At 45.7% G+C, this 193,533-nt stretch carries 159 protein-coding genes, 1 tRNA gene and 3 pseudogenes; 87 read left to right on the plus strand and 76 right to left on the minus strand.

The window, feature by feature from the left end:
- Window positions 1-240 precede the first annotated feature (240 nt).
- Entirely contained in the window at window positions 241-1,092 is an 852-nt protein-coding gene (locus QUA36_RS00605) for a DUF2993 domain-containing protein (RefSeq protein ID WP_333454899.1), read from the plus strand.
- Window positions 1,093-1,296: 204 nt separating this feature from the next.
- On the opposite strand, the gene QUA36_RS00610 is transcribed toward QUA36_RS00605, so the two are convergent.
- The 3 genes from QUA36_RS00610 to QUA36_RS00620 form a co-directional block, all read right to left on the minus strand.
- Entirely contained in the window at window positions 1,297-2,214 is a 918-nt protein-coding gene (locus QUA36_RS00610; protein WP_333454901.1) for a phosphatidate cytidylyltransferase, read from the minus strand.
- Window positions 2,215-2,542: 328 nt separating this feature from the next.
- Window positions 2,543-3,136, minus strand: a complete 594-nt coding sequence (gene cbiT, locus QUA36_RS00615) for a precorrin-6Y C5,15-methyltransferase subunit CbiT (protein ID WP_333159834.1) — start codon at window positions 3,134-3,136, stop codon at window positions 2,543-2,545.
- A 99-nt stretch (window positions 3,137-3,235) separates the two neighbouring features.
- The gene (locus tag QUA36_RS00620) at window positions 3,236-4,852 is read right to left on the minus strand and encodes an aminotransferase class I/II-fold pyridoxal phosphate-dependent enzyme (RefSeq protein ID WP_333454903.1); all 1,617 of its coding nucleotides are present in this window, start codon (window positions 4,850-4,852) and stop codon (window positions 3,236-3,238) included.
- A 358-nt stretch (window positions 4,853-5,210) separates the two neighbouring features.
- On the opposite strand from QUA36_RS00620, the gene QUA36_RS00625 reads away from it, so the two are divergent.
- Window positions 5,211-5,459: a gamma-aminobutyric acid A receptor, epsilon-like protein gene (locus QUA36_RS00625; protein ID WP_333454905.1), complete on the plus strand. Its 249-nt coding sequence runs from the start codon at window positions 5,211-5,213 to the stop codon at window positions 5,457-5,459.
- Between the two features lie 133 nt (window positions 5,460-5,592).
- Here QUA36_RS00625 and QUA36_RS00630 read toward each other — a convergent pair whose 3' ends face one another.
- A complete protein-coding gene (locus tag QUA36_RS00630) occupies window positions 5,593-5,949 on the minus strand; it encodes a hypothetical protein (protein ID WP_333454907.1) in 357 nt (118 codons plus the stop codon).
- A 121-nt stretch (window positions 5,950-6,070) separates the two neighbouring features.
- On the opposite strand from QUA36_RS00630, the gene ychF reads away from it, so the two are divergent.
- Window positions 6,071-7,162: a redox-regulated ATPase YchF gene (gene ychF, locus QUA36_RS00635; RefSeq protein ID WP_333454909.1), complete on the plus strand. Its 1,092-nt coding sequence runs from the start codon at window positions 6,071-6,073 to the stop codon at window positions 7,160-7,162.
- 21 nt (window positions 7,163-7,183) lie between these two features.
- Entirely contained in the window at window positions 7,184-7,549 is a 366-nt protein-coding gene (locus QUA36_RS00640; RefSeq protein WP_333454911.1) for a phage holin family protein, read from the plus strand.
- Window positions 7,550-7,730: 181 nt separating this feature from the next.
- Here the strand turns inward: QUA36_RS00640 and QUA36_RS00645 are convergent, their stop codons facing one another.
- From QUA36_RS00645 to QUA36_RS00655, 3 genes are all read right to left on the minus strand, one after another.
- Window positions 7,731-8,159: an NUDIX hydrolase gene (locus QUA36_RS00645; protein ID WP_445301406.1), complete on the minus strand. Its 429-nt coding sequence runs from the start codon at window positions 8,157-8,159 to the stop codon at window positions 7,731-7,733.
- Between the two features lie 175 nt (window positions 8,160-8,334).
- Complete coding sequence (locus QUA36_RS00650) at window positions 8,335-8,787, minus strand: DUF3531 family protein (RefSeq protein WP_333454912.1); 453 nt, start codon at window positions 8,785-8,787, stop codon at window positions 8,335-8,337.
- A 14-nt stretch (window positions 8,788-8,801) separates the two neighbouring features.
- Window positions 8,802-9,818, minus strand: a complete 1,017-nt coding sequence (locus QUA36_RS00655) for a Sll0314/Alr1548 family TPR repeat-containing protein (RefSeq protein ID WP_333454914.1) — start codon at window positions 9,816-9,818, stop codon at window positions 8,802-8,804.
- Between the two features lie 429 nt (window positions 9,819-10,247).
- Between QUA36_RS00655 and QUA36_RS00660 the strand changes: the two genes are divergently transcribed.
- Entirely contained in the window at window positions 10,248-10,919 is a 672-nt protein-coding gene (locus QUA36_RS00660) for an energy-coupling factor ABC transporter ATP-binding protein (RefSeq protein WP_333159808.1), read from the plus strand.
- A gap of 97 nt (window positions 10,920-11,016) precedes the next feature.
- Window positions 11,017-11,760 (plus strand): 16S rRNA (guanine(527)-N(7))-methyltransferase RsmG, encoded by a 744-nt coding sequence (gene rsmG / locus QUA36_RS00665; RefSeq protein ID WP_333454916.1) that lies wholly within the window; start codon window positions 11,017-11,019, stop codon window positions 11,758-11,760.
- 66 nt (window positions 11,761-11,826) lie between these two features.
- Here rsmG and QUA36_RS00670 read toward each other — a convergent pair whose 3' ends face one another.
- Both QUA36_RS00670 and QUA36_RS00675 read right to left on the minus strand, forming a co-directional pair.
- Window positions 11,827-12,582, minus strand: coding sequence for a Fe-Mn family superoxide dismutase (locus tag QUA36_RS00670; protein WP_333454918.1), 756 nt, complete (start codon window positions 12,580-12,582; stop codon window positions 11,827-11,829).
- 214 nt (window positions 12,583-12,796) lie between these two features.
- Window positions 12,797-13,981, minus strand: a complete 1,185-nt coding sequence (locus QUA36_RS00675; protein WP_445301408.1) for an aldo/keto reductase — start codon at window positions 13,979-13,981, stop codon at window positions 12,797-12,799.
- Between QUA36_RS00675 and QUA36_RS00680 the strand changes: the two genes are divergently transcribed.
- Complete coding sequence (locus QUA36_RS00680) at window positions 13,941-14,102, plus strand: hypothetical protein (protein ID WP_333159921.1); 162 nt, start codon at window positions 13,941-13,943, stop codon at window positions 14,100-14,102. The two genes, QUA36_RS00675 and QUA36_RS00680, sit on opposite strands and share 41 nt — an antisense overlap.
- A 267-nt stretch (window positions 14,103-14,369) precedes the next feature.
- Here the strand turns inward: QUA36_RS00680 and rpiA are convergent, their stop codons facing one another.
- Complete coding sequence (gene rpiA / locus QUA36_RS00685) at window positions 14,370-15,086, minus strand: ribose-5-phosphate isomerase RpiA (protein ID WP_333454920.1); 717 nt, start codon at window positions 15,084-15,086, stop codon at window positions 14,370-14,372.
- Between the two features lie 214 nt (window positions 15,087-15,300).
- Here rpiA and QUA36_RS00690 point away from each other — a divergent pair, with 214 nt between their 5' ends.
- Window positions 15,301-19,179, plus strand: a complete 3,879-nt coding sequence (locus tag QUA36_RS00690) for a tetratricopeptide repeat protein (RefSeq protein ID WP_333454922.1) — start codon at window positions 15,301-15,303, stop codon at window positions 19,177-19,179.
- Window positions 19,180-19,224: 45 nt separating this feature from the next.
- Here the strand turns inward: QUA36_RS00690 and QUA36_RS00695 are convergent, their stop codons facing one another.
- Both QUA36_RS00695 and QUA36_RS00700 read right to left on the minus strand, forming a co-directional pair.
- On the minus strand, window positions 19,225-19,428 hold the full coding sequence (locus QUA36_RS00695) for a hypothetical protein (RefSeq protein WP_333454924.1): 204 nt from the start codon (window positions 19,426-19,428) through the stop codon (window positions 19,225-19,227).
- A 57-nt stretch (window positions 19,429-19,485) separates the two neighbouring features.
- Window positions 19,486-23,439 carry a PAS domain S-box protein gene (locus QUA36_RS00700; protein WP_333454926.1) on the minus strand — a complete coding sequence of 1,318 codons (3,954 nt, stop codon included), beginning with the start codon at window positions 23,437-23,439 and terminating at the stop codon, window positions 19,486-19,488.
- A gap of 297 nt (window positions 23,440-23,736) precedes the next feature.
- Here QUA36_RS00700 and QUA36_RS00705 point away from each other — a divergent pair, with 297 nt between their 5' ends.
- Both QUA36_RS00705 and QUA36_RS00710 read left to right on the plus strand, forming a co-directional pair.
- On the plus strand, window positions 23,737-23,931 hold the full coding sequence (locus QUA36_RS00705) for a hypothetical protein (RefSeq protein WP_333454928.1): 195 nt from the start codon (window positions 23,737-23,739) through the stop codon (window positions 23,929-23,931).
- 147 nt (window positions 23,932-24,078) lie between these two features.
- Window positions 24,079-24,669, plus strand: coding sequence for a cytochrome b (locus tag QUA36_RS00710; protein WP_333454930.1), 591 nt, complete (start codon window positions 24,079-24,081; stop codon window positions 24,667-24,669).
- 101 nt (window positions 24,670-24,770) lie between these two features.
- Here the strand turns inward: QUA36_RS00710 and QUA36_RS00715 are convergent, their stop codons facing one another.
- Entirely contained in the window at window positions 24,771-28,463 is a 3,693-nt protein-coding gene (locus QUA36_RS00715; protein WP_333454932.1) for an alpha-mannosidase, read from the minus strand.
- 182 nt (window positions 28,464-28,645) lie between these two features.
- On the opposite strand from QUA36_RS00715, the gene QUA36_RS00720 reads away from it, so the two are divergent.
- The 4 genes from QUA36_RS00720 to QUA36_RS00735 all read left to right on the plus strand — a co-directional run bounded on the left by QUA36_RS00720 (window position 28,646) and on the right by QUA36_RS00735 (window position 34,634).
- Window positions 28,646-30,640 (plus strand): hypothetical protein, encoded by a 1,995-nt coding sequence (locus QUA36_RS00720; RefSeq protein WP_333454934.1) that lies wholly within the window; start codon window positions 28,646-28,648, stop codon window positions 30,638-30,640.
- A gap of 78 nt (window positions 30,641-30,718) precedes the next feature.
- Entirely contained in the window at window positions 30,719-30,835 is a 117-nt protein-coding gene (locus tag QUA36_RS00725; protein ID WP_039887172.1) for a photosystem II reaction center protein I, read from the plus strand.
- 449 nt (window positions 30,836-31,284) lie between these two features.
- Window positions 31,285-33,816, plus strand: coding sequence for a DUF3769 domain-containing protein (locus tag QUA36_RS00730; protein ID WP_333454936.1), 2,532 nt, complete (start codon window positions 31,285-31,287; stop codon window positions 33,814-33,816).
- 5 nt (window positions 33,817-33,821) lie between these two features.
- Window positions 33,822-34,634 carry a hypothetical protein gene (locus QUA36_RS00735; protein ID WP_333454938.1) on the plus strand — a complete coding sequence of 271 codons (813 nt, stop codon included), beginning with the start codon at window positions 33,822-33,824 and terminating at the stop codon, window positions 34,632-34,634.
- 25 nt (window positions 34,635-34,659) lie between these two features.
- Here the strand turns inward: QUA36_RS00735 and QUA36_RS00740 are convergent, their stop codons facing one another.
- Window positions 34,660-35,175: a phycobiliprotein lyase gene (locus tag QUA36_RS00740; protein ID WP_333454940.1), complete on the minus strand. Its 516-nt coding sequence runs from the start codon at window positions 35,173-35,175 to the stop codon at window positions 34,660-34,662.
- 870 nt (window positions 35,176-36,045) lie between these two features.
- Between QUA36_RS00740 and QUA36_RS00745 the strand changes: the two genes are divergently transcribed.
- On the plus strand, window positions 36,046-38,277 hold the full coding sequence (locus QUA36_RS00745; RefSeq protein WP_333454943.1) for a hypothetical protein: 2,232 nt from the start codon (window positions 36,046-36,048) through the stop codon (window positions 38,275-38,277).
- Window positions 38,278-38,531: 254 nt separating this feature from the next.
- Here QUA36_RS00745 and QUA36_RS00750 read toward each other — a convergent pair whose 3' ends face one another.
- A complete protein-coding gene (locus QUA36_RS00750; RefSeq protein ID WP_333454945.1) occupies window positions 38,532-39,941 on the minus strand; it encodes a heterodisulfide reductase-related iron-sulfur binding cluster in 1,410 nt (469 codons plus the stop codon).
- Window positions 39,942-40,199: 258 nt separating this feature from the next.
- Window positions 40,200-41,543: an FAD-binding oxidoreductase gene (locus QUA36_RS00755; protein ID WP_333454947.1), complete on the minus strand. Its 1,344-nt coding sequence runs from the start codon at window positions 41,541-41,543 to the stop codon at window positions 40,200-40,202.
- Window positions 41,544-41,640: 97 nt separating this feature from the next.
- On the opposite strand from QUA36_RS00755, the gene QUA36_RS00760 reads away from it, so the two are divergent.
- The 3 genes from QUA36_RS00760 (at window position 41,641) to QUA36_RS00770 (ending at window position 45,074) form a co-directional block, all read left to right on the plus strand.
- Window positions 41,641-43,104 (plus strand): ATPase domain-containing protein, encoded by a 1,464-nt coding sequence (locus QUA36_RS00760; protein ID WP_333454949.1) that lies wholly within the window; start codon window positions 41,641-41,643, stop codon window positions 43,102-43,104.
- A 441-nt stretch (window positions 43,105-43,545) separates the two neighbouring features.
- On the plus strand, window positions 43,546-43,917 hold the full coding sequence (locus QUA36_RS00765; protein ID WP_333107926.1) for a response regulator: 372 nt from the start codon (window positions 43,546-43,548) through the stop codon (window positions 43,915-43,917).
- A complete protein-coding gene (locus QUA36_RS00770) occupies window positions 43,914-45,074 on the plus strand; it encodes an ATP-binding protein (RefSeq protein WP_333229677.1) in 1,161 nt (386 codons plus the stop codon). The genes QUA36_RS00765 and QUA36_RS00770 overlap by 4 nt, the downstream gene beginning before the upstream one ends.
- Before the next feature lie 159 nt (window positions 45,075-45,233).
- On the opposite strand, the gene QUA36_RS00775 is transcribed toward QUA36_RS00770, so the two are convergent.
- Both QUA36_RS00775 and QUA36_RS00780 read right to left on the minus strand, forming a co-directional pair.
- Window positions 45,234-45,362: a hypothetical protein gene (locus tag QUA36_RS00775; protein ID WP_333159767.1), complete on the minus strand. Its 129-nt coding sequence runs from the start codon at window positions 45,360-45,362 to the stop codon at window positions 45,234-45,236.
- A gap of 153 nt (window positions 45,363-45,515) precedes the next feature.
- Window positions 45,516-47,045 (minus strand): MFS transporter, encoded by a 1,530-nt coding sequence (locus QUA36_RS00780; protein ID WP_333159764.1) that lies wholly within the window; start codon window positions 47,043-47,045, stop codon window positions 45,516-45,518.
- Between the two features lie 189 nt (window positions 47,046-47,234).
- On the opposite strand from QUA36_RS00780, the gene QUA36_RS00785 reads away from it, so the two are divergent.
- A complete protein-coding gene (locus QUA36_RS00785; RefSeq protein ID WP_333454952.1) occupies window positions 47,235-47,384 on the plus strand; it encodes a hypothetical protein in 150 nt (49 codons plus the stop codon).
- A gap of 34 nt (window positions 47,385-47,418) precedes the next feature.
- On the opposite strand, the gene QUA36_RS00790 is transcribed toward QUA36_RS00785, so the two are convergent.
- On the minus strand, window positions 47,419-48,270 hold the full coding sequence (locus QUA36_RS00790; protein ID WP_333454954.1) for a DALR anticodon-binding domain-containing protein: 852 nt from the start codon (window positions 48,268-48,270) through the stop codon (window positions 47,419-47,421).
- Between the two features lie 356 nt (window positions 48,271-48,626).
- Between QUA36_RS00790 and QUA36_RS00795 the strand changes: the two genes are divergently transcribed.
- The 5 genes from QUA36_RS00795 (at window position 48,627) to QUA36_RS00815 (ending at window position 53,278) form a co-directional block, all read left to right on the plus strand.
- Window positions 48,627-49,454 (plus strand): Crp/Fnr family transcriptional regulator, encoded by an 828-nt coding sequence (locus tag QUA36_RS00795; RefSeq protein ID WP_333159760.1) that lies wholly within the window; start codon window positions 48,627-48,629, stop codon window positions 49,452-49,454.
- A complete protein-coding gene (locus QUA36_RS00800; RefSeq protein WP_333454955.1) occupies window positions 49,426-50,247 on the plus strand; it encodes an HAD-IB family phosphatase in 822 nt (273 codons plus the stop codon). The genes QUA36_RS00795 and QUA36_RS00800 overlap by 29 nt, the downstream gene beginning before the upstream one ends.
- Before the next feature lie 248 nt (window positions 50,248-50,495).
- Entirely contained in the window at window positions 50,496-51,125 is a 630-nt protein-coding gene (gene mtnB, locus QUA36_RS00805) for a methylthioribulose 1-phosphate dehydratase (protein ID WP_333454957.1), read from the plus strand.
- An 84-nt stretch (window positions 51,126-51,209) separates the two neighbouring features.
- On the plus strand, window positions 51,210-52,244 hold the full coding sequence (locus tag QUA36_RS00810) for a patatin-like phospholipase family protein (RefSeq protein ID WP_333454959.1): 1,035 nt from the start codon (window positions 51,210-51,212) through the stop codon (window positions 52,242-52,244).
- A gap of 218 nt (window positions 52,245-52,462) precedes the next feature.
- Window positions 52,463-53,278, plus strand: a complete 816-nt coding sequence (locus QUA36_RS00815; RefSeq protein WP_333453194.1) for an MlaE family lipid ABC transporter permease subunit — start codon at window positions 52,463-52,465, stop codon at window positions 53,276-53,278.
- A 167-nt stretch (window positions 53,279-53,445) separates the two neighbouring features.
- Here the strand turns inward: QUA36_RS00815 and QUA36_RS00820 are convergent, their stop codons facing one another.
- Window positions 53,446-54,954 carry an SGNH/GDSL hydrolase family protein gene (locus tag QUA36_RS00820; protein ID WP_333454961.1) on the minus strand — a complete coding sequence of 503 codons (1,509 nt, stop codon included), beginning with the start codon at window positions 54,952-54,954 and terminating at the stop codon, window positions 53,446-53,448.
- A 207-nt stretch (window positions 54,955-55,161) separates the two neighbouring features.
- Here QUA36_RS00820 and QUA36_RS00825 point away from each other — a divergent pair, with 207 nt between their 5' ends.
- Both QUA36_RS00825 and QUA36_RS00830 read left to right on the plus strand, forming a co-directional pair.
- Window positions 55,162-55,506, plus strand: a complete 345-nt coding sequence (locus tag QUA36_RS00825) for a hypothetical protein (RefSeq protein ID WP_015174589.1) — start codon at window positions 55,162-55,164, stop codon at window positions 55,504-55,506.
- A 172-nt stretch (window positions 55,507-55,678) separates the two neighbouring features.
- Entirely contained in the window at window positions 55,679-55,927 is a 249-nt protein-coding gene (locus tag QUA36_RS00830; RefSeq protein WP_333153951.1) for a hypothetical protein, read from the plus strand.
- Between the two features lie 254 nt (window positions 55,928-56,181).
- Here the strand turns inward: QUA36_RS00830 and QUA36_RS00835 are convergent, their stop codons facing one another.
- A complete protein-coding gene (locus tag QUA36_RS00835; protein WP_333454963.1) occupies window positions 56,182-56,382 on the minus strand; it encodes a hypothetical protein in 201 nt (66 codons plus the stop codon).
- A 255-nt stretch (window positions 56,383-56,637) separates the two neighbouring features.
- Between QUA36_RS00835 and QUA36_RS00840 the strand changes: the two genes are divergently transcribed.
- Entirely contained in the window at window positions 56,638-57,030 is a 393-nt protein-coding gene (locus tag QUA36_RS00840) for a hypothetical protein (protein ID WP_333454965.1), read from the plus strand.
- Between the two features lie 136 nt (window positions 57,031-57,166).
- Here QUA36_RS00840 and QUA36_RS00845 read toward each other — a convergent pair whose 3' ends face one another.
- Both QUA36_RS00845 and QUA36_RS00850 read right to left on the minus strand, forming a co-directional pair.
- Entirely contained in the window at window positions 57,167-58,453 is a 1,287-nt protein-coding gene (locus tag QUA36_RS00845) for a glycoside hydrolase family protein (protein WP_333454967.1), read from the minus strand.
- A 322-nt stretch (window positions 58,454-58,775) separates the two neighbouring features.
- Window positions 58,776-59,435 carry an NAD(P)H-binding protein gene (locus QUA36_RS00850; protein WP_333159740.1) on the minus strand — a complete coding sequence of 220 codons (660 nt, stop codon included), beginning with the start codon at window positions 59,433-59,435 and terminating at the stop codon, window positions 58,776-58,778.
- Window positions 59,436-59,556: 121 nt separating this feature from the next.
- Between QUA36_RS00850 and QUA36_RS00855 the strand changes: the two genes are divergently transcribed.
- From QUA36_RS00855 to QUA36_RS00865, 3 genes are all read left to right on the plus strand, one after another.
- The gene (locus QUA36_RS00855; protein WP_333159738.1) at window positions 59,557-60,270 is read left to right on the plus strand and encodes a DUF1997 domain-containing protein; all 714 of its coding nucleotides are present in this window, start codon (window positions 59,557-59,559) and stop codon (window positions 60,268-60,270) included.
- Between the two features lie 828 nt (window positions 60,271-61,098).
- The gene (locus QUA36_RS00860; protein WP_333454970.1) at window positions 61,099-63,312 is read left to right on the plus strand and encodes an ATP-binding protein; all 2,214 of its coding nucleotides are present in this window, start codon (window positions 61,099-61,101) and stop codon (window positions 63,310-63,312) included.
- Window positions 63,313-63,538: 226 nt separating this feature from the next.
- Window positions 63,539-65,011, plus strand: coding sequence for a response regulator (locus QUA36_RS00865; protein WP_333454972.1), 1,473 nt, complete (start codon window positions 63,539-63,541; stop codon window positions 65,009-65,011).
- Window positions 65,012-65,142: 131 nt separating this feature from the next.
- Here the strand turns inward: QUA36_RS00865 and hisG are convergent, their stop codons facing one another.
- Window positions 65,143-65,787 (minus strand): ATP phosphoribosyltransferase, encoded by a 645-nt coding sequence (hisG, locus tag QUA36_RS00870; protein ID WP_333453657.1) that lies wholly within the window; start codon window positions 65,785-65,787, stop codon window positions 65,143-65,145.
- Window positions 65,788-65,985: 198 nt separating this feature from the next.
- On the opposite strand from hisG, the gene QUA36_RS00875 reads away from it, so the two are divergent.
- The 3 genes from QUA36_RS00875 (at window position 65,986) to rppA (ending at window position 68,135) form a co-directional block, all read left to right on the plus strand.
- Window positions 65,986-66,243 (plus strand): hypothetical protein, encoded by a 258-nt coding sequence (locus tag QUA36_RS00875; RefSeq protein ID WP_333454974.1) that lies wholly within the window; start codon window positions 65,986-65,988, stop codon window positions 66,241-66,243.
- 502 nt (window positions 66,244-66,745) lie between these two features.
- Window positions 66,746-67,396, plus strand: a complete 651-nt coding sequence (locus tag QUA36_RS00880; RefSeq protein ID WP_333454976.1) for a glutathione S-transferase family protein — start codon at window positions 66,746-66,748, stop codon at window positions 67,394-67,396.
- 52 nt (window positions 67,397-67,448) lie between these two features.
- Window positions 67,449-68,135: a two-component system response regulator RppA gene (rppA, locus tag QUA36_RS00885; protein WP_333454978.1), complete on the plus strand. Its 687-nt coding sequence runs from the start codon at window positions 67,449-67,451 to the stop codon at window positions 68,133-68,135.
- A 155-nt stretch (window positions 68,136-68,290) separates the two neighbouring features.
- On the opposite strand, the gene QUA36_RS00890 is transcribed toward rppA, so the two are convergent.
- The 4 genes from QUA36_RS00890 to tmk all read right to left on the minus strand — a co-directional run bounded on the left by QUA36_RS00890 (window position 68,291) and on the right by tmk (window position 72,117).
- On the minus strand, window positions 68,291-69,127 hold the full coding sequence (locus tag QUA36_RS00890) for a metallophosphoesterase (protein WP_333159726.1): 837 nt from the start codon (window positions 69,125-69,127) through the stop codon (window positions 68,291-68,293).
- Window positions 69,128-69,679: 552 nt separating this feature from the next.
- Entirely contained in the window at window positions 69,680-70,165 is a 486-nt protein-coding gene (gene msrA / locus QUA36_RS00895) for a peptide-methionine (S)-S-oxide reductase MsrA (protein ID WP_445301407.1), read from the minus strand.
- 27 nt (window positions 70,166-70,192) lie between these two features.
- A complete protein-coding gene (locus QUA36_RS00900) occupies window positions 70,193-71,155 on the minus strand; it encodes a DNA polymerase III subunit delta' (protein ID WP_333454980.1) in 963 nt (320 codons plus the stop codon).
- A gap of 293 nt (window positions 71,156-71,448) precedes the next feature.
- Window positions 71,449-72,117: a dTMP kinase gene (gene tmk / locus QUA36_RS00905; protein WP_333454981.1), complete on the minus strand. Its 669-nt coding sequence runs from the start codon at window positions 72,115-72,117 to the stop codon at window positions 71,449-71,451.
- 105 nt (window positions 72,118-72,222) lie between these two features.
- On the opposite strand from tmk, the gene QUA36_RS00910 reads away from it, so the two are divergent.
- The gene (locus tag QUA36_RS00910; protein WP_190659999.1) at window positions 72,223-72,570 is read left to right on the plus strand and encodes a hypothetical protein; all 348 of its coding nucleotides are present in this window, start codon (window positions 72,223-72,225) and stop codon (window positions 72,568-72,570) included.
- A 197-nt stretch (window positions 72,571-72,767) separates the two neighbouring features.
- Here QUA36_RS00910 and QUA36_RS00915 read toward each other — a convergent pair whose 3' ends face one another.
- Window positions 72,768-75,287, minus strand: a complete 2,520-nt coding sequence (locus QUA36_RS00915; protein WP_333454983.1) for a heavy metal translocating P-type ATPase — start codon at window positions 75,285-75,287, stop codon at window positions 72,768-72,770.
- 300 nt (window positions 75,288-75,587) lie between these two features.
- On the opposite strand from QUA36_RS00915, the gene QUA36_RS00920 reads away from it, so the two are divergent.
- Complete coding sequence (locus QUA36_RS00920; RefSeq protein ID WP_333159716.1) at window positions 75,588-75,773, plus strand: DDE transposase family protein; 186 nt, start codon at window positions 75,588-75,590, stop codon at window positions 75,771-75,773.
- 332 nt (window positions 75,774-76,105) lie between these two features.
- Here the strand turns inward: QUA36_RS00920 and ctpC are convergent, their stop codons facing one another.
- Both ctpC and ispG read right to left on the minus strand, forming a co-directional pair.
- Window positions 76,106-77,461 (minus strand): carboxyl-terminal processing protease CtpC, encoded by a 1,356-nt coding sequence (gene ctpC, locus QUA36_RS00925; RefSeq protein WP_333452669.1) that lies wholly within the window; start codon window positions 77,459-77,461, stop codon window positions 76,106-76,108.
- A 356-nt stretch (window positions 77,462-77,817) separates the two neighbouring features.
- Entirely contained in the window at window positions 77,818-79,038 is a 1,221-nt protein-coding gene (gene ispG / locus QUA36_RS00930; protein ID WP_333159712.1) for a (E)-4-hydroxy-3-methylbut-2-enyl-diphosphate synthase, read from the minus strand.
- Between the two features lie 79 nt (window positions 79,039-79,117).
- Here ispG and QUA36_RS00935 point away from each other — a divergent pair, with 79 nt between their 5' ends.
- The 9 genes from QUA36_RS00935 (at window position 79,118) to QUA36_RS00975 (ending at window position 83,429) form a co-directional block, all read left to right on the plus strand.
- Complete coding sequence (locus tag QUA36_RS00935) at window positions 79,118-79,258, plus strand: hypothetical protein (RefSeq protein ID WP_333386590.1); 141 nt, start codon at window positions 79,118-79,120, stop codon at window positions 79,256-79,258.
- Window positions 79,259-79,332: 74 nt separating this feature from the next.
- Entirely contained in the window at window positions 79,333-80,688 is a 1,356-nt protein-coding gene (locus tag QUA36_RS00940) for a serine/threonine-protein kinase (RefSeq protein ID WP_333454986.1), read from the plus strand.
- A 260-nt stretch (window positions 80,689-80,948) separates the two neighbouring features.
- Window positions 80,949-81,260 (plus strand): DUF4258 domain-containing protein, encoded by a 312-nt coding sequence (locus QUA36_RS00945; RefSeq protein ID WP_333452665.1) that lies wholly within the window; start codon window positions 80,949-80,951, stop codon window positions 81,258-81,260.
- Window positions 81,261-81,262: 2 nt separating this feature from the next.
- The gene (locus tag QUA36_RS00950; protein ID WP_333107999.1) at window positions 81,263-81,505 is read left to right on the plus strand and encodes a YgiT-type zinc finger protein; all 243 of its coding nucleotides are present in this window, start codon (window positions 81,263-81,265) and stop codon (window positions 81,503-81,505) included.
- A gap of 23 nt (window positions 81,506-81,528) precedes the next feature.
- The gene (locus tag QUA36_RS00955) at window positions 81,529-81,825 is read left to right on the plus strand and encodes a hypothetical protein (RefSeq protein ID WP_333454988.1); all 297 of its coding nucleotides are present in this window, start codon (window positions 81,529-81,531) and stop codon (window positions 81,823-81,825) included.
- Window positions 81,812-82,036, plus strand: coding sequence for a hypothetical protein (locus QUA36_RS00960; protein WP_333454990.1), 225 nt, complete (start codon window positions 81,812-81,814; stop codon window positions 82,034-82,036). The genes QUA36_RS00955 and QUA36_RS00960 overlap by 14 nt, the downstream gene beginning before the upstream one ends.
- Before the next feature lie 121 nt (window positions 82,037-82,157).
- Complete coding sequence (locus tag QUA36_RS00965; protein ID WP_015174616.1) at window positions 82,158-82,406, plus strand: AbrB/MazE/SpoVT family DNA-binding domain-containing protein; 249 nt, start codon at window positions 82,158-82,160, stop codon at window positions 82,404-82,406.
- Window positions 82,400-82,756: a type II toxin-antitoxin system PemK/MazF family toxin gene (locus QUA36_RS00970; RefSeq protein WP_333454992.1), complete on the plus strand. Its 357-nt coding sequence runs from the start codon at window positions 82,400-82,402 to the stop codon at window positions 82,754-82,756. The genes QUA36_RS00965 and QUA36_RS00970 overlap by 7 nt, the downstream gene beginning before the upstream one ends.
- Window positions 82,757-82,925: 169 nt before the next feature.
- On the plus strand, window positions 82,926-83,429 hold the full coding sequence (locus QUA36_RS00975) for a DUF2243 domain-containing protein (RefSeq protein WP_333454994.1): 504 nt from the start codon (window positions 82,926-82,928) through the stop codon (window positions 83,427-83,429).
- A 71-nt stretch (window positions 83,430-83,500) separates the two neighbouring features.
- Here the strand turns inward: QUA36_RS00975 and QUA36_RS00980 are convergent, their stop codons facing one another.
- On the minus strand, window positions 83,501-84,463 hold the full coding sequence (locus tag QUA36_RS00980) for an Rpn family recombination-promoting nuclease/putative transposase (protein WP_333454996.1): 963 nt from the start codon (window positions 84,461-84,463) through the stop codon (window positions 83,501-83,503).
- On the opposite strand from QUA36_RS00980, the gene QUA36_RS00985 reads away from it, so the two are divergent.
- A complete protein-coding gene (locus QUA36_RS00985; RefSeq protein WP_333455104.1) occupies window positions 84,387-84,557 on the plus strand; it encodes a hypothetical protein in 171 nt (56 codons plus the stop codon). The genes QUA36_RS00980 and QUA36_RS00985 overlap by 77 nt on opposite strands.
- A 24-nt stretch (window positions 84,558-84,581) precedes the next feature.
- Here QUA36_RS00985 and QUA36_RS00990 read toward each other — a convergent pair whose 3' ends face one another.
- The gene (locus QUA36_RS00990) at window positions 84,582-84,947 is read right to left on the minus strand and encodes a hypothetical protein (RefSeq protein ID WP_333454997.1); all 366 of its coding nucleotides are present in this window, start codon (window positions 84,945-84,947) and stop codon (window positions 84,582-84,584) included.
- A gap of 342 nt (window positions 84,948-85,289) precedes the next feature.
- Window positions 85,290-91,955, minus strand: coding sequence for a translocation/assembly module TamB domain-containing protein (locus tag QUA36_RS00995; protein ID WP_333454999.1), 6,666 nt, complete (start codon window positions 91,953-91,955; stop codon window positions 85,290-85,292).
- A 383-nt stretch (window positions 91,956-92,338) separates the two neighbouring features.
- On the opposite strand from QUA36_RS00995, the gene QUA36_RS01000 reads away from it, so the two are divergent.
- Together QUA36_RS01000 and murQ are read left to right on the plus strand one after the other, a co-directional pair.
- Complete coding sequence (locus tag QUA36_RS01000) at window positions 92,339-92,713, plus strand: DUF3110 domain-containing protein (protein WP_242720559.1); 375 nt, start codon at window positions 92,339-92,341, stop codon at window positions 92,711-92,713.
- Between the two features lie 241 nt (window positions 92,714-92,954).
- On the plus strand, window positions 92,955-93,869 hold the full coding sequence (murQ, locus tag QUA36_RS01005; RefSeq protein WP_333159687.1) for an N-acetylmuramic acid 6-phosphate etherase: 915 nt from the start codon (window positions 92,955-92,957) through the stop codon (window positions 93,867-93,869).
- Window positions 93,870-93,911: 42 nt separating this feature from the next.
- On the opposite strand, the gene QUA36_RS01010 is transcribed toward murQ, so the two are convergent.
- The 3 genes from QUA36_RS01010 to nblB form a co-directional block, all read right to left on the minus strand.
- Window positions 93,912-94,442 (minus strand): adenylate kinase, encoded by a 531-nt coding sequence (locus QUA36_RS01010; protein ID WP_333455001.1) that lies wholly within the window; start codon window positions 94,440-94,442, stop codon window positions 93,912-93,914.
- Between the two features lie 172 nt (window positions 94,443-94,614).
- Window positions 94,615-95,886 carry a CAP domain-containing protein gene (locus QUA36_RS01015; RefSeq protein ID WP_333455003.1) on the minus strand — a complete coding sequence of 424 codons (1,272 nt, stop codon included), beginning with the start codon at window positions 95,884-95,886 and terminating at the stop codon, window positions 94,615-94,617.
- Window positions 95,887-96,408: 522 nt separating this feature from the next.
- Window positions 96,409-97,083: a phycobilisome degradation protein NblB gene (gene nblB, locus QUA36_RS01020; RefSeq protein ID WP_333159681.1), complete on the minus strand. Its 675-nt coding sequence runs from the start codon at window positions 97,081-97,083 to the stop codon at window positions 96,409-96,411.
- 12 nt (window positions 97,084-97,095) lie between these two features.
- Here nblB and QUA36_RS01025 point away from each other — a divergent pair, with 12 nt between their 5' ends.
- On the plus strand, window positions 97,096-97,287 hold the full coding sequence (locus tag QUA36_RS01025) for a hypothetical protein (protein ID WP_333455005.1): 192 nt from the start codon (window positions 97,096-97,098) through the stop codon (window positions 97,285-97,287).
- 52 nt (window positions 97,288-97,339) lie between these two features.
- Here QUA36_RS01025 and QUA36_RS01030 read toward each other — a convergent pair whose 3' ends face one another.
- The gene (locus tag QUA36_RS01030) at window positions 97,340-97,801 is read right to left on the minus strand and encodes a CBS domain-containing protein (RefSeq protein ID WP_333159679.1); all 462 of its coding nucleotides are present in this window, start codon (window positions 97,799-97,801) and stop codon (window positions 97,340-97,342) included.
- Window positions 97,802-98,045: 244 nt separating this feature from the next.
- Between QUA36_RS01030 and QUA36_RS01035 the strand changes: the two genes are divergently transcribed.
- The 3 genes from QUA36_RS01035 (at window position 98,046) to QUA36_RS01045 (ending at window position 101,010) form a co-directional block, all read left to right on the plus strand.
- Entirely contained in the window at window positions 98,046-98,372 is a 327-nt protein-coding gene (locus tag QUA36_RS01035; RefSeq protein WP_333159677.1) for a (2Fe-2S) ferredoxin domain-containing protein, read from the plus strand.
- A gap of 81 nt (window positions 98,373-98,453) precedes the next feature.
- The gene (gene dacB, locus QUA36_RS01040) at window positions 98,454-99,896 is read left to right on the plus strand and encodes a D-alanyl-D-alanine carboxypeptidase/D-alanyl-D-alanine endopeptidase (protein ID WP_445301409.1); all 1,443 of its coding nucleotides are present in this window, start codon (window positions 98,454-98,456) and stop codon (window positions 99,894-99,896) included.
- A gap of 217 nt (window positions 99,897-100,113) precedes the next feature.
- Complete coding sequence (locus QUA36_RS01045) at window positions 100,114-101,010, plus strand: alpha/beta hydrolase (RefSeq protein ID WP_333455009.1); 897 nt, start codon at window positions 100,114-100,116, stop codon at window positions 101,008-101,010.
- 149 nt (window positions 101,011-101,159) lie between these two features.
- Here QUA36_RS01045 and QUA36_RS01050 read toward each other — a convergent pair whose 3' ends face one another.
- Entirely contained in the window at window positions 101,160-101,384 is a 225-nt protein-coding gene (locus QUA36_RS01050) for a helix-turn-helix transcriptional regulator (protein WP_333159671.1), read from the minus strand.
- Between the two features lie 29 nt (window positions 101,385-101,413).
- A complete protein-coding gene (locus QUA36_RS01055) occupies window positions 101,414-101,887 on the minus strand; it encodes a Coq4 family protein (RefSeq protein ID WP_333159669.1) in 474 nt (157 codons plus the stop codon).
- A 613-nt stretch (window positions 101,888-102,500) separates the two neighbouring features.
- On the opposite strand from QUA36_RS01055, the gene QUA36_RS01060 reads away from it, so the two are divergent.
- Window positions 102,501-103,220: a hypothetical protein gene (locus QUA36_RS01060; RefSeq protein WP_333159667.1), complete on the plus strand. Its 720-nt coding sequence runs from the start codon at window positions 102,501-102,503 to the stop codon at window positions 103,218-103,220.
- A 119-nt stretch (window positions 103,221-103,339) separates the two neighbouring features.
- Here the strand turns inward: QUA36_RS01060 and QUA36_RS01065 are convergent, their stop codons facing one another.
- Window positions 103,340-104,824 (minus strand): NarK family nitrate/nitrite MFS transporter, encoded by a 1,485-nt coding sequence (locus QUA36_RS01065; RefSeq protein WP_333455012.1) that lies wholly within the window; start codon window positions 104,822-104,824, stop codon window positions 103,340-103,342.
- A 300-nt stretch (window positions 104,825-105,124) separates the two neighbouring features.
- Between QUA36_RS01065 and QUA36_RS01070 the strand changes: the two genes are divergently transcribed.
- Window positions 105,125-105,562: a hypothetical protein gene (locus QUA36_RS01070; RefSeq protein WP_333159663.1), complete on the plus strand. Its 438-nt coding sequence runs from the start codon at window positions 105,125-105,127 to the stop codon at window positions 105,560-105,562.
- Between the two features lie 294 nt (window positions 105,563-105,856).
- Here QUA36_RS01070 and recA read toward each other — a convergent pair whose 3' ends face one another.
- On the minus strand, window positions 105,857-106,993 hold the full coding sequence (recA, locus tag QUA36_RS01075; protein WP_333159661.1) for a recombinase RecA: 1,137 nt from the start codon (window positions 106,991-106,993) through the stop codon (window positions 105,857-105,859).
- Between the two features lie 187 nt (window positions 106,994-107,180).
- Window positions 107,181-107,360, minus strand: coding sequence for a hypothetical protein (locus tag QUA36_RS01080; protein WP_333453388.1), 180 nt, complete (start codon window positions 107,358-107,360; stop codon window positions 107,181-107,183).
- Window positions 107,361-107,777: 417 nt separating this feature from the next.
- Between QUA36_RS01080 and QUA36_RS01085 the strand changes: the two genes are divergently transcribed.
- Both QUA36_RS01085 and QUA36_RS01090 read left to right on the plus strand, forming a co-directional pair.
- Window positions 107,778-109,394: a glycosyltransferase family 39 protein gene (locus QUA36_RS01085; protein ID WP_333455014.1), complete on the plus strand. Its 1,617-nt coding sequence runs from the start codon at window positions 107,778-107,780 to the stop codon at window positions 109,392-109,394.
- 350 nt (window positions 109,395-109,744) lie between these two features.
- Window positions 109,745-111,286, plus strand: coding sequence for a peptide ligase PGM1-related protein (locus tag QUA36_RS01090; protein ID WP_333159653.1), 1,542 nt, complete (start codon window positions 109,745-109,747; stop codon window positions 111,284-111,286).
- Window positions 111,287-111,452: 166 nt separating this feature from the next.
- Here the strand turns inward: QUA36_RS01090 and lepB are convergent, their stop codons facing one another.
- On the minus strand, window positions 111,453-112,061 hold the full coding sequence (gene lepB / locus QUA36_RS01095) for a signal peptidase I (RefSeq protein ID WP_333159651.1): 609 nt from the start codon (window positions 112,059-112,061) through the stop codon (window positions 111,453-111,455).
- An 89-nt stretch (window positions 112,062-112,150) separates the two neighbouring features.
- Between lepB and QUA36_RS01100 the strand changes: the two genes are divergently transcribed.
- Genes QUA36_RS01100 through QUA36_RS01110 form a run of 3 tightly spaced genes read left to right on the plus strand, consistent with a single transcriptional unit; the run spans window position 112,151 to window position 114,205 of the window.
- Window positions 112,151-113,473, plus strand: a complete 1,323-nt coding sequence (locus QUA36_RS01100) for a dihydroorotase (protein WP_333455017.1) — start codon at window positions 112,151-112,153, stop codon at window positions 113,471-113,473.
- 60 nt (window positions 113,474-113,533) lie between these two features.
- The gene (locus tag QUA36_RS01105) at window positions 113,534-113,860 is read left to right on the plus strand and encodes a DUF433 domain-containing protein (protein ID WP_333159647.1); all 327 of its coding nucleotides are present in this window, start codon (window positions 113,534-113,536) and stop codon (window positions 113,858-113,860) included.
- Window positions 113,861-113,863: 3 nt separating this feature from the next.
- Window positions 113,864-114,205: a DUF5615 family PIN-like protein gene (locus QUA36_RS01110; RefSeq protein WP_333159645.1), complete on the plus strand. Its 342-nt coding sequence runs from the start codon at window positions 113,864-113,866 to the stop codon at window positions 114,203-114,205.
- Window positions 114,206-114,221: 16 nt separating this feature from the next.
- Here the strand turns inward: QUA36_RS01110 and tsaE are convergent, their stop codons facing one another.
- Window positions 114,222-114,671: a tRNA (adenosine(37)-N6)-threonylcarbamoyltransferase complex ATPase subunit type 1 TsaE gene (tsaE, locus tag QUA36_RS01115; protein WP_333455019.1), complete on the minus strand. Its 450-nt coding sequence runs from the start codon at window positions 114,669-114,671 to the stop codon at window positions 114,222-114,224.
- Between the two features lie 133 nt (window positions 114,672-114,804).
- Window positions 114,805-116,205: a gluconeogenesis factor YvcK family protein gene (locus tag QUA36_RS01120; protein ID WP_333159641.1), complete on the minus strand. Its 1,401-nt coding sequence runs from the start codon at window positions 116,203-116,205 to the stop codon at window positions 114,805-114,807.
- A 171-nt stretch (window positions 116,206-116,376) separates the two neighbouring features.
- Here QUA36_RS01120 and QUA36_RS01125 point away from each other — a divergent pair, with 171 nt between their 5' ends.
- The 9 genes from QUA36_RS01125 (at window position 116,377) to QUA36_RS01165 (ending at window position 130,532) form a co-directional block, all read left to right on the plus strand.
- Complete coding sequence (locus QUA36_RS01125; RefSeq protein ID WP_333159639.1) at window positions 116,377-117,159, plus strand: ATP-binding cassette domain-containing protein; 783 nt, start codon at window positions 116,377-116,379, stop codon at window positions 117,157-117,159.
- 103 nt (window positions 117,160-117,262) lie between these two features.
- The gene (locus tag QUA36_RS01130) at window positions 117,263-117,643 is read left to right on the plus strand and encodes a four helix bundle protein (RefSeq protein ID WP_333455022.1); all 381 of its coding nucleotides are present in this window, start codon (window positions 117,263-117,265) and stop codon (window positions 117,641-117,643) included.
- A 132-nt stretch (window positions 117,644-117,775) separates the two neighbouring features.
- Complete coding sequence (locus tag QUA36_RS01135) at window positions 117,776-119,266, plus strand: MlaD family protein (RefSeq protein WP_333455023.1); 1,491 nt, start codon at window positions 117,776-117,778, stop codon at window positions 119,264-119,266.
- 180 nt (window positions 119,267-119,446) lie between these two features.
- Window positions 119,447-120,202 carry a Uma2 family endonuclease gene (locus QUA36_RS01140; RefSeq protein WP_333455025.1) on the plus strand — a complete coding sequence of 252 codons (756 nt, stop codon included), beginning with the start codon at window positions 119,447-119,449 and terminating at the stop codon, window positions 120,200-120,202.
- A gap of 115 nt (window positions 120,203-120,317) precedes the next feature.
- Window positions 120,318-120,470 carry a hypothetical protein gene (locus QUA36_RS01145; protein ID WP_333455027.1) on the plus strand — a complete coding sequence of 51 codons (153 nt, stop codon included), beginning with the start codon at window positions 120,318-120,320 and terminating at the stop codon, window positions 120,468-120,470.
- A 212-nt stretch (window positions 120,471-120,682) separates the two neighbouring features.
- Window positions 120,683-121,075, plus strand: a complete 393-nt coding sequence (locus QUA36_RS01150) for a tetratricopeptide repeat protein (RefSeq protein ID WP_333455029.1) — start codon at window positions 120,683-120,685, stop codon at window positions 121,073-121,075.
- A gap of 122 nt (window positions 121,076-121,197) precedes the next feature.
- Complete coding sequence (locus QUA36_RS01155; RefSeq protein WP_333455031.1) at window positions 121,198-123,573, plus strand: FkbM family methyltransferase; 2,376 nt, start codon at window positions 121,198-121,200, stop codon at window positions 123,571-123,573.
- Window positions 123,574-123,680: 107 nt separating this feature from the next.
- On the plus strand, window positions 123,681-126,806 hold the full coding sequence (locus QUA36_RS01160; protein ID WP_333455033.1) for a class I SAM-dependent methyltransferase: 3,126 nt from the start codon (window positions 123,681-123,683) through the stop codon (window positions 126,804-126,806).
- Between the two features lie 72 nt (window positions 126,807-126,878).
- Window positions 126,879-130,532, plus strand: coding sequence for a tetratricopeptide repeat protein (locus QUA36_RS01165; protein ID WP_333455035.1), 3,654 nt, complete (start codon window positions 126,879-126,881; stop codon window positions 130,530-130,532).
- Window positions 130,533-130,630: 98 nt separating this feature from the next.
- Here the strand turns inward: QUA36_RS01165 and QUA36_RS01170 are convergent, their stop codons facing one another.
- From QUA36_RS01170 to QUA36_RS01180, 3 genes are all read right to left on the minus strand, one after another.
- On the minus strand, window positions 130,631-133,681 hold the full coding sequence (locus QUA36_RS01170) for an FkbM family methyltransferase (RefSeq protein WP_333451634.1): 3,051 nt from the start codon (window positions 133,679-133,681) through the stop codon (window positions 130,631-130,633).
- 136 nt (window positions 133,682-133,817) lie between these two features.
- The gene (locus QUA36_RS01175; protein ID WP_333451632.1) at window positions 133,818-134,339 is read right to left on the minus strand and encodes a type IV pilin-like G/H family protein; all 522 of its coding nucleotides are present in this window, start codon (window positions 134,337-134,339) and stop codon (window positions 133,818-133,820) included.
- A gap of 99 nt (window positions 134,340-134,438) precedes the next feature.
- Window positions 134,439-135,776, minus strand: coding sequence for a class I SAM-dependent methyltransferase (locus QUA36_RS01180; protein ID WP_333455037.1), 1,338 nt, complete (start codon window positions 135,774-135,776; stop codon window positions 134,439-134,441).
- Between QUA36_RS01180 and QUA36_RS01185 the strand changes: the two genes are divergently transcribed.
- The 4 genes from QUA36_RS01185 (at window position 135,768) to QUA36_RS01200 (ending at window position 140,458) form a co-directional block, all read left to right on the plus strand.
- Entirely contained in the window at window positions 135,768-136,133 is a 366-nt protein-coding gene (locus QUA36_RS01185) for a hypothetical protein (protein ID WP_333455039.1), read from the plus strand. The genes QUA36_RS01180 and QUA36_RS01185 overlap by 9 nt on opposite strands.
- 36 nt (window positions 136,134-136,169) lie before the next feature.
- Window positions 136,170-138,323: an O-linked N-acetylglucosamine transferase family protein gene (locus QUA36_RS01190; RefSeq protein WP_333455041.1), complete on the plus strand. Its 2,154-nt coding sequence runs from the start codon at window positions 136,170-136,172 to the stop codon at window positions 138,321-138,323.
- A 162-nt stretch (window positions 138,324-138,485) separates the two neighbouring features.
- On the plus strand, window positions 138,486-139,103 hold the full coding sequence (locus tag QUA36_RS01195; protein WP_333455043.1) for a Uma2 family endonuclease: 618 nt from the start codon (window positions 138,486-138,488) through the stop codon (window positions 139,101-139,103).
- A 179-nt stretch (window positions 139,104-139,282) separates the two neighbouring features.
- On the plus strand, window positions 139,283-140,458 hold the full coding sequence (locus tag QUA36_RS01200; RefSeq protein ID WP_333455046.1) for an AI-2E family transporter: 1,176 nt from the start codon (window positions 139,283-139,285) through the stop codon (window positions 140,456-140,458).
- 67 nt (window positions 140,459-140,525) lie between these two features.
- Here QUA36_RS01200 and QUA36_RS01205 read toward each other — a convergent pair.
- Window positions 140,526-141,051, minus strand: a pseudogene (locus QUA36_RS01205) (Uma2 family endonuclease).
- Between the two features lie 199 nt (window positions 141,052-141,250).
- On the opposite strand from QUA36_RS01205, the gene QUA36_RS01210 reads away from it, so the two are divergent.
- Entirely contained in the window at window positions 141,251-142,426 is a 1,176-nt protein-coding gene (locus QUA36_RS01210; protein WP_333164497.1) for a homocysteine biosynthesis protein, read from the plus strand.
- 290 nt (window positions 142,427-142,716) lie between these two features.
- Here the strand turns inward: QUA36_RS01210 and cobA are convergent, their stop codons facing one another.
- From cobA to QUA36_RS01230, 4 genes are all read right to left on the minus strand, one after another.
- Window positions 142,717-143,526 (minus strand): uroporphyrinogen-III C-methyltransferase, encoded by an 810-nt coding sequence (gene cobA / locus QUA36_RS01215; protein WP_333164499.1) that lies wholly within the window; start codon window positions 143,524-143,526, stop codon window positions 142,717-142,719.
- A complete protein-coding gene (locus QUA36_RS01220; protein ID WP_333455048.1) occupies window positions 143,523-144,257 on the minus strand; it encodes a sirohydrochlorin chelatase in 735 nt (244 codons plus the stop codon). Before QUA36_RS01220 ends, cobA begins: the two co-directional genes overlap by 4 nt.
- Before the next feature lie 269 nt (window positions 144,258-144,526).
- Entirely contained in the window at window positions 144,527-145,210 is a 684-nt protein-coding gene (locus QUA36_RS01225) for a manganese catalase family protein (protein ID WP_333455050.1), read from the minus strand.
- Between the two features lie 193 nt (window positions 145,211-145,403).
- The gene (locus tag QUA36_RS01230; RefSeq protein ID WP_333455053.1) at window positions 145,404-146,930 is read right to left on the minus strand and encodes a serine/threonine-protein kinase; all 1,527 of its coding nucleotides are present in this window, start codon (window positions 146,928-146,930) and stop codon (window positions 145,404-145,406) included.
- 658 nt (window positions 146,931-147,588) lie between these two features.
- Here QUA36_RS01230 and QUA36_RS01235 point away from each other — a divergent pair.
- The 3 genes from QUA36_RS01235 to QUA36_RS01245 all read left to right on the plus strand — a co-directional run bounded on the left by QUA36_RS01235 (window position 147,589) and on the right by QUA36_RS01245 (window position 153,194).
- Window positions 147,589-147,661 (plus strand) — tRNA-His (locus tag QUA36_RS01235).
- Between the two features lie 360 nt (window positions 147,662-148,021).
- On the plus strand, window positions 148,022-152,326 hold the full coding sequence (locus tag QUA36_RS01240; protein WP_333455054.1) for an AAA domain-containing protein: 4,305 nt from the start codon (window positions 148,022-148,024) through the stop codon (window positions 152,324-152,326).
- The gene (locus QUA36_RS01245; protein WP_333451915.1) at window positions 152,304-153,194 is read left to right on the plus strand and encodes a hypothetical protein; all 891 of its coding nucleotides are present in this window, start codon (window positions 152,304-152,306) and stop codon (window positions 153,192-153,194) included. Before QUA36_RS01240 ends, QUA36_RS01245 begins: the two co-directional genes overlap by 23 nt.
- Before the next feature lie 8 nt (window positions 153,195-153,202).
- Here the strand turns inward: QUA36_RS01245 and QUA36_RS01250 are convergent, their stop codons facing one another.
- The 3 genes from QUA36_RS01250 to QUA36_RS01260 all read right to left on the minus strand — a co-directional run bounded on the left by QUA36_RS01250 (window position 153,203) and on the right by QUA36_RS01260 (window position 155,607).
- Window positions 153,203-153,334: a hypothetical protein gene (locus tag QUA36_RS01250; RefSeq protein ID WP_333165636.1), complete on the minus strand. Its 132-nt coding sequence runs from the start codon at window positions 153,332-153,334 to the stop codon at window positions 153,203-153,205.
- A 70-nt stretch (window positions 153,335-153,404) separates the two neighbouring features.
- A complete protein-coding gene (locus tag QUA36_RS01255; RefSeq protein WP_333165638.1) occupies window positions 153,405-154,181 on the minus strand; it encodes a DUF3747 domain-containing protein in 777 nt (258 codons plus the stop codon).
- A gap of 433 nt (window positions 154,182-154,614) precedes the next feature.
- Entirely contained in the window at window positions 154,615-155,607 is a 993-nt protein-coding gene (locus QUA36_RS01260) for a ribose-phosphate pyrophosphokinase (protein WP_333165641.1), read from the minus strand.
- Between the two features lie 608 nt (window positions 155,608-156,215).
- Between QUA36_RS01260 and QUA36_RS01265 the strand changes: the two genes are divergently transcribed.
- From QUA36_RS01265 to QUA36_RS01280, 4 genes are all read left to right on the plus strand, one after another.
- Window positions 156,216-156,674, plus strand: a complete 459-nt coding sequence (locus QUA36_RS01265; RefSeq protein ID WP_333455057.1) for a GatB/YqeY domain-containing protein — start codon at window positions 156,216-156,218, stop codon at window positions 156,672-156,674.
- A 389-nt stretch (window positions 156,675-157,063) separates the two neighbouring features.
- Window positions 157,064-158,755 carry a serine/threonine-protein kinase gene (locus tag QUA36_RS01270; RefSeq protein WP_333455059.1) on the plus strand — a complete coding sequence of 564 codons (1,692 nt, stop codon included), beginning with the start codon at window positions 157,064-157,066 and terminating at the stop codon, window positions 158,753-158,755.
- Between the two features lie 60 nt (window positions 158,756-158,815).
- The gene (gene bioD, locus QUA36_RS01275; RefSeq protein ID WP_333455061.1) at window positions 158,816-159,523 is read left to right on the plus strand and encodes a dethiobiotin synthase; all 708 of its coding nucleotides are present in this window, start codon (window positions 158,816-158,818) and stop codon (window positions 159,521-159,523) included.
- A 247-nt stretch (window positions 159,524-159,770) separates the two neighbouring features.
- A complete protein-coding gene (locus QUA36_RS01280; RefSeq protein ID WP_333455063.1) occupies window positions 159,771-160,985 on the plus strand; it encodes a M20 family metallopeptidase in 1,215 nt (404 codons plus the stop codon).
- Window positions 160,986-161,121: 136 nt separating this feature from the next.
- Here QUA36_RS01280 and QUA36_RS01285 read toward each other — a convergent pair whose 3' ends face one another.
- Both QUA36_RS01285 and QUA36_RS01290 read right to left on the minus strand, forming a co-directional pair.
- Complete coding sequence (locus tag QUA36_RS01285) at window positions 161,122-162,102, minus strand: aldo/keto reductase (protein WP_333455065.1); 981 nt, start codon at window positions 162,100-162,102, stop codon at window positions 161,122-161,124.
- Between the two features lie 347 nt (window positions 162,103-162,449).
- Window positions 162,450-163,841 carry a glycoside hydrolase family 10 protein gene (locus QUA36_RS01290; RefSeq protein WP_333455067.1) on the minus strand — a complete coding sequence of 464 codons (1,392 nt, stop codon included), beginning with the start codon at window positions 163,839-163,841 and terminating at the stop codon, window positions 162,450-162,452.
- Window positions 163,842-164,124: 283 nt separating this feature from the next.
- On the opposite strand from QUA36_RS01290, the gene QUA36_RS01295 reads away from it, so the two are divergent.
- From QUA36_RS01295 to QUA36_RS01305, 3 genes are all read left to right on the plus strand, one after another.
- Window positions 164,125-165,372 carry an FAD-dependent oxidoreductase gene (locus QUA36_RS01295; protein ID WP_445301410.1) on the plus strand — a complete coding sequence of 416 codons (1,248 nt, stop codon included), beginning with the start codon at window positions 164,125-164,127 and terminating at the stop codon, window positions 165,370-165,372.
- Between the two features lie 143 nt (window positions 165,373-165,515).
- A complete protein-coding gene (locus QUA36_RS01300) occupies window positions 165,516-166,178 on the plus strand; it encodes a DUF2834 domain-containing protein (protein ID WP_333165661.1) in 663 nt (220 codons plus the stop codon).
- A gap of 204 nt (window positions 166,179-166,382) precedes the next feature.
- Window positions 166,383-167,135, plus strand: a complete 753-nt coding sequence (locus QUA36_RS01305) for a gamma-glutamyl-gamma-aminobutyrate hydrolase family protein (protein ID WP_333116399.1) — start codon at window positions 166,383-166,385, stop codon at window positions 167,133-167,135.
- 4 nt (window positions 167,136-167,139) lie between these two features.
- On the opposite strand, the gene QUA36_RS01310 is transcribed toward QUA36_RS01305, so the two are convergent.
- The 11 genes and pseudogenes from QUA36_RS01310 to QUA36_RS01360 form a co-directional block, all read right to left on the minus strand.
- A complete protein-coding gene (locus QUA36_RS01310) occupies window positions 167,140-167,328 on the minus strand; it encodes a CPXCG motif-containing cysteine-rich protein (protein ID WP_006635525.1) in 189 nt (62 codons plus the stop codon).
- Window positions 167,312-167,773 carry an SRPBCC family protein gene (locus tag QUA36_RS01315; protein ID WP_190745192.1) on the minus strand — a complete coding sequence of 154 codons (462 nt, stop codon included), beginning with the start codon at window positions 167,771-167,773 and terminating at the stop codon, window positions 167,312-167,314. Before QUA36_RS01315 ends, QUA36_RS01310 begins: the two co-directional genes overlap by 17 nt.
- A 12-nt stretch (window positions 167,774-167,785) precedes the next feature.
- Complete coding sequence (locus tag QUA36_RS01320) at window positions 167,786-168,139, minus strand: transcriptional regulator (RefSeq protein ID WP_333455071.1); 354 nt, start codon at window positions 168,137-168,139, stop codon at window positions 167,786-167,788.
- Window positions 168,140-168,143: 4 nt separating this feature from the next.
- Window positions 168,144-168,473 (minus strand): type II toxin-antitoxin system RelE/ParE family toxin, encoded by a 330-nt coding sequence (locus QUA36_RS01325; RefSeq protein ID WP_333455073.1) that lies wholly within the window; start codon window positions 168,471-168,473, stop codon window positions 168,144-168,146.
- A gap of 41 nt (window positions 168,474-168,514) precedes the next feature.
- A complete protein-coding gene (locus QUA36_RS01330; RefSeq protein WP_333455075.1) occupies window positions 168,515-168,928 on the minus strand; it encodes a transcriptional regulator in 414 nt (137 codons plus the stop codon).
- Window positions 168,903-169,211, minus strand: a complete 309-nt coding sequence (locus QUA36_RS01335; RefSeq protein ID WP_333455077.1) for a type II toxin-antitoxin system HigB family toxin — start codon at window positions 169,209-169,211, stop codon at window positions 168,903-168,905. Before QUA36_RS01335 ends, QUA36_RS01330 begins: the two co-directional genes overlap by 26 nt.
- 22 nt (window positions 169,212-169,233) lie before the next feature.
- Window positions 169,234-170,889 carry a radical SAM protein gene (locus QUA36_RS01340; RefSeq protein WP_333455078.1) on the minus strand — a complete coding sequence of 552 codons (1,656 nt, stop codon included), beginning with the start codon at window positions 170,887-170,889 and terminating at the stop codon, window positions 169,234-169,236.
- 205 nt (window positions 170,890-171,094) lie between these two features.
- Window positions 171,095-171,607: a signal peptidase II gene (lspA, locus tag QUA36_RS01345; RefSeq protein WP_333165676.1), complete on the minus strand. Its 513-nt coding sequence runs from the start codon at window positions 171,605-171,607 to the stop codon at window positions 171,095-171,097.
- A 3-nt stretch (window positions 171,608-171,610) separates the two neighbouring features.
- The gene (locus tag QUA36_RS01350) at window positions 171,611-171,760 is read right to left on the minus strand and encodes a hypothetical protein (protein WP_333455080.1); all 150 of its coding nucleotides are present in this window, start codon (window positions 171,758-171,760) and stop codon (window positions 171,611-171,613) included.
- Between the two features lie 95 nt (window positions 171,761-171,855).
- A pseudogene (locus QUA36_RS01355) lies at window positions 171,856-172,419 on the minus strand (Uma2 family endonuclease).
- A gap of 46 nt (window positions 172,420-172,465) precedes the next feature.
- Window positions 172,466-172,699, minus strand: a complete 234-nt coding sequence (locus QUA36_RS01360) for a hypothetical protein (RefSeq protein ID WP_190662685.1) — start codon at window positions 172,697-172,699, stop codon at window positions 172,466-172,468.
- 193 nt (window positions 172,700-172,892) lie between these two features.
- Between QUA36_RS01360 and QUA36_RS01365 the strand changes: the two genes are divergently transcribed.
- Together QUA36_RS01365 and QUA36_RS01370 are read left to right on the plus strand one after the other, a co-directional pair.
- The gene (locus QUA36_RS01365) at window positions 172,893-175,070 is read left to right on the plus strand and encodes a flavin-dependent dehydrogenase (protein WP_333455081.1); all 2,178 of its coding nucleotides are present in this window, start codon (window positions 172,893-172,895) and stop codon (window positions 175,068-175,070) included.
- A 42-nt stretch (window positions 175,071-175,112) separates the two neighbouring features.
- On the plus strand, window positions 175,113-176,204 hold the full coding sequence (locus tag QUA36_RS01370; RefSeq protein WP_333455083.1) for an RNA-guided endonuclease TnpB family protein: 1,092 nt from the start codon (window positions 175,113-175,115) through the stop codon (window positions 176,202-176,204).
- A 158-nt stretch (window positions 176,205-176,362) separates the two neighbouring features.
- On the opposite strand, the gene QUA36_RS01375 is transcribed toward QUA36_RS01370, so the two are convergent.
- The 3 genes from QUA36_RS01375 to QUA36_RS01385 form a co-directional block, all read right to left on the minus strand.
- A complete protein-coding gene (locus QUA36_RS01375) occupies window positions 176,363-177,694 on the minus strand; it encodes a hypothetical protein (protein WP_333455085.1) in 1,332 nt (443 codons plus the stop codon).
- Window positions 177,695-177,950: 256 nt separating this feature from the next.
- The gene (locus QUA36_RS01380; RefSeq protein ID WP_333165793.1) at window positions 177,951-178,613 is read right to left on the minus strand and encodes a (2Fe-2S) ferredoxin domain-containing protein; all 663 of its coding nucleotides are present in this window, start codon (window positions 178,611-178,613) and stop codon (window positions 177,951-177,953) included.
- A 73-nt stretch (window positions 178,614-178,686) separates the two neighbouring features.
- On the minus strand, window positions 178,687-178,932 hold the full coding sequence (locus tag QUA36_RS01385; protein WP_333156175.1) for an Asr1405/Asl0597 family protein: 246 nt from the start codon (window positions 178,930-178,932) through the stop codon (window positions 178,687-178,689).
- A 356-nt stretch (window positions 178,933-179,288) separates the two neighbouring features.
- On the opposite strand from QUA36_RS01385, the gene QUA36_RS01390 reads away from it, so the two are divergent.
- Window positions 179,289-179,831, plus strand: a complete 543-nt coding sequence (locus tag QUA36_RS01390) for a Dps family protein (RefSeq protein WP_006632871.1) — start codon at window positions 179,289-179,291, stop codon at window positions 179,829-179,831.
- Window positions 179,832-179,952: 121 nt separating this feature from the next.
- Here QUA36_RS01390 and chlP read toward each other — a convergent pair whose 3' ends face one another.
- Entirely contained in the window at window positions 179,953-181,173 is a 1,221-nt protein-coding gene (gene chlP / locus QUA36_RS01395) for a geranylgeranyl reductase (protein WP_172186475.1), read from the minus strand.
- A 551-nt stretch (window positions 181,174-181,724) separates the two neighbouring features.
- Between chlP and QUA36_RS01400 the strand changes: the two genes are divergently transcribed.
- Window positions 181,725-182,117, plus strand: coding sequence for a hypothetical protein (locus QUA36_RS01400; RefSeq protein ID WP_333165791.1), 393 nt, complete (start codon window positions 181,725-181,727; stop codon window positions 182,115-182,117).
- 109 nt (window positions 182,118-182,226) lie between these two features.
- On the opposite strand, the pseudogene QUA36_RS01405 reads toward QUA36_RS01400, so the two are convergent.
- A pseudogene (locus tag QUA36_RS01405) lies at window positions 182,227-182,892 on the minus strand (IS1 family transposase).
- A gap of 203 nt (window positions 182,893-183,095) precedes the next feature.
- On the opposite strand from QUA36_RS01405, the gene QUA36_RS01410 reads away from it, so the two are divergent.
- Window positions 183,096-188,465 (plus strand): AAA family ATPase, encoded by a 5,370-nt coding sequence (locus QUA36_RS01410; protein WP_333455086.1) that lies wholly within the window; start codon window positions 183,096-183,098, stop codon window positions 188,463-188,465.
- Between the two features lie 128 nt (window positions 188,466-188,593).
- Here QUA36_RS01410 and QUA36_RS01415 read toward each other — a convergent pair whose 3' ends face one another.
- Window positions 188,594-193,504 (minus strand): FG-GAP-like repeat-containing protein, encoded by a 4,911-nt coding sequence (locus tag QUA36_RS01415; protein WP_333455088.1) that lies wholly within the window; start codon window positions 193,502-193,504, stop codon window positions 188,594-188,596.
- Window positions 193,505-193,533 lie beyond the last annotated feature (29 nt).

Raw genomic sequence — 193,533 nt, forward strand, 5'->3', positions numbered from 1 at the left:
ACTGCTGGTTAAATTTATACGCTCGATCGCGAAATTTTCATCGGGATCGCACAACTCGTGAACTCCCCAAAGATCCCAAGGGGAGAAAGGTGAGAATTTTTCTGCTTCTGGCGTTGCTGATGCCAGATTTCTGCTTGATTTTGGAGTTGATCGGACTTGTGTTCATCAACCCGGTTTCTCAGGAAAATCAGAGGTTGACGGCGATATATCTGTGCAGAAACCGGGTTTTTGAGATTGGATGTGCAAGCTCTAGTTAAATTTCTGTGCTTGAATATTAAGGTTTATATTCTGAAATTGTTTATGACTGTCGATCGAAACTCTCTTCAATTTGACAATAGAGATGGGGCTGCTGGGTCTGGTGGGACTGTTAATCTGGGCGAGGAACCGGGGAAACCTTCGCCGAGTCAAGGCAGCCGGATCGCGAGCGCGGTGCTGTCTCCGGCGGTGCAGTTGTGGCTGCGATCGCAAGTTCAGCAGGTGGACGAGTTGAAGGTGAAAATTGAGGGGAGCGATCGACAAATCTTCAGCGGTGCGATCCCCAAAGTCACGGCTGCAGCTCGCGGTGCTGTGTATAAAGGACTACACCTAACTGAAGTTGCCATAGAGGGCTGTGGCATTCGCATCAACCTCGGTCAAGCTCTCAAAGGTCAACCCCTACGCCTCCTGGAATCCGTTCCGGTGGCAGGCGTTTTGAGGCTCAGCCAAGCGGATTTGAATGCGTCGCTGAAAGCGCCTTTGCTTGCTGATGCTTTGAGCGAATTTTTGCTGCCTATGCTGCCGCTGACAGATAGGGAAAAGTCGCTGAAGTTGCAAAATTCTCAGATCGCAATTGAAGCGGGTTTGTTAACGCTTTCGGCGGCAATTTTGCGCGCTAGCGGTAGGCAAATTCCTTTGTTATTGCGGACTGGTTTGCGGATAGCCAGCGGTCGCAAATTGATGTTTGAATCACCAGAAATCGAACTCGATGGAGAATTAAAAAGCAGTGATTTAAATGGTTTTAAAATTGATTTTGGGCCGGAAGTTGAGATTGAAGAATTGATTTTGAGTCCGGGGGAGATTGTTTGTCGGGGAGGCATTAGAGTGTTGCCTTAGTTAGTTGAATGTTGACTGTTGACTGTTGACTGTTGACTGTTGACTGTTGACTGTTGACTGTTGACTGTTGACTGTTGACTGTTGACTGTTAGCTTTAACCTGGTTCTTTGGTAGAGCCTGGGAATACTACCCAATGCCCAATTCCCAATTCCCAATTCCCAATGCCCAATGCCCAATGCCCAATGCCCAATTCCCAATTCCCAATTACCGATTAATTAAAAAAGAGTCGATCGCGGGCAACAGTAAAGTGACAAAATAGTAGACTAACGGTGCGGTAAAAACATAACTGTCAGTGCGATCAAGAATGCCGCCGTGACCGGGGATCAACTGTCCCGAATCCTTAACGCCGGCGTCTCGCTTCATCATCGACTCAGTTAAATCTCCCAACAGGCTAGCAACCCCAATCAACAGACCAAAAGCAGCCCCAGTATACTGCCACCCCGGCCAGTGTAAATACCAAGAACCAGCGACTGCCACGGCGATGCTGCCGCAAACTCCAAATACGGCACCTTCAACGGTTTTTTTGGGGCTGATGTGGGACAGGCTAGTGCGGCCGAAGAATTTGCCGACAAAATAAGCGCCAATGTCAGCGGCCCAGATGCAGAGGAAAGCCAGCAGCAGCGAAGTCAATCCTAAAGATATGCTGCTGGAACTTGTCCAAGACGGCGAGGGGTAAATGTTAACGGGCAAATTGCTTGCTACTGCTTGCGAAAGTTGGGCTGTAGCGAGATTTGCCGGGTCGAGACCGACTCGCAGCCGTACCCAATAACTGGGCAAATAACCGCCGTAGAACAATCCTAAAACTGAAGCGGCAATATCGGCGATCGTCGATAACTTCGGTTGGAACAGCAAGTAGAAACAGATGAAGGTTCCAGCTAGTGGAAACATCGCATCTACGAGTTGCGGTGCAAGGGCCGCCGTAATTAGCAGAACTTGACTGACAACTAAGGTAGTTTTGGCAGCGGGTGCAATGCCTTTAGCCCTGGCTAATTGAAAATATTCCAATTGACCTAGGTAAACGATGATCCCGAAGCCGACGGTGAAGTACCATCCGCCCAAAATAATCATTCCCAAAGCAAGGGCGATCGCAACTATTCCACTCAGGATACGAGACCAAGGCATAAAATGAATTTCTCTTGCAGACGGCGGTGGATCATTCGATTTTGGATTTTGGATTTTGGATTTTGGATTTGAGATTTTTCTAGAGCACGAGTTGATCCCTTGCACAAATAACCCTTATCCCCCATCGGTCATCCAATATCTCAAGTCAGGCGGTCAATCCAGCTATGGTGGCCCCTATTCTTAAGTATGAAGGTTAAGTGAACTTAAAAAAGATTAAGAATTACATTTAGGAATGGGCATAGGGCATAGGGCATGGGGCATTGGGTATGTACTCCCAGGCTCTGCCGAGGAACCAGGTTAAAGTTAACTGTCAACTGTCAACTAACTTCTAATCCAGCTTTTCGCCGCTGAGAATAAATATGGGATTGACGGCGGCAAAGGTTTGACTGAGGCCGCGAGTCTCCAAGCGGTTGACGGCGGACTGGACTACTTCAATGTTGCGGACTTGTAACTCGGCGAACCCTTCGGAAAGGGCGTAAAGATTCTCTAAATTCGATGCTGTGGCGACAACTCTACCGTGGGGTTGCAAGTACCGCCAGACTTCTTGGAGAATGGCTTTAATGGGGCGACCTCCTTCGATGCAGACTCGGTGGGGGGGTTGGGGCAGGTTTTCCAGGCATTCCGGGGCACTGCCTTCTATGACTTCTACGTTGTGGAGCTCGAATCGATCGCAATTTCTGCGAATCAAGCTTGCTACTTCTTCGTCCCTTTCGACAGCGATAATCCGACCTTTGGGACACAGCAAACCTGTTTCTACGGCGATCGTACCAGTACCTGCACCGATGTCCCACACGACTGAATCTGCTTGCAGCCGCAAGTGGGAGATTAACAGCAGTCGGACTTCTCGCTTACTCATGGGAATTCCCGGTAAACGTTCAAATAAGTCATCCGGGATGCCTGGAGTGACGTAGGGCCAAAGCATAGTTCTATTTTTGATTTTTGATTTTTGATTGAAGCAAGACCGAAGTTGGAACTCGCGGAAGAAGTAGAAATTCTCCCAATTTCCCCCAAGCCTTAATATTTACTGTCGCACAACCTTGAGAGTTTGGAGGCCGGGATCGCTGCAACCTGTGATTTTTCCGCCGGCGGCCAGGATTTGTTGCAGGTAGTCAACGGCTTCTGGGGTAATGATTTCACCGGGCATCAAGACTGGTATGCCTGGGGGATAGGGACAGATGAGTTCGGCGCACAGGCGATCGACTGCTTTGTCTGCTGGTACTGTTTCCGCTGGAAAAAAGAAAGCCTCACGGGGGGAAAGGAGAGGGGGAGAGGGGGAGAGGGGGAGAGTGGAATATTGGGCAAATCTTCCATCGGACATCGGACTTCTTCTCTCGGACTTCTTCTTTCGGACTTCTTCCTTCTTCCTGACATCCGTTACATCTGTTACATCCGTTACAGAATCCGTTGCCGAACTTCCTTCTTCATGACATCCGTTACATCCGTTACATCCGTTACAGAATCCGTTGCCGAACTTCCTTCTTCCTTCTAAAATCGTAAAAGCTTTAACTAGATTGTCGATATCTGTTTCTGTATTGCCCAAGCTAATAATAAATGTTAGATGTTCAGGCATGGGAAGTTCTGCGGTGACTGCGAATTCCGAGTGCAGAATTTCATCGGCGGCAAATCCTGTGATTCCTAAATCTGATACTTTTACTGTTAGCCTGGTGCGGTCTAATGCTGCAAAACCCGGTGTATTTAACGGTTCTAAAACTGATAAGCCGGGAATTTGACTGATGCGCGATCGCGCTTTTTCGGCTAGCAGTAAAGTTTTGGTCATTAACTGTTCGCCGTGGAGTGCGATTTGTTGGCGGGCTGCGTCTAGGGATGCTAATAGTATGTAACTGGGACTGGTAGATTGTACTAACTGCAATGCTCTATTTAATTTTTGGATATCTATGCGAGATCCCTTGACGTGCAGCATCGATGCTTGTGTCATTGCACCGAGGGTTTTGTGGATTGATTGTACTGTTAAATCGGCGCCGGCTGATAGTGCCGATTCTGGCAAGTTTGGATGAAAGTTAAAGTGCGCGCCGTGGGCTTCGTCTACTAATAACGGTATGTTGTATTGATGGGTAATTTGGGCGATCGCCCGCAAATCTCCGCAGACGCCGTGATAGGTTGGGTAAACCATCATTACTGCTTTGGCGTCGGGATGTTGTTCTAATACTGCGGCTGTGGCTTCTGGGGTGATGCTGTTGGCAATATCCCAATCCTGGTTGTACTCTGGATTGACAAAAATCGGAATTGCACCCGATAAAATTAAACCAGAAATTGCCGATGAGTGGATATTTCTAGGTAGGATAATTTTATCTCCAGGGCCGCAAGTTGCTAAGATGGCGGCGATTATTCCGCAAGTCGAACCGTTAGCCAAAAACCTAGTTGATTGGGCTCCAAATGCTGCGGCGGCTAAGTCTTGAGCTTCGGCAATTGCACCTTCTGGGTTAAAGAGATTGTCTAATTCCGGCAATTCGGGCAAATCCGATCTAAATACTGCCGCACCGAATAAGTCAATTAGGGGTTGAGAGATTCCTTGTCCGCGTTTATGTCCGGGGGCGTAGAATGGGGCGTGTGGGTGATTTGTGCGATCGCGCAAAGCATCTAATAGGGGAGTTTTTGTTTGAGAGTTTGCTGGTGACACGATTAATCTTGATTGCTGTATTTGATATCTAAGTAGAGCGATATGAAAAAACCATAATATCTTATAGGAAGGGGTTGAGCCAGTATCTTTACTCTCAAACAGCTTATTGCTTTACTCACGCGCCCTCCCCATCTAATATTTATTTGTAACCACGTATTTAGTTTAATGCCAAAGGCATAAATTTATGCAGCCGTAATAGTTAATTATAGCTATTTAGATAGATGTGAGCGCTGCACTCTTGAGTTTAAAATTATGAGATAAAACAATACCACAACTCAGTTATTTTTGTAAAAAAATATACCGACAAGTGGCGACAAAATGTTTGTGGAACATCTCTATTAGCGAGCAAAAAACTAACATGATTTTTCCCAACCCTACTCCATTTCCAGGCCCGCAGATTCCCAGTACCGAACCGGGGCTGCCGACTATACCGGCATCGCCACCAGTGCCGGGCCCCGTACCCGAACCGATTCCCGGCATTGTACCGGAACCGGTACCTGCGCCAATTCCTCAGCCAATTCCCCAACCGGTGCCGGAAACTGTACCATCTCCAATTCCTCAGACAGTGCCGGGGCCTATTCCTCAGACAATCCCTGAACCTGTTTAAATTATGTTTTAGTCGATCGCGAAATTTAAGATTGTTTGTGAGGTCGATCGCAAAAACCGGCTTTCTCCAAAGTCCCCAATCTTTTTGATGAATATCAGACTTGAAAAAACTCGGTTTTTGCGTAGATTATCGATTACTTGAAGTTGAGCGCAGTCTCTTTACAAAGGTCAACAGAAGGCAAATTAGTGGATGTGTCGTCAACGTATTCGGCCCTGACATCAAAAACACAGCCCGCCTCCGACCCACCGTAGTCAGCTTGATTCCACTGAAAATCTGCCTTTTCCCGATCGGCAATGGGGGTCTCTAGCTCATTTTCTCCCCAAGTATCCTTATCGGGAGGAGACATATAGACGGCTGTCATCGTCTTGCCGCTGTTGTTAATCACCGAAATTGTGACCATCTGAGCAAAAACGCTAGCTGCTGTGAGCCCTAACAGAGGCAGCGACAGCCCCGCAGCCATCGTTACTTTGCTTAACAACTTGTTAATCATTTAGCCATCTACCTCAAGTTCGATATTTATTCAAGCTTAGCTGTAGAACTTAGAAGGGACAAGTCAGATATATTGCTATTCCTTATGATATTTTGAAACAGTGATATGTTTCTAAATAGCTATGCTTACTGCCGGAATTGTCGGACTGCCTAATGTTGGCAAATCTACTTTGTTTAATGCTCTGGTTGCTAATGCCAAGGCGACTGCTGCTAATTTTCCTTTCTGTACGATCGAGCCAAATACGGGTATCGTGGCAGTGCCAGACGAACGGTTGAAGGTGCTGAGCAATATTTCCAATTCCGTGCAAACTGTGCCGACGCGGATGGAGTTTGTGGATATTGCGGGTTTGGTGAAGGGGGCGAGTCAGGGAGAAGGATTGGGAAATCAGTTTTTGTCTCACATCCGGGCCGTAGATGCGATCGTCCACGTTGTCCGCTGTTTTGACAATGATGATATTATTCACGTTGCGGGTTCTGTCGATCCGCAGCGAGATATTGATATTATCAATCTCGAATTAATTCTAGCAGACTTAGCTCAAATTGAACGCAGGCTCGATCGCACTCGCAAGCTAGCCCGCAACAATAAGGAAGCTCAGGCAGAAGTGGATGTACTCGAAAAATTAGTCGCTGTTTTGAATGCGGGGAAACCGGCGCGGCAGTACAATTTCACAGATGAAGAAGCTGAATTAGTTAAAGGTTTGGAATTACTGACCAACAAACCAATTATCTATGCTGCTAACGTATCCGATGACGATTTAGCAACTGGAAATAGCTATGTCGAACAAGTGCGGGAAGTAGCAGCTAAAGAAAATGCTAAGGTTGTCATAGTTTCGGCGCAAGTTGAGTCAGAATTGGTGGAGTTATCCGAGGAAGAACGAACGGATTTCCTAGAATCTCTGGGTGTAAAAGAAGGTGGCTTGAAATCTCTGATTCGAGCTACTTACGAATTATTGGGTTTGCGGACTTATTTTACTAGCGGGCCGAAGGAAACTCGCGCTTGGACGATTATCGCGGGAATGCTAGCACCGCAAGCTGCGGGGGTTATTCACTCTGATTTTGAACGGGGTTTCATCCGGGCCGAAACTGTAGCTTATGAAGATTTGGTTGCTACGGGCGCGATGAATGCAGCTAAGGAAAAAGGCTTAGTTCGCAGTGAAGGAAAAGAGTATATTGTACAAGAGGGGGACGTGCTGTTGTTCCGATTTAATGTTTAGCTTTTTTAAGGAGATGAACACATGGATATCGTTTCGCTAGCAATTGCTTGGCTGGTAACTTCTGTGAGCTTTTTTATCATTTCCAAGTTGCCCATCGGGGTAGATATTGACACTTTTGGAAAAGCGATGATTTCGGCGGCGGTTTTTGGATTGCTGAATGCTTTGGTGCGGCCGCTTTTTGTGGTTTTGGGTTTTCCATTTGTGTTGGTAACTTTTGGCTTGTTTATGATTGTTATCAACGCTGCTATCTTTGGATTGGCGGCTTGGCTAGTGGATGGATTTCGCTTGCGGTGGGGAATTTGGAGTGCTTTGCTGGGGGCGATCGCCCTCGGTTTTATCAACTCTTTGCTCTATGAGGTGTTGCGGACTCTGCCTAGTTTTCGCTAGTTAAATGTAACGCGCTAGGCGGAAGGAAGGGGCGGGTTTATTTATCCTGTTGGTCATAGCAAATATTTCGGTTGAAAAAGGTTTGTAGTTGCGCTTCAGCGCTGACCGGCGCTGAAGCGCAACTACAAATCTAAAAATTGCTTGAAGACTGTGCCAGTTTGCCTTAGTCCTGTAGTTATTATTAGCTTTCGCAGTAGTCGATAAATTTGTCTGGAACTAGGCGCAATTCGCCAGATCGAAAGCGCTTGACCGCAATCCAAAATGCAGTATGTTCCCCATCTCCGTCTGCAAAGGCTAGACTATCCAATTCATAAAATTTGGAATCGACAAAATCGCACTGGTATAGTTGTATTAATTCATGTCCGGCTTGGCCATTATAAACAAAGAAGTTTTCCAAACAAGCCAAATATTTGATGTTTGTCAACTCGGCTTGAATTTCTTCTTGAAACTCTCTTTGCAAAGCGTCGATGCTGTGCTCTCCGAATTCTACGCCGCCGCCCAGAGCTCGGTAAAAAGTGTCTTGTTTGACCGGATCGCAGCATTCGGAAACGAAGATGCGATCGCCCGATCGAATCAATCCTAAAACAATTACGCGAATTTTATCTTGCATAATATAGCCATTCAGTCATCAGTCATTAATCATTAAGCATCAAACTAAAGAAACCGGGTTTTTGGCCCTTCAAGGGTTGTAACAAAGTATTCAAGGGAAAAACCCGGTTTCTGATTACCGGTGCGTCCAGGACTATATTATCTCTGTATCCGTGTCATCCGTGTGATGCCCACGTTTAATTATCGCTAGCAAAACCCTCCCTGCTGCTTCTATTTTCAATTGGCCAGTCTATATTTTCACCGCCGATAATTAGTTTTTCAATCGTTACGAATTCTTTGCTTAGTTGCTGGAAAACATTAATTAAAACATCGAGGCCAATTGCATCGCTAGTGCCCAAATCAAACCAGCAGCGAGCCCAAGAACCTTGATACTCCATTTCTCCCATATTGTGCATCAAAGCCATCATGCTTTGGTCGGCTAGATTAACATCGTAATTCATATCACTGATGTCTAAGCCTTCATCTTGAACTTGCAAATTTTCCGCATTAAATCCTCCCAGTTTTCCCAAGAAAAACCAAGAGTCAAACACTTCTTCAACATACTGTTTTTCACCGTTTGAAGGTACGTTGCTGAACTTCAGCCAAATCCAGAGGTCAAAGGGGTTAAACTCGCGAAACTCTACTTGCATCGTTTTTTTTGTTTTTATAGTGGTGGTAAGGCCGCCGGCCCCCAGACTCCATCTGCATCTCTAATTTTATCGCGCATCGGGTCGCAGTCGCGAGATTGGCTGTCTAGACGGTTGCGGGTTCTGCACTGTTGAAAGAAGATTTCGGCTACTAAACTGCGCGGCAGTTGGTCGGGTTTTGCTAAGGCTGCGTCGAAGTTTTTTCGGGCTTCTTCAAGTAAGGTTTTGTTGCTGTCTTTACCCTGGGATTGGGAAAACAATATTTGTGCTTTTAGATAGAGAATTTCTGGATTATTGGGGGTTTCGGCTAGGGATTTGTTGGCAAACTCTAAAGCGCGATCGTACTTTTTCAAGTCTCGATAGCCTACTGCCATGCCGCGATAAGCTAAGTAGCGCGGAGAGGCTTTTTGTTCGAGTCTTTGAATTGCTTCGTTGGGGTTGGAAAAGGGCAGGTTTTTGGCTAGCATTAAGTCCATGTAGCCTTTGATTAAGTTGAGTTCGGGGTCATTGGGGGCTATTTTTTCTGCAGCCTCTAGGTATTGAAATACTACTCGCAATTTACTCAAAGCTTGGGGCGCGCCTTTGGCTGTTCCTTCTTTTGCTATAATGTTCGCCCCTTCTAAAAAGTGGCCGACGGCTGTGTAAATATTGCCGCGCAAGGGATTGGTTTTAGTCAATTTTTCGCCGACTTCGCGGGTTTTTTGTGCGTAGGAATTCATCGAGCTTAAGTCCTGCTCGATGTATGATAGGGAGGCTGCCATCGCATAGGCTAGCGGTTCGTTTGGTTCGGCTGATAGTGCTTGTTGAACTTGTGCTTTTGCTTGTTTGTAGTTTCCTTGCTGAAACATTGTTTTGAATACGGTTTCGGTGTTGGGCCCGATCGCCTGCTGGTTGCTGCTGCGAAAGGGATCGCCCGCTACTGCTGAGTTAATGCAGATGCTGAGGGCGATCGCTCCTGCACAGGCGATCGCCCGCACTGTCTGTTTAGAACTTAACATTTGCTTGCCCAGCGATGCTAAAGGGGTTTTCGTCATCGTCAATTCTCTCAATGTAATATACTGTAAACTAGAAACAAGAGAGTTAAATTTTCAGGCTTTCGGGCCGCGACCAAAAAAAGAGCGAAATTTGCTTGATTTTTTGTGGTTGTTGAGGTATATTTTAATAATGGAAGTGTGACTTGTAATATATTAAACGACAGATTTCCATTGTTAAAGTATACCATGAAACAACAAAAAAATCAAACGCCAATCCTGAAAAAAAAGGAAAATTTTGTAAAGATTTATGTAAAATAATTGTGTGCGATCGGCCCCAGCCAAAAACAGCCTTAACTATCAATAGCACAACCAGAAGTTCCCCGATCCAACAATAACTATTTTTATGATTGTTGACTGTTGACTGTTAACAACTGCCAACTGCCAACTGCCAACTAACAACTGCCAACTGCTAACTAACAACTGCCGTTAATGCTTTATCTAAAAAACTTAGTATATCATCCTACCGCCTGTCCGAATCCTATTCTGAAAAATATTAACTTAGAACTGCCCTCGCAGCAAATGGGGCTGATTGTGGGTCGCAGCGGTTCTGGCAAAAGTACGCTATTAGAAATATTAGCAGGTTTAGCGGAAAAAACTAGCGGCGACATCCGTTGGCGGGAACAAGAATTAACACCAGAACACTTGCAACAGTTAGGAGGTTTAGTGTTCCAGTTTCCAGAAAGGCATTTTTGCGGAGGCACAATTTTAGAAGAATTGCGGTTGGGTCATCCTGAATTGGGACAAGAACAAATTAACTCAGCAATGGCAGAGGTGGGACTAGGACATTTGCCTCTGCGCGCTTCCCCCCACGCTTTGAGCGGCGGACAACAGCGCAGGGTAGCCCTGGCGGTGCAGCTAATTCGGCAGCCACATTTGCTACTTTTGGACGAACCGACGGCGGGTTTGGATTGGTCGATGCGACGGCAGTTGGTAAGCTTGTTGAGTAAGTTGAAAAGTCACTGGACTTTGTTGATTGTTACTCACGATGCTAGCGATTTGTTGGGTGTAGCCGATAAATTTTGGACTTTAGACCACGGGGATTTGCAGGAGGTCGATCGGGCTAAATTAGAAGCTAAGGAAACGAGTTTTGTTAGTCATTAGTCATTAGTCATTAGTTAGTGCGGGTGGGTCTACCGCATTATGAAGCATTTTTAAGTACAGAGAATTTGCAGAGCTTACAAAAGAGTGGGAATAGAAGATGAATCAGATTACAATGCCTATGTTGCCCCAGATGAACGACTTGTGGCAAAAAACGCTGAATTGGCAGCCGGATGAGTCGCAGCAACAACAATTTCAGCGACTTTATGAGTTAATAGTCGAGGGAAATCGCTCCTTGAATTTAACTCGAATTACTGAGCCGATGGAGTTTTGGGAAAAACATTTGTGGGATTCTCTGCGGGGAATTGCGAGACTGCTGCCAGCTAATCATAATTCGGCGGAAAATCCCGAATTAGGCGCCGAGTCGGTTCAGAAAGCGATCGACATTGGGACTGGTGGGGGTTTTCCGGGTCTACCGATCGCGATCGCCCTGCCGGAACTATCAGTTACTTTGCTCGATTCTACTCGCAAGAAAATTGATTTTTTGGCAACAGTTGTGCCATCTTTAGGGATAGAAAATGCGGCGACTTTGTTGGGCAGATCCGATGAAATTGCCCGACAGCCGCAGCACAAACAAGCTTATGATTTAGCCGTTCTCCGAGCAGTGGGAGCAGCTCCTCTCTGCGCTAAATGCGCGCTGCCTCTGCTAAAAAATGGCGGTTTGGCTGTACTTTACCGAGGGAATTGGACGGTGGAGGAAGAGACGGAGTTGCAAAGGGCGATCGAGCATTTGGGCGGCACAGTTGAGTCAGTCGAAGCATTCACAACGCCGACGAGTCAGGGGGCGCGGCACTGCGTTTACTTGCGGAAAGTTGTACAGCAGTTCGAGCGTCCCGTTCGCTAGTAGGGACACGGCACTGCGGTGTCCTGTATTTCATCTGCCGTGTCCTGTATTTCATCTAATTGAAAACTACCCGATCGCCTTTTCGTAGCGCTTGTTAATTTCCGCCCAATTAACAACATTCCACCAAGCTTTTAAGTAGTCGGCGCGCAAATTTTGGTATTTGAGATAATAAGCGTGTTCCCAAACATCGTTACCCATAATTGGATAGTTGCCATCTATCAAAGGAGTGTCTTGATTTGCCGTAGTTGTAATCTCAAGTTTGCCAGCTTTATTGCGGACTAGCCAAACCCAACCGCTGCCAAAACGCTTGGCGCCGGCATCGTTAAATTTTGCTTTAAAATCGTCAACACTGCCGAAATTTTGCTGAATTGCTGTTGCAATTGCCCCTGTCGGTTCGCCGCCACCTTTGGGACTCATGATTTCCCAAAACATACTGTGATTTAAGTGTCCGCCGCCATTGTTACGGACGGTTGTGCGAATATCTTCAGGAACTTTGCTCAAATCTCGCAGCATATTTTCCGCAGTGATATTTTTGAGTTGCGGGTATTTGCTGACAGCATCATTGAGGTTTTTAACGTAGGCGGCATGGTGTTTGTCGTGGTGAAATTGCATTGTCCGCGCATCGATGTGCGGTTCTAAAGCATTGTATTCGTAGGGCAAAGGCGGCAGTGTAAAAGGGCCGGGGGTTTGGGCTATTTTTGGGCTTTCTGCAATGGGACTTGCTTGCGGTACATTATTTCCTGACGCTTGGCAAGCACCTGCGGTAATAGCTCCGACGCTGGCCGTCAGCAAATATAAGAAATCTCGGCGTTTGAGAGTCATAAAAAGTACCTAAGTGAATTATTAACTGTTTTATCTCAGATTAAAGCAAAATGGGAGTGAGTTGAGAAAAAAAGTTGTATCGCCCGAATGGATGAGACGGATGGGCGATGGTTGTGAGAGTTCCTCAAGTATAGGCTAATTGTATGCGCGTAACTAACTCACGTGCTCCGGTTCACCAACCCGGTTTCTGTCTCGAAACCGGGTTTTTTTGCGATTATTCTTGGGACAAGCGTTGGATGGCTTCGCCTCCAAAAAGCCGATCGGCTGCTTGGAGAATACCGGGAATTTTAGCAGCGTGGGGACTGTGGGCGAGAGAGCGACGCAAGTCTAATTCATCGAGGCGATCGGCTTTTTGGCCGGGGAACCAGTGGCCCCCATTACCTAAAAGGTTGTAGCGCATCTTGCAATAGTCGATCGTATCGTAAGCCTGCGCCAAATTCCACAGCCACAGAATTACATAAATATTAATACCTCCGGGAGTATTTTCGATACTTGGTAAACCGACGTGCCAAGTCTTAAACCAATCTTCTCCTAATTTATCAATTGCTGCTTTTTCTAATTTTTCTAATATCGGTGGCAAAATTTCATCGGCTCTATCTAACAATTCTACAGCTTTAAGATGCTCGTTAAAATCTTCAGGTTTGGCGGCGCCCAAACTTAAAGTATGTACTTGCGGATGCGACAAACAAAACAAATCATTAAACACCATCGGACTCAGCGGATAGCACAAATCTACCAATTTTTGCGGCGGGCTGTAAAGTTGACCGCCTTTGTCGGAAGGACTGATAATAAAAACGCCCATATCGTGACGTTTAGCAGCTTCTATAGCCTGCCAATTACTTTGATTGATGTAGTACCAGTGCAAGTTAAGATAATCAAATTGATTAGTTTCAATTGTTTTGACAATCACATCCGTCGGGCCGTGAGTGGAAAAACCAATAAACCTAACTTTGCCTTCTGCTTGCAACTTTCTCGCCACATCCATGCAGCCGCCCGGACGCATAGAATCCTCTAGCAATTCCCATGTATTAATGCCGTGTAGCGACAGTAAATCGACGTATTCCAGTTGCAAATAAGCTAAGGATTTATCAAATTCTTCGCGAAACTCTTGGGAGTTTGGTTGGGGATTAACTTTCGTTTGCACTATCAACTTTTCACGGGGAAAGTTCGGCAAAATTCGCCCCAACTGCATTTCGGAAGTGCCGTAACCGCGAGCAGTTTCTATGTGATTTATGCCGCATTCAATCGAGTAGCTAATCGTCGCTTCTAGATTTTGTTGGTTGGCTGGTGGAATTTCATTGGCTGGCACGTCTTGCCATTTGTAATGATATCTCATGCCGCCGCAGGAAAAGACAGGCATGGATAATTCTGTGCGACCGAATCTGCGATATTGCATCATCATAATTAAAGTCAAAGCTATAGCAGAAGGAAGTTCGGCAACGAGCAATGTACGGGATGTAACGGATGTAACGGATGTCAGGAAGAAGGAAGTTCGGCAACGAGCAATGTACGGGATGTAACGGATGTAACGGATGTCAGGAAGAAGGGAGAAGGAAGATGTAACAATCGCACTGGTTTTACTGATTAAGAACTTCTTAATAGTGTTGGCGGTTGCTAAAGGGTAAGAAACCTTGTTTTTGGTATTTTTGCGGGTGGTAAATCCCATATTCCAGCGTTCTCCTGAACAGGCAAGATGCCTGTTCTACAAAGAGTTCTTGCAGCATTCTCCTGAACAGGCAAGATGCCTGTTCCACAAAGAGTTTTTGACCACCAGTGGGCAGTTTTGACTATTTAGAAATCTCCCGTACTACGGGTTTTCCGTCTTGGATTTCGCCGACTAAAACCAAATCTGTACAGTCTACAAACAAACCATTTTCTAACACACCGGGAATGTTATTCAAGGTTTTTTCCATTTCTCCGGGGTTGGCAATGTCATCAAATTTGACATCGATTACCATATTACCTTGATCGGTAATTACCGGGCCTGCTTTTTTCACGCCCATGCGGAGTTCGGGTTTGCCGCCCAATTTTTCAATGGCGCGCATCACTGGTGTTAATGCCATCGGTATAACTTCGATGGGTACGCGAAAAGTTGAACCCAATTTATCTACCATTTTGGAACTGTCAACTACTACAATAAACTGAGCTGCGAGGTAATCGACTACTTTTTCGCGGGTGTGGGCTGCGCCACCACCTTTAATTAAGTTGAGGTGAGGATCTACTTCATCAGCGCCGTCAATAGCAACATCAATTCTGTCGATTTCATCTAGTGTTGCCAGCGGAACTCCGTACTGTTTGGCTAATACTTCTGATTGAAAAGATGTCGGCACTCCCTTGATATCTTTGAGTTCACCTGATTTTATGCGATCGCCCAATGCTTGAATAGTATAAGCTGTAGTTGACCCGGTGCCGAGTCCGACAATCATACCAGATTTTACGCGATCGGCTGCAGCAAAGCCGACTTGCTGTTTCATCAATTTTACGGGATCTTGTTCTGTGGTCATGTTCGGTACTCCTTAATAGTTTTAAGATTATACCATTTATTATGGATTTATTTAACCGCAGAGAGCGCAGAGAACGCAGAGAGGAAGAAGAAGAAGAGAGGAAACTCGCAAATTATTTCAAGTGGGAACTTCTCTCTTTTTTCTCTCCGCCCTCTGCGTCCTCTGCGGTTAAATAAAAAAAATATAGTTCACAAATCGGTGGATAATTGCCACAATGAAAATCAGCTTTCTCGATCCCGAAATTCGTCAAGCTGTCCCAGGAACCAGATTAAAAGTATTTTCAAGCATGAAAGTACACCAAATAGATGACAATGATAACAAGCTTTTTTTCGGTCAACTTTACCGCCAGTGCCAGGAAACAGAAGGCGTCGAGTACGTCGGTTCCTTACCGCAACCCGAACTCGTCCGGCAACTGCGTTCAGTCGCGGTTTTAGCTTACCCGAATACCTATTTGGAAACCTCATCTATTGCCGTGATGGAGGCGATGGCCTGCGGTTGCCGGATTGTGACGAGTGAATTAGCAGCTTTGCCGGAAACAACTGCTGGATTTGCCCGTCTAGTTTCAATGTCAGGGGTGAAAAATTTTGCATCGATAACTAATTGGAAGCGGGCGGGCAGCGCAGATTGGGAGGGATATACAAGGCGGTTTTTAGAAGCCGTAGTTGGAGTTTTAAATGAGGACACGGGTGCGGGTGGCGCAACTGCTGAAAATCATCTGAGACAGCAGGTAGAATATATAAATCGAGGGTGTACTTGGTCTGTGCGATCCCGACAGTGGGTAAAATGGTTGAATATTATTAGTGTAAAACCTGTAAGAGTGGCAGAGCAAATGATAACGGAGTCGTTGGTGGATTTAGAATCAGCTCAAGCATATTTTGTAAAGGGAAATCGGCTGAAAGATGCAGGTGATCTCGGTGGCGCTATCGAGAATTATCAGAAAGCTTTAGAGTTAAATCCAGGAGATGCGGAAGTTCATAAAAAGTTGGCGGAAGTTTATGTTTTGCAAGGAGAATTTGAAAAGGCGATCGCCTCTTGCAATCTTGCTCTTAAATTCAAACCTAATTTTGCTGCCGCTTACTTGACGATGGGAAATGCCCTGCACAGTCAAGGAAAGCTGGAAATTGCAATTCAATCTTACTTGCAAGCTTTAGAAATTCAGCCGAAATTTGCTGAAGCTAGCGCGAATCTCGGCAGTATGTATTACAAGTTAGGACAATTAGAACAGGCGGCCAATTATTACCAGAAAGCTCTGCTAATAAATCCTCAATTGTGTTCGGTTAATATGATGCTGGGCAGCGTTTTGCAGCAGCAAGAAAAGTTAGATGCAGCCATTGCGTGCTATCAAAAAGTGCTGCGTCTACAACCGGGAGATGCCAGCGCTGCTGAGAAACTATCGAGTTTAATCGCACAAAAAGAGCGGCAAACTACCGACAGCAACTTTATCGAATTAGAAACAGAATCAGGCGAAGCGCAACCAGTATCTGTCAACAAAGATGAAGGCTACGGCTTGCAGCCTTCGAGCATCAATTTGCCGCCAGCGCCCACCACTGAAACTTTAAATACTCCCTTTACAAACCCCGCCCAACTTTCAGAACAAGTTACCTCGCTTAATGTTCCAGATAGCGGACAAGTTGCCAATTTTCAAGAAGTAGAACCCTACAAAGAACTGGCAGAACAGTTTTTAGTTCAAGGTAAAATTAAAGAGGCGATCGCAGCTTGTCAGCAAGCCCTAAAAATTCGACCGGATTTCATCCATGCTTACGTAACTTTAGGGAATGCTTTGCAAGCAGTAGGCAAAACAGAAGCTGCAATTCGATCGTATTCTCAAGCCCTAGAATTGCAGCCAAATTTTGCGGAAGTGCGCGCCAATATCGGCAGTATGTATTTCAAAATGGGGCGTTTGGAAGAAGCGATCGCCCATTACCAGCAAGCCATTGCCCTCAGTCCCGATTTAGCGGGCGCTCACTGGAACTTAGGGAAAGTATATCAGAAACACGGCAACATCGAAGCAGCGATCGCCTGTTTTAAAAGAACATCCGAACTCAACCCGCAGCTAGTCGGTGCAGACTTCCACTTTAACTTAGGTAATCGACTTTTGGGCCAAGGAAAGCGCGATGAAGCCATCGAATGCTACGAAAAAGCGATCGCCATTAAACCGGATTGGGCAGAAGCCTACGGTAACATCGGCAGCGCGCGATCGCAACAAGGCAATCTCGACGCCGCCATCGCTTACTATCAGAAAGCTGTAGCTTTAAAGCCACATTTAGAAGTTTTGCACTTCAATATAGCCAATTCTTTTTTACAGCAAAACAAGTACGAAGAAGCGATTACCAATTACCAAAATACTCTGAAAATCAAGCCCGATTGGCCGGAAGTTCACGCTAACCTCGGCAGTTGTTTTTCCATGCAGGGGCGGCTGGAAGAAGCTTTAGTAAGCTATCAGCAAGCCCTGGCATTAAAACCGAGTTGGGCAGAGGTTTACTGCCGGATGGGACACATTCAGAAACAAGATAAGCCGTTGGAGGCGATCGCCAATTTTGAAAAGGCGATCCAATGCAACTCCAAATATAGCGAAGCCTACCAACAATTGTGCGACTTGCTAAGCCATTCCACCAACCTCGCCGGAGCCCGTAGCATAGCTGACAAATACTGCGAAAACTGCGGCGAAAATGCCCCAATCATGTCAGCTACAGCCTACGTCTTTTCCTACCTGCAATCAGGTGTCAGCCAACAGGCAATTCAAAAACTCGAAGAAATCGAAAAACTATGTTACGAAAAGGTCGAAACCTTTAGCGTAATCGAACTAAAACTGCTCTACGAAATCTTCCTGTTTGCAGTTTCTCACCTGCGAGACAACCGCGAAAAAAATGCCAGTTTTTATCGACTCATTGCCAAAGAATACTACCAAAAAGCCGTCCCTAAGCGCCAGGAAATCAACAGAAGCAACCTAGCCAATTATCAAACAAAAGAACAGCGCCCTTTAAAAATCGGCTTCCTTTCCAAACACTTCCGCCGCCACTCAGTAGGCTGGTGCAGCGAAGCTTTAATTCGCGAATTAAGCCACATCACCCCCCACGTTCACCTTTACGTCACTGGGAAACTCCACCGAGATGAGGTTACGCAGCGGTTTGAAGACATGGCGGGCAAGTTTTACTGGCCTAAAAAATATCCAAACGGCTTTGCTGATGGCGGTGAAATCTTCGCCGAAGTAGCGCAAGACAACTTGGATGTTTTGATAGACTTAGACTCGATGACTGTACCCACAAATGTCGAAGTGCTGTATCAATATCCTGCGGGTATTTGCGTTTCTTGGCTGGGATTTGACGCACCCTACATTTCAGATAATCACTACTTTCTATGCGACGAACACACTCACCCCCCTGGTGTTGAAAAAAATTACTTAGAACAGTTAGTAAGATTGCCTGCTTGTTCGGTAGCAATTGGCGCACTGCAAAGCATTCCTGTCAATCGAGAGGCGATTAGAAATGCTCTCGGAATTGGCTTAGATCAGATGACTTATCTGTGCGTTTCGCCAGGGAGAAAAACGAATCCCGAAATGGTACGAGCTCAAGTTACAATCCTTAAGCAAGTACCAGATAGTGTGTTAATCCGCAAAGGTCAAGGCGACCCCGACGTTATTCACAGCACTTACCGCCAAGAATGCGAAATTCAGGGAGTAGATTTTGGTCGGATTAAGTTTATAGGGCAAACCAGAAGTGAAGAAGAACACCGGGCTATTTATTATGTAGCCGACGTGCTTTTAGATTCCTATCCTTACAATGGGGGGACTCACAATTTAGAGGCTTTGTGGGCGAATTTGCCAGTGGTAACTCGATCCGGCGACCAATATCTTTCGCGCATGGGTTACGCTTTTCTCAAAAGTGCAAATGTTGATGTTGGTGCGGCGTGGACTTGGGAAGAATACACGCAGTGGGGAGTTAAGTTTGGCCGCGATGCTGGTTTCAGAAATTCGGTGAAAGAGCATTTAGTAAAATCTAAGCAGCCAGAACATCTCGCACCTTTGTGGAATCCTAAAAAGTTGGCTGAGGATATGTATAAGGTGTTTCAAAAACTTTTGTCAGTTGACGGTTGACTGTTGACTGTTGACGGTTATTAGAAGGAAAAATTTCCGCCTCTCTTACTCTTCCCCTCTTTCTGTGAAGTCTTGTAACAATCTTCGTGGAAATGCGTAAAAATTCCGCGCCGAGTCTGATAGATAAATAGCTGATTCATAGTACCGCGATCGCACTAACTTTATGCCAGTTAGGGCGATCACTTTTTTAGTAATACCAGTTTCAAAAAAGAATGCAACTGTAGACAAGCTCCAAACCAGCAGCTTCATCAGTAATTCCCCAATCTAAAATCTAAAATCTAAAATCTAAAATCTAAAATAACCTGATTACTCACTAATTGCCACTCGATCGCGCCCGCCAGACTTAGCTCGATACAATGCCTTATCCGCCGCTTCAATCAACATTTTCGGGGAATTTTGACTTGGCGAAACTGCCGCAACTCCCAAGCTGAGAGTCACACAATCGCCGACAACAGACTTGATGTGGGGAATTGCCAAAGCTTTGACGCGGCTGCGGATTCCCTCCGCAACCGCCTGTGCAGCCATGACATCTGTATTTGGCAAAATTACCGCAAATTCCTCGCCGCCGTACCTAGCAGCCAAATAGAGGCGTTCTGCGGGTGCGTTTGTGCAAGCATCCCCGATCGCCCGCGCCACTTGCTGCAAACAAGCATCCCCGGCTTGATGGCCGTAATTGTCGTTGTAAAGTTTAAAACAGTCAATGTCGCACAGAATCAAAGATAGCGGTTCCGAAGAGCTCGACTGCTCCCATTCTCGGTTGATCACCTCGTCAAAACGGCGGCGGTTAGCTAGTTGAGTTAGACTGTCCAAATTCGCCAACCCGTCCAACCGCTGGTTGGCCGCAGCTAACTGCTGGTAAAGTAAAGATTGTTCGATCGCGATCGCCACTTGAGTGCCCAACTGACTCAGCAAATCCACATCAAACTGCTGCCACTGGCGGGGTCCCGAACAGTGGTGGGCAATCAGTAAACCCCACAACTTCGGCACTTGACAAGAACTGTTACCTTCCCTAGGTTCTATTCCCTGCTGGACAATCGGCACCACCAAATTTGCCTTCACCTGACAAGTCTCCAAAAATTTAAGGTGACACTCGCTCAAATTAGAAGCATGAATATCTTCTATGGCGCGAATGCGACCCTTTAAATACTGTCCGATGTAAGTATTGGCAAAACAGCAATCATCAATTCCCATCCCCTTCAGTGGAATCCATCCTTCTGCAACCGACTCCACCACCACATCTCCGTTCCAGTCGGGTCGGAAGCGGAAAACCAGCACGCGATCAGTTGCCAAAAACTCCCGCACTTCCGCTACTGTAGTGTTGAGAATATCTTGGAGATCCAGAGAAGAACGGATGCGCGATTGAATCTGCCCGATCAGGCGTTCCCGTTCTATTTGTTGCCGCAGCGCGACTTGGGCTTGCTTACTTTTAGTAATGTCCCGACCTTCCGGCAGCAACAATACTATTTTGCCCGTTTCATCCGCGACAGGTTTGAGAGAAAAATCAACAGTTGCCGTCCGACTTACACCTTGAACTTCCACTTCATAGCGGACAAATTCACCTTTTGCCGATCGAGAAATCGCCTCTTGCAACTGTTCCTGAACTTCCTCAGAATCTCCCCACCAAGGCAACAGCCAAAACGGTTTATTTGCCACATCCCGTAGCTTAATTCCCGCAAAATCCAGAGAAGTTTGGTTAGCTTCCAGCAGAGTGCCGTCCGGTTTCAATAAGCTCACAAATTGGAAAGAAGAATCAAAAATTGCCCGAAAGCGTCTTTGAGAATCTCCCAACATTGCCGTCACCTTTTCGCGAGAGGTAATATCGCGGAAGCGCCACACCCTGCCAATAATATTTTGTCCGACTCGAATTGGCTGCGTGTAGCGCTCAAAAGTGCGGCCGTCTTTAAATTCTAGAATATCGCAACCTTCCGACTCCGCATCACTATAAAATTCTTTAACTCTCTGCAAAAAAGCTCTCGGATCTTTCACTTGCTTAGTGAGAAATGCCAGCCGCAGCGTTCTATCCATTGAATTTCTAACTTCTTCATAAATTCCCCACATTTGAACTAATTTTTCGTTATAGCTAATCATTTCTCCGGCCGTAGTAACGGCGAGAATGCCGTCGGCGGTTGCTTCTAAGGTAGCGTGCAGCAGAGAGCGCGATCGCTCTAATTCTGCTGCGGTCAATTTTCGTTCCGTGAGGTCTCGGACTGCTTTCACCTGTACTAAACGACCTTCCCAAAATACAAATTTGCTGCGAACGTCAGCGGGGAAAGCAGTTCCATCTCGCTTGAGAAAAACAGTTTCACAGACTGTATTACTGGCTGCAGAAATCATTTGCGGCGCCTGTTTGTATGATTTCGGCGACAGTAGTTCCAGCAAGCTCATTCCCACCATTTCCGCAGGTTCGTAACCGAAAAGTTGGGCAAAATTACTGCTAACGCTCAAAATTGTGTCGCGGTCAGCCACGGCAACTGCTTCAAAATAAGCTTCGCATTCGAGCAATCGCGATGCTGAGTGGCGGCTGCCATTTTCGGTGGCAGAATAGCTGTTGTTAATTAACTGTTGCAATTGCGTATTGGCAGAGTACAAAGCGGTCATGGCTTGCCTGTACATAGCAGTACGTTTCTCGACTTTTTCGGCGAGGCGATCGCGATATTCTCGCAGTTCTTTTTCGACTTTAATTAAATCAGTTATATCTACTGCAAACACGATTACGCCAGCGACGTTACCTGTTTCATCCCGGTAAGGTATTTTATCTGTCCGCACCCAGCATTTTTGACCCGATGCTGTTGGTAGTAGTTCGACTTGGCCCTGCTTGGGAACGCCGGAATTGATTACTTCCAAATCTTCTAAATAATATTGCTCTGCTTCGTCTGGATAGATTTCATAAAAAGATTTACCTTCTAATTGAGCGGCCGGCAAACCTCTCGATGCAGCGGCGGCTTGATTAATTCGCAGCAGGCGACTTTCGGTATCTTTGAGCCAAATCATCGCTGGCACGGAATCAAAAATTATTTGCTGTTCTTGTTGCTGCAGGCGTAGTTCGGCTTCTGCTTGTTTTCTTTTAATTATTTCTTTTTGCAGCTTGTGGTTAGCTTTTTTGAGTTCAGCAGTGCGTCTTTCTACTCTTTCTTCTAGTTGATCGTAGTATTGGGCCAGCAAGTTTTGCTGCTGTTCGTGCCGCATTGCTTCTAATTTTAACTTTTCGCTAGCTGACAAACTTGAGGAGACAAAATCTGCTAATATTTGGGTAAATTCGTGTTCTTCTTCCGTCCAATCACCGTGGGAACCCTGGCGTTCGGCGCTGACTATTCCCAACCTTTGACCTGCTAGCATAATCGGTACGTTTAAAAGGGAAGTCGTGTCCTGATCGAGCAAATAAAGGCCCACAAGTTCTCGCGTTCTGGGGTCATTTTCTGCTGCCACAGTAGCGATCACACTTGCAGATTTTAGAGCTTGAAAATATGCCGGACAGTCTGCGGCTGTGATGATTATTTGTACGGAATGGAGTCTAGTATTTTGTTCGTAAAGGTCGATGCAGTGAAGCTGTGTTTTGTCTTCGCCGTATAGCCAAATACTGGCTCGATCGCAGTTGACAATACTGACAGCGGTTTCTGTTACTTCGCGGATGAAATCTTCTATATTGTGGCGTTCTTTAAGTTGACTTTTGGCTAATTTTGCGATCGCTAAAGTTGGACTGCGCCAATTTCCTCTCTGGTTGGGCGGCATGGGTGACTGCGAAGTGGCCTTAATTTCTTCGCAAACTAACAGTACAGCCGGTCGTTGGAAATTGGCAAGTGAGCGACCCTTGGTATTTTCATCTATTTTCCAATCTACCGCCGGCATTGCGCGCGCTGTTGCTTTTACCTTAATAATCTTGCCGTCTTTGCAAGTCAAGCAGCCTTCCCAACAGGCAATTTTTGTAATTGGCGTACCGTTTTCCGGCTGGGCCAATCCAGCAAATTCTGCCTGCATTTTGCCTTGCTCTTGGCAGTAAAATATGTTAAAAATTGAATGACAAATTAATTCCTGCGATTTGTAGGCGAGGCGAGACGCGCCGAATTGATTGAGCGAAAAAACTCTTCCCAAAGCGTCTAGAACGAAGTAAATGCCCGGAAAATTATCGTAGAGAGTTCCATACCAATCTTGTTCGACTTGTTGGCTGCACGAAAGTTTTGCTGTCGCGAAGTCGCCGTCCGTGTCGATCAAGTGAGAATAGTTGGTTTCGGGGTTGCTGGAATTACTTTTTTTAGCAAACACTTTTAGCTTAACTCGACTGTAATTAATTTTACTTTCTGGAATTTAACTTTTTTGTGAAACTAAATTAAACCTGTTGTTTGAAAAAAGTTACAAGTTGTAACAAAAATACCACTTGTCCAGCGTGCTGGTTTTCGCTTCCCCATCCAACCACTGTGTTTGTTTGTAGCTGGTACACGGTCTGCAGACGATATTTCCCGCTAGTTGCAATGCCAGCAGGTTTAGCTACAATTACCCGGTCTGTACTTTTAGCATCCTAGACAATAAAAAAAAACCGACAATCAATGGTTTTAAGTATATATGATAACACTCAAATACCTAGTATTGGGATTGACTTACTTCGGATTCGGTTTGGGATATTTGCCGGGGCTGCGGATGAACCGGGCGGCGGTTGCAATTGTCGGGTCAGATGAGTGCGGTGGCTTTGGGGATAATCGACCTGAAAACTGCTTGGGAGACGATCGACCCAAGTACGATGTTTTGTGTTGGGAATGACGATCGTGAATCTAATTAATTAGACTGTTTAATAAATATTTATAATACTTAAGTTAAGTAAATCTTATAATGCACAATCGACCACGAGCTTTAGTCCTATAGTTTATACTTAATCTTGTCCAGCAAACGCTAAGGAGGTAAGAAAGAGTGACTACCCTAAAACCCGCTGCGAAACCCCGACTTAATTCTGCGTTCAAACAACTGATGTCTTTACACTGGGTAATGTCAGCTTGCTATTTATTTCTGTTTATTAGCGGTACGTTTATGGCTCAATTGCCAGGAGAATTGTCTATTCGAGGCCCCCTTTACGATTTTCACAAATCCGTAGGAGTGCTGACAATGGCTTTGCTGACTTGGCGGATTTTAACTCTGCTGCGCGTATGGTGGAAAAAATATACGAAACGCCTGCCAAAGTTTACGAAGGAATGGTACACAAATTTTGCTCTGCACGCAACTTTGTACGTTTTTATGTGGCTAGTTCCGGTTGCTGGTTTCTTACTTTCTAACTCTTACAAAAGTAACAATGTGAAATTTTTCGGAATTATTTTGCCGGATATGTTTCCGCAGAATTCCGCAATGGTTGATCTGGGAAGGAGTTTGCATTTTTGGCTTGGCTACACGTTTTTAGCATTCGTAATTTTGCATATTTTAGATCAGAAGAAAGTTGTGAGGGCTAATTGGCGCAGGTTGGCAAATTTTGTTCGGACTAAGTTCGCAAAGCCTCAAAAGGTTGGATAAATTTGCGATGGGGTACTATTCTCAATTGGTAGCGGTAGAGTGCACGCTGCCTACCGTACATAATTAGTTGATGCGTCCACGACTATTTAGGATAAGACTATTTAGGATAAATTGACTGCAAAACTCGCTATTTTCCACGGCGATATTCTGAAACTTCTCCCATCGTCTGAATTCTGGGGCAAATTTATGGGTTGTTCTAATAAATCGACAGGCTGGCTAATCGCCAAACCCAAATCGCTCTTTAATTCCAAATTTGCCTCTTCACCATGACATTCGCAACACCGCAAAATCCAGACATTAGAATCGTCTTCCGATTGTTTGAAAGCCATCAAAACTAAATTGTCGGCAGACAAATCCAAAAACTTCCCCACTGCAGGTAAACTCTTGTTTCGATTTTCTCCCAACTGCGGCAACACCTTTACTAACAGCGGCAAATTCAACTCGTACCCGCGCCGAACTGTGCCCGCCTCTTGCCAATTTCCGCTGTGGGGATAGACTGCACAAGTAAATTCCGAAACTCCTAAATCTGCTTGTTCATCAGGCCAAGTCGAACCCCGAAGCAATGTCAGCCGAATTTGATTTGGTTGAAGGTCGCAACCGTATTTGCAATCATTGAGCAAACTCACTCCAAAACCGTCATTGCTGATATCAGTCCAGCGCAAAATGGGCACTTCCCATTTGGCTTTTTCGGCGGATGTTTGCGGCTTGGTGGTGCGCTGAATCGCACCGCCGGGAATTTCGCAAGTTGCAAAATCTGCTTCTACATTTAACCCAAAGGCTGCTTTTACTAAAACGTGCTTTTCTTGCCAATCTGCAACTGTCTTGATTTTCAGCAGCGGCGAACCTATTTCTACTATATAATCTTGGCAAAACTCCGATTTGCCAATTTGTCGGACTACGCGCAAACTCTGTCGCAATTCCCCCTCCTCTACCCAAGAAATATCTTTCAGTATCGGCGCGGGTAACAGATGTTTTTCATAATTTGGATCGATGTTCCAAGCATCCCAATATTGGCCGCTGTCTTGAAATGCTTGCAGTTGATTGCCACCGGCTGCATTCAGGACTTCTCGGTTATTTACTTTATCCCAAATGCTCGATAAATCCCCAGTTTTGCCGTCTACTATTGCCCGAATAAATTCATTTTCTAACACCATTTCTGCGGTTGCAAAATGCGTTTCTTGACAAGGTGTGTTTTTTTGTGATATACCGTATGTAAGTTTCGATAACTCTATCTTTTTTTCAGTTTCTGGACTCGCGGACGCATTATCCACAGTTTGAGCGTCTTCGCGACACAGCCAAAACACCTGGTAGCCAACGGCGGGGAGATTATTTGCCCAGAATAACAGTGTAGATTGCGATTGCGGTCGATCGCCCCTGACAATCTGCGAAGCCAATCGCCGTCGGGAAAAATCGTATATTTGCCAAGCTGAATCAGCGGCATCGGGAAGCGGTACAGCGACAACCTCAGAGCGATCCCAATTGAGAGTATTGAAAATCAAAATCGGTTGAGCGTCGGGCTGCGGAGGCGAAGGGAGAGAAATTTGAGCCGAGATTGCATCCAAAGATTTTGACAGGATTTCGCGACAAGTGCGATCGACCTCGGCAAAGGCTAGATTAGCATCGGCGTAGACTTGGGCGATCGCAGAACCGGGCAAAATATCGTGAAACTGGTTAAACAAAATTTGTTTCCAAGCTGATTCTAACTCAGATTTCGGATAAACCGCACCAGTACAAATCGTTGCCAGCGAAGACAGCAACTCCGCTTGGTAGAGTAATTCTTCGCAGCGGCGGTTTTGGCGTTTTTGATCGGCGTGAGTCGTGTAGCAGCCCCGGTGGAATTCTAAATAAAGTTCGTCTTTCCAAACGGGAAGAGTTTTGAGTTGTGAGATGGGAAGATTTGCACCCGAAATTGCCGACAAGTTTGACAATTTTCGCGCCCCCAAATTCTCCTGATTGTCCGATTCTGCAACATCACTTTCTGGCTTAGTTGTCGTAACTTCCGGCAAAAACTGACTCTCAATCAAAGACAAATAATCAACCGCTTTTGCAAACTCCAACTTCGGGAAAAAAGGCGACATTTTCCAGCGTTTCGCCACCTCCAACATATCACGAGTCGGGCCACCGCCGTGGTCGCCAACCCCAGGCAACCAAAGAGCATCTTGCAAACCAGTCTTAACTTGCCAGTCAAAAGCATAACTTGCCATTTTCACAGATTCTATACTTTCGCCAATTGGAGGAGACATCATACTAAATATTTTCGTACCGTCTAACCCTTCCCACCAAAATGCACCGTGGGGAAATTCCGTTGTATCATTCCAACGTAACTTTTGCGTCACAAAATAGTCAACTCCACCTTGCCGCAAAATCTGAGGTAATTGCCACCCAAAACCGAAAGTATCCGGTAGCCAAGCCACCCGCATCAATTCCCCAAATTTTTCTTTTGCATAACGCTGTCCGTAAAAAACTTGCCGCACCATTGATTCAGCAGAAATCAAGTTTAAATCCGGTTCTACCCACATCCCCCCGACAACTTCCCAACAACCCGCCGTCACCTGTTTTTTGATCGCTGCAAATAAGTCCGGCCGATGTTCTTCCATCCAAGCATAAAGCGCCGGAGTAGAATGACAGAAAATTAAATCGGGAAACTCCGATTGCAATTTCAATACCGACTCAAAAGTTCGCTTGGCCGCTTCCCAAGTTTCCGGGACAGGCCACAGCCAAGCTAAGTCTAAATGAGCGTGGCCTACCAAATAGATTTTACCTGTGTATATAGATGTCAGTTCACCACTTTCTCCTATATATATAGATGTAGCATTGCTATTTTCTCCAACCTCAAAAACCTCATCTTTTCTTCCTCCCTCTGCGGCCTCTGTGCCCTCTGCGGTTCCCTCATCTACATCCCCCGAAAAAGATGTCAGATCACCAGGTTCTCCTATATATATAGATTTAGCCTTGCTATTTTCTCCAACCTCAAAAACCTCATCTTTTCTTCCTCCCTCTGTGTTCTCTGCGGCCTCTGCGGTTCCCTGATCTAACTCCCCCGAAAAAGCCCGCAGATATCCCAATAAATTGTGCCGCAAAACAGACAGCGAGCGATCGAACTTTTCGCGATCGCACACCGCCGACCAATCAATCAAACCAAGCGCCAAATCAATCTCAGATTTCAGCATTTCCCCCTTGACAAGAATTGCGCTATCGGCTATTATTTCATTGGGGAGGTATTGGGAATTTAAATTTTCCAGATTACCGGACAGCGAATTTTGCAAAATCTCTAATTCGGCAGCCACAAAACCCGGATCGAAACAAGAAGAGTCAGCAGATTCGTACAAACAAATCGATCGCACTAAAGCACCGTTATCGTGACCCGGACTTACCAACCGCACAATTACTAAAAATTCATCTCCGGGATTGGCCGACGAACTCAACAAAACTCGATCGGCAAAATCAAATAAATCTCCCTGTCCGACTAACTCGCCGTTGACAAAAATTTGAGCATCTTCTGCCCACCAAGTCAAACCCAGCAGCAACCGCAAACCCACCACAGGATAGCCGTGCAAATTGTCAGGAATTACCAATTGCTGGCCCAAATACAAAACTTGCTTCCCAGACGGCCAAGCAATATGTCCTTTGCTGTTAAGTTCGGCAACAGGACTGTTACAAATATTTACTGAAGAGACAGCAGAGTCAGAATCGCAGTACCTCCAACCAGACTGAACCTCCACTTGACTGAGGCGGCGCAACTTCTCGACAGTGGCAGAAATATTGTTGCTAGCAGGTGACACAGAAGCGCTCATATTTCGCTAAAATAGGAATTGTGTATTAATCAAAAATCGGATTGAACCGCCCCGACGCAAAGGACGCGAAGAAATAAAGGTTTCAGAGGGTTTGAAGCTGCGATTAAGATCTCGCTTTGATTTTACAGCAATATTCAGCAATTCCGGCGCGAATCAAAAATCTGAATTCAATAATTAAACTTATGTCCAACGGTTACTACGGCCCCTACCAAAGCCGACTATTAAATTTTATATCGAAACAGTCCCGTCAAGTCGCTGACAATTGCGATCGAACTTGGCGTCAAATTAAAGAAACAACTCTCACCGCTACCCAAATTCTGCTTTATCCAGCTTATTTGCTGGTGCAAAGTTCCCGACTGCTAGGCAGACAGTTGCGGGAATCAAGTCAAAAAGTAGATTTACCGGAACTGCAAGAATTTGGTGGTGACGAAAATCCCGATGGGCAACAAAATTGGTATCAGGGCGAAACTTCCGAGGAAAGTTCGATCGCCGAAATTTTGCACCTCGCCGAAAATTTGCTAAACTCGTCGCAAACTGCGAAAACTTTAGCCAGCTTCCCGCTGTTAATTAATCAGGAAAATACTGCTAGCGATTTACCTCCGGCTATCAATTTTAGCGGACAAATCACCAAGCATCAAACAACTTCCGTCTTAGAACACCCGCTTGCTAAAACTGAACTAAAACCGCAACCAAAAGTTGAGGGAATTGCCAGTTTTATCCCAGCCCGCACTTTAGTATTGGTGGGAAGAGAAAATCAGATATTAGATATTTTGACACCCGAACAGCAGGAAATGCTGGAAGGTCGCATAACTTGGGAAATTGCCAACAGCGGGCCGGAACGGCGGGAAATTACCCAAAAAGAGTTAAAATTTAATCTCGGTTTGGAGTCGGCAGCAAAAAAAGCGCAGTTGCCGCCGATGCGTCGTTTTTGGGAATTGATGGCATGGCTTCAGACGAGTCCGGTTGCCCTCAAAAGAAATAAATTTGGAGAATCAATCCTCGCAGTTAAAAAATCGATCGACCGCAATGCCATCCTAGTCCAAAAAGCCCGCGTCCAGCTCGAAGCAAAAACCGCACAGCAGTCAATTGCGGCATCGAATTTGATCGACCACAATACTCCAAAACTAGAAACTAATTTTAACACCAAGTTCGATCGACCTTCTACTCCTCTCTCCTTTGTTACATTACTCGATCGCGCCGCAGTCAACCTCGAAGAATTTACCCTGCCGCCAGCGGCAAAAACAATCGCCGCACCCACAGAAGCCTCCGCAGTCAAAATTAATACATCCGGCACAAACGCCAATGTAGATTTGTCCGCCCGCGACATCCTCGAAAAATACGCTCGAAACATCGAACAAATTATTTGGTCGTCAGTAGACCACCTTTTGGGAAAAGAAACGGCAGCCAGTGATAATACGGAGAAATCAGTCGCAATTCAGTATTATTTGAAACAGCGCTCAAAACTAGAAAACACACAAAATAGCCCAGAGGTCGATCGACCCTGGCTGAATTGGCAAGACTTATTCGGGGAAGCAGCACCTCAACATTTAATCGAGGGAAGTTCCGAACCCGATGTAAAAGCTCAAAGCCCCATAGCACAAGCCAGCCCAATAGTCAAGGAGAAAATTGCAGAAATAGGAGAATTGGCAGAAGGTCGATCGACTGCAGTCTCAATCTCCCCTTACCCCGAAGCACTTCACCGCCTGCTGGGGCAGCTAAAACAGAGCTTGCTGACAAAAAGCCCAAATAGTCAACCCCAAACCGCATCTGATTTATCTGATTTAGCAGTTACTCAAAAAAATAGCTCTGCACTCGCAGCAGAATCAACCCCAGGGCGCGCGCCGGAAACCCAAGTGCCAAAAAACACAAACTCGAACACCGGACAAAACAACCAATTCCCAGCAGCAATCACCGCGCAAACCCGCAGATACACCCCCGCAACCCCCGCAAACCGTGCTGCTGCTGAACCCAAAAATCCCAGCGCAGGCGTCCCACCGGAGGGCGAATACTTAGAAACAAAAGCAGAATCGATGGGATACATTAAGCACCCCCTAGAACAAGTGCTCGAATGGCTCGATCGAGTTATGCTGCGGCTAGAAAACATAGCTGAGCAACTCTGGAATTGGGCAAAAATCAACTTGCCAAAAATCCTCAAAAGCAAAGATAAAATTGACTAATCTTTAGCTTATGATAAAAAAGTTGCTGCAACAGCAGCAAATCAGCTCAGTATTATGCCATCTTTGGAGACTCCCACAGTGCTAACCCTCAAAATCGTAGTTAATGTAGTTGTTTTATTTTTTGTTTCCCTGTTCATATTTGGATTTTTGTCCAATGACCCAGCCCGGAACCCCAACCGCAGAGACATGGAATAAACAAGTTATCTCGGCCGCAGAGTAGGGGCGCGTCACCGCAGCCCCTGCAACAGCCGACAAACCAGCAAAAATTAGTCGAACAAAACTTGACCGCAAGCATCCAGGATACAAGCCCCCGGATTCATTCCTTCGCAGACTCAGGACCCAGAAATAAAAAACCTGTATCCGATAAAAAAGTCGCCGAATTGATCCGTGGGGTCAATGCTTCAAATCTAAAATCTAAAATCTAAAATCGATTGACCTCGCACCGCCAGCGAGGTTATCTTGTGGCGGAAGCAACTTCTCAAATCAGCCATTTTCAGGCACGCCAAAGCCACTGCAAATTTTAGATGTCAGATTAATCTCTAAACAGTTGCCTTTTAGATGCAAAATTTTCAATAATTTGCACCCTATAAAATCTAAAATCTAAAATCTAAAATCTAAAATCGGATGACTTACCTGTTATAACTATGCCCTATCCGGTACCGCCGCCAGAACCCCCTGGCATCATCTACATCGCAAAGCCAAAAAAAGTCGCCCTCACTGTCGCGGCCGGCGATGGAGACACTCGCAGCAACCCCGCAGAAATACCGGAACCAATCCCAGATATCGTTCAGCCAGAACCCACACCAGCCTCAGCAGAACCCGCAGCCACACTCCTCGGCACCACCCCAGCCACCGACCAGCCTCCAGAAATCGCCGACCCCCTAGCGGAAGTCGAAAGCGGCGACGCAGTTCTGGGATTTCAGCGTCAGGCCCCTGTGGGAGAACCCGCAACAGGGACTGTTGAGCAAGATTCCTCGTTTACGGCTTACCAATTGGGTTCGGTAGAAAATGCCATTGCCATTCGGAATCGGGAACGAACCGCAGAGGCGCAGAAACAACAGGAGACGAATGTTGTCGGAAAGCAGGAAAGTTGGTATCAGGCCCAAGGCCGGCAGTTAGAAGATAACTCTCCCGAACCTGCTGAAATTCCCGTTCCCGAACCCGCGCTAGAACCAGCACCTAGCGGGCAACAGGAGTTCGACATTCCCGCACCAGGCCCAGCCCCTGCACCCAGAACACCCGCTGCGCCGAAACCGAAACCGAAACCAGCCGCGCCGCCGGGAGTCCGCACCGCCCCTTCTCAGCGGACGGTTCCTTTTCCGGTCACTCCGGCCGATACTATTGAAGTTAAGGCCGACAGCCAAGAATTCGACGACAAGCAGCAAATTGTCACGGCGGTGGGTAATGTCGTTGTGCGGTTCCGGCAAACTGTGATTGATGCCGATCGAGCGATCGTCAACTTAGTCACCCGCCAAGTGGTAGCATCCGGCAATGTCGCCTATACCCGCGGGCAACAAGTAGTTCGTGGCCAGCGGATGGAGTTCAATCTCGGCCTCAACAGCGGCGCAGTCGAACAAGCACGCGGCGAAATATTCCTGCCCGCAGCAGGTACCGAATTGACCCCCACACTGCCGACAGATATCAGTGCCGGGACAATTCTGGAACAACCGCTGAGCGATCGAATTACCAGCCAGCAGCCCGTGCGCGGAGTCAAATCCCCCGGCGCTGCTACAGTGACTATTGGTGGCGGCGGACAGCTAGCAGCCCCCCAAGTTACTGGTGCCGTCAACCGCATCCGCTTTGAAGCAGAACGCATCGAACTGCTGCCAGACGGCGCGAGGGTAGCAACCAACATTCGGCTTACTAACGACCCGTTTTCCCCGCCGGAATTTGAATACAGGGCCCGGACGGCGACGATTAGAAGGATTTCGCCCACGGCAGAGGAATTGGTCACAACGAAACCCCGCTTGGTGTTCGACAACCGCGTGAAAATACCCGTGTATCCCCGCAGGCAAGTGTTTGACAGCAGGCAGCGGAGCGGCCCGTGTTTGACCTTTGGCTACGACGGGGGCGAACGGGGCGGTTTGTATGCCGAGTGCGGTTTTGAGGTGTTGCAAAACGGGCCGGTGCGGCTGACTCTGACGCCCCAAATTTACCTGCAGCGGATTGTGGCAGAGAACGGCGGTAATCCGTTTTCTCCCGACAGCTACGGGCTGAAAGCGAGGTTGGGCGCTAGTCTCGGCCGGCGCACCAGGTTGGACGGATCGGCAATATTTCTGAGTTTGGAAGATTTCCCGAATTTGCCGGAAGACAGCTTTCGGGGCAATTTGCGCCTGCGACAATTGATCGGCACTCACACTCTGGCAGCAGAATACAGTTATCGCGATCGACTGTTCAACGGTTCTCTGGGCTATCAAACCGTGCAGAGCAGCCTGGGGGCAGTCCTCACTTCCCCAGTCATCCCACTGGGAGGCACTGGCATCAATCTCAGCTACCAAGCTGGGTATCAATTTATCAATGCTGACACCGATCGAGCAGACTTGCTCGAACCAGTGCGGGAAAACAACCGCGTCGATCTGGGCCGTTCCCAAGTCAGCTTCGCCTTGAGCCGCGGCTTCAACCTGTGGGAGGGCGAACCGCTGCCGCGCACTCCCACCCAGGGTTTGAGGTATACGCGGACGCCAGTGGTTCCTTTCTTGCAACTGGCCTTGGGACTCCGGGGAGTTGGTACTTATTACAGCAGTGGCGATCGACAAAATTCCCTCGCCCCCAGCGTCGGCATTCAAGGGCAGTTCGGTCATTTCTCCCGCCCTTTCCTCGATTACACTGGGTTTAACGTGACTTATACCCAGGTGGGGCGCGACGGTATCTCGCCGTTTTTATTCGATCGCTTAGTGGATTTGAGAGTCCTGTCTTTTGGACTTGTCCAGCAAGTTTACGGAGGCTTTCGAGTTGGATTTCAAAGTGCTATTAATTTAGAAAGCGGGGAAGCAATCAGTACGAATTACACTTTAGAATACAGCCGCCGCAGCTATGCAATTATTTTGCGTTTTAACCCTGAGCGTCAAGTCGGCAGCCTGACTTTTAGAGTTAGCGACTTCAACTGGAACGGGACTCCCGAACCTTTTTCCGGGGACGCGCGAACTGTAGAAGGAGGCGTGCGTTTATCCGATTAATTCAATTGGCTAATTGGGCATTGGTCATTGGGCATGGGGAATGGGTAATTGGTAATTGGGTAATTGGAACCAACAGTCAACAGTCAACAGTCAACAGTCAACAGTCAACAATCAACAATCAACAGTCAACAGTCAACAGACAACAAATGACAGAAGTGACCGCAATATCTGCACAAGCAGCGGCTCTGCTGGTTCACTACGGTTTTGACCTAGGTGGCAAAAAAGCCGAGAAATTGGCGGGTGAATGGCTAGCCAAGTATCCCGGCTATTGGCTGCGTTTAGCAGTGGTTGAAGCGCTTTATCAAGGCCGCTACAAGGCTGTTTCTGTGGGACAGCTATTGAGTATGTGGCACCGGATAGGTGAACCTCTCTATCATTTCAATCGCGAGTTTGAACGCTTGGTATGCAACAATTTCCCTCAAAATTTAACCGGTGAAAGTCCTGATCAACTGTCACCGGAAGATATACTTTTATCAAACCAGGAATCGGAAGTCAGTGCCGCAGAGTTAGATTTTCGTGGGCCGTCAGAGGCGCAACTCGATCGGGCGCTTCATGCAGAAGTCCCAAACACAGAAGCAGAGGAAACAGGAAAATTACCTGCAGCGGACGATCGTACAAAAGAAAATACAGAATTTGTAGTATATGAAGATGTGGCTGTTACCGCCCTCGCCGATCGAGCCGAAGCTGAGCACAAATTAGCGGACAAACCTGTGGCAAAATCATTCCCAGTTGTCAAACACACTGATTTTCATACCAAGTTAAAAGCGATTGCCAGAGAAGGTCGAAGAAAGAAGGGAGAAAGCAGAAATAGACTGTAAACTTTGTAAACTAGATAGTTATTTGTCACTCTTCACTTTTGGGACTGCCTCCCATCCGAATTTCCGAACAAAAAGATGCTTGTTCGGTACCGTTAGCTTGCTTAACAACGCTAGTCCGCAGCCGCAGGTTGGGCATGAGATACCAAAGCCTTTCTTCCGCATGGAGGGTGTCTGATTCTGTAATCAATGTCAGCACGTCGTCGCCCATCACGTAGCGGCTGTTACCCTTATCTTGCAACACTTTGCCTTCGCTGGGATTGTCGGGATTTGGTACGATCGCTAGTATTGTAGAACCGATTTGTTTAGCTTTGTCGCGATCGGGAATACCGTCCCAACTAATCCGAACGCTGGTTAGCCCAGTTGAAGCCGGGTTAATCGAGTGTTGTTGGCAAAGTTTGACGACTGCTGCATCGCTAGCTGTCAGTAGTTCTATTTTGAGGTCGGATTTACCGGCCTGCAATTCTCCAGAATTGAGATTGTGTACGGTACGCTGAGAAAACCATTTGCCTGCACTTAACTCGAAAAACTCGATAACATCCATGAAATTTGTCTCTAAAGTCAATACTGCTTTATTTGCGATCGCCACTTGCGCGCTATGGAGTCAGAAACCCGGTTTCTTCCTACGTACCTAGCGGTCAAACCAATGATTTTGTCTAGAAACCCGGTTTAATAGTGCAAGTCCTTTTCTATATTTTAGAGGAAGGGGGCGCACCTGCAAAGCTTTCTGAGAGCTTTGGGTGAAACAGATTGCAGATGCCTTTGAGGTAGGAAACCCAACCAGGGGGACATCTGCCTCGCTGAGGCGGCCGACTTGACAGAAAATTAGAGCATCCGCCATCATATTTCGTTATAAAAAGTCTTTTTTCGCACTTTAAATAGGATTGCGATACCGGAAATTTTTTAGCTTTGACCGAAAGCATCCAGGATACAAGCCCCCGAATGAATCCGTCCAGAAATAAAAAACTTGTATCCGATACACAAGCCCCCGAATTTATCCGTGGGGTCAAGGCTTCAATCTAAAATCTAAAATCTAAAATCTAAAATCTAAAATCTAAAATCTAAAATCGATTGACAGTGTTGATCGATCGACCCTCATCGCCCAAATACCAGCTATGTTAAGAAAAACAACGGTATATGTGAGCTTTTGTCGCTCAATCGGTAAATTGGGCGTTGCTGAGTTGAATTATATTGGCGGCGATTTATTGTAATCGCACTGCTTGAAAATTCTCAAAGCAGACTCCGACTAAAAAACAAGCAATTCATCGAACCATCACCAAACCGAGGACAGCAAGCCCATAGCATAGAGCATTTAAATATGTCATGCTAAGTCTAAGAGAAAAGATTCTCGATCGGCTTTTCGGTAGGGTGCAGCTAGCGATCGTATACATTTAAAGAACACATCCGTAAATTTATGACCGAGTTTACACAAGGGCTGGATAAAATGCAGCCCGCAGAACAGACGCACTACCTGGGAATATTGCCCAGTCAGCTAGCAGCGACTTCAGACTCAGAAAAATTATACAGCTTACTAACAGATTACAATTTTATTAAAGCCAAGCTGTCAGCATGGGGAGTACAGGCGCTAATAGAAGATTACGATTTAGCAACAAGTCCCGATATTATTATCTCAGACCAAAAAGCCGACCAACTCAAATTAATCCAAGAAGCAATTCGGCTGTCTGCCCACATTCTATCCACAGATAAAACCCAACTAGCCACCCAACTAATAGCCCGCTTGATGTGCTTTGAAAGTCCAGAAATTCAAGCACTGCTAGCACAGGCAAAACACCAAACAACCCCCTGGCTGCTACCGCTAACGCCCAGCTTTACCCCTCCTGGCGGGAGATTGTTGCGTACCCTCACCGGACATACAGACTGGGTACAAGCTGTAGCAATCACCCCCGACGGCAAGCGGGCAATTTCTGCGTCCTCCGACCACACTCTTAAAATATGGCACTTAGAAACAGGAGAAGAACTTTCCACCCTCAAAGGTCATCTTACCTACGTCAATGCTGTAGCTGTCACGCCCGACGGCACTAAAGTAATTTCCGGTTCTTGGGACAATACGATTAAAATTTGGGATTTAGAAACTGGACAAGAAATATTTACTTTTGCCGGCGATACTTTTGCCGTAGAAGCAGTAGCAGTAACTCCCGACGGCAAGCGAGTAATTTCAGGTTCTTGGGATGGCAGTATTAAAGTTTGGGATTTGACAACCAGGGAAGTAATTTTTAACTTCAAAGGTCACAGCAGTTTTGTCCAGTCCGTAGCAGTAACTCCTGATAGCAAACGGTTAATTTCCGGGTCGGGAGACAACAGCATAAAAGTCTGGAACCTAGAAACCGGAAAAGAACTTTTTACTCTCACCGGTCATGCAGACTGGGTAAAAAGTGTAGCAGTTACTCCCGACGGCGAACAAATAATTTCCGGCAGTTACGACGGCACTGTTCAAGTCTGGAGTTTGTCAGAAAGAAAGCAACTTTTCACTTTAGGAAAACACAGCAGTTTCGTTCAAGATGTCGCAGTCAGTCCCGACGGCAAACGAGTAATTTCGGCTTCCGGCGACAAAACGCTGAAAGTTTGGAATCTGGAAACAAAAGAAGAACTTTTCACTTTTACCAATCACATCGCTCCCGTGAATGCTGTAGCTGTTACCCCCGACGGCCAACGGATAGTTTCTGGTTCCTCTGACAAAACTCTCAAAGTTTGGCACTTAGAAATAGGCAAAGAAAATTTATCATTTGCAGGTCACGATGACTGGGTAAATGCTGTAGCAGTGACGGCGGATGGTACGAAAGCGATTTCCGGTTCTGGAGACAACAGCATTAAAGTCTGGAATCTCCAAAACGGACAAGAAATTTTTACTATTCCGGGACATCAAGATTGGGTAAAAGCGATCGCAATTACACCGGATAGCAAGCGAGTAGTTTCGGGTTCCGGCGACAAAACGGTGAAAGTTTGGAATCTAGAAACCGGAAAAGAAATCTTTACTTTCACTGGTCATACGGACTGGGTAAATTCTGTGGCAGTGACGGCAGACGGAACGATGGCGATTTCCGGTTCGGGAGACAAAACTATTAAAGTTTGGAATCTAGAAACAGGAGAGGAACTTTTTACTTTTTCAGGTCATGAGGACGGGATAAAAGCTGTGGCAGTTACTCCCGACAGCAAGCGGGTTATTTCGGCTTCCGGCGACCAAACTCTGAAAGTTTGGAGTTTGGGGAAAGAAAAGAATATTTTGGCAAATTTATGGAATTTAGCCGTCAAAAATCTACTTTTCACTCTCAAAGGTCATGAGAGTTTTGTGAATGCTGTGGCAGTTACGGCGGATGGCAAATGGGCGATTTCAGGAGGGCGGGAACACAATTTGAAAGTTTGGGATTTGTTAAGTAGAAAAGAAGTTTTTACTTTGGCAGGTCATGCTGATGCGGTAACATCTGTGGCGGCTGTGGGAAATAGAGTGATTTCTGTTTCGGATGACAATACTCTCAAAGTTTGGGATTTGTTGAGTCGAAAAGTAGTTGCTAGTTTTATGGGAGATAGTGCTTTGAAAGCTTGCGCTATTGCACCGGATGGGGTGACAATTGTGGCGGCGGAAGCTTCGGGACAGGTGCATTTTTTGAGGTTAGAAGAGGGAAAATAGTCATTAGTCATTAGTCATTAGTTATTAGTCATGACTCATTAGTTATTATGCCGATCGCACTTTTGCTAAACTTTAAAAGTGCGATCGCTCTTTTCCCCAATCTAGTTTACAATTTTTCGCGGTCAATTCCCATCGCTCGCAGTCTTTCTGCCAGTACAGCAGCCCAAAGTGCGATCTTTCTCAATACAGCGGTTCATCAAAAAAAAATCTCATTCAGCATAGAAAATAGGGCAGACACCGCCCGCCCTACAAAACTACTTCCTCAGCAACTTCACCCCGCGAATCGAATAATCCAAAAGCTCAATTGGGTGCATTAAAGTAACTTCCTTTCCCTGCAACTCCAAATGCTTCTTAATTTGCAAAGAACAACCCGGATTAGAAGAAGCAATCAACTCCGCCCCAGTATTCAGCAAATTCTCAACCTTTTGCACCCCCAATTCATCAGCAATTTCCGGCTGAAGCATATTGTAAACCCCCGCACTACCGCAGCACAAAGCCGCATCCACAGGTTCTTTTAGCTTCACCCCAGGGATTTGTTGCAGCAACTGACGCGGCTGCAAACTAATCTTTTGCCCGTGCAACAAATGACAAGCATCCTGATAAACAATTGTCAAATCTCCCTCAATCAAAGGATTGAGTTTTGCCGTAATTCCCGCACTTGCCAAAAACTCTTGCACGTCCTTAACATTAGCAGCAAATTTCTCAGCTTTCTCCCGATATTCCGGGTCATCTGCTAAAATATGACCGTATTCTTTCAAAGTGTGGCCGCACCCAGCAGCGTTGATAATCACAAAATCAACACCCGTATTTTCAAAGCTATCAATCATTTGTCTCGCCAAAGCTTTCGCCTGTTCCGCTTGGCCTTGGTGTTCCGGCAAAGCAGCACAGCATCCCTGACTTTTAGGAATCACAACCTCGCAACCGTTAGCCGTCAAAACTCGCACAGTAGCTTCATTCACTGGCGAAAATAACAGCCGCTGCACGCAGCCTAAAATCACGCCGACTCGATAGCGTTTTTCACCTATTGCCGGAATTACCTCTGGTAAATTATCCCGGAAAGAATCGACAGTAACTTTCGGCAAAATTGATTCCATCGCCGCCAAGCGGGGAAATACTTTTTTCAGCAAACCTGTTTTGCGGACAAGTTTTGGCAGTCCTAATTTTTGATAAATAAACAGCGGTACAAGCAAAGGCCGCAATCTGTGAGGATAAGGGAAAAGATTAAAAATCAGAGTGCGAATTACATTGTCGGAAAAAGTGCGTTCCTGATTTCTAGTAACTTGGTGGCGAGTTGCGGAAATTAACTTGTCGTATTGAACTCCAGAAGGGCAAGTTGTAACGCAGGCCAAACAGCCCAAACAAGTATCGAAATGCTGTGAGGTGGCTTCGTTTAATGGTGCGTCGCCTTCGTTAATTGCATCCATTAAATAAATGCGGCCTCTAGGCGAATCCATTTCTTTGCCGAGTACGCGATAACTCGGACAAGTTGACAAACAAAATCCGCAGTGTACGCAAGTATCGATTAATTTCGGATCGGGCGGATTGTTGGCGTCGAAACCTGGGATTTCGAGGGTTTGTAAGTGGGGATTTTGTGCTAGGAAATTGCTTTCTTTGGCAGGTATTAAATCGTCGCTGGGAACGGGAGATTTTTCTGAAGTTTGCATATATATCTTACCTAATTGTTTTGGTTCCTAGTGACTATCGCCTAAAACCCTTCATAATTATTGCTTTTAGCTGAGTCTATATCCCGCTAAATCCCCCTTAAGAAGGGGAGTAGGGGTTGACTTTGAGCATTTCCTGTCCCCCCCTTCTTAAGGGGGGCTAGGGGGGATCTAGAGCCTAATCGTCAAACAGTAGATCGATACTACATAAGACGTTAAGTTGACACCAATGAAACTGAAGTCCTGACTATAAACTTTAAACTAAATACCGCTTATAAAACGATGGGGACTCAAAAGATTTTCCGGGTCAAACTGCTGTTTAATCCGGCGCATTAAATCGATCGCACTTCCATTATAGCCCCAAACATCTAACTGCTGCTTGATGTCGGTCGGGGCTGCTAAAACAGTCAGAAAACCGCCTTTAGCTTCGCACCCTCTGCGTACCTGCAACAGCGTTTGGGCCGTCGCATTCTCAAACCGCAAAACCCCCAAACCGCTGCCTGCATGAATCCAAGCGTCCTGTACCGGCAATTCGTTAATGGCCGTTACAGCTTCCGAGGGTCTGATTCCTATTTTGCAAATAATTGCCGACTTTCTGCCAGAATCCCACATTGTTTCTGGCAATCTTTGCCATAACTGATGCTCATCATTTTCGCCGCAGCTAGTGCCTTGCAAACCCAACTTTTCGCCAACTTCCAGTAAGCGGGCTGATTGTTGTTTAACACTTTCTGCGATACTTTGAAATCTGACGATTAATCCCGTGCCTTTTCCTAAGCCTAATTTTGCGACTAATTCAGGTGACAGCAAATCAACGGCACTTGGTGTCAAAGCAGAGGATAATAAGATTTGAGCCGTTTGGGACAAAGCATTAACTTCCCCTGTCAGCACTACGGTTCCCGATGATTCAGGCAGCGGATAAACTCGGAAAGTTACTTGACTTATGAGGCCCAATGTGCCGTAAGCACCAGTAAACAGTTTCATCAAGTCGTAACCGGCGACATTTTTAACAACTCGACCTCCGGCTACCGCAATTTTACCGTCCGATCGCACAAAGGTCATTCCCAACAGCAAATCGCGAACCCCGCGATAGCGATGCCGCAAGGAACCCGCATCAGCAGTAGCGACAATGCCGCCCAAAGTTGCCTGTTGCGGATACGCCGGATCGATCGGCAAAAATTGACCTGCTGCGGCTAAAAGAAGCTGCAAATCGGCAAACTTCATTCCCGCTTCCGCAGTCACGGTTAAATCGCCCACAGCGTGTTCTACAAGCCGGTTCAGACGCGCGGTACTCACGGCCGCGATCCCCCCTGCCGCAGGAGGGTTGGCGGGGTCTAATTTAACTAAACCCCCCCAATCGAGTTTGCTCCCGCTTCCCGTCGGCAAGACCGCCCACCGATTGTTCCGAGCCCAAGCAATCACCGCCGCCAGTTCTTCCTGAGTATTGGGGTAAACGGTACAATCTATTTTCGTGCCCGGGGCAACTGCTTTTTCTACTCGTTCTTGCCAAGAGACCTCTGTGTACTCTCGCAGACAGACCCCAGCAGTGCCGACAATACTTTCTAATTCTTGTGTGCTAACGTAATTTTCGGTAGAAAAAGATTTCATGAAGGTTATCAAACGCCCGGTAAAAAAAATTATCAAAACACTGCCTAAAACCATTAAATATTAATACGGGCCCGATATTCAAAACATGAACAAACAAATGTCTCAAAACCGACTTTCTCTCGGAATTACCGGTCTCAACGAAGTGATTGGCGGCGGCCTAATTTCTCAACGCTCTTATTTGGTGCGCGGCGGCCCGGGTACTGGCAAGACTACACTGGGCTTTCACTTTTTGGCAGCAGGTGTGGCCCTGGGAGAAACTCCCCTGTTTATTACTTTAGGAGAACCGGAAGCGCAATTGCGCGCGAATGCCGAAACTCTCGGTTTTGATATTGAAGCGATGGCGTTCCTCGATTTGAGCCCATCCTCAGAATTTTTTACAGAAGTTCAGACTTATGATATTTTCTCGCCCTCGGAGGTGGAGCGAGAACCGACTACACAAAAGATTATCGAACGAGTCCAAGCTGTCAAGCCACAACGGGTGTTTTTGGACGCGATCACTCAATTTCGCTACTTAGCTGCGGATGAGTTTCAGTTTCGCAAGCAAGTTTTGTCTTTTCTGCGGTTTTTGGTGGAAGGGGGGGCGACGGTGGTGTTCACCTCAGAAGGCACTTCAAGTGCTCCCGACGACGATTTGCAATTCATCAGCGACGGAGTAATTTACTTGGAACTGCGCCCTGAAGGACGCACCCTGTCTGTCACCAAGCTGCGAGGATCCAACTTCCGCAGCGGCCGCCATTCGCTGCGCCTGACTCAGGCTGGTATGGAGGTATTTCCGCGACTGCTTCCGGACAACTTTCAACAGGATTTTGTTGCGGAAGCGATTTCTTCTGGGGTTCCAGAAATCGACGAACTGCTGCACGGGGGACTGGAACGGGGGACTGTGACGGTGATTAGCGGGCCTAGCGGCGTGGGTAAAACGACGGTGGGGATTCAGTTTATGAAGGAAGCCGCAGGAAGGGGGGAGCGATCGGTAGTTTACATTTTTGAGGAGTCAAGTTCTACTCTGCTGCAGCGCTGCGAATCAGTTAACATCCCGGTTGAAGCGATGATGGGGCAAGGAAGTCTTTCCGTGATACCTGTGGAACCTTTGCTGTACTCGCCGGATCAGTTTGCCTGTATGGTACGCCACCAGGTGGAGCAGGAAAAGACGCGGATTGTGATGCTTGACAGTATTTCTGGCTATCAGCTTTCGATGCAGGGGCAAGATTTGGTGAACAATTTGCACGCTTTGTGCAAGTATCTGAAGAATATGGGAGTCACCGTTATCTTGATTAATGAGGTAGAAGCCATTAGCGGAGATTTTCGGCTGACCGAGATCGGGATTAGCTATTTGGCGGATAATCTTCTGTTTATACGCTATCTCGAACGCCAACTGCATAATAGGACAGAAATCCGCAAGGCGATCGGAGTAATTAAAAAACGAGTCAGCAATTTCGAGAGAACTCTGCGAGAACTCGAGATTACTCGCTACGGCATCAAAGTCAGCAAACCGATACGGGGGCTGCGCGGCATTTTGAGTTCGGCGCCGGTGTGGATTGAGGGGGGAGCGGATGAAGATTGAATCGGGGTTTGTCCTGCTGTTTCTGGGCAAGTGCAGCTAATTTTGCAGTCGTGAATCTACTAATGAGTAGGGGGCGCACCGCGCACCTCACCACTAGCTGTAGGGGGCGCACCGCGCACCTTACCACTAGCCTAAGTCCTAGAAAACTTAAATATATTGGTAAATTTGTGTATTTTTCGACTTTTATCGTAGTGTAGTTTTCAATTCTATGAAATACAGTAGGGACACAGGGTACGCGGCCGTGTCCTGTGTCAGATCATCTGTACTTCACTTAAGTGAAAACCGATGTAATCCCTCGCCGAAAAGTAAGCTAATACCAGATAAAAAAAGAAGCCAACTTTAGGCCACCTCCCAACCCATATATAATCAGTCACTCGCCATTGTAAAATCTAAAATCTAAAATCTAAAATGGTATAACCCGTATTCACAGGAAGCTGATAAATGACTGGCAACTCAATAATTTTAGCCGTAGACCGCAATCAGCGAAACTTGGAACTATTAGCACAATTTCTCAATAAAGAAGGATACCAGATGATCGCGGCTTATAACTTTGAAGATGTTGCACAAGCTATCAGTCAGCCTGCTAGGATCGGGATGGCTTTAGTAGATATTTCTGGTTTCGATCGCCGGATTTGGGAGTGCTGCGAACAACTGCGAAATCACCAAATCCCTTTTCTGATACTCTCGCCCAAACAAAGCGCTGCCATTCAGCACGAAAGCCTCTGCCACGGGGCTCGGAATATGTTGGTAAAACCTTTGATCGTTAGAGATTTGCTGGGAATTGTTCACAGCTTGCTAGGAGAATCTGCGTGAGTCAAATTTTATTGCTTGTCGAACAGAAAGAAAATCGCCGCCTGTTATTAGAATGGCTAGCTGTTTACTATGAGGTATTGCTGCCAAACTCAACAGAAAATAGTGAGGAGTTTTTACCATTTAATCAATCTTTTGACCTGGCGATAATTGACGGTATTTCGCTGAAACGCCACTGGCAATGGGTTGCCGCCCAAAAACAGGCAGAACACCCGGTATGCTTGCCTTTTCTTTTGATTACATCCCGCTCGGATGTAGGGATGGCAACGCAATTTATTTGGCAAAGTATTGACGATTTGATTATCGCTCCGATCGAGAAGATAGAGTTGCAAGCGCGGGTGGAGATTTTGCTGCGATCGCGCCAGTTGTCTTTAACTCTCAAATTGTCTCACGACCAACTCGATCGCACTCTGCAAACAGCCCAAGAGCTCAATGAGATGAAAACATCTTTGCTGTACATGATTGCCCATGATGTTCGCAATCCTTTGAATTTCATCATCGGCACTACACAACTTCTTACCAAGTACAAGTTGACATTAACAGATGAGAAAAAACAAGAACTTCTAGACAAAACTCAAGCAGCGGCAAAAGGCATAGATTTGTTATTAGATGATGTTTTGCTGCTGGGGCGTGTTGAGTCAGGACAAGCCGGGTTTTGCTTGCTACCGCTAGACTTAGCAAAGTTTTGTAATGAGTTGGTAGGGGAATTTCATAGCAGCCTGAAGTTGAAACCAGAAAATGATCGGGTAACGCTGATTTTTGTCAATCCCTATCAATCCGCTATGGCGTGTTTGGAGGTAAGCTTGCTCCGGCGAATTCTAGGCAATTTGCTGTCCAATGCTATTAAGTATTCTCCCCCAAATACCGAAGTTATTTTTGAATTAAAACTTACTAAAAATGAGGCTATTTTTTCGGTACAGGATTCAGGAATTGGCATACCTGTAGCAGACCAAGGACGGTTGTTTAATTCATTTTACCGGGCTAAAAATGTCGGTCGAATTCCCGGTACTGGACTGGGGCTGAGCATTGTTAAAAAATGCGTGGACTTGCACGGTGGCGAAATTACTTTGACCAGTGAAGAAGGCGTCGGCAGTACATTTATAGTAACGCTGCCGATCGCCAAACCTGAAAAAAATCAAATCTCGCCTACAACGCCTTAAACTAGATGCAGGCATTATATTGGGATATTCATCGATGGATTTGACGCCCCGGTGAGACTCTACCTGGTAGTGTGACCCTGAGATGTATCCTCAAAAAGCTGAATAAAACTCTCGCTATTTTACAACGCCAGAATGTGAAGAATCATTAACAGTCGCTGGTCAACTGATGAAATTTAGCATCGTCGTTCCAGAAGCTATCAACCAGCCGGAGAATTGGCGATCGTTCCTCAAAGCTCGATCGGCATCGTAAAAAATGTTGAACGCACCCAAAAAATAATTAGATACCATTCAAAACTTATCCGAGTAGCCAGACTTTATATTTCTGAAAAAACGCGAGCCAACAACCGTCACATCTGAGATTATCTGAGTGAGTATTTTAACACTTTAAAAATGGTTAATGAACTCTTTTAGGAATTATTTTCGGACTCTTGTGCCGTACAATCAATCAAGAGTTGAAGAGCGATCGCATGAGCTTTCAGGTGGACAGTCCAACTGTTCAACTATTAATGGTTGAAACCTGATGTCTCCAGGTTCAATCGCCACTCTTCTCCACCAAGCTGGCAACAAGAGCAGCCAAAACTTACCTAAAGACACAGAACGGTGCTCGTGAACAAAAACCAACGTCAGGAGAGCCACGAGTCGTAAAACGGCTGAGAGCGCAAACACCCCTGGCAAGCCACCGAGATTGGTCAAAGTGGCGAGAAAGCCACCTACGGTGATTCCCATTGCCCCAGTGACACCAGGAACCGCGGCCGCGATCGCAAAGTATATCGACTGATTCAACAGCGGTGCCACCGACATCATCAGATTACCACTGCACAGGTCGATCGCCGCCCACGTCCCACCGCCGATTATGTGCAACAGCGGGAACCAGACCCATAGGAAAATTGGAGCCGTTCCACCTTCTAGCCAGAGTAGAGGGGTCAGAGCCACCAAAACTCCCACTACTAGCATAATCGGGCGATTCCCAACCCGGTCAGCCAGCTTCCCCCAAAAAACCAGCATCAGCAAGTTAGCACCAGCACCTAAACTGCTATAGAGCGTTACCACGCTGACATCTATATTTAGGTCATCCAGCAAGTAAAGATTAAAGAAGGGCGCGCTGACGTTAACGGCAAAGCTCCATAGACCAGAGTAAAGCAAAAACTTTAAAAAATTGGCTTCCTTGAGAAAGCTAAAAATTGTCCCTGTGGATGATTTTTCGCCTGTATCTAAATGGACGTGTACAAGCTTTGGGTTCACATCGGTCATAAAGAACTGACAACCTAGACTGATGAGGCCAAGTACAATTCCTAAAACCAAGATGGCACTGTAACCTTGGAGCTTCCCACCGGGCCAGTTCGATACCACTAGAGCCAGCAACGGCACACCAATGAGATTCGTCAAGCTGACAGCACTATTGCGAAAGCCAAAATACCGCCCGCGCAACTGCTGAGGTACTAACGCCGCCAACCAGCTCAAGAAGGAAGCCCGACCTAAAGATTCTAAGACTTGAGTTACCCAGATGATTGCCAATGTCAACTGCACAAGCTGATGTCGGGCCAGATGAAATGAGCCTCCCCACCACAGGGCTGGCACGAGAATCAGCCACAGCAGTCGCGACATTCCGAAAATGTAGAACGAATACCAGTGGCGGCTTTGTGTTCGGTCTGCTATATAAGCTCCGAACGGTTGGAGCAAATTTACCAATTGAGGAATGGAGGAGAGCATACCAATTTCGACTGGACCAGCCCCCAAATCGAGCAAGAAATTACTGAGCAACGCGCCGCCGATGATGCTGTAAAAAAGCGTAGCAAATACACCGTCCAAAGTTAGGGCTCTGAGGCTTGACCGAGTTTCCGGTTTGGAAAGTTTTAGAGGTCGATTGGTCAGAAGTACCGTCTCTGGTAAGGCTATATCCTCTTGGATTTCTTCCTGAAGAGGGAGAGGATTCGTTCCTACTAAGCTGTATTCTTCTTGTTTTTCGAGCATACTAGATAGCCAATAGATAAGCTGCGTAGCAGCTTAATTGTATAATATAAGATTAAGTATTTTAAGGAGCACAGCCATAGAGGTCAGGTAAAAATCCTCAGTCTAAAAACCCCAAAGAAAGATTACTTCAAGAAATCAAATAAAATAAGACGACCCAACTTAGATAAAAGAAATTAACTTTATTAAGCAGTGAGGCAAAATTGTCAAGAAATAGCTAATTTTTTAGAAATTTTCTATGCGACATTAGCTTACTGTATGGTTCATCGCGATCCAGATAAAATAGAAAAATTTTCCGATGGAAGAAGTCAAGGGAACTTGCGAAAAGCCACCTCTGAGTAAGGAAAAATGTTGCTAAAAATAATAAGGATTAAATCTAAAGTTCTAAAGGAGCAAGGGTGCTCAATAACTCTTCTAGGATAAATCGCAGCAAAGATTGAGTTGCTAATATTAAACCTAATCGAGATTGGGCGAGTTTGGGCTGTTCTATTTTAACTTCTCCCCAAATTCGGCACTGGCTGTAAAAAATCTGAAATGCTTCGCTCAAACTATTGGCTAATTTGAAATAATTGACAGGTTGTTCGCGTTTATTTACCTCAAAAATAGGATATAAATAGTCAAGCACTATTAAGAGTTGCGAAATTAAATTGCATTCGGCTGGATGCACTAACCGCAGTCGATCGCCCTCGTCAGTCCAAGGGATAGGATTTGGACTCGCCAGGAACCAAATTTGCGGCGCTGTAGCGACATCGGGCTGCGCGATCGAAATGATGCGATCGCGGTGGGCCATTCGCAGCAGGGAACAGCAGCGCGCGTGGCTGTACTGAATGGGAAACAGTCGATCGGCTGACACAACAGGAGATAATATTCGAGATTCTGGAAGGGGGAGGTGCGTTTGAGCTAAACGCTGCAACCAGACGGCTAAACCTGGATCAGTCAACTCCAACTCAATAATTCCCGCCGGCGCTACTTTAACGGCGAAATCTGGGTAGCACAGCGGTTCGAGAGTTTCGGCCAACTGTGCCGCGATTGTCTGCGGTGTCTGCTGCCAAGTTTTAGCCAATTTCAGGGCGATCGCAGACACGTACAGCACCCGCGCGCTATCTTTACTCCGATTTAACGGAATTTCCCCTAGTGTCCCCTGCTGGCCGATCGCCCTTTGGAACCTTGAAAGCAAGAAACACTTCACTGTAACTTCCGGGCACTGCGAGATATTTGCTGTATCCATATCGGCTGATCCTACGGTAACAGCGACGGTTGACTGTTACCGCTTGCACTGTTCTTGTACGTTAAACTGCTGATGTCAGAGATAGTTGATCGGCTTCCCCAGGCGGGGCTACATCGAATTAATCAGCTTTCTAGGGATTTTTGGGCTAAATATACAATAATTTACGACAAATTTTTTGCTGAAATCTACCATTTTGATGTATTTTTTGCTACATTAAATTTTTCGGTAAAACTAAGAAAAGTCAGCACAGTTAAGAAGCGTGCAAGCTCGATCGGGGGTTGGTTGTCTCACTTTGTATCGCACTGCTGGCAGAAGCTGTTTTTCTCACTGATAAAATATATCCCAGAGCCTCACTTATGCAATCAACTTCCACACCTCTAGAGACTATCGATCGACCGTTTATCACTTGGCAGCGAATTATCGACTGGGCCCAGGAACACTACCGCTGCCGGACTTTTAGCAAAGACGAGCGGATTCCCGCAAGACCCGGACTGCTGTATTTAGTCCAGAAGGGTTCTGTGAGGCTCGTAGGCAGCGCTCAAGTGAGCGCTGCGGCGACGAAGTCGAAATCCGTTGACAAAACTACAGAAGAAGCTTTTTTGGGCTTCGTCGGCGCAGGCCAGCCCTTTGAACTGGTTGCTCAGTCTCCGTTTACTCTCCAAGCTTACGCCCACGCCGATCAAACTCACGTAGTGTGGATGTACTGGCATGACTTGGATAATTGGCCTCACTTCCGCAGGGAAATTTTGGATGCGTTTCGCTACCAACACCAGCGGAAACTTCTCTGGCTGAGCACTTTGGGACAGCGGCGGACGATCGACCGACTGTTGGGATTTCTCACTTTGTTGATCGAGGAGTTCGGCGAACCTTACGTAGGTGACGACGAACCGGATGTGGTTCGGGGCTACCGGCTGCCTTGGGCCTTGACTCACGCTCAAATTGGCAGTGCAATTGGCTCGACGCGGGTGACGGTGACGCGACTGATGGGTAAGTTGCGATCGAAAGGTTTGATTAATACTGAGGATGATAATTTAATCTGTTTGCCGGCTAAGTCTAACCCCCAAAAGACAAAAAACCAAAAGCAGGACGTAGAAGATTCCCTGGAAGATTCTCTGGAAGATTCCTTGGAAGATTCCCTGGAAGATTCCCTGGAAGATGAAGATTCTCTCGAAGAATCTGCATAAAATCCTGCGGGAAATTGCCAACAAACAGCGCGTCACTATTAGTTTTGGGCAGTCGCGCTCGATCGCTCGACAGTGTACGATGAATTGTGTAAACTTTTCCCGTTCTCCAAAGGTGCGACTGACAATGACCGATGACAAGCAAAAATCTTCAATCCCGAATAATCAGCAACGGGTGGTATTCTGCGACTTTGACGGCACGATAACTGTTGAAGAAACTTTTGTGGCAATGCTCAAGCATTTCGCACCGGAACTGTCGTCTCAACTGATGCCTGAAATATACGCTAGAAGGCTGAGTTTGCGATCGGGAGTGCGGCAGTTACTAGAGTCTATTCCCTCGGAACGTTACGGGGAAATTGTGGAATTTTCTAGGGGAAGGCTGATGCGGCCGGGATTGTTGGAATTGCTGGATTTTTTGGACGAGAAAAAGGTAGATTTTGCGATCGTGTCCGGCGGTCTTCGGGTCATGGTAGAGACGGTAATGGGCGATTTGGTACACCGGGCGAGGGTTATTTACGCTGTGGATGTGGACGCTAGTGGCCCTCGTTTGCAAGTCAATTCTGAGTTTGAAGGAGATGAGGAACTGGTGTCTAAGGTGCGGGTGATGGCGCAGCACCCGGCCGAAGAACAGGTGGCGATCGGAGATTCGCTGACGGATTTTAATATGGCTTTGCAGGCTTCGTCGGTGTTTGCGCGCGATCGGCTTGCCGAGTATCTAGACGAACAGCAAAAGCCTTATACTAAATGGGATAATTTTTTTGACATTTTGGAAAATTTGTCCCAAAAATGGAATTGAAACTATCGCCTTTCTCAGGTAATATAAATTCTGTTTGCATCGGTATTGTATGATGTTAAATTTTGTAGGGGCCCGTGAGCCAACAATAATTGCCCATAATAAACAATATAATAAACTCGCCCCCGTGCAGATAAGTCCGATGCGACCCAATTTGATATGAGCTTTGCACGGATTACCCTACGTTTAGATAAGCCAGCGCAATTCCTATTAAAGTAAAAAGTAGATTAAAAACTGAGGATTTGTAAACAATGAGTGGCGATTTGAGATCGGATTTAATTGCAGCAGCCAAACATTTTTACGATCGCGGTTGGATGGTTGGGACTGCTGGCAATCTTTCAGCCCGCTTACCAGATGGCAGCTTTTGGATTACTGCTAGCGGCCGCGCGAAAGGGCAGTTAACTGAACAAGATTTTATCAGAATGAACTCAGACGGCGCTATTGTCGAGCAACCTGTTCCCGACAGCCGCCCTTCGGCCGAAACCAGCATTCATTTAGCCGTTTACAATTGTTTTCCAGACGCTAAAGCTTGCTATCACGTCCACTCCATTGAGGCAAATTTAGTTTCTCGGCTAACAGCAGGAGATGCAGTGCCTTTACCCGCGATCGAAATGGTGAAAGGTTTGGGGGTGTGGGAGGAAAACCCGCAAGTGTCTATACCCCTCTTTACAAATTATTTGGAAGTCCCTAAGATAGCCAAGGAAATTTGCGAATTCTTTGCCATTTGTGCGCCCTCTGTACCCGCTTTGTTAATTCGGGATCACGGCATCACAGTCTGGGCAGACTCGCCAGCCGCCGCCTACAGTTACGTAGAAATTGTAGAATACATTTTTCGCTATACGATCGCAGCCAGCCAATTAAATTTAGATTTGAAATTTTAGATTTTAGATTAAGCGGTGCATCGATTCGGAGGGTTGGGTATTTGAGATTAGGAAACGAGAAAATATTCAGAATAGGCAACAATTATGGCTAAATATACCAGAATTTTATCCATAGATGGAGGTGGAATTAGAGGAATTATTCCCGCGCAAATTTTAGTTAGCGTTGAGTCAAAGCTGCAACAAAAAAGTGGCAACCCAGATGCGAGAATAGCTGACTATTTTGATTTAATCGCCGGCACGAGTGCGGGAGGAATTTTAACTTGCATCTATTTGTGTCCAGATGCCGAAAATCCTAGCAGGCCTCTGTGGGCTGCCCAAGACGCTGTTAATTTTTCGATTAAGAGTGGCCGTGACGTTTTTCAGACTTCATTTTGGCAAAAAGTCAGATCTCTAGATGGTTTGATAGATGAGAAATATGCGAGTGATCGCTTAGAAAAATTATTTTTGGAAAACTTTAGAGATTGCCAACTCAGCCAACTGCTAAAACCTTGTTTGATTTCCAGTTACGACATCGAAAGAAGAAAAGCTCACTTTTTCGATCAAATAGATGCTCAACAATATCCAGCCGAAGACTATTTTATCAGAGATATCGCCAGAGCCACATCTGCCGCTCCCTCATATTTTGAAGTTCCAAAAATTTACTCTTTGACTAACGAACGCTACGCTTTAATTGACGGGGGAGTATTCGCCAACAATCCGGCACTTTGTGCCTATGCTGAAGTTAGAAATAAATTCAGTATTCCTGACGATAGCCTCGACAAAAGCCCGACAGCAAAAGATATGGTAATTTTATCGCTGGGGACAGGAGAAGCTCAGAAAAAATTCCCCTATGAAGAAGTGAAAAATTGGGGTCAAGTTGAGTGGGTTGAGCCTTTAATTAATATCATGATGACGGGAGTTGCGGAAACTGTAAATTATCAACTCATCCAGATTTATGATGCGGTTGAAAGACCGAATCAATATTTGAGAATTACTCCCGATTTGAGCCATGAACAACCGCTGCAGATTGATGATGCCTCGGAAGAGAAAATATCAGACCTGCTGAGAATTGGCAAGGAGCAAGCGGAAGAATATAATGAACAGTTGGATAACTTTATCGACTTATTACTTGCGGAGTAGTCCTAGAATTATAGATTTTAGATTTGGAAATAAGTGATGATTACCACAGAATCAATCAGTGCCAATCTAAAATCTCAAAAGGTATAGCACACCAACTGCAGGGCAGGCAGACTGAAAATATATGTTGACAAATCGTGCAATAATTGCTGTAGGATTGCCGAAAATCTCTCTGTGGCAGTGCTTCGCCCTGTTTGCAATTAATCGCGAGCCATCAGTCATTGGTTAAAAAATACCAAGAAAAGCACGATCGACATTTAGATGAAACCTTCAATAACAGGTGGTTTCAGCGTTTTTTTGTGACCTTGTTCCTGGGCGGCCAAGTGCTGCTACGCATAGTCCAAGGCAAAATTGACCGTCGCAAAATCATGGAACATTTAGTAACGGTAGGCCTGGATTCTTTGCGATCCGTGCTGCTAATAGCCTTTTTTGGGGGCATGATTTTTACCTTTCAATCCGCCCGAGAATTGGTTCGCTTTGGCGCGGTTGAGGCGGTGGGAGGTCCTTTTGCTGTGGCATTTTGTGGGGAATTAGCACCGCTTTTAACGGGGGGCGTGGTGGCGGGACAAGTAGGTTCGGCCTTTGCGGCGGAGATAGGAGAAATGCAGGTGACGGAACAAATAGACGCCCTGTATATGTTAAGAACAAATCCGGTTGATTATTTAGTAGTGCCGAGGGTGATAGCTTGCTGCATCATGCTGCCGATTTTAACAATTTTTGCGGTAGCGGTGGGGATTTTGGGCGGGCTATTTGTAGCGGTTAATTTTTATAATTTGGAACCGTCGGTATTTTTGGAATCGGTGCGGACTTTTTTGGCGCCTTGGGATTTAGTAACTGTGGCGATTAAAAGTTTTATTTTTGGGTTGATAATTGCCCTTGTCGGTTGCGGTTGGGGATTGACGACGGTGGGCGGAGGGAAAGGAGTAGGCCAAGCTGCCACGGCGGCGGTGGTAACTTCTTGGGTGTTGATTTTTATGGCGGATTTATGTTTATCGCTGTTGATGTCTCAGGAGTTGGGGATTCCTAGAACTTTATAATCTTGGCGATTATAGCAGGAGTCAGGAGTCAAGATGCTTAAATATTAAGCGTTTGAACAATCATCAACGCCCTACGCCGCCAAGGCGATTGCTATAAAAAAATCAACATGAAGATTTTTTTAACCGCAGATGAACGCAAATAAACGCTGATAAAATTGCATCAGCGTTCATCCCTGTTCATCCGCTGATATTTGCGGTTTAAAACTCTCCACTTGAGATTTTAGATTGGAGAAAGGAGGGCGATACACTCGAATTGCCTGGATTGGAACTTTCCCATCTGTTTCGGGGACGATTTCGAGGGTGTGTTTGGAGTTGCTCAAATTCTGAGCCAATGTTGTAGAATACTCACGGCTTGAATCTGCAATCTTTGGCGGAATGTATGAATCAACAAACATTGGTCGCACCTGCCAAGAAATCTCAAATCCTTTTGGCGTCGGTTTTTTAGAGTGTTCATAGGCTTTTTGCAGCCACCAGTTTCTCGGTTCAATCACGACGCGGCCGGAGTTGGAGACAAACATTTCGTCGTTTGTACCGCTGCCGTCGTAACCTGTTTTAGAACCTACAACGTCAAATTTAAACTTGCTGGCGTCGCTGTTAATCTCAGTAATTATGGCTTTCCAATCTTCGACGATTAGCGGTTTTTGGCTGGATACTTGGATGATTGCTGGCCAACCGACGCCAGGACTAGCGCTAGGTCTGGTGATGCTGTAAAGTTCAGGAAATTCTGAGGGTTTTTTGCCGTCGATCGCAATTTTAGCAGAAATTGCCTTGCCGTTGAAGTTTTTATCGGCGATCGCATCTATTCTATTTCCTTCAAATTCTAAAACCAACTTGCCATCTTGCCACTTAACATCGCTGCCAACTGTGTAGGTTTTTACTAAATCCTGCGGCGGTTGGGCAGCATTCGGATTGTATCGCAGGTGCGGTTTTATCAGAGCAGCTAGGAGAAAATTTCCCCAATCGTTGAGGTGAACGCTGTCGCTCAATAGCTGTTGTGGCTGCAAGCGATTGTCTTTCAAATACCTGCGCCAAGGTTCGCGAATTTCGGCGATTTCGCAGCCGTATTTATCGGCTAACTCCGGCAGCCATTTAGTAGAATGAGTGTTGTGCCATTCGTATCTGCTGACTGAATTTGGATCGTCGCTGTTGCCTGTCGGCATCCAGTCGATGTGGTCTGAATGCAAGAGTATTTCGCTAGCAGTGCGGCTGCGGACATTGGCAATTATGGCTTCGTAATCTTCACCGCCTCCGTAGACGTGAAAAATTAGCAAGTCTGGATAAAAAGGATACAAATCGTGTTCGCTGGGACGGATTAAAATGGGGGCGGCAAATCCTCCGATTGCCCGATTTTCCACAATCAAATCTGCATTGGGAAATCGCTGTTTCAAATCCTTCACTACATCTTGCCACCAATCTTGCTGAGTGATGGATTGACCGTAGAATAGGATACGCACTTGGCGGCGGTCTGTTGGAGTGCTAGCAGCAAGTAGCCCCATCGTCCTTGGAATCCTCGCTCCAAAAGTAGCACTATTTTCAATAGGAGCGGGTGGGGGGAATGGCGTATCGGCAGCTATTTTTTTGATGAGCGGAACTAACAGAAAGCTCAGACACAAAAAAAGCAGCCACAAGTAGCGATAAATCTTGGATTTTCTGCTATTTCCTTGGTGTTTTGCCATTGTTCTATTTTTTCTTGTCCGTTTCACTTCGCTCAAGGCGACTGTGGGATGAATGCTACGCCTCTAATCAGTAGCTGTAGCGTGCTTATGGGCGCATCTCACCAGTAGCTGTAGTGTAGGCTGTATGGAAATATCTTACCAAATTGAGCGCGACAAAAAGTGATATAATGCCAGCTAATTAATTGCAGGAGATCGATCGCACGTCAAATGGATTACAAAACAGCCCGCAGTTTTCTGATCGACCAAGGAACCGCCTTGGAAACCAAGAAAAATCCCGACGCCTTCCTGATGCGTCTCAAACAAGGTCAACCGCCCGTACCCGGACAGGTGACATCGATTTTATTAGCTTTAAAAATATTGTTTGAAGGGCTGCAAGAATCTCCAATGCTCGATCGACAATTAATCTCGGCACTGCATTTACTCTCAGTAGAAGGTTTGCAACAATTTGAAGCAGGACTCCGCAGAGGAGTTTCTTGGCCACCGCTGCTGAAGGAAGACTTAAATCGAATTGCGATCGCAGTCAAAAATATATTTTCCGGCGTCTGGCAATAATTAGCTCAGCAACCACCGAACCCAATACCCACCGCCAGCAAACTCAATTTTTCTTCTACATTTTTTTTCTACAATTATTTGTAAAATTTTATGTTAATCTTGCTACATTTACCCTCTAATTGTGGCATCTTAATATAATAATCAGTTCTCACAAACACTTGGAGAGACTACCATGAACGCCGAAGAAAAAGCTAGACAACTAATTGCACGAGAAAGGCAGCATAGCGAACACTTGCACGAATCTATGCTCAATCGTTCCTCCCACGAGCTAGAAACACATGGGGAGGGAATTGCTGAAGAAAAAGCCAGAGAATTAATGGCTCAAGAAAGGCAGCACAACGAACACCTGCACGACTCTATGTTAAGCCGTTCCTCCCAAGAGGTAGAGGCATCGATCGCACCCGATGACACTGACAAATAAATTTTGTAAACACAAGACTTACGGACACATACCAATAAACCTGGTTTTTATACCATTTTTCATACCATAACAAAGGGCTGTAAAAATGTTTGTGTATAAACAACCAGGTTTCTGAGTCTTGCAATAGTTCAGCACAGCAAAACTATAATCAAATCGAGGAGGATTTTAGTTGAAATCAAAACAGCCCCTGCTCGTTTGGCAGCGGCTATCACAAGCATCCACGCGCCATATATAGCAATAGAAAATGCCAGGTTCTACTCCTCGCGAAAGCTTTCGAGGGATGCCAAAAGAGCTGGCAGTCCCGCTAGCGCAGCCGACACCAGAGCCTCATCTTTGTAAACTCGCGATCGGAGAATACGGGTACCTTTAGACGCAGATGTGAAAGAGCCTCGCCGTTGGGAATTTCCGGTTTCAACCCGCCCTAAACTTTTTGTTTCTCGCGTCACGCACAACATAGCAGTATCCTCAATTAATCCCTAGATATGGGTTCGTAAAGTTTCTCAGGGCTTGGCTCAATATTTTTATTATTACTCAGATAGGTAACAGAGAGAAAACTATGAAATAATTATTTACCAGAGGCAGGGATCAAGTAAAACTGCATAATAACTCTTATTAATTTGTTACAGGCTCATCCTGTTTCAGCCGATCGCCCACAGCGACTCAGCCACCAGGCAGCAAAATCACCAATTTTATAGGAGGAACGTGGATCAATGATGCTAACTCTTAATCCAGCAACAGTCATAACTCAAATCAGGCCGACTGTCGAAAGCTTGCGCGACGGAGACTACCGCTACCGAGACTCCTTTGCAATCGATCAACCTTTCAGAGAAATCCAGTTTCGCAAACAAGACAGATACATCACCGGCAGCGATTCAGACAAACGCACGGGCAAAAGTTACTGCTTCCGGGGCATCCCCCAGCAAAACAACATTATTAACATCACGATAGCGATCGAAATTTCCCCAAAAACAGCACAGCAAACCGAGTGGAAATTAGCACCGGGAAACCCCATTAATTTCGACAGGCTTTATCCCCTGCAAGCAGGGCCAGGATTAGAATTGTACAAATGTTTGACAGCATTTTTACCCGAATTGAAGGAATAGTTATTGGTTACTTGTTAGTGGTTATTTCTTAATCGCTTTGGCTTGTTAATAACCAATGACATTCGTTAACAGTTAACAGTTAACAGTCAACAGTCAACAGTCAACAGTCAACAGTCAACAGCCAACATTTAACTCCCTAAGAACCAGCATTTTCCAATTCTTCCCGCAGCATTTCCCGGTATACTTTCGGCAAACGAGAACTCATAGAGTTGTTCTCAATTCCATATCCCAAACTCGTCCAAGTTCCCGAAAGCATCCGCAATACCTCAGTTAATCTTTCCTGCCGCAACATCTCAGGAATATCAGCTTTCCAAAACTTGCGATCGCTCAACCAAGCATAAACCACAGCATCCTGATCTTCTGGTTCAAAACTGTAATCTTCCCAGAACAAAAAATTAGCACGACGCGCCTGATAGCGCTTAGCCTTCTCCTTCCAAGTCGAAGTCAGAAATTGATACCTGCCCGCAGCGGTAGTACACCTGCCTCGATTCGGGCCATTAACAATCTTCACGCACCAGTCAGGATGGCGGCTCAAATCTAATATATATTTGCCACCGTAAACAACGTGATAAGGGCGAGAAACATTCGACTCGCTAGCAGAAATAGTACGCATCAACGCCCGAATGTAAGGATCGCCGGTTTTAATAGCCAGCGGCGGGAATTTTCCCACCCCGCTTACCGACTGCGACAACTGCTGATTTCCCCGCAAACTGTCAACAAAAAAAACACCGCCGCCAATCACAGCGCCGATTAAAAGTATAAATCCGAGGATTTGAATCTCCGATCGCCTCAGCAAACCTCTTTTGCGATGGCTCAATTTCTCAGCTTCTAGCCAACTCATTTCCATTTCCGAAATTTCAACCCATTTTCGAGCCACCCGCATCCGGCGCACCCGAAAATCGTATTGATATAGCGGCGCGGCTACCAGCGTTAGACTCGATAAAACCCCCGCCAATTTAATCAGCCAGAAATCTAATTCACCGGCTACGGCAACATTTGTCAGAGTAGATATTCCTGTTAGTAACTGGGCCGGATTGATCGATCGCGCTGGCCAATAAAAAATCGCAAATTGTACCAACAACGACAGATTAAATGCAAAAAAAATCACTACAACAGCATTCAAGCCTTCTCGCAAGTGCGATCGAATACCAATGTGCCTGCGCTTGAACTTGCGCGCAACGCGAAAGCGCCCCGGCAGCATAATTAGTAAGGGATTTAAGATTTTGACGGCGAACAAGTGAAACACAAAAAACACAGGCAACTGAATCAGCCAAGCCGCCAGCAGTAGAGTCAGAAAGCCGATATTGTCGCTGATAAAAGGAATGCCCCTGCGAAGGACAAAACTAAAACTCTGAGCGAGAGCAAATGCCCTTAACCACGAAATCGGATAGGGGAGCCAAGCTGGCCACTTGAGAGTTTTCATGCTGAGAGAGGGAAATTGCAACGGCGAATCGTAAAACTATTAAGATTTTGCCAGATTTGGCGATCGGAAAATAGTTGTAGGGTGCGTCAGCCCCAATCTTTGACCCAAATCACATCTTGCACCATTCTCGATAAGCCTTTTTTGGGCGGGCAGGATAAGCCTTTTTTGGGCGGCCTCTCCTGCCCAACCCCTACTCCCCACAAGAAAATGCACTTTTTGTGGAACAGGCCGGACAGCCTGTTCTTGACAATGGTGCAACATCTCCGATCCAAATCAAATTGTTTTTTGTCTGACGCACCGAACCCAAGCGAGGCTAATTCAATCAAATCACACTGGCAAACAACTCCTCAAAACTCTTTTGCGGAGCCTCCGACTTCGCCACAATTTCCACAACCTTGTTGCGAGAAGTCGGCTGAAACAGCGCCTCCACGCACACTTGGGCTACCTTAGTGCGGGGAATGCTGCTCTCAAACATTTTGTCGGCACCAGTCATGACGATCGCATCTGAATTATCCTCATTTTTGAGACCGCCCGGACGGACGATCGTATAAGTTAGGCCGCTTTTTTGCAAATATTCCTCGGCTTGCTTTTTCCAAACCAGAATCAGCCAAAACAAATTCAGCGGGTGAAAAAACTGAGAGACACACAGAGAAGTCACAAGCACAAAATGCTCAATTCCCTTAGCCTTGGCTGCATCCACCAAATTTTTAGTACCTTCAAAATCCACCTTGTAAGGCGCTGTGGGGTCAAAACCAGGGGCCGCCCCTGTCGCGCACAGCAATACCGTACTATCGCCGATCGCATCGCCCAGGGAAGTCGCATTTAATACATCCCCGATCACTAACTCAGCCTCCGGTGGTAAAATTTGTCTAGCTGTGTCTAGATTTCGGACTAAGGCGCGCACGGGAATACCTCGCTTGACCAATTCTGCGACGATGCGGCGGCCAGTCTGACCTGTGGCTCCTGCTACAAATGCTTTCATATGTCGAGTTATGCTGAACTAGGGTAAGTTTTGTTACTATCAATTTCTCAATTGTAGGGAGGAAACTCCCTTAACACATCCCCAACCAGATTGATTGGCGTGTATAACAGGAGAGCATAATATGAAGCAGGATTCCGCTGAATATCAAACAGTTGAAGCTTCTGACGAAAATTACTACCCAGATGCGAGTTTCCAACAGCCCGAAAGTGGCAGCGCGGATGCAGGAGAGGAAGTTGAGCCGATTTGGTTTCACACGCATTTTGAAGACAGCATGGAGATGTACGCCGATGCGGAGACGGTGGCGAAGCATTTGAACAACCACAAGACTTGGTTTTGCCAGTGCGCTTCGCCGATGAAGGCCGAGCCGATCGGCGAAAACGGCTATGATTTATTAATCGGGCGTTTTGGGGCTTTCGGCTACCGCGTTGAGGCGAGAATTGGTTTAGAGTTGCTGCCACCTGACGCTGAAGGCTGCTATTTGATTAAGACTATTCCGGTTCCGAATTATACCTCGCCTGGGTATGAAGTGGATTTTCGATCGGCAATGAAGCTAGTGGAGATACCGTCTCAGGAGTTTGCCGCCGATTGGCCGAGTTCGGAACGTGCTAAACTGCCGCCTGCGATTACCAGCGCTACGTGGAAGCTGGATTTGGCTGTGGGGGTTTGCTTTCCCAAGTTTATTCGATCGATGTCTCAACCTTTAATAGAAAAAACCGGCGATGCGCTTTTGGAAAAAATTATCAAACAAGTTAACCGGCGCTTGACTTATAAAACTCAGGTTGTTTTTCACGAAAGTTTGGGCATTCCTTTTCCGAAAAATCCTAAGAAACATTAACAATACTTACGCTCTAAGCTGTTGTGCATTTAAATTGTATGTTAAGTGCGGGAGTTCCTGCCCAACCCCTACTCCCCACAAGAGTAAAGATTTATTTTACTCTGCCATTTAAATGCGGATTAGCTTAACTCACATTTGTAGGGTGTGCACTGCACACCTTACTCATAAGTGCGATCGTAATAACTCATACCATTTTAGATTTTAGACTTCGGCGTGAGCGCTCAGTCGCACAAGTTTAGATTAAATTATGGGGAATAACTGATTGTGTATGGGTTGGGAACACGAGCCTACAGTTGCTTTTTTGAAACTGATATCACTGTCTCCGAGTGCTTAGGGCGTGCCTTATGCCTATGTTTTTGAATCCAACACTTCCTTGAGCAGTTAATCCAAATAACTATAGCAATCTTTGCAGGAGTCGTAAATTTTTTACTCCACCCCAACCCTGCCCGAATCCGCTGGGAATCCGTAAGAAATTTACAAATGATGCGAGGATTGCTATATGCTGATTTCTTATCAGCGGAATTAGTTTTTATTATGATAGGTCAATTTAGCACAGGGTTGGACACAATAGTTCCAAGTCAAATGCCATCAACTTCGACAGCATTGTTATTTAAAAAATCGGCTTCTGTCATAAGGATTTCCATCCTTATTGCCTCATGATTAAGCAATGTAGCCGACGCAGTTCAAAGGTGGCTCCGATCGCCATAGGAAACTAGCAAGTGTCTCAGATCACAAGGCCGATCGATCCCCCTCACTGCCAAAAACGTAAAATTATGTAACATTAAGTGAAGAGTTATCAAAGAACTCTTGCCATATCCCTAGAAAGTTATGACAACGAAACTAAGAGGTACACACACAGAGAAAATGGAGAGAGACTTGCACCAGTTGAGGGCAGACCAAGAACTGATTCTCAACCAAGTAGACAATGCGATCGCTCTGTTCGACTCGTCTGACTGCTTAGTTTTGTTTAACAAAAAATTGGCGGGAATCTGGGGACTGTCCCCAGAATGGCTGGAAACAAAGCCGAAGTGCCACTTGTTGTTTGCGGAAATTGTCGATCGGGGTTACTTGTCTGTTCAGCAGTGGCAAGAGTTTCAGCAAGCACTCGAAAAATCTCAGGATGAAAGTTTATCATTTTATTTCGAGCAATCCAATGCGGTTTGTTTGGAGGTGTGCGCCACGATTACCAACAGCGGCGGACGGCTGTTTACATTTCGAGATGTTACGGTATACCAAAACTCCCAAGCTAGCTTGAACGCAGAAGTCAGGCGGCTGAGGTTTCTTTTAGGTTTAACCGAACGTCTGCAAAAATCTGACAGTTTGCAAGAAATAGGTCAGTTTGCCCTCACCTATTTAGTAGAGGCAATGAATGCAGCTTTCGGAGATGTCAAGGTGATTAATGGCAAGGGAAACGATCGGCAAGCGTCGGGGATTTGCAACCAAGTTTCTAGTCAATTTTTGGCTACTTACGGGGAACCTGTAGTCGCAGGAATGCAAGAATTGCTCGACAAGGGCATTCCCTACGGCATCGGTTTGCTGTGGGAAGTGGTGAAAACTGGTAAACCTGTGTTTGTCGAGGATTATGCCCAACATCCCCATGCCGTGCCGGAATTTCGGCATCCGGGAATTGGACAACTGGGTATTTTTCCGATCGCAGCCACCGACGGTACAATTATCGGCGTACTGACGCTGGAGTCCCGCAACGTCAAAAAACTACAAACCGCCCTCCACCAAGAAGTGCTGGAGGCTGCTTGCCGGACTCTGGGGGCGGCGATCGAGCGGGCTCAGACACAAGAGAACCTGCGCCAAGTTAATGAAGAATTAGAGTATTCTTCTCAGTTGAAATCTGAGTTTTTAGCGTCAATGTCCCACGAATTGCGGACGCCTCTCAACAGCATTCTCGGCTTTTCTGACTTGCTGCTGCGGCAAACGGCCGGACAGTTGAGCGATCGACAAATCAACTATGTAGATCTGATCGAAAAAAGCGGCCAGCACTTGTTGCAGCTAATCAACGATATTCTCGATCTTTCTAAAATAGAAGCGGGGAAAGTAGAACTAAATTTACAGCCTGTTCGCGTTCAAGAACTCGCTACAGAATGTCTGAAAATGATGCAGCTACGGGCCGAGAAAAAGCGAATTGGTTTGTCTTTAGAACTCGACTACCGCATTACTAAAGTTTGGCTCGACGAACGGCGAGTTCGACAAATTGTAATTAATTTACTTTCCAATGCCATCAAATTTACCCCCGAACAGGGACAAGTTAAACTCAGCGGGCGTCTGGCCTACGGCAGCGAAATAGACGGCGACTACCGGCCGGATTGTTCTCCTGTAAATGCCAGCACTCCTTATTTGTGTTTAGAGGTGAAAGACTCCGGCATCGGCATTCCTCAAGACCGCTGGCACTTGCTATTTCGACCTTTTCAACAGGTGGATTCTTCCCTGACTCGGCGCCACGAAGGTACAGGTTTGGGTTTGGCTTTGACTAAGCGTCTGGCAGAATTGCACGGGGGAACTGTTTCTTTTCAATCTGTTTGCGATCGGGGAAGTCTTTTCCGCGTTTGGCTGCCGCTGACGGAGATGCGTCAACAGTTGGGAAACTTTGCTTCTTGTGCTTTGGATACCAAGTTAGTTCCTGCTTCTGCGATTGCTTTACCAATTGCTAGGAAGCGGATTTTGGTTGTCGAAGACCAGCCTTTTAACCAAATGTTAATTTCTGAGGTGATGGAATTGGAGGGGTACGGGGTAGAGATACTCGCGGATGGGAAGGCGATGGCCGATCGTATTCTCGCCGCCTCTGCAGCCCCGGAGTTGCTGCCGGATTTGATTTTGATGGACATTCAGTTGCCGGATGTTGACGGCTTTGAGTTGATGCGCCGAGTTAAAGCAGATCCTGTCTGGGATTCGGTACCGATGATTGCGGTGACGGCGATGGCGATGCCCGGTGACAGTGAGCGATGTTTGGAAGCTGGCGCTTCTGCTTATTTGAGCAAGCCACTGGATTTGAATTTGGCGATCGCTACTGTCCGTTCTTTTCTCGGCTAACAATAATTATTTGCAGTTCCAGCACTGCCATTTATGATAATTGATAACAACAAAGGTTAAACTCAATAGTAGATAAATATCTATATGACTTGCCCGCACTTGCCTCCGAAAGCCTGTTCCTACGAAAAATATCGAGTTTAGTAAGGAGAAATATACAAATCAACCAGTTTTCGAGCTTCCTCACGCGCAACTGCCGAGCTAAATTCGATATATTATATCATATTCCATGTCAAACAAGTCGCCCTGCATCATGTTGGTTGATGACGAGCCAGCTAATCTGACTTTACTGGAAGAGTTATTGCTCATGAAAGGATACGCTACAGTATCAGCACTATCTGGCGATGAAGCGCTCTCCCTCGCCCGCGCCTCTCGACCTGATTTAATTTTATTAGATATTATGATGCCGGAGATGGACGGCTTTGATGTGTGCGAGATCCTGCGGAAGGATACGGCATTGCAAACTGTACCGGTAATTTTTTTAACTGCCCTCGATGACGATACCTCTCGCATCAAAGGGTTAGAAATGATGGCAGATGATTATTTGACAAAGCCTTTTAACAGTCGTTTGTTGCTGGCCAAAGTTGAAAATGTTTTGCAGTTGAGTCAAATGCGATCGCAAGCTGTATCTTCCCAATTCCACCAGCAGGTAAAAGAGCAAAGCAAACGCCAAATCGCCGCAGCTTGGGAAGCCAACGAATATCTTTCAGAAAAATTTCAGCTATTTGTGCCAGAGCAACTTCTCGAACGAATTGCGCCGCAAGGAATAGAATCTATTCAGTTGGGCAATGTCACAGAAGAAGAGCTGACAGTTTTATTTTGTGACATTCGCGGGTTTACTACGATCGCGGAATCTCAACAAGCTCGCGAGACTTTTGAATGGTTGAACGCTTTTTTTACTAAAATGAACGAGTGCATCACGTCTCACTGCGGGTTTATTGACAAATACCTAGGCGATGCCATCATGGCAGTATTTGACAAGCCCAATTCTCACGCCATGGACGCGATCGAAGCCGCAGTAGCAATGCAAGAAACTTTGCAAGAATTTAATGCCAGTCGCCACAAATACAACTTAGAATCTCCCGTCAATATTGGTACCGGAATTAACACAGGTATCGGCATGATCGGCACTTTAGGTTCCGATCGCCGCATGGACTCTACAGTCATCGGCGATGTGGTAAATACAGCTTCTCGGTTAGAAAATTTAACTAAAATATACGGTTGCCAAATTATTGTTAGCGAAAATGCGATCGTTCATGCGAGAGAATTTCTAAATGGCATAAGTTCCAACTCCCACTCGAAAGAAAGTTTATTATTAAAGTGCGACTTAGAAGTGGAAACACAGGAGAGTATGATTTCTACTTCTGGGGCGACTGCTGCTGACAGCTATTTACCCAGCAACAATTATTACTATCGCTGGATCGATCGAGTAACCCCGCGCGGCAAGCAGGAAGCTATTGAAATCTACGAAATCTGGGCCGCCTCTTGTCCCGACTCTGAGACCAAACAGCTTACCCAGAGTTTATTTGACAAAGGAATTCAAGGATGGCAATCCGAAAGATTTGTCGCCGCCTTGGGATATTTTCAGCAACTAATCGAACAAAACCCTGCGGATACAGTTGTGCGTTTTTATATAAATCGCTGCCAGGAAAAACTAGGTTTTATACCTGCAAATAGCAGCTCAGAAGGATTTAACTTTTAGGGCGGGCTCGCGTGCCCGCCCTAAAATAGTTTAGACCTATTGCAAAAGTCTCCAACTATCCTGCGTTGCGTCTGTGGTTTCCCTATCAATGAAAGATTTATCCAATAAGTCTACTCTAATTGGAGTTAGCATCAAACAGCCGTCAAAACTTGCTCTCTCAACTTCTCGATTAACTCATTAACCCCCCCTGCATTCAAACGATAACTCAAAGGATGACCGATCAAATAAGCCGAACTTTCAAATAAAACATCAATTTCGACCAAACCATTTTCCCGCAAAGTTTTGCCAGTCGAAACCAAATCCACAATTGCCTCCGACATACCCGTAATCGGCCCTAACTCCACAGAACCGTAAAGTGGCACAATTTCCACCGGCAAATTTAAATTGTGAAAATATTCCCTTGCACAGTGTACAAACTTAGAAGCAACTCTACCGTGAGGAGGTAAATCCACAGTTCGTCGATAAGAACTAGATCCTTTCACCGCCACCGACAGCCGACACTTGCCAAATTTTAAATCAATTAAATTGGCAACTTTCGGCTTTTTTTCCCGCAAAACATCATAGCCAGCAATCCCCAAATCTGCTTGACCGTATTCCACATAAACCGGTACGTCATGCGTCCTTACTAGCAAAGCTTTGGCAGTGCCTGTCGGGTCATAAATTTGAAGTTGTCGGTTAGAGGAATCGAGAAAAGCACTGAAGTCTAAGCCAACCGATTTAAACAGCCGAATGCTATCTCCTAACAGTCCGCCTTTGGGAAGTGCAACAGTAATCATGTCAATTTTTAGAGTGTAAATTTCTAAATTTTGGAAGGGGGCGATCGCGGTCTAAGCAGAAACAGCTTTTGCCAAACTCAGAATAACACATAGAGTTCATAGCTAAAAATAAATTTCGGGTATTGCTAAATCCTTTGTTTGGGTATATATTATATTTAGTAAGTTTTTATTTCGTCACGTTTTTCAATGGCGGTCGGTATGGAAAACAATCAAGAATTTGACGGAAATTTTCACAGTGTAGACTCGGATTCCCTGAAAAAGATTACAGTAGATGAAATCCTCTCAGGCGGTGGTGTAGAGAGGGAGGAAATGGACTATACAGTAGCTGTACCTAGTGCTAACCAGGCCAGGGTTCCCAGAGACAGAGGCTTCTCGTTCCATGTGGAATCAAGCGTGTTCGATCAAGCCCCCCGATCGAAGTTTGCAGAAAAACGCGGAACGCTGGGAGGCTGTTAATTTGACAAATCTCCGCCCTAGAAGGGCAGAGATTCTTGTATCATTCAGTCCACTTAATAAGTACAGCTTCCTGTACTTACCAGAGATGGTTCTGTCCTCAAGCTTTCGACTCATTGCAGAGTCTTGTTCCCGTGTGCCCCACGGTACAATTCAAAACCCAAAATACTGGTTTCTAGGCGTACTTGTTGCTCGAAGTTTTTACCCGCGCAAGCTTTTCTGCGCCCAAGCCCATAACTTCAGTTTTCAAGGTGCGTTGCCTTCCAGCGACTGGGTTTTTAATGTGGTTGAATACCCTAGCCACATTACAATATTATCACGACCAAGAATAAAAAGTCGTCCTAGAAGGACGGGGCTTTAGACCCAATTTTTTGGTAAAATGCTTGCAGAGGCTGGTGCAGAAAACGGGCCGATCGCCTGATCGCCATTGTGTGTCACGCTTTTGTATATTCAACTCTAAAACTTAAAATTGCACAGGCGATCGGAAATAGCTAACAGCTACATTATGACCAAATTGACTCTGGTAATCGGCAACAAAAATTATTCCTCTTGGTCGCTGCGCGCTTGGCTGGCGATGAAACAAGCTGGACTGGAATTTGCCGAGGTGAGAATCCCCTTAGACTGGCCGACAACGCATGAAGAAATTCGGCGCTATTCTCCCTCGGGAAAAGTACCAGTTTTAATCGACGGCGATCTGAAAGTGTGGGAATCTTTAGCAATTTGCGAATACGTTGCAGAACGCTTTGCTAATGATTTGTGGCCGGTCGATGTAGCGGAACGGGCGATCGCCCGTTCCATCTGCGCCGAAATGCACGCGGGGTTCCAAAATTTGCGCGACAATATGCCGATGGACTGCCGCAACCGCTATCCGGGAGAAGGGATGACTCCCGGTGTAGAAGCAGAGATTCATCGCATCTTTGCCATTTGGCGCGAATGCCGCCAAAAATTCGGAACAGGCGGCAATATGCTATTCGGAAAATTCACAATTGTTGACGCTATGTTTGCCCCCGTTGTCATGCGTTTTATCACCTACGGAGTCAAATTAGATTCAGTAGCAAAAGCTTATGCGGATGCGATTTTTGCCTTGCCTGCAATCCAGGAATGGCTAGCAGCAGCTTGCAGCGAAACGGAAAGTATTCCACACATTAAAATCTAGCAAAAATCAGTTTACTTAACCTAAAATCTCAAATCTCAAATTTGAAATCAGGATGCGGATTCTTTTAGTTGATGATGAAGTTGAGTTGACTGACCCTTTGAGTCGAGTCTTAAGCCGCGAAGGTTATACAGTTGATGTGGCATTTGACGGAGAAAGTGGCAGCAATTTAGCCATGCAGGGCAATTACGATTTGCTAATTTTGGATTGGATGCTACCGAGGCAAACCGGACTGGCAATTTGCCAGAAGTTGCGATCGCAAGGACGGAATACACCAGTGCTCTTTCTCACCGCCAAAGATACCGTAGACGATCGCGTACAAGGACTTGACGCCGGTGCAGATGACTATTTAGTCAAACCTTTTGAACTGCGAGAACTGCTAGCCAGAGTCCGCGCATTACTGCGACGGCCTCCTACTTTTGATGCCGAGGTTGCTGTCGGCCGGCTGCAAGTTGGAGATTTACAGCTAGACTACGACAATCAATTAGCTTATCGGGGCGATCGTACAATTGACTTATCAGAAAAAGAATGTCAGTTATTAGAATACTTAATGCGCCATACCGGTCAATTGCTAACACACGAACAAATCCACCAGTATTTGTGGAGTGAAGCCGAAAAACCCAGCAGCAATGTATTAGCCGCTCAAATTCGCCTGCTGCGCCGCAAAATAGAAGCCCCTGGCGAATCTGTGCTAATTCACACAGTCTACGGCAGAGGCTATCGTTTTGGAGAAGCAAATTAAAAATAATAGCAATTGTACAAAAATCCCTCTTTTCTCTTCCATCGGACTGACATCCATGACATCCGTTACATCCGTCGAGCGAATCCGTTGCCGAACTTCCTTTTTCCTTCGGCTATATTATCTATTATCGGGAAAGTGTGCACCCTAAACAGCCTTTACGTATCTTGACAAACCAAAGTAATTACTGTCACCTCCGGCGGACAAAATAGCCTCCCCGGCGAATAAGTTCCCAAACCCCGATTTACGTACAGCAAATTACTCCCAACCTGATGCAAACCGCTAGCCCATTCCCAGTGAGTAACTACTCGATCCCAAGCTGACATAAAAGGAATGAACTTTCGGATTCGTTTAGGAATCAAATAGCCAATTTTTCTGACCCAAGCGTACAAAGGGCCGATACCAGGAATAACAATTTGACCACCGTGAGTGTGCCCAGAAAACTGCAAATCAATCCGCCAATTTTGCAGCTTTTCAGCAGTATCAGGATTGTGAGACAAGACAATCCGAGGAATCGCGGGATTTATGGATGTCATTACAGGTTTAGGCGCAAAATCGCCCGACCAAAAATCTGCTAACCCAACTAAAGCCAATTCAGAACCCAAAGGATAGATTGCTTCGTTGTACAAAACCCGAATCCCGACGCTATTTAAAGCCTTAGTAACCTCTCTTTTTGCCTCCGGCCAGTAGTGGTCGTGATTTCCCAAAACCGCGTAAATTCCCACCCGACTTTGCAAGTTTTTCAATCGCTGCACTAAGCCGTAAATAGGTGCGGGGTCATAGCTAATAAAGTCACCAGTTAAAAAAATCAGGTCTGGTTCGGCTTCATTGGCTGCTGCAATCGCCTCTTCTAGCAACCATTCCGACAGTCGCACCCCGTCATAGTGAAAGTCTGTAAGCTGTACAATTTTAGTACCGGATAGATTTGCTGGAAGATTAGCGATTGGTATTGTTAAATACTCTATTCGCAGTTTCCCAGTTAATAACCTGTGCATAAATCTAAAGTTTATTGATGACAGAGCGCCACCTCTAGCTTAGCAAATAAACAAGCAAGACTGCCAAACTAGATATTCTTCCCTTTTCCTTCTGTCATCTGACTAATGACTACAGTCCAGGACGCAAAAAGTGGGATTACTCAAGAAAAGTGAGACAGAAATGCCCAATCTTTATTTAGGCTTTCTTGCAAAATTGTTTGGGTATTACGCGCCCAACTACTACAGCATTTTTATAATATTATGACTTGCGTAACAAGCTGTTTAAAACGCTATCAATTCTCTTCAGACTGGCATTCCCCGCCCCGCATCTATATTCTTTTAGCAATTGTCAAAGCTGAGATTTGTGTCGCATCGCCATCGCATCGGCCTACCACGGGGGGATTGCCACTACCAAACACTATTTCATGACCAATGATTTATTACTAAGTAAATGGAAATAAACATGGCTTGGGAGAGGCAGAGTTTTGCATTAATAATAAACTGGTGGCTAGTATATATCATTGCCTTATGCGCCCCTACTATATTTTATTTTTTGTCGAGTTTGCCTACTTTTTAACTAATAACTTTTGATGAATGCCGCTTTTTCTCAATATATTGCTGGTGGTAATCCTCTGCCATATAAAATTCACCAGCAGGTTTTATTTCGGTTGCAATATCTTTGTCGTATTTACCGGAAGTTTGCAATTTTTGTTTGGATGCGCGAGCGGCTTTTTCTTGTTCGGAATTGTGATAAAAAATCACAGACCTGTACTGTTCGCCTCTGTCGGGGCCTTGGCGATTGATTTGGGTAGGATCGTGACAGTTCCAGAATACATCTAGCAGTGCTTCGTAACTCACCTGCGATCGATCGTACTCTATCAGCACAGATTCAGCGTGACCAGTGACTCTAGCACAAACATCCAGGTAGCAGGGATTCGGCCAGTGACCTCCTGTGTAGCCTGCAGCAGTCGAGACGACACCAGCAACGGCGCCAAACTTGTGTTCAACTCCCCAAAAACAACCGGCGGCAAATGTGGCTTTTTCCATCGTGTTACTCATCGTATTGGGTTCAAACTTGGCAATAAATTATCCTTGACATATTCCCATAAGTGTGCATTCCCAAACTAATCGCGGCTGTACGTAGTTTAGCAAATATTGTCGTGCTTTTTCCAAGGGCTCTAAGGGCGATCGACTAATTCCCCCTGCCAAAAATTGCTGCCAGTAACAGTGTTGTAAATAATCGATTAACCACAACTGAGATTCAGTATCTAAAGTTTTATCAATTTCCTTTGCCAATTCCAAAGCAGACCGCAGATTTTGAGGCAAATGCTTCACCTTTTGCAGCAAATCATCGGGTATTGATTGCAGTTGCTGCCAAATAGCAATTGCCTCCCCAGGACTGCCCTGAGCCATCCCCAGTACCTCGGAATGATCCAAAATCTCTGCGAATCCCGCTTGCTGCAAAACTTGTGCCATTGCTTCGGGATTCAGTCGTGAAAACTGGATTTTTTGACAACGGGAAATCAAAGTTGGCAGCAAAGCTTCCACAGTCGGAGCAATTAAGATTAGCGCTGCTTTTCCCGGTTCTTCCAATGTCTTCAATAAGCCGTTAGCGGCTCCCTCACCCATTGTTTCTGCCTGTTCCAAAACTACGACTGAACGCGCAGCTTCTAGCGGTGGTCGGCTGAGAAAATCACCGATTTCTCGAACTTGTTCTAAGCGAATTTGTGGTGGTGCTTTCCGCTTTAAACCGGCTTCCTCTGCTTCCTTTGGTGTAAGCCGTTTGCCTTGGTTCATATAAGTTGGTTCTACCCAGAGTAAGTCTGGATGATTTCGCTGCCGCACGCGATTTTGAACGGAGGCTATTAGTCTGGTTTCGGGAAGATTGGCTGAGAATAAAAGCTCGATGAAAGACTGAGCAGCTAAACTTTTGCCGATGCCGTTAGAGCCGATAAATAAATAACCAGGAGCAATTCGGTTTTGCTCGACTGCTTGAGTTAGCAATTCTACTGCTCGCTCTTGTCCGATTAATGATGTAAAATAATTCATGTTTGCTCAGGAAGAATGAAGTTCGGCAACGGATTCTGTAACGGATGTAACGGATGTAACGGATGTAACGGATGTAACGGATGTAACGGATATCAGGATGAAGGATGAAGGATGAAAATCTAAGGTGTCAGTAGTAATTAAGAATATCCTAACCGTCGGGAGTGGTTGCTATAATACCAAAAGGTTATTGTGGTTTAATGGACTGCTAAATAATTGTTTTGAGTTAATAATCTTAAATTGTAAGTTGCAGGAGCCGGACAGGGCATTGCTGTGTCTCTACACATTATGTAGGGCTATTTTTTAGAATTGGTATTATTTAAATATCCCCAAGCTTCTAACCTGCGAGTTACAATAGCTTGAATCTCCTGAGCGACTTCATATTCAGGCCGAGCGGCATTTATCCGGACAATTCGAGATTTATTTGCCTCGGCTAACTCCGCAAAACCTTGCTGCACAAGGCGGTGAAACTTCAAATCAGCTTGCTCGATCCGATCGCACCCTCCCCGGGCCCTTACCCTCGCCAAACCCGCCTCCACATTAATATCCAGCCACAAAGTCAGATCGCTTTCCAAGCCGCCGGTGGCAATGTCATTCAACTGCTTAATTAAATTTAAGTTAAGACCGCGGCCGTAGCCCTGATAAGCGATCGTAGAGTCAGTAAAGCGATCGCATAAAACAATCGTTCCCTTAGATAACTCGGGTTTAAGAAAAGTTTCGACGTGTTGAGCGCGATCGGCAGCGTACATTAGTAATTCTGCTCGATCGGATACAGATTCGCCCCCATCTTGTTTCAGCAACAAATGTCGTAGTCCCCTTCCCAGCTCAGTACCCCCCGGTTCGCGAGTAGCCACCAAGCGGACTCTCAGAAAGCAACTTCCTTGCAGAAACTGTATCAAGCGCTGCATTTGCGTAGTTTTACCCGCACCTTCAACCCCCTCAAACACGATAAGTTTGCCCTTCATTGCCCTAACTTCCCATCTCAATAAAATAAATCTATATTGTTCTGTGGATCTGTTCTAGGTTCGGTATGATAATAAAGTCTAAATGCCTCACGGCTGGAGTTGTCTATGGCTCGCTATACTGGTTTTTTTATCGTTGCCGTTCCGATCGACCGTCTCCGTCAATCCCTGATTGAAATTTTAGAGTCATGCAATCTTGATATTATCTACAATACAGGAGATTCCGTCATGGCTCGCGAGCTCCCAGGTCAAGTTTCGATTGCCAAACTTGTCACCGCAGAAGTCCTAATTGAGAAAAACACGGCCAGCGACTCAGAGGTTCGCATGAACTTCGTGATTAAAAACGAAGAACTGCCCCTGCAAACCAACAACCACTGCCGTCAAATGTTCGAGCTAGTGAGTCGTTCAATTATGAACAACAATAACTGGCGACTTTTGGAAAGTATGGCACTGTAGCCATCAGTCAGTCGATTTTACATTTTAGATTTTAGAGTGACTCCACAGATAAATTTGGAGTCTCGAACTAATCTGGAAACTTCTTTGCTCTCGACTCCTGGTGTGGGGGGCTTGTATCCGTCTTGGGATGAGGTCATTAGTCATTAGTTTCTAGCTAATGACCGATGGCCTCCGACTTTTATATGCAATCCCTAAATTTAAGCTCGAAATCCCCGGCGCAGAAACAAAGAATTTGTAACCACGCTAACAGAACTAAACGCCATAAATGCTCCGGCCGCGGCAGGACTGAGTAGAATTCCGGTTGCAGGCAGCAAGATACCCGCTGCCACCGGAATTCCCAGAGTATTGTAACCAAAAGCCCAAAATAAATTTTGGCGAATCTTATTAAAAGTAGCGCGCCCCAGCTCGATCGACTCAACAACATCCATCAAAGCATTTCGCATCAGCACAATTTGAGCAGTTTCAACTGCTACATCAGTGCCACAGTGCAAACCGATACCGACATCAGCTTGAGCCAAAGCCGGGGCGTCATTGATACCATCGCCCACCACAGCCACTTTACAGCCTTGGGCTTGCAAAGTCGCGATCGCCCTCGCCTTCCCCTCCGGCCGCACCCCGGCCAAAACATCAGCCGCCGTCAAATCTAGCTGCTGCGCCGTCGCCGCCGCCGCAGACGGCGTATCCCCCGTCAGCATCATCACCCGCAATCCCATGCCCCGCAAACGTTCCACCGCCGCCTTAGCATCCGGCCTCAGAGTATCTTTTAGCCCGATTACCCCCAGCAAAACGCCCCCAGAAGCCACGTAAACCGCCGTTTTGCCTTGCAAAGACTCCGACAATTCCGTCGCCACAGCGACCCCCTGCTCTTTCATCCACTCAGCATTCCCCGCAAACACCCGCCGGCCCTCCACCAAAGCAGAAACCCCCAAGCCCGGTTCCGTGCAGAAATCCTCAGCAGCTAGCAGCGGCAAACCTTGCTGTTGAGCTTCCAGCAAAATCGCTGCGGCGATGGGATGACAAGCGCCGCTTTCCACCGTCGCCGCAATTTGCAGCAGTTTTGAGTCAACTCTGCCAGAAACTCCATCAATTGTGGAACAAACATCTTGTTTGTTGCCAACATTAATATCTGAGTTCAAATCCCACTCCGAATTCTGGAAAATCGGCAAATAATCTGTGAGTGTGAGATTTCCGGTTGTCAGAGTGCCAGTCTTGTCAAAAACCACCGTATCTAATTGATGTACCCGTTCTAAAACATCACCACCGCGAATTAAAAGCCCGCGCTCCGCCCCGATGCCAGAACCGACTAAAATTGCAGTTGGGGTAGCCAGTCCCAAAGCGCAAGGACAAGCAATAACTAAAACTGCGATCGCCAATTTCAAACTTAACAGCAAAGGCGATTGATAATGGATAATTGGCAATTCATTTCCCATGCCCAATACCCCATGCCCGATGCCCATTGCCCCATGCCCCATATCGTGTCCTAAAAGCACAGAAGGCCAAATATGAGTGCCGGCAAAATACCAAAATAGGAAAGTTAAAACTGATATCCCCATTACCCCATAAACAAAATATCCGGCGACAGTATCAGCTAAATTTTGAATCGGCGCTTTGCGAGTTTGGGCTGCCTGCACCAAAGCCACCATTTGAGCTACAGTTGTTTCCTTACCGGTGCGAGTTGCCCGCATCACAACTGCCCCGGATTTATTGATAGTTCCCGCCGCAACTGTATCTCCTGGTTGCTTCAAAACCGGCATTGATTCGCCAGTCAGCATCGACTCATCTATTGTTGTTTTGCCTTCGCAAATTTCCCCGTCTACTGGTATTTTTTCCCCTGGCAAAACTTGCAGCCATTCTCCGACTCGGACGCGATCGGCTGGAATTTCAATATATTGTGGATCGTAGGCTGCAGATGTCGAGTCTAAAGGCAATTCTTCCGATCGCAAATCTAAACTCGCAAGTTTAAAATCAACTAAGCGGGCTTTCGCAGGTTGCAATGCGATTAAAGCTTGCAAAGCTGATGCAGCGCGCCGTCTGGCTTGCTGTTCCAGAGTTTTGCCCAACAAAATAAAGCCCAGCAGCATCACCGGTTCATCAAAAAAGCACTCCCATCCCATCCGTGGAAACAGCAGCGCCGCGTTGCTAGCGGTGTAAGCTGTAACAGCGCCTAAAGCTACCAAAGTATTCATGTTGGGTGCATTTCGCCACAAACTGCGGCACCCGTCAACGATAATCGGGCGGCCCGGTAGCAGCAAAGCTAGGGTGGCGAGTCCCCAGTGAAACCAAATATTGCTGAGAATTGGGGCTTTTGTGCCGAGTACGTGACCTAAACCGGATAGGATAATTAAAATAAGGGCGATCGTCAATTGCTGGATTTGCTGTCGAATTTCTTGCCCTCGCCGTTCAATTGTTGCGGCTTGTGCTTCCCGCTGATTTTCACCAGAACGAGACTGAGAGGGAAATCCATTATCAGTCAACTTTTTCGCTAAAGCTTCTGCATCGACAGTCCCCGGTTGACACTCAACCGTCGCGACTTCTACGGCCAAGTTAACGCAAGCTGAAATTACGCCTGAATACTGCATGAGTTGGCGTTCCACAGCTTTCGCGCAGCCGGCACATTTCATCCCGCTGACATCGAAAGTAACAAGTTCTGGCGGTGATTCGTTAACTGGTAGGATTTCTGGTTGAATTTCGGGGATTGTTTTGGGCAAAAATTGCATGGTTTTTTTGGTATTGATTAGAATATTTCGCCACTTTTGAAATGGTTTAATGCCCTGTTTAGACAAATGTCTATATTTTGATCATAGATAAATATTGTGGCATCTTCCGAAAGTGTTAGTTTTTTTTAATTCTTATTAATTCCATGCGGTTAAATCCGCAGTCCGGTAGGGGTTTCAACTACTGTCGGACTGCGAGTTTAACGCTAAGACACGCCTTGGGCAGGGTAGTGCTGTTTGCCTATTTGATATAATGAGCCAATTGCCTAGTTAGTATCCAGCTTTTATTTGACGAATTTAGCTATGACAGAAACACCCAAATTTTATATTGTCAAACGTCCTGCGGGTAATTGCGAAATTTTGCCAATCGCGCAACTCGAAGAACAAAACCCCAGTATTATTGAAAAGTGGGGCCCTTACGATTCGCCTGAAGATGCGATCGCCCGCCGCATCGGATTAATTCGCGCAGGTAAATGCCAGCCGCAATGACCAATTACTATTACTTTCCTCGGCATCGTGAAAGCTAACGTGATCTCAAATCTGTTAGTATCGGAGTTCTTTAGATCTCTCTTCTATTCATCTGCGTGAATCTGCGTCAATCCATTGTCATCTGCGGTAAAGAAATTCTCTTTTTTTAACCGCAGATGAGGGCAGATAAACACAGATTAACGCAGATGAATTAGATCGATGCTACCGGATTTGATATGACTCGCAATGACGCATTGCAAAAAAGAGCGAAGCATTCGAGTTTAAAATCTTGGCTTTTAGCCTTAAATCTTCCCCCGAATGCTTTTTTTCAACTGAAACCCTACACAGGTTTTCTACTTAGATTTAGAAGGTACTGCACTCGGTTTTGCTTGCGCCGCAGTCGGTTTAGGTGGCGCAGCATTCGGTTTCGACTCTGCCTTATTGTTCCCTGTTTTACCAGTAACTTGCTGTGTCAAAACTTCCATAGCTTTCGCGTACTGCGGATCGCCTGTCGTAGCAATTTTATCCCGATCGCGCCTCAATTCCTGTTTTTGAGCGTCGGTGAGTTCTACCTTAAAATCTGGTTCGATCCCGGCGTGGTTGATATCAGTGCCGTTGGGAGTAAAATACTTGGCAATTGTCACCGCCAAACCGGCACCATTTCCCACGCCGCGTACTGACTGAACTAAACCTTTACCAAATGTCTTTGTTCCCACCAAAACCGCGCGTTTGTTGTCTTGCAAAGCACCGGATAGAATCTCGCTAGCACTTGCTGAACCGCCGTCTACCAGTACAACTAACGGTTTGTCTGTGAGCTCTGCCTTATTTGCCGTTTGTCGATCGGCCTCACCGACTCGATCGACCGTCGAGACGATCGTACCTTCTTTGAGCCACATCCGAGCAATTTCAATACTTCCGTACAGCAACCCGCCGGGATTGGAACGCAAGTCTAAAATATAACCCGTTACCTTTTTCTGTTCCAAATCCTTAATTGCCGATCGCATTTCCGATGCAGCATTCGCACTGAACTGATTTAAGCGAATATAGCCGATGTCTCCGATCGGGCTTTTGTGTACCGACTGCCGTACAGGATGTATTTCAATTTTAGCGCGTTTCAGTTTAAAGTCTAATTCCTTGTTGTCCCGCAAAATAGTCAGCGTCACCTCAGTATTCACCTGACCGCGAATCAAATTTACTGCTTGATTCGTATCCATGCCTTCTGTGCTCTTGCCGTCAATCTTAGTAATGATATCTTTTGCCAGAATACCAGCACTAAAAGCAGGGGTATCTTCGATCGGCGAAATCACCACCAACTTCTTAGTTTCCTCATCTTGAGTCAACTGAATCCCAACTCCTGTCAGTTCCCCAGAAGTTTCAACCTGCATATTTCTGAACTCTTGAGGGTCCATAAACCGCGTATAAGGATCATCCAGCTTCTTCAGCATTTCCCGAATTGCTTTGTAAGCTGCCTCGTCGCTGGTATAAGTCCGGTTCAAATAGTCATTCCGCACCGCTTTCCAGTCAACCTGGTTAAAAGTGCCATCCACATAACTTTTGTCAATAATTTGCCAAACTTCATCAACTAACTCTTTAGGGCTTCCCCGAAAAGAAGCCAGAGATTTAGAACTGCAACCAGCGTTCGCAAGAGTTACAGCAGTGAGTACCACTGCTGCTGCACTTAGAACAAGCCCTCGTTTTGTTATAACCATTTGTCTGACGCGCGGGAGGAAAAGAGTTCAGAATAATTACGCTCAATCTAACACAGGCAAGGCCGGCTCGCCTTTGGCGTACAGATATTATTCAACTTTGCCGAGTTCTGCGGTGTCAACTTAAGACTGAAACCCTCTATCTCTTTCGTTTGTATCAAAGTCTCGATCCCCCTAAATCCCCCTTAAGAAGGGGAGTAGGGGTTGACTTTGAGCGTTATTGTCCCCCCTTAACAAGGACTTTGAGCGCTCTTGTCCCACCCCCTACTCCCCTTACTAAGGGGGGTTAGGGGGGATCTCCGGGTTTAAAAACACTCCCTAGGGACGATCCTCTCCGAGGGCTGCGCTAACGACAGCAATTAAGGATCGACCCAGCGATCGTCCGATTTAATCAAGTCTATCAATTCTGCCACCCCTCGGTCTTCCGGCACTTTCTTAATTTCTTCCCGGCCGCGGTACAGAGAAATATAACCCGGTTGCTTCCCGACATAGCCGTAGTCAGCATCAGCCATTTCTCCAGGCCCATTGACAATACAGCCCATTACTGCTATATCCAAACCGGTGAGGTGCTTCGTCGCCTCTCTCACTTGGTGTAACACTTCCTCTAAATTAAACAAAGTGCGACCGCAGGAAGGACAAGCGACATACTCAACCATCGTTTTCCGCAGTCCCAAAGCTTGCAGAATGCTGTAGCAGACGGGAATCTCCTTTTCTGGGGCCTCTGTCAGCGAGACGCGGATAGTGTCGCCGATGCCGTCAGTCAGCAGCGGTGCGAGGCCTGCGGTGGATTTGATGCGGCCGTATTCGCCGTCTCCTGCTTCCGTGACGCCCAAATGCAGCGGGTAATCCATGCCGAGTTCGTCCATCCGGTGCACCATCAAGCGGTAAGCAGCAACCATCACGGGCGCGCGGGAGGCTTTGAGGGAAATTACGATATTTCGGAAGTCGAGGGATTCGCAAATCTTGATGAATTCCAGGGCCGATTCCACCATGCCTTCGGGCGTGTCGCCGTAGGTAAAAAGCATCCGTTCGGCGAGGGAACCGTGATTAACGCCGATTCGCAAAGCTTTGCCTTGGTCGCGCAGGGAAATCACCAGAGGTTCCAGGGTTTCGCGGATTTTTTCGCCAATTTCCGCGAATTCGCTGTCGGTGTATTCGCTTCTGTCGGCTTTCGGCTTCTCGAACACGTAAAGTCCCGGATTGATTCTCACTTTGTCTACGTGTTTCGCCACTTCGAGGGCAATTTTCATGCCGTTGTGGTGGACATCGGCGACGAGGGGCACGGGTTGGTAGGTGGCGTGCAGTTTTTGCTTGATTTCGGCTAAGGCTTTAGCGTGGGCCATACTGGGTACGGTGACGCGGACGATTTCGCAGCCAATCTCGTGCAAGCGCCGAATTCCGGCGACTGAACCGTCGATGTCGAGGGTGTCTTCGTTAATCATCGATTGTACGACGACGGGGTTGCCGCCGCCGATCGTCACGCTACCGACTTTGACGGGCCGGGTTTTGCGGCGTTTGATGGTGGTGTCGAAGGTTGGTTCGGTGGTGAGGGTTTTAGTGGGGTTCGGCAGAGTTTGCATAACTGGTTGCTAGGGTTCTTTAATTAGAGTTTATAAAATTGTGTCTGCTGTTTTTTAGGTTTGCACAGAAAGGGCCTGTTTGGGCAAAGAGGTTTTGGGATTTAGAATTCTTAATGAGATTGCTGCAAATTTGTCGATCGAATTATGTCGGAAAAGGGCGATCGAACTAAAAGCCAACCATCACCGGGAAGGCGAACTGAAGTTGGGCCCGTGGAACTAAACCGAACTTATAAAATACAGTTAAAATACAGGCTAGACCGAGATAAAAATTAATATTGGTTGGCGGTGAGGAGAATGGTTTGGACACCGGGGCAGGGGTTAAATGGCGATCGGTATATTATTGAAGGCAAGTTAGGTGAGGGCGGCTTTGGGGTCACTTACCTAGCGCAGAAGGCGCAAAACAGGCAGCGGGTTGTCATCAAAACGCTAAAAGATGAATTATTGAGCGATCCAAATTTTGCCTGGTTTCGGGACAAATTTCGCGATGAGGCGCTATTATTAGCTGTGTGCACGCATCCCAATATTGTGAAAATAGACACCTACTTCACTCACGATGATTTCCCTTGCATTGCGATGGAATATGTGGCAGGAGAAGATTTGTGGAAATGGGTGGAAAAGCGCGGTGTCCTGTGGGAAACCGAAGCTTTAAACTACATCCGCAAAGTGGCAGAAGCGGTAATAGTAGTTCACGAAAAAGGTTTGCTACATCGGGATATCAAGCCACAAAACATTATGGTACGCGACAATTTTGATGCAGTTTTGATTGACTTTGGTTTGGCACGGGGTTTTATTCCCGATCGCACTCAGCAAATGACTTTGGGGCTAACACATGGTTTTGCACCTCCCGAACAGTACGGGGAGATTGGCAGATTTGCTGAGTACACAGATGTTTATGCTCTGGCAGCAACGCTATACTATTTGCTAACGAAAACACAACCAACTCCTGCATTTATGAGAGCTTTAAATCATCCTTTAAAGCCGCCGTTTCAGATTAATCCTAATATTAGCGATGCGGTGCATCGGGCAATTATGAAAGGGATGGAAATGAATGAGACAAAGCGCCCTCAGTCGGTTCAAAAATGGTTGGCTATGCTTCCCCAATCCCCCGGCAATCGGGGGCAAAGAGGGGGTGTTTCACCAACGATTCCTAGCCCGCAGCCACCGCCACAACCTGTAAATTTGATTTCAGCAAAAGGAGTTGATTATCGTCAACTCGATCGGCTGTTGGCTAGCGGAAAATGGCAAGAGGCGGATGGGGAAACGGCAAGAAAAATGCTGGAAGTAGCGGGGAGAACAAAGGATGGCTGGCTGAGGGGTGAAGATATCGATCGATTCCCCTGTGAAGACTTACGAACTATTGACCAACTTTGGGTAAAATACAGTAACGGACGTTTCGGCTTTTCGGTGCAGAAACGCATCTATGAAAGTCTGGGGGGAAGCAGAGAATATGATCGGAAAATTTGGGCAGCTTTTGGCGATCGGGTAGGTTGGCGTGTGAATAGTAGTAAATGGTTGCACTATAATGATCTAAAATTCAACACCGAAGCACCTATAGGACACCTCCCGTGTGTGAAGGGAAAGTTAACTGATGGGGTGGTTGGTGGAAGGCTTGTTGTGGGGCGTTCTCTTCTCTCGCGTCGAGACTTGTAGACTGTAACATCTAAGGGTTACAGAATTTTATAAAGATTTATTACAAAGGCAAAAACCACGAAACCACGCCAGTTCTATGTTTCCGATACCTGGCACTGGCAGTCCTCACTTTACTTTTGGCTTTCGCGTAGTTTCTTGTAGTATCTGCCCCGCCACTTGCGGGTTATAACAGTTAGCAAAAATAAATTTTTCAGCCACCGCTAAAAACTCTGGATTTTCTGCATCCCACTCTCCCTCGCGGCAAAATCATCTTTCAACGAATGAATCTCAACGATATTATAGAAGCAATATTAGAAAATCGGGTGCGAATTACAGACCATGCTGATGAAGAAGCAGATGATGATAATCTCTCATTTGATGAAATCTACTTTTCCGTCTTTTATGGTGAAATCATTGAAAATTATCCCAATGAAAAACCCTATCCCCGATACTTAATCTATGGTGAAAGTTTTAGAGGCGATCCCATCCACAGTGTTTGGTCTTATGTCCCTAGTAATAAACTAGCCATCCTAATCACAGTTTATCGTCCCGATGCAAATCGATGGATTAATTGGATACAAAGGAGAAATTAACAATGCTATCTGTAGAAAAATGCCCAATTTGCGGCGGTGAAATAGTTATCAAAGAAGTCGATAAACTTTTACGGGGTGGCAAGCATACTGCTATTTTAAAAGTATCCGCTGAAGTTTGCCTAAGCTGTGGAGAACGGTTGTACTCTGTGGAAACAGTTAGGAAATTTGCCAAAATTAGACAGCAATTGCAGCGAGAAGAGACTCAAGAATTTCAAGCGATGGGGCAATCTTTTCGCGTTGGGTAAGTTATACAATAAAAATAAAGAGAATGAAAAACCTAACTCAATTAACCCAGCTTGAATTAGTGCTGCTGGAATTAGTAGCTAAAGGTCAAGGAAAGTGGAGTTGGTACGAACTCGCGAATGCACTTTCCCGTCGAGATGTACCGCGAGAACCTGACATGATGGTTGTCTTAAAAAAACTGGCTGCTGATGGCTTGGTTCAGCGATATATAGAAACAGGTTCGCCTCGCGATAGATGGGAATTGACAACTGAGGGGACGATTTTGTTGACAGATGCAACTGCTTCTGAACTGACTACTTTATGCAAATATGTTGAAGTTTAACTTAGAAACACAATTTGTAGTTTGCATTAACAATCAAGACTATCAAGCATCCTTGGAAGTACGAAAAGTCTACCAAATAATACCGGATAATCACGCTGCGGAACATCAATTGATCCGAGTTATTGATGAATCCGGTGAAGATTATTTGTATCCAGTCGCATATTTCGTACCCATCGCATTGCCGAAAGCCGTAGAAGCAGTATTTGCATAGACAAAGGTTCTGTAGGGGCAGGTTCACCAACCTCTATGTTTATAAACAGCAATCTCAATAAACCCGCCCCGCCCAATATTCTGTTACAATAAATAAACCTGAGTGTTAACATCGCAAATGTATGACAGCCAAAATACACATCAGCAAATTAGGTAATTCCTTGGCTTTGCCAATACCAGACTACATAGTAAAGTTTCTCAACCTTAAAGCCGAAGATTCAGTAATTTGCAGCATAGAAAATGGGAAACTGGTCATAGAGCCTGTAAATAATAAAATATCAAAGTATACCCTAGATGAATTATTGGCAGGCGAAATAGAATCTAGCGAAGAAGTCTCTTGGGGAAAACCAGAAGGAGAGGAAGTTTGGTAAACTATATCCCCGAACGAGGTCATTTTATTCGCCTCAATTTTGACCCTCAAGCAGGACACGAACAAATGGGGACTAGGCCTGCACTGGTGGTGAGTCAAACTAAATTTAACCGAAAAATGGGGTTTGTGTTTGTTTGTCCCATCAGCAACACACAACGCAAAAATCCGTTTTATGTTCCCATTCCAGAAGGTGAAGCGATAACAGGTGTAATTATGACGGATCAACTCCGTTCTTTAGATTACCACGCAAGGCAAGCAAGTTTTCTTAGTGAATGTCGATCAGATATAATTGAGGAAGTTTTGAGGCGAATTCAACCTATTTTGTTTGAGAATATGACGGTTGATGAATAGTTAATCAAATTATAAACTAGATTTGTAGTTGGCATTAAGCATCAAGAGTATCTAGAAATCTCTCTCGCGGATGATGCGATCGCCCCTCCTCCCCAGCAAAACTAAAAAATGTACTGGCAAATCCCTTCACAGACCCAGGCTCAGCATTTAAAGCATCGGAGGTTTTCCATTGGACGATCGCACAAACGCACCAACCACCGCAGCTAACAACCGCCGACCTCTAATCATCGCAGGAATTCTCCTCGGTATCGGTCAATCCGGCTTTTTTGACGGAATTGTGCTGCACCAACTCCTCCAGTGGCACCATATGTTTAGCAGCGTTAAAACCGATGCTACCGTTGCCGGTTTAGAATTAAATACCCTCGGAGATGGATTGTTTCACGCTGCAGATTGGTTGGTAACAGTGGCGGGAATCTTTTGTTTGTGGAGTGCTGTGAAGCGCAAAGATGTTCCTTTGTCAACTCAAACTTTTTTCGGTTCAATATTAATTGGTGCTGGATTATTTGACTTTGTTGAAGGCATTGTTGACCATCACATTTTAGGAATCCACCACGTCAAACCCGGTATCAACGAGTTAGCTTGGGATTTAGGATTTCTCATTCTTGGAGTTAGTTTAGGGCTGTTAGGTTGGATGCTGGTACAGAGGGAAGTTCCCGCAGATACTAAAGTTTAAAAGAATGCAGAGATTGGGAATTCTACCAAATCCACGTTAAAAATCCCCGAATCTCTTTTTAACTCATCAGTTCATCCCGCCGCAGAATCCAACCACGCGATCAAATCCTCTTTACTCCTAAAATCCAACAAAGCTTCTCCCAAATCATCTAACTGTTCCCCAGATAACCCCTGGATGCGAGTTTGAACTTCCAGTGTAACATCACCCACCCGCCGCACTATCTGACGCATAATTAACCCTATTTCCCCCTCAATTTTACCCCTTTCGATTCCTTGTTCGATTCCTTGTTGTATTCCCTGTTCAATCCCCTGTTGTAGACCAATTTCTATCCCTTTCATCACAGACCCGATTTGGTCTTGGATAAACATCTCTCGCTTGTCTACATCATTCAATTCGTCTAGTGTCAAATTTGCTCGGTTGGCAATTCCCAGCGCAGTATTAATCTCTTCAATAGACCCCAATGTATCTGGTACTGCTTCCAAAGAGGGCGCGTTTTTCATAAAGTAGATCCATTTTTCCGGCAGATTTTCAAGTTCATTCAATTCTTTTTTAAATTTCGGTAACTCGACAAACACTAATTTTAACTCGCAGTTGGGATAGACGAATTTCTCTTCTGTTTCTGTGAATTCAAAGTTAGAGATTAGTTTTTCGGTGTTTTCAAATAAGATAAAGTCGGTGATGGTTAAAGCAATGACCGGATTTAACTTTAAATAACCTTCTCCAGCTTTGAGTTGAGTAGAATAGGTTTTGGCTGCATTGTATACTACCCGTTTTTCAAAGGCGGCGACGTTGAGTACCTGCATTTCCACAATCACGGTTTTGTTGCCGGTAATCTTGGCTTTGACATCCAGGTAAGTGTCTTTCAATCCTGTAACACTTCCTGCTGAATAAGGGTCAATAATCTCTATTTCTTGGATTGTTGGTTCTCCGTTATACAGCATTGCATTTAGGAAGCTGATGAGAATTTCTGGATGTTCGGAAGAAGCGAATATTTTTTTGAATGCAAAGTCTGTTTTGGGACTGATGAAACGCATATTAGAGAAGGAAGAGGGAAGAGGGAAAAAGGAAGAAGGAAAATGCAATATTTTAGGAATTTTTAGGTTGGTAGTTGCGCTTTACCACCCTTAGCGCAACTACGAAGTTTTTCAATTATCAGCCTGTGGCTTGAGTAGTAGCTGCAGCGGACATAACTAGCTTTCCATTTATATCCATAGTTGCAAGCTTCAGCACTTCATTAAAAGCTAAACCCCGAATTTTGAGTTCCCACCGAATACCTTTTGCTTTCATTCGCTTGGCTTTCCGCATATCGACATCAGCAGCTTTTTGATGCAAGAGCAAATACTTCATTGCTGCTGTAGCTTCTACTTTTGTGGGAAATGCAATATAGGCGATAAATCCGCCGTCCCAGTGATTGGCGTTGCGGACACTGCTGATAGTCGCAACTCTCGGACTAAAGCGGTTCCAGTAAAAGTCGCTGTAGCCGATCGACTCTGTATTAACTTGGAGTTTGTTTGCCATTTGACTTAACTCCTCTAACCTTGTGTGTGGGGTTAGCAGTACCAATTTGCTGCTCTTACTATTATAGCAAATTAATTGGTAATGAGTATGGGGAATTGCGATTATGATGTTCGGTTATGCCCATTTAAAAAAGTCTTGCTACAGTCCTTAATTTTATGCCAATTATTAAAAGTCGCCTCGCCTCGCGCCGGACACGAAAATGCCGTTCCCCTACATAATTGGTTTTATATCGATCGGGATACACGGTGGTATGGCAGAATATGCTATTAGTTCACTCCGCTGTCGCTGCCTTGGCGACAATTAATGACTGCTGACTTTTGGCTGTTGGTTGTTGGCTGATGCCTAAAACCTCACTTCATATTCAGCAGTGACACGGTTGTCTCCTTGAAAATTACTGGAACTCCTGAGTAAAAGTTTATCGCTCAATCGATAGCGCACAGTAAATTCAGTCGGTTGATTTGCTGACAACACTCGAATTATTGATGCTGAAATATTGCGCGTGATGTCAAACCCAACTTCTAAACCTAAACCCAGAGAACCCGCACCAGAACTGGAACTAGCAGCTTGTGCTTCGTTGCCTCTAATCCGAGTGGGAAATAAGCGAAATTCGCTCAATCCTGTGGCGTTAGTAATCGCAGATTGAATGTTGTTCAAGAAACCCGCACCCGCTAAATTTGCGATCGCCAGTGTACTGTCTCCCTGTCCCAAAGTCTGCACGAAACTGCCACCCAACAGCGCTACAATCTCTGTGTCCGATCGACTCGGAGAACTCCTTAACTCCAGATTTTCCCCCAACTGAGAAGCTCTTCCCTGCACTAACGCTTGAACTCGGACACTCCGCACGCTGCCGAAAGTTGTCGGTTCGTCTGCTATTTCAGAGGCTACAGATGTGCCGGGAGTGCGGAACCGCGTTACTTCCTGCACCGAAGTTGCTAATCTCACATCCAGCGTCGGATCGAGTCCTTGTGTTGGTACAAAGGTAGCAGTCTGCGGGTATCCTCGATCGAGTTTAAACTGCGTTGTAAACAAATTCACCGACCCGGAAGTCAACCGAATCGTACCCTCCGGGCGAAGGTCATCTAAAGTTCCATTTACCGTCAAACCCCCAGTCGCCTGAAAACTCAATATCGGCGCACTCGTTACCCGAATTCCCCGGCCCAAATTCAGCCGCAAATCGTTCAATCCAACTTCAAAGGAAGGGGAAGTCGGAGTTGCACCAGAAGCAGAAACCTCAGTTGTAGGGGAATCAGAAACCTCAGTCGCAGGGGAAGCAGAAGATGTCGAATCAGAATCAGAAGCAGAAGAGGAAGAAGCTAACTCAGTTCGACCGGCGCCGGGACTCCGGAGAAATACTTCACCGTTGTACAGTTCAATATTACCGCTCAACTGCGGACGCCTAGCCGTGCCCCTTGCCTGCACTTGACCGACTACGCCGCCGCTGTACAATCCTCTGAGGTTCACTGCCAACTTGTCTAAATTTACAGTCAAAGGATTAGCCACATCGACATCGCCCTCAGCAAAAGGCACAGACAGCGGAATCACGCCAGCGGCGACCACTTCTCCCTGACTCAACTGTCCCCGAATTCCTTCTACCCGAATACGATCGCCCTCAAAGCGCACCGTCCCAGTCAGCCCTGTCAGCGGTTCTGGGAAGGCTTGCGCGCGGACGGTTGCATTTTCAAAATTCGCAATTCCTTGCGCTACAGGATCTTGCAGCGTCCCTCCCACGCGAATTTGCACCTGTCCCTGACCGCTGACCCACGCAACTTGCGGAGTCAATACATTAATAATTGCCAAACCTTCATTTTGCAAATTCGCCCTCAAATCAATTTGATTGCTATCAGCTTTCACCGCTGCAAACGGCAACTCAAAAGGCAAACTTCCCTGCACTTCAATCGGTTCGGTTTGAGTTACCAAAGCGCTGCCGCCAAAATTCAGGCGGGCATCGCTATAACTGAAACTGCCGTCGGCTTGTTTAATCGGTTCTCCGTTTAGCGTACCGTCAACCAAACTCAATTCCCCGGTGGCTTGTGGGTTTTCCAAACTGCCGGCCAAATTCGCCCGCAAATTCAAATCTCCTGTGACATCCACAAAAGGCAATTCCACCAGTTCTGCCAACTCTTCCACGGGCACATTTTCTACCCGCAACTGCCCGGATTGAGCTTTTTGCCCGAGTTGTCCCGAAAAGCTGATCGCACTTTCTCCCGATCGAATTTCCAAAGGCAAAACAGTTAAAATCCCGTCCTGAAAACTGCCTTCAAGGTTGAACGTTTCAGCGACATATTCTCCCCACTGCCAGTTATCACCTTTCACGTTAAATTGAGCTTCCACACCCGTTTCCAAAGAACCGGCGACAGCAATTTCCGCACCAAAAGTGCCTTGCAATTGGGATAAGGGAGGTAATTTTTGTGATGTTTCCACTGCCTGCTGCTGCTGCAAAATTGTTTCAATTTCTGCCAAGCGGCGCAACTGTTCGATTAACGGGGCTTCTGGTTCTCCCACTGCTACAGTTTGTACGTCGCCACTGTCACCGTAAACAGGAGGTTTTAAGCCTCTCGCCAAGTCGCCTAAATTGAAATATTGCAAAGCGGTTAAAACCTGCTGCAACTTGCCTTCCTGTACCTTAACTTTCCCGGCAAATTTCGGGTTGGCGCCTGTTTCAACCTTGCCGGAAATTAAGTATTGACCGCTGCCTTGGCGGAATATGCCATCTGTGAGAGTAGCGACGCCGTTATCGTAGCTGAATTCGGCTTGGAAACTGTCACCTTTAATGTAGCCGATCGCCGGTTGGGCGATCGCAATTTGTCCGCTTGCTTCCAAAGTCGCCGGATTTAACGGCATCTTCCAACCGGACACATTCACTTGTCCCGACGCCGTACCGGTTATCGGCCCCAAACCGGCCTCTTTCCCCGGTGTGAGATTCAAAGCAGCCAGGGGAAAATCGCTTAAATTAACTCGCAAAGTTTCTCCCTCGGTTTGGCCACGGGCGACGGATTCCCCGCGTTGAATTAAGAAAGATGTCGGCAGAAAAGATTCATTTAAAGCTACTTCGATTTTGTCGCTGGCGCCGGCCAAACGCAAATCTACACTTTTCCCAGCATCCGCATTCACACTCCCCGCCAGTACCGGGTCAAAAGCGATTTGATTTACTGCTAAATCCCGCACTTCCACGTCGCCAACTAAGTTGAGGGCGGCGGGGGTTCCGCTGAGGCGGCCAGTAAAATCGACATTGCCGCGCAGAGGCTGGTTGTTCTGTGAAGGATTGTTGACATTAGTTGCTGTCAAAAATCCGAGTTGTTCAGTTGGTAACGCTGCCAGGTTAAAGTTGGCGAGTTTGACATCCAAATCTACGTTGGAAATTGAGGGCCCTCCTTTACCTTCGAGTTCGACGTTAACAAAGCCGTTTGCTGTCAAACCGGGAGTTGTGGCGTTCTCAATTTCCACCCGTTTGCCGTCCCAATTAAATACTGCCTCAAAAGGTTGTTTCAAAAACGGCAATTCCGAGATGCGGAAACTGCCGCCGGCGCGAACATTTTGTGGGGAAGCGGCAATCGGGCCAGATAAATTAATATTGCCGTTAAACAGTCCTCCAAGCTGGGGGAGATTTTGGGCACCAGATACTACACCTCCGCTTTGCAAGCTTTGGCGCTGCGACTCAAAGGCTTGCTGGAAGCGGCTTAGAGCAATTTGCTCGCCCTCGATTGACGCGCGCCAATTCCCCGATTCAGCGCGGCCTTTAGCATTGATAATTCCTCCGCCGTTGGCGAGTCGAATTTGTCCGTCGCCGTTGGCAGTGATGCCGCTGGCGGTTAAATTATCTACTGTTCCCAAAATGCGGACTTGGCCGTCGAGGGTTCCGTTAATTTCTGGCGGTAAATCCGCTGTCAGCAAACCTGTTTGTTTGAGGGTTTGTTCTAAATTACTGACGGCAATTCCGTTCGTTTCCAGCAATGCTTGCAAGTTGCCGTTTTCTAATTTAGCCGTAGTATCGATCGCCCCGAGTCGATCGACCACAATCACTCCTTCCCCGCTAGCACTAATTCCCTTTGCTGTCAAGTTATCCAAACTACCCGCTGCTTGGAATTGGCCGTTAATTCTGCCGTCTAATCCTTCAGGCAAAGTCGCCGCTAGGGTAATGAGTTGGGTATTGCGGATTGTTTGTTCTAAGCGACTGAGAATAACTTGATCGGCATCGGCGAAAGCTTGCCAGCGTCTGTCTTCTAATTTACCTCTAAAAGCAATAGTACCGTCCGCTATATTGAGTTTGCCGCTGCTGTTGACGGCTATGTCGGGGGCGGTTGAATTATCAAGATTGCCACTGGCTTGAATTTGATTGGATATTTGTCCGTCAAGCGATTTAAGATTTTGGATTGTGGATTTTAGATCATTGATATTGGCGACTGTTTGGGGATTGTCCGCAGTGAAAGCTAAGCCAACATCTAACAGCGGCAATCCTAAATTTACTAAGCGGTTGATGGAAGTGCGATCGGTTTCTGCTGTTGCTTGCCAGTTTCCCGCTGCCAATTCTCCTTTAAAATTAACATTGCTGCCGGCAAGATTGAGTAGACCGCTGCCGCTGGCATTGATGCTGCTAGCAGTCAAATTGTCAATACTTCCCGATGCTGTAATTTGACTCGATAGCAGTCCGTCGATCGATTTGAGATTTTGGATTTTGGATTTTAGATTGTTGAGATTGGCAGATTGCTGATTTTCGGGATTGAATGCTGAAGCCACATCTAAAATCGGCAGTGTCAAATCTACCAAGCGGTTGATGGAAGTGCGATCTGTTTCTGCTGTTGCTTGCCAGTTTCCAGCTACCAATTCTCCTTGTAAATTGACATTGCTGTCGGCAAAATTGAGCCTACCGTTTCCAGTAACATTGATGCCACCAGCAGTCAAATTGTCAACATTTCCCGCCACTCTAAATTCCCCTGCTAGCTGTCCGCCGAGCGATTTTAGAGTTTGGACTTGGGATTTGAGATTGTCGAGATTGGCAGGCGTTTCCCGTGCTAAAAACGGCAAGCCAATATCAATTAATTGATTGATAGCAACTTTTTCAGTGTTGCCAAAAACTTGCCACCTGCCCGATTCTAGTTCGCCATTAACATCAACAATGCTGTCAGCAATATTCAGCGTTCCTTTTCCCCTCGCAGCGATCGCATTTAAACTCAAATCGTCCAGAGTTCCCGCAGCTTCGGCAGTTCCGCTGAACAAACCCGCTAGTTCAGGAGGCAAATTAAGCCCTGGTACGACTTGCTGCAAACTGTTGAGATCAACGCGATCGCCCTCGATCAAAGCTTGCCACTGACCGTCTTTTAGCGCAGCATCCACGTTAACAGAAGCGTCGCCAATTTTCACAACTGTATTTTGCAAATCCGCCGAATTTCCTCCGGCTCGAATTTCTCCCGCAGCGGGGAAAGTCCCTTGCGGTGCTTGCCATTGAACTCTAGCTTGAATGTTTTCTAACGGGCCGAAAATTTGAGCTCTTGCGGAGACAGTGCCAATTTGAACAGTAGCAGGAATCGGGAGATCGTAAATTTGGGCGATCGCATCTGCAGGTACATTTTCAGCTTGGAAGTCAAACACCAAACCCGATGCCGAATTCTTACTTCCCAAAGCAATATCAACTTCACCTTTGCCGCCAATTTTACCCCCCGCCGCCGGGACTACCAAAATATCGCTCAAAGTCAAAGCTAAAGAGGAAAACGGGGGAATAGAAGATTGAGAATTGGGAGTTGGGGTTTGAGCCATTCTCCCGCGTTCCAATTTAAAATTAGTGCTAATATTGTTTAATTGCAGTCGATCGACCGTAGCGGGTTTTGTCGAGGCGATCGTACCTGTCAGCACCGGCATTGCAACTGTTCCAGTCAGCTTGGCATCCGCCTTCACTTGCCCCGCAACAGGAACCGGCAATACTACTTTCTGCCCTAACTCTGTTTCCACCGCACTGACAACACTTGCAAAAGCGACTGGTTGCACGTTAGTTGTCAGATTGAAGCTAGCTTGTTGGAGATTAAAATTAGTTCCAGTTGCAACTGTTCCTGCTATTCTCAGCGGAATTAAACCGTAGTTAGCCGCCAGACTATCGACAATCAAATTAGTTCCCTGAAACCGCAACTGACCGCTGGTATTTTGTATGATTTGTTTCAGCGGATCAATACTCGCTTGCACTCCTGCAAAACTAGCCGCTCCGGTAATTCCCGATAATTTATTGTCTCGCAGTTGCACTGTTAAATTGCCGTTAGCCAGACCTTTTTGTAAATAAATACCGCGAACTTTCAGCAATCGATCGAGTTCGGGTAAAGGCAAATTTTGACCTTGCAACTGCAGGTTAGTTTGAGCTGCAGGTAAGAGAGAATCCGCTTTTACTATAAAATTATCGTTGTTAGTAAACTGACCGTTAAGTTCGTAGAGAATGCGCTGATTTTGGTCGCGAAATAGAGCACTGCCATTTTTCAGACTTACAGAAATCGGAGCCGAAGTTGTCTGTCCGACTGGGGAACTCGGCACCAAAAGCGCGCTGGCATTTTCAGCTCGAATTGCTTCAACTTCAGTTTTAAATAAACCCGGAGATTTTTGCTCCGCAGTTGGAATATTAACCCAGCGGCCTTTAGCATCCTGTTCGATATAAGCGTTGGGTTTAACTAAGGTAATATCTAATTTGAGAGTGCGGGTGAACAGCAGTGGCCAGATTGAAAATTTCACTTCCACTGCTTCTGTAGAAGCGTAATCCGGATCGGTAGGAGTTGCAGGTAAAGTCGATCGGCCAAACCGCAAACTTGTCAGAGAAAATCTCTCCAAACGTCCGAGTTGCACGGGCCGCTTCAGCAACTGACTGACTTCAGTTTCCACCAAAGGAGCTAACTTTTCCCGCACCCACTGGTATCCTAGCGCCGCCCCAACCAAGGCGATAATGCCCAATCCCGTACCGCTAAGCAGCACCAGACGCCACCAGCGGCGGTGGGGATGGGGTGCGAGTTGATTTTTGTTATCGTCCGAGTTAGTCATGGGTGTTTCTCAGAAATCAGAGAATTCAGAAATTATAGGGAATCAGCCGATTGGAGACAGGTATAATCTCTGTGATTCGCCAGGATGGCTTCTGCCTTTGGTAGACTCAAAAGTGAGGTAGGAAGTGCCGATCCCAGGATCGAAGGCACGCAAAAGGCACGCCCCTACTCCAGGGTAGACTCCAGAAACCTTTACCGAACTTAATCAAAACACGCAACACGACCTAACACCAAATCCTCCAACTCCCCTAAATCCTCTCGATCCCGCTAGTGCTGGATCGATCTTCAATCTAAAATCTAAAATCTAAAATCTAAAATCGACTGATTGGTTGCCCGATCGCTTCTAAGATAAAAAAACGGTGGTTAAGAAGGTCTTTAAAACTTATGCGAGTGTTCGTCTTACTCTTCAATGCCCGCACCGAGAATGAGGGAATTCATACCATTCAACTCGGCGACCGCAACAAAGTTCTGATGTTTGAGTCAGAAGACGACGCCACCCGCTTTGGCGTGATGTTGGAAGCTCAGGATTTCCCAGAGCCCACGGTTGAGGCGATCGACGAGGAGGAAATTAAGGAGTTCTGCGACAGTGTTGATTATGATTGGGAGCTTGTGCCCGCGGGCGCGCTGGCTATTCCCCCAGAAGACAATGTAACACAGACTCAGTGGCAGCCGGAGTCCGAGTCCGAGCCCGAGCCTGATTCTGAGGTTTCCCAAAACGAACTGGATTCTATTCGCCGCCGACTCGAAGGACTTTTGTAATAGTCATTAGTCATTAGTCAGCAGTTATTGGTAATTGGTAATGGGTAATGGGTAATTGCCTGTCTCTCGGAAGTAGATTTAGCCGATCGCCAGAACCGCAAATTTCGAGCCTTTGAGTCACGATTTAACCAAGCTCACCAGCGGGCAGGCAATGCTTACCCTATTTTGTAGACCTAATGACTGTTGACTAATGATAATGACCAATGACCAATAACTAATAACTAATGACTAATCAAAAAACATGAAGAATTTGGAAGAACGGGGCCATCTGCTGACTGAACAGGTGAATACGAACAGCGAGAATTTAGACCAACTCAGTTCGATCGAATTAGTGGACTTGTTCAACCGCGAAGACGCCCAAACCTTAAGCGCGATCGCCCGTGCCCGCGAACAGTTAGCCCAAGCGATCGACATTGCAGCCGAGTCTCTACGTCAAGGAGGCCGCCTGTTTTACGTCGGTGCGGGTACTTCCGGGCGTTTGGGGGTGCTGGATGCGGCCGAGTGTCCCCCCACCTTCTGCACGCCGCCAGAACTCGTACAGGGCATAATTGCCGGGGGTGCGGGGGCTTTGGTGCGGAGTTCGGAGGATTTGGAGGATCGGGCTGAGGATGGGGCTGAGGCGATCGCCCACCGTCAAATTACCAACTTAGATGTAGTTGTCGGCATTACGGCTGGAGGTACGACGCCGTTCGTCGCGGGCGCTTTGCAGGCGGCGCGCCAGCGGGGGGCGAAAACTGTGTTTATGGCCTGCGTACCCGTCGAACAAGTGAATTTTGAGGCTGATGTTGATATTCGGTTGTTGGTTGGCCCGGAGGTAGTGGCGGGTTCGACGCGCTTGAAAGCAGGTACAGTAACAAAAATGGCTTTGAATATGATTTCGACTGGGGTAATGGTGAAGCTGGGGAAGGTTTACGGCAATCGAATGGTTGACGTGGCGGTTACTAATAAGAAATTGCGCGATCGGGCTGTGCGGATGTTGCAGGATTTGACTGATTTGAACCGGGATGAGGCGGGTTTTTTGCTCGAAAAAAGCGGCAAGTCTGTTAAATTAGCTTTGATGATGCACTGGACTAATTTGGAGAAGGAAGAGTGCGATCGAATTTTGGGCGAGTTTCAAGGGAATTTGCGATCGGCTGTGGCATCAATTAGTCATTAGTCATCAGTCATTAGTCATTAGTCAACAGTCATTAGTCATTAGTCAACAGTCAATAGTCATTTGCAATATCGAGTCAAAAAATTGTGAAATCTCTCCAGTGGATCTGAGGTGATAAACACTTTTGGTATTTTGAGCCCGATCGACATACTCGCGATATCTGGGAGTCAAATAGTTGTGACACAACCAAAGAGCACGGTAACTATTAATTGAACTCTTCAATATCGGACTGTTTTGGGGCCAGCCTTCTGGCGGTATAAACTTACCTGTAATCAGCCGTTTAGTCACCCACCAAAAATGCACGTATAGGGGCAGATATACAAAAACCAGAGTATCTGCCTCGTTGAGTCGAAGCCAGACGGTTTCCATACAACCAAAACCGTCTATAATCCATCGGTGAGTAGCCAAAATTTTCTCATGGGTATGCTTATATTCTTCATTTGGAACCTCAGCGCCCCCAGATTGATATTGAATCTTATCCAAGGCGTAAAGTGGCAAACCAATGATTTCTGATAATCTCTTGCTGAGAGTTGATTTGCCGCCTCCAGCGTTGCCAAACACGGCTACTTTTTCCATAGTTACCCCTCTTAGGAATGATGCAGTTTGTAGCACTACTTGATATTATTACTAAAATAATCAATCTATCAAAATAGCCCCCCTGATTATCCTCTCCAAATTCAACGTAAAGCGCTCTTGTTTTTAGATTCCCGACTTCTTGGAGGAGTCGGAAATCTGGGTATGCTGTTTTTTAGGCGTTGACAAAAACAGAAGATGTAAGCTGACTTTGACTTACACCCTGCACGATTCCCAAATAATTACTACCAGACTTAATCGCCGTAGAAGCGATGCTTGCACCTCCATCCAACTGCAAACTCACAGCTTCAAAAGTCAAGTTTGCAAATCCGATACCGTCAGTCAAACCAATGTTATCCCCGATCGCAAAATCGGTAATCACATCCGCACTAATTAAAGTAGCCGAAGCAGACAAACCTCCTGCTAAAATAAACGTATCATTTCCGTCGCCGCCCGTCAGAATATCTTGCCCGCGATCGCCCGCCAACAAATCGTCACCGTTACCGCCGATCAAGATATCATCTTCTTTGCCGCCGCGAATAGTATTGTTACCCTCAGATCCAATTAGTCGATCGTTATCGTTGTTGCCGCTGATAAAATCATTGCCAACACCGCCATCAATTACATCGGATTCTTTGCCGCCGGATAAGCTGTCATTGCCTCCTGCGCCATTAATTGTATCCGCACCTTGCATCCCATTAATGCTATCAACACCTTCTCCCCCCGTGATATTGTCTTTGCCGGAAAGGGCAAAAATTGGCAATCCCGCAGCATTTGTCGGTATTTGAGTATCGGCACTATCTGATAGGAAATAATTGCCGTTGCTGGCTATATTTTTGGCTGCTGTCGTCGGGCTGCCGTCCCCTGTAGCATTGGGTATTGGCGAAGTAATAGATATAGTGTTTGGTGTGGGAGTCGGTGTCGGTGTCGGTGCGGGATTGACACTACCGTCAAGAGAAGTCGCAAAAACTTGCGTCCAATAGTGATTCCAATTTTCTGTGCCAGTATCGTCGGCTAAGAAATAGTAACCAATCCCAATTTCTTTGAGATTAGGGTTAAGAATGTTAGTCCGGTGGCCGCTGCTGTTCATCCACGATGATACAACTTGTTCGGGTGTAGAAGAGCCCGCAGCAATATTTTCTGCCGCCGCTGAGAATTGATAGCCCGTTGCAGAAATCCGACTTCCTAATGACGAACCATCTTTTCCGGTATGGGAAAAGAAGTCTTGCAGTGCCATGTTTTGGCTGTGATTTGCCGCCGCATTTAGTAACTGAGTATTTAAGGTTAGCGGGGACAAACCTAATTTGCTGCGTTCGATGTTGGTAAGTTCTAAAACTCTATTAATAAAGTTTTGATTGGTTGGGCTTGGTGCTACTTGAGAGGCCGATTGCTCTCCTGTTAAAATGTCCAAGGACTGAGAACCGGAATTTTGTAGTTGTTCAAGCATGGGGATGATAAACTGTTTTAAGACTTGGTTTTGCTGGTAGATTGCTTACCGTCTTAACGATAGTTTCCCCGATCGCTAGCTGGCTGGGCACAATTCCATAATTGTGTTAATCCCTGCCGCTGCTGTATTTATTCTAATTATAGCTGTTGTCAAAGTGTGGATGTCAAGAGCCCGGCTATGATTGGGAAAGGGAAGAGTGCGATCGAATTTAAGGAGAGTTTCACAGAAATTTGCGATCGCCCGTGGCATCAATACAATTTTAGATTTTAGATTTGAGATTTGAGATTTGAGATTTTTCCTGATTAGTAAGGTTTGCGCTACGCACCCAGCGTGCTGGCTGGCTGGCTAGAAACCCGGTTTCTACGAGTTTTGCAGAGAGGAACGACAAATATAGGAAGAAACCGGGTTTCTGAATTATGTGTGCGATCGCCAACTAAGTTTTTAGTAGAATCCTCACAAAAAAATCTAAATTAATTCAAAATTCACAACCGCCCAGGGTTGTTCGGGACCACAAAAGCAATCTCAAGATTTCAAACTATTTTCTTGTCCGACTTTAGCCTCCTGAGCAACTTGATCAACCTCATCTTTGGCGAGAATTTCCAAAGCTGTCTGTGCTTCTGCACCGCCCAACCGCCCCAAAGCTTGGGCGACTCTGTAACGGATCTGCCAATCTGCATTGGAAGCGTAGGGAAGCAGCAGCGGCAGCGCCCGTTTATCTCCCAATTCACCTAATGCACTAATGGCAATGGTTTGGATCAATTCGTTTTCTGAAGTCAGGGCATTTTCTAACATCGGAAAGGCTTTCGGATCTCCCATTTCTCCCAAAGCCGCGACGATGCTCAGTTGCACCAGCCATTCAGAGGTACTGCTATAAACTTGCTGCAAATCTTCTAAAGCATCGGTTAATTTCAATGCGCCCAAAGCATCGGCTGCTGCTGCTTGCACGTCGGGTTCGGGGTCGTTGTTCAGGCTGTTTCGCAGTACCTCTAAAGCGTTCGGCAGATTCTGCGTACCGAGGGTTGATAATTGGCTGACTGCTGCGTAGCGAACCCGGACGTTTTTGTCGCCGATCGCAATTTGAATTAGTTTATAGGCAATCGCGGGGTCTAGTTGCCGCAGTTGGTTGACTGCTCGCAGTCTTTCGCCAAAATCCTCGGAATTCAGCAATTGTTCGACAGACTCAGGGGTAATGCTCATTCGATTTTAAATTTGATAATTGGGAAGAAGGAAGAAGGAAGAAGGAAGAAGGAAGAAGGAAGAAGGAAGAAGGAAGAAGGAAGAAGGAAGAGGGAAGAAAAAAAAATAGCTCTGCGTGTATTCCTAACTTCCTTGTCGTCAATCTCGGTAATTGGTAATTGCAAAAAGTCAGCGAGATTGAAAGAGCGATTCCCTACGGGATAGCTTCGCTTCACGACTGGTTTTCTGATACAGTCCTGGAACTGCAACAATTAATTTAAGATTCGGCAGCCATCGAGCGAATAATATCTCCCCTAGTGAGGATGCCGATTACTTTGCCCGCAGTATCAAGCACTGGCAATCGGTGGATACTGCGATCGTGCATAAGTTTGGCAGCTTCTTGGACAGATTTGTCTGGCTCGATGGTAACTGGCTCTGTACTCATCGCTTCTCCTACTGTTTGTCCTAAAGCCTTGTGGAGTTCTCGCTCATAACGAGATGGATTTTCCAAATAAATCACGCTATCGAGCACCATGATATAAGCGGGCGGAGTTACGCCGGTTTCCCGCCACATCAAGTCGGTTTCGGAGATGACTCCTACCAACAAGTCATTCTCATCTACGACGGGAAGACCGCTAATGCGTCGATCGGCTAAAATTTTAATCGCTTCGTTCAAGGGCATTTCGGGTCGCGCCAAAATCGGCTCGCGACTCATTACATCGGCTACTGTTTTTGGCATGATTAGCGGTTGATTGAGTTATCTCTCCTTATCGATCATATAGGGAAAGGGCGGCACAGACTGAAGAAAGGCAGCTCTGCTGAAGGGATTCGTTAGAAAGTAGAAGCAAGGAAAAAGTTTGAGTGCCAGAATTTTGCTGTTTTTTTCGATCGCACTATAAAATTCTGCCGTTTGCCTCTCTCCGGCGAGCGATCGGTCTGACAAGATTGTTAAGATATCTTAAAGAGCGGATAAATCCTTACCAATGCCAGAATCTCCAGCCCGAGAACCAGACTCCCAACCAGAAGCGCGCTGTGTATTGGTTTGCCAGTATCAATCTTGCCTGAAAAATGGTTCAGCAGCAGTGCTAGCTGCTTTTGAAGCTCAACAAGTTGCAGGGGTGAAAGTGGAGGCCTGTAGTTGTCAGGGACAGTGCACCACTGGCCCGACTGTACGAGTTACCCCGGACGAAATTTGGTATTGTCGAGTTAAACCGAGTGATGTACCGTTAATTGTGGAACAACACCTCAAAGAGGGAAAACCTGTAGAGGCGCTGTTCAATCCGAGAATTCATGCGCGTTATTATTATTAATATTGACTTGATTCGGGGAAACTTCCAAGCTCTGGTGCATCTAATTTTAATAGTTATTGTTAAGGAATTGGCACTTTGAAAATCCAAGGAATTGCGCTTAGTTTGTTAGTCCTAATTCTGGGGCGTCCGTCTACGGTTGCTGCTCAAACGTCGGCGGTTGCTGGGGATATTTGTCCTGCGGATTTGGGAGCGCAAGTAGATGCGATCGCCAACCGTCCCGAATTTAGCCGATCGCGCTGGGGCATTTTGATTCAACCTCTATCTTCTACTACTACTCTCTACAGCCGCGACGCCACCAAATATTTTATTCCAGCATCAAATGCCAAGCTGCTAACTACAGCCGCTGCTTTGCAGAAACTCGGTGCAGATTTTCGGATTAAGACATCGGTTTACAGCGGCGAAAATGGAAGTTTGTACGTTGCCGGCAGGGGAGATCCGAGCATTGCTGAGGCTCAGTTGAAATCCTTGGCGCAGCAGTTGAAGCAGCGGGGAATCAGTCAAGTTAACCAATTGATTGGCGATGACACCTATTTTCAAGGCAGTGCAGTCAATCCGAATTGGGAATGGGAAGACGCGCAAGCTGGCTACGGAGCGCCGATTAACAGTTTAATTTTCAATCAAAACGCGATCGACCTTCTTTTGTCCCCACAGGCAATCGGGCAACCTCTGAAAGTTACTTTTGTCGAAGCAAAGCTGGCAAATCAGTGGCAACTTCAGAACAATACTGTTACCGTCGCTCAAAACGAATCTGAGTTTATTGAAATTGGTCGGGAGTTCGATCGACCTATAATTCGAGTGGGCGGACAGTTGAAAGTTGGTGCAGAACCTGAATCAGCTTATGTCGCAGTTGTCAACCCCGCTAATAATTTTTTGCAGTATTTTCAACAAGCCCTGGCGACTGAGGGAATTCCTGTTAAACAGGCTTTAGTGGCATCGGCTTCTCGCAATTTAAATCAAGAATTAGCGACCGTTGAATCGCCGCCACTGGCGGAATTGGTGAGAGAAACTAATCGCGAAAGCAACAATCTTTATGCAGAAGTTTTATTGAGATTGCTGGGAAAAGTTACAGACAAGATGCCTGTGCCACAAGAGAATACAGGTGAAAGCGGTTTAAAAGAGCTAAAAACAGTTTTAACTCAATTAGGAGTAAATCCAAACAGCTACATATTAGCCGACGGTTCCGGCTTGTCTCGGCACAATTTAATTAGCCCTGAAGCCTTGGTGCAAACTTTGAGACTTATGGCCAATTCACCTGCTGCATCTATTTACCGCCAGTCACTGCCGATCGCTGGCGAGAGCGGCACTTTGAAAAATCGCTTTAATATTACACCAAACCGCGTAATTATGCAAGCAAAAACCGGAACTATGAGCGGAGTTTCGGCTCTGTCGGGATATATCGAAGTTCCGAATTACGAGCCGCTGGTGTTTAGCATTATCGTCAATCAATCTGACCTATCGACTGCAAAAATGCGATCGGCAACGGACGAAATTGTGCTATTATTGAATCGCCTGCGCCGCTGTTAAAACAATACATTTAAGGTGATAAACTTCAACTCAGTAGTTACACCTAAAACACAGGACACCCCAAAATCCTACAAGTTTTAAGTTTCATTAGATTGCAGCGGCGGGGATCGAAAAGCAGCTACAATAAAAGTAGAAAATTTAACACCATTGGGACGTTTTAGCCTGCTACCAGTCGGCGGGTTCTGTACTGACCAAAAATAAGTCTAACTTTCCAACTATGAATTCTTTCGATTCCGAACAGCAACACATCTTTGTCGAAACCAATAACATCCGCCTGCACTGCGTTTCTCAAGGAGAAGGCGAGCTCGTTCTCCTCCTGCATGGGTTTCCAGAGTTTTGGTACTCTTGGCGTCATCAAATTCCTGCTTTAGCGCGTCATTTCAAGGTGGTAGTGCCGGATTTGCGGGGCTACAACGATTCCGATAAGCCGGAAAGCGGCTATGATTTAGATACGCTGAGCGCGGATATTCGCGGTTTGATTGCGAGCCTCGGTTATACAAAAGCTCACGTTGTAGGTCATGATTGGGGAGGGGCGATTGCGTGGCACTTAGCTCAAAAATTCCCCGAACAACTCAACCGCTTGGCAATTTTAAACGCTCCGCACCCGCAGCGATTCATGCAGGAAATGGCGAGCAATTTAGATCAAATCCGCCGCAGTTGGTACGTTTTGGCATTTCAGGTTCCCGGCATTCCAGAATTGTTGATCCGCCAAAACTTGAAAGATTTTGTTCACAATGTTTTCCAAGGACAAGCTGTTCGCAAAGGATCTTTTAGCGCTGAGGAAACTAAGATTTATCAGACTGCTTTAGAAAAGCCGGGAGTATTGGCCGCCGCTATCAATTATTACCGTCAGATGTTTCACCCGCAGAGGCTTTGGAATTTGGGGCAGAAATTAGAACCTGTGACAGTACCTACTTTGGTGCTTTGGGGAGAAGAAGATGCGTTTTTGAGCCACAAACTGGTAGAAGGTTTAGACAGATTAATTACGGCTCCGTTTAAGTTGAAATTAGTTCCTCACTGTGGTCACTGGATTCAGCAGGAAGCGCCGCAAACGGTGAATCGAGAATTGCTGAGTTTTCTGAGAAATTCTTCTCGTTCTGTGGCTGTGGCATAGAAGGTTTTAAACATTGCAAATGAAAACCCGGTTTTACAGCTAAACCGGGTTTTCATCTGTCTAGGGATAGGTTTTTTTTAGGGTGCGTCGTGCCTAGAGTTTCTGGATTACCACAGAATTCAAGCTAGCTGACGCACCCTACTTATTGATCAGTCCCAGAGCAAATTTTCTTGGATCAGCAGTGCAATCATCGCAGTTCTGGAACAAACACCGAGTTTGATAAAAATCCGCCTCACGTAAGTAGCAACCGTCCAGTGACTGATATTTAAATTTTTGGCAATACATTTGTTTGGCAGGCCTTGGGCTACTAATTGCGCGATCGCTCTTTCGCGTGGGCTCAGGCTAATTTCCGGTTTGTAACTTTGGCTTTGCATATTTTTGCAATGAGGTAACGAGTTAAAATCTAATCAATTAAGGGTTGAATTCCGAGTTTTTCTCGAACTTCAGATAAAGGAGTTTCCCAATCAGATGCAACGTCCCAATTAATTAGCCGAGTGGCTAATTTTCCATGTTTTAAGCCTTTGATAATTTGTCCGATCGCGCATTTGCCGCCGATTAGTCCAACTAACACTAAAATCGCACAAGAAGGACGAAATACTTGAGCGCGAGTAAACGCTTGAAGTACCAGTTCATCTTCTGTTGAAGCTGAAAGACCGGTCAGCACGTGCCAAACGTCGTGGTTTCGCTGAATCCAGTCTCCCGATGCGATCGGCTCAAAGCCTTGTTCGTCTAGAAATCGCGCCACTTCGCACCCTAATGTTCCTGCTGGCAGTTGGCGCAACTTTGCCAAGTCTATTTCAAAGTGTCGATCGCTCTCTATTTGAGGATTAATTGTTTGAGCCATCTTTAATATAACTCCTAATTGACCGTCAGCCATAAGTTATTCTCCCTTCGACAATGATTTAAGTTTCGGGCAAATTAATTGGTGTTTGTCAAGTTCATTTTTGCGCTGAATCAAGACGACTTTTTTTTACCTACTCAACTTAGAAACCGTACTTTCTGCCACAGCAATTGGGTTTCAGGAGCTTTTACATTTCTTTACACACAGTCTCAGAGGTGAAATCTGCCAGTTGCCAAAATCTGGCTAGTGTTACTTGGGGCAACTTGACCCACCCGGAAGTAGCCGTAAAATCCACAGTATCTAGCGTTGATTGGAACTCCCTTACTTACGTATATAAATTTATTCTGCTGCTAATTATTAGAACTTGCAATGAGTCAGAAGTGGAAGCTTGCAGGCATCGTGATGCAGGTGCATACAAGTGAAGAGAGGTGAAGCGAGCTGAAGCAACGTGAAGTTATACAGAGTTGATTTGTCGGAATTACGCAGTAGTGCCCATCCCCCGTGGTTGCCGAATTTGTAGTGGCAATCATGGGGGATTGCCCGTATGTCGTTAGAATGTCGCTCAAATGAGTGACACTTATTTGAGCGACTGGCTAAGTATTTTCACCAACAGCTATAAATAGAGTAGAGATTCATACGAGGTGTTGCTGTGAAAAAACTTGACATTTGGTTATCCACAGGAGTTGTGTCATTAATTTGGTGCGCGGCTGCTAGCGCTACCACTTATGTTAATCCTAACGGTAAAACTACTTTAAATCTGTCAGAAAAAGGGAACAGTCCCAGCGGTTTTTACTTGACCAAAGTAGGCAATCGGGAATTTTTGGGCAATATTCAAATTACCCGTTCCGAAGGAGCAGCAGGCTCTTACTATTACAATGGGACTTTCAAAGACAGTGCGACCGGCCCTGGCAGAAAAATTGTTTGTTCTGGAGATATTGCCATTGTCAGGCGTCAAGTTGGAAGAAGCAGCCAATTGGGAGCCGAAGTTACTTGGAAGGTGAAAGGAGGAGAAAATTGTCCTTCTATGGGCCAGACATTTAAAGTAAATTTAGTCGAAGCTTTACCGCGTCCTAATGCAAGTGGCGACTATACTTCTAGCAATGCTAATACTTGGTCGAGTCAAACAAATGGTTTTGTAACTTGGCCTGCTTGGCGAGTCACCTCGCGAGATGGACAACTTAACTGCCGCAAGACCGCAAACGGAGCAATTCAACAAGTTTACCGCGCAGATAAAGATACAGTTGCTGCTGAACTTAGGGGAGCAAATGCTATTACGATGGCGAACGGTCAACCCTGGTTGCTGACAAGACAAGGCTGTTATGTGCGCGCTAATTCTCAATACATTCAGCCCGTTTCTATGCCGCAGTAAGTGACAAAAGTGATAAATAAGCTGCTGCTTATCTCAAAGCCTGACTTCTTAAATAAAGAAGTCAGGCTGCTGGGTGTTCTGTAGTTTTAAGTTGTTCTACTTAAAACCTGATTTGCGATTTAGTGGCCCAGCAGCATAGCTTCTTCTGCCAAATCTTGGCTTTCAATAACCTTCGGTTCCTTCAGGGTAAAAACACAAAGGAAGCAGACAACTACAGCAGCAGTTCCGAGTACCTCAAAGAAGCTGCGGTTGCCTGCAACTGTTTGGGGAAGAAAGCTATAAAGGGTGGCGTAAATTACAGAGCCGACACTGCCGTAAGCACCGATATTGCCGGCAATTTGACCAGTTACTTCTCGTTTGATTAAGGAGGCAATGCCAAAAGTTGCGCCTGCTGCGGCGAAGACAAAGAAGGCACATAACATGGTCACGATAATCACAATTGCTAAATGCCAGTTTGCCGTAATTTGGCTCATAATTAAATATCCCAATCCCACTCCGCCGATCGTCACTGTCAGCGTCCACTTGCGGCTGCCGATTTTGTCTGAAATTAAGCCTCCGGCTGGACGGCTGACCAAGTTCATCATGGGATAAGTAGCAGCTATGGGCCCAGCGATCGCATGATTTATATTGAAGGTGTGTTCAAAAAATTCCGGTAACATGGAAACCACAGCGAGCTCTGAACCAAAGCTGACTGCATAAGCTAATTCTAATAGGAATACTTGACTGATTTGATAGCGTTCTTGAGGTGGGTAATGTTTTTGACCGGTGACAACTTCTCGGTTAACTTGCCAGGCTTTGTAAGCCTGAATTAAATACAGTGCTGTCAAACTAATCCAAATAGCGTACATCACATTTGCAGTCAGAAAATTGGCTTTCTGCAAGCGCCACACGATCAAAGCTAAGGCACCAAATAGAGGAATATTGGTTATTGACAGTGCCCAAAAGCTTTTGGCGCTAGTGACTTCCATTGCGCCGTTGCGGGCCGGGCGCTGATAAACTTTGCCGGGAGGAGTGTCTTGAACGTTGCAGTAAAAAATGACTCCAAAAACTGCTGTGGCAATCCCAGTAAGGGCGATCGCCAGCCGCCAATTTGTGTGCCCGACTGAGAGAAAAGCTGTTCCTGCCGCGATCGCTGGTAACGCTGCTTCTGCGGCAAAAGAGCCAAAGTTACCCCAGCCGCCATAGATACCTTGAGCGAAGCCGATATCTTTTGGGGGAAACCATTCGGCAACTAAGCGAATGCCAACTACGAATCCAGCGCCGACAATTCCCATTGCCAAACGGCTCAAAACCAACTGATTGAAGTTTTGGGCAAAGGCGAATGCCAGTGTAGGAAATGCTGCATACACGAGGAGTGAAGAGAAGGTGATGCGAGGCCCGAAGCGATCGAGCAACATCCCAATAATAATACGTGCAGGAATTGCGAAAGCTAGGTTGCACAGACTGATGATTCTGGCTTGCCCAACTGTCAATCCCAAATCGTGCTGCACCGTTGTGCTGAAGGGTGCGTAGTTGAACCACACTACGAAAGTTAAGAAAAAAGCAAACCAACTCAGGTTCAGAATCCGAAAAGGCCCTCTGAACGATAAAAGTCCTTGAAGCATATATAACTTGTCCTAATAAATAATACAGATTATTAATTTCGAGTTGACTTTCTAACTGTTTGAGGTAACGGTTTTTTTACGATCGCGCTTTGATGTTGCGTTCCAATTCAAGTGGATGTCGAGAGGAAAAATTGTATACAAAGTTACTGTTTGTGCTCAAAACCCCACCTGGCGCATTGAATAAATGCAGATATTGCATTTAAATCTAATTTTAGTAATAAATGCTTATTGCGTTAAAATCCAAAAAACAGTATATTTGAATACAGAAATTAAATTTATTTTAAAAACAGGTAAGTAAAAATGCTTGTACGCTTAACCGAAAGAGAAACTCAGCAAGGCGATCGCCACTCAATCAGTGCCATGAACAACGGATTAAAGGTTAAATCAAGACTTTTTAGTTTCCTGACAGTATGTGTAGCAGTGGCTGGATGCTTGGGAACTGCTTCTGGGGCGATCGCCCAGGAAGCTCAACCGCAAGAAAAAGCACAGGCGATCGAGCAATCCAATCAGCAGCCAGTCAACAGCACGACAAGTCAACCTACTGCTGCGCCTCAATTCGATGCAGTAGCCCAAGAAGACATTGCTCAGATGTTGCTGGGATTTATCTATTTTGTTTTGCCAGTGGGTGTGGGCTTAAGTATTTTTCTGCACGACAAATATGCTCAGAAGCGCTCTGCTACTCTCAACCAGCAGATAGAAGTTTTAGAGATTTCCTTTCACCAAACTCCTCAACATTAAATAACGTGGTGAAATACTCTTATTTTAGAACCCCGACTTCATCGAAGAAGTCGGGGTTCTTTGTATTTTCTCAAATGCTTTATATCATTTCCGGTTACACCGGAATGATGTTGACGGTTTACGGTTTACGGTTGACAGTGAACAGTGAATAGTGAACAGTGAACTCGAATTTACTATTCCGATGCTAACGGATTTGATATTACCCCTAGATATTAAAAAAACAGAATAAACAGAGCCCCGACTTCTTTAAAAAGTCGGAGCTCTAACACCTATCGGATTTATTGACTAAAAAACTTAGATTTCTTCGCCCAAACCATCTACATCATCTACATCATCTACATCATCTACATCATCTACATCATCTACATCATCTACCTCAATAGGAGCGACAGAATTAGCAGAAACCAGAGCACCTGTCTCAAGTTTCTTTTTAACTAGCTCCTCAATTTCATTTTTGAAATCGATGTTTTTCTCCATGTGCTGGATCACTTTGTCTCGTCCTTGAGCTATGTTCTCTCCGTTGTAGCTATACCAAGAACCTTTTTTCAGAATTACTCCCATTTCGTCGGCTAAGTCAGTCAGACAGCCTAAAGTAGAAATGCCTTTGCCAAATACAATGTCAAATTCGGCAATACGGAAAGGCGGAGCAACTTTATTTTTAGCAACTTTAACTTTCGTGCGGTTGCCGTATTCTTCGGTACCTTTTTTCAAGCTTTGAATGCGGCGAATATCGAGCCGCACGCTGGCGTAGAATTTGAGTGCATTGCCGCCGGTTGTTGTTTCCGGGTTGCCGTAAGTTATGCCGATTTTCTGCCGCAATTGGTTGAGGAAAATGACGGTACAGCCGGATTTGCCGATGTTGCCGGTGATTTTCCGCAAAGCTTGGCTCATCAAGCGCGCTTGCAAACCCATGTGGGAGTCGCCCATGTCGCCTTCAATTTCGGCGCGGGGGACGAGGGCGGCTACGGAGTCAATTACTACGATATCGACGGCGACGGAACGCACGAGTTGATCGACTATTTCTAGGGCCATTTCGCCGGTATCCGGCTGGGAAACTAAGAGATTTTCAATATCGACGCCTAAAGCTGAGGCGTAGGTGGGATCGAGGGCGTGTTCGGCATCCACGAAGGCTGCGATACCGCCGGATTTTTGGACTTCGGCGATCGCGTGGAGGGCTAGAGTGGTTTTACCGGAACTTTCGGGCCCGTAAATTTCAATGACTCGGCCTTTTGGCAAACCGCCGCCCAAAGCAATGTCCAGCGTCAGGGCTCCGGTGGGAATGGTTTCTACCTTCATGCGAGTGGAGTCTCCCAATCGGACGATCGCCCCTTTGCCAAAGCTGCGCTCGATTTGGGAGAGTACGGAAGTTAAAGCTTTTTGCTTTTCTGAGTTTTCAGTGGAAGTTTTTATAGACGCTTCTTTTTTTGCCATTTGCGGTAAGCGGGTAGACCCCTTGCGGAGCTTGTTGATTAACTGTACAACACGTATGTTAGCAGTTATTTTTGGGGTCTGGAGGTTCTGGGAGGATCTGGTTGAAGATTCTTGATTTTGGGGAGGCCCCGGCCACTCGCGAGCTTTCACTCGGGCATGGGCCCGCGCAGGGCAAACAGGGCATACCTCACCACGCGATCGAACCGCTATAGTGGGTATCGATCGCTCCTTGAGTGAGGTGTGAAATACCCAAACTAAACGGAGTACCGTTATAATTCGGGCTTCGTGTCTCGTTTGCCGTCGCTCTATTGGGGATATTCATTGCTGAATATTCGTCCTCAAAGACGATCGGAGTCTTACACAGCATCTCTCGGCTTTTACGCCCTTTATCCCCTCGTAGGGAACCCACGCAGAAGTCCTATTTCCTAAGACCAAAAACTCTTTTCGTACAACAAACATGGGTTATTTTTTACAGCAGGGCATACCATACTAACCAGCGGTCTGCCTTTTCCTCCTTTCTCTCGCAGTTTCCCGGTAAGCATATTACTGCTACTATGACCGTTTTGTTATTACAGCCGAGTGAGTGGGTCGCAACCATTTATATATTAACTCAAATCAACTCTATATGCCAACTCTTTCTATATTTTTGTTTGGCTTATATCCCAACACCGAACCGGGTACAGTTACGGTGTGAGACTTACGCCAATTGAGTTAAGATGGTTTGCAGTTCCACGTTCCGTGAAGCGTAGCTATCCCGGAGGAAATCGCCACAATTAGGACAAGCATGGGATCTACAACACATCAAGACACATCTGTTAATACCAAAAATTCCCGCTGGCTGATGAACTTATTGGCGATCGGCATTTTACTAGGTATCGGATTTCGGTTTTTTGAGATTGATCGCAAACTGTACTGGCACGACGAAGCTTACACATCAATCCGCGCCGCTGGTTTCACCCGCCAAGAAATCGACAACGAACTATTCCAAAACCGGATTTTTACCGCACCCGAATTGCAAAAATATCAGCGGATTAAACCGGGAAGTACAGAAGCAGACACAATTCGTTCTTTAGCACTAGAAGACCCGCAGCATCCGCCTTTATACTTTCTTATGGCTCGTTGGTGGATGCAGGAATTTGGCAGTTCTCTAACAGAATCCCGCACTTTGCCAGCAATATTGAGTTTGCTGTCCCTGCCTTTGATGTACGCTTTAGCTGAGGAACTTTTCGCCTCGAATTTGGCGGCGTTATTAGCAACAGCACTTTTGGCTTTATCTCCCTTTGACATATTGTTTGCTCAGACAGCAAGGCAGTACAGTTTGCTGACAGCCACAGTTATTGGCAGCAGTTGGCTGCTGCTGAGAGCAGTGCGGTTGCGGGGTTGGAAAAATTGGGTATTTTACTCGCTGGCGATCGCCATTGGTTTCTACACTCACCCTTTTTTCAGTTTAACACTCATCGGACACGGAGTTTTTATAATTTCTTACTGGTTGTTTTTCAAAAAAACAAAATTGCGAGGTCATGTAATTAATTCCCAATTTTTTTTAGCAGTAACAGCAGCTTTAATATTGTATATCCCCTGGATTTACGTGCTGGCGACCAACCTGGAACGTGCCTCCTCTACGACAGATTGGACGCGAGTATCTCCGGGTTGGCTGTATCTTGTCAAATTGTGGACACTCAGCTTTACATCCTTATTTTTTGACTTCGACTTCGGGTTTGATAATATTTGGACTTATCTGCTGAGATTGCCATTTTTGCTGTTAATGGCGGCCGCCCTTTACAAAATCTGCCGCCGGACTAGCAGTTCAACTTGGCTGTTTATTGTAACATCAATTTTTGTACCTTTTTTGATCCTGGCGTTACCGGATCTAATCCTAGGCGGCAAACGTTCCGCCGTCAGCCGTTATCTGATTTCCTGCTTTCCGGGAGTGCAGCTAGCAGTTGCTTACTTGCTCGCAAGTAACGTGAAAACTCAGCAGCGGTTTTGGCAAGTCATTTTAGCCTTGGTATTTACAGCAAGTATAGCATCCTGTACCGTCAGCGCTTTTTCTGATACTTGGTGGAGCAAAGACTTGAGCTATTTTAATGCTGAAGTTGCGAAAATTATTAACAAAGAGGCGATAGCTAATCGGTCGATTAAAGATACAATTGTAATTAGCGATCGCGGCAACGATTTTACTAACATGGGAGATTTGCTTTCTCTGAGTTATTTGCTCGACAAAGACGTGCGGCTGATGCTGATGAGCGAGTCGCCAGATATGGAGATGCTGAACAAATATTCGGCTCCCCTGGTGTTCCGTCCTTCGGAAAAATTGCGATCGGCACTCAAGCAAAATCAACGTCGCTTAGAGCCGATATTGGAATATGCCAGACTGTTTCGAGCGCGGCGAGCTTCTTAGAGCAGATTGACAGAAATGGAAGCTCGTGCGCGGTAGGGTGCGTCAGTGGATTTTAGATTTTAGATTTATTCCACAGATGAATCTGGGAGATTAAACTTTGGTCTAAAATTTTTGGATATTCACGATAGGAGTACGTGGCATGGTATCGGTTTTTGGGCGGGGGCAGAAAAAACTGTTTGAATTGCCTCAAATATTTCGACTGACGCACCTTAAATCACTATTTGGGTATTTTTGTCCCTATTCCCGGTAAGGTGCGTCAGAAAAAAAACTGTGTGAGTTATCTCAAGTATTGGGGCTGACACACCCGACATCATCAGCAATAATTATTTGAATACTTAGGATAAAACGCAATGCAAGAGTTAAATAATTCATCTTCCGAATCCGCGCAGAAGTTTCGCAATCTTCAGACAGAATTACGCGAACGTTGGCGAGCAATCGAAGAATTCGACGGCGGAGATTGTGACATTATTATCATTCCTTCTCTCAGCTTAGATCAGCAAGAAATGCAGAAAGTTGAGGGTGCTTACCATTACGAAGAGCGGCATTTATTTTCATTGATTCGCCTGCGAAATCCCCGCACGCGCTTAATTTACATTACCTCGGAGCCCTTGCACCCAATGATTGTGGATTATTACCTGCAATTGCTGCCGGGAATACCATTTTCTCATGCGCGCGATCGGCTTGTGCTATTCAGTGCTTACGATGCTTCTGCCAAATCCCTCACACAGAAAATTTTAGATCGTCCCCGCTTAATGGAGCGCATTCGTCAAGCAGCGCGGCCGACAAAATCCTATATGGTTTGTTATAACTCGACGCCCTTGGAACGCGAGTTATCTGTTCAATTGGGGATTCCTTTGTGGGCTAGCGATCCCGATCTGTTATACTGGGGAACCAAAAGCGGTAGCAGGCAAATTTTTAAAGAATGTGGCGTGCCTTATCCTGACGGTTCCGAGTTGGTTTGGAATGCGGAAGATTTAGCGGAAGCTGCGGCCGAGTTGTGGGCGCGGCAGCCGCATTTGCAGCGGATAGTAATTAAGTTAAATGAAGGTTTTTCGGGGGAAGGAAATGCAATTTTAGATCTGAAGTCCCTCGCAGGTAAAGCGCCTACAGAAAGAGCGAAGGCAATTGGCGAGCACTTCCATAATTTGCGCTTTCAAGCAACGGGCGAAACCTGGGAAAATTTTAGCAGCCGCATTCCCGAATTAGGGGCAATTGCCGAAGCATTTATCGAAGGAGAAGAAAAGTTCTCGCCCAGCGTTCAAGGCAGAATTGTCCCCAGTGGCGAAGTAGAAATTCTCTCAACCCATGACCAAATTTTAGGAGGCCCAGACGGTCAAATTTTCTTGGGTTGCCAATTTCCGGCGGACGAATCTTATCGAATAGCGTTGCAGGAGTTGGGATGGAAAGTAGGGAAAAATTTAGCCGAAAAAGGTGCTTTAGAGAGATTTGGAGTAGATTTTCTCGCGGTGCGGCAATCAGACGGCAACTGGGATATGCAAGCAATAGAAATTAACTTGCGGAAAGGAGGCACAACTCATCCGTTTATGGCGCTGAAGCTCTTAACAAATGGTCGGTACGATCGTACTACCGGATTATTTTACAGCCTGCAGGGCCGTCCGAAATATTATGTCGCTTCGGACAATTTGAAAAAAGAGCGTTATAGGGGATTATTACCGAACGATTTGATGGATATTATTGCTGACAATCAACTGCATTTTGACAGCGGTACAGAGACGGGGAGTGTGTTTCATTTAATGGGTTGTTTGTCGGAGTTTGGCAAATTAGGAGTGACGAGTATCGGCAATTCGCCGCAAGAAGCTGAGGATATGTATAACAAAGTTGTGAAAGTTCTCGATCGCGAAACGTCAGGCGATTTGAGGTTTGAGATTTGAGATTTGAGATTTGATCCAGCCAGTCAGCTTAGATCCCCGGCTTCTTGAAGAAGTCGGGGATCTAATATCCCTCGCGTTTTGTATAGCAAACGATCAGACGATTAGGATGTTCTTAATCACTCAAATCATTGCTATTATTGAATTGGCCTTCTTGGTTCCATTAGAGCTAATTTTTAGCGGGATAAATGGGCGTGGGATCGATCGAACCTGTGCGGTTGAGCGGCCAAAAACGCACAATCGCCCTACCGATAATATTTTGCTTGGGTACAAAGCCCCAGTAATGGCTGTCACAGCTTGCGTTGCGGTTGTCGCCGAGCACCAAGTAAGAATTTGGAGCTACAACTACAGGCCCGTAGGGATACTGCGGAATTTCTTCAATATATTTTTCCTGTAGCGGCTGCTTGTTAATAAAAACTTTTCCATCTCTGACTTCCACACTGTCCCCCGGTAGTCCGATCACTCGCTTGATATAGGCATCTTTGATCGGTGGCGGCTGTCCCGTGCACAAACTAGCCTGGTCAGGAGGCATAAATACGATAATATCTCCTCGCTGGGGCTCTTGGAATCGATAGCTTACCTTATCTATAATTAATCGATCGTTAATTTGTAAGGTTGGGAGCATCGAGCCGGTGGGAATGTAGCGTGCTTCGGCAACCAGGGTGCGGATACCAAAGGCCAAAAATGCTGCTAAGCCGATCGTCTTAATTCCTTCAATCCAAGGATTTTCGGTGTCTTGCGGAGGTTTTTCGTCGGCTGACTTGTCTAGACGAGTCATAGGGTATTGTAGTGACTGAGCTGGATACGAATTATAAACTTAATAATGCTTCCATGCTAGCACGCTGTTTACTGAATTAAGGATATCTTATGACTCCCCAATCAAGTTTGTTAATCCGTCGCGCTCGCATTCTTTTGCCGAATGGTGAGTTTTTGGTAGGAGATGTGCAAATCTGCGATCGCCAAATTGTCAAAGTTGCTGCGGAAATTGTCGAATCGGGCGATCGCGAAATAGATGCGCTCGGCTTAACTCTGTTACCCGGAGTAATTGACCCGCAAGTACACTTCCGGGAACCCGGTTTAGAACACAAGGAAGACTTATTTACGGCTAGCTGTGCGTGCGCTAAGGGTGGCGTGACTTCGTTTTTGGAAATGCCAAATACGCGACCTCTGACTACAACCCAAGCTGCCTTAGATGATAAACTAAGTCGCGCTGCCGAGAAGTGTTTGGTGAATTACGGCTTTTTTATTGGTGCAACGCCCGAGAATTTGCCGGATTTGTTGAATGCGAATCCGACGCCGGGAATTAAGGTGTTTATGGGTTCGATGCACGGTCAGTTGTTGGTCGATGGAGAAGCAACTTTAGAGCAGATTTTTGCTGCAGGCGATAGACTAATTGCCGTGCACGCAGAAGACCAAGCTAGAATCAACCAGAGGCGTCAGGAATTTGCCGGGATTTCCGATGTTGCCGTGCACTCGCAAATTCAAGACAATCAAGCAGCTTTATTGGCCACTCAACTAGCAGTAAAACTTTCTAATAAATATCAGAGGCGACTGCACATTCTGCACCTTTCAACGGGGGATGAAGCTGAGTTTTTGCGCCAGGAAAAACCGAGTTGGGTAACAGCAGAAGTTACGCCGCAGCATTTGTTGTTAAATACCAGCGCCTATCAAAAAATTGGCAGTTTAGCTCAGATGAATCCGCCTTTGCGCGAGCCCCGCGATAACGAAATACTTTGGCAAGCTTTACTCGACGGCGTAATTGATTTTATCGCCACCGACCACGCGCCGCATACATTAGCAGAAAAAGCTCAAGATTATCCGAATACGCCGTCTGGAATGCCGGGAGTCGAAACTTCTTTGCCTTTGATGCTGACGCAAGCAGTAGAAGGAAGATGTACAGTGGCGCAAGTTTCTCATTGGATGTCGGCGGCTGTTGCTAAGGCTTATAAGATTCCAAACAAAGGGGCGATTGCTCCGGGTTTTGACGCCGATTTAGTCTTAGTTGATTTGGAGAACTACCGCCCGGTGGTCGGAGCAGAGATGGCGAGCAAGTGCGGCTGGAGTTCCTTTGAAGGTTGGAGTTTGACTGGATGGCCAGTTGTGACTGTTGTGGGAGGAAAAGTTGTTTTTGAGAATGGTAAATTGGATACAAATGTGAGGGGAGAAGCATTGACATTTGACGCTAAGTAAGAACGAATTTAACTCAAGTGTTATAATTGGGTATTCCCGCTCGCAAAGACGATATTACCCATGCTTCTCCAAGAACTAGAAACACAACTCCTGGCCTTAACTCCTACTGAGAAAGCTGAAGCCATCCGGCTTTTAACCCAAAGTTTAAACAATAGCTGGCCAGGAATTACCAAAACTCCCGACGTGTGTGGCGGCGATGCTTGCATTGCCAAAACTCGCATCCCAGTTTGGCTGCTTGAAAGTTTTCGCCGTGAAGGTTCAAGCGATGCTGAACTTCTACAATTTTATCCCCATCTCAGCGCGGCCGATCTAGTCAATGTTTGGACTTATGCTGATGCACATCTGGAGGAAATCGAAGAAGCAATCTGCAAGAATGAGGAAGCCTGAGTCATGCTGAATTTGTATGCAGACGAACAATTTCCTTTGCCCGTTGTGCAATTGCTGCGCGCTTTTGGTCACAATATCCTGACGGTTCAGGAAGCAGGAAAAGCAGGACTTGGGATTCCAGATCCAGAGGTGCTAGCATTTGCTATAAGCAAAGATAGAGCTGTTTTGACATTAAATCGGTTTGATTTTATCGGACTGCACAACCGGCAGCCCGACCACGCTGGTATTATTGTTTGTACCAAAGATAGGAACGTAGAAAAGTTGGCAACACGCATTAATGATGCTATTGCTGGTGAGGAAACTTTGAGAGGTAAATTGATTCGAGTCAACCGCCCGCCACAGTAAATTCGATCGCCTTTTCTCAAATTTCCCATTGCCCATCCAATAAGTCGCCATTACTAATCACTTCAATTTGCCGCCCGTTATATAGATAACTTAAAGAAATTTGCAAATAATTATCTGGTTTGTACTGCAATCTTTCCGGCCATTCGATCGCCACAATTCCCAAATCCATTTCTAACCCGTCCCAATAACTTTCTAAGTGCAAAGCCTCCACTTCTTCGGGTTCTAGTCTATATAAATCTAGATGATACAGCGGAACTCGCCCTTCAAAATACTCGTTAATCAGCGTAAAAGTAGGACTCTCAACCGAGTCTGATATTCCTAAACCTTCAGCGATACCTTGAACCAAGGTAGTTTTGCCAGCACCTAAATCTCCTTGTAATAAGATTACAGTGCCGGGGGGGAGCGATCGACCTAACGCAGCACCAAACTTGCGCGTAGCCTCAGAATCGGGAAGCAAAGTTTTCATTTCAATAATTAGTCATTAGTCATTTATTATTTGTTATTTGTTATTTGTTATTTTTACTCGCTGGTGGCTGCCAATAACCAATAACTAATAACATTAGTCAACAGTCAACAGTCAACAGTCAACATTCAGCAGCTTAAATGTTTTGTGCGCGGCCGTACCAACGCAGCAACATCCCCGCCAACCTTTGAGAATTGTGGCGAATTAAACCCGTATTTTGATCTTCATCCATGACATTGGCGATGACAACTCGCCGCCCCAATTGCGTCACGGCTTCTCGATCGAGTACAACCGGATAAGAATTCTCCTGAGAATAGCGGATCAAAGCTTTTGCAGAAGGGACTTTTCCTTGAACTACTACAGCATCGAACAGCGGCCTGCCGCAAGCGCGGTCGATCGCCCGAATGTGGTCTGCAACACTGTATCCGTCTGTTTCCCCCGGCTGAGTCATAATATTGCAAACATAAATGCGCGGAACTTCGCTGTTGGCGATCGCATCAGCAATTTCCGGCACCAACAAATTCGGAATGACACTCGTATAAAGACTCCCCGGCCCAATAATAATAAAATCCGCTTCCCGAAGTGCTTGGGCTACCCTGGGCAACGCCGGAGGATTAGCAGGAGTGCAGCCAATTTTGATGATTTGCCCGTTAGCTTTTGTAATGCTGGACTCCCCCTCAATCCTCCGGCCGTCAGCGAGCTCTGCCCACAAAGAAACATCGCTCAGAGTAGCCGGCAGCACCTCTCCCCTAACTGCTAAAACTTTAGAACTCGCGGCGATCGCCTGTTCCAAATCTCCAGCAATATCGCTCATCGCCGTCAAAAACAAATTCCCAAAACTGTGACCCACCAAACCGTCACCAGCCCTGAAACGATATTGAAATAACTCAGTTAATAACTTTTCCTCATCTGCCAAAGCCGCCAAACAATTGCGAATGTCTCCCGGCGGCAATACCCCAATTTCCCGTCGCAGCCGCCCGGAAGACCCCCCATCATCCGCCACCGTGACAATAGCAGTGATTTTGGCGCTGTAATCCTTCAATCCCCTGAGCAAATTAGAAAGACCCGTACCGCCCCCAATTGCCACAATTTTCGGGCCGCGGTGCAAGCGGCGGTGGTTGAGAAGTCGATCGACCAATTCCTCATTCCCTTCGGGCATCAACACTTGAGTAATAGAGTTCAAACTGCGAGTTTGCCCCCACAGAATTAACAAAATCCCGCCAGCAATGATGATCGGCCCCGACACGTAATTGGGAATAACTTCCGCAATCCACGCCAAAAAATTTCTCAACAATTGCAATAAGAAGAAAATGGGAGTCATCCCAGTCCAAATTGCTAAACCCAAAGTGGCAAGTACCACGCCGCTGGCACTGATCAGCAGCCACCGTTTCACTAAAAGTCCGGGGGCTAACCACTTAAACCACTGGTGAACTCGCCCGTGCCGCAAAGAAGGGGGGTAAGGATTTCTGGATTGGGCAAAAACCTGCTTGGCTTTAGCCAAGACACGGAGGGCTTTAGGAAGTGAACTAATTGACATGGTTAATTAGTCTTAAGGGTATTGGAACAGCTCGAGCTGACAAATTTACAATACAAGAGAGTTTTGATTTTGGCAGTCAATTTTAGTTATTAGTCATTAATCATTAGTCAGGAGTCATTAGTCATTAGCTAGACTGAGGACTGAGGACTAATAACTTATTGATAACATTTTATGGCTGAGCCACTAATCGAACTCAAGGGGGTAAGTAAGTCCTTCGGCCAGAACCCGATCCTCGATCGAGTCGATCTGAGGATTTATCGGGGAGAAGCCCTGGCAATTATTGGCCCTTCCGGGACGGGGAAATCTACGATTCTGCGGATAATTGCGGGTTTGTTGGCCCCGGATGCCGGTGAGGTTTTTGTTCAGGGACAGCGCAGGGTCGGATGGGTGGACGACGTGGCAGATCCGATCGGAATTGGGATGGTGTTTCAGCAAGCGGCTTTGTTTGATTCGCTGACGGTGGAGGAGAATGTCGGTTTTTTACTTTACCAGCATTCTAAGCTGCCGCGCCGCCGCATTCGGGAATTGGTGCAGGAAAAGTTGGAGATGGTGGGTTTGCCGCGAATTGGCGAACGCTATCCGGCGCAGTTGTCTGGGGGAATGAGGAAGCGGGTAAGTTTTGCCCGCGCTATCATGGCGAATCCTGATAATGACAGGGATAATCCAGAGGTTTTGCTGTACGACGAACCGACGGCGGGTTTAGATCCGATCGCTTCGACGGTAATTGAAGATTTAATCCGCGACTTGCAGGCGGCCCAAGGTGTTTGCAGCACTTATGCGATCGTCACTCACCAAGACAGTACCATCCGCCGCACTGCCGATCGCATCGTGTTTCTTTATCAAGGCAAAGTGCAGTGGGAGGGAACCGTCAATGACATTGCATCGACAGATAATTTACTGATCAGACAATTTTTTAGCGGCAGTGTTACTGGGCCTATTCAAGCGCTTGGATAGTCATTAGTTATTAGTCATTAGTCATTAGTCATTAGTCATTAGTTATTAGTCATTAGTTATTAGTCATTAGTCATTAGTCATTAGTCATTAAAGTCGAGGTAATATGGCTACAAAAAGTTTTCAGGAGTTGCGGGTTTATAAATTATCAGAACGACTAGCTGATGAAATTTGGACAACTGTTAACACTTGCGAGCCATTTCCAAAAAATACGATCGGCCAACAAATTGTCCGTTCAGCCGATAGCGTCGGTGCTAACATAGCAGAAGGAGTCGGACGAGGCAGCTATCAAGACAATAAACGTTTTGTCAAGATAGCTAGAGGTTCTTTATATGAAACTCAACACTGGTTGAGACGAGCTTACACTCGAAACCTTTTAACTGTTGAACAAGTCAATATATTCACAGCAATCATTAATGACTTAGCTCCTCAATTAAACTCCTACCTACAATCTATCGGAGCATCCCCTAAAAATCACGATCAATAACTCACAAATAATAACTGAGGGCTAACAACTAACAACTAATGACTAATGACTAATGACTAATGACTAATGACTAATGACTAATGACTAATGACTAATGACTAATGACTAATGACCAATGACTAAGGAGGTAATATGCGATCGCGAACTGTAAGAGAAGGTTCTGTCGGGTTCTTAATTTTAGTAGGAATCGGTTTATTTGGCGGCTTAGTGCTCTGGCTGCGGGGCGTGCAGCTAGGGAACCGCAGCTACAAATTCGCCGTAGAATTTGGCAGCGCCCAAGGAATGCAAATAGGCACGCCCATCAGGTATCGTGGGGTTGCAGTCGGTAAAATTACCGCCCTCAAACCGGGTTCCAACGGCGTAGACGTGACGCTGGAGATTGCCCCCGGTACTTTAGTGATTCCCAGGGATGTTACGATCGAAGCGAATAAATCGGGTTTAATTGGCGAATCGTCGATCGACATTACCCCCAACTCGATTTTGCCAGAATCCTTACTTACCGCCAATCCCGTTAGTGCCGACTGTCCCCCTGAGATTATCTGCCAAAATTCGCGCTTAAAAGGTCAAGCTGGAGTCACTATCGACGAACTAATTAAATCCACAGTCCGCCTAGCTAATTTCTACACTGACCCTGCGCTGTTCAACAATATTAAATCCCTGGCAGAAAATACAGCTAACACAGCTAAAGGTGCAGCTAAACTCACTCAAGATTTATCGAATTTAACTCAAACTGCCCAAACCGAAATCAAAAATTTAAATCAATCTGTCAGGGGAGACATTGGGACATTGAATCAATCGGTTAAAACCGAAATAGCCAGTTTGAATCAATCATTAAAGGGAGAAGCCAGCAGTTTAAATCAATCATTAAAGGGAGAAGCCAGCAGTTTAAATCAATCGCTAAAAGGGGAAATATCAGGAATTGCCGCTGATGTTTCTAAAGTAGCAGCTACGGCGGACACTTCCACAAAAGCCGTATCTGCCGCTGCGATAAATTCTGCTAATTCAGTAACTCAAGCAGCCAATCAAATTACATTAACAGCCAACCAAGTCAATTCTTTAGTAGCAACCAACCGCGGCAGTTTAGTCTCAACTCTAAATAACATCAATCAAAGCAGTCAGGAACTGCGGGTAGCTGTCAGCAGTTTGAGTCCGACAATTAATCGAATCAACCAAGGACAATTGCTGAACAATTTAGAAGTTTTATCAGCGAATGCTGCCCAAGCTTCTAGTAATTTGCGAGATTTATCCAGCCAGGTAAATAATCCCGCCACTTTGTTATTATTGCAGCAAACTCTAGATTCTGCACGAGCTACCTTTCAGAACGTGCAGAAAATTACTTCCGACGTGGATGATTTGACGGGAGATCCGGCTTTCCGCAACAATATTCGCAGGTTGTTCAACGGATTAGGAGGCTTGTTGGGTTCGACAGAACAACTGCGACAGCAAGTTAAAGTTACTCAAACATTAGCTCCCCTTTCTGAGAAAGTAAATGCGAGTACGCCTGCCAGAAATCAATCAGTAGAGCCTGGATTTCCCAGCTTGCAAAAACAGCCAAAATTGCCTGTTATACCTTCTCAAACTGCAAGATCAGCAGAACCATTTGCTCCCGAAAATACTCCTTAAAACAGGGTATCATTGAATAACCGCAATTATTGCAAGATTCGTGACTTCCTCTAGTTAGTAAGGTGCGTAATGCACCACGATTACAGCTAGTTAGTAGGGTGTGCATTGCACACCCCGATATTAAAGTTCTTGTGCAAATCCTATTTAAAAAAACTGTGTGAAGCGAAACCGAGAAAACCAATGACGCAAACATTATCGAAACCGGAAGAAACAAAAAACAAGTATACTATAACTTGGGAAAAATTGCCAGGCGACTTTAAATTACCCGACGCTCCTGTTGAAAACATCGACCAACCACTTTTAGCCGCGGCCCTCCGAGAAGCCTTGGATATCGCAGGATTTATCCTAGCTTCAATGCTAGTAGCTTCCAATTTTGGACTGTGTGCCAAAGTTAACGACAAAACAGTAGTAAAAGCACCAGATTGGGTGTACGTTCCCTCGGTATTGCCAGCAGAACCAGGAGAAGTTCGTCGCAGTTATACGCCCAATGCTGAGGGAGAAGTCCCCGCAGTAGTAATGGAATTTTTATCGGATACTGACGGCAGTGAATATTCAAATAAACCGACATATTCTTACGGAAAATGGCGGTTTTATGAGCGAATTTTGCAAGTGCCGATTTATGTAATTTTTGAACCAAAATCGGGAGTTTTGGAAGTGTACAGACTATCGAATTCGGGAGAGTACGAATTGCAAGAACCGGATACTAATCAGCGATTCTGGATAGAATCAATGGGTTTATTTCTGGGGGTTTGGGAAGGTGAAAAATCTCAGAGAACGGGTTATTGGTTGCGCTGGTGGGATGAGAATGGCAATTTGCTGCTGTGGGGTGCGGAACGGGTGGAACAGGAACGCCAGAGGGCCGAAGAGGAACGCCAGCGCGCCGATCGACTAATGGCATACTTGAGGAGTCAGGGTATCGATCCTGATGGCATTTGAAGGTGTGAAAGGTTGATCGACCTTTCGGCCATTAATCCAATCCCATTTTGATTGCACAATCGAGTCAGCCAGGGCGTTTTAGATTAAAAATAACCACCATTAAGGAGCGATCGACATGACTGCAACAACATTAGAAGAAAAATTAGATCGGCTTCCTGATGACTTAGCCTCAGCACTAGAAGCGGAACGTCAGCGTGATCCTGAACTCGAATCTTTGCTAGCGCGTTACCGAGCTCGGTTTGGCGAATTGCCTGAGAGTAACGGCTAAAAAGTAAGGGTGCGATCGCCCTTCACCGATCGAGATCGCCCGCGTGTTATTGTTACCTAAATGTCCTTGACAAATCTTAGATTTTGTGTGGGAGCTATAATTGGTTTCAAATTTTAAATGGCGAAGGGCGATCGTTTTGCGATCGAACTTGGGCATTCTAGAGATTAGGTGCTTTGCGAGTGCCTGGAAAACAGCGACACCAAGAGTTAGCAATGGAAAGCACACAAAAAAAATCTAGTGATAGTCGGGTTCATCGGAGCGATCGAATTAAGCAGATTTTTGCGTTAGTATCAATGGTTGGCTTTGGTGGTTCGGCAATTTTTGGTATGGTGAGTCTGTTCGGCAGCGGTTTGAGCAGCCAGCACCAGCAAAAATCTGCTCCGGTAGCAGTTTCTCAGGAATCTTTGCTAGCGGCGCAGGAACGGGGATATGAGACGGTTTTGCAGCGGGAACCGCAAAATCCGACGGCTCTGGAGGGATTGGCCAATGTGCGGTTGCAGATGAATAATAAGGTGGGGGCGATCGAGCCTTTGGAGAAGTTGGTGAAGCTAAATCCCGATCGGACTGATTATAAGGCGCTGTTGGAGCAGGCGAAGCAGAAGTAGTAGCGGAAAGTGAGGAGTTCAGATGTATCTACTCCATTGGCTTCTGTGCAATCTCCCCTACCATCGCAATATCTACCCATATCATCGTTAATTATCATTTTATTTTATCTCAAGGTTATAGCATGGCAATTTTCGTTCCGAGCCTAAAGAAAAGCGGGCATTTAAATAATATTCACGTAACACTATGCCTCGTTGGCTCTCGTAAGATCGCAGACAAAGATGACTATGGGAGTCAGGGGTGGGATATTTTTGCACCCAATCTTACTATCTATGGATTCGATGCTGATGAAGCTGCTTGTCATGAGGCTAACGCCACGATAGAAGCTCGAAAAATAAATTGGACTGAAAAACATATTCCACTAGCTCTGGGAAATTCGGTCGGAACATCCACCATTTACATTACTAAATACCCAGGTTGCAGTTCACTATATCCTCCCAGCGATTTCTATATTGAGCGGTTTGTCGGAAATTCTCAGCTAATTGAGCTAGTTTCTACAGCGGAAGTTGAGATAACAACTTTAGATTTTTTTTGCCAATCAGAAGCAGTTAACGAGATTGATTTTATACAATTAGACGTTCAGGGGGCAGAGCTTCTGGTTTTAAAAGGAGGTTCTAAGATTTTAAAAAGCAGCACGCTAGCGATTGTAACAGAAGTAGAGTTTACAGAAATATACAAGGGTCAACCTTTGTTTGGGGATGTAGATGTGTACCTTAGAGAACAAGGATTTACACTTTTTGATTTATGTAATATACATCGTGACGGTCGCCGAATGCCTGTAGTGTCACCGGACCATTATGGAGCCTTAGTCTGGTCTGATGCTTTTTATTTTCGGGATCTGATTCGGGAAGACTTGAATACAGAGTTAAAGACACCAGATCAAATACTAAAATTAGCTTGTATCGCTGATGTTATGAACTTTCCTGACTATGCTTTGGAACTTCTAGCGTATTTGACCCTGCAATATGGCGACGATATAAGATATAACTTGGCTGACAATATTATAGAGAGCTTAGCGGGAATTCCAGAGCTAGTTAAGCTGGGACTAAGTTCATTGCCTATTATTGCTAAAATTCGAGATTACAGCAGCGGTTACAGTGCCACATCTGTGTTAAACGATCAAAGTAATTGGCAACAAAGAGGTAATTCATGCTTGTTGTTAGGAGAGTATCCTAAAGCAGCGAGTATATATGAGCAAGCTATAGAAGCTGAACCAAACATCAAATCCCACTATTGGCATTTGGGGTTGATGCTGCTTTTACAAGAGCAAGAAGCCGAAGCTCTAACAGTCTGGTTCACCGGTATACTTGAGGAGAATGCAGAACAAATCGAAGAATGCACATCTGAACTAATAGGAGTTATACAAACAGAAGCACAGCGCCGAGAAAGAGTCACCGACTATGCTGTTGCTCGCATACTCCGGCAACACATCCGGGAATTAGATCCCACCGACATAAATAATTTGTTAAAGATTGTCGCTCTTTCTATTAATATGAATAGTTTTACCAATCAAGACTTAATATCCTTGGGAATTGTTGAGTTGTTGCGCTCGGAGTTGTACCCCGTTAATTCCGATTTACTGTTACAAGTTCTTCAAAGCATTTTAGATTGTCTACCCTACGAACAATCTACCCTGGAATTTGCAACAGCTTGTCAGCGTTATGCCTCCGATTTTCAAGCATTTGTTAAGGTATTGATGCTAGCTAACCCTAAAATCCCAGACACCCAAAATGTAGACGCTCCTACTCAGAAATATTCATATTTAGACGAAGAAACTATTATTGATAAATATTTAAACCTATTAAATATAGAACACAAATACTGTGTCGATATAGCTGCTAGTGATGGGATAACTATGTCAAACACTTATTTTTTATACAAGCAAGGGTGGAGTGGGTTAGCAGTAGAATATGATAGCCAACTATTTACCAAATTAGCACTTAGGTATACAGAATTTGAAAAAGTAAACTTAAGTAAGTGCATGGTGACACCTGAAAACGTAGTTTCTCTTATGAAAACACATCAAGTCCCAGAAAAATTTAGTTTGCTCAATCTTGATATAGATGGTTATGATTATTTTGTATTAGACAAAATACTTAGTTCATTTAGACCTTTGTTGATTAGCGTAGAAATAAATGAAAAGATCCCACCACCTGTAAAGTTTACTGTTAACTATAGCCCCAATTATGTTTGGAATAACGATCACTTTTTTGGTCAAAGTATTTCACAGTTAAATATTCTGTGCCAACAGTATAACTATGCTATCGTAGAGTTACATTATAATAATGCTTTCTTGATTCCTCAAGAAATCAGTCCAGTAACTTCACTTACACCAGAGGAAGCCTACAGAAGGGGGTATCTTGATAAACCCGACCGGAAAAATAAATTTCCGTGGAATGCTGATATAGAGCAAGTTCATAATTTATCTCCTCAAGAAGCCTTGATTTATATCACTAACTTTTTTTCTAAATATGAAGGACAATTTACCTGCTACATATAATTTTAGTAATTAGGCATTTAATGAAAATAATTTAAAGTTTTAAGTGGTCAGATGCCTAATCTAAGGAAACGGTAATCCAACAAACAAGGTAAAGACAGGCTGTAAAAATGGACAATAATATTTCAAATTCGGATATAAATGCCTACGCTATGTTCAAAAAAGTTACTGTTCACCCAGTCAGCTATACAACCATTCAGTCTGCTGTTGAAGCCATTGAAGGTTTCATGGTTCCAGGGCAAGAAGAGTACCTTTTTAATAAAGTAAAGTCCCTCCCCAATGATGCTGTAATCGTTGAAATAGGAGCGTACAAAGGACGCTCCACCGTTGCCATGTCCTATGCCTGCATAGGCACTAATCGAAAAATTTATTGCATAGATACATGGGACGGAAATGATACGGACTTTGTGGACAGAAACTTTTTTGATATATGGCAAGAAAATATAGAAAAAAATGGATTATCTCAATATGTAGTACCATTGCGGGGTTATTCGCATGAAATATTAAGCCAGTGGGAAGGATTAACAGGAGACAAAGCTATTGATTTTATTTTTATTGATGGTTCTCATCAGTTTTTAGACGTTTTGAAAGACTATGAGCAGTCACTCCCCCTAGTCAAAGATGGGGGATGGATAGCGTTTCACGACGTTGTACCTACTTGGCCTGGTTCGGAACGTGTATGGCACAATATTGCCAAACATCGCTTGCTCAATCATGAGTATTCGTCCACTCTCGCCTGCGGTCAAAAAATTTCTACTGCTTTCTCCCCTACTTCATCACCCGAATTACCGATTCACTTCTTTACTATTGTCCTCAATGGTGAACCATTCATCGAGTATCACATAGAAGTATTTAAACAACTCCCCTATAAATGGCATTGGCATATAGTCGAGGGTGTAGCGGACTTGAAGCATGATACAGCGTGGTCTTTGGGAAATGGCGGACGTATTACCGACGAAATCCACTCCCAGGGACGCAGCAATGACGGCACAGCAGAATACCTAGACGAACTGGCACAGCTATATCCAGAAAATGTTACTGTTTATCGTAAACCAGAGGGTATTTTCTGGGAAGGCAAACGTGAAATGGTGAATGCACCACTACCTAATATTCGCGAGGAGTGTTTGCTGTGGCAAGTGGATGTGGATGAATTGTGGACTGTTGAGCAACTGTGTACTGCCCGATATATGTTCATCAATAATCCTGAAAAAACCGCTGCTTTTTATTGGTGTTGGTATTTTGTCGGAGAGAATCTGGTTATTAGCACTCGCAACTGTTATGCTCAGAACCCAGCACAAGAATGGTTGCGAACTTGGAGGTTCAAGCCTGGTCACGCCTGGGTACGTCATGAACCCCCCATCTTAGCTGAACCTTTACCCAATGGTGATTTGAGAAATGTGGCAGAGTTCAATGTTTTTCGACACGAAGAAACAGAAAACCTCGGATTAGTTTTCCAGCACTTTGCTTATGTGATACCAGAACAATTGAGGTTTAAAGAACAATATTATGGCTATACCAATGCTCTCTCGCAATGGACAGCTTTGCAGCAGCAGACTAAATTTCCAGCTCTATTACGCCAGTATTTAGGCTGGGTGCAGGATGAAACAACCGTTGATACTGCCGAGTCCTGCGGTGTAGTTCCGATCGCACAGAAAGAACTTAAAGGCGCGGGTTGGCATTTTCTAGGATCAGATGATTTACAAAATAAAACTTTAATAAGCCCCAGGGAAGATCCTAAAATTATCATTGATGGCGTGTTTTTCCAACTCTACAGCACAGGAATTGCTCGTGTCTGGAAATCTTTGCTAGAAGAATGGGCCAAAAACGGTTTTACCAAGCATATCGTAGTTCTTGACAGGGCTGGAACTGCACCAAAATTTTCTGGAATCTGGTATCGCAATGTACCACTTTATGACTACGGAAGCACGGATGCTGACCGCGAAATGTTGCAGCAAGTCTGCGATGAGGAAGGTGCTGATTTATTTATCTCCACTTACTATACAACGCCACTATCAACCCCTTCTGTGTTCATGGCTTATGACATGATTCCTGAAGTTTTAGGAGCGAATTTTAATGAACCTATGTGGCAAGAAAAGCACTATGCGATTCGCCACGCATCTGCATACATTTCAATTTCAAAAAATACAGCGCGTGATCTGATAAAGTTCTTTTCCGAGATTTCTTCAGAGTTGGTAACAGTTGCTCACTGTGGACTTTCAAGTATTTTTTCACCAGCGCGCCAAGAAGATATTAATAGTTTTAAAACCAAGTATGGGATATCCAAACCCTACTTTATTTCTGTCGGAGGTGGATCGGACTATAAAAATATTAAATTATTCTTTCAAGCTTTTGGTCAACTTGCCAGCAAACAAGGTTTTGAAATTGTGTGTACAGGGAGTGGAGTGTTATTAGAATCCGAATTGAGAGCTTATACTTCAGGTTGTGTAGTTCACAAGCTGCAACTCAATGATGAGGAGTTGAGATTAGCTTATGCTGGTGCTGTTGCATTGGTTTATCCATCAAAATATGAAGGATTTGGCTTGCCTATACTGGAGGCGATCGCCTGCGGTTGTCCTGTCATTACTTGTCCTAATTCTTCTCTTCCAGAAGTTGCAGGCGAGGCGGCATTATATGTGAACGATCGGGATGTTGAGGGTTTAGCCGATGCACTTTGCGAGGTACAAAAACCGAAGGTTCGCAACTCATTAATCGCGGCTGGGTTGGAACAAGCCAAAAAGTTCTCTTGGTCAAAAATGGCGACAACGGTTAGTTCAGCGCTAATTGACGCAACTTTAGTGCGTTTAAACTTGAAAGAAATTAATCTAATTATTTTTCCAAATTGGACGCAGCCAGAAGAGTCTCTTGGTTTAGAATTGGAACGAGTAGTGAGGGCGATCGCAACTCACCCAGACAAAAGTAAGATCACTCTCATGATATACTACAGCAACATTAATGACGAAGATGCTTATTTAGCTTTGTCTAGTGTGGCGATGAATCTGCTGATGGAAGAAGATCTAGATATCTCCGAAGGGTCGGAAATTTCCCTGATAAGACAATTAAGTGAAATTCAGTGGGAAGCTCTGATGCCACGTCTTTATGGAAGAATGCTTTGGGAAAAGGAAAATAGAGAGGCGATCGCATATCAGAAAGCCACAACTCTTCCTTCATATGAACTGGATAGCTTCAGCAACAAGAAAGTTGTTCAATTAGAAACCGGAGCATGGCATATGCAATAGTATAATTTTGTCTATTAGAAAGAAGACACGGACACCGGCAACTGACCCATCTAACTTAAGGATTACATTTCTATGGACTTTCAAAGATTTATCGAACAGCTTCCCAATTTTTACGATAATTGGAATTTCCCCTCCGTGCAGCCGAAGTCTCAGAGATTTGGGAAGGTACTTGAACAAGTGGAGGGAATGACGACAGCAAATATTATGCAGTTGCTTAATTTTGCCATAGACTGCATGGAACCTGGGGAAGTATATTGTGAGATTGGCTGCTTGCGGGGAGCTAGTTTAATTGGTACCCTCCTGGATCATCCAGACTGTATGGCTTATGCCGTAGATAATTTTTCCGAATTTGACGATTCCGCTGAAAACTTTGAAAAACTGACAAATAATCTATCTCAATTTAATTTACAGGATCAAGTATTTTTTTGCAATCAAGATTTTGAGGAATTTTTTGACGAACTGCAACAGATAGGACTGGATGAAAAAATTGGTGTTTATTTTTATGATGCGACTTATGACTACCGTTCTCAGCTATTAGCTTTGCTATTAGTAAAACCTTTTCTGGCTGACCGAGCTATAATTATTTTAAGTAATGCTAACTCAGAGGATGTTCAGCAAGCGATCTTAGATTTTACAGCGACTAACGAGCGATGTCAAATTGTACTTAATTTTCCGACTGTCAAGTTCTGTGATGACAATTTTTGGAATGGTATATCTATTTTAAGCTGGGGTATTGATGGAATTAATAATGAGAATTGTCTCACAGATAAGTGCAAGAGTCACGTCGTCATAGAAGCTCTGAGAGAAACTCACTTAAAGCAGCAGAAAGAATCAGTAAATGCTCTTTTTACAGAAGCGGGAGTATTAACTCACGGGCATCGATATGCGGAAGCGGAGCAAAAGTATAAAATAATATTGCTTTATGAAAGCAATAATGCGGCTGCTTGGATGAATTTGGGAATTATCTACTACCTGACAGAACGCTATCAAGAAGCAATGGATGCCCTTGTAAAATCTTTAGAAATAGACTCATCAAAAGCTGCAATTCATTATAGCTTTGGCTTGGTTTTAGAAAAAACCTCTAATTATGAGCAAGCAATTGAGGCTTACCGGCAGGCGATCGCGCTCAATCCCAAAAATACCGACTCTTACAACAATCTCGGCAATATTTTGCTTCAAATAGGACACATCGAAGAAGCTGAAAATGTTTACCGTCAAGCGATTCAAGAAAATCCAAATGATTTTGGCAGCTATCAAAATTTGGGCAATACGCTAATGGTTAATAGTAGTTGGGATGAAGCAATTGAGACTTACCTAAAAGCTTTGACTCTCAAGCCTCGCGATCCTGACCTTCTAAACAATATAGGATTAGCTTATGAAGCTAAAGGAGAGAAAGCTTTGTCATTGAGCTATTTTGGTTATTCTTACTATCGCCGCAGAAATTATGAAGAAGCTGTTGATTATTTTAAAAAATTATTAGAAATTAATCAAGAAGTAGAGCCAAATGATTATCTAACCCTGGCAATTTCTTTAAATAAGTTGAATCAGGAAGAAGAAAGTCTCAGCATTATTCAACAGGGCATCAACAATTATCCAAACGAGACAGCTTTTTACCGCATCAGGATTGAGTTTTTGAATGAGAGTGGTCGTATTCAAGAAGCAATTTCCACCGCCACAGAAGCCTCTAATTCTCACCCCGATGATTTGTCTCTTTATATCATAAACCAATTAATATTGCCCTCCTTTTATGAAAATTACGAACAAATAGCTTTTTACCGTCAGCGATTTATTCTAGGACTGCAAAATGCGCTCGATCGAACTAAATTAGACAGTCATGAAGCCAGAAAAAGCGCCTTAACCGCTACGGCGAGCATCCCTGCAACCTTTTTCCTCTCTTATCAAGGTTACCACGACCGAGAATTGCCAGAACAGTATGGGAAGTTTATTCATAAAGTTATGGCAGCTAACTATTCTGCATGGGTAGCTCCTATGCCGATGCCACCCATTAAAAATAATGGAAAAATTCGGATTGGTTATCTTTCGGATGCACTGGGTAATTCTAGTGCAACTAAATGGATATTAGGGTGGCTAGAGAATTGCGACAGAGACAAGTTTGAAATTTACTGCTACCATACAGGTTCTTATTTAGGCATAGGTTCCACCACTCAAAAAATTAGGTTGTTAAGTGATTTTTATTATTACATCCCTGACAACTTAGAAGCAGTTTGTCAGCAAATATTTAAAGACCAGTTGCATATCCTAGTATTTTTAGCTATTGGGATGTGGGCACCTACAACCCAATTGGCATCCCTGCGTTTGGCTCCAATTCAATGTACTGCCTGGGGACATCCCGTGAGTTCTGGACTGCCAACCATCGATTACTTCTTGTCGGGTGACTTGCTCGAACCAGAAAATGCTCAAGAACACTATACTGAACAATTAGTTCGGCTGCCAAATCTGGGAATTTCCTATCCAAAGCCGTTGATTCCTAAACCAACTAAAACTCGTTCCGATTTTCAGCTTCGGGATAATGCTGTCATCTATCTATCTTGTCAATTGAGTTTTAAATATTTACCGCAGTACGATTATATCTTTGTGGAAATAGTTCGCCGAGTTCCCCAAGCTCAGCTTGTATTTGTCTTTAGATCGAAGTTTTCTAATGATGCCTCTAAAACTCTAGAAACAAAATTCCGCCAGCGGTTGCACAAAGCCTTTGCAGCAGTTAATTTGAATAGCGAGGATTATTGTGTATTTTTGCCCGGTCAAGACTGGGAGAGTTACACCAGCCTGATGTTAAATTCAGATGTTTTTCTGGATACCTTAAGTTTTTCGGGAGGTCACACCACTTTTGATGCAGTTGCCTGCAATTTACCTATTGTGACCTGTGCGGGTGAACTGATGCGAGGTCGTCAGTCCTGTGGAATCTTGAAAATGTTAGGAGTGACAGATACGATCGCCCAAAATGAAGCAGAGTATATTGAGATTGCCGTGAAATTGGGATTAGACCCTCAATGGCAACAGGATATCTCGCAGTCGATGAGCGATCGTCATGCTTATCTTTATGAAGACAAAACCTGTGTCCAAGGACTCGAGCAATTTTACGAACAAGTTGTGCAAGAAAGGCTAAAGCAACAAGAAACAGCACCGTTGACCTTGCCAAAAGCTCTATTTCAAAATAGCTTAACTAAGACTGTACTCCATGTTGGGTGCGGGCCTTATCGTCCAGATAGTTTACCTGAAACCTTCCGTACCGATGAATGGCAAGAAGTGCGACTGGATATTGACCCTGCTGTGAGGCCGGATATCATCGGCTCAATCACAGACATGAGTGCTGTACCCAGCGAGTCAGTTGATGCCGTTTATTCATCTCACAATGTGGAACACGTTTACGATCATCAAGTGCTGCTTGTTTTAGCAGAATTCCACCGCGTCTTAAAGCCGGGCGGCTTCGCCATGATTCTTGTTCCAGATATCCAGATAGTAGCAGAGGCTGTAGCTGAGGGCAACTTAGAAGATTCTCCTCTATATATTTCTCCTGCTGGCCCGATCGCAGCCATTGATATGTTTTATGGTTTTAGGAAAGCGATCGCTTCAGGCAATTACTACATGGCTCACAATACAGCATTCACAGCCAAGAGCCTTAGTGACAAAATCCAGCAAGCGGGTTTCCGCGATTTAGAGGTACGGCGAGAAAACTTCGATATTGTGGCAATAGGGTACAAATAGCAGGCATTGAAAACCGGGTAGGAATTGTGCAATCCTTCATAGGCTTTGTTTCGTTTAGGAAGACGAACGAGTCACGGTTGTACCGGAGGATCGATGGGTCAATTTCCTCCCTCAATGTACCTTTGCCACATCTGTTCGTAAGCATTCTCCATCTCACGAGTAAACTTTTGAGCATTCCACAGCGGAGCAGTTTCCCTTGACTGTCGCATTTTCCACGATATTTGTTGTCGCAGAGTCGCGTCTTTCCCCAAACGAATTCCCCATTCTACGTACTCTTCATCTGTCCAAGCAATTCCCTCTGTAACCCCGGCATTCATCATCATAGTGTAGCTGTTGCGAGCGGCAAACTGCTCTCCGACTCGCGTCACTATAGGAATACCCATCCAGAGAGTCTCTAGGGTTGTTGTGGCTCCATTATAGGGATACGTATCTAACACCACATCCGCAATGCCTAAGTTGGCTCGGTGTACTTGTTCTAAAGCAACCTCTGGTAAAAACCGCAGGCGATCGCACTCCACCCCTTCCTCTTCGGCTAGTTGATTAAAGAATCTTTTCATCGAGTCTTCGTCTGCTGCTCCCTTGATTAAAAAGTAACTGTTTGGGACTTCCTTGAGAATCTTCATTTGTAGTCGTGCTGTATCTAGATGACGTTTGTAGCCCCTCTGAGCGCTAAGATATACGACAGCATAGCTAGGAATATTTAACTGATCTCGTCGCAGAGTTGGCACACCCACATCAAAACCATCCACAGCTATATAGGTTTGAGGCAAACGCCAGATTTTTTCTGTGTAATAATCTTGGGCAGACTCCGGTAAAACATAAGGATCGGCTACAAAATAGTCAATCGCCGGCAGTCCTGAAGCATCCCAACCCAGCCAAGAGACTTGAACAGGTGCTGGTTTGAGTGCCATTGTCTCACAACTAATATCTATAGTGATACTGTCGAGATCGATCAGAATATCAATTTCATCCCGATCGATTTCTTCGGCTATTTCAATGCCAGAAATACCGCCTTTGTATGCTTTAAATACCTGACTGACATACCATTCTTGTAAAGAGTCTTGCGTTTTTTTACTGCCCATGAAATACGCATAAAGTTGAAAACGATCGCGATCGTGATACTGAAACAGCGATCGCGCTAACCAACCTACAGAATGTCTTCTGAGACAATGAGATACGTAGCCTATTTTCAAAGGCTTGGCAGCCACACCCAGGATTTTACGAGATAATTGTCGCTGTCGGTATCGCTCTGCCTGCTCCTTAGCATATATTTGAACATTTGCTTGGCACAACTGAGACAGTTGGTTTTGAATTGGTCTATTCGTTTTCGGATCGTCCTGAAAGTAGGGAAAAAAGAAGGAGGTAAGAAACAGGTTTTGAACTGTAATTGGGTGAAGCGATGTGGATTGTTGAGCTATCAGTGACTCCAGCAGCGATCTGTGTCGCTTAATAACCGTACTGAACTCTTCCCAATATCCACCTGCACTCATCAAACCCCGCATAATCTGATAATTTGAAAAAACTTTGTCTGGTAACTCATTCGATAATGAATAGCGCAGCTTAGCTACCTCAATACCCTCATCATATTGCCCTGCATTCTGGTAAAAAACAGCCAACTGCTGCAAAATACCTAAATTCTTATCATCTAAACTAAGAGCTAGTTCACCAAACTTTACTGCTAATTTTGGTATCAGTGCAGAGTGAGCAATTTCTACCGATGCCGTGATTGCGATTTCGATAAAAACTTGAGGCTTTTGGACATGAGCCAGACAAGCTTCCGCAAATTCCAGAGAGGAGGGATGCAAAGGATGGGAATCTAAAACACTCTTCAAAACTTGCATTAATAATTCAGAGTCTACCCCGACGATCGGCTTCGCCTGAAGTGCTTCAATCACCCCTAGAGAAATCGGTTCCTCTCCTGTGTATGTTTCAAGCAGGATGGACAGTCCAATTAAATGCAACAGGTTGTTAATATCTGTGGGATTGATTTCCCGTATGTGCTGCCGGATTGCCCAAGCCACCCCATAGTCACCGAGATCCAACCGCCTCCTCTCTGCTTCCGCTTGCAACACTTCGATCAATTGTGCTGTCCACATCTCGATTTGGTCTGGTTCCCCCTCTGCCATCCCCAACAGCCAAGTTGTTTGGGCTTCTACCTCTTGCCCGTCCAATAGCAAGATCAACCCCAAATGCCAATAGTGAGATTTAGTGTCTGGTTCAGATTCAATCGCCTGTTCATAAAGGTTTGCAGCCCTGCCGTAATTTCCTTGAATCAAATAGTCCTGTGCTTTTTGCTGCCAAAAATCTGGATTCTGTAATTCAAATTCTGTTTTAATTGAAATTGATTTACCTAAACTTTCGATTTCTGATATTAATACTTTTCGATACACTTCAAGGTGTTTGACTAATAATTCTTCTTGTTCTTTCGTTGCACAATAACGACTATTTTTTTTGTAGTTGCCCGATTCTTTTACAAAAGCCACATCTATTTGAGATAATGCCGCATCTGAAGGTTGGTAGTGAGGATCGACCATATCGTATATTATGAATCCCTGAGATTTCATAAAATTGATTACCTCATACATTTGCTCGAAGATAGTAGCTTCTACTATCACATATTCTGTCTCCGGTAAAATTTGAATAGCACCTGTTAAAACATCCAATTCAGCGCCATCAACATCCACTTTAATTAAGTAAGGTTCTGACAGCCTTCGTTCTTTACATATTTCATCTAGCGTAATAGCTGATACAGTCCTTAATTCTGAATCTTGAGTAGCTCTCAATAATTCGCCTTCCCTCAACCATGAGGCATTCTTTACAGAGAAATTTTCCTGTTGAGTCTTACTACCGTCCTCCATTGACGACCAAACAAGATGACGAGAAACTTGAAGAGATACACTTCCCGATTTTCTAGCAGCAGCAGCAATAATATACTCGGCATTTTCCAGCTTGTTGCATAGTTGAGCGAGGTAAGGTTCATTCTCTACTACTGGTTCTATCAGAAAATGTCTGGATTCAGGAAAAGCCGTATATAGCGGAGGAGTTCCTAATGCAGCACCTACATCAATAACTGTTTTAGGTCTAAAGCCCAACTGCTTTAATTGAAGTAGTGACTCTAGCATTGAGTTTCTACTAATTTGAGTTGTCATAAAGATTTCCCTTGTCTTTTAGCCTTTACAAATTGTGGGTTATCTACAGAAAGTGGGTAGCGTACCTAAACACTACCCACTTTCTTATCCGGTTGAAGCTATGCTGGCAAAAACCCTTCTAGCCATGATCGCGGTTCTACTTGGAGACGACTGAAGCCCCAGTAGGACAACTGGCAGCAGTCGTACTAGCCACCGATGCCGATCCGGCCGATCCTGCAGTGTTAGCTTCACACAATATGGCTACAGTAGTTTTATCACCAGTGCCAGTACTCAGGGCTACTGTTCCTCCATACGCTTTGAGAGACTCGCTCAAAGGTCTTGCTGTGGCAACTGTTTGGGTACCCGCTGTTGTTGGGGTGACAGCATATGTATAGTTAGTAGTTTGAGTTTTGATGCCAAGAGCAGTACTCTCAACGCTAGTTGCAAAGTTACCATTCTCTGCATATGCTGCTTGTTGAGCGCGGTTCAGTGAACCCGTGTACTGCTTTGCTTCAGACTGCTTCGCTTTGTTAGCTTGGCTGAGGAAGGAAGGCAAAGCAATAGCAGACAAAATACCGATGATGATGATAACGACCAACAGTTCAATCAGGGTAAAACCTTTATCTTGTCTTCTTTTATTGAGGTGTTGCAGGAACTTGGCTTTTAATTCAGTTTTCATGGGTTGTTTCTCCTAGAGGCGCGGGATGCTTGATTTCTAACTTCTGAATGTAACTTACCCACTTTCCCTCCTTCTCATATCATCCTGTACCAAAAAAATTTAGCTAGGGCGGGCAGAACGCTCCAAAAGCAAGTAAAGAAACGCTTCCAGCCTGCTCAATACTTCTTTAACTTCCTCCCAAGCTGCTTGTTCGCTGACAGGCTCTAGAGTAACGGGATGCAGGGGTTTGAGCTTTAACCAGCGTTCCACGAGGGACTGAGCAGGGCAAGCACCCTCCCAAAGCGGTAGCAAGCAAGCAGCCACATGGCTTTCTATGAAAATAGGTACTAAAGCGGGTAAAGGGACATAACGGCTGATCTCGAAGGGTTTTTGGCTATTAATACACTGGAGCAAGTCTTCCCACGCCTGAGAAGTTTTTAGCTGAGGATGCAAGTGTACCCGCACCTCTTCCCAGTCAGATAAAGTCCATTCATCAACAGGTACAAAGCACTCATCCTGATTCCGATGAGCGCACCAAAAGTCAATTAAACGGTTAACGGGATGTAATAATTCAAATAAATGCAGCCGCTCTTCTGTAGAAATTTCTGGCAGGCTCATGGCTAGAAAAGCAGGTAAATTGTCTTGCTCTTTGAAAAGCTCGAGTAAGTCCCATTGTCGCCAATTCACCATACTGACCAACTCTAAATCAGCGGCTTGCAGTGCCGAAAACATTTCAGGGATAGTGTAGCCTTTATCGCCTTGAAATAAATAATTCATTAGCATCCACTCTTCACTCTGGGCGGCATCGGGCTTCCAGGTTTGTGTCTTGAGAATGACATCATCTTTCAAAGCGGTCATAATTTCTCTGGCTAATTCTATTTCTAACTCTCGGGGATTTTCGTCCATTAATCCCATCATTTTGAAAACTTCCTGAACCCGAAAATAGGCAAACCTCTGTAGCGAACTATGGAAATTAGCACGAATTATTCCCTGATATTTGAGGACTGACTTAAGCGTTTTTAATCCTGCCAATATGTCCGGCAAAAGATAAAGAACATCGTCGGCATTGATATAGTCAAATTCTAACCCCAAATCTGGCATTTCTTCAATAGACAAAGCATAAAATTCTGCACGAGCTTCAAAGCCGTGATATTGCAAGCGCTGCCGCGCTAGCTTAACAGATTCTTCGGAAAGGTCGATGCCAACAATTTTTGCTTCGGGATTTGCCTCTGCCAAAATCAAAGATTTATAGCCAGTGCCACATCCAGCGTCTAAAATAACTTTACCTCCAGTCTCTATAATTTTTTGGTTTCTTAAATAGTAAGCTGTTACCAGGTTATGAATATAGAGAGATTGATAGTCTGTTTTGGGTGATTGGTCGAGGGGAATTTTCGGGTAAGGAGCATTGTCAAATTGTTGACGAATTTTCTCTATTAAATCTGATTTTTCGTGATCCATTTTCAATTACGCTCAACGCTGGCAAATTATCCTAATATCTCAGAAAATAGCCGATCGCCTGCCAAGCTGCAACAGATACTTGGCATAATAGTCTCAATGCCCAATTATACAACCAACCACCACCTCGATGAAGAGCAACATCAGCCCGATCCTCAAAGTATTCACCTTCTCCGCCACCATTTCCCTCGCCATCAAGTACGCAGGGCCGAGCTTATCTATACCCTCTACCGACTTCAACGCCCTGATCGCCGTCTTAGCCCCCAGTACGATCGTAGCCGCCCTCCTGGGCTGGCGTGCGTCGCAACAACCAAAATAGCCACTCTGTGGGCGATCGCGCCCAAAGACGAGTTAAATTAAACCAGGGGCGATCGAACACTAACACCAAAACCTTCGATGCCCAGCAATATAGATGAGACAGACAATCACATGGATCTAGCCACCTTAAATCTGAAACCCTTAAATTTGCTGATTTTTCCTGATTGGAGCCAACCAGAAGAATCTCTTTATTTAGAGTTAGAACTAATTATTAGGAGTCTGGTAAGTCATCCCGATCGCGATTTTATCACTATTTTAATATATGTGACCGAAACTTTAGAAAAATCCGAAATAGATGCTCATCTAATTTTATCAGCAATTGTCATGAATCTTTTCATGGAAGAAGATTTAGATACTAGCTGCGAACCAGAAATTATTTTATTAGAAAACCTCAATCGAAGCCTGTGGCTGGAGATTTTGCCACAGATTCAATATCGGATTAAGTTGAATGCGGAAAATCACCAAGCAATAGCAGACTCTGGAACCGTACAAATTCCAGTAGTGGAACAGGAACAACTTCGCAATATAACCATTGACTCCCAAGCATTAGCGTTGAGAGAATTCGGCAACCAAGTCTACCGTCAAGCACGATATGAAGCAGCCATTAAGCACTATCAAAGGTTTTTAGCATCCCAGACAGGAGATTTAGAACTATATTGTAACTTAAGCGAGTGTTTGCGAAACCTCCAGAGAATTGAAGAAGGGATCGCTATCCTTCAAGAAGGAATTCGCCATTACCCGACAGCCGGACAACTGCACTTTCAAATCATCAAAATTTTCCAGCAAAACGGACGCACTCAAGAAGCTATATCAAGTGCAGAAAAAGCAACGCAAATACTGCCCAATGAGTATGTTTTTCAACTCTTCAAACACTTAACAGTGCCGATTGTTTATAGCACATTAGATGAAATCCAATTTTACCGGAAAAGATTTGTTCAAGAATTAGAAAACTTAATTCAGCAAACATCCCTAAAAACTCCCGAAGATAAAATTAATGCTTTCCGGGGTTTTAGTAGTTTCACTAATTTTTACCTAGCATATCAGGCTCACAATGTTGTGGAATCGCAATCAAAGTATGCTAATTTACTGCATCAAGTTATGACAGCCAACTATCCGCAGTGGGTGCAACCGCAATCAATGCCTCCACTGCTGGAAAATGGCAAAATTAGAGTCGGTTATATTTCTAGTTACTTGCATTCTTACAGCGGCACTTTATGGTTGACTGGCTGGTTGCGTTATTGCAATCACACACAATTTGAAATTTACTGTTACTACACGGGTAACGATCCCGATTTGATTACAGAACAATTTCGCCAATACAGCGATCAATTTCACCACATTCCTCACAACCTAGAAGGCGTATGCCAACAAGTTATTGATGATAAATTGCATATTCTTGTTTTCCCGGAAATTGGCATGGACGCACCAACTATACAAATAGCAGCTTTGCGCCTTGCCCCCGTGCAATGTTCGGCGTGGGGACATCCTGTTACCTCTGGTTTACCGACGATTGATTATTTTATTTCTAGTGAGTTGATGGAACCGGAAAATGCACAATTGCACTACTCAGAAACCTTAATTAAGTTGCCCAATATTGGCGTTTCATACCCAAAACCAACCGTCGGTAAATTAAACAACAGTCGCTTAGATTTTGACCTCCGAGAAGATGCAGTAATTTATTTATGCTGCCAAGCTCCTTTCAAATACTTACCGCAATATGATTTTATTTTCGCAGAAATTGCCCGCCGCGTTCCGCAAGCTCAGTTTATATTTCCTCGCGGCGAACTGCTGCAGGAACGGCTCAAGCGTGCTTTTGCTGGTGTTAATCTTGACAGCGAAGATTACTGTCTATTTCGAGCAATTCCAACTCGACAAGAGTACATAGCAATTAACTTTCTTTCCGATGTTTTCTTAGATACTTTTACTTGGTCGGGGGGAAATACATCTTTAGAGGCGATCGCTTGCAATTTACCCATAGTCACCTGTCCGGGAGAATTTATGCGGGGACTTCACGCTTATAGCTTTCTAAAAATGCTGGGAGTAACAGACACAATTGCCCAAAACGAAGAGGAATATATTCAAATTTCTGTCAAGTTAGGTCTAGACTCACAGTGGCGGCGAGACATTGCACAACGCATGAGTCAGCGACAAGATGCTCTGTTTGACGATAAAGTTTGCGTGACAGCTTTAGAGGATTTTTATCAACAAATTGTTCTAGAAAGACTTAAATAATTGTTTGCTGATAAATTAATTTAATTTTTAGTGCTCGCTAAGTTCTTATATATACAGAATACTGGCACCACTTTTAATGTTAAGAGGATATTAAAAACAGTCAATTTCCTCTATCAATTCCGGCCCAGCATAACAATCGCAACCAAAGTTGAGGCACTCACCATGATTCAAAGCATACCTGAATTAGTAACATTCGATGAATTCATTAACTGGTATCCTAAAAATTCAGAACACCGCTACGAATTACACAATGGAGAAATTGTTGAGAGACCAAAAGCAACAGGTAAACATTCTAAAGTGGCCGGTTTTACCGCACTGAAAGTCGGAATAGAGATTGAGCGTCTCAATTTGCCCTACTTCATCCCCAAAGAATGCGTCATCAAACCCATGCGCGAGGAATCGGGATATGAACCAGATATTATTGTACTTAACGAACAAACCATTGGAAACGAGCCGCGATGGGAGAAATCATCAATTATCACAATGGGTTCATCAGTCCCCCTAATCGTCGAGGTAACTAGCACTAATTGGGGTGACTCATATGCCCTAAAGCTTGAGGCATATGAGTCAATGGGTATTCAAGAATATTGGATTATAGACTATCTAGGATTGGGCGGCCGACGGTTTATTGGCAACCCCAAGCAACCAACCTTTTCGATTTACCAGCTAATTGACGGCGAATACCAAGTCAAACTGTTCAGAGGCGGCGAGGGTATTGAGTCCCCAACTTTCCCAGAATTGAAGCTGACAGCGCAGCAGGTGTTCGCAAAAGGGAATTGAGGAGGCTGCTTATGCTGATGTCCGAGTAGGGGTATCTGATTAAAGATGCGATCGCCCGCATCTAAGGTATCTTATAGAGATGCGATTCATCGCTTCTGGGCTGCTGAACAATTACCAAGCAGCAATTCCCAATACCCTATTCCTCAATCTAAAATCTAAAATCTAAAATCTAAAATCTAATGAAGCTAGGACAGTGGATGGGCTTATTAGCCCTCATCGCATCTTGTTACATCCTGTGGCAAATCAGGCAGGCCCTACTGTTGCTGTTTGCCGCCGTCGTCTTAGCCACCGCCTTAAACAGACTAGCACGCTACTTGCAAAAATTCGGACTCAAAAGATCGATCGCTGTACTCTTATCAGTTAGCTTCCTCATCCTCGTATTCGTAGGCTTATTCCTGATAATTGTACCGCCCTTTACCCAACAGTTTCAACAACTTACCCAAAGAGCCCCTCAAGGAATAGAAAGATTAAATCAGTGGATCGATCAATTTGAAGGTCGTTTTTCTGGGCAATTTGGTCAGCGGCTGCCCAATCTTGATGTTAACGACATCATGCAACAACTGCAACCTTTATTCAACCAACTCGTCGGCGGTGCCGGAGCCTTTGTCGGCAACACATTAGGCGTTATCCTCAGCTTTTTGCTCGTCATAGCTTTGACCTTGATGACATTAGCAGAACCTTTATCTTACCGCAAAGCATTCATCCAACTATTTCCCTCTTTTTATCGGCGACGAGTCGATGGCATCTTAGATGAATGCGAAATAGCTCTCGGTCGATGGGTAATCGGCGCTCTCATTAGCATGAGTGTGATTGCTTTTATGAGCTTAATTGGTCTGTCTGTCTTGCAAGTTCCCCTACCGCTAGCTCACGCTGTAGTAGCAGGATTTCTTAACCTAATTCCCAATATAGGCCCCACCCTGAGCGTCATCCCGCCAATGACGATCGCACTTTTAGATTCTCCCTTAAAATCCGGTTTTGTCCTAATCCTTTACTTCCTAATTCAACAGTTTGAAAGCAACGTCCTCACCCCCTACGTCATGGCACAGCAAGTATCATTGCTGCCCGCCGTAACATTAATAGCTCAAGTATTTTTTGCCACCTTCTTTGGATTTTTAGGTTTATTGCTAGCTCTCCCCCTCACCGTTGTAGCTCAAGTTTGGATTAGGGAAGCCCTAATTAAAGATATTCTAAATCAGTGGAGTGCCAGCCCTAAAACCTTAGCAGCTATTGATTCTGCCATCCATGAAAAACATGAATCTATAGGAGTCGCCGAAAGCCTGCCCGAAAAATATTTACCAGAACAGAAACCCGACATCCCCGATCGTGCTGAAAATGAGGCTCCTGACAATCAATAGTTAAGGTTCATAATGACTTCAATCCTGATTAATTCCCAGTTATAGGACAGAAGTATTCACTACAAACTTAGAAATTTTGTGGTACGAACACCCTCAAATAACTATCTTTAAGCCTCGCTTTTTCTACCGTATATCTGCAGGCGCTAAAAATCTGTTGAACACTCAAATTCAACTGCCCAAATGTGGGTGACACAACCCTATCACTCCCCCGAAACTGACTGACTTGATACTCGCCGTCAACCAAATGGTGAACAGAAAAAGTAGGTTGTTTGGGGTTGCCAATATAGCGTCGCCCGCCAAGTCCCAAATAGTCCGCAATCCATTATTCAGAAATGCCCAAAGCTTCGTAGTCAACCAATTTATAGCCATAATCATCCCGCCAATTGGTACTAACAAATTCGACAATTAGCCGGGCAGAACTACCCATTGTAATGATAGATTCCTTTTTCCATCTCGGTTCGCTGTCCGTCCCTTACCTGTCCAAAACGATCGCATCCAGTTCCATTGTGCAGTTCGTAACGGTTTACCGAATTTTCAGGATACCAGTCAATAAATTCATCGAAGGTGACTGGTTTTAATATCGCTTGATTCATGGCGATCGATCTTTATTTTATTTATAATATAATCCTGATATCTGTTATAGCATTTTGCTGTGTTATCAAACCGAGGTCGATCGCCCAAACAGCATTCGCTCGATCGACATTCCATCAATCCAAAGTCAATCCAAAATCAAAATTACTCCAAAATCAATCAATTCAAAATCTAAAATCCAAAATCTAAAATCTAAAATATATGAGATCGATCGACGAAATCAACGATAAAATCAGCCAGGGCAAAGCCACAGTGTGGACAATCGAAGAACTCAAAACTAGAGTTCAAGAAACCAGCATTACCCAAGCAGCCAAAGAAGTCGATGTGATTACCGCAGGCACATTCGAGCCGATGGAATCCTCCGGTGCAATCATCAACCTCGGCCATACCGATCCGCCGATAAAAATCCGCCAATGCTGGCTGGACGGCGTTTTAGCCTACTCCGGCTTCGGGGCAGTAGACCTGTACCTGGGAGCCACCCAAGTAGCCGAAGACGGCGAAGAATCCCGCGAACGGGGCGGCGGACACGTCATCGAAGACCTGATTGCCGGCAAACCCGTGCAGTTGCGAGCCTTGGGGCAAGTAACAGACTGCTACCCCCGCGCCTCCTTTGAAACCACGATTACCCGCGATACAATCAACCAGTTTTATCTATTCAATCCCCGGAACGCATATCAAAACTTTATTGTTGGCGTCAATGGAGGCGATCGCCCGCTGTTCACCTACCTCGGCCCCCTGCAACCAAACCTCGGCAACGCCGTCTACTCGAACCTTGGAGCCATGTCTCCCCTGCTCAACGACCCCGACCTCGAAACCATCGGCATCGGCACCCGCATCTTCCTAGGAGGCGCCACCGGCTACATCACCTGGGAAGGAACCCAGCACTTCCCCCTGCAAAAACGCCAGCCCAACCGCACCCCCATCGGCCCGGCCGCCACCCTTGCACTAATCGGCGACGCCAAACAGATGAACTCCAAATGGGTGCGCGGCTGCTACTTCAAAAACTACGGCCCATCTCTGATGCTGGGAGTCGGCATCCCGTTTCCAGTCTTAAACGAAACAGTCGTCGCCCACTGTGCAGTATCCGACAAAAAAATAGTAGCGCCGGTGGTAGATTTCTCTATCCCCCGGCGCGTTCGTCCCACATTCGGTTTAGTCAGCTATGCTCAATTAAAGACTGGCCGCATCCTGATAGAGGGCAAACCTGTGCGGGCAGCCCCCCTTGCGAGTATGTTTCTCTCCCGGCAAGTAGCATTGGAATTGAAGCAGCAAATTGAAGCGGGTCAATTTACCCTCACGGCCCCAGTTGCTCCCCTACCCACCGACAGAGTATTTCTCCCGCAAGATTTGTGGGGGGCCCAAGTGAGGCTGGAATAGACATTCGCTAAACTAAAATCACGGATTATACAGCGTATTCCAGGTTTATAAAATACACATCAGAAACCGGGTTTCTTTACAGTTCTCGCATCCTTACTGATTCTGTTGCTCGAAACCGGGTTTCTTGCGATCTACACCTACATGGAATATGCTGTAAATATGTCATTGATGCGTACTGGAATGACATCGGAATGACATTAAGGGTGCGATTTTCCCCGCTGGCGAGGCACCTTAGAGGGAGCGAAATCAAAGCGATCGAAATTTGATCGCTTCTGACCCAATTTTCCAGCTTATTCTACAGTCTGAGAAACTGGCCGACAGCCAGACAATATCGAGTGCAAATTGACAACATTTCCGATGACCGCGATCGCAGGTGCTGCAAATCCGATCGCCTCAACTTGCTCTACAATTGTACCCAAAGTCCCGATCAATTCTTCTTGTTCCGGCCGCGTTCCCCAGCGCACTAACGCTATTGGCGTTTCTGCACTCAATCCTGCATCTGTTAACTGGCCGATAATGTAAGGCAAATTGTGGATTCCCATGTATACTACAATGGTTTCGGAGCCGCGGGCGATCGCCTGCCAATTTACTTCCGGCCGATATTTTCCCGCTGATTCGTGACCGGTGACAAAGGTGACAGAAGAACTGTACGATCGATGTGTTAAAGGAATTCCCGCATAAGCAGGGGCCGCAATCCCAGAAGTTACGCCGGGGACGACTTCTACTGACACTCCAGCTTTTACCAACTCTTCCATTTCTTCGCCACCGCGACCGAAGATAAACGGATCGCCGCCTTTGAGACGAACTACGATCGCATTATCTCCAGCTTTTTCTATCATTAGTTGAGTAGTTTCGTCCTGCATTAACGAGTGACGCCCTTTGCGTTTTCCGGCATCAATTCGTTCTGCTTGGGGGTTGATTACTGCCAAAATTTGAGGGCTGACTAAAGCGTCGTAAATGACCACATCCGCGCACTCTAACAAAGCTTTTCCCTTCAAGGTCATCAAACCCGGATCTCCGGGCCCCGCACCTACTAAATACACTTTGCCTAAAGACATTTTTCTTGCTTCCTTTACCTCTTCTTTGCCTCTGCGGTTCATTTTTGAATTAAATTCCCAATTAAGTCTGCTAATTGTACACTTGCGCCTAGAGGATTTGCGAGATGAAGTTCCGCCGCAGGAAATTGCTGCTTTAGCTGTGCGACATTTTTGGCGATCGCATCTGTAATTCCTCCATTAAATAAGAAGTATGGCAGAATTCCTATTTGCTGCTGTCCACCATGAACCAAACTGTCAATTTGTTCTGACAAACTTGGCTTTACCGACCAATAAGCTGTCTGTGCACCGATTTGGCTGGCGATTGCCTCGACTGTCGAGTTACCTCCGGGGCGACGGCTGCCGTGAGATAATAAAATCCATTTTGGCAATAGCAGATTGGGGAGAAAAGTCACCTCTTCCATCTGACTTTTTACCAATTTTGTTAAGCCTGCTTCCTGGGAACCTAAATGCGGGCGCAATTCAATTTTTAGCTTGTCACCAAAAGCTTTTTGGGCAATTTCCACCTCTGCCGGTATGTCTTCGGCGACGTGAACTCCCGGCAATAAAAATACAGGCAGTATTTGCAATTCTGTCACTCCCAGCGACAGGGTACGATCGCCAAAACTGCAAATTTGTTGGTGTAGCGGTGCGGGGCCGAGTTCTAAGGTGGCGGTTGCTACTGCAGGGAATGAGTCAGCCAAATTTTGAGACAGCAGTTGACCTAGGTTTTCCAAAGCTAGTTGGGGTCTGGGGTCGCGGCTGCCGTGAGAGACTAATAAATAGGTCGATCGCAATTTCAATATGGATTTGATGTTAATGTTCGATCGGGCTCTGGACTTGCGCGCACCAAATCAAGAAACCGGGTTTTTCAACGGCTGCAAGAGGCTGCTGCGAAGTATTTTCGTAAAAAAAACCCGGTTTCTGCTTGAGTCCGGGAGATTTTCAATAACTATAACATTTTTTAGCCGATCGCTCTTCATAGGAAAGAGTAGGTTGGGTACAGCTTCGCGTTACCCAACCTACTCGGCTACTGTGTTGTGAGGGTGATTGCGGAATATTCCGATTAATGTCTTGGGCCTGGTTCGGCGATGTATTGGAAAGTAGGTTCCGAGTTCCAAGGGCCGCGTTCATCCTTGCCATTTGTTGACAAGTTAAAGTAGAGATCTACGGTGTTATCTGGCGGAATGTTGCCGAACATCGGATCGGTGAGTTTACCCAGTGATTCCAGAGCTTTCATGAACATTTGAGTGTGAGAAATTTCGCGAGTCAGCAGAAACTGCAACGTCTTTTTCGTTCCCATATCCGGTGCTAGTTTAATCAATTCTTCGTAGGTTTGGCGAGCTCCTGCTTCCGCACCGATATCAGCGCGCAAATCGCGCACCACATCCCCGCCTTCGTTGATATAAGCTGCTGTCCAAGCTTGACCTTGGCTGTCCAATAAGTGTGGGCCTACACCGCGCACCGCAAACAATGTGCTTTTGTAAGCTTCTGTTTGGTCAACGTTTTTGGTGTGCATTTCTATGAGTTGGCCCACCATTTCTAAGTGGCTGAATTCTTCGATCGCAATATCTTGAAGCATATCCTTAATCCCTGGATTTTCACAGTGGAATGACTGCACCCAGTATTGCAAAGCTGCTGTGAGTTCTCCTGTTGCTCCGCCAAACTGTTCTAGCAGCAATTGGGCAAAACGGGGGTTTGCTTCGTCTACTGTGACGGCAGCCATTAATTCTTTTTTATGAAAAAACATGGATCGGTACCTCTTTTTAGTTCTGTTGTTAAAGTCTCAAAGATCGCAGACTTTATCTGTGTTCGCCTTAATCCATTGTGCGACAAACGATCGCACCGAGCCTCGGTCGATGGATACATCTAGCTCGACAAATTTCTCTGCTTTCAGGTAGAGTTTAAATATGAAATTTTACTTACTGAGTCGGTAGACCAAATTACAATTTAGGAGCAGGATTATTGTCGCACTCGGTTAATTTTGCTGACAGGGCATCGAGATGCCGCAGCCACTGAATGCCGCCAACCCAACTGCGAGAGGGGAGGTGTCCGATTGGTGCTTGCTGACTAAATTTAATCTGCCCTAAAGTATTAGCAGAATTGTAGGTTTGCCAGTTGACCCGATCGCAAAATCTGATATAGTCTCCCTTAACGCTTTCATAAATCTGCTTTTGGACGCTGAAGCCAAACCGACCTTGACTGTAGTGCAGCCACAGGCGATCGAGTGTTTGCAATTCTTCGCAGGGTAGCTGGTAAATTTGGCTAATTTCTAGCTGAGTTCCCGGTTGCTGGGAAAGAGATTGACACATCAAGCCCCAAGTTTCGCGATCGGCTTCTTTCCAATTTTTGTTTGACAAAAAATCTCGCAGTTTGGTATAATTAATTCCCTGGGCAGAAATCAGGGTATGATCTAGATTTGAAGTAACAGAGAAGGGAAAAGTTTCTGCGGAATTGGCTACGGCATTTGTGGGTAAAATCGGAGAATCAGGAGTTGGTAGCGCGTTGATATCGGCAGAATTGTCCCTATTATTAAGAGCAGGAGCGATCGGCTTTTTGGGCGAAAGCAAATTTGGATCGCAAATATCTAAAGCTGCTTGGATATCTTGTAAAACTTCCGTAGCAAAACTGTACCGCTGATTGAGACGAGTTTGCAACAATTTATCTAAAATTTCACCTAACTCATCGCTAATACTCGTGGCTTTGGGGAGAAACTCGCGCCACCACCAGCGCTCGTTGTTGCAGTCGTACATATCCAAGGGAGGAACTTGCGTCATCAGGCGAATGCAAGTAACACCTAAACTGTAAAGGTCGCTAGCAGGAAATACTTTGCCACGCATTTGTTCGGGAGCTACATAATCTTGACTGCCAATGAGCGTTGCTGAACGGAGTAGGGCTGAATCAGTCAGCAGTTTGGCAATGCCGAAATCGATCAATACGAGTTTGTTGTCCGATTGGCGGCGGATAATATTTTCAGGTTTGATGTCGCGGTGAATGACGCGCTTCTCGTGGATAAATTGCAGCACGGGCAGTAAGTCTTGCAGCAGTTGCCAAACTTTCTCTTCATCGTAGACACTCTTGTCTAATTCTTGTTTAAGAGTCGATCCCTCTATAAACTCTTGAACTAAATAAATATGACCTTCTTGTTCAAAGCAGGCTAATAATGTGGGGATTTGCGGGTGTTTTCCGAGTTCGTCTAAACGGACGCCTTCTTGCCGAAATAATTCAACGGCTTTGTTGAAAATTTCGGGGTCACGGTCGTAAAAATAAAATTGCTTGACTGCACAGCGGGGTAAAGATGGGATGTCTTCATCAATTGCTAGGAAAGTTTTACCAAATCCGCCTCTACCTAAAAGTTCAATGGGGCGATATCGCTGTCTCAGCAACAGGTTAAAGCCGCAGTTTAAGCAAAATTTGGCGGTGTTGGAGTTTTGACGATTTTGACATTCTGGGTTCACACAGTAGCTCATATCGATTTTAGATTTTAGATTTTAGATTTTAGATTGCGGACAAGACTTTTTTTTAAACGAACCGCGAAGATGCGAAGCTACGCGAAGGAATAGGGAAGAGAGAAAAGAGAGAAGAGGAATGGTTGATAACTCATGCAGTGTGGGATAAGCTGTCCCGCTTCTGGCGTTGTATTTTTCGGGCGGGCGGGACACCTCACAAGCATTTCATCTAAGATGTTGCACCATTCTCAATAAGGTTTTTAGGGGCGGGCTAGAAGAACCCACCGTAAAAGAAATTTATTCTTTGTGGAACAGGCATCTTGCCTGTTCTTGAGAATTGTGCCAGAGGTGAGTTTTATCAAACTGGAGTGTAAAATTTAGATGCACCTGGGCTGATAAGGCTATTTTAATGCGCTGGGCCGAATCGGGATGCTACCAGATCTGCCGAACCCACGCCGCATGAGTGCTGGGGGCGAGATAATTGCCGTTGGCGAAGCCCTCGAAGAGGCTCGCACAGGCCGATCGCACAGAGCGAGAATTGTGCTATAGTCTTACTGTGCTTGGAACTTGAGGCATAATCGATCTGTCCGGTTGAGGGACGCTCAGAAATATTTCAAAATATTTTTGCCCTACCCCTAGACTTGTGCTGAGATCTGATGCTATAGTTACAAAAGATATGGCGAGTGTAGCCAAGTGGTTAAGGCAGTGGTTTGTGGTACCACCATTCGTGGGTTCAATTCCCATCATTCGCCCTTTTGATTCTAAACAGTTTAATTCGATCGCCTCCGGGTGGGCTTCAGCAAACCTTAATCTTTGGGATTTAGCCGTTCTGTCGGTATCATTTGTGTCCACTTAACGTTAAAAGTAGTATAGGTCTGCTGTTTGACAGTTAGGTCTAGATCCCCCCTAACCCCCCTTAATAAGGGGGGGACAAGAGCGTGATCAAAGTCAACCCCTACTCCCCTTATTAAGGGGGATTTAGGGGGATCTAGACTCAGCAAAAAGCCAGATTTATCAGGGGTTGCAGGCTCTAGTTGACACCAATGTGTCGGCACAAGTTCCGATGTGCTAATCTTAAATCCAATCTAAAATCTAAAATCTAAAATCAAAATATGCCGTCTTTAGTAGCAGAAGATTGGGGATATAAATTTAGTGGCGATCGCACAATTAATAAGTTTATTCGGGATATAGAAGGAGAAGCGGCTTTAGGGAAATATTGCGATTGGGAATGCAGAGAGCGTGCGGAAATTCTGATGTCTGAGATTGCCGGCAAATCCCACAGTCTTTTCTACGTGCGCCGCCAAAAGGTAAATGAGAGATTTTCTGAAGAAGAAATCTGGGAATTGCTCCTTGCTACGGATGGAGATGATTTTGAATTACCCCAATTTTTGCAAAAAGCCGATCGCACTTTGCGGTTGTTAGCAACTGTACGCTGTGAAGACGGAATCGGCGGTTTAAAACTGCTGGATGCTGGCTTGGTGGCGGTTCCCAGAGGAAGGAAAGATGGGTATGCTTTGCCGGTTCAGTTGCGACTTTTAGCTAACAGTAGATCGCCAATTCCTGTAAAGTCGATCGCCCGCGTCCAACAAATGCCGTTTTGGGACGAGAGACACATACCGACTACGGAACAACTAAAAGTTTGGCATACTTTTTTAAATGTGGAAAAACGCATCGCGGAAGCGCGTCAATTTTGCGTGCCTTTTCGCGGTCATAATTACGGTTCAGGCTTTAAAATCGTCACTTTTGAAATTGATCGTAATTCCGCAACTCTTGACGGCTATGATGAAAATTCCTTAGAATTGGGCGACTTTCGCGAAAGGCTAAAAAAGGCACGAAATGAAGAAATTATTCTGTTTGATTCGCCGCCCGGAAGCAGAAGCAGCCGAGATGGCGAGACATTGGGTAGCATCGCCGAAATTGACTTTGAACGTGGAAAATTACGCATTAAGTTAGATGTTGATTTAGGCGATCGCATGGCGGGCGGCAGATATCAAATGCCCAAACAAGGATTCTTGTATTTTGAGGCGGCGGGCGATATCAGTCAGATCGAACGCAAGAAGAAAGCTTTAAAGATGCTGACAGATGGCCGCGCTCAAAATCCCTATTTGAGTGAGTTTTTATTCGACTCTTCTCAGGCGAGACTGCCCGAAAAACTGATTAAATTGGATCGGGAAAACTTATTAAATCGCAATGCTAATGAAGACCAACTTGCCGCAGTAGAAACGGTGCTTTCCGCGCGGGATTTAATTTTGATTCAAGGGCCGCCGGGAACGGGCAAAACGACTGTGATTGCGGAGATTTGCTACCAAATTGCCCGTCAGGGTGGCAAAACGCTGATTGCTTCGCAAGCAAATTTGGCTGTAGATAATGCTTTGAGTCGGTTAGTTCACAACCCGGCGATTCGGGCTTTGCGGAAGGGAAAAGCTCATAAGGTACAGGAAGAAGGGCAGCCGTTTTTGGAGGAAAATGCGATCGGCACTTGGCTGCAAAATACGGCAACTGACTGCGAAGAAAAGCTCTCGCAGCGCCTGACTAATGTCAAATCTTTGCGGCAGTTGCTGACAGAATCCGAGCGATTTACCGCCTACTGTGCCGCAGAGAGAGATTTTTTTAATGGACTAAAACACCTGCACGACAGTAAAGCAAATCTTGAGGAAAAGTGCAGCCAGCAAGCAGCAGAGTATGAACGGGTTTTAACCAAAAAAAGCGAGATTGAACCTCTAGTTAGTGGGTTGGAAAATCTGCTGGATGCGCCTAATGTCAACTGGGAATCTCCAGAAGTGGCTGAGTTTATGCCCCGACTAAAACCTTATTCAGAAGGCAATATTTTAGTAGAGAACTTTATTGCAAATGTTAAGATTGCCGCTAGCAATGCTATTCAAATAGGCTTCGATCGCCCTGGTTGTGGTGCGTTTGGGATTGCGGTTTGGCTGCAGGAAAGTGTAGCAGCACAAATATCGGAATTTAAGACGGCATTCGATCGCGCGGATGATGTTTGTCACGCTATGTCGGCGGTTGCGGAGTCGTTGCGGGTGTCGCGGCAGATGTCTGAGGCTGTGAATCAACTCGAATTGGGCGATCGGCAAAATCAGACACACCGCCACAATCTCGAACAGAAAATCAAGAATTTGGAACTGCGAAAAGCGGAAATTGCAGCCGTTGTCGTCGCCGTTGCACAATGGATTGAGACGGCGGATACGGGGCTCTATGAAGTCGTGAAAAATTGCTGGGAAACGGGCGCAATGCTGACGGATGATATGGTAGAATTGCCGGCAGGATTGCTGAAAATTGCCCGATCGCTCAAATTGCCGATCGTGCCGCCCAAATGCAAAATCAATTTGCCCGATTTGGATCGGTTGCAAAAGGCGGTAGCCCACGAAGAAAGCGCAGGTTTTAAGGATATACAAGGGCAACAGTTCCGGTTTAGCGAGTTTTTGCACCTAAATTTGAGTCAAACGCCGATCGTGCTCTCTGCGGGCGATCGTACACAGTGGCAACAACTCGCCAAAGACTTCGCCAGCTACTCCCAAGTCAGCCAAAGTCAGCGCAAATTTATCCTCGAAAAAGCTCGCACTTTCTTAGGTAGCATTCAACAATTTTATAGTGAATCCTTGCAGCCAAATAATATCCAGGCTACCTTCGATCGCCTAGTCAAAGAATTGCTGCACAGTATCCTCGCAAATGCCCGTCAGTGCGTGGTTCCCCTGAAAACCGAAACCGAACAGCAGCTTATCAAACAGCAACAGTTATTAGATAAAATCGGTCAAACCTTAAACCAGCAGCAAATATCCGCCGCTAAACTTCAGGTAGAAACAGCCCAGCAAGAGGCTAACTTAAAAATTAGCGAAGTTACTAATTTGTTGCAAGCAATTGTCCAACAGCCAAATGTACCTGAAAAGTTGCGGATTTTAGCCGAACAATATCTCGCCCAAAAATCAAATATTTGGGAGCAACCGCAGCATTTTGTCAAGCAAGTTGAGGCTTGGAAAGCAAGCGCGCTTCAGCTTGAAAAATCCATTGCTGAGTTAGATCCTTTTGGGGTTTTGGAAACCATCAAAAACACCCTTGACGAGCATTTCTCCCCGCTACAAATTGCGGCTGCAACTTCGCAGCAGCAACTCGCTCAACTTCAAGCAGAGTTAAGCGAAATTAACGCTCAACTCCAACAGCAGCAACCAACACCAGCATTACTTCTTGAGAGAAATTGGTGGGAGTCAGTATGGCAAACTATCCCCAGTCAATACCAGCCCGAAGTTCCGAATACAGGATTATTTAGTGTAGCTTTTCTGAACAAAATTAACCGTTTATTCAAAACCTGGCAGCGGAAATTAGAGCAAGAAGAAACCGCCCTAAATCGTTCTCAAAACTTTGTAACTGATTGGATTCAAAAACTCCGCAATCCATCAGAAAAAGACCGCAACGATTTAAAGCAAATTTATATTGACAATGCCAACGTAATCGGCATTACTTGCGTGCAAGCTGCCAGTTTCGATTTTACTAAAAACTTTCCCAGCTTTGATGCAGTCATCATTGACGAAGTTAGCAAATGCACTCCCCCAGAGTTATTAATTCCCGCTTTGAAAGGCAGAAAGTTAGTATTAGTGGGCGATCACCGACAATTGCCGCCGATGTTTAATCAAAGTACGATCGACGATATTGCCGAAGACATCGGCTGTACCGGAGACGAACTTAGCTTTATCAAAGAATCGCTGTTCAAAGTTTTGTTTGAAAATGCCAGCGACAGCATCAAAAAAATGCTGACAACTCAGTATCGAATGCACCCACAAATCATGGGCGCAATCAATCAGTTTTACCAGCAAAAGCTCAACTGTGGCATTCAGGAAGCTGACACAAAACGCGCCCACAACCTCGCAGGTAGAATCATTCAAGAAAATAATCACATTCTGTGGGTGAAAACGCCGATCGGACAAGGGTTTGAAGAGGAAAAACAGGGTACTTCGCGGTGGAACGTCAAGGAGATTGATGCGATCGAGCGTTTGTGCGAACAAATGGACACAGCTTGGCGGCCCAAAGTTGCCGAGGGTGAACCGCCAAAAGAAATCGGAATCATCACTTTTTATGCTGCTCAATTAAATGCAATTAAAGACAGAATCGAAGGCGATAGATTCCCTGCTTTGAGTATCCGCACTGGTACGGTTGACATATTTCAAGGCATGGAAAGACCTGTAATTATTGTCAGCACTGTGTGTAATAATGTTAGGGGCGATATTGGATTTGCTAAGGAACCAGAACGGGTGAATGTGGCATTTTCCCGCGCTCAAGAATTGCTGGTAGTTGTCGGCTGCCACGATTTATTTACCCAACAAACAGGTACAGTGGGAAAAATGTATCAGGAAGTTTCAAAAACGGTGCGTCACTGCGGAGGTTTTGTAGATGTTTCTAGCGTCCTCAACTAAACCAATAGACTCGAATTTAAGTTCGCTAGCCGAACAGATTGAGCAACAAAATCCGGGTTTGTCGGTGTTGGCGGCGCGTCAATTCCGCTTTGCAATCCGGCAAACTCCGCTGGAGGTGGCGATTAGCGAACCGCGCGAGTTTAACGTGTTGGAAGAGTTTATTTTGCGGGCGGGCGTTGAGTTTGAACCTGCGCCAACTTTGAAGGAATTGGCGGATTTGCTGGGGTTGGACGAGATTTTTGTGAAGACTACGGCGGCGACTCTGGTTAGTTTGGAAAGTTTGGAGGTGGCGGAAAATGGGCAAATTGCGATCGCCCCGCAAGGTAGAGATTTTTTCGATAAAGGTGCAGTTAGTCGATCGCAAATTCAATCAATTTATGCCATTTCCGATCCGCTGAATCAAACTCTTACCTTTAAATTCGATGCTTTAGCGACAGAATCGGTCAACTTGCCCGATTTAGCAGATTTAGTATCGCTCGAACATAAAATTAGCGACCTTGCGAATTTAAGTCTAGCAGAAATCCAGCCGTTAATTCAAGCTTCCGGTTTAGGAATTCACGTCCCCGAAAACGGCAAAATTGTCTCTGCTTGCGATGTCGTAGGCGACGATTTAGATATTTGGCAAACAGTCTCGATTTTTGTGTTGCTAGATGCGATCGAAAATAAAACTACTATTCAAGCCAGACAGGGAAAACAAATATTAGAAACAGCATCAAACTTGCTAAATGAACTCGAATCCCAGCAGAAACTTTCCTTGAACGACTTGTGTGAAGTAAACCCAGACATAGCACACCAAGAATCCGAGACAATCCCCGTCCAGAAAACTCCTAAAAAGCCATCTAAGAAGAAACGGAAGGAAACGATATGATGAGGACTTTAGTCCTCACTACGAACAGGTATTCCTTTCCAGGATTTCAATACTAAAGATACCAATTGCTCTCTGGTAACAGCAAGTTGCGGTCGAAAGGTATTATCTTGAGAAAACCGGGCTACAAACCCAAAGCCCACAGCTTCTTTAATTTCGGAAGCGTAGATATCATCGGTAGCTATCTCCGAATTGTAGAAGGGTCAGTATTGCCTACGGTATTGGTATTTCCTGCGGTATTGGCTGCGGTATTGGCTGCGGTATTGGCTGCGGTGTTGGCTGCGGTGGCTGGGGTATTGGCTGCGGTATTGCCTCCGGTATTTGTATTGGTATTGGCTGCGGTATTTGTATTGGTATTGGCTGCGGTATTGCTTCGGTATTGCCTCCGGTATTGCCTCCGGTATTGCCTCCGGTATTGCCTCCGGTATTGCCAATTTCTTCCGGTGCGGGTTGATTGGTAGTGAAATAAAAGTGACCTAATGTGCGACCTTGGTAAGCCCTTTTACTCAAGCGCCAAGCAGGATCGAGAGTGACTTTCATGAATTCGTTAGCATCGCCATTTGTGCGACCGATAATCACAGATTTACCTTGGTAATCTACCGGAGTTCCAATTAGTAGAACATCCCCATCAACACTTTCCAAAGTCAGGGCGTATGTTAATGCTAAATCGGTGCCTGCCATGCGAATTGAAAAGCCGTTGCTGTCTGTTGCGCGGCCACAAATACCGGTGAAATCAAAACTAACTAATAATGGATCGACTTTCACGGGATTAGAGCCACTTTCGCTCCAGCATTTCCGCTTGTCAGATACCTGTTCTACAATTAGCAATTGGTAGCCACCGGAAGGGCGGGGTTGGGCGATGACAATTACTCGGTCTTGGTTAATGTCGGTTTCGTCAAAAGTAAATGCTTTAGCCGAACCGATCGCGCCAAGTGTTAAAATTGCTGAACCTGCCAGTGCTGCCACTGTTCGTACAAGTGAATGTTTCATGATTTTTCCCTATTGGCTCCTTATTATGATGAGACTTATCTAGAATATAAAAAAGTCGCCCTCTTCAGACAACAAGATAGAATTTTACCATCTCTTGTTCCGGTGGTACCAAGTGCGATCGATCGCCGCTCGTCACATTGGTTCGTAGTGAAAACTCAACTCCGAGCGAATTTTATGAGGACTTGAGTCCTCCCTACAAAGTTATAAGCGTTATTTTACCGAGGAACTTGATAAGCTGTTCGACCTCTCAATTGTATTTTCCGGGCGGGCGCGACGCCCACTCCACAAGAATTTGATGGGACTTGAGAGTAAAAGTTAGATGCGCCTGGGCTGATTACTTGCGGGAAACGATCGCACTATTGGGCAAAAAAACGGTGCGTTACACTCTTGTTAACGCACCCTAAAACACACATTCAAAAACTGTCTTTGCCCTCTAGCGGAACATACTGCTAACAGAACTATCTTCGTGAATCCGCCAAATAGTTTCTCCGAGCAAATTGGCTACCGACAGCACCGTCAACTGCTCAAAACGGTTCTCTTCCGGCACAGGAATTGTATTCGTAACAATTACCTCTTCCAAAATCCCGCTAGACAAACGCTCGATCGCCGGAGGCGAAAACACCGCATGAGTAGCACAAGCATAAACCTGCCTCGCACCCTCCCGGCGCAACAATCTCGCACCTTCAGAAATCGTGCCGGCAGTATCGATCATGTCGTCCACCAACACGGCTGTTTTGCCGCTCACATCACCGATGAGGTTCATCACTTCTGCCACGTTGTGAGCTTGGCGGCGCTTGTCAATAATTGCCAGGGGAGCATCACCAAGCTTTTTGGCAAAAGCTCTCGCCCTAGCGACTCCGCCAACATCCGGCGAAACCACAACAATATCCGTCAACTGCTTGCTCGCCAGATAATCCAAAAGCACCGGCGAACCGTAAACGTGATCGAAAGGAATGTCAAAATAACCTTGAATCTGAGCCGAGTGCAAATCCATCGCCAAAATGCGACCGGCCCCAGCTTCCGTAATCAAATTAGCCACTAATTTTGCAGTAATCGACTCTCTTCCGGCCGTTTTGCGGTCAGCCCTAGCATATCCGTAATAGGGGATGACGGCAGTAATTTGTCTGGCCGAAGCGCGGCGACAAGCATCGATCATAATTAACAATTCCATGAGGCGATCGTTTACCGGACAGCAAGTTGGCTGAATCAAGTAAACATCGCAACCCCGAATCGATTCTTGAATTTGAACGTACAGTTCCCCATCAGCAAACCGCTTGCGAACCATCGGCCCCAAATCAATCCCCAGATAGCGAGCCACCTCTTGGGCGAGGGGAATATTAGCAGAACCGGAGAACAGCCGCAGACGGTCATGAGCGGAAACCGGCGGCTCGGGAAGCGGAAGCGGTAAAGTAGCAGAACGGATCACAGCAGGCCTCTTGCAGGACGTTTATTCCATCGCTATCTTACCATCTGAAACTAGAAATATTCAGCCAATTTTTTAATAGATTTAACTTTCGGGGCGACCACAAGTGTGAAGTTAGGCGAATTGAATAGGACTTGCAGAAATATGTCCAACAAATCCGGTTTCTACCCCACATTCGGTATCCTTAACGGTCAGAATCGGTTTTTACTTATTTTTATCCAGCAATAAAACTATGAATTATACTTGAATACCGTACATTAACGGATATAAAACTTGTTAAAGGCATAATTTATTACTGTAAAGATAGAGTTTTCTGCGTAATTATGCTGGGTGACACCCCAGGGTGTGGAATGTGGGTTGTAGCGAACTCTGTACTGGCAGAAGTACGATCGCACTTGTGCCCCTGCCTCTCAAAATTCTGGCGTGAGTCAATTTGGGGCTGAGGCTGCAAGTGCAGCCACCCCAAATTCAGTCGAAAGCCCAAGGCATCCGGGTTCAATGCGAGAAAAATGCCACCAACAGGCAATAAACTTGAAAAATACTGTAAAAAAAGTTAAGAATCGGAAGCATACTTCAGATTTTTGATATCGGGCAAAGCAAGGTAGAAATCGATGAGCTTAAGAGAACGCATTGACGCAGAAATCAAAGCAGCCATGAAGTCCAAGGACAAAGTTCGCTTGGAAACAGTTCGTGGCATCAAGAAATTTATTCTCGAAAAAGAAGTCAGCCTCCGTCCCTCCGGGCAAGAAACGCTGACAGAAGCTCAAGAAATGGAAATTTTGATGCAAATAGCCAAACAGCGCCGGGATTCGATCGAACAATACCGCAAAGGTGGCCGCGAAGATTTAGTGGGACAAGAGGAGGCGGAGTTGGCAATTGTTGAAGAGTATTTGCCGGCGCAAATGTCAGACGAAGAGGTGAGTCAAGTCGTTGACGAAGTGATTGCCTCGGTTGGCGCTACTTCTGCAAAAGATATGGGCAAGGTGATGGGCAAGGCAATGCAGCAGCTTAAAGGCAAAGCAGACGGTAACAGAATTCAAGAGATGGTGAAAGCAAAGCTTAATCAGTAGTCAGTAGTCAGTAGTCAGTAGTCAGTAGACATCTCCCATAAATAATCTCAAGCTTTATAGAGATGTATGGCTTAGGCAGGGGGGCGACAATTTATTAGGGCTAAAGCCAAAAAACCCGGTTTCTACGAAAAATCGTGCATTTCTCCCTTGAGATATTGACGCCGAAACCGGGTTTTTGATCGGATGTGCGGGTTGCAACCTGTGTATTTTCGTGAAAAAACTCGGTTTCTGACCATCATGGCGTCCAAGAATGTCAAAAAAATGTAAAATACTAACTTTGGTCGGGACTGGGGACTACAGAGAGTGAAGTCTGCTCAAGAGCATGAAAGACCTAGCATTACTAAGTCTGTGAGCGATCGTCTATTTTTTAACAGTTTCTACTTAAACTTATGCAGCCACCTATTGCTATTGGAACTCTCCTACAAAACCGCTACCGCTTGGTGAATATTTTAGGTCAAGGAGGATTTGGCCGGACTTATTTAGTAGAAGATTTGGGACGGTTTCAAGAACGCTGCGCCCTGAAGGAATTGATTCCGGTGCAAAGCGGGCCTTACGTTTTGGAAAAATCGAAGGAATTGTTTCAAAGAGAGGCGGCAATACTTTACCAAATTGGGCATCCACAAATTCCCCAGTTTCGGGCAATATTTGAAGAGAACCAGCGTTTGTTTTTAGTGCAGGATTACGTGGAAGGAATGACTTACCGCGAACTGTTGCTCGATCAAACTTCAAATGGTCGCACCTTCACCGAAGCCGAAGTCTTGGTATTTATCCGGCAAATGCTGCCGGTACTGGCTCACATCCACGCCCGCGGCATCATCCACCGCGACATCTCCCCAGAAAATATAATTCGGCGGGAAAATGACCAAATGCCTGTGCTGATTGACTTTGGAGTGGTGAAGGAACTCGCCACCAAAGTCCAGTCTCCCGAAGGAACAGCCCACGCAACAACTGTCGGCAAAATCGGCTACGCGCCGATGGAACAGTTGCAAAGCGGGCGGGCAACAGCCAGCAGCGACCTCTACGCTTTAGCCGTAACGGCGATCGTCCTGCTGACGGGCAAAGAACCGCAGGAATTGCTCGATCAAACAACGCTGCAGTGGAATTGGCAGCAGCAAGCTCAGGTGAGCACGGGTTTGGCTTTGGTGCTCAATCGGATGTTGAGCCGGTCTCCGGGCGATCGATACCAATCTGTCAGCGAAGTCGCCCAAGCACTCGACGCCCAAACTAATCCTAAGCCTAGCCAGCCAACTGTACCGCCCGCGCCGCCAGCAGTTGTGCCGACAAACCCTTCGCTCATAGCAACGGTGGCCGTGGGCAGGCCGCCAGAGCCCGCCGCCCAGAGTTCCCACCCGCAAAACCAGCCCGACCCGTTAATTGAGCCTGTTGGCGGCTCTTTTTGGGACAATCCCATTGCTGCGATCGGTCTGCTGGCGGGCTTAGTAATCTTGACAGGCTTCGGTTCCTGGGCTTTAGTCGGCTCATTTCTCAACAATTCGCGCCCCAAACCCACTCCGACTGCGCCAGCACTCATAAATCCCACGCCGACACTAACTCCCATACCAAACCCGCTACCTTTGCCAACCCCAACCCCGCAACCTTTGCCAACCCCAACCCTACAACCTTTGCCGGAGCCCAGCCCAGAACCTTTGCCGGAACCAAGCCCAGAACCTTTGCCGGAACCAAGCCCAGAACCTTTGCCGGAACCGAACCCAGAACCTTTGCCCGAACCAAGCCCAGAACCTTTGCCGGAACCAAGCCCAGAACCCAGCCCAGCGCCAACTCCCACACCAAAACCGACGCCCGCGCCGACTCCCGCGCCCAAACCGACGCCCAAACCGACGCCCGCACCAACTCCCGCACCCAAACCAACACCCGCGCCGTCCCCAACACCAGCACCAACTCCCGCACCAACTCCCGCACCATCACCGGAACCAGCCCCAACTCCCGCACCGTCGCCGGAACCGGAACCAACTCCCGCGCCGTCACCGGAACCGGAACCAACACCAGCGCCGTCACCGGAACCCGAACCCACGCCGTTACCGGAACCACTACCAACACCCGCACCATCGCCAGAACTCTAAACTTCTGGCAAAATTCCCCTAGACTGAGGTTGAGGCCAATTATTTGTTAGCTATTTGTCAATGAACTCCTTGCTAATTGCTGGAACTGATACCGACGCGGGCAAAACTGTTTTGACCAGCGCTCTGGCTGCTTATTGGCAAATGTATTTTCCCGATCGCAGTTTGGGAATTATGAAACTCATGCAAACGGGAACGGGCGATCGCGAACTCTACACTCGTTTGTTTGCCCTCGACCAATCCCCCGAAGAACTCAATCCGCTGCACTTTGATGCGCCTCTAGCACCACCAATTGCTGCGGAACGGGATGGGAGACGTATCGAACTCGAAAAGGTCTGGACGGCGCTGCAAAGCCTCTCTGAACGTAAGGATTTTGTGTTGGTGGAAGCTTTGGGAGGGCTGGGTTCGCCTGTAACGCGGGAACTGACGGTGGCCGATATTGCCAGGGATTGGCGGCTGAGAGGGGTTTTGGTAGTACCTGTGAGGTTGGGGGCGATCGGGCAAGCTGTAGCGAATGTTGCTCTCGCCAGACACACTGGTTTTAAGCTGAGAGGAATTGTGCTCAATTGCGTTAAAGCTTATTCTGAACAAGAAATTGCCGATTTAGCGCCCGTTGATTTGATCCAGTCGCTGACTCAAATACCTGTGTTGGGTATTTTGCGGCATTTAGATGACCCGACTGACCTTGCTAAATTAGCTAAAGTTGCTTCAGATTTAGATTTAGAGCGGTTACTGCCAGGGGTGAATTTAGTTGCTCAGACTTCTAAATAACCCTATTCTAAACACCTCTCTTTCTCATTCTTCTCTTCCTCTGCGTCCTCTACGGTTCATTTTAAAAAAATATCCGGCCCAACTGGGATAGGATTGAAGAAGATTTTATTTTAACCGCAGAGAGCGCAGAGAGCGCAGAGAAAGAGAAGAGAGAGTTTCACAAATTATTCTGGATTGCTATAATTAGTGATTACCATTTATTAAGTGATTAAATCTAAAACCTAATCAAAAAAAAGGAGAATAAAACATGGTTTCTACTTTACCGAATTTAACTTCTGTGGATTTATCTCAGTTGCGGCTGGAGATTATAAATTTGCAGCCTCAGCTAGTAGAATGGCGTCGCCTTTTGCACCAAAAACCGGAGTTGAGTTTTGATGAAAATTTAACGGCGCAGTTTATCTCGCAAAAGTTGCAGGAATGGGGAATTGAGCATGAAACTAATATTGCTAAAACTGGTATTGTCGCCACTATAGACAGCGGCAAACCGGGGCGGGTTTTGGCAATTCGGGCTGATATGGATGCTTTGCCGATTCAAGAAGAAAATGAGGTGGATTATCGATCGCAGCATGATGGAATTATGCACGCTTGTGGCCACGACGGCCACACTGCGATCGCCCTTGGTACTGTCTGTTATCTTGCTAAGCACAAACACAGCTTTTCGGGGAAAGTAAAATTTATCTTTCAGCCCGCCGAAGAAGGGCCAGGAGGCGCAAAACCGATGATTGAAGCGGGAGTTTTGAAGAATCCTGATGTTGATGCGATCGTCGGCTTGCATTTGTGGAACAATCTACCGTTGGGTACTGTAGGCGTCCGCAGCGGCGCTTTGATGGCGGCTGTCGAAGTTTTTGACTGCACGATTTTTGGCAAAGGTGGACACGGCGCAATGCCACATCAGACTGTGGACTCGATCGTAGTTACAGCCCAAATTGTCAGCGCTTTGCAGGCAATTGTCGCGCGGAACATTGACCCGATCGACTCAGCGGTAGTAACTGTCGGCAAATTCCACGCAGGCCACACCCACAACGTCATTGCCGATACCGCTCAAATCGGTGGCACGGTGCGCTATTTCAATCCAGCATATCAAGGTTATTTTGCACAGCGAATCGAGCAAGTAATTGCCGGAATTTGTCAGAGTCACGGGGCAAATTACCAATTAGATTATTGTGCGCTTTATCCGCCAGTTATTAATGATTCGAGAATAGCTGAATTGGTGCGCGGCGTTGCAGAATCCGTTGTCGAAACTCCTGCAGGAATCGTGCCGGAATGTCAAACAATGGGCGGCGAGGATATGTCGTTCTTTTTGCAAGAAGTGCCAGGTTGCTATTTCTTTTTGGGTTCAGCAAATCCAGAGAAAAACTTGGCTTACCCGCACCATCACCCGCGTTTTGATTTTGATGAAACTGCGTTGGGGATGGGTGTAGAAATGTTTGTTCGGTGTGTCGAAAATTTTTGTGCGATGTAAATAAGTCTTTTATGGGCGGGCTAGAAGCCCAACCCCTACTCCCCACAATAAATTCATTCTTTGTGGAACAGGCAAATTCATGTCTTGTGGAACAGGCATCTTGCCTATTCATGAGAATGATAAAACATCTCAGATATTACCGAGTTTGAAAAATATTCTGCACCATTTTTTTATCTACACTCGCCGCTGCCTTATCCAATTCGGTAATCTCCCCGGAGTCTAACTCCCAGCCCAAAGCACCAATATTATCCCTCGCCTGTACCACAGATTTAGCCCCCGGAATCGGAATAGTTTCTTTGCAGATGCACCAGTTGATTGCTATCTGCGAAACAGTCTTGTTTCTAAATGTCGATATTTCTCGCAAACACTCCAAAAGCGATCGCATTCCCGGAAGTAGCTGCTTGCACGCCAAACCTCGGATACCTTTAGGAAGAGGGCCGTTTTCGGAATATTTACCCGTCAGCAACCCCAAGGCTAGAGGACTGTAAGCAATCAATTTTATCCCCAATTCATCGCACACATCTTTCAATCCGAGTTCTGTTACCGGATAGGTGGAAAGTAGCGAATATTGCACTTGTAAAGTAACAATAGGAATTTGGCGATCGCTAAATCTTTGATGCACCCATTTCAGCCGTTTCGGCCCGTAATTAGACAATCCCACTCCCTTGACCAATCCTTGCTCATAAAGGTCAGCCAAACCATCTAAAAGAGCCCCCTCTTGCCAAGGAGCGTAATTAGCTGTAGACCAGTGCATTTGCACCAAATCTACATTTTTCCCGAGACGCGAAGCAGAGGCTTTGCAAGCCGATATCATTGATTGTCGCGTCAGCCTCCAAGGATAAGCCGCCAGTTTTGTCGCAATACAAATACTGTCTTTATTTACACCTTGATATTGTTGAGAAAACTGCCCCAAAAGCTGCTCGCTGCGTCCGTTTAATTTCCCTGTTCCGTAAGAGTCGCCGGTATCAAATAAAGTCATACCGTTACTAATACAAAGATTGAAAACGGCTTGCAATTCCTCGTCCATACTTTCGTTGTAGCCCCAGAGAAATCTGTTGCCCCAAGCCCAAGTGCCGCAGCCCATTTTTGGAAGTAAAATTTTTTGGTTAGTTGACATTTTTATTGATGGTAGTTGTTGGTAATACGGATATTTTATAGGAACATAACTCGGTATCGCCAAGCCCCCTGTAGAGCTGTTTCACTCTGCCACAGGCCGCCAGGGACTCAAGTTCCTGTCTAATAGCATAAGTCGGTTTTAAGCGACTAAAATAGTAATCTCTATTTTGGAAATTAGAGTTACACATATATTCAGCGCTAACTCTATACAAAAACAGCTTTGATAGAATTGCTACAGTCGTCTAAAGACGACTTCAGCTATGAGACAGGGGTTTAAACCCCTGTCGGACTGTCGGACTAATGGCACACCCTACAAAATTACCAATGACTGATGACTTGTTAATTCTTTTACGTGGTTGGCGAGGGTGAAGGTGTGCTGTTTTTGGTAGGTTGCTCTGGCTTAGTTTTAGGATCTGGTTTTGGTGGTGGCGGCGGAGGGAAAGTAGCCGCGCGTCTGGGTATTTGTAGCGCTGTTCGGAATGCAGAAGACGGGAAGAAAGCACTAAATTGAGACAGTCGATGGGCGATGGGTTCGGGCGCATATTCCCACAAGCTTTCGTAGTAGAAGAAAGCGGCGCCTAAGCCGTATTCTTGGACTGCTTGCACCTGAGATTTAATTTGCTCAATCGGTACTGGGTTATTTCTCAAACCTGTCATAATCCCAACTCCGGTGGGAATCTTTTGCTGTGCTTCTTGCATTTCTGGACGGTTAATCTTGCCCACAAATGATTCTAAATTGGGACGGTACACTTGCACGATTAGCTCGTCGGCAATATCCAAGCGCACCCAAGTCAGCCAATCTTGTAGATGATGTTTGTAAGCAAACTCGTAGTAATTGGGAGAAATTGAGAAAATTGCATTGGGCTTGACTGCTTTGACGGCTTGATTTAGCTGCGACATAAAAGCCGTAATTTTATTGGCTCGCCACTGCACCCATGCTGGATTTTGAAAATCTTTTGGCGGAGCCTTTTTTGTTTCTTTGGTATACAAAGCAACTGTGTACTCATCGTATCCAAATTCCGACGGCAAACTCATGTGGTCGTCAAATTGAATGCCGTCGGCGTTGTATTGAGTGGTGATTTCTAGTACGAGTTCGGTAATGAATTGCTGAACTTCGGGATGAAAGGGATTGAGCCAAACTACTTCGCCGCCCGCGCCGTTTGATGTTTGGCTGCCGTCCTGTTTTTGTGTCAGCCAATCGGGATGATTTAAGGCTAATTCTGAGGTGGGAGGAGCCATGAAACCAAACTCAAACCAAGGAATTACTAGCAGGCCTTGGCGGTGAGATTGAGCGATTAAATCTGCGATCATATCTTGTCCCTCTAACCCTCTGTAAACAAAGGGTTGAATATCTCTTTGCTGCGCTACATTGCTGGGATACATTGCATAGCCAGAATTCCAGACAACGGGATAGATTGTGTTGAAATTTAACCGTTTTAGTTTGCTGACAGCATCTCCTAGTTTGCGACGATCTCTGAGGATGTCTTTGTCGTTTGTCGTCATCCAAACGCCGCGAATTTCCTGGCGGGGTTGCTGGGCGATCGCCGGAATGAAATTGTTCGCCAGCAATACTATAATGAATGAGAGGGCAAACAGAAGCGGGAAAAGAGTTTTAATCGATCGCTGCCAACTGCGCGGAATGATGCGTAATGTCATAGTTTTGAATGGTGAGTTAGCTATTGAAACACACCCCGACATAATTTGGTGATAAAATTTGCTCGCTCTACAGTCTACAGCCATTTGCGCTGAATGTGGGATCGGTTAACTGAAATGGGTGAATTGATGTTATACGATCGCAACTGAGTTCAGTATAATCTCTGAGACAGAGGGTAAGTGACAGCATTCTGTCTAACTGCTGGGAAATCATTCATTACGCACTGCCAGCTATCCTTACCGGACTTTGCGGCCCAAGGAGTGCGAGTGCTGTACAATATTGGTGCTGGAACATTTCGATCGAACATCTGTAATTGTGAAAGATTTAGTGTTAATTGGTGGCGGTCACAGTCATGCTATTGTATTAAAAATGTTCGGTTTCAAACCGCTGCCGGGAGTGCGTTTAACTCTGATTAGCGACGTGCTGCACGCGCCTTATTCGGGAATGCTGCCGGGGCACGTTGCCGGGTTTTACGATTATGATGAATGTCACATCGATTTGCGCTCGCTCGCTGAATTTGCCAGGTGTCAAATAGTTGTCGATCGGGCGATCGCGATCGACCTTAACAAAAATTTAGTTATTTGTCAAACTCGGCCTCCGATTAATTTTGATGTGCTTTCTGTGGATATCGGCAGCACTCCTGCGACTTTATCTGTACCGGGTGCGGCAGAATATGCAATTGCAGCAAAACCCGTACCGGAGTTTTTAGCTAGCTGGAATCAGTTAATTTCCGAAAGGCAAAACCATCCCCAAAAACCGCTGCGGATAGCCATTGTCGGCGGCGGTGCTGGCGGCGTAGAATTAGCATTAAATATGCAATCTCGATTGGGGAAGGAAGAGGGAAGAAGGAAGAAGGAAGAAGGAAGAGGGAAGAGGGAAGAAGAAAGAGGGAAGAAGGAAGAGGGAAGAAGGAAGAGGGAAGAAAATTTAGAAAATTTATCATCAGAAATTCATTTGTTTCACAGCGGTGCTGAATTGATGCAGGGACACAATCAGCGGGTGCGCCTACGCCTTCAAGAAATTCTCATCAGTCGCGGCATTAAACTGCATTTAATGGAAAAAGTTATTGCTATAGAAAAGCCAGAAACGATTGACATAGAAGATAATCAAGAATGCCCGATGCCCAATGCCCAATGCCCAATACCCAATGCCAAAATTTCCTGTCAATCAGGTTTAGAATTAGAGTGCAATCGCATTTTTTGGGTGACACAAGCATCGGCAGCCAATTGGATAAGAGAATCCGGTTTAGCAGCCGACTCAAACGGCTTTATGGAAGTCAACGATTGCCTACAATCAGTCTCTCACCCCAACGTATTTGGGGCTGGAGACATCTGCGCGATGGTTAATTATCCGCGTCCCAAAGCAGGCGTGTTTGCTGTGCGTCAGGGCAAACCGCTGTTTAAAAATTTGCAGCAGTTTTTATTGGAAAAACCGCTGAAACCCTTTGCACCGCAAGAACAATACTTAGGGCTAATTGGTACTGGGAATAAAATGGCGATCGCATCTCGCGGCAATTTCATGTGGGAATCATGGTTATTGTGGTATTGGAAAGATTGGATCGATCGCCAATTTATGCAACAATTTAGCAATCTGCCCAAAACAGGCGATAGCAAATAGCAATACATTCAGAAGATGCTCACATTTTATCCGCTCTCATCTTCTCTTCTCTTCCTCTGCGTCCTCTGCGGTTAATAAAAAAAGTGTTATTCAAAAACGCTTTAAAATTGTTATAGTAATATCAGAAGTAAAGAAAACTAACTATGTTCAGAAAAATTGAATTTGGGCTGCTTTGGATTGCATTTATCACCTACGCCTTTGTATTTTCACCACCCGACAGTCCAGAAAAAACTATCACACTAATTACCAATATTTCCACAGGCAAAATAGCAGACATCAACCCTTTAATTGTAGCGTTATTCAACCTCATGGGAGTCTGGCCGCTCATCTACAGTTGCGTCTTATTTGCTGACGGCAGGGGGCAGAAAATACCTGCATGGCTATTTGCCACTTTATCCTTTGGCGTCGGCGCCGTTGCCTTGCTGCCTTATTTAGCCCTACGCGAACCGAATCCTGAATTTCCCGGTCATAAAAATATCTTTTTAAAGATATTAGACTCCCGTTTTACTGCCATTGTCCTAACATTGGGTGCTGCTGCTTTAGTTTCTTTTGGGTTGACAAAAGGCGATTGGTATGATTTTATGATACAGTGGCAAACCAACCGTTTTATCCACGTAATGAGTTTAGATTTTTGTATGCTTTGCCTACTATTTCCTGCCTTATTAGGAGACGATATGGCGCGCCGAGGAATGCAAAACTCTACAGCATTTTGGGCAGTAACATTAGTACCGCTGTTCGGGCCGTTGGCTTATCTGTGTACGCGCAAACCGCTGCCGGAAACTAATACTAAAACTGTTACAAATTAGACAGCAGTGCAGGGAATTCTCAGTTTAATGTAGGAATCAATCACAAGTAATCAGACAAGAAACAGGCAAGATGCCTGTTCCACAATAAGTAAGTTTTATTGTGGGGAGTAGGGGTTGGGCTTCTAGCCCGCCCATGAAACACTGATTACAAATAGTGCCAAATCTGAGTATTAATGTAAATAATTATCTCCCAGTCTCTAGCAAATGAAAAAATTTCCGATTGTTGGCATCACAACATCCAACCGCTGTTCAGCAGGCGAGTATCGCTTAAATGGAACTTATATTGATGCAGTTCAGGCGGCTGGTGGCATTCCGATTTTGCTGCCGCCCAATCAATTAGATCCGGCTAGTATTTTTGATGCAGTAGATGGTTTGATTTTTTCCGGGGGCGGAGATATAAACCCAGAACTTTACGGCGGTTATGTCGATCGCACAGTTTACTCAGTTAATGCAGAACGCGACAATTTTGAATTAAGCTTAGCAAAGCTAGCTTTGAAAGCTGACATACCTGTGTTGGGGATTTGCCGGGGAATGCAAATGTTGAACGTAGCCAGCGGTGGCAGTTTGGTAATTCACGTACCGGATGCTTACGGAGATGAGGTTAATCACGGATCGGGAATTCCCCCGCGTGCGATCGAGCATACCATTGAAATTGAGCCAAACAGTCGCCTAGCAAAAATTATGGGAAAAACTTCAACAACAGTTGTTTCCTGGCATCATCAAGCAGTGAGGAAGGTAACATCCGATTGGCGAATTGTAGCCGATGCACCTGACACTTTGGTAGAAGCAATGGAACACTGCTATCACCCTTGGATGATAGCAATTCAATGGCACCCGGAAATGTCGCCAAACTGTTCCTTCAACTCTGGAATTTTTAGGGCTTTCGTAGAAGCAGCCGCTTCAAAATTCATGAATTCTACCAAGTCAGCATCACAAGCAATTCCTACATTTTTATAGTCACTTATTCTTGATAGTCCGTATCTATTTCAATATCCAGGGTATCTTCATCTATTCTGACATACAGAACATTCGGGCGACAGCAAACCTGACAATCTTCGATATAAGATTGCTCCATACCACCGCTGATATCAACAAAAGTTGTACTCGGTTCGCCGCAGAAAGCACAGTAATATTCAGCCGTTGTTTGCATCTTTCTCGCACTCTCTTTTTGTGACTTCGTGGCGGTAGCGAAACATATCTGTTAACCGCATTTCCACCCACCAACCTAACAACAAATCGACAATCGGGCCGCCCGGTATCGAAAATGCGATCGCATCTGTCAATCTAGTTTTGCCATTTTCTGAGGTAAACTCGTGTCGGTGAGTCCAACGTGCCATCGGCCCCTCAGTTTGTTCATCAACAAACAAGCGATATTGTTCGCACTCAGTGTGAGTCGCCACCCATTTTACAGGAATCGGCCCCAATAACAAGCGAAATTCTGATACAGCACCCACATCTAATCCCCCTTCGCGGCGAATGATTTTCACCGGTTGCCAAGGCGGAGTCAAAAGTTGCAGAATGTCGGGCCTTTCGTGAAAGTTCCAGACTGCTTCAACGGTGGCATTAATCAGCGACGAATATTTAAAATTGGGCATTGTATCGTTGGGCTAGACAGTTAAGTGCGATCGCGTTTCAGCATTTGCAGTATTATCCTCTGTATCAGTACAAACAGCAACAGTTAGTTTCAATCCCAAAGTATTCAGCCAAGTTCCCAGATTATAAATCGCATCACTTCCTTGCTGCGACAGCAATTCATCCAATTTTTTTAAGTGCAATTCATATTGTTCAGGAGTCATTTTTGGTTGACCCAAAGCTTCTGCTACATCGCTGAGAGCTCGTTTTAGCAGTTCAGGTTCCGGCTCTTCCTCCTCTAATGTCGCCGTTATATAGGCGGCTGACAATGCCGGACTTTTTCTCAGAGATTCAATCAAAAATGGATGATAAGGTAGGCTTTTAGGCATTGTCTTAACTCCTATAATCTGTCCAGTATTCTGTAGCTTGGCGGATATCTCTGTCTTGAGTGCTTTTATCGCCTCCGCAGATGAGCATCACAATTGTCATCCCTATTTGTCCCAAATAAATTCGGTAGCCAGGCCCATAATTTATTTTAAGTTCGCATACACCTTCCCCCACGGAGCGATAGTCTCCTAAATTACCATCAGCAATTCGGTTAAGCTTAGAGATAATCTTGGCTTGAGCATTGATATCTCTAAGCGAATCAAACCACTGATCGAAAGGCACTTTGTTATCTGGCTTAGTATAACGCTGAATTTCTCTCGGTTGGACTTCGGCCATAATTATATTATAGTGCGTCACTCATCCCAGTATCCTGGCAATTAATTATACTCAAGAAATGCCACAGGGGAAAGATGAAAAAACTTAGCTAACTTTTGAATTTGACTCGCCGTCAGTTCCCGCTTTCCATCCATCATCTCAGATACCCAAGACTCGGATTCAAAAATATCAACCAAATCTTTTTCTTGAATATTGTCCTCAACCATCAATGCTTTCAGTAGTGCGATACCTTTCAAGACTGGCATTGGCTCATGTTTTTGTTCGTAATCATAAACAAGAGTACCCAACACGTTTAAGTAATCCCGATCGTCTTGCGTGAGATTGCTCCGACTCACAATAGAATCCATCCGATTTTGTGTAGCGATTAACTCAGCTTCACAAGTAATTGGGCGCGGTGGAAAAGTTGTGATTATCTCAACATAGTAGCTACTAGGAGTTTTTAAACCAGTCGTCATTTTTCCAGTTCTCCTTATCATATTCTGCATGAGTTAAAACAGAGCTGACAAACACTATCTGGTATTCATAATCGATAAAAGCAATTAACCGATAGTTATTGCCACCAATATTAAATACCGTAAAGTTACCTACTAAGTTAGCCGAAGGAAATACTTTACGAATATCTACTAAACTTTGCCATTCAGCATCACAACTACGCTGATACCACAGCAACAGACTTGTTTCAGCATTGGGCTGTGTTTCCCAAAATTCTTTTAGTCGTTTTCGGCTAATAACACGCATGAGGCTATTATAATCTAATTTACTAAACGCGACTTAGTGAATTTTCACATTCTTGATTTTGCTGTCGTGTTGTATGACTCATCGCCTCAGCCAAATGCTTCTTCAAAGTCGCCTCCGGTAGCGGCCCTTTTAAATGACTCCAAGGCAAAACCTGATCCAATTCCCACTCTTGAAAAACATAAAAATCCATCTCCGGCAACTGTCCCCGCAACTCCTTAAAAGCCCGCCGATAACTGCCCAAAGTATCGCCGTAATGTCGCACTAATTCCAACAGCCGAGACAACCGCCGATCGCCCTTTGACAACAAACCCTGAATCACAGACCAGTTATAGCTTTCAGGTCTAAATTCTAAACCTAACTTCCGCAATTCTTTATCTAAAAACTTCAGCCTCTTCTCCGCATCTTTATTCACTCCAAACCACTGAAAAGGAGTGTGAGATTTCGGAACAAAAGTGCTGCATCCAAAAGTCAACCGCAAACCGGGAACCGCTTTTTTAATCGCCCGCATCATCGCCACCGTCTCCTCCAAATCCTCCATCTCTTCGCCGGGAATTCCCGCCATCCCGTAAAGTTTAATTCCCTTTAAACCGCCAGCCTTAGCATTAATGGCAGCTTGGATAATTTCATCGTTAGTGAGTTTTTTATTAACAATTTTGCGGAGGCGATCGCTCCCACTTTCCACCGCAATAGTCACAGATTTACTGTCTCTGTTTGTCAATATTTCTGCCAATTTAACTGTCACCGTATTCGTCCTTACCGAAGAAAGACTCAACCGCACGCCGTCGTATTTTGGATGATTCAAATGATCCAGCAACGCTTCAAATTCCGGGTGCTGAGTGACAGAAGCACCCAACAAACCCAAACGATTAGTCACAGCTAAACCGCGATCGATCGCCGGAATTAGCGAAGCCTCCAAACTCGCAGTTCTAAACGGCAAAGTCAGATAACTTGCCAAACAAAAACGGCACATTTCTGGACAACTCCGAACCACTTCCACCATGTAAATATTTTCCCAAGCCGCTTTTTCTGTCACCACAGTGGAAGCAGATAAAGTATTGCCGCGATAAGTCTGTTTTTCAACCACACTGGGAATTCCCGAATCTACAGGCTGAATAGATTTAATACCCTCCGTCGCATCCAGATAAGTTACTTCATACAAACTGGGGACGTAAACTCCCGGAACTTGGGCTAAATGCCGCAATTTAGTTTGTCTGTCGGCGGTACGGACTTGTTTATAAGCATCAATAAAATTGTCTACGAGATGTTCGCCATCTCCCAGCAAAATCACATCAAAAAACTCGGCAAAAGGTTCTGGATTAGCAGTAAAAACCGGGCCACCGCCGAATACAATCGGATGATTATCCGTTCGTTGTGACGCCCAAATCGGAATTTCTAGAGATTCCAATAAATTTAGAATATTTACATAGTCTAGTTCCCAAGAAAGCGAAAATCCCAGTAATTCTGGATGTCGGGGAAGTTGTTCGCGGATATCAGTAAATAAACGGCCCACTTCAATATCCGATCGCACAGCCAAAGTTGCCCACACTATCTGATAGCCGAGACTGGTAATACCTACCGTGTACTCGTTGGGAAAAGCAAAAATAGTCGGGATAGCATCAGCATCGGGGGTTGCTGGGGCAAATAGTAAGCGTTCTTGAGCAAATGGATTAGGATTCACGGGCAAATTTAGTTTTAACAATAGGTCTGTTCTTATCTCATTTTAAGCCATTTCCAAAGTCATTGTAGGGTGCGTCAGGGTTGAATGTGGCGACTACAAACTAAGGATCTCCCCGCTGACGAACCCTACAGTTAGTTAGCTGTTACATCCGTTACATCCGAAGAAAGCAAATCGGTTTGCAAACTTCCTTCTTGCTTCTTCAAATTTACTCTGAAATAGAATTGCGATCGTCCTGACTTTTCGGAGTCGGCGGTGCAGTGTGAAAAGTTGCAATCAGCAAACAGACAATCCCAGCATTAATAAACACATCGGCTAGGTTAAATACCGGGAATCGAATGATCCGAAAATCGATAAAATCTACAACGTGGCCCGAAACAAATCGATCGATCCCGTTCCCCAGTGCTCCCCCCAAAATCAAACCGTAGCCAGCTTGTTCCCAGCGGTTAATACGCGGCCCGAACCAAGCCAGCACAATCAATCCCACACTAACGCCCAAAGACAGCCACCGCAACCAAATCGCCCCGCCATTGCTGAAAAGACTAAAAGCCGCACCGGTATTAACAACATAAGTGAAGTGAAACACCCCAGGTAACAGCGCCTGCGTCTGCGGAGGAACCGTCAAGTCAAAATTTTGTACCACCCAAAACTTAGTCAGGTGGTCTAAAACTAAACTGATAACAGCAGCAATCCAAAACAAGGGATTTCTTTTAAAACGCATGAATTAAGCAATAGAAAATGGGGCATCGGGCATGAGAGAATTTACTCCAATCTCACTTGTCATTGCGAGCAGAATGCAGTGCAGCAAAGCAATCCCAGCCGCAGCGCGATGACTCTCCCGTTGGGCAATGTATAGTATAACCTTATTTTGCACAATTACCAGTTACCTCTTCCTTCTTCCTTCTTCCTTCTTCCTTCTTCCTTCTTCCCTCTTCCTTCTTCCCTCTTCCTTCTTCCTTCTTCCGAAAATTATTTCAGCAACCAGCCAAATAATTCTCCAACACTCAACCGCAGTTCGCTAGCGAAGGACGGCACACGCAGCAGCATTTCTGGTTCATCAAATACTGCTGTCTGTTGCTGGGGAACATAAACAAAAACGCATTGTTCGTCGGGATCGATCAGCCAGCCCATTTGAGTTTGATGATTTAAGCAGTGCAGAATATTTTTAGTAACTTTAGTTTGACTTTGGTCTGGCGACAAAATCTCAATTGTCCAATCAGGAGCTATGGGAAAAACATTAGCAATTTCGCCGTTATCATCGGCGGGAATTCTGTTCCAGACAAATACTGAAACATCAGGCACTGTTGACCTTCCGCCAAAGGTACACCGGAGTTCTGGAAATGCTCGTGCAACTTTTTTTGGTTTTAATATAGCGTTAATGAAAATAATTAGTTCACATTGAGTCGCACTGTGTTTCCCTTATGGCATTGGCTTCTGAATAATTTGATTATCAATGTATTCGCTGGCAGGTTTGGTTTCTGGTAGTTGGAGAAACTCTTCTAAAGTTAAGGATTTTAATCTTGTTTGTACCATTTTGAGTTCACCTCTAATGAAGTAGATCTTTTAGCAGCAGTCTAGTCTAAGGTAAATTGTTCCAAGCTTGAGCCACAATGTCGCTCAGCCATAGCCTCTGAGCAAAATCTAGCAGATTGTCGTCCGCGAGTACCTCAGCCTTTAATTCATCCAAAGACTGAGATCGCGATCGAGCTATTTGAATCACACCCGCGATCGCCGACGCCACCAATTCTTCATTCAGCGGCTGCTGTCGCAAAGCAATCATTTCTTGAGGATTCGTAGGAATGGGATAATTCATAGAAGTGCATACCGAAAGGAGTAGATATTCAGCCAGTGCGGGCCAACCGAGAGCAAGAGCGATCGAAAACCTAAAAATCTGAGAACATTGTAAACTTATTTAAAACTCAATAAGTATTCGGGAGTATAGCCTACTTTGCTCCCTTGTCAACTCCCCCATCTTTATTAATTTATTCAGAATTGAGAGCCTAATCATGCAAGAAATTCTTTATCTAGAAGTTCCGACACCGGATACAGCAGCCGTCTGCACTTGGTTGCAGCACGAATTCGATCCCGGAATCGGAGAAAAAATTATTACTGCTGACGGCTTTCGCCTGCTTTCACCAGCCACAACAGTCGAGGTTCAGAAGTCTGGAACTCAAAATGCCAATCCAAAACCCGCCTTGGCTGACACCAATTCAGGAAACCAAAATTGGCGATCGACAGAACTTTCCACCTTTGTCTGGTCACTGCAACGCACCACTTATTTAAAAGTCTTTCGTCTAGAAGAGGCGCCTGCTGGAGAAAGAAAGTTCCTGGAAGCTCTGAATCTTGCTGTGAGAAACAAGTTTCCCGATCGCTACCGGGAACCCCCTGTCATAGACCTCTCCAAACAGTCAATTTTTGAGGCTCTTGCCCCCTATTACCCATTGACCGTCAAATACTTCCAAAAAATGCCTCAAGGCGAATACGACCTCAAGCGCGTCTACTGGTGGGAACAGCGTTGGCGCGAAGGCACTCGCAATCCTCAAAAGCCAAAACAAGTAGTGTTTTTGAAGGAAGAGGGAACAGGGAAGAAGGAAGAAGGAAGAGGGAAGAAGGAAGAAGGAAGAGGGAAGAAGGAAGAGGGTACAATTTCGGTGTCCGATTCTGGCGATACTTTTTATGACTTAATTTATATTGGCGGGGCCTTGGGAGTGATTCACGCCGCAGTCATGGCGAGATTGGGCTACCGGGTGCTGCTAGTTGAGCGAATGCCTTTCGGGCGGATGAATCGCGAGTGGAATATTTCGCGGGACGAAATTCAAAGCTTAATTGATTTGGGTTTATTCACTGCTGCAGAAATAGAAACTTTGATTGCCAGAGAATACAAAGATGGCTACAACAAGTTTTTTGATGCTAACAATCCGCCCGTTGCTAAAGCGCCAGTTCTGCACACACCGAAGGTACTCAATGTAGCTTTGGACGGGGAGAAATTGCTAAATTTAGCGGGAGTGAAGCTAACAGAAGCTGGCGGAGAAATCTGGGACGAAACTGAGTTTATCAGAGCCGATGTTGAAGCGGAAAAAGTAGTAGTTCAGGGCCGCCACTTGCCGACAAAAGCCGATCGCACTGCATTAGGACGGCTGCTGGTGGATGCAATGGGTTCGGCTTCTCCCATAGCTTGGCAATTGAACGAAGGGCGGACTTTTGACAGCGTTTGTCCGACAGTGGGAGCAGTCATCGACGCAGGATTTGAGCCAGGAGTATGGGATTCCGAGTACGGGGATGTGCTCTACACTCACGGGGACATTTCCCGTGGCCGCCAGCTCATTTGGGAGTTGTTTCCCGGCGCCGGCACAGAATTGACAGTTTATCTATTTCACTACCACCAAGTACATCCCGATAATCCCGGTTCTTTGCTGGAAATGTACGAGGATTTTTTCGCAATTTTGCCGGAATACCGTCGCTGCGATGTCGATAAATTGGTGTGGAAAAAACCGACCTTTGGTTATATTCCGGGGCATTTTAGCAGCAACAGCGGCGATCGCTCCGTGGCGATCGATCGCCTAGTCTCGATCGGCGACGCAGCATCCTTGCAATCTCCCCTTGTTTTCACCGGCTTCGGCTCTCTTGTTCGCAATCTTTTCCGCTTAACAGACCTTTTGGATACAGCTTTAAAGCACAATTTGTTGACGGCAAATCACTTAAACCAAATTCGCGCCTACCAGAGCAATGTTTCAGTAACTTGGCTGTTTTCTAAAGGCATGATGGTTCCTACCGGGAGCAGTTTGCCTCCTCAAAGAATTAATTCAATTCTCAATACCTTTTTCGGTATTTTGGCAGCACAAAAACTCGCCGTCGCCGAAACTTTTATTAAAGACAGAACCGACTGGCTAACTTTCAATCGACTGGCGATCGAAGCAGCCGGAAAAAACCCTTCTCTCCTCTTGTGGATTTTAGATTTTGTCACCTTGGGGGATATTTGGCGCTGGCTGGGAAGTTACTTGAATTTTACTCTGCTGGCTTTGGCCAGTTTGCTGTTCGGATGGCTTCCCAGCTTCGCCCGCAGGGTACAGCCTTGGTTGGAGCCCCGGTATCCGGCTGTTTGGCTGTGGCTGTTGGCTACCAGCTATGCTCTCACCTACGGCATGGGAAAGGGGAGAAAAGAGCAAGACTTAAGTACCAAATAGTTCGCTAAAAATATCCATAGTTAATCGTTGAGGAGAAGTTTTGTGTTTGCCGTCAAGCGAGCGCTCAAATTGAATAACCGGGAAGCGACCTTGATGGCAAAACACGCAGGATTTCGGCGGGTAGTGTTTAACATGGGGTTGAGCTTGCGGACTCAAATGTATAGCGGGGGACAATTCACGGACTCACAGGTACTTAACGAAGTCAAAAAAGTTCTCACCCACTACGTCAAGAAACAGCCTGAATTCGCTTGGATGAATCAATTATCTAGTCGAGTTTATCAAAATGCTTTGATTGACTTGAAAGATGCTTTTAGTCGGTATCGCTCTGGAAAAGCAGGTCATCCAAGATTTGCTAGTCGCCGAGACGGTCAATCTTTTACAGTTGATTCGTCTAACGGCAAAGTTTTACTAAATGCTGGCAGCACGATCAAGATTCCTACATTGGGAACTTTTCGACTCTACGAAGCCCTAGAATGCGGTTATGTGTCTCAAACTTTTACGATTTCAAAAGAAGGAAGTCGTTGGTTTGTTTCCTTTGGCGTTGATGCCGAACGTTTGCCAGTTCAACAACCTGAGAATGCTGTAGGAATCGATTTAGGCATCAAGTATGCGGCCACGCTGTCAACTCAGCAGGTCTTTGAGGCGCCGAAGCCGTTAAAACAAGCGAAAACCAAGCTTGCTACCTTGCAGCGCCAAGCATCAAAACAGGTAATAGGCTCCCAAAATCAGCGCAAAACCTACCATAAAATCCGTCGGCTCCATGCACGGATAGCTCGTATTCGCTTAGATTTTCTTCACAAGCTAACAACTTATTTAGCCCAAACTTTTAAGCTAATTAAGATTGAAAACTTGAACGTTCAAGGAATGATGGCGAACCACAAGCTGTCCGGGGCAATATCGGATATAGGTTTTTACGAGTTCAAACGTCAACTCGATTATAAGTGTAAAATGTATGGGGCAAATTTAGTGCTGGTAGACCAATGGTTCCCCAGCACTAAAACTTGTTCTAATTGTGGCACTAAAAAAGATATGCCACTAAGCATTCGGACTTTTGACTGTCCCGCTTGTGGCATATCTTTAGATCGTGATTTCAACGCCAGCATCAACATTTTAAACTGGGAACCCTCGGCTTGAGGGGGATAGCCTACTTATCTTGGGATTAGCCGTCTACCCAACAGCGTAGGAAGTAAACTCCGAATTTTGTCTAAAGATGGCTTTAGGTAAGTTTAGATAAGTTTTACAAAGCAGTGTTGAGTTTTGAGTTAAAACTCAAAACTAGCAACTTCAATTCGCTATCGAAAACTCGGCAATTCAATTTCAGCTAGCGATCGACGTTTTTTAGAAGCCCGCAGCGGACTGGCAATCAAGCTCAGCCAGTCTGGTTGGGCGACTGCTCTAGGTTTTGCCACACTCGATCGCACTTCTTGAATGCCAAAGGTTTCAACAGAGTTCAAAATTTGAAAAGCCCTAGCCAATTCTTGGGCGTCCACTTTGGTAGCAGTTTCGGGTTCAGACTCAGCCATCGGCAGTTCAGGTTCCGCCACCGGTTCGGCCGAGTCAGTGGCCGGCTCATCAGGCTGGTAGGTTTCGCTCTTCTGCAATTGAATGCCGGATACTTCGGCTAATTTGTTGAGTTCTAGAGGGGCTGGGGATTCAGGCTCGATCGCCTCGGCAGCAGCGGCTACCTCTGGAAGCTCTTCTGGTTCCGACCAAGGTTGGACAGGGGAAGCGTTGAAGGCTGGCGGCACAGGCATCTGAGAGCTTTTGACCGCCGCGAGCAAAGATTCTAATTGTGCGCTGGCGGTGTCCAGATTATTGTCAGGCGGCTCGATCCTCGGCGACTTTACCTGGGGCCTATCCAAACTTCTTTCCAAGGCAGCTTTGAATTGCAGAGTATGGCGCTGCTGGCGGTGCAAGCGGGCTCGCAATTCCCTGCAAATATTTTCTGTGGCTACTAACTGGTGTAACTGTTCGTTGTAGCGTTGCACAGTAGACGCACATTCTCGCTCAACAGTCGCTAGCCTGACTTGGCTGGTTGCCAACTGACTTCTTAAACTTTCGACTAAAATTTCTTGACTTTGGAGGGTTTGATGGGAAACTTCCACTTTGCCAAACAGCCGCGTCAATTGTTCTTGAGTATTTTCGAGTTCTGCAGTCCGCTGTTCTAGCAAAGTTTCGCGATTCTGCAAGGTTTTTTGGGACTCTTCGAGAGCTGTTTCTAGCTGCGCGATGCGCTGTAAAAGGTCGCGGTTGCATTCGTGCAGCGCTTGCATAAGGGTGACTGGGGTCGATCCTTTGCCCTTGGCCTGTTCGGCATTCCCAAGCATATTTTTTAGATTGTCTGAAATCGGGGGCGAGCCCGCCTCCGCCGGCTGTGTCGGAGATTGCGAATTTTTTGTTTCAGGTTTTGTGGGAATTGCATCTACGCTGATGGCGTTGGGAAAATCTACTGTTTGCCAGTCTTCTTCTGGCTGTTGGGGAACCGTTGCGGGAGTGTCTGTCGCATCGGGGGCGATCGGCTCAAAATCCCCAGTAGCAGCAAAATCTGACTGAAATGGTTCGGTATCGGATGGAACAGCAGGGTGCGGTTGGTGCTGATGGGCTCGAAGATCAGCTTCTGACATGGCTTTTTATCCCAATACTCACAGGGTCTCAGATACAGTCTATCCTTAGAGATTCTACAGAAGGAAGCCCCTAAGTGATAGTTTTGGCCTTTTTCCTATTTTTTCGGACAATAACCTCTGAATCGGGTGCCGCGATCGAACTACAACCCGAACTCAAATTAAGGCGTAAGATGGGCCTGTGAGTTTTTCGCCCAGAGTCCTATCAAAATAATTTTTCCTGATCTCTAACGCACTCTTGCGGCATCCGGGCGATCGCCTAAGCTTTAACAACTGCACAATGTTTGTCAATGATTGCTGGAACTTCTGCCGGTGCAATGCGACTGTAGCGAGTTTTGTCCGGCATCACAACTATATTTGGGCCGGCTTTGCACTGTTTGAGACATCCGGTTCCCTGTACAGTCACTTTGTCTTCTAAACCGCGCGCATTCAAAGCATTTTCTAAAGCTTTACAGACTCCTCCAGCGCCCCGCTTCAGGCAGTCTGATTTTTGACATACTAATATTTTGGTTTGGGTTTTTGCCGGAGATTTTACAGTTTGAGCTGCTGTGGGAGAGCTGACTTCGGTTTTGCCGATCGCGCGATCGTCCGATGTCAATACCGCAACAGGCCCATTGGTGGAGTCAAGCAGTTCGTGCGATCGATCGTTGTTACCCTGAGCCAGCTTGAGGCTACGAGCTTTAAGTTTTATTTTACCGTTTTTCAAGTTAAGTTCTTTCTCACCTACAACTTGAACTCTCAACCCCGGTGTCAAAATAGGCGATAGAAATGACCGCAATTCCTTGCAAAGTTTAACAAGATATTCTACTCCGCGATCGTTGCTAATTCGCAAATATTTAAGTTTGCAGCCATCTTCAATAATTAGGCCGAGGATTTCTCCCTCTAAACTGAATTCGGAAACTTGCTTGCCAGACTTATACATTGTTATAACTCCTTTAAATCCGTTACATCCGTTACATCTTCTACACTGCTCGTTGCCGAACTTCCTTCTACCTTTACCCGATTTGCCAGCAGCATTCCAGCCACTGCACCAGTTCGCATCTAGGGGCACTGACTTGCCTCAACACGCTCATTAACTGAGCCGCTTGTTTGACAGTGTTGACTTTTGCCCGTAAAGGTTGGTCAACAGCACACCAGCAGGGAATTTCTAGTTCTTGCAAGCGTTTGTAAACTTGCCACCTATCTAGCCAACTAACTTGCACAATGTCACAAACTTCTAATTCTGGATCTGCTGGATTCATTTTTTGACAACAGTAATAATTTGCATTAATTTTTACCCTGACTGATAGCGGGCAGAAGTTCAAAGCTAGATTTCCGAAGAACCTCAAGGATTATCAACAGCCCTTCCTAAAAAAATTTTGCCTTTTACCCTCTGCCTTCTGCCTTCAGAAGGTTCGCCCCACTTTCAGGAAGCGTTCAGAACGAGGATCTTTTTAAAGCATAACCCAACTGCTAATAATTCTCAATAGGTTTAGAAAAAAAATTTCCTACTCTATAAAATCTTCCACTATCGAGGCAGACGCTGCTTGACGGGTAAATTTACAGTGCTAGACTGACTCTATTGGCAACAAAACTGCCTATTGAGAGGAGAACACACATGGCTGAGACTCAGAGTGCATTGAGACCATTTGGCCACATAGCCGAAAACCCAGTTCTACTGGAACATTCAGTCACAGCACCGATTTGTGAAGGGATGAACGCGCTGCTGGCCAGTTTTCAGGCTCTATACCTGCAATATCAAAAACATCATTTTGTGGTGGAAGGGGCAGAATTTTACTCCTTGCACAAATTCTTTGAAGAAAGCTACGGAGAAGCTCAAGATAGCGTCCACGAGTTGGGCGAACGGTTAAACGGGTTGGGCGGCATACCAGCAGCTAGCTTTAGCAAGTTAGCCGAACTGTGCTGTTTTGAGCCGGAAGCCGACGGCGTATATTCCTGCCGCCAAATGCTGGAACACGATTTAATTGCTGAGCAAGCTATCCTCGGTTTGCTGCGGCGTCAAGCAGGACAAGCTGAAAGTTTGGGCGATCGAGCTACCCGCTACCTCTACGAAAAAATCCTGCTGAAAACCGAGGAACGGGCTTATCACATTTCTCACTTCCTCGCCCCCGATACCTTAGTGCAGTTGAACTTGAACTAACAATTCTTCTTCTTCCTCTTCCTTCGCGCATTTGGGGTTGGTTATCTTAGATCGAAAAAAAAGCGAGCAGTTTTGTGACTGCCCGCTTTTTTTTATACAAAGTGCGCTTAGCCGCCCGGAATTAAGGCGCTAAAGCATTCCCACGCAACAAGCTACCAATGGTTTTCGCGGTAATCTTCATTTGAATGAAAGGATTTGCCGGCACTACAGTCTTATACAAGTAGCTATCGAATGTGAGTTTCTGCACATCGCGATCGGCACACATTTCCACAAAAGCTTCGCGGGTAGCATCGGAACGGTAGAACACGCGCTGCAAAATGTCCAAAACTTTGTAAGTAATGCCGTAGGCTTTATCCCACCGCTTCAGGTAAATCTTAATTTCCTCTTCAGTCGGAATGCGCGCGCCTTTATTGGAAATCTCCACAATAGTTTCGGCGCACATCCGGCCAGACTTGGCGGCAAAATAGATACCTTCGCCGGAAGACTTGGTAACATAACCTGCAGCATCGCCTACGAGAGCAACCCGGCCAACAACCCGGCGAGGACGCGGATGTTCCGGGATGGGGTGAGCTTCCACTTTAATAATCTCACCGCCCATCAGTTTTTTGGCAGCGCGGGCGCGGATGCCTGCTTGCAGCTTTTTGATACTGGCTTGATTGACTTTCATCGTGCCGGTGCCGACGGCTACGTGGTCGTATTTGGGGAACACCCAAGCGTAGAAGTCGGTAGATACGTCATCGCCGACGTACATTTCGGCTAAGTCGTGGTAGTAAGCCATTTTATCTTCTGGCAGGCGGATGCGCTCTTGGAAGGCGATCGCATAATTGTAGTCGCCAGCGTCGATCGCCTTTGCTACGCGAGAGTTGGCACCGTCAGCCCCGATTACCAAATCCACCTTCAGAGTTTTCTGAATTCCCATGGCGCTGCCGTCGGAGTGGTCGGCATAGTGGAGAGTGTAGGGGTCTGTATTGTTGCCGGGAATTTCTAATTTGTGAACGGTGCCGTTAATTAGTTTTGCACCCAAGGAAGCGGCGCGATCGCGCATGAAGCCATCGAGCACTTCGCGGCGGCACATACCGATGTATTCGTGTGCGTTTTCAATATTGATGTCCACCTCGACGTTGGAGGGGGAGATCATTTTCATTTTTCTGACTTGGCGGTCAATAATACTTTGCGGCAAGTCAAATTCGCTGACCATGCACAGGGGAATAGCCCCACCGCAGGGTTTGGCGTTGTCTAATTTACGCTCGAATAGGTATGTTTCGATGCCTGCTTTTACCAATGTTTCGGCGGCGGAAGAACCCGCAGGGCCTGAACCTACTACTGCAACCCTTAGTGTCAAAGCTTTTCTCTCCAGTTTTTTTCTATAGGCATTACTCAGGTGTGATGGTATCACGGACTTTGGATGCGGTGGCGTGAAGCAGGGAAGATTTCAATGAAATGAAACAGAGCTTAACAGTTCGATACGAAAATCGGGTTTCGGGCGATACGTGCGATCGAATATCTTAAATTTTTTAGTGTAGATGAAGGTAGATGGACGGTGATGTGCGATCGAACATTTTGCACCCTCCGTCAAACCACTGTAGGGGTTGGTTCGCCAACCATCAGTGCCTAAAACTAATAATCTCGTAAACCCGCCCCGACCTCGCCGATCGCGGTTAATCAACCGGACTTGATATGATGTTCGATCGGGATACTCGGTGAAAACTGAGATGTTGCAGCAATGTCAATTGGGGGTTTTTAGTGGGGTGGGGCGGGTTTATTTTAATTGTTGGTGAGAGTTAGAGATGGTTGGTGAACCCGCCCCTACTTCACACGAATGGTGCAACATTTTACTTAGAACCAGTCCAATAAGTTACATTAAAGTTACTTGCAGTTATATCTAAAATTCTTATGCTCGGTAATTTTCAACAAAGCAACCTGCGGATTGAGCTTGAAGCTTCCGAAACAGCGATTAGAGACAGCTTGTTGCGTCCAACTCAATTGCAGCAGTGGCTGTGGCCGCAGCAGTTGTCTAGCGGTTTGCCGGAAGAATTTGCTCAAGGTTTGACCTTTACAAGTTGGCTGGGCCCGGTGGCAGTTCAGCATCACGTTGATATTGTTGAGCACAATTGTCTGCGGCTGTTATTGAGTCAGGGAATTGACGGGTTTCACGAATGGTATTGGGGCGACGGTTGGGTGCAATCTCGGTTGGAGGGAGTGTCGCTGCTGCCGCTGAATTTGGGGCAAACGGCTAGTTTACTCCGGCTGCGGGAGTTTGTAGCCGGGAAGGGTAAGCGGAAGTAGATAAATCACTCTCCAAAATCATCAGAACAAAGCCTGGTAGTTCTGCATAGCAACGAAAAATTCTCAACATTTTTAGGGGTAAAGAAGTCTTGTAATCATGGATAAAATACTAGAAGGCACCAACATGATTGGAGATATTTAGAGATAGATGAGAACAAAGTCTTTCTTATCAAACGAGATATCCTTTGCTGAAGGGTGTTATTGAATCTTTCGATATCAGAAGTTTTGCCAGTATCTTTCCCCAGAGATTTGTGTCGCTGGGTTTTTTTTGAGCCTGCCCAAAAATCTGTATAATAGACGGCACATCGTCTGTCAACTACTGGGAGGGAATCCCAAAAACCTTTAGCACCCATTTCAACTCGACTTCCTATATACACCCCTAGAATTTCTTGGCTTAAGGCATCAATTGGCAGCTCTTTCCACTGCTTGTTACCCTTAGTGCCTACAAAGGACTACATTTCATCACGTTGGATCGTTAGCTTGCCTTGTTTTTTTGACTTTACTTGAACTTTCCGGGGGACTGATGCTAATTGTTGAAAAACACATAGTATTGGAACCAGCGGGGGGACACCCTCGTGACTTTGACAATCGCAACTCAAGATATTTTTTCTAATAAAAGCTGATCTCTCAATTTTTTTGTTTCTTCTGAAATCCTTTGATGTCTGGGGTTTTAAACAAACTGCCTGTGACAATCTCTACATTCAAAATTTTGCTTAGCGCTGGGGGTGGGACAATTTTTAACGATGTTTGGATAACAGAAACGGTGACAATTCATGGAGTTGAGAATTAACAGGGCTTAGGTACGTCGCATGATCACTCCTTACCCTTACTCTGCCAGACCACTTGAAAGCCATTTCGCTGCCGAAAAACTAAGAGTGTGTTATAAAAACATAATTTGTTCCTTTCTAAAGCGCTATTCTCGACATAACGAACCCGCTGTGTTTCGACTTCGCGTTAATTTTTACCAAAAAAATAAATATGCTGTCCATCCCAGGCATTGCCGTCCAGAAGCTGCTTTACGAAAGTACCAATTCTCTGGTGTACCGGGCGATTCGGGAAGCGGATCATCAACCGCTCATCCTCAAACTGCTCAAAGAAAGCTACCCCACACCTCAAGAATTGCTACGCTACCGCACCGAATACCGCATCACCCGAGAGCTGAAAGAGGCGGGAGTCGTGCAAGTTTATGACTTGCAAAAATACCAAAACAGCCTCGTGATTTTTGTGGAGGACTTTGGCGGGGAATCCTTGAAAATATTGATACAGCAGCGAAAGTTTAGCCTCAAGGAATTTCTCCAAATTGCGATCGCTGCAACTGAAACTTTAGGGCAAATTCACAGCGCCAATATAATTCACAAAGATATTAACCCTTCTAATATAGTATTCAATCCAACGACGGGGCAGCTCAAAATTATCGACTTTGGCATTTCCACTCAGCTAACGCGAGAAATGCCAACCCTGAAAAATCCCAATGTTTTAGAAGGAACCCTCGCTTACATCTCGCCGGAACAAACTGGTAGGATGAATCGCTCTATCGATTACCGCACTGACTTTTACTCCCTCGGCGTCACCTTCTACGAATTGCTGACAGGAAAACTGCCTTTTGAGACAGAAGACGCTTTAGAGATAGTTCACTGCCACATTGCCCGACAACCAGTTCCCCCGCACGAAATCAAGCCAGAAATTCCCCTAATTGTCTCCCAAATAGTCAGCAAGCTGATGGCGAAAAATGCGGAGAATCGCTATCAAACTGCATTGGGTCTCAAGCAGGATTTAGAAATGTGTCTGGTTCAATTACAAGAAACCGATAGCATAGAAGAATTTGACTTAGGGACGCTGGATCTTACAGACCATTTCCTGATTCCCGAAAAGTTATACGGCAGAGAAACAGAAGTTGATAATCTATTAGCTGCCTTTGAAAGAGTTCGTAATGCTAGTGCCGAAATGATGCTAGTAGCTGGTTTTTCTGGGATTGGTAAAACCGCAGTAGTGAATGAAGTGCATAAGCCGATCGCCAGACAGCGTGGCTATTTTATCAAAGGCAAATACGACCAATTTCAACGCAATATTCCCTTTAGTGCATTTGTGCAAGCATTTCGGGAATTGATGGGACAATTATTATCAGAAAGTGACGCTCAGTTACACAGATGGAAAAACCTGATTCTCACAGCAGTAGGCGAGAGTGGGCAAGTCTTGATTGACGTAATTCCTGAATTAGAACACATCATTGGCGCTCAAAGTCCTGCACTAGAATTGTCGGGGAGTGCCGCCCAAAATCGCTTCAATCTGCTGATGCAGAAATTTGTGCAAGTATTTACCCAAGCAGAACATCCCTTAGTGATGTTTCTGGACGATTTGCAATGGGCAGATTCGGCATCGCTGAAATTGCTACAACTGTTGATGGAAGATACGGGGCATCTGTTAGTATTGGGTGCTTATCGCGATAATGAGGTATCACCGGCTCATCCGTTTATGTTGACTGTGGATGAGATTGTGAAATCGGGAGCCACGGTGAATACGATTACCCTGCAACCGTTGAGTTTAGGAGATCTCAATCAGTTGGTAGCAGAGACGCTGATTTGCGATTTATCTTTAGCCGGGCCCTTGACAGAATTGGTTTATCAAAAAACCCAAGGTAATCCCTTTTTCTCGACTCAATTCCTCAAGGCCTTGTATGAAGATGGTCAAATTATTTTTAACCCCCCTCAATCCCCTCTTAGTAAGGGGGGCAGCAAAGGGGGGTGGCAGTGCGATATTAATCAAGTTAAATTTGCCGACGCCTCGGATGTGGTGGAGTTTATGGCGGCGCAATTGCAAAAGTTGCCGGCCATTACTCAGGATGCCCTCAAACTTGCCGCGTGTATTGGGGCGCAGTTTGATTTAGAGACATTGGCAATAGTCAACGAAGAATTACCAGAAGAAACCGAATCAGCGCTGTGGAAAGCCTTGCAAGAAGGACTAATTTTAGTAATTTCAGAAGGCTATAACTTCATTCAATCAGATAGTCAATCCCCGAATCAGTCTGTTGCTAATCCCACTTATAAGTTCCTGCACGATCGCGTCCAGCAAGCGGCTTATTCATTGATTCCCGACGATCAAAAACAAGCCACTCATCTGAAAATTGGACAGTTACTGCTACAAAGTTCTTCCGACATAGAAACCGAAGAAAAAATATTTGATATTGTGGGGCATTTAAATCAAGGAATTGAGTTAATCGATCAATTAAGTGAACACTCAGCCTTAGCCCAACTAAACTTAGAAGCTGGACGTAAGGCTAGAAATTCTACCGCCTACGCTGCGGCAAATATCTATCTACAAACTGGAATTGAACTACTGACACCTCAATGCTGGCAAACTCAATATGAATTGGCGCTAAATCTGTATGTTGCTGCTGCTGAAATTGCCTATTTGAATGGTGACTTTGATGGTATGGAACAGATGGCAGCACTGGTTGTGCAAGAAGCCCAAACAATTTTAGATCGAGTTAAAATTTACGAAATTAAAATTGCCGCTCAGACAGCTCAGAGCAAGGTATTAGAAACGATCGCAGTAGCAAGAGAAGCACTCTTACAATTGGGGATTGAACTCCCTGCCGAACCTGATGAAGCCAAGATTGGCAAAGCGCTACAAGCCCTTGCGGCCCTCCTCGGCGACAGAAAGATTGAGGAATTGGTTGACCTACCTGTGATGACAAATCCACAGACTCAGGCAGCTATGCAACTGTCTGGTATGTTGTTTCCACCCATTTTCCAGGGAATGCCCGGTTTGCTGCCCTTGCTGAGCTCAACGATGGTGAGTTTATCGCTCTCCTTTGGAAATGCGCCCGCATCGACGGTGGGTTATGCGATGCACGGAATGGTGTTCTGTGCCTTTTTACAAGAGGTGGAAACGGGCTATGGCTTTGGGCAATTGGCACTTTCATTGCTGGATAGGTTGAATGTACCCGAATTCAAGTCCACAGTTCTACTTTTGTTTGGTGGCTGGATTCAGCATCGCCAAGAATCTCTTTTGGCAACGATACCAACGCTGAAAGAGGGCTATAGGTTGGGCATGGAAACAGGCGACTTTGTAGACGCTGGCTACAACATATATATTTGCTTTTATACTTATTTATTCGCTGGGGTAGAACTAGACACTTGGGAACCAGAAATAGCAAGTTATAGGGCGGTAATGGCACAGTTGAAACAATATTCTGCGCGGATTTATTTGGATATGATTCAGCAGACGGTGCAAAACTTAAGGGAAACTCGTATTCGGCCGGATTTGTTAATAGGCTCTGCCTACGATGAAACGGTGATGATTCCCAAGCACTATCAGGATAATGAATTTACGGCGATCGCCTGTGCCTGCATCTTCAAACTGCTGCTTGCTTACTGCTATGGCAATTATACGGCTGCCCTAGACCATATTTCCCAAGTCAAACAGTATTTGATGGGAGTATCTGGATCGGCTTTTGTTCCAATTTTTCATTTTTATGCTGCCCTGACGCACCTGGCACTTTTTCGGGCACAGCCAGCAATTGAGCAAACTGAAATTCTTGCCTTAGTGGAAACCCATCAAAGCACGCTGCAACAGTGGGCGCAAAATGCTCCGATGAATTATCTGCATAAATGGTATTTAGTGGAAGCAGAACAGCAACGGGTGTTGGGCAATAAAGCCGAGGCGATTGAAATGTACGATCGCGCAATTGAAGGAGCCAAAGAAAACAAATATGTTAATGACGAAGCCCTGGCCAACGAACTAGCAGCCAAATTCTACTCGGAATGGGGCAAAACAAAAGTTGCTCAATCCTACATATTTGAGGCGTATTATTGTTATGTTGAATGGGGAGCCACTGCTAAAGTAACGGATTTAGAAACGCGATATCCCCAATTATTCGCGGTAACTCAACCGGGAAGGAAAAACACTCAAACTACCGTAGCAATGACAACGACTGGTTCGGGTAATCACCTAGATATCAGCGCAGTTATGAAGGCTTCTCATGCGATTTCTGGAGAAATTATGCTAGATAAGCTACTGTCTAGCTTGATGAAAATTTTGATAGAAAATGCAGGGGCGCAACGAGGCTATCTGATTTTGTTAAGCCAGGGACAACTGTTGATTGAAGCTGAAGGGGCAATAAATTCTGAACAAGTCACCGTGTTGCAGTCAATCCCCGTTGAAGATTGTCAGGAACTTTCCTCCGCAATTGTCAATTATGTGAGTCGCACTCAAGAAAGCGTGGTACTAGATGATGCTGCGCGATCGGGACAATTTACCAACGACCGCCACATCCGAAAGTATCAGCCCAAATCAATTTTATGTGTACCGCTGATTAATCAATCTCAAATCATTAGTATTGTTTATTTAGAAAACAATTTGACAGCGGGAGCTTTTACCCCAGAAAGAGTGGAAATATTAAAAGTTTTATCGGGACAAGCGGCCATCTCAATTCAAAATTCTAAGCTTTATACAGAAGTACGCCAAAATGAAAGCAGGCTGGCTCAACTCAACAAAGCTTACGAGCGCTTCATCCCCCATCAATTCCTCCAGTTTTTAGAGAAATCAAGCATTATTGATGTGGAATTGGGCGACCAAGTGCAGTTAGAAATGTCGGTGCTGTTTTCCGATATTCGCAATTTTACCACGCTTTCGGAAACTATGACGCCGGAGGATAATTTCAAATTTATCAATTCTTATCTTTCTCGCATGGAACCCGTCATTAATGAAAATAAGGGGTTTATTGACAAATATATTGGCGATGCGATTATGGCACTGTTTAGCGGCGAGGCGGATAATGCGGTGAAAGCGGGAATTGCGATGCTGCACCGTCTCGCTGAATACAATGAATACTGCGCTAACGCTGGCTGTGCGCCAATTCAGATTGGGATTGGGATTAATACGGGTTCTTTGATGCTGGGAACTGTGGGAGGACCAAATCGCATGGACGGGACGGTAATCAGCGATGCGGTGAATTTAGCTTCTCGTGTGGAAAGTTTGACGAAAAATTATGGGGTGGCGCTATTAATTACCCAGCCAACTTATTCGCGCCTAAAAAATCCATCCCAGTACGCAATCCGCACTATCGATACGGTAAAAGTCAAGGGAAAATCCGAAGCTGTGACGATTTATGAGGTGTTTGATGCAGATCCACCAGAAATTAAACAGGCCAAGTTAGCTACGCTGGAATTGTTTGCAGAAGCTAGGGCACTTTACTCGGGAGGGAAGTTATTTGAAGCGGCGCGGCTTTTTGAAGAGTGTTGGCGTCAGAATCCGGGCGATCGCGTGGCTAAAATGTACTGGGAACGCTGTGAGTCTGCATTGTTGACTCGCACAAAAATCAAAGACAGGCTACACAATTTACATTAAGCGGTTGCTATGCCTGAAAATCAAAGCAAAAGTGCGATCGACTGTTGGTGCACCATACAAATTAGGCGATCGCGATCGGGTAGGTATGTTATTGCGCTTTAGCGCTAAAGCGCAACAACATACGAAGTCTAAAAAGTTACTGCCTGAACTATACTGCTGGCAGTGACTCCTTTCAAGACAGCTAAATATTCCCCTGTTACCTGATACTGAATTATAGTATCGCTAACAAAAGCGCCGGTTCCTTGATAAATATTTAACTGGCTAAAAGAAAGGGGGCTAATTAAATCAATTTTGTCTTGATTTAGGGTGAAATCATTAATGACATCAGCGGCGGCTAAGTCTGTTCCACCAGTATCGATCGCGAGGGCAAACACATCAAAACCCAATCCGCCTGTGAGAGTATCGGCACCCATTTCTCCAAATAAGTAGTCGTTGCCCCCATCGCCAAACAATATATCGTCGCCATCGCCTCCGTAAATGCGATCGTTTTCCTTTCCTCCATAAATCAAGTCAAGGCCACCGTCACCCTGAATAAAATCAATCCCCTTACCACCAAAAATAATGTCATTGCCATCACCGCCCCTGATGCCGTCATCGCCTTTTTGTCCGTAAAGCAAGTCATCTCCTGCTTTGCCATGAAGATAGTCATTGCCGGGGCGTGCGTGGATAATGTCGTTTAATGCCGATCCTGTGGCGCGATCGTCCTTCTGTGTCAAACCGATTACTGACTTTTTCAACAAGGTTGTGACATCGCCTAAGTTATCGTTATCGCTGATATTGACTGTGAGAGGGGCGACGAGATTATTATACTGTGTGTCAAGGCTGGTAGTGGCATGGCTAATTGAACTTAGACGATCGCCCTCAACAACCGCATCGTCAACCGCAGTCACCGTTACCGTTTGAGCGACATTCCAATTGGCGGGAGTAAAAGTAAGGACAGGTAGGCTGACAGTAACTTGAGTTTCAGGGGTAATGGCGACGGTGACGTTAGCAGTTGGCTGAGTATTTAGTCGCACTTTGTATATATCGCTGCCCAAGCTTTCGAGTACGTCGGTACTGCCAAGTGGTTCAAGGAAAATGACAGCGGGAATACCTGGAGTTGGCGTTGGAGTGGGTGTTGTTGTCGGAGTCGGTGTTGTTGTCGGAGTCGGTGTTGTTGTCGGAGTGGGTGTTGTTGTCGGAGTCGGTGTTGTTGTCGGAGTCGGTGTTGTTGTCGGAGTCGGCGTTGGTGTGGGAGTCGGTGTTGGCGTGGGAGTCGGAATGGGCGTGGGAGTCGGTGTTGGCGTGGGAGTCGGTGTTGGCGTGGGAGTCGGTGTGGGCGTGGGAGTCGGAATGGGCGTGGGAGTCGGTGTTGGCGTGGGAATGTTAACAGTAAAACTGCCTAAATTGCTACCTACAAATTGATTGCCAAAAGTATCTTTTACTTGCGATGCTTGCAAATTAACAGCGTAACTGCCATTATCTGTATCATCCCAACTTCCCCCAGGCGGAGTCAGCGAATAAGTTGCCGTGCGAACAGTACCGTTACTATTAGTATCGACGCTGACAAAGGCAGCAGGAATAGCACCAGCCGACCAATTTACTACCAGGTCAGAATTATCTAAACTGCTAACATCAACTCCACTACTATCACTGAAAGTAACCGTCAATATTTGACTTGTACCCCCCGGTATAGTAATGTTAGAAACTGAACTCAAGCTAGCAGGAGGTGCGGTGATATTAGCAGTACGAGTCAGTTGAGTTGCAGCGGTATTGTTATTACTTGCAGTATCAGTAGCTTTAGCCTCCGGTACATCAACTGTGACATTACCATCACCATTCGGAGTAACGGTAAAATTATAAGTCGTGCCGCTACCTGTAAAACCGCTAACCGTACCGTTAGTAACATTAATGCCACTCGAACTAAATCCGGTCACATTTTCACTGAAAGTTGCTGTGACTAAAAATGCTGCGTTGACTGTTGTTGCTGAAGTTGATGTTAAGGCAACTGTTGGCGGAGTAATATCAGCAGTACGAACCAGTTGAGTGGCTGCGATATTATTATTACCCGCAGTATCATTAGCTTTATTCGCAAGTACATCAACGGTGACATTACCATCAGCGGTGGGAGTGACATCAAAGGTGTAGGTTGTGGCATTAACTGGGACAAAGTTACCGACAATCGCATTGGCGACGGTAATATCAGTATTATCAAACCCAGAGACATTTTCGCTGAAGGTTGCTGTGACGCTAAATGCGGCGTTGACTGTGCTGGCTGAAGTTGAGCTTAAGGTGACATTAGGTGCGCTAATATTAGCAGTACGAACCAGTTGAGTGGCAGCGGTATTGTTATTACCCGCAGTATCAGTGGCTTTAGCCGCAAGTACATCAACGGTGACATTACCATCAGCATTCGGGGTGACATCAAAGGTGTAGGTTTTGGCATTAACTGGGACAAAGTTACCGACATTCGCATTGGTGACGGTAATATCAGTATTATCAAACCCGGTGACATCTTCACTGAATGTTGCTGTGACGCTAAATGGTGCGTTTGTGGTTGTTGGGGATGCGGATGTTAAGACAACTGTTGGCGCTGTAGCATCATACGTGCGAGTCAGTTGCGTGGCGGCGGTATTATTATTGCCAGCAATATCAGTGGCTGTAGCAGCAGGGACATCAACGGTGACAGGGCCTTCAGCATTAGGTGTAACGGTAAAATTATAAGTTGTGCCGCTACCCGTCAAATTGCTAATCGTACTGTTAGTAACATTAACGTCGCTGGCAATAAATCCTGTGACGCTTTCGCTGAATGTTGCTGTGACTAAAAATGGTGCGTTTGTGGTTGTTGGGGATGCGGATGTTAAGGCAACTGTGGGTACAACGGTGTCTACAATTATAGCTCTGCTATCGGCTAAAGATTGTCCCGCAGGGATAGTCAAGGTTGCATCATTTCCAGCAGCATCCTTTAAGGTGGCACCGACTCCTAAAGTTATGCCTGTTGAGTTGAGATCAATACTATTTTGTCCGGTTGCTGGAGTATAAATGCCGCCAGCAGATGTGCCGCTAAAAGATGCAATAGTAACAGTGCCGCCTGTGTCTAAGGCGACACTCATATTACCTGCTAAAGTAACGGCTTCGCTGAAGTTGACGGTGACGTTGATGTTGCCAGTTGTGTTGTAACTCCCGTCAGGGGTGGTAGAGGTGACGCTGGTGATGGTGGGTGCAACAGTTTCAATAACTATGGCTTTACTACCACCGAGAGAGCTAACTGAGGCGGTAGTGGGGAGGGTTAAGAAAGCGTCAAAGGCTGTACCAGCAGTTTCTTTAATTGTGCCGCCGTTGAGGGTGAGGGCGGTGGTGGCGAGGTATTCTAAGTCATCCGAGGTGTCTCCTGCTTGGACTATATAGTTGAAGGTGAGTACAGTACCGCCGCTACCGCTGGTATAGGTGGCAAAGCGGTCAGTTGTGCCTGTTTCTAGTTGCAGTTGGGGCGTGCCACCTGTGGTATCTACGTTGACAGCGGCATCGAAGGTGACGGTGATGGCGATAGTAGAACCGATGCCGTAGCTGCCGTCAGCGGTGGTGGCGGTGACAGCAGTAACTTTGGGGGTAGTGTTGAGCAGGATGGAGACATTGTTGCTGCCAATGTTCACCACAGCTAAGTCAGGTTTCCCGTCGCCGTTCAAGTCGCGGATGCTGACGGAGATGGGCCCAGCGACAGCAGGGAAGGGGACTTGGGGGGCGAAAGTGGGGGTGGTAGCGAAGGTGGCGGTGGTGTTGAGCAGGATGGAAACGTTGCCGCTGCTAACGTTCGCCACAGCTAAGTCAGGTTTCCCGTCGCCGTTGATGTCGTCGATGCTGACGGAGTCGGGGCCCGAGCCAGTGGGGAAGGGAACTTGGGTGAGGAAAGTGGGGATGGTGGCGTTGGGGGGAGTGGTATTGAGCAGGATGGAAACGTTGCCGCTGCTGATGTTCGCCACAGCTAAGTCAGGTTTCCCGTCGCCGTTGATGTCGCCGATGCTGACGGAGCGGGCGCCAGTACCAGTTGTGAAGTCAACTTTGGTGGCGAAAGTGGGGGTGGTAGCGAAGGTGGCGGTGGTGTTGAGCAGGATGGAGACGTTGTTGCTGTCCCTGTTCGCCACAGCTAAGTCAGGTTTCCCGTCGCCGTTGATGTCGCCGATGCTGACGGAGACGGGGTTAGTGCCAGTAGGGAAGGGGACTTGGGTGGCGAAAGTGGGGGTGGTAGCGAAGGTGGCGGTGGTGTTGAGCAGGATGGAGACATCGTTGCTGTTGCTGTTCGCCACAGCTAAGTCAGGTTTCCCGTCGCCGTTGATGTCGCCGTTGATGTCGCCGATGCTGACGGAGTAGGGGCCATCGCCAGTTGGGAAGTCAACTTTGGTGGCAAAAGTGGGGGTGGCGGCGCCGGTGGCGGTGGTGTTGAGCAGGATGGAGGCGTTATCGCTGCCCCTGTTCCCCGTTGCTAAATCCGGTTTGCCGTCGCCGTTGATGTCGCCAATAATGCTGACGGATTCGGGCCTAGTGCCAGTAATGAAGTCAACTCTGGCAAAAGTGGGGGTGGGGGCTCCGGTGGCGGTGGCGTTGAGCAGGATGGAGGCGTTATCGGTGGAGTAGTTCGCCACAGCTAAGTCAGGTTTCCCGTCGCCGTTGATGTCGCCGATGCTGACGGAGCGGGGGCTATTGCTAGTACTGAAGGGAACTTGGGGACTGAAGCCTAGTACGCCCTTGTAGGTTTTGAGGGTGTTGGCGTTAAATGGTATTGGTGTTTCAATCAGGCCTGTTTGTACTTCCAGTTCCCAGTCTCCACCCAGTACGGCATTGCCGGTGGGGTTGGCGGAGGCGGCTATGTCGGCACCCGTTAATTCACTCAGGCGTTGGAGAAATTGGTTTGGTTTTGTGAGATTAACACCAGGCCCGCCGGGAGCTTTAACCCCCGTCCGATCGCGAAAGTCATCGACAGATGACCCAATAAGTGAATTGTCAAGATTGTCTTGAGTCGCTTTTAACTGAGATCTTGCACCATTCTCAATAAGCCCTTGCATTCTGTACCAAAATGTGAAATAAAGGGCGT

It is taken from the genome of Microcoleus sp. Pol10D4, assembly GCF_036701555.1.
Taxonomy (GTDB): domain Bacteria; phylum Cyanobacteriota; class Cyanobacteriia; order Cyanobacteriales; family Microcoleaceae; genus Microcoleus.

Coding starts and splice junctions, on each gene's coding strand:
- QUA36_RS01200 (WP_333455046.1), top strand. CDS start 139,283: ATGAAGCTAGGACAGTGGATGGGCTTATTAGCCCTCATCGCATCTTGT.
- QUA36_RS00915 (WP_333454983.1), bottom strand. CDS start 75,287: ATGCAATTTTTGCCCAAAACAATCCCCGAAATTCAACCAGAAATCCTA.
- recA (WP_333159661.1), bottom strand. CDS start 106,993: ATGGCAAAAAAAGAAGCGTCTATAAAAACTTCCACTGAAAACTCAGAA.
- QUA36_RS00745 (WP_333454943.1), top strand. CDS start 36,046: ATGACCGAGTTTACACAAGGGCTGGATAAAATGCAGCCCGCAGAACAG.
- QUA36_RS00825 (WP_015174589.1), top strand. CDS start 55,162: ATGGATTACAAAACAGCCCGCAGTTTTCTGATCGACCAAGGAACCGCC.
- QUA36_RS00845 (WP_333454967.1), bottom strand. CDS start 58,453: ATGAAAACTCTCAAGTGGCCAGCTTGGCTCCCCTATCCGATTTCGTGG.
- QUA36_RS00835 (WP_333454963.1), bottom strand. CDS start 56,382: ATGTTGTGCGTGACGCGAGAAACAAAAAGTTTAGGGCGGGTTGAAACC.
- QUA36_RS01240 (WP_333455054.1), top strand. CDS start 148,022: ATGCCGTCTTTAGTAGCAGAAGATTGGGGATATAAATTTAGTGGCGAT.
- QUA36_RS00720 (WP_333454934.1), top strand. CDS start 28,646: ATGTCCAACGGTTACTACGGCCCCTACCAAAGCCGACTATTAAATTTT.
- QUA36_RS01285 (WP_333455065.1), bottom strand. CDS start 162,102: ATGTCAACTAACCAAAAAATTTTACTTCCAAAAATGGGCTGCGGCACT.
- QUA36_RS01265 (WP_333455057.1), top strand. CDS start 156,216: ATGAGCTTAAGAGAACGCATTGACGCAGAAATCAAAGCAGCCATGAAG.
- QUA36_RS00695 (WP_333454924.1), bottom strand. CDS start 19,428: ATGAAGCTGCTGGTTTGGAGCTTGTCTACAGTTGCATTCTTTTTTGAA.
- QUA36_RS01155 (WP_333455031.1), top strand. CDS start 121,198: ATGGCAATTTTCGTTCCGAGCCTAAAGAAAAGCGGGCATTTAAATAAT.
- QUA36_RS00650 (WP_333454912.1), bottom strand. CDS start 8,787: ATGCAAGTAGAGTTTCGCGAGTTTAACCCCTTTGACCTCTGGATTTGG.
- mtnB (WP_333454957.1), top strand. CDS start 50,496: ATGAGTGGCGATTTGAGATCGGATTTAATTGCAGCAGCCAAACATTTT.
- lepB (WP_333159651.1), bottom strand. CDS start 112,061: ATGACTCGTCTAGACAAGTCAGCCGACGAAAAACCTCCGCAAGACACC.
- QUA36_RS01295 (WP_445301410.1), top strand. CDS start 164,125: ATGTTCGGTTTCAAACCGCTGCCGGGAGTGCGTTTAACTCTGATTAGC.
- QUA36_RS01380 (WP_333165793.1), bottom strand. CDS start 178,613: ATGTATAAGTCTGGCAAGCAAGTTTCCGAATTCAGTTTAGAGGGAGAA.
- QUA36_RS00715 (WP_333454932.1), bottom strand. CDS start 28,463: ATGAGCGCTTCTGTGTCACCTGCTAGCAACAATATTTCTGCCACTGTC.
- QUA36_RS00810 (WP_333454959.1), top strand. CDS start 51,210: ATGGCTAAATATACCAGAATTTTATCCATAGATGGAGGTGGAATTAGA.
- QUA36_RS01310 (WP_006635525.1), bottom strand. CDS start 167,328: ATGCAAACAACGGCTGAATATTACTGTGCTTTCTGCGGCGAACCGAGT.
- QUA36_RS00670 (WP_333454918.1), bottom strand. CDS start 12,582: ATGACTCTCAAACGCCGAGATTTCTTATATTTGCTGACGGCCAGCGTC.
- QUA36_RS00980 (WP_333454996.1), bottom strand. CDS start 84,463: ATGCGTTTCATCAGTCCCAAAACAGACTTTGCATTCAAAAAAATATTC.
- QUA36_RS01210 (WP_333164497.1), top strand. CDS start 141,251: ATGAGATCGATCGACGAAATCAACGATAAAATCAGCCAGGGCAAAGCC.
- QUA36_RS01120 (WP_333159641.1), bottom strand. CDS start 116,205: ATGTCAATTAGTTCACTTCCTAAAGCCCTCCGTGTCTTGGCTAAAGCC.
- QUA36_RS01135 (WP_333455023.1), top strand. CDS start 117,776: ATGCGATCGCGAACTGTAAGAGAAGGTTCTGTCGGGTTCTTAATTTTA.
- QUA36_RS00680 (WP_333159921.1), top strand. CDS start 13,941: ATGGATAATTCTGTGCGACCGAATCTGCGATATTGCATCATCATAATT.
- QUA36_RS01085 (WP_333455014.1), top strand. CDS start 107,778: ATGGGATCTACAACACATCAAGACACATCTGTTAATACCAAAAATTCC.
- QUA36_RS01360 (WP_190662685.1), bottom strand. CDS start 172,699: ATGAATTATCCCATTCCTACGAATCCTCAAGAAATGATTGCTTTGCGA.
- QUA36_RS01140 (WP_333455025.1), top strand. CDS start 119,447: ATGACGCAAACATTATCGAAACCGGAAGAAACAAAAAACAAGTATACT.
- QUA36_RS01190 (WP_333455041.1), top strand. CDS start 136,170: ATGCCCAGCAATATAGATGAGACAGACAATCACATGGATCTAGCCACC.
- QUA36_RS01180 (WP_333455037.1), bottom strand. CDS start 135,776: ATGGATCACGAAAAATCAGATTTAATAGAGAAAATTCGTCAACAATTT.
- ctpC (WP_333452669.1), bottom strand. CDS start 77,461: ATGGTTATAACAAAACGAGGGCTTGTTCTAAGTGCAGCAGCAGTGGTA.
- QUA36_RS00655 (WP_333454914.1), bottom strand. CDS start 9,818: ATGACGAAAACCCCTTTAGCATCGCTGGGCAAGCAAATGTTAAGTTCT.
- QUA36_RS00850 (WP_333159740.1), bottom strand. CDS start 59,435: ATGAAAGCATTTGTAGCAGGAGCCACAGGTCAGACTGGCCGCCGCATC.
- bioD (WP_333455061.1), top strand. CDS start 158,816: ATGAACTCCTTGCTAATTGCTGGAACTGATACCGACGCGGGCAAAACT.
- QUA36_RS01030 (WP_333159679.1), bottom strand. CDS start 97,801: ATGCCAAAAACAGTAGCCGATGTAATGAGTCGCGAGCCGATTTTGGCG.
- ispG (WP_333159712.1), bottom strand. CDS start 79,038: ATGCAAACTCTGCCGAACCCCACTAAAACCCTCACCACCGAACCAACC.
- QUA36_RS00890 (WP_333159726.1), bottom strand. CDS start 69,127: ATGCACAGGTTATTAACTGGGAAACTGCGAATAGAGTATTTAACAATA.
- QUA36_RS00690 (WP_333454922.1), top strand. CDS start 15,301: ATGAAAATCAGCTTTCTCGATCCCGAAATTCGTCAAGCTGTCCCAGGA.
- QUA36_RS01375 (WP_333455085.1), bottom strand. CDS start 177,694: ATGTCAGAAGCTGATCTTCGAGCCCATCAGCACCAACCGCACCCTGCT.
- QUA36_RS01165 (WP_333455035.1), top strand. CDS start 126,879: ATGGACTTTCAAAGATTTATCGAACAGCTTCCCAATTTTTACGATAAT.
- QUA36_RS01325 (WP_333455073.1), bottom strand. CDS start 168,473: ATGGCCGAAGTCCAACCGAGAGAAATTCAGCGTTATACTAAGCCAGAT.
- QUA36_RS00740 (WP_333454940.1), bottom strand. CDS start 35,175: ATGGATGTTATCGAGTTTTTCGAGTTAAGTGCAGGCAAATGGTTTTCT.
- QUA36_RS00630 (WP_333454907.1), bottom strand. CDS start 5,949: ATGATTAACAAGTTGTTAAGCAAAGTAACGATGGCTGCGGGGCTGTCG.
- QUA36_RS00965 (WP_015174616.1), top strand. CDS start 82,158: ATGACAGCCAAAATACACATCAGCAAATTAGGTAATTCCTTGGCTTTG.
- QUA36_RS01010 (WP_333455001.1), bottom strand. CDS start 94,442: ATGGAAAAAGTAGCCGTGTTTGGCAACGCTGGAGGCGGCAAATCAACT.
- QUA36_RS01065 (WP_333455012.1), bottom strand. CDS start 104,824: ATGCTTCAAGGACTTTTATCGTTCAGAGGGCCTTTTCGGATTCTGAAC.
- QUA36_RS00795 (WP_333159760.1), top strand. CDS start 48,627: ATGCAATCAACTTCCACACCTCTAGAGACTATCGATCGACCGTTTATC.
- hisG (WP_333453657.1), bottom strand. CDS start 65,787: ATGATTACTGTTGCACTTCCCAAAGGCGGACTGTTAGGAGATAGCATT.
- QUA36_RS00780 (WP_333159764.1), bottom strand. CDS start 47,045: ATGCTCGAAAAACAAGAAGAATACAGCTTAGTAGGAACGAATCCTCTC.
- QUA36_RS00750 (WP_333454945.1), bottom strand. CDS start 39,941: ATGCAAACTTCAGAAAAATCTCCCGTTCCCAGCGACGATTTAATACCT.
- QUA36_RS00960 (WP_333454990.1), top strand. CDS start 81,812: ATGTTGAAGTTTAACTTAGAAACACAATTTGTAGTTTGCATTAACAAT.
- QUA36_RS01400 (WP_333165791.1), top strand. CDS start 181,725: ATGCTCGGTAATTTTCAACAAAGCAACCTGCGGATTGAGCTTGAAGCT.
- QUA36_RS01305 (WP_333116399.1), top strand. CDS start 166,383: ATGAAAAAATTTCCGATTGTTGGCATCACAACATCCAACCGCTGTTCA.
- cbiT (WP_333159834.1), bottom strand. CDS start 3,136: ATGCTTTGGCCCTACGTCACTCCAGGCATCCCGGATGACTTATTTGAA.
- QUA36_RS01255 (WP_333165638.1), bottom strand. CDS start 154,181: ATGAAACATTCACTTGTACGAACAGTGGCAGCACTGGCAGGTTCAGCA.
- nblB (WP_333159681.1), bottom strand. CDS start 97,083: ATGAGCATTACCCCTGAGTCTGTCGAACAATTGCTGAATTCCGAGGAT.
- QUA36_RS01195 (WP_333455043.1), top strand. CDS start 138,486: ATGATTCAAAGCATACCTGAATTAGTAACATTCGATGAATTCATTAAC.
- QUA36_RS00950 (WP_333107999.1), top strand. CDS start 81,263: ATGCTATCTGTAGAAAAATGCCCAATTTGCGGCGGTGAAATAGTTATC.
- QUA36_RS00865 (WP_333454972.1), top strand. CDS start 63,539: ATGTCAAACAAGTCGCCCTGCATCATGTTGGTTGATGACGAGCCAGCT.
- cobA (WP_333164499.1), bottom strand. CDS start 143,526: ATGAACCGCAGAGGCAAAGAAGAGGTAAAGGAAGCAAGAAAAATGTCT.
- QUA36_RS01245 (WP_333451915.1), top strand. CDS start 152,304: ATGTTTCTAGCGTCCTCAACTAAACCAATAGACTCGAATTTAAGTTCG.
- QUA36_RS00900 (WP_333454980.1), bottom strand. CDS start 71,155: ATGAATTATTTTACATCATTAATCGGACAAGAGCGAGCAGTAGAATTG.
- QUA36_RS01270 (WP_333455059.1), top strand. CDS start 157,064: ATGCAGCCACCTATTGCTATTGGAACTCTCCTACAAAACCGCTACCGC.
- QUA36_RS00840 (WP_333454965.1), top strand. CDS start 56,638: ATGATGCTAACTCTTAATCCAGCAACAGTCATAACTCAAATCAGGCCG.
- QUA36_RS00675 (WP_445301408.1), bottom strand. CDS start 13,981: ATGATGCAATATCGCAGATTCGGTCGCACAGAATTATCCATGCCTGTC.
- QUA36_RS00660 (WP_333159808.1), top strand. CDS start 10,248: ATGCTTTATCTAAAAAACTTAGTATATCATCCTACCGCCTGTCCGAAT.
- ychF (WP_333454909.1), top strand. CDS start 6,071: ATGCTTACTGCCGGAATTGTCGGACTGCCTAATGTTGGCAAATCTACT.
- QUA36_RS01320 (WP_333455071.1), bottom strand. CDS start 168,139: ATGCCTAAAAGCCTACCTTATCATCCATTTTTGATTGAATCTCTGAGA.
- QUA36_RS01170 (WP_333451634.1), bottom strand. CDS start 133,681: ATGACAACTCAAATTAGTAGAAACTCAATGCTAGAGTCACTACTTCAA.
- QUA36_RS01145 (WP_333455027.1), top strand. CDS start 120,318: ATGACTGCAACAACATTAGAAGAAAAATTAGATCGGCTTCCTGATGAC.
- QUA36_RS01390 (WP_006632871.1), top strand. CDS start 179,289: ATGGCTGAGACTCAGAGTGCATTGAGACCATTTGGCCACATAGCCGAA.
- QUA36_RS00945 (WP_333452665.1), top strand. CDS start 80,949: ATGAATCTCAACGATATTATAGAAGCAATATTAGAAAATCGGGTGCGA.
- QUA36_RS01225 (WP_333455050.1), bottom strand. CDS start 145,210: ATGTTTTTTCATAAAAAAGAATTAATGGCTGCCGTCACAGTAGACGAA.
- QUA36_RS01080 (WP_333453388.1), bottom strand. CDS start 107,360: ATGCTGTGTAAGACTCCGATCGTCTTTGAGGACGAATATTCAGCAATG.
- QUA36_RS00940 (WP_333454986.1), top strand. CDS start 79,333: ATGGTTTGGACACCGGGGCAGGGGTTAAATGGCGATCGGTATATTATT.
- QUA36_RS01300 (WP_333165661.1), top strand. CDS start 165,516: ATGTTCAGAAAAATTGAATTTGGGCTGCTTTGGATTGCATTTATCACC.
- QUA36_RS01090 (WP_333159653.1), top strand. CDS start 109,745: ATGCAAGAGTTAAATAATTCATCTTCCGAATCCGCGCAGAAGTTTCGC.
- QUA36_RS00730 (WP_333454936.1), top strand. CDS start 31,285: ATGCCCTATCCGGTACCGCCGCCAGAACCCCCTGGCATCATCTACATC.
- QUA36_RS00990 (WP_333454997.1), bottom strand. CDS start 84,947: ATGGCAAACAAACTCCAAGTTAATACAGAGTCGATCGGCTACAGCGAC.
- QUA36_RS01055 (WP_333159669.1), bottom strand. CDS start 101,887: ATGGCTGACGGTCAATTAGGAGTTATATTAAAGATGGCTCAAACAATT.
- QUA36_RS00830 (WP_333153951.1), top strand. CDS start 55,679: ATGAACGCCGAAGAAAAAGCTAGACAACTAATTGCACGAGAAAGGCAG.
- QUA36_RS00625 (WP_333454905.1), top strand. CDS start 5,211: ATGATTTTTCCCAACCCTACTCCATTTCCAGGCCCGCAGATTCCCAGT.
- QUA36_RS00995 (WP_333454999.1), bottom strand. CDS start 91,955: ATGACTAACTCGGACGATAACAAAAATCAACTCGCACCCCATCCCCAC.
- QUA36_RS01050 (WP_333159671.1), bottom strand. CDS start 101,384: ATGCAAAGCCAAAGTTACAAACCGGAAATTAGCCTGAGCCCACGCGAA.
- QUA36_RS01070 (WP_333159663.1), top strand. CDS start 105,125: ATGCTTGTACGCTTAACCGAAAGAGAAACTCAGCAAGGCGATCGCCAC.
- lspA (WP_333165676.1), bottom strand. CDS start 171,607: ATGCGTTTTAAAAGAAATCCCTTGTTTTGGATTGCTGCTGTTATCAGT.
- QUA36_RS01410 (WP_333455086.1), top strand. CDS start 183,096: ATGCTGTCCATCCCAGGCATTGCCGTCCAGAAGCTGCTTTACGAAAGT.
- rpiA (WP_333454920.1), bottom strand. CDS start 15,086: ATGACCACAGAACAAGATCCCGTAAAATTGATGAAACAGCAAGTCGGC.
- QUA36_RS00955 (WP_333454988.1), top strand. CDS start 81,529: ATGAAAAACCTAACTCAATTAACCCAGCTTGAATTAGTGCTGCTGGAA.
- QUA36_RS01385 (WP_333156175.1), bottom strand. CDS start 178,932: ATGAATCCAGCAGATCCAGAATTAGAAGTTTGTGACATTGTGCAAGTT.
- QUA36_RS00880 (WP_333454976.1), top strand. CDS start 66,746: ATGACCAAATTGACTCTGGTAATCGGCAACAAAAATTATTCCTCTTGG.
- QUA36_RS01280 (WP_333455063.1), top strand. CDS start 159,771: ATGGTTTCTACTTTACCGAATTTAACTTCTGTGGATTTATCTCAGTTG.
- QUA36_RS01045 (WP_333455009.1), top strand. CDS start 100,114: ATGAATTCTTTCGATTCCGAACAGCAACACATCTTTGTCGAAACCAAT.
- QUA36_RS00855 (WP_333159738.1), top strand. CDS start 59,557: ATGAAGCAGGATTCCGCTGAATATCAAACAGTTGAAGCTTCTGACGAA.
- QUA36_RS01035 (WP_333159677.1), top strand. CDS start 98,046: ATGCCAGAATCTCCAGCCCGAGAACCAGACTCCCAACCAGAAGCGCGC.
- QUA36_RS00910 (WP_190659999.1), top strand. CDS start 72,223: ATGGCTCGCTATACTGGTTTTTTTATCGTTGCCGTTCCGATCGACCGT.
- QUA36_RS01175 (WP_333451632.1), bottom strand. CDS start 134,339: ATGAAAACTGAATTAAAAGCCAAGTTCCTGCAACACCTCAATAAAAGA.
- QUA36_RS01230 (WP_333455053.1), bottom strand. CDS start 146,930: ATGAGCTACTGTGTGAACCCAGAATGTCAAAATCGTCAAAACTCCAAC.
- QUA36_RS01125 (WP_333159639.1), top strand. CDS start 116,377: ATGGCTGAGCCACTAATCGAACTCAAGGGGGTAAGTAAGTCCTTCGGC.
- tsaE (WP_333455019.1), bottom strand. CDS start 114,671: ATGAAAACTTTGCTTCCCGATTCTGAGGCTACGCGCAAGTTTGGTGCT.
- QUA36_RS01000 (WP_242720559.1), top strand. CDS start 92,339: ATGCGAGTGTTCGTCTTACTCTTCAATGCCCGCACCGAGAATGAGGGA.
- QUA36_RS00610 (WP_333454901.1), bottom strand. CDS start 2,214: ATGCCTTGGTCTCGTATCCTGAGTGGAATAGTTGCGATCGCCCTTGCT.
- QUA36_RS00985 (WP_333455104.1), top strand. CDS start 84,387: ATGAGAATTTCTGGATGTTCGGAAGAAGCGAATATTTTTTTGAATGCA.
- QUA36_RS01160 (WP_333455033.1), top strand. CDS start 123,681: ATGGACAATAATATTTCAAATTCGGATATAAATGCCTACGCTATGTTC.
- rsmG (WP_333454916.1), top strand. CDS start 11,017: ATGAATCAGATTACAATGCCTATGTTGCCCCAGATGAACGACTTGTGG.
- QUA36_RS00800 (WP_333454955.1), top strand. CDS start 49,426: ATGAAGATTCTCTCGAAGAATCTGCATAAAATCCTGCGGGAAATTGCC.
- murQ (WP_333159687.1), top strand. CDS start 92,955: ATGAAGAATTTGGAAGAACGGGGCCATCTGCTGACTGAACAGGTGAAT.
- QUA36_RS00645 (WP_445301406.1), bottom strand. CDS start 8,159: ATGCAAGATAAAATTCGCGTAATTGTTTTAGGATTGATTCGATCGGGC.
- QUA36_RS01315 (WP_190745192.1), bottom strand. CDS start 167,773: ATGCCCAATTTTAAATATTCGTCGCTGATTAATGCCACCGTTGAAGCA.
- QUA36_RS01110 (WP_333159645.1), top strand. CDS start 113,864: ATGCTGAATTTGTATGCAGACGAACAATTTCCTTTGCCCGTTGTGCAA.
- QUA36_RS01290 (WP_333455067.1), bottom strand. CDS start 163,841: ATGGCTGTAGACTGTAGAGCGAGCAAATTTTATCACCAAATTATGTCG.
- QUA36_RS01150 (WP_333455029.1), top strand. CDS start 120,683: ATGGAAAGCACACAAAAAAAATCTAGTGATAGTCGGGTTCATCGGAGC.
- QUA36_RS01015 (WP_333455003.1), bottom strand. CDS start 95,886: ATGCTTGAACAACTACAAAATTCCGGTTCTCAGTCCTTGGACATTTTA.
- QUA36_RS00860 (WP_333454970.1), top strand. CDS start 61,099: ATGACAACGAAACTAAGAGGTACACACACAGAGAAAATGGAGAGAGAC.
- QUA36_RS00640 (WP_333454911.1), top strand. CDS start 7,184: ATGGATATCGTTTCGCTAGCAATTGCTTGGCTGGTAACTTCTGTGAGC.
- QUA36_RS00755 (WP_333454947.1), bottom strand. CDS start 41,543: ATGAAATCTTTTTCTACCGAAAATTACGTTAGCACACAAGAATTAGAA.
- rppA (WP_333454978.1), top strand. CDS start 67,449: ATGCGGATTCTTTTAGTTGATGATGAAGTTGAGTTGACTGACCCTTTG.
- QUA36_RS01335 (WP_333455077.1), bottom strand. CDS start 169,211: ATGCGTGTTATTAGCCGAAAACGACTAAAAGAATTTTGGGAAACACAG.
- QUA36_RS00875 (WP_333454974.1), top strand. CDS start 65,986: ATGGAAAACAATCAAGAATTTGACGGAAATTTTCACAGTGTAGACTCG.
- QUA36_RS01330 (WP_333455075.1), bottom strand. CDS start 168,928: ATGACGACTGGTTTAAAAACTCCTAGTAGCTACTATGTTGAGATAATC.
- tmk (WP_333454981.1), bottom strand. CDS start 72,117: ATGAAGGGCAAACTTATCGTGTTTGAGGGGGTTGAAGGTGCGGGTAAA.
- QUA36_RS01365 (WP_333455081.1), top strand. CDS start 172,893: ATGCAAGAAATTCTTTATCTAGAAGTTCCGACACCGGATACAGCAGCC.
- QUA36_RS00790 (WP_333454954.1), bottom strand. CDS start 48,270: ATGGATACAGCAAATATCTCGCAGTGCCCGGAAGTTACAGTGAAGTGT.
- QUA36_RS00820 (WP_333454961.1), bottom strand. CDS start 54,954: ATGGCAAAACACCAAGGAAATAGCAGAAAATCCAAGATTTATCGCTAC.
- QUA36_RS00775 (WP_333159767.1), bottom strand. CDS start 45,362: ATGGTATCTAATTATTTTTTGGGTGCGTTCAACATTTTTTACGATGCC.
- QUA36_RS01105 (WP_333159647.1), top strand. CDS start 113,534: ATGCTTCTCCAAGAACTAGAAACACAACTCCTGGCCTTAACTCCTACT.
- QUA36_RS01130 (WP_333455022.1), top strand. CDS start 117,263: ATGGCTACAAAAAGTTTTCAGGAGTTGCGGGTTTATAAATTATCAGAA.
- QUA36_RS00920 (WP_333159716.1), top strand. CDS start 75,588: ATGACAGAAACACCCAAATTTTATATTGTCAAACGTCCTGCGGGTAAT.
- QUA36_RS00705 (WP_333454928.1), top strand. CDS start 23,737: ATGATAACACTCAAATACCTAGTATTGGGATTGACTTACTTCGGATTC.
- QUA36_RS00760 (WP_333454949.1), top strand. CDS start 41,641: ATGTCTCAAAACCGACTTTCTCTCGGAATTACCGGTCTCAACGAAGTG.
- QUA36_RS00765 (WP_333107926.1), top strand. CDS start 43,546: ATGACTGGCAACTCAATAATTTTAGCCGTAGACCGCAATCAGCGAAAC.
- QUA36_RS01100 (WP_333455017.1), top strand. CDS start 112,151: ATGACTCCCCAATCAAGTTTGTTAATCCGTCGCGCTCGCATTCTTTTG.
- msrA (WP_445301407.1), bottom strand. CDS start 70,165: ATGAGTAACACGATGGAAAAAGCCACATTTGCCGCCGGTTGTTTTTGG.
- QUA36_RS01415 (WP_333455088.1), bottom strand. CDS start 193,504: ATGCAAGGGCTTATTGAGAATGGTGCAAGATCTCAGTTAAAAGCGACT.